The organism is Gardnerella sp. DNF01180P (assembly GCF_049244205.1).
GTDB classification, from domain to species: Bacteria; Actinomycetota; Actinomycetes; order Actinomycetales; family Bifidobacteriaceae; genus Bifidobacterium; species Bifidobacterium swidsinskii.
Window position 1 is genome coordinate 807,399 of record NZ_CP058386.1, and the last position, 230,686, is coordinate 1,038,084.

Sequence of the window (230,686 nt, forward strand, 5' to 3'; positions counted from 1 at the left end):
ATGAGAATCAAGATAATATGCGTAGTATGCTTGCTTCTGGTTTAGCAGTATTTGCTATTGCTGTTGGCCGCATTGTTTCTAGAGTTGAAGAGGACTTATCTTCTGAAAATTCTGTTGATGCTACGCAAGTTGAAGAAAAAAGTAGTAAGTCTACTCGCAAATCTTATTCAAAACCTACTTCTCATACATCTTCAAACTCATGGAGTCTTGTTCAGGAAACGTGGGGATAATGGCATGTTTGTAGTTGTTATTATCGCTGTTATTTGCTGGTTTGCTTCAGTATCATTGTTTTTCTATAGTTTATTTGCTTGCGTGCGTTTTTTAGTAAAATTTCGAAAAAATGCTTATTTGAAGGCAAATAGTATTAGCAATAGTAATAAGAGAAATTCTATTGGTTTAATGCCTTGGAGTATTGTTATTACGCATTGTTGTGGGCTTCCTTGCGCAATGCTTGCGTACATGCTTTTACATATTGTTCGCGATTTTGGATTTGTTCGCGATGATTATTGGTTATTAATGAGATCAACGCTGATTACGTCATATGTGATTATTATCGCGCTTATTTTTGTCAATATTTTTGCAATGCTATTTTGTGCGTACCGAAGTTGCAAGTCTTAGATTATTTAGTAAGAAGTATCGTAGGGATATTATTTGATAGTAGTTGAGATTTTGTTGGTTGTGTTTGATTATTTATCTCTAATTTGACATAACGTACATTATCGGATAAATATCAAGTAAATCTAGTCAAATAATAAGCTCAACCGGCAGAAACTGTGCAGCGTTGTAAAGAAACTGTCGTTTTCTCACTAAAATCCGACCGAAACTTTACGCACGTGTAAAGAAAAAGCCGTTACGACAAAAATTCTGATTAGATTAAGCGAAATATTCGCAAATTGCAGTGCTTAATTCGCTTACGCTATCAATAATTCTGTAAGATCCGTGTGCTTCAAGCTCTCCAGGCTCAGCATAACCCCATGCGCATCCCAAGCAATCCAAGCCGCAATCTTTTGCTCCATCAGCATCAGTCCAACGGTCGCCAACCATCAAAGCTCTGTCGCCTTTTTCTGGATTGTAATCAATCACATCAAAAACATAACGAATAACTTGAGTTTTGCTAATACGCGACATATCTTTACTCGCGCCATAAATTCCGTCAAGATACTTCGTTAAACCAAAATAATCGCAAATAGGCTTTACTTGATATTCTGGCTTGCAAGATGCGGTTGCTAAATAATATCCAGCTTCACGAAGTTTTGTGAGTTGCTCAAGTATTCCATCGTATACTTTGTTAAGTAGGCATCCTGAAATTTTTGTACCAGGATTATTAGGATCATCAAAAGTTGCTACTTCAGAATAATACTTGCGATACGTAGCAAGTCCCTTTGCTAGCAGCGATTCAGGCACATTATTGCGTTGAAGAGATTCTAAAATTGAAGGACCTATAAAACGGTGCATTTCAGCATCGTCCGGAATAGGCTGTTTCAACTCTTTCAATGCAAGCTTTGCGCAAGTAATAATACCAGCATCTGACTTTGTTAATGTGCCATCAAGATCAAGCAGAATAATGTGACGACTAGTACATCCTGAAGACACTGAGAATTCACTCATAGTCAGGAATCCAGCCCTCATGATGCATTTTTAGACGCTTGTCTAGTAAAGTTTTTAATTCTTCTTCACTACGACGTTCAAGCAGCATATCCCAATGCGTCCTAGACGGCTTGTTGAAATCATCATCTGGGCGATCATCGTCGCCTTCGCGATGTGCAATCGTGCCGCAGCGGCATTCCCACTCTTCAGGAATTTCTGCGCCTTGAGCAAAAGGAAGAATCGTGCGATGCCCCTTTGGGCACACATACACAACATCATTTCGTGCAGCGAAATCTACATTATCGTCAGATTCCAATGATTTCGCACCAATGCTCATACCGCGTAAACTGCGTTCTGCCATAGTATCTCCTTGTGTAGTACTTTATAAAATTACCGAATTGCACGGACTATATATATAAAAACGATTTATATATACAAAATACATGCATTTTATTTGTATATGCTCATACTTATACATCTGAGTATGCTACAACTCCACGGTTTAATAGTTTTGCAGCTTCATAAGCGCATGAAGCAAGATTTTTATCTACGCCATCTATAGCTTGTAAATATTCTCCTGTTGCAAAAAGTTGAGTAAGTAAATCAATAAGACGTTTAGTTTGACGCACGAAATCTCCTCCAGTGCTGTCGGTATTGCGCAAAATTTCAGCTAGATCAGCACCATTAGCCCAATCGTACATAATATCTACAGCACCAAATTCAAGCGGTCTTAACGCTGGCAAATGAGCGTCTGCGCATAATGCGCTAGTACGCATAAATAATTCTTTCATTCGCAATACTGTATTAAATATCGCGCCATCCTTGCCGCCTGGATATCGTCTAGGTTCTCCCCCTGCAGGTCCTCTAGATTCATAAACTAATGCAGACAAGCACGATAATAATTCAAGCGGCGAAAGATCATTAAAAATTCCTTCGCAAATAGCTTCAGCAAATACAATGTCTAGTTCGTTATACAACCTTCTTAACAATTGACCGCGCTCAGTAAGGTGCAAAATTTGGTTTTGTGAAGAATCTTCAGATTGTAAATAATCCAAACTGTACAATACGTCACAAATATGGTCAAAAGTTCTAGCAACAGAACCAGTACGAGATTCGTAGCGTTCACGTACTTGATCAAGTTCCTTATGTTCTCTAATCCAATGGTAGCCCCAACGCAAATGTTGTTGAATATCTGCACAACCTGCACACGGATGCGTTCGCTCAGCTTCTCTAAGATTTGCAATAACATCATCCAACGCTTTAAACGCTGCTGTGCGTTCTGCATCTGTGCGGAATAAAGTATGTTTAAGTTTACGGCGTTGATCGTGTTGAGCTTCTTTAAGCTTCATGCGTAATTGTAAGAATTCAGCAAAATCTCCATGTTCGCAGTGGAATGCTTCTTCATAGCCTTTAAGAGCTGTTTCAAGTTCGTTCATGCGATTATGTAAACGTTCAGCAGAAGCATTAGCTTCCCATTGAGCAAAAGAACGATCTAGTGTTGTTCTAGCAGTGTCTGCATCGCTTGAGTTCAGCAAATTAACTGCCATATTAAACGTAGGAACGAAGCTGGAATGTAGCGGGTATACGCGTTTACTAGAAAGTGCTGCAGCTTGTTGAGGGACGAAATCAGCATGATCTACAAGAATTGCGTAACCAATATCGTCAATTCCACGTCTTCCAGCACGACCTGTAAGTTGCGTAAATTCTCCAGGCGTAAGAGGTACATGCCCAGTGCCGTCAAATTTTACTAGCTTTTCTACAACAACGCTTCGAGCTGGCATATTTAAGCCTAAAGCAAGTGTTTCTGTTGCAAAAACAACTTTAATAAGTCCGCGTTCAAATAGTGTTTCAACAATGTGACGGAATAATGCAATCATACCGGCATGATGTGCTGCAAATCCTTGTTCGAGAGCAAAACGAAAACGTTCAAAGCTTAAAGCGTGTAAATCTTCTTTAGAAAGTTGATTTGCAACCATACTGTCGACAATTTTACGTATTTCGTACATTTCTTCATCAGAGGTAAGTATTAATCCTGCGTTTAAACATTGTTGAACAGCTTGATCGCATCCGGAACGAGAGAAGATAAAATAAATTCCTGGCAGCATTCCTAGGTAATCTAATTCGTCAATAACAGCCCAGCGGCGAGGAGTATGTCGTTTCGCGCATTTATCTAACTGTGCAACTCCCCCGTTAACTCTGTGTTTCTTACCTTTTCTGTAACGGTATTTGCTATCGCTGTAAGATTCTTTACGGCGACGAGCTCGGTACTCGAATTCATTAAGTTTCCTAGTCAATGCAGGGTTAACGCGCTTAGTTACGTTTCCATTATTGTCATGGTCGTATAAATCGAGTAACTCAGGCTCAGTTGCAGAATCCTCTTGAATAACAACATGTCTTTCTAAAGGCACAGGTCTGTGTTCGTCGACAACCAAATGAGTTTCTCCACGCACTGATTCTAGCCATGCAGAAAAATCTTCAACATTTGAAACAGTTGCAGACAACCCAATAATTTTCACCGATTTCGGAAGGTGAATAATAACTTCCTCCCACACAGCTCCGCGGAATTTATCTGCAAGATAATGAATTTCATCAAGAACGACAAAACCTAAGGATTGCAACGTAATCGAATGCTCGTAAAGCATATTTCTTAAAACTTCAGTAGTCATTACAACAATGTCTGCTTCAGGATTTACAGAAGTATCTCCAGTTAATAACCCTACTCTGTCTGAGCCGTATAGTTCGCAGAAATCGTGATATTTTTGATTACTTAAAGCTTTAATAGGCGTTGTGTAAAAAGCTTTTACATTGCGATTTTGCGCAAGAAATACAGCAAAATCCGCAACAACAGTTTTACCAGCTCCAGTAGGAGCAGCAACTAAAACATTATTGTCATTTTCTAGTGCATCAATAGCTTCAAGTTGAAAATCATCAAGTTCAAAAGACAAAGAACGCTCAAATTTAGATGCCATCGAGTGCTCGTGCTTCATTGTATTTTTAAAAGCTGCGAAACGTTGTGAAGGAGATAATACTACATCATTCTCATTGCAGTCAGTTGGATTGCCTGATTTATTTTTGCAGTCTTTTTTCTGTGATAAATGAGACATAAAAAGTATTAGTCGCTTTCTTATATGCTATAGCTGAATGTCTTCTTCGCGAAGAGATTTTTTATCCCAATGCTGCCATATTTTACGGTGATTTTCGCGAATTTTTTGATGACGCTCAATAACTTTTGTGTGCGTTCGCTCATATCGATTCGTTGCATCTTTAATAGGAAGTGTAAATAATGGATCTCGAGGATTTTCATTATCTTCTTTATTTGGTTCATGCAAACGTTCAAATCTAGAAGAAACGTTTTCGGAAATACCAAAACAGACCTTAGCTATTTTTATTGCGCTTAAAACGACAATAACAACTCCTAGCGCTACCATTATCAGCATAAAAACTGTTATGAGTAGCCAAATCCACCAAGGCATTGTTATTCCTCTGTATTCGCATTATCAGCGTGATTAACGCTTAATTCACGTTGAGCGCGAGCAATAATCATACTGCGCAATGTTTCAGGAGCAACAGCTGTAATATGACGTGCGTGAGCAATGCAAAAAGCAACGAACCATGAATCAGAAGAAACAGTAAGATGGACTTTTACTCCGCTGCCACAAGTTTCCATAGTGGCTCCAGAAAGATTCTTCAAAAAGTTCAATTCTGTTTCATCGGTAATGAAGCAAGTTTCAGTTCCGTTATCAAAGCTCCACTTGCGAAGTTCACTAACTGGCACATCTGGAATTTTAACTTGAGATACAGGCTCTACAACTTCTGCACGTTCAATACGTGCTACGCGAAGAACTTGCCAAATGCGAGGCAATCCATTCGCTTTATTAATTGTCGTATCTTTAGCAACAAATTCACGTTTATCTTCTGGTGTTTGCTGCTCTACATCAGTCCATACTGCAACATAGTAAACGCCTTCATCAACGTAAATCTTCGACGGTGCAACAATCTTGCGACGAATACGTCCTGCCCCGTCAGTGTATTCCATATCTAGTAAAGATCCAGAGTTAATAGCACTACGAACAATAGAACAATTTCGAGGCTCAATTTCGTAACCTGTTAAACTCAGCCATGGAGTTTGACCAGGAAGAACATGACGGCGAAGACGCTTATACAAGGATTCAGCTTGTGTGCGCTGTTCAATAGGCAAAAGCAAGGAATGCGCCAAATAATTAGCAGACGCAGTAAGCATGCTCAAATATTGCTGTGAAATTCCAGCAAGTCTTTCCAATCCTAAAGAGTTAGTAGCAGAAACAATTCCCTCGTTCTCAAGAAGAGTCCAATCTATATCAAAGAATTGACTTCCGGCCATTTCCCCATCGTCAGAAACAGTAGTAAGAGTATTTATATCCTTGTGAAGAATTGTAACAAATCGACGAAGTTCATCATCGCTTTTTGGTCTACCAATAAAACGCTCAGCAAGCTCGTCTAATGGGAATTCCTCTCCAAGATGAGCAGACAAGAAAAGCATCAATCGAAGCCTACGATCTACTTCACTTCCAGTTTGGAATGAAGAGCCTTTTTTGGTATGCGATTTATCAGTGTTGCTATTTTGTTCTTCAATATTTTGCGCTTCTTGTATAGCACCTTCTTCATCTTTTTGCTCATTTTCGTCATATTGAGCAAAATTAACTGCTGCGTGCAAACGGCGATGGAAAGCATCAACTGCTTCTTGAGGGCTTACTACGCTAGATCCAGGATGTTCTAGCACAAACATCGCTAAATCGTCAGCATCAGTATAAGCAACGTTTAAATGTTCACCATCGACATCCACAGTTGCGGCAAATCTGCGAGAATCAATAACTTTTACCAATGAATCAGGTAGCATCTGTGTTCCAAGACCAGGTGCGATTGAATCTAATCCTAAGCCAGGAATAGGAGTTTGTGGAACTCTAGGAGCAGTGCGAGAGGTGCGCTGTTGCCCGTGTTGACCTGAATCAAGAGAAGAAATAGACATTGAACGAGCAAGATAATTTGCTGCAGCTAAAACTGGTAATTCAGATTGGTCGAAACGTAAACGTACGCGAGGCTCATCGCCTAATTGCAAACGATAAGACGCAAAGTCTTGACCTTCGGACTTCGAAGAATATTCTGGCTGCCTAGACTCTATTGCAATACCCATAGCAGCAAGCTTTGCGCGATCTCGCTGGAACTGTTTTGCGAATGCTGCTTTAGCTGCTTGATCTGCAAGCTCACCGTATGAATCTGCATATGCCTTTACGCGCTGTGCAATTTGACGCGAAGTCAGCCATTGCGGGAATGCGGAAGACAATACAGCGAGTACATCTAACTCGTGTTTGCCCCATTTGTCGGAAAAACGTCGCCTTCCGTTGCTTCCTTCTACCATTAGTCCTCACGTATCATGTTTGTATCAATTTACTTATGCGCCTTGCATACAAGCGACTACGAAATGCAGCAAAACTTGTGTTGCAATATTGCGCACACCTTTTCTATTTTAATGGTGTTTTGCGGTACGTGTGGACATTTTTTTAAAAAACTTCTAATAATTATATATTTTTTATTCACACGAACATCAACAACGTTGAAAATACGCCATTTTTTCGCGACACGCCATATAACTTTTTTATAGATAATTTTATTTACTATCAATAAAAATCGCATATTTGCAAGAAATCTGCTTTAAACCCAAGAGTCTGGTTCAATTCCTTGCGGTCCCACGAATTCTCCATTTGGCACATAACTTGGTTCTCCTGTATCTTCTAAAACAGCGTCAGCAAACATTGAAACTTGGTTTCCAAATGTCCAATCTCCCCTAATAGTTACTGATTTTGCAGCAGCTAAAGCTGGAACAGAATATGGGAATCTTTCGTTGAAATCATTGATGTTTTTGTAATAACGTGGATCCAAATCAATATCAGGAAATATATAGTTACCATCTTCCATTTCATATGAATCAGTAAGATGGAATCTATCTGATCGCATAATAAATAAGTCATTCGTTGTTTTAACAGGCAAGAAACGCATGCGATCAACTTCTACGCAAATTGCGTCATCGAAAAGTGAAGCTATTGCTCCCATTGCTGTTTCCAATTGCACTACCGGAGTGCTGCTTTCGTCAGTTGGGTCAACAGTTTTGTGATTAAAAATAACAGGCAAAGGCAAAATCCCTTTGTGCTCTTTTAACTTTTTTTCTAGAGCATCTACACGAACCCAAATATTATTTGTGTTGAAGTATGGATGTTTTTTAATGCTTTGTGCGCTTCTACGATCCTCAGGATGAACCTGTGTCATTTCTCGTAGCATTAGTCTTCCTGTTTTCGCGTCCCTAACAATGTGACCGCCCTTACGATCTGCTTGAGTTCGCTTCGCAACCTCAATCATGATAGGTGCGCCAGTATTTTCAAAATGTTGAGCAAGAGTGCGCGACGGTCTAGCACCTAAATTGTCAGAATTTGAAATAAACAAATACTCAATTCCATTTTCTTTAAGAGTATGCAATAAATCAGATTCACACAGAGTTGAAAAAATATCGCCGTGACCTGGAGGGCACCATTCAAGAGATTGATCTTCCTTGTGAGAAACCGGTTCTCCAGTTTCCTCTACTAATTTTGGTTCTTGATGTTGAATAATTTCTACAGGAATATTGTCTTGCACAAACTTGCGATTGCGTTTTAGTACTTGCAAAGTATCATGAGACGTGCGGAAAGAATTCATGAAAATAAGCGGAAGATTAACTCCTAATCGTTGACGAGCTGTAAGAACTTGTCCAATAATAATATCAATAAAGCGCATTTGGCGAGCTTTATGCCTACGAACTGGTAGTAAAGATTTTGCGCAAGACAAGCCCATAGATGTTCCCAAACCGCCATTTAATTTAATAAAAGCAGTTTTTGCGAATGCGTTAACAGCTTTGTCGTGATCAATAGTTTCGTAAATTTCGTGGAAAGTTGGAACGCTTTTAATAGGCTCAACCGTGCTCTCGCGAATAAACTCCGCAGACTTATCCCCTGATTTATCTAAATTCCAAGCATTATATAAGTGTTTAAATTGTTCAATAGCAATTTCGCTCATGCCTTGTTCGCGCATCTTTGCAGCGGACAACTCAAACGCGTCATCCATGTAAAAGCCTCCTCGTATGCATGTGACCTTAATAGTTTAGCGATTTGTGCGTTGCTGCGCAAATATTGCTTTTAACGGTTATTTTGAAATACTATTATGATTCTACCAAAGTTAGAAATTGCAAGATAGAAAATAATAAGCGCAGCCAATAATAAATACCGACTGCGCTTATGAGAAAATTTGCTACTAAACACCACTAAATATGAAATTTAGTTATTTTCTGCATTGTTGTCATCATTTTCTTCCGGTTCATCGCCAGTTTTTAGATGATGCTCGTCGTAGCCTTGCAAGTAACGAGTGTGGCGCCAATGGTGAATAGAAGCGTTCGTACCGCGATGATGTACGTGATACTTACGTGGAGTACCGCCATAAGGAAGCTCTTTAACTTCGCTAGCAACTGCCATTTGGTTCACATTAGAAGGATCCATAATAGCAATTGGAGCAACAGGCTCTGGTTCTGTTGGAGCGGCAGTTCGATTCTTCAAGTGCGATGGCAACCATTGTGCAAACCAAGACAATGCCAAGCAAATAAGGAAATATATTACTGCTGCAACGCTTAATGTTTGCAAAATATTAAAGTACATTGATCCGAGTCTGCGCGATTCCTGAAGCAAATCAGTGTACATAATAATTGAACCAAGTGCAGTATCCTTCAAAACAACTACAAGCTGAGTTACTGCTGCAGGCATCATAGCAATAATTGCCTGAGGCATTTCAATTTGTGTCAATGATTGGTACTCGCTCAATCCTAATGCAAGTGAAGCTTCTCTTTGACCGTTTGGCAAGTTGCCAACACCTGATCTAACAAGTTCTGCAACAACAGAACCGTTATACATAATCAGTGCCAAAACAACAGCCCAGTATGATGATTCTTTCATACCAGAAAGTGCGAATGCTCTCCACAAGAAAATCATAAGCATCAATACTGGTACTGCGCGGCAAAATTCTACTACTATTGCGGAAATACTACGAATAATAAAATTAGGTAGTAAACGGCAAAGTCCGAAGAATAAGCCAAATACAATAGAACCAACTACTGCAAGTAACGATGCTTTTAGTGTCATCCATAATCCAGGAAGATAAAAATCAACCCAGGCCTCAGATTCGAGTGCAGGATTCCAAAGCGTCCAAGAAAGTTGGTTTTCTCCCTCTGGAGGATTGCTCAAACGAACGAGAATAGCAATAATGCAAATAACAAAAATGCAACCGGCAATAATATTAGCTATGCGAATTTTCTTAAGAGCTTTTGGACCTGGAGCATCGAATAATAATGATTGTTCACGTTGTTTAGCCATTGTTATCACCTTCTCACAGCAAGTTTATTTGACAAATAAGTAGTCAAAATGCCGATAGGAATGATGAGCATAATGTATCCGCAAGCGAAAATTAAGAAGATTGGAACAATCAAATCTGCATGTTTCTCAATCATTTCGCTCATCATTGTTGAAGTCTCAGTGGCAACTGATGCTGCAGCAGCAACTGTAGAATTCTTAAGCAAAGCAATAAATGTATTACCTAATGGTGCTACTGAACCGCAGAAAGTTTGTGGAAGAATTACTTGTGTTGCAGATTGGAAGAAATTTAATCCAAGGGCGCGGCAAGCTTCTGCTTGACCAACAGGCACGGTATTAAGACCAGATCTCAATGATTCGCAAACAAATGCTGCAGTATAAAGCGACAATCCGGCAACTGCCAGCCAGAAGAAATTCACTTCAAAAATTGAGGAGAATCCTATCTTAAGCTGAGCGTAAACGCCTAAAACCATGAAAACCATAATGATGGTAAGTGGCATGTTTTTAAACAATTCAACATAAACTGTAGCAATCATGCGTAATGATGAAACAGGGCAAATGCGCATAGTAACAAGAATTACGCCAATAATTGATGAAAAAAGTACACTCCATAAAGTTATTTCAATATTAACCAAGAATGCTCCTGGAATATTGTAGGAGGTAAATAGCTGCATAAAATCTTGCATATTACTTCTCTCCTTCTTGAGGAATTGGCGGATTATACTTTGCGTTCGGCTTAAAGCCAGTGCCTCGTAAATTGTCGTCTAGAGCTCTTTTCCATGATCCGTTACGAATCATGTCTTTTAAGGCTGCATTAATTTTCTTAGCTAAGCCTGTATTTCCTTTTTTAATACCAATTCCGTAATATTCTGCGGTAAATGGCTTGCCTACAAGCTTTAAACGACCTCGAGAAGCGGTTGCTAAACCAGCAAGAATAATGTCGTCGGTAGTTACAGCATCTACAATTCCTGAGAATAATGCAGTTGCACATTCTGCATAACCAGGCTGTTGCATAAGCTGTACCTTTGAAGAGTAACGCTCCTTAATAGCAATTGCAGATGTTGAGCCTGAAACTGAGCATAAACGCTTTCCGTCCAAATCATTTGGACCGCTTACTTTATGCTCATCTTTTCGAATTAGCAAATCCTGACCGGCAATAAAGTAAGGTCCTGCAAACGAAACCATTTTCTTGCGAGCGTCAGTAATGGAATATGTTGCAACAATCATATCTACATCACCGTTTTGAAGCATTGTTTCACGCTGTTTAGATGGTGATTCTTTCCATACGATTTGATCTTCTGAATAGCCGAGCTTTTTGGCAACGTACTTAGCAACATCAACGTCAAATCCAACGTAAGTTCCTGATTTTTTGAAACCCATACCAGGCTGATCGAATTTAATACCAATGCGTATGACTTTTTTACCATCGCTACGATCGCAAGCTGTAAGCGGCATAACGCAGCATACGGTACAAAGCATCGCTAGTATCGCACGAAAAATGCGATTTTGTAATATTTTCATATCTTTTCCCTTCGTAAGAACTGTTTTAAAGTTTCAGAATTTTTACTGAAAGATAAAACAAAAAAGCAGATTAATGCGTAAGAATCTTGGAAAGGAAATCTTTTGCACGATCAGTTTTTGGATGTTCAAAGAATTCTTCAGGAGTGCCTTGTTCAAGAATTTGACCATCTGCCATAAATACAATTCTGTCAGCTGCCTTGCGTGCAAATCCCATTTCGTGGGTAACACAAATCATAGTCATGCCTTCTTTTGCAAGCTCAACCATGACATCAAGAACTTCATTGACCATTTCCGGATCTAGTGCAGATGTAGGCTCGTCAAAAAGCATAACTTTTGGCTGCATAGCAAGAGCTCGAGCAATTGCAACACGCTGCTGCTGGCCGCCGGAAAGTTGTGAAGGCATTTTGTTTGCTTGATTATCAACTCCGACTCGAGTGAGCAATTCCATAGCAAGAGATTCAGCACTTTGCTGATCCATATGGCGCACTTTCATTGGGGCAAGATTAACATTTTCCAAAATAGTCTTGTTAGCGAAAAGATTAAAGGACTGGAATACCATACCAACTTCTGCTCGCAAAGCTGCAAGTTCTTTTCCTTCTTGAGGAAGTGGCTCACCGTCAATACGTATGTCACCTGAATCAATAGTTTCGAGACGGTTAATTGTGCGACACATTGTCGATTTACCAGAACCAGATGGACCGATAATAACTAGTACTTCGCCTTTGTTAACGGTCAGATTGATGTCTTTAAGCACATGAAGTTTTCCATAATGCTTTTCGACATGACTTAGTTCTACGAGGGGATTTGCCGCTTTTTGCACTGAAATAGTGCGATTAGTCATATCCTCGGCGTTTGGATTTGACTTTGATACTTGCTTATCCATAACAAGAAGTTTAGCTAATCTGTGTTACGGCTATTTATCACTATCGTTACGTTTTGTAACTCTTACGTTACAAAAAAGCCGTTGATTGTGATCATAAAATCAACAATCAACGGCTTGTCAATAACATTTTTTACAAGTATTTTTATTTACTCGTCTTCTTCTGGATCGTAATCAACACCAGTTTCAGCACGCTGCTCGTCAGAAATTGGAGCAGGAGCGCCGGTTAGAGGATCTCGACCGCCGCCAGCCTTAGGGAATGCAATTACGTCGCGGATTGAGCTTGCGCCTGCCAAAATTGCAGCAGTACGATCCCAACCCAAAGCAATACCGGCGTGAGGTGGAGCACCATACTTGAAAGCTTCAAGCAAGAAGCCGAACTTTTCGTCAGCTTCAGCCTTATCGATTCCAAGAACATTAAGCACACGATCTTGAATATCGTCGCGGTGGATACGAACGGATCCGCCGCCCATTTCATTACCGTTGCACACGATATCGTAAGAATCGCTCATAGCGTGCTCTGGATCTTTATCAAACTTATCAATCCAATCAGCAGATGGCATTGTAAACGGATGGTGCATAGAAGTCCACTTTGAGTGACCAACGGCAACGTCGTCATCATCTGGATCATCAGTGCGCTTAAATAGTGGGAAGTCAACAACCCAAGTGAAAGCAAACTCATCTGGGTGAAGCAATCCTGCGCGGCTAGCAAGTTCAACGCGCACTGCGCCGAGCAAAAGCTGCGAAGACTCGCGAGAACCTGCTGCGAAGAACACTGCATCGCCATCTTCTGCTCCAACAGCTTCCTTAAGACCTGCGCGCTCTTCTTCACTAAGATTCTTAGCAACAGGACCCTTTAACTCGCCATCTTCACCAAACACAACGTAAGCCAATCCCTTAGCTCCACGCTGCTTAGCCCAATCCTGCCAAGCGTCAAATTGGCGACGAGGAGTTGCAGCACCGCCCTTAAAGAGCACAGCGCCAACGTATGAAGCTTGGAACACGCGGAATGGAGTGTTCTTAAAGTAGTCAGTCAACTCAATAAGTGGGTTTCCAAAACGCAAATCAGGCTTATCGGAACCATACTTATCCATTGCTTCCTGCCAAGTAATACGAGGCAAAGGAAGAGTAATCTCGTGACCAGCTTCCTTCCAAATAGCAGCAATAACGCGCTCTGCCATAGCCATAACATCTTCCTGGCTTGCAAAGCTCATTTCCATATCAAGCTGAGTGAACTCAGGCTGACGATCTGCACGGAAGTCTTCGTCGCGATAGCAACGAGCAAGCTGATAGTAGCGCTCGACGCCAGAAACCATGAGCAACTGCTTTAGAAGCTGAGGAGACTGTGGAAGTGCGTACCAAGAGCCTGGAACCAATCGTGCTGGAACAACGAAGTCGCGAGCACCTTCAGGAGTTGACTTAATGAAAGTTGGTGTTTCAACTTCAGTAAAGTTCATGTCTTCCAAAGCATGGCGGGCAGCCTTAGCCATATCAGAGCGAAGCTTCAAATTGCGCTGCATAGATGGGCGACGCAAATCAAGGTAACGATACTTCAAACGAACATCTTCGCTTGGAAGCTTGTTCTCGGACTCGTTTTCCAAAGCTGTTGAAACCTGGAATGGCAAAGCGTCTGACTTTGCGAGAATAGTAACAGTTTCTGCAACAATCTCAATTTTACCGGTTGCTAAATGATCGTTTTCGTTGCCATCTGGACGCAAGCGAACTTCGCCGGTCACTTGCACAACGAATTCACTACGCAATGGTCGTGCAGTTTCTTCATCGTAAATAACAACTTGCACTAAGCCTGTGTTATCACGGACATCAACAAAGGCAACTCCACCATGATCGCGGCGACGATCAACCCAACCAGCGATGGTTACTTTTTGCCCGACTAATTCTTCAGTCACTTCAACGGCATGATGTGTGCGATACGCCGTCTGGCTCATAAGTCCACTTCCTCTACAATCTAATTGATATATTCATTTGTTTCTATTGACATGATTTTGCGCACAATATTCAAGCAAATTTGCAAGAACATTATTTAGCGCAAGAAACTGTCTGCCGGGCATAAACAGTATCCGGTTGCCAAGACGTGGCATCCGCGGTTTCCTGTTCGCCAGTAATAATATTTTTTACTTCATCGTGAGATGACTCTGATTCAGTGCTATCAGCAGGGAACCACACATAAGGAATGCCGAGCTTGTCAGCATATTTTATTTGCTTACCAAGCTTTGCTGCGCTAGGAGCAACATCTGCTGCAATGCCTCGATCTCGTAAAGTTTTAGCAATAGCATTGCATGCAGGACGATCTTCTTCATTCCACACTGCAACAAGTACTGCAGCAGGAGAAACTCGGGAAACAGTAGCTCCTGCAGTGTGAAGCATATAAGAAAGCAGTCGAGACATGCCAATTGAAAGTCCTACGCCTGGATACTTCTTCTTGCCCTGTGAAACTAAATTATCGTAACGTCCACCAGAGCAAATTGAACCAAGAGATGCTGCATTATCAAGGAAAGTTTCGTAAACAGAACCAGTATAGTAGTCAAGTCCACGAGCAATCTTCAAATCAGCAACAACAGCGCCTGGGCGAATACGTGCTGCTTCGTCTACAATCATCGCAAGAGTTTCAACACCTTGAGAAGCTAAAACGTAAGACTCGTTATCATCACTTCGAGAAATATTATGCTTATCGCATAATTCGTTGAAACGAGACTTCAACTCATCTCCTGTTTCGGCAGTAAGTTCAGCTAATTCTAAGCATGCATCAGCTTGAGAAGCCGTAGCGCCGCATTCTTTTACCAAAAGCTTGGATACTTCTTCAGCGCCAATTTTGTCTAGCTTATCGATTTCTCGAAGAACTCCCTCGATATCGCTTAATCCAATACCGCGATAAAAACCTTCAGAAAGCTTTCGATTATTAGCATGAACAGTTGCCTTAGGAAGACCAAACTTACGTAAACGCTCAAGAGCTTCAACCATAACAAGTGGAAGTTCAACTTCGTAGTGTGAAGGTAATTCGCCATTTCCTACGACATCGATATCTGCTTGAACAAACTCACGGAAACGACCTTCTTGTGGACGCTCCCCTCGCCAAACTTTTTGCATTTGCCAGCGCTTAAATGGGAACGTCAAATCGCCAGTATGCTCAACGACGTAACGGCTGAGTGGAACTGTTAAATCGAAATGTAAGCCAATGCGTTCTTCTACAGGAGTGTCGGATTCGTGACCAACTTCTTGTAAACGCGATAATAAATAAATTTCTTTACTGGTTTCGCCTTTTTTTAATAAGCTTGAACCCTGTTCTACTGCACGCGTTTCAATTCCAATAAAACCGTTGAGTTCAAACACTTCTCTTAGTGTGTCAATTACTTGCTGTTCAACAGCGCGTTCACTAGGAAGCCATTCAGGGAAACCCGATATTGATGAGCCTTGTACCATGTCCACTATAATAGGTGGTGTTGCGGAAAAATCATGGCTTACCGTCATACTTATTCGTAACAATGTTACCGTGCATCTGCTGTAAGGAGTCGTCCCGTGACCGAACAGTCTAAACCTGAAGAAACTACTAAAACTACTACCGCGCCAAAGCCAGTTGCTCCATCTCCAGCAAGCTTCGCGCATAAGACTCGTGTTGTTGCTCAAGCACCAACCATTTCTTATAGTGAAGAGGATATTAAAGCCGCAAAAACCTTTGGCCGTGTTGATGAAAATGGCACTGTTTACGTTACTGAAAACGGTGTTGAGCGTGAGGTTGGTCAATACTCCACTGGCACTCCTGAAGAAGCGTTGACTTTCTATATTCATCGTTATCTTGATTTGAAGATTAAGCTTGATCTTTTCGCTAAGCGCTTGGAAGCTTCCAATGTAAAAGCAAAAGAAATTGACGAAACGCTTAATACTTTGAAAGCTGAATTGGAAAATCCTGCTGCCGTAGGCGATATTGCTGCTTTACGTGCGCGACACGCCGAATTGGCTGCAAAAGGTAATGAAAAGAAGGAAGCAATCTCTAAAGCTCGAAAAGAAGCTCTAGAAAAAGCTTTGAAAGAACGTACAAATATTGTAGAACGTGCAGAATCGTTAGTAGCACAAATGAATGAATCTACAAACTGGCGTGAATTAAACGATAAGTTACGTGCTTTATTTGACGAATGGCAGGAGCATCAGCGTACTACTATTCACTTAAATAAGTCTGATGCCGATGCTTTGTGGCAGCGTTTTTCAAAGGCTCGTTCTGCATTCTCTCAGGCTCGTAACTCTTGGGTTAAAGAACGTGAGCACGTGCGTAATACTGCTAAGCAGCTTAAGGAAGCTATTATTGCAGAAGCTGAAAGCTTAAAAGATTCAAAAGATTGGCGTGAAACTTCTATGAAGTTCAATGCTTTGATGGATCGTTGGAAGAAAGCTGGCAATGCTGGTCGTCAGCACGATGATGCTTTGTGGGCTAAGTTCCGCGAAGCTGCTGATGCTTTCTATCATGCTCGTCAAAATGACCGTGAAAAGGTTAATGCTGGAGAACACGAAAATCTTGCTAAGAAGGAAGCTTTGCTCGTAAAAGCAGAGGCTTTGTTGCCAGTAGAAAATGAAGAAGCTGCTAAGAAGGCTCGTAAGGCTTTGTCTCAGATTCAGGAAGAATGGGATGCTATTGGTTTCGTTCCTCGTGAAGATATGCGTCGTATTGAGTCTCGCTTGAACGACGTTGATAAAAAGATTAAGGCTGTTGAAGACGCTGCTTGGCGTGAGGCTGATCCTGAAGCTAATGCTCGTAAGTCCAGTTTTGCTTTACAGTTGGAAGCGCAACTCGAAGAGCTTAACGCTGCTATTGCTAAGGAAACCGATAATAAGCGTAAAGCTAAGTTGGAAGCTGAAAAGGCTACTAAAGAGCAGTGGCTTAGCGCTGTTAAGTAAATTAGTTTTATAACTAATTAAAAGTATGGGGTTGCTTAAAAATCAAGCGACCCCATACTTATTTTTCGGCTGTATTTTAAGATTTATTTGCTTTTAAGAGTTTTTTATTAAAGATTTAGCTAAATGAATAAAAGTATTAGCTAAATTAGAATCTGCCAATTTTCCATTTTCGGTTAGAACAGCAGGTCGCCCTGCTTCACCAGTTTCTCTAAGCGCAGGATCTAAAGGAAGTTGAGCTAAAAGAGGCACATTAGTGCCAAGAGCGTTACAAAGTTGTTCGCTTACTCTCTTTCCTCCCCCTGAACCAAACAATTCTAAGCGCTCGCCGTTATTTTCAAACCAGCTCATGTTCTCAACAACTCCGCGAACTTTTACAGGAATTTGCAAAGCCATAAGACCTGATCTAACTGCCACATCTGATGCACTAGGCTGTGGAGTTGTTACTACAACAAGCTCTACGTTTGGTAAGGATTGCGCTACAGCTAATGCCATATCTCCTGTGCCTGGAGCTAAATCAAGAAGTAAAACATCGGGGTTGCCCCACCAAACATCGGAAAGAAACTGTTCTAAAGAACGTTGTAATCGTGGCCCTCTCCACAAAATAGCACGATCGGTTCCAGCAAACATTCCAATAGAAATAAGTTTTACTCCCCAAGCAACTACAGGCATAAGCATTCCGTTTAAATTTGTTGGTTGAGAATTAACTCCAAACATTCGCGGTAAAGAAAAGCCGTAAATATCGGCGTCGATAGCTGCAGTATCGTAACCTAATGCTGCAAAAGTTGCAGCTAAATTAGCAGTTATAGAAGATTTTCCCACTCCGCCTTTTCCAGAAGCTATAGCAAAAATTCTCGTGCGAGTGCCAGCTTTATTAAATGGATTTTCTTTGCGTTCAGCTTTTAAATCTGCAACTAACTTTTCTAATTTAGTTTTACTCATTGCAGTAGCGTTAACGTGCGGTATGAGTATTGCTTGAGGATATTTAGATATAACTTCTTGAACTCGTCCTGTAATCACTTCTGCAAGAGGGCAATTTGGCACAGTAAGTTCAAGATTTATTTCTACATCATAAGCAAACTTTGTTGCATCAATAGTTTCAGCTTTTTTTATCACATGCACTCCAGTTACCATATTTAATTCGGTAACAGAGCGACCTAATTCTGGATCAATAACGCTACCCAGCAAATCGTAAACTTGTTTTTCGAGTTCACTTGTATTCATGCGTTATGATTCCTCAGCAATGAGATTTGACACAGTATTATTTGCAATTTGTAGTATTTCTTCTAAGTTCCCAGTTTTTAAAAGAGCATTAAACTGTTGTTCGTTAAGCATAGGAATGCCGAGTTCTTGCGCTTTAGTTGCCTTGGATCCTGCATTTTCGCCTAGAATAACGCAATATGTGTTCTTGCTTACTGATCCTGATGCTTTGCCGCCTCTTGAGACTATAGCCTCTTTTGCGCTGTCTCGTGTAAATCCTTGCAAAGATCCTGTAACAACTATTGTTTTACCTACTAATGTTTGAGCGAAAGATGATGTTTCAACTTTCCCTACTACACCTGCTTCTTGCCACGATTTTAATACTTCAAATTGCCAATTAGCAGGGTCTTTAGCTTGCTGGAACCAGTTGTATACTGCTTGCGCAATTTCAGGACCAACTCCATCAATTTGTGTAAGTTCTTCAATAGATGCTTTGGAAATATTGTCTAAAGATCCAAAATTTGCCGCTATAAGACGTGCAGTTGGTGGACCTAGTCTACGAATAGATAAAGCAACCAAAACTCGCCACAGTGCTGCATTTTTGCCTTTTTGAGCTATTTCTTCAAGCATACTACGAGTAGTTTCAGAAGGTCTTGTATACCATGGCACATTTATTGTTTCTTTAGCGTTGTCGCTAGTTTTAGCATTTCTAGTAATGCGCTTATTTTTCCAAAGTACCACTTTAGCGTCAATTGGAACTTGGAATTTAGGATATTGAGGATCCCATTGTTCGTTTGGTGAAGTAGTTTTTTCGGGAGTTCCTTCTGCTTCGTAATTTGTAGATAACTTTGCTTCGATTGTGCGAGTCCAAAATGCTCTAACTTGATGCCAAAGACCAGATCCGCCTATTTTGCGTGTACGCTTTTTAAAGCTACCGTCTTTACTAACTTCTTTCCACTCTTCAACAAGAGGAATTTCTTTCCAAACCATTACATTTTGCAAATCGTCGGCAGTAATACTAAATAATCCAGCTTCATTTCTAAGTACTGGAGTTTGTGGTTCAGGTAGCGTTAAATCTGGTGCCGGTATATATGATTGTTGAGTTGCTCCTCGCTGAATTATAATTTTATCCATATCTGGGCAGTAAACTTCTGCAGTTGTAGGTCTGCAATCCTCAGGATTTGTAAGAGCTAGCGCAGCGTTATCGCCCAAATTTTCAATATCAAAAGCTTGTCTGGAAGCCAAGTGAATTATTCGTTCTGTAAGTTGAGCTGGGCAGTTTTCTACATTTGGGCAACGAATGTCTTTATCTCCCTCTTTTGCAGGAGCTAGCTTAGTTCCACAAGATGGGCAGTATTCTGGCATAACAAACTTTCTAAGTTCACTTTCTCGCCCTTCCCTAGCTTTAAGTACCGGTCCGACTAATTCTGGAATAACATCCCCAGCTTTACGAACTACGACAGTATCGCCAATTAGCACACCTTTATGTTCAACTTCGTAAGCGTTATGAAGAGTTGTACGCGAAATTGTCGATCCTGCTACAGTAACAGGTTCAAGAACAGCTACAGGAGTTACTCTTCCAGTTCTTCCAACCTGGACAATAATATCCTTCAAATAAGTATTAACTTCTTCAGGAGGATACTTGTATGCAATAGCCCATCGTGGAGCTCTAGAAGTAGCTCCTAGTTGATGCTGTAATGCTCTGTCATCAACTTTTACAACTATGCCGTCTAAAGCGTGCAAAATATTTGCTCTATGCTCTCCGTAATAGTCAATCATTTCTTCTATTTCAGAAAAATTTGTGACTTTTCTCGTGTATGGAGAAACAGGTATTCCCCACTGTTGGTAGAACTTATATGCGTCAGACTGATTAAATTTTGTTTCACTATTGTTATGGCTTGTATTTTCTTTCCAACGAAGCTCACCTAGCCCGTGTGCAAAAAAGCTTAATCGACGCGTGGCTGTAATTCGTGGATCTTTTTGGCGCAAAGAGCCAGCTGCAGCGTTACGAGGGTTTGCAAAAGCAACTCGTCCAGCATTTTCTTGTTCATCATTTAATTTTCTAAAGTCTTCCCATTTCATAAAAACTTCGCCACGAATTTCCACGAACTCAGGAATATCGTCAGTATTGTCAGAATGAAGCTGTGTTGGTATTGCTTCAATCGTTCTTACGTTTAATGTAATATCCTCGCCAGTTACGCCATCGCCTCTAGTAAGACCTTGTTCAAGAGTACCGTTGCGATAAATAAGATTTAAAGCAAGACCATCAATTTTTACTTCGCAAGTCATAGGAAGAGGTTGAGATTCATCCCATTGTAAATCGCGAATTACGCTGTTATACCAATCATGTAATTCTTCAATTGAAAATACGTCATCCAAACTCATCATTCGAGACGGATGTTTTACAGAAGTAAAATCGTTAGAAAAAGTTCCACCTACGCGATGTGTTGGAGATTGAGGAGTATCTAAAGTTGGGAAGGCAGCTTCTAAAGAGCTTAGCGCTCGCATTCTTGCATCGTATGCTGCGTCTGAACTAGTTGGAGAATCTTCTACATAATAAGCAATTTGATCAGATTGTGCCCAAGCTGCCAATTTCGCCCAAAGTTTCGCAGCTTGCTCTATAGTAAGCGTCGCTGGCTGCAAATTTCCGAGAGTCAACGCATCAGTGTCTGTTGGTTTCAAGTTTACAATCCACTTTTCGGTGTCTATTGTAGAGTTCCACTCATTCGCTTCATGCATGTCAGTTTTGTTATCAGTTTTGCTATCAGCCTGAGTAACAGTCTCTGTTTTAACTGTACTTATGCTATTAGTTTCGTTTTTTGGCGCTTCATGAGATATAGTTTGCTCGTCAAAATCGTAAAAAAGCGATAACTGTTCGCTCTCTGTTGACTCTTCGCGAATACTATTTTCACTCATGAATATTCCCTTCAGCTACGTTTTACTAATGCCTATAAACAGTATCTAATAAGACTGTATAAGCACAGTAAAAACTATTCAATGATGTATTGAGTATTAAGCTAATAAATTTTAAAACTGCTTGCTCTATTTCTTAAGCGTTTAAAGATCTTAAGAACTGTGTTTGTACTGTGCTACTTAGATCTTCGTTAGAAGTCATTCGAATATTTGCAACACATAAAGTTCTTGCAATTACAAACATTCCATCGTTCACAGTTAATTTTGCTGCTTTATCAATAATCTCTTCTGCTTCAATATCAGGCCAAGCTGGTACGTCTTCAGAAAGAAGAGCCATCTGTGCTTCATGTATATTGCTCGGTATTAGCTTGCACTGCGATCTCATTCTAGAAAGAAGCTCATCAAGTTCCATTTCTAGCGGCTCAATCTTTCCTGGAGCTAAGTATTGTGCCATTCTATATGAAGATGCAGCAATGAGGAAATTATTCTGCATCCATTCCGCATAAGCGAGCTTATAGTAAGCAAAAGCAGCATCATCCCTATCGAGAGACACATTCAAAGCGTTAATGCAAGCTGCAATAACAGATGACCAATCCTCTTTTTGCGCAAGTATATCAGCTAATCTTAAATGAGAAAGAGCGTAAGTAGGAGCGTACGAAACCATAATATTTAAATGGCGTAAAGCTTCGTCATGTTGGTTTAATTGCGAAAGTAAATCAGCAAGTTCCATATGTGCGTAGAAAAGACCGTCAGGAATAAGTCTTGTTCGTTCTTCTTTAATTGTAAATAGATGATTATAAATTACTCTCTCAGCGTAGGAATTAAAGTATCTTGGTACAGCTTCGCTGCTAGTAAACATAGTATCGAATTGTGCTACAGAATTTTCGTACTCTTTTAAAGCCTCGCTAAGGTCCCCATTCATAAACTGTTCGTGAGCTTTTGTACGAATATCTCTTATACGTTTTGCTGTAGTAAATGAAAGATTAGGTAAATCTGTTTCGTCAATTAGCGCTCGCGTTATTGAATCTGCTTGAGCGTTAAGTTCAGGATCGTCAATGCTTTCAATAATACTCATAGCTTCGTGAGCTTTTTGTGCAGTTGTTGGCATAAGTTCTGAAGCAATATGATGGAAGTCGGCAACAGCTTGTTGCAGAAGATCTTCACGTTGTATAGAAAGCCCTTGTGCGTATTGTGTTCCCAGTATGCTTTCCTGATCTGCTGTAAAAATTTTGTCAGAAAATTCAGGTTCTTCTTGTGATCCATGAGGAGAAAAGCGGCTACTGTGAACATCAAAATCTGGTTCGATGGTATTTAATTTTCCATGAGAATCAATGTTTAATTTGGCATTAAATTTTTCGTATGTTTTTATAGGATTATTTAATCCGTTTTGGTGAATAAGTTTTATAAATCTGTTTCTGCTAAACGTAACTGTAGTTAGAGCTCGTATGGATGGTGCTGTAGTAAAAGCTGCAAATGAATTTTCTTCTTTAGACTTATCCATGCTGTTTTCGGACAGTTGATTTTCGTTAGAATCTGCGTTTGTGTCTGTTTCTGAGTTTAATTCTTGGCTGCTTGCGCTCGCATGCATTGATATGACATTATTGTTTGTCTTGTTTGCGTTACTAATATTAGTCTGCTGCATTTCTTGCAATTTAGACGGGTCTCCATGAATGTCACCGTCTTTTGGATCTCCTTTTGGCTTGGATGAATCATTATTTGCAGCGTCACTATTCATAACGTTAAGCGCATTAAGAGTACGATTTACAAGATTGTTCATAGCATTGTTTTGTGCTGTAACCATCTCTTCTAAGCCTATTGAATCTAAGCGTATAGAAACATTTTTTACTTTACCGCTTGCTCCAAAAGCTAGAGTAGACATTATCATTCCAACTTGAAGATTGTAGTTTGTAGCTAGTTTTTCTTTATCGTCGTCGTTCAGATTTTTCCAAGATTTATCCTCATTAGCGTAAGCTACAGATGGCATAAGTGCAGCTCCAGCTGTAGTAAGGTTTATTGCCACGTTACCATCTTCTAAATTAGATCGGAATTCCGCGTCAAAACGGAACGGCAAGTATACACTTCTAATAAGATTAGAAAGACGCTGCCTATAGGACCATTCACTGTCGTTATCTATCTTATTGAAATACTTATCGTTATTTTTTACCTGCTTTGCTCTTCTCCACATGTGCAAAATAGGTCTTATTTTGTCGTCCATCAGAGGATTGCCAAAAAATTGCATACCTATTGAACCGCTTGCTGCAAAAGCAACATCTTTAATCATTGCCATGTCGATTTGTGATGCCTGCTCTTCTTTTATAGTATTTTCGCAAGTTTTTCCTCCCATAATGGAGTTAATTTGCAGACAATCATAAATTGAATATAAACGGTTAATAGCGCCTTCTATTTTAAGTACTTTGAGTGCAGCATTTGGTTCCAAAGCATCATCCCAAAGTAAGTAGTTTGCTTCTGTTTGCTGAGATTTTTGCATGTGTAGGCGTTCTGCACCATGCACTGCTTCCAGGCTGCGTTCTGTTTCTAAAGCTCCAGTTGAGCGCATTAATTTTTCGAAATATTCTTCTAAACCTGAAACTCTTAAATTCTCTTTTTTCGCTATTTTTATGTCTTCTACACTTCTTCGTATTGCTCCTAAAGGTGCTTCGTGTTCTAGTCTGCGAAGTACATTGCTGTAACCAAATCCAGTTAAAGACTTGTGCATGTCTGGAATGAATAATGCTGCAAAGAATGCTATTGTTATTGCATTTCTGTATGTAAGATTGCATCGTAAGTTTTCTGGAAGTTTAGTTCGTAACTCTTCGAGAGTATAAGTTTTTTTAGTTCCGAACCCGTGTGAGATCCATGATCCGATTTTAATTAAACCGTTATCTTCTGAAAGTTGTAAAACTAAATCTCCGTTTGATACGCAAAATACGTTTTCTTTTCTAATTTTTGAAAAAGTTTTAGAAAAGTGGTTTATTTTTCCGGCAAAAGTTTTAGAGCGTTGTTCTGGTTTTAATGCGCTTTTAGACTTACTGCTTTCTAAAGAAGCGAGAAAATCTTCTACGGTTGCGTCGCCATTTAAATAGGATTCTACGATATTATCCATATCATAGTCTGTATGTTTGGTGTACGTTTCGTCAAACGCTTCCAAAAATGCACATTTTAGAGTAATTTTTGTTTTTTTATATTGTTTTCCATAAAAACGGTGTAAATCTTTCAGTGAAGAATTATTTTTTTCTACAAATGAAAGTTGCGGTCTCATGTCTTGAATATCTTCGTAGCTAAGTTTGCTGCCGAGAAATATTCGCCCTTCTGAATCTGCTACTGCTAGTTGAAGGAATTTTCTTCCGTCTTCTTTAAATAATCCAATTGACGTGTATTCTTTTTTCTTGTTAAGTTGAACCCAGCCTAATTGATTGTTGGTATTTGTTTGTGGAAAATCTTTAATAACGTACTTTTTAGCGCGCGACGAAATATCTATTGGATTGCCTTCTGACCACAACGAGTTAAGAGATTCTTGTAGTTGCAACATACTATCTTCCTGAGATTCTGAATTTTCAGTAGTTTGCATGTTGTTAGTCATAATCCCCATTCTTTCACTTTGCTTTGTGGCATGTGAGTTTTTGTTTTATATTTTTAGCGCACATAATGTGGCGTTTAATCACATTATTTTAGTATATAAGAAATTATGCATGTTATAAAATGCGCGACATTATTTATCGAAATTATTTCATCAATAGATTGCTAATAAGAGAATACTACGGCTTCGGATATTGAGAAAAAATGGAGCGGACAACGGGACTCGAACCCGCGGTCTCAACCTTGGCAAGGTTGCGCTTTACCAACTAAGCTATGTCCGCAAACAAGTGAATACCTTATATCATTTTCATAAAAAGTGCAAATTAGGTATGTCGCAAGCCTTACAAGTACTGGCTGCACTTGTAAGGCTTACTTGTTTCAGATTTTCAGTGTTTTAAGTTGAAGACTTATTTTATTTGTTTGCTTACTTGCTTTCGTCATCGCGCTTTGGAGAAGATGGTGTTGCACCTTTTTCAAGCACTCGACCAGGGCCTGCAAGATAAGCTGCGCGGCCTGCTTCAATACCAAGCTTGAATGCTTTAGCCATAAGCACAATATCGTTTGCAGTAGCAACTCCAGTATTTGCCATTACAGCTGCAGCACCCATTTCCATTGCTTCAGCAGCCTGGCTTGGAACGCCAATGCCGGCATCGACAATAACAGGAAGATCGATTTCGTCGATAATAAGCTGAATAAACTTCTTAGTTTCAAGACCCTTGTTAGAGCCAATCAAAGAGCCGAGAGGCATAATTGCAGCAGCTCCAGCGTCGCGCATTGCCTTAGCAAAGTACAAATCTGGATACATGTAAGGAAGAACAGTAAAGCCTTCGTCAGCCAAAATCTTTGTTGCTTGCAAAGTAGCTTCATTGTTTGGCAACAAATACTTGCGATCAGGAATAATCTCAAGCTTGATGAAGTTTCCGCAACCCATTTCGCGAGCAATATGTGCAGTGTTAACTGCTTCCTCTACAGTTACGCATCCGCTAGTATTAGGCAAAATGGTAACGCCTTCTGGAATATGCTTTAAAATTCCTGCAGCTTTCTCGCTATAGCGAATTGCTACAGTAATCATTTCAGCTTTAGCACTATTTACTGCGGCATCAATAAGCTCCTCAGAATACTTTCCAGAACCCAAAATGTATCGAGAAGTAAACTTCTTACCGCCCAATTCTAAATAATCTTCATTCTCCATAATTTCCTCCATTTTTTATCCATTTCAACGCTTCTAAGGCTTCTAAACTTGCGATAATCGAAACATAAGGCAAATACAAGCCTTCTTCGGGAGAAGACTTAAAATCACCCACTAAGCACACGTTTGAAAGATGCTTAATTTTTACGTTCCTAATATCTCCTAGTCCAGATAAGCCAGAAGCAGTAATAACATATTTGTTAGGATGATTCATGAAATAGTCAAGAACCATTGCTTTCGATTCGCGATTGTCGAATGCTTCAATAAACAAGTCGGAGCGTTCAGCAATCTCATCCAACGATTCCGGCGTAACTTTTTGCACAAAAGCTTCTACTTCAACGTACGGCAAAGTTTCATTAAGTCGCGCTTTAGTAGCATATACTTTGTGTTGTCCAATTTCGTTAATCGTATAATTTTGACGGTTTAAATTCGAATACTCGATACTGTCAAAATCGTAAATGTACAACTTTTTTACGCCGGCTCGCGCAAGCATCAACGCAATATTTGATCCTAAACCGCCGCAGCCAAGTATTGAAACTGATTGTTGAGCAAACAAATCATTATCTTCCTTTAGCTGACGTTTAAGAACTTTTGCGCGAATATCGTCACTTTCCATTCATCCTCCTCCCATAATGCTAAATACTTCAATTTTTGCGTTATCTTTAACTATGAAAGTTTCAAAATCTTTGCGTTTTACTAATTCACCATCAACTTCTATTGCAACAAAAGTACTGTCGTAGCCTTCGCGCTTAAGTAGTTCAAGTAAATTCTCGTTCTCAACATAATCCACAGTATCGTGATTAAGTTTCAGCACACTTACCTCCTTTCTATAGAATATGCTTTAAGTTTTGAATATTACGTTTGAATATTACGTTTAAAGATTTTACCTAATCCTTAGCTGGATGAAGAATAAACTTGCCTTTAAAGTCTTCGCAAACGCCGTTTTCTTTGCTGTAAATTTCTTCACCGCGAAGTAAAGTTCTTACCACCTGGCAGCCAATAGTGCGGCCAACGTACGGGCTGAACTTATTGCGATACTCAAGGTCTTTAGCTTTAAGAACATAAGGAGCATTTGGTTTAATGAATGCCAAGTCTGCATCATAGCCCAAACGTATGCTGCCTTTTCCTTTCAAATCGAAGCGTTTTGCAGAATTGCTAGAATTCAATGCCACAAATTGAGTTAATGACATTCCGCGCTTTTGCACAGCTTCATCAAAGAACACGTCAACATCGTTTTGAACGCTACCAATACCACCCCAAGCTGTGAAAGCATCATCAGTTTGCTTCAAACTCAAAGGAGCTGGCGAATGGTCGGAAACAATGAAGTTAATAGAACCGTCAAAAACCTTTTCCCACAAGCCATTCTGGTTTTCCTTGTCACGAATTGGTGGAGTGCACTTAGCGATATTTCCAATCTCGTCAAGCTCAGAAGTGTCGAAATACAGGTAATGGTTGCAAGTTTCGCAGCTTACGTCAACGCCATTCTTACGAGCGTCAGCAACAGCTTGAGCACCTTCTGGTGAAGAAACATGAACAATATGAATTCTGCATCCAGTTTCTTTAGCAAAAAGACAAGCGCGCTCAATAGCTTCAACTTCAGTGAAAACAGGTCTGGTTGCTACGAACTCAGAAAGTTTTCTAGCTCCCATTTGATGAGCTTTCTTTCCAAGCTGATCTGTAATAGGAGCGTTTTCGCAATGCATAATCAAAATTTTGCCTGTTTTAGCAATCTGCTGCATACCTGTGTACAAGGAGTAATCGTCGCAATTGTATAAATCAACTTGCAAATCCTTGTCGCCTGTAGTTCCAAGGAATGCCTTGTAATTAACAACACCTTGCTTATCTTGCTCGCATATCCCACCGTTTAGATTTTGTGGCTCCAAACCACCAGTTTGACCAACGTCAACTTTTAGTTTTCCTTCAGCCTCTTTTAAAACTGCCTCAAATGATTTTTCATCAGTAGTAGCAGGAATTTGATTGCAAGGCATTTGCAGCATTGTAGTAATACCGCCTTTTGCACCGGCAGAAGTTGCGGTTACAAAACCTTCCCAATCGTCGCGAACGCCGCCGCCTGGAGCGTTAATATGAACATGAGAATCAACTTTTCCAGGAACAACTATTAAATCAGTTGCGTCAATAGTTTTTTCTGCTGCAAAGTTGCTTCCAAAAGCGGCAAACTTGCCGTCTTTAATTGCTATATCGGCTTTGGTTGCTTCATTATCGAATACAACCAAACCATTTGTGATTACTACATCGTAGTTCATATTATTTCCTTTCTTTAGCCATTGTTGGCTGAAAAACTTTTGATAGTAATATTTGACACACGAAACCTACAGCGCATCCCACAATCCATGAGATTTGAGTAAGCGGTGAAAGTAGAGGAATTATCTGCCCGGAAAGAGCAAATAAAAGCCCAAGTATCGTAGAAGTATAAGATATCCAGTTAGTTCCAGAATAAGCAGATTTTGACGAGCTATTTGTATCGTAATAAATTTGATCAAGATCAATATGCGTGCGCTTTACTACGTAATAGTCAGCAAGTAGAACACCTGCAATAGGGCCTAAAAGCATACCAATAAGATTCAAGAAGCCTGTAATATTAGCCATAAACTTCCACGGCATTAACACAGTGCTTACAAGAGCTGCAATAACTACGCCACGCTTATAATTTACAAATCGCGGAGCTAAAGCAGTTAGCTGGTATGCTGCAGGAACAATATTGCCAGTAGCATTTGTACAAACTGTAGTAAGTAGAAGCAACCCAGTAGCTATTGCAATTCCAGGAAGACTATCCCACTTGTTTATGATAACAAGAACATCTGTAATGGTTTCATGGTAAAAAAGCGATCCGCCCACTAAAATAACTACGCTTGTAAAAGCAAAAAGTGCGTAACTCAGCAAGAAGCTAGCAATTTGACCTTTTAGTTGAGCCATAGTTGACTTTGCGTTTTGCGTAAAATCAGCAATAGAAACGGCAGGAGCAGCCCAAACACCCAGCACAGAATTTACAACCATCATCATGAAAAGCCCAAGACCGCAATTAGTTGGAGCTTGAACGGTAGCATGATATTGCATGATTGCAGATAAACCACCAGCACAGCTAATAGCCCATACGCTCATGCAACCAAAAACAACGTAAATAAGCGGGCTTAATACTACAGTTAGCTTATTAAGAGTCTTTCCTCCACCTAAGCCAATCGCCAAATTAAGCAACCAAAATATTGCGAAGGAGATAATAATAGGTATGTGCGAACCTACAAATGGTATTTTGCTTCCAAGCGTAAGAAACTCAGGGCAAATTTTGCCAACTAGAATCTCTAAAGCTTTCGCGCCTATATATGTTTGAATGCCATACCAGCATATTGCAGCAACTACTCCCCTAAGGAATCCTGGTAGTTGAGCGCCTGCTTTTCCGTATGTTGCGCGCAAATGCATAGAAAACGGTATGCCGTATTTGGATCCTACAACACCGTTAGCAACCATGACAATTGCTGTAAGAATTGCGCCAAGCATGATACCAATCATTACGTAAATTGGAGAGTATCCCATCAAAAGGAACGCGCCAACTGCAGCATAATTAGGAATATTGTGTACAGACTGCATCCACAAAGTGCAAAAATTAAGAGCACTCATTGTGCGTTTTTCTTGCGGCTTTGGCAGTAAATCTTCATTAGTGTAGCCGCGCTCGCGGTAACATTCCAAGTTTTTACTATCTACTGGCTCATCTTTTAGCAGTTTACTAATTTGCATGCGCACCTCCTTACTTTTCTTGTTTGTAAATTTGATTCTTTTTTGTGTTTTGTGTTTTGAGTTTTTTATTTTGAGTTTTTTGAAAGTAATAATCGCAACTTTGCTCAAAAATAAAAAAAGATACGAAAGGATATCGTACCCGTGGTGGTGCGCCCCTTCGTATCAGCCTCTTATTTGTGAATAAGCGTTGTACTCTCATTCGATATTCACTTTTCTTCGCTGCGATTAATTAAGCAGTGAAGTTTGCATCGTATATGCCTTTTACGTCCTTCCTAGATTTCTATTTCTTTGGTTTTCGTTATCTTTTTAGTTGGTTTTTTAGTTAGTCCTCATAAGCCAAACTATGCAGAGCATCTCGTAAAAGCTTTACTCCGTGAACAGCGTCTTGTGGATCTGTGTACTCTTCTGGAGCGTGACTAATACCATCTTTTGAAGGAACGAAAATCATTCCGGATTTTACAAACGGAGCAAAAATTTGCGTATCTTGACCAGCACCTGAATGCATGACTCTGTATGCATAACCTTGCTTATTAGCTTGATCTTTCAAGAGATTAATAATATCGTCGCTAAGTGGTGTAGGATCGTCAGACATCCACTTATCGATCTGCGCTGTAATGCCATAAGACTTGGCAGTTTCGTGAATATCCTCGTCGAGTTCCTGCAAGAATTTATCAAGAAAAGCTTTATCTGTATGACGGCAGTTCATTGAAAAAGTAACTTCTCCAGGAACAATATTTACTTGATTTGGAACTACGCTGATTCTACCGAAAGTAAGTACCAGTGGGTCGCCTGCTTGCTTGGCTTTGTCAAGATTCTTGGCGATTATATGAGACATGCAATCTACTGCATCGTGCCTGTAGGACATCATTGTTGTGCCAGCGTGATTTTGTACGCCTTTAAGATGAATATCCCAACGGTGCTGACCGGCAATGCTAGTGATAATACCTAAATCTTCGTGATTGCTGTAAAGCGTTGGCCCCTGCTCAATGTGTAGCTCAATCCAGGCTTCAAGATTTGCGAACTTAGGTTGAGTTGTTTGATAATTGAACCCAGCTTCACGCATTGCTGTTTCGAAAGGAACACCTTCACTGTCGCAAATATTTTCTACGTCCTCTTTTTTGGCTAGTCCGAAGAAATTCTTTGAACCCCAAAATACGTATGGGAAACGTGAGCCTTCCTCTTCTGCTAAGCAGATAATGCGAAGACTTTTCTTTGGCTTTCCATATCTAGTAAGTAAATTCTTAATTGCTAAATAGGCTGCAACTATTCCAAGTTGGCCATCGAAACGGCCTCCTCTTGAAACTGTGTCAATATGCGATCCACAAGCTATTATGCTTTCTGGCTTTTCGCATCCTTCAACAGTTGCAATTAGGTTTCCAACTTGGTCGAATTCTACAGTCATACCGAGTTTTTCAAATCGTTGACGAAGAGCAAAAAGAGCCTGTTTCCAAGATTTTGTGTAAAGAGGTCGAGTAACTCCTTGTTCTCCTGGTTTTTCTGTGAATCCTGCAAGCCAGCTTATGGCTGATTCTATAGTTTCAGCACTTATGCTGCTATCAATCATGTGCAAGTATTCCTCCTCACTTGTGCAAGTTTTCCCAAAAGTGACATTCAGGCGGATATTTTTTGGTTTTGGTCTTTGGTTTTTAGTTTTTAATTGTTTTTTTAAATCTTTTTTAATTGTTTAGTTGATACTCGTGTAATTGCTACTACTTTGTGGCAACGCAAGATATCACGAAAATCGTGACAGAAAGAAATCACTTATTGTAATTGCTCCCTACGCATGTCTTAACAAAACAGGTTCAAAGGGTGTTTCTCAACTGTTTCCAGTACCCCTGCAATTTTCACTTGTACTCGGATGAGTATAGCACGATATTAAATGAACTCAAAATGAACATTTGCATGTGTGTTTCTGTGAAGAAATGATTGGTTGCTTGTATGAGATATTGCTTCTATTTGTGATTGCATGTATGTTCGGCTGCGAAAAATTTTCATATGAAAGTTAGGAAATAAAAAACAGCCAGATAACAAAAAACGCAGTGCTTCTACACTGCGAACATATTGTGGGTGATATAGGAATCGAACCTATGACCCCTTCCGTGTGAAGGAAGTGCGCTAGCCGCTGCGCCAATCACCCAAAATTTTTTAATTATGCGTGAAAGGCAATCCTTTCGAGTGGGCGATACAAGGTTCGAACTTGTGACCCCTTCCGTGTCAGGGAAGTGCGCTACCACTGCGCCAACCGCCCAGGTTGTTTATTAAGCTTGAAGCTTAATCGAGGTGGGTACGAGAGTCGAACTCATCTATACGGCTTTGCAGGCCGCTGCCTAACCGCTTGGCTAACCCACCGTAAGGTCGAATAACTCATCGGACCTAGAGCGGACAACGGGACTCGAACCCGCGGTCTCAACCTTGGCAAGGTTGCGCTTTACCAACTAAGCTATGTCCGCAATGCAATTTTACTGAACAATGTCAGTGCCGAAGCACGAGTAACTACTATACCCGAAATATTCTCAAATGCAAGCCCTCGCCTATTTTGGCGTGTCGTTTGGTGTGCTATTTGGCGTGTTTTTCAGCGTGTCTGTTGGTGTGTCATATATTCTATTCGGCGAAGGTGTATCAAAATTGTTGCGTTAAGGAAACAGTTTTGATACATGCGATTATTGCTTATGATAAATCTAGCCAAACAATAACAACAATATGAGTAACCTTTGCACATAAGGAAGGTGCTCATATGATAGAATCGAATTGAGAGCTGGGGCTCCCCCTTACCCTTGACCCTTCACGGGGTAGGTTTGGGGGAATCACCAGCTCTTTTGTAATAGTTAATTTTCCCGTTTTCTATTATGCAAACGCAATTTAGCTTTGTATCTTCCCTAGATAAACGTTTTTGAACAATAGTATTTATTGAATCCTTTGGTACATTGGATATTATAAAAAATAAAGCTATAATGAACATAACGCGAGGGCCTCGCAGCTGCCGTTTACGTCAGATTGTTAGTCGAGGGGTTCCCTCGCAATTTTCATTTTAAGTGTTTTTTAATATAAGATTTATTCATCTTCGTCGTAATCTGCAGAATGTTGGCGACGTGGAATCCCTAGTTTATCTGCCATTTCGTTATATGAATCAAGATAGTCATCGTCGATAAGATTGTATGCTTCAATAATAAGTTTGCGAGGAGTATCTTGCTGCTCCCATGCAAAACTTACAAAACTTACAAAACTTAAGTAATCTGCTAACGCTTCATAAGGCTCTCTTGCGCATGTAGCATTACTAGCTGCTTCTTTGCAATCTTCATTCATGTATGGCTCAGCATAGGGACGAAGTTTTTCAGCCATGTCATAATAAATTTTCTGCATGTTCATCAGCTTCTCACTCCCCCTTCTTATTTTCCACAACTGGGAATGCTGTATTAACGCTCCACACTTTTTTTATTTTCTCTCTCAATCGTTGCAAAAACTGAAAAACGTGGGGTGCTCCTCAGACTAATGTTCCAGTCTTGAAAGCTGGTTGCCGAGGTCCCCACGTTGGTTATATCGTATCACAATATTTATAGGATCACCTCAGCGTATGCGGTAATAGCGCATATTGCCGAAATAATACCTAATACTCTTGCTCTACTCATAATCGTGTGGAAAGATTGAGGCTAGGGGTTCTAGCCAGTATGAGTGGTTGGAACCCCCGTTTTTTACTTGCGCTTATTGTCGTGGCGGAAATCTAACCAAATCATAATGATAATAGTTAAAATGGGGTCACTCCCGCGTATGCGGGAAAGAGTATGAGCCAAGGCGAAAAATGACACCATATTCCAGCGATAATAACGAGTGAGAGTATGGCTGATAATATCGCATCTAATTTCATAATGAGCCTGCAGTATAGTGGATAGTGAGTCCTGGACACTTCGGCTGTTCGGGACTTTTTATTTACTTAGTGCGCTTCAAGGATTACCACTGTGTAGAATCACCCCCGCGTATGCGGGAAAGACATACCCTGCGTTTCGCCATTATTAGTGAGCTTGGGATCACCCCCGCGTATGCGGGAAAGACGTTTTCGCGTGTTGCTATTGTTTCGTAGCGTAGGGATCACCCCCGCGTATGCGGGAAAGACCAACCATAGTCACATCTGCATTGTAAGCGAGCGGGATCACCCCCGCGTATGCGGGAAAGACGTGTAGGGCTTTGAGTTGGTGGTGTGTCTTAGCGGATCACCCCCGCGTATGCGGGAAAGACACGTTTATTATTTTGTTGTAAATCGTATTGTGGGGATCACCCCCGCGTATGCGGGAAAGACGTCTGTTTAGCTTGAGCTACCTCACCGGACACGGGATCACCCCCGCGTATGCGGGAAAGACCATAGTAGGGTGCGTTATCGTTGGCTGCTTCGGGGATCACCCCCGCGTATGCGGGAAAGACAAATGGTCAAAACGCATTGAAACCGCGCTAAAAGGATCACCCCCGCGTATGCGGGAAAGACTATACTGTGTATCCTTCACATGGTCGATGGAAAGGATCACCCCCGCGTATGCGGGAAAGACCCTAATTGGGGTGGACGTTTGGACTTGGATATAGGATCACCCCCGCGTATGCGGGAAAGACTTGTAAATGCAACGCGCTATCAAATGTATACGGGGATCACCCCCGCGTATGCGGGAAAGACCCTTCAACTGTAAAGGCAGGTGGTAAGACTCAGGGATCACCCCCGCGTATGCGGGAAAGACAAAGACGCCGCAATTCAAGGCGCAACAATATCAGGATCACCCCCGCGTATGCGGGAAAGACAGGTTAGTAAAGCCGGGCTTGCTAGTGACTGTGGGATCACCCCCGCGTATGCGGGAAAGACTACTAGCCGCATCACTTGCCGCATCCTGCACAGGGATCACCCCCGCGTATGCGGGAAAGACCAGAGCCGGCTCCGGTGTTAGCGACACGAACTAGGATCACCCCCGCGTATGCGGGAAAGACTCGTATGAACGTTGATTATTAGCAACACTTGTAGGATCACCCCCGCGTATGCGGGAAAGACCTTGTCGGCGCGACTCAAGTGGATTCAATGCCAGGATCACCCCCGCGTATGCGGGAAAGACTGGCTTGACGAACACGCTAGCAAGTCTTACACCGGATCACCCCCGCGTATGCGGGAAAGACCCGCTGTGTGTGTTTGCGTTAAATCTCCACCCGGGATCACCCCCGCGTATGCGGGAAAGACGACAAGTTAAGCTAACGGACTATGATGGGTTTGGGATCACCCCCGCGTATGCGGGAAAGACATAGGCGCATTAACCTGCACGTAGTTTACAATAGGATCACCCCCGCGTATGCGGGAAAGACTCAACGCTTTAACCGACAACGTTTCACACTTAAGGATCACCCCCGCGTATGCGGGAAAGACGTGCATCTTCTTCCTTTCTTTCAACGCGTTTTAGGATCACCCCCGCGTATGCGGGAAAGACGGTGGGGTTACCAAAAACATGTGATGCAAGATAGGATCACCCCCGCGTATGCGGGAAAGACTTTTGCTAGTAAAGTTGCTAATTACCAAGACCAGGATCACCCCCGCGTATGCGGGAAAGACCAGAGCCGGCTCCAGTGTTAGCGACACGAACCAGGATCACCCCCGCGTATGCGGGAAAGACCCCTATTGTTTTTGAGTGCTTTTTTAGCTTTTGGGATCACCCCCGCGTATGCGGGAAAGACCAGTTAAAAAATACGGTTTGCAAGGGCGCACTAGGATCACCCCCGCGTATGCGGGAAAGACTTTTTAATAGCTTGCCGACGCGACTCAAGCGGAGGATCACCCCCGCGTATGCGGGAAAGACACGCGCTCAATCGTCTTATCTTTCTGACTGATGGGATCACCCCCGCGTATGCGGGAAAGACTGGATACGGTCGACAAGATTCAACGCGCGCGTGGGATCACCCCCGCGTATGCGGGAAAGACCACTCATCGGCTCCTGATACTCTAACGCTTCTGGGATCACCCCCGCGTATGCGGGAAAGACACTTAAAGATCCCAATAAAATTACCATTTCTATAACAGAAACAGTCAAATTTCATTTACTTTTCAGATTCAGCCTATCACAGAGCATGGCACAACAGTATTTTATTTTTATGAAATAAATTTTAGCAATCCTTTCAAATTAAAAACAAGATGCGCTGTTAGTCTAGCATCCAGAAGAGCTCTATGTGGAACAGATTCAGCAATGTTGTATTCGTGCAGCACTGTTTTTAATTGGTAGTTTTTTAAAAATTTCTTTTCTTTCTTTACAAAACGAGAAATATCAAAAATTTTGTTAATTGAAAGAGAATGATCAAATCTTTCATCTAATGAAGATAAAGCAGAATTTAAAAATGACATATCAAATTGTACGTTATATCCAAGTACAGGTAATCTTTCGACAAAATCAATAAATTCTTTTAATGCTAAATCTAATCTGACACCATAAGATTCAAGCATGTTGGATGTAATACCAGTTAGCTCAATAATTTCATTAGGAATAAAATTATTTTTGTTAAAATTACTAACGCTATCGCAATTAATATTTATTAATTTCTGGAATTCTTCAATTTTTCCATCAATGAACTTAACGGCTCCAATTTCAATGATTTTATCAACTTTGCTATTTAAACCTGTAGTTTCGCAATCTATTACAACAAAATTTTTATCTATTTTATCTATAAAATCCTTCCAGTAATCGGTACAAGTTATCTCTTCATTATCCGTAGCAAATTTTGCAGTTTGAGAAGCATTATCATAACTTAGATAACTAATATTTTCATTAGCAAGATTATTTTCAATTGTGCTAGAAGGAGTATTAATATTTTTACGCCTTATATTTGAAAATTTCTTTGCATTATGAAAATGTGCTGCATCGCTAAATCCATGTTTAATATCGTTTTCTAGTGTATCAACTGTTGGAATACGTACTAGAGGCAATCCATCTGAATAAACCACTTCACGATGCGAATGGATAGTTTTAAAATCATAGCCAATCTCATTTCTAGAAGAAAAGCTCATTGTTACAGCACCATTGCCAACACTATCTTCTATACGCTTCCATAATTCTTCTCGGACTCGACTATTAAAATTGCCGACGTAAACGCCTGATGCTATTTCTTGCATCCACTTAGTTAAATCACCTCTTAAAGATAGTGGACAGTTCGTCATCGTAATCACAGTTAACGGCATATCAATTCACCTCACTGTAATTTACGCCAGAAGCTACTAGAAGTTCCTTATCGTCCCAAAGATGTATTATATCAACAGTAATTTGGTCGTCAATCGGGATTTCAAGAAGATTTTGTATATCATTAACAATACGAGACATTATATTGCAATTTGCGAAGCAATCGCGCATCTTCAAACGCATTAACTGTTCAATGTCATCGTCGGATTCACACCGAGCAGCAATTTCAAAAGATGCAGGAATAGTTAATTCAGCTTTATATAAGTCTGCAATATCGTATACAAGAGAAAGATCATGTCCAGTATGCACGAAACCTAATCCAGGTGCTAAACCTAAAGCAGATATTATGCTATGCACTAAACCGTAAAGGCATACATTACCTACAGACAATGCTTTATTAACAACAGTGCCACTTTCAAAATCATTGACTTTATAATCGCGACCATTCCATTGGACATTGTATTTGTTAGACATTTCCCTGTATAAATGTCTAACACGAGCGCCCTCTCTCCCTCGCAATTGTTGCATAGTATATGACGATACGTTTTCATTAGGGAAACGCATTTGATACATTTTTCTCGCAACGTTCAATCTTGATCTACTATTAGTAACAAGTTTTGCTTGTTTTTCCAATAATCTTGAGCTTCTTGACAATGCTCTACCATGAGCGTAATTGCGAACACCATGCTCGCCAACCCAAACTATGCTTGCGCCAACATCTCCAAGTAATTCCATAGCTCTGTGAGTAATCTCAGTGCCAGGACCTAAAAGTAAAACGCCAATCATTGCAGCAGGAACTCTTATAGTTCCATTTGCATCAAAGACTGTAACAGCACTATCAAGACGATTAATTTTCGCATGCTCTACGTATATAAAACTCACTCTGTCGCTTATACGTGGAAGCTCTGGTATTTCAGCTTTTTTGGCACCGAATTTCTTTTTCATACTGTTACAGCCTTTAATAAAATAGCGTCATTTATTTAATTGTCTAAAGGAATTACTGTCATCATTCCAAAGCCATATGCTTTCTTTTTACCAATTCCTTCTAGCAGTGTTTTACGCATGATGTCTGCATCACTAATTGTTAAAATACCTTGATAAACAGCTTTACTTAATCGAATAGGTTTTTCTGACTTGGTGAATAAGCTATATCCGCGTTCAACAATAGCGAATTCATTTTCGTTCAACGAAAAACCTAATTTTTGTGCGCGATTAAGCAAAAAATTCATCTGCTGATCATAAGTAACATGTGGTACTACCCTACCTCTAGTAGTGCGAGTTTCAGCAGTATCAGAAATAGAAACAACAGGATTAAGAGTTACTCTAAATTGCATTTTCATACCATTTTTTAAAGACGACAAGAACTTATCATAATTCTTGCTTGAAGCTGTTCCAGCAACTCCATACATCTCTAAACGTTGTAAATTAGGTTCTGAATCACTCACTATAAGTAAGTAATGTTTCCCATTCAAAGAATCTATTCTCCACAATTTTCTGCTTCGCTCATGATTTATCCATTCATCTGGAAAACTTTGTTCAACCCAGTTATGAAAAGCTCCTACAGATTTAAGATCTAGCTGCGATTTAGGTTTTTTATAATCAATTTCAACTCTACTCAAATAAGACATTTAAGCCTCCAATCCAGAAAAAGCATCATGCTCAAAACTAAAAGTTTCAGAATCTTTTAGATGTTCACTATCTGATTTGCTGCTTTCTGAATTCGAATTATTGTGCGAAATCTTCTCAATAGGAATTTCCATTTTTGACTCGTATCGAAATCCAAATTTTCTTTCCTTATTTGAGAAAGAATTAACGTAATCCTTTCGTAGCTTACGAACATACGACTGAATTTTATAAGTACAAGTATTATCTTTAGCTAATTCGCATTCTGCTTTATCTACTAAATCTGAATCAGCATATAAAGATATAAATCCTGCATTACATGATTCATTAGAAGATTGCGAGAGCATAGATAATTTAGAAACTTGTACTTGGTTTTTACCTGCTTTTCTTGCAAGCCACTCATACTTTAATAATGCTTGAATTACTCCGCAATCTTCTACGCCTAAAATAAAATCAGCTGTAGGAGGCAGCGATCTTCTACCCAAACTAGATTGGAAATATGGCGAGCGCAAAGCATCGTTAATGCTATCTATGAGTTTCTCATTGTCAGATCCTATTGCAACAAGAAATATAGCATCTTCTATATAGTAGCGGTTTGTAACATAATTTTTTTCAAAATCACCGTTAGCTTTATATTTTGCAGCAATATGATAATCTCTAAGCAAATTCCCTTGCTGATCAATTCGCACTGCAAAATCTAAATCATTAAGCTTTGCAATATTTTCATCGCAATCTGTACTTCTTCTATATCCAAAAGCTGCAGCAATCATGCCTACTACCGCACTTTTAGATGGATAGTAGTCTGTGTGACGAGTCTCAAAATGAGAATCTGTACCCCATGATTGCAAAGGCCCAGCGAACTTCAGTAATAAACTTTTCATAAGCTTCCTAACTGTTAAACACTAAACATCAACCAATAAGTGTTATTTATTAAGAAATTTACTGAAGCAATTCGGAGACTTTGGAAGAAAAATCATCCAATAATTGCTGCATACTTTGCTCTTCCACTCCTAATTTAATCTCCTCACTTGAAGAATCCATTGTCACATAGAATGATGCAAGTGGTTTATGGACGAATTTTTGAACTTTTTCGTATTCTTGAGATAGCTTTTCTATAGATTTTGAAACATATCCGTCCTTAGACTTTACTGGATCTTCAAATGCACTAACTAAGTTCACTGGCCTATCATCTCTTAAAGTTACTACAAGCATTTGCGGCAAAGTTTGATTCGCAAAAGTATTTGCTTTTCCAGTAGGCATAGCGTTAACGAAAGCTTCAATAAAAAGTCTAAGAGCATTAATTGTAGATTCTTTGTTATCGCTCAACTGATGGCTAAACTCATGTACTGCCACATTTGCATAACGATAAAGCGTTGAAGAATTAAATTCTATTGTTCCAAGCATTCCAGCTCCAGCATTATCCTCAGTAGATAAGTCATCAACAGCAGTATAGTAATCAAATTCAGCACGAACAGCGTGAGTGGAAATTGCGTGAGCAACTTGAGAAGAAGCATCCTCATTAAGCGATGGATCGTCTGCAAGCATGCGACCAAATAAAGCAATATCAATAGGTGGATTATCTTTCAAGATTTCTTGCAGTTGCTTCTTGTCAGTAACTTTATTGATTGCTGCTTGCGCTAGAGAATTTGCTTGAGTCTCTCCTAAGAAGAATAAAGCTTTTGCTGTAGGAACTGTTTCACCCTTATCTGTTTTAGTTTTAACTCCAGCAGTATTTAACGTTTTATCTGCTAAATCTAATGCTTCTTGTTCAGATAATTCTGGTTTTAACGTAATGATTTTATCGGCAACGTATTTAACAATGTTTTTGCTTCGTATTCCAACATTAGAATTACCGCCGTGCTCTTTGAAGTATTCACGCATTGAGTGTTTCCAGCATTGAGAACTTATTCTGTTTCTAGTTACACCGCCATATTGAGCAGTTTTTGGACTGCCTGCATCATCACGATTAATATTGCATGGTGGAACAGTTTGGATTGCTTGAATATCTAAGAATAAATGAGCGTTCATGATTTTGCCTTTCTAATTTTAGTTAATTGTTTAATAATGCTGTTTTTAAAATATGTAATTTTTGAAAGCTAAAAAGTACTGCTACTAGCTAAAGCGATAGTATTCTTGTGCCCAGGAAAGTCTTATTTTTTCTGAATCTTCAAACTGAAGCAAATACAAATCGCGTGCTAATTTAGAATAATCAATCGCTTGTTGATTTTCTTTTGTTCTGCTTTTTAGTAGTCGAACTAGTTGACGAAGGTAATAGTAAAAACTTTCGTAATCGCTTGCAGTAATCATAACACTAAAGCGTCTATCCATCGCTCCACGCACACCTTCGTCACTTCTTAGTGCTCTTAAAGCTGTTCCCATATTGTTATAAGATTTTTCATTTTCTGAATCTTCAGATTTGTTCAAATCCTTATAACTTGATTTTTCTACACTACCTTGTTCATACAATGCGTATATTTGCAAAGTATTTATAACAGATCGCATTTGATAGCTAACTTCACTATATTTATTGATAAAGCTTTCTGGAACATTGCTTAGTATCCATGGCCATATTTCTACAGACTGACTTAATGGCTTACCAATTGTGTGACGCAGTTGAGCAAGCATAGCTCGCCTTGATGCAATATCTGAGCCATTCAAAAATTGATTGATAATTTTTCTAACAGCATTAGATACTTCAACAGATTTGCTTTGATTTTCAGCCATAATAGCCTCCTTTCTATGTCTTTATTTTTTTGATAATTTTTTTAAGCGACTACTAAAAATGCTGTAAGCCGTAACTATATTTTTTGTAGTTTCTTTCTCACTTTGCACAGCAGGCCTACCTGTAAAATCACGCAATGTAGCATTTTCCAACATGCCTTTTGCTTCATTTATAAGTATGCTATGCAAAGTATTTCTCCATTGAGTACATCGTTCGTTCATTAAATCTTTTGGTTTAATATTTGCTAACCATTGTCTAAACGGCTTATCGACTAAGAAATAAATATGACTAATACACTTATCAGCATATTTAGTTGCATCATCTTTATTTCTATTACGTATTTCACATATGTCTAGAAGAAATTGCCTGTAAATAAATCCTATGGCAGATCTTGTATACTCGACTTCATTGTTAATTCTGCCCACCCATCCGTTGTCAGAATTATCAGTTACTACAACTTCATCAATATGCAGAGTATCGCATATTTCATCTGTAGGAACCCAAGATGTAGCATTACCATCATCTTTCATACTCGCAGCCTGTAATGAAATAGAAGAACCTTCAATATCTTTACTAATTTTGTTTAACCATTCCATAATGCCTGGTTTGTGATTTTTTAGGATCCCATCATCTGATTCTTGCAATGTAAGTAACCCAAATGATCTCCACATAGATTCTTCTACTTTATGCTTCCTTGGAGTGTATTTGTCCTTGTTTTCACGTTCCTTGTTGTACTGCCATACTGTCATCGGCTCAATAAAAGCATTTTGATGATTAATATCAGGAAGTTTCACTATAGAAACCGATATTGGCTTATCAATGCTAATATCAGGATTTATATATATTGCTCTACTCCAGCGAGTGTAAAGTTGAGAAATATTGTCAATAAATGTTTCATAAAACGAATTTTCAATATTTTCCGCTCCTGAATATTCCCAACATGGCTTTTGTTTTTTCTCAGGAGATTGCATTTCGCCAACAAGTACACAGTTGAGCATAAGAGTTTCAAATAGGTTTTCGCCTTCTATGTAAATGCCACCAAGGTCAAAAAGCCATCCTTTAGAAGCTTTATATTTTTCCGTACCAAAAATGGTCTTATCTGCCAATCCAACGTATGACTGTAACACAATAATCCATCTTGCTAATTGTGCTTCAGTAAGTGACGATTTGTTGTTATCAACATTATCTTTTGGAGAAAATACAGCTATTTTATTGTTACTTTCAGAAATCAATCGATTTATATTTTTACCAGATATCTCACTAGGAGATTTGCCACCAAGCTTTTTACTATCGATATCTTGTTTAAGTACTTGCAAAAATGGATACTTGTCATCAAAAAGGTAGAAACGATCATGCCATTGTTCTAAATATTTGAAAACTGCGTCTGGAAACTTTTTTGAATTCCAAACTTCGCGCCAAATATTCATTGTTTCTTTATTGAAATAATATTCATCATCTTCACCTGAATCAAATTCACGAGAATTTCCATGAATGTCGTACCTAGAAAAAACAGTATGAAGCACAGCAAGTAAAACGCGAAGCAATGCAAAGTCCTGTGTTTTCATATCTCCCGCAAGAGCTTTATATTCAGATGCATGATTAAACACATCTGTAATTGATACGAGCTTATTGTGGCCTTTTTTGTCTACAATGACGGAAATCCAAGGCTCATCTAATAAATTAAATCTGCTCACCCTTTATTCCTTTCTGTCTTCTTTTGAACTCTTAATACACACAATACCACTTTTCTCAGAATATGCAACTCTGTATTTCGATAATTCGCAAATATTATTTTCATCGAATAGAAGCACCAAAGAACCTCGCAACCAAGGCTGATTATCCCAGTCTTTGAATTGATTTTGTTTGCGTATTCTTTCCAGTTCGTTAATCGTTTCATCAACACGATTGCTGTTTAGTGTAAACATCCACGGCAATCCTACTGTTTCTTGAGCAAGTTTCATTGCAACTTCCGCATCATCAATATTTTGTGAAATATCTTCACAATCATGGAAAGTTCCATAACCAAACCCAACTTTTTTCACAGCAATAACTTCTATAGATTCACCACTATTGCGAACTTGAGCACATGCAAATTCATCAGATTCATTTGTAATTGGATTCTTCAACAAGCCGACAATAGATCTTTCACCAATTTCTGATTCTGGATTTTCAATTCTATATGTTTTTGCAGCACTTTCATTACTATTTCTTACTGAATCGTGTTCTCTTTTTGCAACAGCATACACATCTTTCAAATCTTCTTGTAACTCTAAAGGATTATCGCCATAAACTATTTGCACTAATCGAGAAATATCTTTAGGCATGTTTATAACATCTGGCAAATAGTATTGGGTTCTCATAAGTAAATATTTGCTGTAAATAGACTCTGAACCTTTATCAAATTCATAACGATCACTGGTTCCCAACACATATAAAATTGGCTCTGTGAAATTTTCTGGGCGTTCTATCGTATGCCTGTGTAATCTACCAGCACGCTGAAGTAATAAATCTATAGGAGCAAGATCAGTAAACAAAACATCAAAATCAATATCAAGCGACTGCTCTAATACTTGCGTACCGATAATTATTGCACGAGCAGGTCTATGAGCATTCTTGCCAATCATATTGCAAATCTGTTGTTCTTTTCTAACTCTATCTGTAGCAATAAATTGCGAATGAATAACTATAACTTCGTAATCACTAAACTCATCAACGCAGGCATTATAAATTTCCTGAGCTCTTTTAACGGTGTTTACTATAATCCCAGCAATACCGCCATTGTTTAGCAAAGATTTAAGCTCATTAACAAGTGATTCATGTAAGTTATCGTCTGTTATTTTTCTTACAGAAATAGATTTATTATCACTAACATCATTTTCAATAAATTTTTGTTTTACACAGTTTTTATCACTGTAAGTGATTAAAGGATAATTATTTGTTTCAAAATCAACATTAGATTTATCACATTCTCTCCAATTAAACCCAAACAACCCACACATATAAGCTTTTATAAGTTCTTTTCTACGCTTAGCAGGTAAAGTAGCAGAAAGTAACACTACAGGAACACCGTATGCTGACATCCAAATAAGAGATTCTTCAAGATACTTATTCATATAAGCGTCATAAGCGTGCACTTCGTCAATAATTACAACTTTTTTACTTAAACCCAAATGACGAAGCATAAGATGTTTTTGCTTTAATGAAGCTAACAAAAATTGGTCTACTGTACCAACCACAAAGTCATCCAACATTGCGGTTTTTCGCCCAGTAAACCAATCATTAAGTATTACTCCATTATTATTTACATCATTATTACTAAATCTACTCTCACAACCATCATTCATATTTTGCATTCCATACGGCAAATGCGCATAATCTGCATTCAGTTCAGCTTTACCATGAACTAAACGTAAACCAATCTCACCCTGAAAATCACTATTCACACTTTTAAGCCAATCCTCAACTCGCCTAAACATTCCATTAGAAGTTGCTTGAGTAGGAAGACCGAAGAATACTCCGCTTCTTCCGGTTAGATTTGCTAATTGCTCAGCAGCAATTAAAGAGGCTTCTGTTTTCCCCGATCCCATTGCAGATTCAAGAATAAAAATTCCAGGCTCTTTAGACTGAGAAATAGCATCATACAACGCTGACTGAATATTATTTGGCAAGAAACCAAAACGATGTTTGTATGTTTGCGAAACATCACTATAGCAATTTAATGATTCCCATACGTCTTTAGAACCATGTTGCAACCACTTTTCCCAACCTTTTCTATATCTTTCTTCCTGATTTTCAATCAAATCTTTTTCTATTGAAATAAGCGGAAAATAGTGTTCATTACTAGTAATCCAATCAGCCATAATTACTAATCCACACAACAAAACTTGTGCTGGCTCACTTATTTCAGGAAGATCATCTACATTAGAAAAATCATTTCTTTCTAAAGCCCAAACCAAAATATCATTCTGCAACTTTTTCCATAATTTACTATTTTCACTCTCAGTTTCACTTTGATAGTAATTGTCAGGATATTTAGACTTATTACTTTTACAAACAGAATCATTATCTAAAGGTTTACCATGATGAGCTCCAACAATTGCACAAATTCCTTCAGGAACTCCAGCATTAGAAAGAATAAATTGACCAGTTATAGTGTGATGACTATTATACCAACCTTCTGGCTTATCAATAAAATAATCAATATTTGTAAAACCAACAGTAGCTAACTTATTTTTTAACGCAATATCTAAATCTTCTGAATTTGAAGACGACTTTCGAAACTGAAAAACGGGAGTAGCTTTACCAATATCATGAACACACCCTAAAAATTGAGATAATTTTTTCGCATCAACTCGTTTACTTAATGATGATTCAATCAATCTTCGCTGACCATCACTAAGCCAGTGATTCCATAATTGACCAATAACATTTCTAGTATCCTCAAGATGTTGAGCAAGAGGAAGCCATTGCATTACTCCATTAGCTTCTCTCTTTTTACCCCATAATGCAGGATTAACAATATGATTACAACTCATACCTACTATCCCCTTAATCCACAATGATTACTAAATAATGGTAAATATACTCTCAATAAGAGCTTTAAGAAAGATTGTGTTGCATATTCGTTACTAAACTAATTAGGGCTTCAAACGTATTGCATGCATTTGAAGCCCCAATAATTGCCTCGCCAATGCGAGAAAGACGATAGAACACGAAACACAGAAGGATCACCCCCGCGCATGCAGGAAAGCCTATCAAAAGCGATTATACATCAACGGCATTGTTATTGTGATTCCTTTAATCTAGATCTTGTACGCATTCGGTTAATCCGTTTGTAGTATAAATTTAAAATTGTTCAAAGTGGTATAACTCTTACAAAAGTAAAGCAGATGTAGATGTTTAATGCGTAAGAAGAGTATCATTCACAAAAATAGATATAACGCAAGTGTATCAAAATTGTTGCGTTAAGGAAACAGTTTTGATACGCGGGTGCGAGCGGTTTTAAATACTTTGCGGTTAGATTATAGCGACAAAAAAATATTGGGCACTAACTGCAGTGCGATTAACGTCCAATATGATTTATTATTTTGTTAAGTTACTTTCAGATTTCCACTTTTCTATGAGTTGCAGAGCTTCTCCCTCAGAAACATGGTTAAAGTCGTTATTATTATTTTCATAATTCAGTACAAACGACGCTAATTTTATTTGCTCTTCTTTAGTAAATTCATCTAAATGATTTTTAACGGAATCTTTAATTCCATTGTAAAGATTTTCTCTAGAAATATAATTTGAGTAACTTTTTAAATTAAAATCCCATCCATAACCATTCGAACCACTGAAGAAATATGCTTTAGTGCATATAAATTTAAGTTTACTCACTTTATCGTTAAATAGTTTTTTAACATAATTTTCAGCTCCTTCTTTATCAAGATCTTCCCACAAATAAAATACTATGTTAAATACTCGCATATTTATCATATTTTCAGATTTTGCAATGAGTTTAATTTTATCAATATAAATTTTTTCGAGAGATTCTAAATGCTTTAAGCTAACTAAATGCAAATCCTTACGCTCGGTTTTATTAAATCTCCCAAATGCCATTTCTTCTCGACTAAGAATATCTGCAATAAGTCCAAGATTAGATTTATTGGAATTTTTAAGAATAGAATAAATTATTTCATAACGTTCATATTCAGAGTCTAATGTTTGAATAAAATAGAGTACAAATTCAGATACTGAATCAGAAATATTATTTATATTATTTATTTCTGTTGCTTTATTTACAAATTCTCCATACAAATTTATAAGCGTAAATACAACGAACTTAAAACGCTCATAATGTTCTTTATCAAACAATGACTCCATGCTTCTTAACAAATAGTCAAGGTTGCCTTGTGAATTAATATTTTTAACAGTACTAATTAAAAGATCTTTGTCATATTTATACAAGCAATCATAAATTTTCTCTCTTGAAACCTTAATTCTACCTATATCGAACATAAAATATAAACTAAATTTTTCAACAGACGCGATGCGATTATATCTTAAAAGTTGCAGATTGCTTGAATGAGAATATTCACCATTGTAATGAATCAATCTAGCAAATGTAGGAAACATTAATATAATAATCTGCATAGATGATTCTGGATTTAAACCCAGCTGTTTAAATTCATTTTTATAGTATTCATAAGTTCTTTCTTCATATTTATTTAAATCGTTATATGATTGTGGCCCATATACATAGATTGCATTATTAATAATCCATTCATATAACTTCGGCTCGAAGATTTCTATTGCAGTAATAGCTAATAAATCAACAAATGATGTTTCTTTCCATAAAGCGGTATATTTGAATTGGAAAGAATTTAGCAACCTATTAGTATCTCTTATATTTTTGATATATGGATTCACGCAATTTTCAAGCACTTTTTCAAAATAATCATTGTTTTCAAATTCTTCTTCGCAATCATTTTTGTATACAATTTTATTGAGTCTACTTTTTAATATTTCAGGCAATAGTGATTTATCAATTTCAGGAACTTCAAAAGAAACTTGAACAATTTTCTTTAAATATTCATCTCCATCAATATTGTGATATTCAGACAAAGCATTGCAAACAATTTCCCTATCCATTGTAAGAACATAAATTATGTTTGGAAAATCGCCTACTTGTTTAACCAATTGGAAAATATCTTTAATTTGAGGAGTAGTCAATCTATCTATATCATCAATAAAAACAATTATTTTGTGGTTAAAATCTTCTAGCGTTTTACACAGTTTTTCTTTAGCTTCATCCAAACTAGGCGTTTTCATTAATTTAGATCCTGCTGCTTTGAATATAGTTTTCAGTATATGAGCGATTGCAGTCCCAGCTACTGGAATAGATGGCAAAGCGTCAATAATATAGGAATATTGACTTATAGCCTTTCCGATTTTTTCTTTATTCTCTTCGCCTTTAGCTACACCTAGTTTATTCTTCAATTCATAGAAAAATAAACTAATCAAATTGTTTTTATCTGAATAATTCCATGGCGAAAATCTTATAATTATTGGATAGTGACATTGATCTTCTTCTGCAGATTTTTGTGAAGTAAAATTTTTTTTGATTCTTTTGTATACTTTTGAATACCATTTTTTCTTCTCTGATTTAGCTACTGGAATCTCAGATATTGCCATATTTATAATAGATGTCTTGCCACTACCCCACTTTCCATACAAACCGATTACAAGACCATCTTTGCTATCATATTCACAAATCGATTTTCCAAATTGTTTAGCAAAATCAGATCTTCCCAACAAATCTTCATCAGCTTTTTCAATAGGTTTATCCGCAACGTAGCTCATATGCTTTCTCCCTACTTTTTCAATTGCAATATTTTTTAGAATCATTTACATTCTAATCATTTATGCAAATTATTCTTTATCTAATCCTTACAATGTTAGGTATTCTAAAAAATTGAGTTATAAGATTATAAACACAAAATTTGAAAATACTATTACATAAAATACAAACTGGCATACAGAGTATTGATGGTTGAAAATCAAAAAAATAAAGGAGCCCACACAACGCCTAAGGTGAGTAAATCAACCGACGGCATGGAGCCGACTTTCAACGCAGGAAGACTCCTATAAAGGATATTAGTAAATATTGCATTATTGCACAACATTGACCTTGTTTGTATATCAAATCTAATTTATAGAGTTGGCACGCAAGTGTATCAAAATTGTTGCGTAATGAAACAGTTTTGATACGCAAATATTGAGTTGTTGTACGTAGATGTTGGCTTATTATACACAGATGTTGAGTTGTTATTATGTACAAATTGAGCAATAAAAACATGTATAATCCCTAGCAGGTTGGATAATAGACGCATGAATATTGCGGATCAACACAAGAAGGCAGCCGAGTTTATTGAGCACTGGCAAGGTCGTGGCGACGAAAAGCAGGAAACACAGAAGTTTTGGCTTGACCTTATGCAAAATGTTTTGGGTGTTCCAGACGCAATAAGCAATACCGAGTTTGAGTATCGTACTGCTAACCGTGGGTACATTGACATGTTGTGCCCTGATTCTCGTTTTCTTGTTGAGCAAAAAAGTAAGAATGTTGATCTTGATAAGCCTGAAGAACGTCAAGGTGATTCTGTTACTCCAGCTGAGCAAGCTGTGAGATATTCCGACAATCTTCCGCCTAGTAAAAAACCTACTTTTATTTGTACCTGTAATTTCAACACTTTTCGTTTTTATGATCTTGAGAAAGATCCTAGAGCACAAAAGTCACCAGTTGAAGAGTTTACGTTAAATAAGCTTGCTGAACATTTAACAGTATTCCGTAATATTTTTAGCGAGAATCGTTCGCGTAACTATATTGAAAAACAGCTTTCTGAAAAAGCCGGATTGTTAGTAGCTAATTTACACAATGAGCTAGCGAAACAGTATGCAGATCCGGATAGCGAAGAAGAACATCATTCTTTAGCATTGCTAACTGTTCGTATAGTGTTTTGCTTATATGCTGAAGATGCAAACTTGTTCACGAATCATATTTTCAGTAATTATATTCATAATGTGCAAGCTAGCGATCTTCGTAGGAAACTTATTGATTTATTTAATACTCTTGATACTAAAGAAAAAGATAGAGATAAGTATCTTGAAAATGAGTTACAACAGTTCCCATACGTAAATGGTGGATTGTTCCGTGAAAATATTGAAATTCCTCAACTCACTGAGCCAATTAAAGACGCTATTCTTCATGCTGGAGATGATTTTGATTGGCATACAATCAGCCCTGTTATTTTTGGCTCTTTGATGGAAGAAACGCTAAGTCACGATCAGCGGCGAAAAGGCGGAATGCATTACACTACTGTGAAGAATATTCACAGGCTTATTGATCCACTATTTTTAGACGACTTAACAAATGAGCTTACTCAAATTGAAATTGATCAAAAAATTTCTGAAAAAGTTCGTAAAAATAAACTCGAGAAGTATCAGAATAAGCTTGCAAGCCTTCAGTTTTTAGACCCCGCTTGCGGTTCAGGCAATTTTTTGACTGAAACATTTCTTTGCTTAAGAAAGCTTGAAAATAGAGCGATTGAGCTTATGCTTGGCGGTCAAGGTTACGTTGATTTAGGAGATAACAATAGCCTTATAAAGGTAAGTATTGATCAGTTCCACGGCATTGAGATTAACGATTTTGCTGTGTGTGTTGCTAAAACTGCATTGTGGATTGCTGAGCAGCAAGCTTTAGACGATACTGAAAGTATTGCAGGATGCGCTTTACCTCATCTTCCTTTGCATGATTCGGGGAATATTGTTAGAGCAAATGCTTTGCAATACGACTGGAATGATTTGCTTTCTGCAGATAGATGTTCGTATGTGATTGGAAATCCGCCGTTTGTGGGGCAATATTTGAAGTCTGTAAACCAGACTGAAGACATGAAAGCTGTGTGGGGAAAAGATTACAACGGTTATCTCGATTACGCTACTGGTTGGTATAGGAAAACAAGCTTATATCTTGCTCATAATCGTTATGCTGCTTTTGCTTTTGTGTCAACTAATAGTATCACTCAAGGTCAGCCTGTGCCAGCATTATTCAAACCGCTGTTTTCTGAAGGTTGGCGTATTCGTTTTGCACATAAGACGTTTGCTTGGAATGCTCAATCTACTGATAATGCAAATGTGCATGTTGTGATTGTTGGTATGGATAAGCAAAGTGACAAGATTTTGCAACCAGTTTTATATAGTTACGAAAAAATTAATGGTGAGCCTACTAAAACCTTAGTTTCTCACATAAATCCATATCTCGTGGGGGGGGGTATGACATTTTTGTTGAAAAACGTAGCCAGGCTGCAGGCCCTCTTTCCTTTATGCTTAAAAAAGTAGATAGAGGTTCTGAGCCAACGGATGGCGGTAATCTTATTCTTAATACTCGTGAAGAATATGATGAAGCAATGAAAGACCCTATTGCTGCTAAATATGTGCATCCTTTCCGCATGGGTAAAGAACTTATTAATAATATTGAACGCTGGTGTTTGTGGCTTTTAGACGCTGAGCCAAATGAAATGCGTGAATCAAAATTTATTGCTCAACGTATCGAAAAAGTTTGTAGAATGCGTGAAGAAAGCACTGCTGAAGAAACGCGAACTAAAGCTAAGACTGGATGGATATTTGGAAGAATTAATCAACCAGATAAAAATTATCTAGCTATTCCACGCGTATTTACCAATCGTCGCGAATATGCTACTTGCGATTTATATGAGCCAAATATTATTGCTGGAGACAAAGTTTATACATGTATAGACCCAGATGGATTTAATTTTGCAATTATTGAATCATCTATGTTTATGACTTGGCAAAAGGCTGTTGGTGGAAGATTAAAAAGTGACCCTAGCTTCTCCAACACAGTCGTTTGGAATAATCTTCCACTTCCAGAGCTTACAAGTGATATGCGAGCAAAAGTTATTGAAGCAGGTAAAGCAGTACTACAAGCGCGCGCGAATCACCCAGGCCAATCTCTAGCAGATTTGTATGACCCAACATACATGCCAACAGATTTGCGCAAAGCTCACGATGAGCTAGACAAAATAGTAGACGTTGCTTTTGGTTCTGCAAAGCCTTGCACTAATAATGACGAGCGTTTGGAAATTCTCTTCAAATCCTATATTCGCATGACTAAGGAATGAATTTAATATAAGCAAACCTATAAAACAAAAGCTAATCTGGTGAATATTATTGGGGGCATAATCCAAGATCTAAACACCGTTACTAACTCAGTCAACGAACTGAGAAAGTAACGGTAAAACGCAAAACGCCGTTAATATCTCAGCTAACGAACTGAGAAAATAACGGTGTTTAACGATTGCTACATACTACTTTCTGAATCAACCAGCTTAAAGCCGCAGCGCACTAAACTTTTTAGCGATAGTCTTCACTAAGTACGAACAACAGCCTAAAGCACGCAAAATCGTCTGATCCTAATACCCAATTACATCTTTCTCAACTTCGCGTATAACGTCCTCGGATATGTTTTCAACAGCAATACGATAGACCTTATTCATGCGAGGATTATAAATACCCAAGTACTTAATATTCTGAAACTCTGGATGAATAGAATGCAAACCCATACGCCAATACATAAGCAGTTGAAGAGTCTGATCCTTATCCAACTTTTCTTTAGAAACTTTGAGATCCCACAAAGTATCAGCTGTTATAAAATCACCATCGCCAGCACTTACCGTATCGGTGTAACCGCCCTCTAGCGTAAAACCGTCAAGCACCTTCGGGTCATAACACTCAAGAAAATGAAGCGAGCGTTGAACCATAACTCTAATGTTTTGGATTGTGTGCTCATCGGGATTGATTTCATCAAAAGGCCTGTATCCAATAGGATCATATCTAAAGCATACGTCGAATCCAACAAGTTTGACGGCGTTAACTATATCTTCATCGCTAAGTCCTTTAATGTCGGACAGAAGTTTCGATGCATTATCGTGTTCGTTTATAATCATTGCGCCCAGTAAAGAAATTTTAAACGCGTCTATTGCACTCGATCCAGACATTAAACGAGTCATGTAGTCAACTACTATACCAACTAAACTTGGGTGAATGTTCTCTTTATCATATAAGTCTTCTATTCCTTCGCCTAATGATTCTTCAACAAAATCTTTTCGTGGCAAATATCCACCATAAGGTTGTTTAATGCTCTTAATGCGTTGTGTAACTGAAGATCCCATAACTAAACACTCTCCTCTTTAAAAGTGCGTACAGATTATGAAAATAATTTAATAGAAACAACGTACGTATTTAATAGAATCAACGTACGTACGAATTTGTTGAGACAAAAAACTGATATGTAATTCTTTTGTACTACCCCACTGCAATTTTTAACGTGTTAACAAAAGTCTCAAGTAGCGTGATACTTGCGAAACATATAACACAGAAAGCAAACAGTTTCTGTAATCACATGACCACCAAAAGCGCGTTATTTGTTCGTCAATGCGCCTAATTCACATCCAACAAAAAACACCTAAACCAACAACGGAAAGCTATAATCTGAATAGTAGTTAAACTTTTGCTTTCATCTGCTTGCGTATGCTTGCAACTATTTTGTAAAATAAGGTCAGAAAGGATGCGAACACAATGACAAACACAAACGCTGTATATGCAAGAATAGATACAAATCTTAAAGAAAACGCTGAAAGCATATTGAACCAGCTTGGAATAACTCCATCTTCAGCAATCCAAATGCTTTATAGTCAAATCGTTTTACAAAAAGGCATGCCATTTGAACTTCGTCTGCCGACTAATACACAAGAAAAACCGCTTGCTTTAGGTAATTTAACTCGAGCCGAACTGGATGCAGAATTACAAAAAGGCATCGATTCACTTTCGACTGGCAAACAATATAGTGCAGATGAAGTAGAACAATTCTTCGCTAAGGAATACGGCGTATGAGCACAACCTATAGCGTCATTTATTCTCCGCAAGCGTTCCTTGATCTTACAGAACTATACGAATACATTCGCTTTACATTACAAGTTCCAAAAACAGCTGAAAAACAAGTCAACCGCATTAAGAATGCTATCCGTTCTCTTAACACTATGCCTATGCGCTATCAGCTTGTAGAGTGGGAGCCGTGGCATTCTATGGGAATACGCAGAGTTTCAGTCGATAACTACACAGTTTTTTACCAAGTAGACGAAAACCAAATGACTGTAACAGTTATTCGTATCTTCTACTCAGGCAGAAATATTGAAAACATTGTTAACGACTCAAACAATTAATGCGCGATTTGGGATAGAAAAGTACTGGCAACGTATTCACACTTTTTAGTGCACACTATGGATATTGGGTGCACCTTTTAACGATAGGAAAATATCGCAAAAAGGTTTAAGATTGGCTTAATAGCTTGATTTTTGGGAATGAAACCAGCCTAGAAGCCCCCCCCAGGCTGGTCGTAACGTTTCGTAGGATTTGACACTCTTTTTAACTTTTGCACTAGTTTATTTCTATGTCTTCTAATCGTTCCTTTTCTTAATTATCTTTCTTTCTTAATTATTCTCTTTCAGCGCAAGTTCTATAAGCTTATCCGTGTAATCAGCCATAAATAACGGAATATTCAACATATCATCGTCTAGTTTGAGATTATTCAGCGAGAATCGTATGCGTAATTTCGTTTGATTAGGGAATAATTCTTTAAACTTTTTCAAGCTAGGTCTGTCTAGATTACCTTTACTAGTTAACAACGACATCCACGTGTTAACATCAAGTAATCTTCCGTATGCGTCAAAATATCTCTAAACTTTATGTCATGCTCGTAAAAGCAAACAAAGTCTTGCTTATCACAGCTACACTGCCTTTGAGAAAACGGCACAAGACCACTAGACACAACAATATAATTTGGAGCATCAATATGTGGTATGTCAACCATTCCTGAGATCTGAAAATTTCTTTATCCTGAAGCTTTATACAGTCTTTTTGCGTAGCGTATAATAGGTCTTTGGAGATTTTTACCTACCACTTTTTAATTTTGTTGCCTTTGTTTCTACATTGAAGTATGTTATCAGCAATAGGAGGTACAAATTTATGGATAAGAATGAAAACATTAATTTACCTAAAACGGTCACCATTACTTTAGATCTTGACAAATTATACAATGAACTAAAAGAAAATGGTTGGAAACCTAATAGTACGGCTAAATACTACAAGCATTACATCCTTAAACATATTGGTAAAGAAGATACTATTCTTGGGCCTGACGAAAGCGTGAGATATCTAATTGATCTGCTTACAACAATTTCATCCCGTCATTTCTTATCAATGATTGAACCAGGCCCCGGTAAAGAAGCTCTTATAAAACGTGTTATACACGAATATGAAAAATAGGGATATACAAATATTATTTTTTCTTATAGCCTATAGCTGCTTTACTTATTTTCTTACGTAAAATTATCAAATACCCCCCTATTTTTTCAAGCACAAAAGTCTAACTTTTTGGGGTCACATCACATTTACATCTGATAACTATTTCTTAGTTCTAAGTAATATTATTTATTCAACTCCTATGGAATTTAAAAAATCAATAAGTGCTTTTCCAAGTTCTTCGTTTTCTTTTACTAGTTTTATGCATTTTTTAGGAATGTAGTAGAATTCATTGGCTTCATCTCTTAAAACTATGAAATTTTTTTCTTCGCCTTTAGGGCAATTGTTTTTTTCGCATAAAACTCCGTAGTGAGATTGATTTTTATATGTATTTCTTAAGGTATTTCTTACTAGCATGATTTGTTTAATTTTTTCCCCTTTTATTACTCCCTTCAAAGCATCATGTGGGTGAAAATTACCTGTAGTTATATCTACGTTATAATTGTTAGAATGTATTTTAGCTTTTTTATAATTTTTTTGTTTACTTATGCGATAAAATAAATTATTACCTTCTTCATCAGATAACTCATCATTTTCTTCATAATTTCTCAAATCTATTATATCCGTACTTGTATTTGTATTTAAATCATCTTCTGTAAGTCCAAAAGTATATGGCATTAAAAAAATTTTGTTATATTTAATCCTGTAAATATCCACTTCATTTTCTAGATCTATTACCCACCAATATAAATTTTTGAATTTACCTCTACCTCTATGCATGTTAATTTGATTTTGATTTGTTTTAAATTTACTTAAATCCTTATTCAATGTTTCTATCTCAGAATATGCTTTTCCAGCATTTTTTATTTCAGTATTTAACTCTTCTTTCGAACTATTGTTACCCATAATAAACTCTCTCTCCTTCTGCGTAAAATACACATACAAAGCCAGGTGCAAAAGGAGTGTTCAGTAAGGGATTAAAAGAAAACCAACTGAAAGCCTTTAAGCGGGAACATAAGAAATAAAACGACCATACAAGAGTAGAGATACTCTGTGTGGCCGTTTTCTTATACTCAGATACCGAAATAGTATTTGAGATTTTTAGAACAAACCTTGTATTTGAGCTTGTATTAACACTGCAGTAACGCTGGCACCTGTATTAATTAAAAAGTCTTTTAGTCCAACCAATGCTGATTTTAAAATATGCGGTTTCTTCTCTTCTTCAATTTTTAATTTGATGTCAGCTAATAATTCTGTTGCGGTTTCTATATCCTCTTTTGATAAATCAGATTCACTAATACTTTTTTCAACGGCATCAACTACATCCTTAACTTTATCATAGGAAAATGTAACTGTATTCTCACTTCCAGACACTATCTGTACATTATCGGATGGCGAATTGATCACACTTGTATTCCCGTAATAATTATTCACGGTTTGCGGCATGTTCACTGCGGATTCTTTTTCAGTCTCAGAGAAAACCATATTTTCCCCTACAATACCTTCCGATTCTAATTTCAATGTCCATTCTAAAATAGTATTTTTGACTTTTTCTTCAATGTCTTTAACTGCAGTTGTAGGTACATGTAATGCATAATCCATTGGAAGTAGCGAATCAGCCATTTTATCAAACAATGCAAGTTGTTCGCCTGAAAAATCTAAAGTTAATACATTTCCTGAGGACTGACATAAAGAAATGATTTCAGAAATTGAATTTACTAACTTTCTTTCACAAATCTTTTTTTCGTATTCATTATCCTGTATTGAGGTTGGAATCCAACCGCGATAAGGATTGAAAGTTTTTAAACTTCCACGAACCTTTCTATACTCAGGGCAAGATTCTGGGTCAGGATAACCATTTAATTCGTGTTGAATCCATTGATCAAAATCAGCAAGCTTTAATTTTGATGCAATCAAATGTGCTTTGCGTAATATATTAACAACATCGCAATTTGATGACACAATTTCATTCTGTAATTCTAAAACAATACTTCCCATGTTATTCACCATCCTTCTTTCTACCATATAGGGCACTATTCTCAGCAAACATCATAGTTCTTCACATAGAAGCAATAAGGAAAAGGAATAATCTAACTTTCTGAAGTTGTTTCAGAATGCTCCTCAAAATTTTCTACCTGCTCCATCACCTTTGTGAACACTTCAGGACTATACTGTGGCGGATAGCCGTTCTTAACCAAACAAATCTTTATCTTCAATTTTAACTGATTACGCACATTCTGATTGTTGAGCCAGTCCACAAATGAAGACTCGGTATCTATTATTTCCTTAACTTTTTTAGCAAGTGTCTTGCATTTATCGTTTATCACAACACCGTTAACTTCTTTGTCAATGCCATATTCAAACTTATACTGGTCACGAAGAGCAATCAAAATATCATAGAATGCCTTTTCTTCAAAGGTTAATCCTATTTTACGGAAACTCTCACGATTTTCGTTCATCTGACGAAGTATCACTAAAGCTTGTTCAGTTGCAGCCTTAATAATATCTTCTGAGGCAGCTTCCTGTGTTGCCCCGGCTTCTTCAGCAGTAAGGTGCTTACGTCTTTCATGGTACTCATCAATAGTCTTTTCAATCATTTCTTGGAAAGATTTCGCTGCTAATTGGTTAACCCTGCCATATTCCTTTATTTGCTTACGGAGCATTTTGATAAGTAATTCTAACTTTGTAGCAGGCATTTCTACATCTGATAATTTTTCAAAGTATTCAGGAGAGAAGATATCTTCTTCCTCGCCACTTTCAAGAACACTTTCTACCTTATTGTATTTTAATGCCTCTTCAACCATCTTTGATACCACAAGATTCATAGTTTCAGCATCAACATCGCTGGTTCCACTCATTTTACGAACGAAGCCTGCTATAGCCATAAAGCACTGTGCAAGCGCAGATTCTTCTTCGCCCAGATTTCCAGAAGGTTGGCAAATATCAAAAGCACTTCTCATTCTCTTAACAGACTTTAAGAAATATGTCTTAAATGAGACCTGATTAGTTTTTCCGTTTCCTTCTGTCTGCAAGACCTGTGCTGATGTAAAGACATACTCAGCCGCTTTGGAAAGTAATTTATATCTTTCAACAGGGTCACATTTCGTATTAAGGAATGGAGCTAAGTCATAATCTGTAAACAGTGCTTTAAGTATTTCAATCTCCTCCCTGAATGCAGAGGTAGCCTGCTCAACGTCATCCGATGTGGGAGCAACTGATGTATCACCACCGTAAACCTTCATGGCCTCACGCATATTATCGCGAATGCCAATATAGTCGATAACCATACCATATTCTTTGCCGGGATATTTTCTGTTTACACGACTGATAGTTTGAATCAGCAAGTGCTTCTTCAAAGGCTTATCGTTATATAAATATGTAAGTGACGGAACATCAAATCCCGTAATCCACATATCAACTACGATAACAATATGGAAATTAGACTTTTCCTGTTTAAAGGCTGCATCCAGTTCTTCGCAACGTTTATCATTTTTAACTCCACCAAGATAGTTATACATCTCAGCTTCATCATTACTTCCAACACTCGATACCATAGCCATAAATGGCATAGGCTTTAATTCTTTAAGTTCTTCATCTGTTGCAGTAACTCCGTCAGGAGTTTTCTTTTCTTCAAACCATTCCGGATATTTATCCTTGAATTTCAAAAGAAGTGAATATGCAATTTTTCTGCTAGAGCAGACAATCATTGCTTTCTGAATTCTATCTGGGTCACTATCACAAGATGAAATATAATGGTCATGAATATCTATAGCAAGCCTCTCCAAGCGAGAAGGCTCGCCAAGGATAACTTCCATAGAACTCATTGCACGTTTACTGGCTTCAATATCATCATACGTTGCACCATCATCGGCACACTTTTTATAGTAATTTTCAATTTCTTTAGCTTTGGTCTTATCAAGTAACACCTTGGCAATACGAGGATGATACTTAATAGAAACAGTTAGTCCATCTGCGACCGCCTGATCCATAGTGTATCTATCAATTTCCTGACCAAAGGTCTGATATGTTTCGGCAATAGGAGTTCCTGTGAAACCTACAAACGTAGCATGTTGAGGCGGTAAGTTTGCTAGTCAAGGAGTAAAACGACGAAGATTAGCATTTACTTCCGCCCATGCGATAGCTGTCCGTGATTGACAAGTGCTAGCACGCAGACAGAACGGAGATAGCGAACCGCTGAGTGTGTCGCTCTGCTCGTAAAAGCTTAGAAACCTTTGAACGAAAGGGATAATGAAAGCCTTGATTGCAAGGCTTTTTGCTTTATGGTGGGTAAGTATCAGAGTGAGAAAATTTTTGGAATGAGTAGAAGTGATAGCTAGAAATTATCAGTTTCTATTTCCATTTACCCTGTGGGTACGTGTTTGTTTCCATTGACAAGGAGTTTGTGGGAATAGAAATGTACCCACCTTGTTTGAATCAAGTGAAGTGTAGTTGAAGGAAATCTGTTGAAAGCAATACTTCATTTTACCGAATAAGTAATAATTTAGGCAACTTCAAATCGATTAAAAAAAACTATTTTAAAGGTTAAGAGTAGACAAAAATTGTCCACTCTTTTTTGCAAACTCAATTTATCAATAAATGAAATGAGGGAATGTAAAATGAAATATTTTGAGGTTGAGTTAGAAAATCCTGATGAATTTTTAAAACTACAAACAGAAGATTTTGTGAAAGCTAATCGCTTGCTACTAAGGAAGATAATCCAGAGCGTTACAGTCTATGAAGAAAACTTCGTCATATCCTTTAAATCTGGCATCGAATTGGAAGTATGAGTCTCATTCCATAACTTTTATATTGAACATATCATCTTGTTGTGTTATACTATAAATTGATATAAACAAAGATGTAGGAGGAACCGAAACTATGACAGCCTCAATGCGTTTAAGATAAGCTGGCAATAAAAAAAGCAGAATCTATACCCGATGATAGGCTTTTTTGTTGTGCTTATTTATACGATATTGAGCATTCATTAGTTACGGTGAGGATATTGGTTATTTAACTATACCTTTATTTAACTATGTCTTTAATATGAATGTTTCCAAATTGTATGTATGCAGACCAAAAGCCACATTGTGGGGTTTGGCCTGCATTTTTTATTGCCTAGAATGCTATTCAAAATAGAAATTCAAGCAAAATAATATGCAGGAGATAATATAAATGGAAAAATACAACAATTGGAAACGAAAATTTTATGCAATATGGGCAGGGCAAGCAGTATCATTAATCACTAGTGCCATCCTGCAAATGGCGATTATTTTTTACCTTACAGAAAAAACAGGATCTGCGATGGTCTTGTCTATGGCTTCATTAGTAGGTTTTTTACCCTATGCGATTTTGGGACCTGCCATTGGTGTGCTAGTGGATCGTCATGATAGGAAGAAGATAATGATTGGTGCCGATTTAATTATCGCAGCAGCTGGTGCAGTGCTTGCTATTGTTGCATTCTGTATGGAGCTACCTGTCTGGATGATTATGATAGTATTGTTTATCCGTAGCATTGGAACAGCTTTTCATACCCCAGCACTCAATGCGGTTACACCACTTTTAGTACCAGAAGAACAGCTAACGAAATGCGCAGGCTATAGTCAGTCTTTGCAGTCTATAAGCTATATTGTTAGTCCGGCAGTTGCAGCACTCTTATACTCCGTTTGGGATTTAAATGCTATTATTGCCATCGACGTATTGGGTGCTGTGATTGCATCTATTACGGTAGCAATTGTACGTATACCTAAGCTGGGTAATCAAGTGCAAAGTTTAGAACCAAATTTCATAAGGGAGATGAAAGAAGGAGTTGTGGTTCTGAGACAAAACAAAGGATTGTTTGCCTTATTACTCTTAGGAACACTATATACTTTTGTTTATATGCCAATCAATGCACTATTTCCTTTAATAAGCATGGAACACTTTAATGGAACGCCTGTGCATATTTCTATTACGGAAATTTCCTTTGCATTTGGGATGCTAGCAGGAGGCTTATTATTAGGAAGATTAGGGGGCTTCGAAAAGCATGTATTACTAATAACAAGTTCATTTTTTATAATGGGGACCAGTTTAGCCGTTTCGGGAATACTTCCTCCAAATGGATTTGTAATATTCGTAGTTTGCTGTGCAATAATGGGGCTTTCGGTGCCATTTTATAGCGGTGTGCAAACAGCTCTTTTTCAGGAGAAAATTAAGCCTGAATATTTAGGACGTGTATTTTCTTTGATCGGAAGTATCATGTCACTTGCTATGCCAATTGGGTTAATTCTTTCTGGATTCTTTGCTGATAAAATCGGTGTAAATCATTGGTTTTTACTATCAGGTATTTTAATTATTGGCATTGCTATAGTTTGCCAAATGATAACTGAGGTTAGAAAATTAGATTTAAAATAAACAATATTGGAGGAATATTTATGTATCTTATTTTCATGTAACTCTTCCTGCTAAAATCGCAGGGTTTTCCCTGCATACAAGCAAATGAAAGCATGCGATTATAGACAGGAGGAAATGTTATGGAATTAATATTAAAAGCAAAAGACATTCGTGTGGAATTCAAAGGACGCGATGTTTTAGATATAAATGAATTAGAAGTATATGATTATGACCGTATTGGTTTAGTAGGAGCAAATGGTGCTGGAAAAAGCACTTTACTCAGGGTACTTTTAGGAGAATTAACTCCCCCAGGATGTAAAATGAATCGTCTGGGTGAACTTGCCTATATTCCCCAGTTGGACGAAGTAACTCTGCAGGAGGAAAAAGATTTTGCACTTGTAGGCAAGCTAGGTGTTGAGCAATTAAATATACAGACTATGAGCGGTGGTGAAGAAACAAGGCTTAAAATAGCACAGGCCTTATCGGCACAGGTTCATGGTATTTTAGCGGATGAACCTACGAGCCATTTAGACCGTGAAGGAATTGATTTTCTAATAGGACAGCTAAAATATTTTACAGGTGCACTGTTAGTTATTAGCCATGACCGCTATTTTCTTGATGAAATAGTAGATAAAATATGGGAACTGAAAGATGGCAAAATCACTGAGTATTGGGGAAACTATTCTGATTATCTTCGTCAGAAAGAGGAAGAACGTAAGAGCCAAGCTGCAGAATACGAACAATTTATTGCGGAACGTGCCCGATTGGAAAGGGCTGCGGAGGAAAAGCGAAAACAGGCTCGTAAAATAGAACAGAAGGCAAAAGGTTCTTCAAAGAAAAAAAGTACTGAAGACGGAGGGCGTTTAGCTCATCAAAAATCAATAGGAAGTAAGGAAAAAAAGATGTATAATGCTGCTAAAACCCTAGAGCACAGGATTGCGGCCTTAGGAAAAGTAGAAGCTCCGGAAGGCATTCGCAGAATTCGTTTCAGGCAAAGTAAAGCATTGGAGCTCCATAATCCATACCCTATAGTCGGTGCAGAAATTAATAAAGTATTTGGGGATAAGGCTCTGTTTGAAAATGCATCTTTTCAAATTCCGTTAGGAGCAAAAGTGGCGTTAACTGGTGGTAATGGAATCGGAAAAACAACTTTAATCCAAATGATCTTAAACCATGAAGAAGGAATTTCTATTTCGCCTAAGGCAAAAATAGGTTACTTTGCACAGAATGGTTACAAGTACAACAGTAATCAGAATGTTATGGAGTTTATGCAGAAGGATTGTGACTACAATATATCAGAAATTCGTTCAGTGCTAGCATCTATGGGGTTCAAACAGAACGATATTGGAAAAAGTTTATCTGTTTTAAGCGGTGGAGAAATTATAAAATTGTTGCTTGCTAAAATGCTCATGGGTAGATATAACATCCTAATAATGGATGAACCCAGTAACTTCCTTGACATACCAAGTTTAGAGGCTTTGGAAATACTAATGAAGGAGTACACCGGAACTATCGTGTTTATCACCCACGATAAACGATTACTCGAAAATGTAGCAGATGTAGTTTATGAAATTAGAGATAAGAAAATAAATCTGAAACATTAAATTTAAGGTAGTCGCTGGTCAGTATAGTCTGTTCTGGTTGGCGACTCCATTGTTAAAGAGTATAAAGACTTTAGATTTTATGAATATTAAAAATAGGAACAGTCAATTGAACTGCTCCTATTTTTCTGCTAAATATATTGTAGTTTTCTTATATGTATAATGATAGATTAGCGGATTCTCATCTACGGTACTTACTTCAAATATGAAGAAGTGATCGCGGTTACCTGCATATTTGTTTTCTAACGCTTTTAGTGCGAGTAGGTTATCTCCATGTATGAGCATGTTTTCTGTATTAGGATCATTTTTGCAGTTTGATTTTTCTTTATCCTCAACTAGAATCCTAGGCTCTATTTTGATTTCTTTATCCTTACCAAGCCACGTAAGTTCCAGTTTTTGATTATTAGCCATTACTTTTCATCCTCCGCTATAAATTCCAAAATATCGTTGGGCGTGCAGTGTAAAGCTGTGCAGATACCTTCCACTTTTTCCAGTGATATATATTGCCCAGTGCGTAGTTTCGTAATAATGTTGGCGGAAATATTGCTCATTCTCATTAAGTCCTGATTGGAAATATCTTCTTCAATCATGCGATGTAATAGTTTTTTATAACTAACAGCCATAATTCCCTCCTTATTTTAATAGTTAAATATTATCACGATTCTGTGAGTATATCAACGATATAAAGAGCTAGCCACTCCGGAATATAGCAGATTAAAAAAGTCTCCTTTGCTATTCATTCAAGGCAAATGCCTAATGAATGCTTAGGAGATTTTTATTGTCAAAAATTTTTTCTAAAACCGTCAGATTACACCCTCTTTCATGGCTACCAAGTAGAAGACCAAAAAAACTTTTTAAGACAGGTTAAAAAGTCGGCTTTTTCTTTTGCCTGTGATGTAGAAGGGATAAGCCTTCTAGAAAAGGAGGATCAAATATGGATCTAGAGAAACTGCCAAAAGCACTAAAGAACAAGAATATCTTTTGTTCATGGAAGTACGAGCAGCAAGAAAACGGTAGGCTCACTAAGCCGCCTTATAACCCCATAACGGGAAAGAAAGCAGCTACAGACAACTTAAGCGATTTCACCTCGCTTGATGATGCCATGAAAGTAAAAGACCAATACGACGGAATTGGTATAAAGCTTGTTGATAACCTCTTAGGCATCGATTTAGACCACTGCATCGATAATGGCATCATTAAAGACTGGGCAAAAGAGATTATTGCCCATTTCAAGCACGCTTATATCGAATACAGCCCAAGTAAGCATGGCTTTCATATCTTGCTTCTGTTTAACGGCGCATACGATAAAAAGTCTTATTACATCAAGCATGGGGATATTGAGGTTTACAGCGCTCTAGCTACGAATCGCTATCTAACAGTTACGGGCGACGTGTATCAGGAAGGCGAGCTTTTAGAAGACGATGAAGCCATCATGTGGCTTTTAGACACGTACATGAAGCGAAACATAAACACTCATGAAAAAGAAAATAACGCGTGTACAAGGTCATATTTAAGCGATACATCTGTTATTGAAAAAGCTGGCAACGCCATAAATGGAGCTAAATTTACAGCACTTTGGCATGGTGACATTTCGGCTTACCCTTCTCATAGCGAAGCAGATGCCGCGCTTGTGTCTATTCTTGCCTTTTACTGTGGCGGTAACAAGGAGCAAATAGACCGACTTTTTCGTAAGTCTGCTTTATTCCGTCCTAAGTGGGATGAACACCGTGGCGCGGATACTTATGGCAACACAACCATTCAGAAAGCTGTTTCTAAATGTCATACCTTCTATGAGCCTTTCCATAATGCAAGTGCTGAGGAAGACTTTGATGATCTCTTATCTAAATTACAGGAACTAAAGCCTGATGAAAATATACGATATCGCAACGGTGATTTAGGTAATGGCAGATTGTTTGCTGATATTTTCCAAAACATTCTGCACTATGTACCGGAGCGCAAAATGTGGTTCATCTTCGATGGTGTACGTTGGACTTGCGATATTGGAACGCTTAAAACGATGGAACTATGCAAGGATTTAGCTCTTTCTCTTATACGTTATGCTGGTGTCATTAAAGACGAGAGAACCCGTTCCATGCTTGTTGAGTATTGGAACAAATGGAGCAGCCGTCGTAACCGTGAGATTTATATCAAGGAAGCTCAAAGCGTTTACCCCATTTCGATGGAAGCGTTCGATAAGAACATTTATCTATTTAACTGCCAAAACGGAACTTTAGACCTTCAGCACGGTGTATTTCGCAAGCACTTAGCAACAGATCTTATTACCAAAGTATCACCTGTGTTTTATGACCCGAAGGCAAGAAGTGAACGTTTTCGCCAGTTTGTCGATGAAATTATGAGCGGAGATTGTGAGAAAGCCTTGTATCTTCAAAAGTCATTAGGCTATGCGTTAAGCGGTGATACACGCTATGAGTGCATGTTCTTTCTTTTTGGAGAAAGCACAAGAAACGGTAAAGGCACACTCATGGAAAGCGTTCTGTCTGTGATGGGCGATTACGGAAAAGCGGTACGCGCGGAAACCATTGCTCTAAAGAAGAACCCTAATAGCTCACAGCCGACCGAGGATGTAGCACGCCTTGCCGGTGTTCGCTTTGCCAATATATCTGAGCCGAGCCGAGGACTATTCCTTAATTCAGCCCAAGTTAAATACATGACGGGAAGTGATACCTTAAACGCTCGATTCCTGCATGAGAACAGTTTTGACTTTAAACCACAGTTCAAACTGTACGTGAACACCAATTATCTGCCCGTCATCAGCGATATGACAGTGTTTAGTAGCGACCGCATGCAGATTATTCCCTTTAACAGGCATTTTGAAGCGTGGGAACAGGATAAAACCTTAAAGGCGGAGTTTTCTAAAAAAGAGGTGCAAAGTGCCATTTTAAACTGGCTTCTTGAAGGCTTTACCCACCTCCGAGATGAAGGCTTTAAGCCGCCTAATAGCGTTCTTGATGCCATTTTTAGTTATGCCCACGACAGTGACAAGATGGCACAGTTTGCTGAAGATGTACTCGTTAAAGACCAGAGCTCTGAGATTCGAACGGCAGTTGTATACGACCACTACAAGAAGTGGTGCATTGATAACGGCTGTTTTTCTGAGAACAGCAGAAACTTCAATCAGGAATTAAGAAAATTTGCCGAGGTTGTAAGAAAGCGTCCCAAGACAGGCGGAGAAAAAACCACGCTTCTTAAAGGCTACAGGCTTAAAAGTGAGTTTAGCGATTTTTTAAGTGGCAACTAGTGGCAGTTAATAACCTATATCCCCATATAACCCTATAAGGCAATAACGAAATTTAACTGCCACATCATGCCACGTTTAAGGAGGTGGTGCCTATGATTGCGTAATTCGTATCGCAAACCTGTGTTGAACATGAAGAAGAAATACTATCATGCACAAATCAAAATACTGAAATGATTTCAGCTTTTTGACAACATTGAAGAAAGAAAACCTGCCTAGGTACTGTGCTGTTAGAAATTTATTCGCATACTACTTTCTGAACCTAACCCCCTAGGGGGGGTCAAATCTCTAAAGAGTACCCCTTCGGGAACGGGCGCAGGGTCTTGCGTGCAAAAACAGCGAATTCAAAAGGGTAAATGGGCAAAATCAAGCAAATTACTGCAGTAATTGCAGAAAACAGTAATGAAAGGAACTAACAATTATGATTAACAGAGATATTGAAAAAGAAATGAAACTAGCAAGTCAGGACTACCACAACACGTTTTGGAACGTACTGCGCGACGCAAATGGTAATGCGAACAATATTGCAGGAAAACTGCGCCACATTCATACAGGTGCCTATGATTTGCCGACTTCTTCTCTAGCAAAACTCGAAGCAAAACTTGCAAACAAAAGTAATCTTAGAAAACTGTGTACAGTGGTAAAAGCACACTCGCAATCAAGCAAATTGTTCATCTATGAAGGTACACCGTTCACTAAATGGATGAAAGATTATGATGCGAATATCATTACGCATATGCCTATTAAAGATGGCTTTAAGCGTATTGATGTAACGGATTATACCCTAGTTAACCTTATTCGTTTGGGTACGGATTTTACAGCTGATCTTGACTTTGATATCGAAGAGTTCATCACAAGCGAACTGACAAAGCAATTTACATTGAGTGAGTCGGAAGCTTTTATAAATGGCGATGGGATAACTAAGCCGACAGGAATTTTATCAGATACATCAGGTGCTGAGGTTGCTGTGCAAGCAAAAGAGATTTCCGCAGATACCATCAAACATTTATTCTTCTCGCTAGATAGTAAGTATCGAGAAAATGCCACGTGGCTTATGAATGATGAAACTGCTCTTTATCTTCAAACCTTAAAGGACACTACCGGAGCATACATCCTACCTGATTTTGATGGCAACTTAATGGGCAGACCTGTGGTCATTGACAATGCCATGCCTTCTTCGCAAAAGGGAGCAAAAGTTATCGCCTTTGGTGATTTTTCCAACTATTGGATTATCGAACGCCATAACCCAACCATCAAGGTTCTAAACGAAATATTTTCTCTTATAGACCAGATAGGTTACCTCTCTTTTGAGTATTTGGATGGGAAACTGGTACATCCTGAAGCAATTAAAGTATTGCAACTTTCTTAAACAAGGAGGTCAAAATGCATGGATGAACAAATTAAGGATACACCGGTAAAAACCGAAGTGTTAAGAATCGGAAATACTGAATTTACGGTTAACTCTCTTGAAAGCAAGAGTGCTCAGAAAGGTGTCAAAGACCTAATCAAACACCTTATTTTAAGCAATTTAAACCATGTAATAGAAGCTAAATAACTTGATAAATTCTGAGTTATACGGGAATATATACTGACCGCTTGAAGGCTGTCGGAAAGGAGGAAAAACAGATGAATAAACTAAATAGACAGCCTTCTTATACTCTAGATAATGTAGGCAAGATAACGGCACTTTACTGCCGTTTATCCAAAGACGATGAATTACAAGGTGACAGCAATTCCATTATCAATCAAAAGAGCATGCTGAAAAAGTATGCCGAGGATAATCATTTCAACAATCTTATGTTCTTTGTAGACGATGGCTACTCGGGTACTAATTTCCAGCGACCTGATTGGCTTAAATTAACTGCTCTCATTGACGAAGGAAAGATTGGAACCATTATCGTCAAGGACATGTCACGCTTGGGTAGAGATTATCTGCAAGTTGGTATGTATACAGAGATGGTATTCCCTAACGCTGATATTCGCTTTATTGCAATAAATAACGGCGTAGATAGCAATAATCAGTCAGACAACGACATGACACCTTTCATCAACATCTTCAATGAGTTTTATGCTAAAGACACAAGCAGAAAAATAAAAGCTGTGTTTAAAGCAAAAGGACAAAGTGGGAAGCCGCTCTGCATCAATCCTCCTTACGGATATCTTAAGGATCCTGAAGATAAAAATCATTGGATTGTAGATGAAGAAGCTGCCAGTGTAGTGCGTGAAATCTTTAGACTCTGCGTTAATGGGTATGGGCCTAGCCAGATTGCCAATGAGCTAATCAAAAGGAATATTCCAACACCTTCTGAGCATTTTTTCTCTCTTGGTATTAAAATTCCTTCCGCGAAATCGGAGATTAAGGGAGTCTGGAATCAAAAAACTATCTCTAATATGCTTGAAAAGCAAGAATATCTTGGGCATACGGTCAATTTCAAAACAAGAAAGAAATCGTACAAGTGCAAGAAAACATTATTGAATCCCAAAGAAGACTGGCTAATTTTCAAAAACACACACGAAGCAATTATTGACCAGGAAACTTTTGATATTGTTCAACGTATAAGAGATGGTAGACGAGTGCGTACCAATCTTGGAGAGATGCCGGTGTTATCGGGAATGCTATTTTGTGCGGATTGTGGTAACAAGCTTTATCAGGTTCGAGGAAAAGGTTGGAGCCATGATAAAGAATACTTTGTCTGTGCTACATATCGTAAGCAAAAAGGCAAATGCTCATCACATCAAATTAGAAATATTCAGATCGAAGCAATACTGCTTCACGAGCTACGAATGATTACTTCATTTGCCAAACAGCACGAAGAAGAGTTCGTGGGACTTGTGATGAAGAAAAGCGAGAAAGAACTAACCCAAAAGTTAAAGTCCTCTAATAGGGAACTCGAGCAAGCAAAAGCAAGAATTAGCAAACTTGACACAATTGTTCAGCATCTCTATGAAGACAACTTAGACGGTAAAATTTCTGATGAACGATTTAAGAGCATGTCTGAGTCCTACGACAAGGAACAAGCTGAACTGAAAAGCAAGATTGAATCCCTTGAAGCCTTTATTTCTAAAGCGCAAGAGGAATGTCTCAACGTGGATTCTTTCTTGAAATTAGTACGACAATACACAGATATACAAGAACTTAATGCAGAGATCATTCGAACCTTTGTAGATAAGATTTATGTTGAAAAATCTGAAAAGGTAGCAGGTACAAGAACCAAGAAACAAACCATATGGATACAGTGGAATTACATAGGTGCAGTTGATATTCCACTCCATAAGTAAAATCGGCGTAGCCGGTAGTAATACCGATTACGCCGATAATTTTTTAGGAATTAAATCCCTAAGTGAATGCCCCTAATGGTGTGCATTTTTCTTACATCAATCTTGTACACTCCACGCGTCTCGACATTACGCCTTGGACATTAGGCAAACACACTCCACGTGTGATAGTTAGGTTATATTCTATCTCATTTTTATTTCATAAAACCGCTAATTATTCTTGTTTTACATCATTATCGTCTGCACCAACTATTTTTTTGATTAGGCTAATATATGACTCAACTATAGAAAGTGCTAAAAAATAATTATTATTTCGTTATAACCTCTCTCATAAGATTTTATCTATATAGTAATGAGTTGTATTTTACCAGCTTTATTTCTGGTGTATTCCCATAAGAAAAGTCGAGATACCCTAAAATTGCTATATCATATTCTTTAGTTTCATCTATTTTATCTTCAACTCTTCCACGAAATACTTTTGTTTTATATCCCCATGTCTCATCTCTTCTTTTGGTATAAATCAATAGTTTGAAAAATTCTTCAGATGGCTCAACTCGTCCCTCTTGCTCTGCTTGTTTCACTGGCTCAACCTTTAATTTAACTTTACCATAGAATATAAAAACTTTACCTTCATATTCTTTATCTAACCGCATACTAAAACTCTTTCTTGGGATTGTTCGTTGTATTGAATTGCCCCCGTTAGAACTTTTTATAATAAGTGGATTATCTCTTTGTGTGTGACTATTTATCTTAATGTCTGTTGATGTGTCTCTATTCATCAGCATATTTAATGCTGATTCGAGCTTATCTTGAATTTGGTCTTCATTAATTGTTTTTACATACTCAATTATTTGTTTTTTAGTAGCATAATCATAATTATAGGAACAGTTGCCTAAATGATTCGAAGTAGGCTCTTTTGATAAGTATTCACGGTTCTTTGATGTTTTGTGTGTAAAAGCTAGTCTGGCTTCTTTACATTCTGGACATCTCATATTTCCTTTATAATAAGATATGTCACCGTTATTTTTTTCATAATGCTCTTGAACTTCATCTAATTCATGAAATTGAACGTCTTTAACAAAATAAAAATCATCAAATTGTTTTCTTTTCACCATCTTACCTCATTTATATTTACAATTTTGTGTTATCCTCTGATGTACTATAACATAACTTTATTTTTTTGAACTATATTTTCTGCTCTTTCTAACATTGTCCTCATTAAGATTACTTCTACTTGATTTTTCTTTTTGAACCTTATTAAATACTTCCTCTGTAATAATTGCTTCATGATTGTCTTTTAGAAGATAATAATTTTCTTTATTTACTGAATCTAATAGTTTTACAGAACCTGTATATTTTTCATTTTCTAACATGGTTTCAATACTTCTTTTTGGCCATTTGTTTTTCTCTGTTGGAGATTTAATATTTTCTTTTTCAAGTTCTTTGACAATGCCTATGACACTTTTCCTATCTAAGTACCAATTAAATATTTTCTTGACTATTTTTGCTTGTTGGAAATTTATAATCAACTCTCCATTTTCATCATGATTATAGCCATAGCTCTTTCGATTATAAAGTTTTGATGTGCCTTGTGCTGCTCTTTGCTTCAGACCCCATTGTATATTTTCACTTCTCTGTCCGTTTTCTGATTGTGCTAATGATTCCATAATGGATATGATCATATCTGTATCATCTTCTTGGCTATCTAGGTTTTCTTATTCAAAGATAATTCTTGCACAGGCTTGTTTTATTACTTTTAATACTTCTAAAGCATCTACTGTATCACGACCAAAACGACTCACACTTTTAGTAAGAATAATATCAAGATTACCTTTCTCACACTCATCAATCATTCGATTAAACTCGTTTCTTGAAGATCCAACCTTAGCTGAAGCAACATCAAGAAAAATATCAGCAACAAACCAAGTCATGTGAGAAGCAGCAAGACGAGTAAGACCAGACACTTGAGTCGAAAGACTATCCAGCTGCTCTTTACGATTCGTACTCACACGAGCATAAATACCTACAGCATAATCCTTAACAACCCGCTTAGGTTTGATGACTATCACATCACTATTTAGCTCATCTATCTTATCCATAGCCATCTCTCCTTATTTTTAGACTAACGAAACTTAGATTTCTTCTCCATGATAATTAGCCTAAACCTTATTTTCCCACTTCACCAGCTGGGTGCAAAGTGGCGAATCGACTTGCATGAGCGATTAAATATAATTCGCGAATGCACTTCGATTCGCTGAGCTTGCTCAAAGTTGAAAGCACAGTGTGCTTTCAACGCGAGCGAAGTACGTTAACATCCTGTGCACGCGACCCTAGAACGTTGATATCTTCCCTCAAACAGCCAAAATACGTTCAAAAACCGAGCAAAGCCAGCTTAAATCCACCACAGGCTAAACCCTTTAACGATAACTCTCACTAAACCCTGCTACACAAGGGCAAACTTGCACTCACCTAATCAGCCCTAGACATCAATACGACACTCTCAACATGCGTCGGGTTATAACTATGGATTGAATTTGATATGTTGTGTAGGTGGTTTAGATGCCACAAATTACTGATACTATTTTTCTACATTTAAACTCATCATTTACACAACTTAAACATGTTGCTATTTTATTAACGCATTCACATTATTTATAAATTGATTCATGTTTTCCACAGCAATTTTTATTAATTCAGTTCTTTTATAATAACAATCTTCAAATACATAATATACTTTATTATTAATAACTTCTAATTTTATTCTACCATGTGCTATTGCATTTCTTATCTTATGTAGAATATATATAGTGTTTCCAAACTTTTCATCCCTACTTCTAATAGTACCATCTGATATTTTCTTTTTAACAAACAATGCCATTTGTGAACTATCATATTCAAAGTCATCTACGTTTAAAACAGAATATTTTATCGATTCTAGGTCAGTATCTTCCAACCTCAATGAAAAATTAATAATATATATAATTTTAAAGAACCATCGGAATTCTATCCATGAATCACTGTCTTCTTTTAATTCATCAATACTTTTCAATATTCGATCGATCATCTTAGCTTTTTTTGAATCTATAGCAATTTTATAATCTATGATTCTATCATTCAACTGAATTAGGTGAGTTAAAAAATTTGAAAATTCGGTTTCTATATCATAGATGCTTTTGACAAAATATCCTAGCTCATTCTTTGTAATATCTTTACCTAGATATTTATGTAACATTTCACAATACTTCGTTAATTCTTTTTTTGTAATTTCCGTTTTAGTAATTTCAAAGCAATCCTCATTATTAACTAAAAATTCTTTTAAAGCTTGAAATTCTCCACTCGAAAAGACCTTATTATTCATAGGATGTAGCTGATTATCAAGAGTATATTTTCGCTTTCCTTTATATTTAACTTCCATAAAATATGAAAGTTCTTCACTTAATTTAATATAGGTATGTTTGTAGGCAATAGATTTTGTCATTTGATTTAAGTATAGTTTTCCTATTAATTCATGACAAAGTGGTTCTATAACCAATCCCTTGCTTTTTAAAATCCCCTTATCTTTATTGAATGCAAAATAATATGGAATTGGGCCGTTCTCTCCATAACTCATAAAACATCCGTACTGCATATGTGCAAATGAATTTCTTAAAATTTTTCTACTATCCCATAATGACTTAGGTTTATATTTTAATTCTGATTCATTAAACTCATAATAAAACGTGTCATCAACAGTTATTTCAAATCTGTCTTCAATTTCTTTAATCGTTTCTCCATATTTATTCTTAATACTAGCAATATAATTTTTAGGATCAAAAGTATCTTTTAAATAATCTTTTTCTAATTTTTCTTTGTTAAATAACATCACACAAGAATCTAAAAAAATTCGAAATCTGAATAAATCTACTAAATTCATATCTATTTTGTTTGTGCAAATATCCTGCTTAATTTTATCGATATCAAAATTATGTTTATAATAATCCTCATATTTTTTTATTTGTATCACATTATTCAAAAAATAATTAGTCAATATTTGTACCCCCCGACCAACTTTTAATTTGTTATATATTATACATGCTCATCACTTATACTATACAAAAAAGAGATACACAGAACTATGTAAAGAAGGCAATCCTACATAGGTCTATGACTCTCTTACTTTTTAATATTGATAACTTGCCCTGTTTTCAGCTTTAACTCTAAACTAGCATCTTTTGCTCGTACTTCATCAACTAGCATCCATCGTATTGATGTTTTCCTTTTCAAAGTAAATAGCAACTTGTTTAGCCTTTAGCTCACGAGCGTATTGTAAGCAATCTAAAGTATTTCTGGCAAAGCGTGAAATAGATTTAGTAATCACTAGATTTATATACCTTGCTTTACACTCTTCAATCATTCGATTAAACTCTCGCCGATTCTTCATGTTAGTCCCAGAAATACCTTCATCTGCATAAATATCTACTAAGTATATAGAATTAATTAGTAACGTTCATATGCTGTCCCTTTCACGGGAATTCTTACAGCAAAAACTAGGACTTTTTTGGACTTCTATTGTAATTACTTTTATAGTTACTTCTGCATAAACCACCCTGGGTGCACTTTTTAACGTTAACATCCTGTGCACTCAACCCTAGAACGTTGATATCTTCCCTCAAACAGCCAAAATACGTTCAAAAACCGAGCAAAGCCAGCTTAAATCCACCACAGGCTAAACCCTTTAACGATAACTCTCGCTAAGCCCTGCTACACAAAGGCAAATTTGCACCCACCTAATCAGACCTTGACATCAATACAACGCTTTTGACGTGCGTAGAGTTTTTTGCTTAAAAGAGAAGAAAACAGTCTTATAAAATCTTATGCGTCTACTGCAGTTCTTCTCCATGGGTGCTACTTGATAACGAGAACAATATCGGTAAGCACAATACCAACAACTACGCTTACCCACACTAAGCTCGGTGTAAGCAGCCAAGCGAGAACACCAAAGATTAGCAGTCGAAGCAGCACAACAATAACTAAGAAAGGCCAACTTTTTGTTAGGCATTTCTGTTGATCAGCCTTCAATGCGCCCATCATAACCATAACCGCAGCTGCCGCGCAAGAAAATAGCATATTGCCCAAGAATATGACGAGTAGCGTTCGCCAGCCGAAGATAGTGTTCAGCATCCACCATTGCAGCATCAATGCAAGTAAAAATGTGACAACATCGTATACTGCTTCAATCAGCATATTCGCAACGATTAACGAGGAAAATGTTAAAGACACACCTTTAGGAGTGCCTGTTTTACCCGCGCTCGCATGCTGTAATGCAATCATGTTGCTCACCTCGCGCGCTTTACGCGCTCTTCTTCAAGCATTTGAACGCCAAGCTCAACAGCTTTCTGTGAAGCTTCCTGTAATTGCGCATCCGTCATACCTGACTTCCAAGGCTTTTCAAAAACAAACAGCAACACACTAGTAACCGCTGCGCCAATAATAATGCTAAGCAACGCGATATCGGAAACAAGCAATAAAGCAATACCAGAAGTCACCAGCAGCCTGAGCACAAAATCGATGATTCCGATGAGCAAATCACCAGACCTGTCATCTGGTCTACGATGCCTGTCCCACTGCAGATACGCTGTGCTTAGCAGCGAAAACACCACAACACTCAGCGCGAGTATGACCACAGTTTCCCAACCTAGTACGCGGTGCCCTACGAACTGTTGTACGAGCAGCGCAATAATAAGCGTGCAAATACCAGCAACAGTTTCTGTAATCACATGACCCCAAAAAGCATGCTTGAAAAGCACTGGCCTTACATTCATCTCACTCATCATCTAACCCTAGGAAAGGCAATTACGAGTAATTGGCTCGATACCGAGAATACTTTCCAAAAACTTAGCTCCATCAGAACCAAGATGAGCTAGAAGCTCTCCTCGCTTAAATGCTTTCCAGATAGCCGACACAGTTCCATATATTTGCTTCGCTCGCTTCAGCCAACCAAGTGCCTTAGCAATAGGCACACCATATTGAAATACAAATGAAGCTATCGCTAATGCACATCCGACCCAATTAACCATCGGTGCATAATGTCCAAACATAGAAACCCTATTCCTACGCATCAGTGACTTAAACGTTAAGCCATGCAATGCTGCATTTAAGCGTGCTTCATAATTTGAAGTTGTACGTGGATTAGCATACTGCAAATCAGCAGGCACTGATTCAAATGCACGGATCAACGCATCCAAGTCTGCATCTGTCATAGTTGTAGTAGAAGATAGGCTACCAGCAGCATATGTGAAGTTACCGCGCTCTGTCAATGTGTTAGCGGAAGACACTTCAGCTGAACACAATACTAGTGAGACACTAACAATCGGTACAGATAACATTTTCATTGCTTTACGCATCATTCTCTCTCCTCAAAAATCAGAAAACCCGAATTGATCCGCATTGTTAAGATGCGCGTCGGGTACTGTTATTTGCGTATGCTACACCAATGAGAGTATTTTATTAAATATTGCAAACTAAAACAAATTTTTCTTTCTAACAAGATTATTTAGTCTTACACTCACTTTCACAAACACAAATAAATGTCAGAACGAAAACGCTACAACAGGCTGCAGGCACAGTAGAAATCATCAAAACGCTATTGCGATTCAGTGAGATTTGCAAAGAAGCGCTACTGATTCTGTATGGATTGAGAGAACTCCTAGTATATCTACACTTTTTTGAGTGCACACTATGAATAGTGGGTGCACTTTTTAACGATAGGGAGGGCTATCGTTAAAAAGTTTAAGATTAGCTTGATAACTTGATTTTTAGGCATCACGAAACAGTCCATAATAAACAGGATGTATATTGAAATCGACTCTAAGAAAATAAGCATAAATTTATAAAAATCAGATTAAGCTCAAGACGCAGTTCCGAACAAAAGATGTTTAATGTTAGACTTTATATTGTATTCGAACTTAATGTTCATTATCTTATTTGTGAAGATAGAAACAACCATTGTTACTACTCTCGCGTAGAAAGATGCAGAATTAGGTAGGGTAAATTATGACTTGGAATTATGCAGAGTTTTCAAAGGAAGCCAAAAATGCAGGCGGACCCGAAAAATTCGTAGATAAGACTTTTAACCTCGGAAAAGATGAGGGGCATAAGAAAATGCTTCCTTATATTGGCGGAGCACTAGCAATTGGTGCTATTGGCAGTGCCTGCATCATGAAACTAATTCAGTATTTCAAAGAAAAATCAGACTCACCTGCCGAATTAGAAGCTGCTAAGCAGGAAATAATCCAAGGAATCAATGAATACAATGACTCCCATCCACAAGAGACCGTTATCAAAGACGCAACAGAAGAAAATTCATAGATTCTAAAATAGCAATTCTCTGATACGACTGAAATGATTATATTCGTATTCACTATAAGTTTTTATCACGGAGGAATGAAAATGAAACATGTGTTTAAAGCCACAAAAATTGGCTGGGATAAAGAACAAGATGGCGTATGGTTTGACGCTGATTATTACACCAAGGAAGAAGCCGAAGCAGAATTCAAGCCATATCAGGGAACAACACAAAGAGGATATCCTTATACCGGATACGAATATGATGGCGTAAAATATCATGATTTCACATACCTTGGCGAATATGAAAATGACAACATACCCAAAAATGATGATGATTATTTTGAACATATAAAGAAAAAATCCAAATAAAGAGATTCTGTATTTGAGAGGCTCTTTATGCAAATCAACAAAATTAATTAAGGGAAAAATATGACCAGGGAAGAACTAAAAAAACAGATTGATGAGTTAATGCGTCAATATGACAATGAAGAAATCGATGGAAATACTTACGCGCGAAAGATGATGGAATTAACCACATCTTTGAGTGGTAAAATTAGCGAATATTAAAAACGAACCTACTGCTTAATTGAATATAGCGGTATTAGATGTTCCATCACTCATAAAACAAGCAAGGCTTATGATTATCAGCATTTAACGATATTCATAGACCTTGCTTACATAAAACCAAATTTCATGATTTCTACTCCAATCTTAGCTATTCAAGAACAGGCATATTTGTTGCAGAAATTACGAAATTGAATACACAGATCCAAAGATGAGCATTACTCTCGAAAATTGTATTCTATTCTTTCCGAACGCAGAAGCATAATACGATATTTAATAAACATTATTGTAGAAACCACAATATTTCATACCATATTCCCGAACATCATAAGTGACTGATATCACTCATTTAGAGCACATAAGAAATAGCTAAAAATGAGCTCTAAGAAGTTACACACTTTCAATATTCACACTAATCTCTGATTTAAAAGTTATACTGAACTTGTCCTCGTAAACTTTTATTTTCTTGATGTACTTTCTTACCAGCTTCTCGTCATATTCAGTAAGCTCGTGACGCTCATTTTTCAGAAAATCTTCCATTTCTCTGATTCGTCTTTTAGCATCTTCTTGACCTGCTTTTTCTATAAGAATCTGCTGTTTCTTAACTTTCAGTTCATCAATCTCATCAGCAGTTTTCGTATACAGTCTCATCACGTGTTGAATACAATGAAACCTTAGCTTTGAACTCTGAAACTATTTATAGGAATCCTAAATAGCTTGGAATTCTGAAACCTTTTTAGGCATCAAAAAAGACGGTATTACTACCGCCTTAATTATTTACACATAACGCTTTTAGATTCCCATTTCTTCTAAATCTTTAAGCGATTTGCCATCTTCCGTTTTCCAGTCGGTCTTACCGTTTGTTGTCATTCCTAAAACAAATGAAGCGGCATAAGATGGACTCTTAAATAAATAATTCTTGGTGAGCTCACCGTCTTTAATTTCGTTATTTTGTTTGCACCGCTGTCTTAGCTCTTTTATGGTATCTGGGATAGCATCAGAATCTGTTTCTTCAATCTGGCTTCTTGCTAATACCACAAATCCCTCGTTCGTTCGTTCGTTTGCAATGTGCTTCTATGGTTTTATGCGATCGCTTAATCTTTCGAGAAAGACTTAATAACAGTTCATTATCATCTTGCTCTTCAACTACAGATACTTGCGTTTTTACTAAAGGTACAAAAATCTTATAGCCTAAAACACCAAGCATCATCTTAAACTGCTCAACATAAACCTCCAACTCCGCCTCTTTTTCTTCCGTCACATTACCAGGGTTAGGATCATTACCATTCCTTACTTTGTAACGATCAGTATCAATAGCAAGGTTAGTAAATTTGTTTTCAAGATAACTTATTTCCGTTGGGCCCCAAGAATTATCACTAGTCGTAAACATAACCGCTTCACTAAAGTAAAAATCGTCTTTTAGGTGTTCATTAACTCTAAAAAAGAACACCTTCACCGTTTTTTCTGATGCCAGCTTGTCCGATGTATACTTCATCCTCGTCATTGTCATTCTTGCCAAACAAAAAATAAACGCCACACTGCTTGAGTTGCTTTCTATCCTTACATTTATCTAGATAAGTTCTAGGAACTTTATAAGCTAAACCACTCCAACTAGGAAGCGTGCATTTAATACGCCCTGTAACCTCGCCGTCCATTAAAAATAGGTTAAAAGTTTTACTATTACTCATAGGAAATTCTCTCCATCGATACTCAACTAATCCTATTATACTCAACATGTAACTCTTTTAACAGAAAAAGTACGTCAGAGACTTGCTGATGTGCTTTTATTTTGCCTTGTAACATTTACTATAAGCTTAACACTTTAGTTCTGTTTTGTTCCCATAAAGGAAAGTAAACTCAACCTTTCCATCGTGACGCACGGTTAGATAGTCAACCATGCTCAGCCAGACGTTTTCATCGAACACAGTTAACAAATCCTGCTTTTTCAAATCCTCGATAAAATATTCAACCTCATCACGTCTTGCTTGCTTATCAACAATGATAGCTTTTACTTCTTTAAGCCTTGATTCTACAGTATTAAACCTGTTCACTAGACTCGTATATTTTTTCTCCCACATATGATAGAGTACATTTCCTTCTGCATAAATTTTTCCCACTTCACCAGCTGGGTGCAAAGTGGCGAATCGACTTGCATGGGCGCTTTGACAGAGCTTGAAATTGCATAACGCATTTCAAGCTCCTTCAAAGCGTGATTTGGCATGTAAAGTCCAGTGGACTTTACATGCCAAATCAGCCGAACGGCTACTAATAGCCGTGAGGAATAACATAATTCGCGAATGCACTTCGATTCGCTGAGCTTGCTCAAAGTTGAAAGCACAGTGTGCTTTCAACGCAAGCGAAGTACGTTAACATCCTGTGCACTCGACCCCAGAGCGTTGATATCTTCCCTCATACAGCCAAACTGCGCTCAAAAATCACGAGAACACAGCTTAAAGCCATCGTATACCAAACCTTTTAACGATAGCCCTCGCTAAACCCTGCTACACAAAGGCAAAAATGCACCCACCTATTAAGCCCTTGACATCAATACGACAGTCTCACATGTTTCAAGACTACCCTGATGATAACCATGCATCAAAAAAGAGCCTTAACGTTCGTTGCAGGAAAGAAGCTGACAAGGGGAATGTCGTATGATGATAAAAGTCTAAGGCACTACAAACTGGGATTTGGATTTTACTTAAAATTGTATTATTTTATTAGCGATATCTTCTACAAATCGCTTATCGTGTTCCACAAATATGAGTGTAGGCTTTGCTTCTTTTATAATTTCCTCAATCTGTATTCTTGATATTACATCTATATAATTCAGTGGTTCGTCCCAAACAAATATATGAGCTGGCTTTGAGAAACTTACAGCAATTAAAACTTTCTTTTTTTGTCCATCACTATAATTCTTCATATCCATTTCAAATAATTCTCTTGAAAAATCTAATTTTCTTAGAATTGTTTTACACAATGTTTCATCAACATCTTGCTTGTGAATATATTCATTTAGGCTACCTGTTAAATTAGATGTGTCTTGAGGAATATACGAGATTTTTAAATTACCTGCTAATTTTATCTCACCTGTATACTCGTGATTTATACCTAATAAAATTTTAATCAAGGTTGATTTTCCGCTACCATTACCCCCATATATAGCCACTATGTCGCCTTGCTTTATCTCGAAACTTACATTATTTAGGATCTGTCTCTCTCCATAGCATGATGATAAATTGCTAACCGATATTAGAGGATTTTTATGATGATGTAATGGATGCAATAATAGACTTTCCTTTGTTTCGATATCTTTTAGTAAACTCTGTTTTTCTTCTATTGCCTTGTTTTGTCTATTCTCCAAATTCTTAGATTTTTTCATCATCTTGGCTGATTGATGACCTATATGTCCTTTGTCTGGTTTTACACCTGATACTTTTACACCATTTTTAGTATTTTCAATTTTATCAGACCAAATTTGACTTTGTCTTGCAGACTCTTTTAATCGTTTAATATCTTTTCTTAATCTCTCATTTTGACTAATTTCAAATTGGTCTTTCATCACTTTGTTTTCATACCATGATGTAAAATTTCCCGATTGGACATCAATAGAATTCCTGTTAATAGAAATAACATGATTGATACAACCATCTAAAAAATCTCTATCATGAGATATAAGCAAAAATCCTTTTTTACTTTTCAGATATTCACTTACAATTTTTCTTCCGTCCATATCTAAATGGTTTGTTGGTTCATCAATAAGTAAAAAGCCATCTTCTCTTGTAAACAAAATAGCTAAAAGGATTTTTGTTTGTTCCCCTTTAGAAAGCGTTTCAAACTCTCTGTAAACAAGGTTCTCATCTACATTTAGCAAACTGAGTTCTCTAAATAACTTCCATTCTTCATCATCTGATATTAGTTCTTTATATAACTCAATTCCTAATTTTGAAGTATCGCTTATATTTGGTGGAAATTTAATAAATTCAACATCCTTGCTTATTTTACCTTGATAAGTTTCTTGATTTAAAAGTAACTTAAATAGAGTTGATTTACCGATTCCATTTCTTCCTATCAATCCCGTTTTCCAGTTTGTATCAAAGGAAAACGATACATTTTTAAATATGGGTTTTACATATCCATAATATGAGAAAGTGAGGTTTTCAATTTTAATTACTGACATAAAACGCCTCCCTAAATTATCATTTACCGCCCGGGTGCAAAGTGTGTGCACCTTTTAACGTTTAGTTTTTCATGTATTACTACGGTTATCACTGCTTTGCTTTTCAGTCATTTCAATTCTCGATTAGGTAATTTTCCAGTTCTCAAAGCGACAGTAACAAACTCAACCTCTTGCAAGCACTTCTCGCAAAGTTCATAACCTTCATTGAAGTTCACTCTTGACCTAAATGTGCTAGCAATGAATTCGCATGGTGAGGTGATCCTTTCAACTACACCGCACCGTTCGCACTCAGCATACACATTCCCATCCTTAATCGGAATAAACATACCATGATCTTTCTCATTTCCCATGACGCTAACATCTTCGAAATCATCAAATTTTACATAGAGCATATACGGCTTCCTCCTTTATCGGTATGTCTATATACGCTCTAATTCCAACTTATATCAAGTTTTATTGCTTCTTTTTTGATCTATATGTCTGCTACTTCGCAATAGCTTTCCCATTAAGACAGTGCACCATGTAATGCGCAAATCCATCGTTTTTACAATTTACCTTCTTCTTATCTGAAACCTCGGTGACACCATTCTCACAATCTACTTCAAGGCTTGCATCCTTGGTGATTGTTCCTTCTAAAATACTCATGCCATTTAACGTATCAAGCGTACAAACATGAGTTACTTCTACGTTTGTTGCTGAAGCCAACCCATTATAACATTTAAGAAAGACATCATCCGCCTTCAAATTAACAACTTCTACCTTGCCATTGTTCACTTCTACATAAAGCTTACCAATCTCAATATCCGTGATGAGCACTTGATTAGAATCAGATTCAACCTCACAAACTTCCACATCATGTGGCAAACTCACAACAATTTCAGGCATACCCTGAGTAAACCACCTCAACCAATTCGAAGCTGAGACTTTTTTAGTTTGAATAAGCCTTATAACATTTTGCGCTTCCTCAACCCTCAATATATCTTGTTCACAGTTAACAAAGCTCACGCCAAAGGTATCAGCACGTTTCACCGTTAAACGAACATCTTTCGTCTCTGCAATAAACTTCTTATTATCCATTCCTTAAGCACCTCCTCGTGCACATACTAATAATCAGGTTTCATTTTACCTTTTGAGCTATATTTTCCCACTTCACAGCCTGGGTGCAAAGTGTGTGCACTTTTTAACGTTAACATCCTGTGCACTCGACCCTAGAGCGTTGATATCTTCCCTCATACAGCCAAATCGCACTCAAACATCACGAGAACACAGCCTAAAGCTGCTTCGCATTAAACCTTTTAACGATAGCCCTCGCTAAGCCTTGCTACATAAGGGCAAAAATGCACCCACCTAATCAGCCCTAGACATCAATACGACACTCTCGACGTGATGAGTGTTGGGATATATAACACAGAAAGCAATAGTTTCAGAGTATAAAAGCAAACAGTTTCAGAGTACGAAAGCAAACAGTTTCAGAGTATCCAAGAGTTAAGAAACTAGACCGACCTACATGCCTCCAGATTTGCGCAAAGCTCACAACGAGCTAGATAAAATAGTAGATGTTGCTTTTGGTGCTACAAAGCCTTGCACTAATAACGACGAGCGCCTAGAAATTCTCTTCAAATCCTATATTCACATGACTAAGGAATGAATTTAATATAAACAAACCCACAAAACTAAAAACAAATCTGTAGTTTCTACAAGTCAGGATTTATATTAAGAAGTGTTGATTGCTGTTAGCAGAGGGTCACAAGTTTTGTGTGACCTTCTAGCATATTCATTCTTCTGAAACAATACGCAGTTGAATTGTGAAACTCGTAACTGAACCTTTTATCCTCATAGTTCGAAAAAAATATTGCTTTTTTTTTTAAGTGAATAAACTTTATTGTGATGTATGCAAATTTTGGGGCTGACTCTAATTTTGCATAATTTTCAAATCGAATTAAGAAAGGAAGAAAGATGAATGGGGAGAATATGGAAATGCCTCCAGTGAATAATGATAACAATAACAAGCATTTGAGTGGGCTTGGAGTATCTGCGCTTGTATTGGGTATTATTAGCATTGTATTTTCTGTAGTTCCAATTATTAACAATTTGTGCATAGTGTTGGGAGTTCTAGCAATAGTTTTTGCTGGATGCTCTTGGAAATCAACTGGTAAAAAAGGACACAAGCGTGGTCATGGAATGGTAATCGCTGGTCTTGTTCTAGGTATCCTTTCAATAGTAATTACTTTATCTATGCAAGCAAGTTTTAGTGCTTCTATAGATAAAGCTAAGTCTGGCTTAGATAAAGCAAGTAAAAAGCTAGACAATATGGCAAAAGGTATTGCCAATGAGAATGCTAAAGAGATGAAGATTCAAGTTAAGGGCACTGCTCCAACTGATATTAACTTATTAGTTTCTGGTTCTAACAGCAATGAAAGCACAAATAATGGTGTTTGGGAGAAAGTCTTTACTGGCAAGGATGCTCAAAAGGATTGGACAATCATGGCATCGCCAAAAATAGACGTTGATAATCCAACGCCAGACAATTACAAAGTTGAATGTTCAATTACTGTTGATGGCAAAGAAGTGTCTCATAAGAGCGCAACTGGAACTTCTGCTAATGTAATGTGCACTGCGTCTGACATAACTGCTAAGTAATTTATACGTTTTTATAAAATTTATTCAAACAAAAGCCCGACGAGTTTACGCGCCGGGCTTTTAGTGTATTCAGTTAGTTATTGTGTAACTTTACTTATTCTTATTGCTATCTTCTTTAGCTGCGCTATCTTCTTTTTCGCTATCTTCAGACTTATTATCCTCAGATTTATTTTCTTCAGTAGCAACAGCAGCAGTTGTGTCTATTGTCTCAAACTTTTCGCCTTTAATTGTGAACTCCCCCAGCAATCCTTCGCCTTCAGCATCCACCTTAATGTGTTCGCCGTCAGAAAGTTCACCAAGCAAAATCTTTTCAGAAATAGTATCCTCAATATCTCGCTGAATTACGCGACGCAACGGACGCGCACCAAGCAAAGGATCGAAGCCTTTCTGTGCAAGCAAATTCTTAGCGGCATCCGTAATTTCTAGAGACATGTGACGGTCAAACAGCCTGTCGTTAAGCAACTTCACGTCCATGTCAACAATTTTACGAACTTCTGGCTCTGTAAGCTGACGGAACACAATAGTGTCGTCCAAACGGTTTAAGAACTCTGGACGGAAATGACGCTTAAGCTCAGAATTAACCTGATCTTTCATGCGCTGATACGTGGAATCAGCGTTATTTCCAAGTGTAAAGCCAGTGTTTGCAGCCTTCGCAATATCGCGAGTACCAAGATTTGTGGTAAGAATAATAATCGTATTCTTAAAGTCCACTTTTCTACCCTGACCGTCTGTTAAGTGACCGTCATCGAGTACTTGCAAAAGCGTGTTGAAAATATCTGGATGAGCTTTTTCAATCTCGTCGAAAAGCACCACAGAGAATGGCTTTCTGCGAACTTTTTCAGTAAGCTCGCCGCCTTCTTCATATCCAACATATCCAGGAGGAGCACCGAAAAGCCTAGACGCAGCGTACTTTTCTGCAAACTCTGACATGTCAACTCTAATTAAGGCATTATCGTCATCAAACAAGAAGTTTGCGAGTGCCTTGGCAAGCTCAGTTTTACCAACTCCAGTAGGACCAGCAAAAATAAACGAGCCAGAAGGACGTTTAGGATCCTTCAAACCAACTCGAGCACGACGAATCGAGCGAGCTAAAGCAGACACAGCTTCATCTTGACCAACAATACGCTTGTGAAGTTCAGATTCCATTTGAAGAAGCTTCTGTGATTCCGCTTGAGTAAGCTTTACTACAGGAATGCCTGTGGTGCTCGAAACAACGGAAGCAATCATGTCTTCATCAACAACCATCTTGACGTTAGACTCGCCTTCGCGCCAAGCCTTTTCCTTCTCTGCAGCTTCATTCTCAAGCTTTTCTTGATCGTCGCGAAGATTGGCAGCTTCTTCAAAATCTTGCTGCTTGATTGCTTCATCTTTCTTTTCGGAAATCTTAGCAATCTTATGGTTTAATTCTTTGAGCTCAGGCGGCTGAGTCAAGCGCTTAATACGCAAGCGCGCACCAGCTTCATCAATAAGATCAATAGCCTTATCTGGAAGGTGACGATCTTGAATGTAACGATCAGAAAGCTCAGCAGAAGACTGTAAAGCTCCATCGGTAATAGTTACATGATGGTGATTTTCGTAGCGAGAACGCAATCCTTTAAGAATCTCGATAGTTTCAGCAATTGTAGGTTCTGGAACTTGAATCGGCTGGAAACGACGCTCCAAAGCAGCATCTTTTTCAATATACTTGCGATACTCGTCAGTAGTAGTAGCACCAATTGTCTGTAGCTCTCCACGCGCAAGCATTGGTTTAAGTATATCGGATGCACCAAGAGCTCCATCAGCAGAACCTGCTCCAACAATAGTGTGAATCTCATCAATAAAAAGCACAATATCGCCGCGTGTTTTAATTTCTTTAAGCACTTTTTTCAAGCGCTCTTCGAAATCGCCACGGTAGCGAGATCCTGCAATCATTGAACCTAAGTCTAGAGAATAAACTTGCTTATTTTTTAACGTTTCCGGCACATCGCCTTCAACGATTTTCTGTGCGAGACCTTCTACAACTGCAGTCTTACCAACTCCAGGCTCTCCAATAAGCACAGGATTATTCTTCGTGCGTCGGCTAAGTACAACCATAACGCGTTCAATTTCTTCAGAACGACCTATAACAGGATCAAGCTTTCCTTCTTGCGCTTCAAATGTTAAATTGCGTCCAAATTGATCAAGAAGAGCAGAGCCGGATTGATTTCGCTTATCTTGCACACTTCCAGCATTAGCTAACTCGCCCTTCTCGCTACCATTAGGAGCATTATCTCCACGAATTAAATCAACAGTAGTGCTTCGCAAGTCTCCAAGATCAACTTCCATCTTTATAAGTACTTGCGTGCCCACACCTTCGCCTTCGCGTATAAGCCCTAGCAAAATATGCTCAGTACCAATATAACTGTGACCAAGCTGAAGAGCTTCGCGCAAACTCAGTTCAAGCACTTGCTTAGCGTGAGGCGTAAAAGGAATATGACCAGCAGGCGAAACAGTGCCTTTGCCAATCATCTCTTCAACCTGTTTGCGAGTGCCTTCTAGGCCTACGCCTTTTGAGCTTAACGCTTTCGCGGCAATGCCCTCACCTTCGCGAATAAGCCCGAGCAAAATATGCTCAGTACCAATATAATTGTGCTGAAGTGAGCGAGCCTCTTCCTGAGCTAGCACAATCACGCGTCGTGCGCGATCAGTGAACCGTTCAAACATAACTGCCTTCCGTTCTTTTCTTTCATTCCATGGTAACGAGTCGCCATGACGCGAAGCGTCGTATATATTTATTCATTCGTACAGCATTCCATAGCATCACAATAATCATGAATGATGAACCTAAATATTCATATTCTCGTTTCTTGCATAATTACTTATGTTGTCTGCGAGATTTTCTTTTATATAATCGCATTGATGTGAATGCTGTAGTTTTTGAAGTGTCTTCAGATTCTTGTGACTCTTCCACTTTTCCTGTTAACGGTATTTCTTCTGTAACAGAATTTTCGTCTACTAAGTTTACTTCTGAAGAATCAGGATAATCTGTATCTTTTTGGGATTTTTCAAATTTTTCAGATTCATTAGCTACAGTCTCTTCAATTTTTTCAGTTTGATTTTCAACTTCAATTTCGCGATTTTTGTCATCATTATTTTCATATGATTTTTCGCCAATAGTTGAATTGTCTATTAAATCAGATTCAGATAAATTATTTTGTTCATCGTTGTCTGTTGAGACTTCTCTTTTGTTGCGCAATTTTGAATCTAATTTTCTGCGCTTACGACGATGCATCTTACTGTCTTCGATTGCTTCCTCAATAAGCTCAACGTCTGCTCGCTCATCTCGTGGAGCTTGTTGCAAAATGTCAATATGATAATCGTCGTATGCAGGCTCAGATTGAATCCAAAGCTGCGATGGCTCAGGTGGTTCAATGTCAGAATGCTCACCACAAGCATGATCAAGCGATACAACTCGCCCATCGTCTGGGCTCCACATGTTTGCGCATACGCCAAACATAGAGCCTAAACTTCCAGCTAGAGGAATGAGGAATCCGCATGATGAACATGCTTTGCCATCGGCAATTTTTGTAGATAACGACTTTGGGCCATGTTGACCTGCGTACCAGCGTTTAGCTGTTTGCGAAATTGCTTCCGCAGTCATTACTCGTCTGCGAGACAGTCTTAGCGTTGAAACAGCTTCTTCAAGATCTTCGTCAAAATCATTATTTGCATCGCAAGATTCTTGATTTTGATTAATATCTTTTTCTGCGTTTGCGTTTGTGTCTGCATCTTCTTCGCTAGTATTAGCTTTAGCGTCATCTTCAGTTTTAGACTCAGAATGATCATCTGAATTTGTTGATTCTATATTCTTTTCAGAATTATTATCATCAATATTATTTACTTGGCGGAAGCCATCTTCTAGTCGAGAATCGTCTTCAGATGTGCCAATAGAGTCCATTACAGAAAGATCACTTGGTTTCAAGCGGTCTTTCCACGGAATCCATGGTGGTGAAAGCAAAGAATTTTCAGTAGGAACAAGCGTTGATTCGTTCACGGTCCAACGTTGCGTTTCTTCATCATGATACAACGTAACTGACCACTGCCAGCCTTCATACCCAACTAAATTGCTTACGAAACGAAAGTCTGTAACTCCGTTGCCAAGCTCTATAGAAGATACAAAATCTCCTACTGCATCAGTACGTTCTGAAGTTTCCACAGCTATACTTCTAGCTAGTTCTTGTGGATCCATCACTTCATCAGTCATAAATAATATTCCAGACACTATTCCTGAACGTCAAAATTATCTGCCACTGCACGCAACAATGTAGCAAGTTTTTTGCTTTCAGCAGTTGATGGGTAATGACGTCGACGCAAACCATTACCAGCAGAATCAAGAAGCTTAATAAGATCTTCTACAATAGCTGCCATATCTTCGGCTTTAGGACGAGTAGCCTTTACAAGCGATGGTGCTGTTGCAATAACATTCAAGCCCATAGCCTGTGGTCCTTTGCGACCTTCAATTACAGAAAACTCAACTCGTGTACCCTTGTGTAAACTTTTTACAGTAACTGGCAATGCTGCTGCTGGCAAGAAAACATCCTTACCATCATCTCCAACAATAAAGCCGTACCCCTTCTGCGTATCGTACCAACGCACGCGCCCATTGGGCATAACACACCTCACTCCAAATAATTCTCATTTCGCACGCTGAAGTGCACAAGGCATAAAGTATCAGCATATGCGATAGGTTTATAGATAGTGTACCAAATATTGTTATTACTTGTTTCCTTATTACATTGTAGCGCATACACGCGGGCAATAAAATTTTTTTAACCTACGCAAGTGTTGCTAATGCCAATATTTTAATCGCTAACAATTTTAGAAGGCTCATCGATTTCATTAACTGGCAGAACTACAGTAAGAGTTAGGCCATGAGCTTTAACATCTATTTGCTCAGACCCATCCATAGTGTCATCAAGATTAGTTTTAGAATTGGTCGATGCTTCTAATGGAGAAGATATAGTTGCGCAAATAAAACCATGATGTGCTTTTACTACAGATTGCGCAATTGCCATGCCCAAGCCAGTTCCACCTTTTTCTCTAGCTCTTGATGGGTCAGCAATATAGAAACGCTCGAAAATTCTAGACAATGATTCTTCTGGAACTCCAGGGCCATGGTCAACAACTCGAATTACAGCATACTTATGACCCGTATCAGTAGATTGGCTGACTTCCGCTGCTTCCAAAAACTCCTTCAGTGATTCTTTTACAGAAGGTAATTTAGATAATTCATTTGGAGTTATAGACGCCTTCATAACTCCTACTGCAATTTCTACAGGAGAATCAACAGGGGTGTATCTATGAATATTTCCTACGATATTTGTCATTACTTGGCGTAATCTAGCACCATCACCGAGTAGCGTAACAGTTGGAAGTGTACCAACATGGAATTGGAGCTTACGCTCAAAATCGCAATTTGTGCAACTCATAAGCTTCCACTCATCCGAAATAGTTAAATAGCCTTGTTGAACGGATCTAGCAGGATCAAGAGCATGTAGATCATTAGCCGCGTCAGAAAGTATTGGAGATAAGCTAACTTGCTGTGAAATATTAATTCCACGACCCTCATCAAAACGCGCCAAAGAAAGCAAATCTTCTACTAGTTCAGTCATTCTCTCGCTAGAAGCCTTAATGTGGGCAATAGAGTCATCTGCTCTCTCCTGCTCTCCTGGCATGTTGCGCCACATTGTATATAACTCAGCATATCCATGAATTGCAGCTAATGGAGTACGTAATTCATGACTTGCATCTGAAACGAATCGCTTCATTTTTTCTGTCATATCTTCTTGCTCATTAAATCCTCTTTCAATACGAGCAAGCATAGAGTTAAGAGAAGCTGCTAAAGATCCAACCTCAGTATTTTCAGGAGCAGATGGAACTCGTTTGCTTAAATCTCCAGAAGCAATTTTTGAAGCTGTTTTTTCAATTCGTTTTAACGGTCTTAAAGCTGATTGAATAATAATTGCTGAAAATACTGCTCCAAACAAAATAACTGCAATACTCACCATTATACAGTAACGAGTAAGTGTGCTAACGGTATCAATTTGATCGCTAAGAGATAAAGCAATATAGACATAACCGCTAACACTTAACTCTGAATTATAGCTATTTTTTTGACCCCACGTTAATACTAAAACTCTCCATGGAGCTGTTGCAGCCTTTTTAGTGATTGCATCGACTTTATTAGTATTCCCCTTGACGATTGCAGGTGCTGTGTAAGGCTTGTGGGTAACAATTTTTTTACTATCAAAACCGTCTGCAGGAAGTTTAGGAACCGAAACAACCGATCCTTTAATTGGTATTAATGGAGTAGAAATAATTTTATTATGCGTATCTCTAACTTGCATAAAGTAATTATTTGGACCTACTGAAGATTGATTTGAGTTTTTCATGCGCAATGAATCAACATTGTCATAAACAAATTGCGCTTGACTTGCTAATTGTACATCAGTTTTTTCTAGCAAATAATTTCCTACGAGCTGCTGAATTGATAGTGATATGCAAAAAGCGGCTACAGTTAAAATAGCGAGAGTACATGCAACTAAACGCGTACTCAGTGGTATTGCATTTATGCGACGACGTAGCCAGCAGGTTTTACGAGGCTTTTTGTTTTTTTTGTTATTTTCACTTAGCTCTATCGCAACACTTTTTCCAGCAGTTCTAACATCTGAATCATCTTTAGAGTTATTATTTGTGCTGTTGCTAATAGTTGATTCAGCGTTATTGTAGTTATTATTACTAGATTGCATGATCAGGCTTGACCTGCCTTAGGCTCTCGAATCATATAACCGATGCCACGTTTAGTTTCAATAAGAGGAACTACTTTTTGCTGTTTTCCTGAATCATCAGTAATTTCAATGCCATCAATCTTCTTTCTTAAATAAGAAATATAAGATTCAACGATTGCTGCGTCTCCGCCCCAATCGTACTGCCATACGTGATTCAAAATCTGGCTTTTTGACAGAACTCGACCTTCATTGTCCATAAGATAATGAAGTAGTTTGTATTCAGTTGGGCTAAGTTCGATTGGCACGCCACATCGAGTTACGTCATGAGAATCCTCGTTAATCTCAAGATCCGCAACTTTTATAATATGAGTTTCTTCATCAGGTTCTTGTGTTCTGCGAAGAATTGCTCGTATTCTTGCCACTACTTCTTCCAAGCTGAATGGCTTTGTAACGTAGTCATCTCCACCAACGGTTAGACCCATAATTTTATCTTGTGTATCGTCTCTTGCAGTTAGGAACAATACAGGAACTTTAATTCCATTTTGACGAATACGCCTCGTAACAGTAAAACCATCAATATCTGGGAGCATAACATCCATAACGATAAGATTTGGATTTACTCGTTCAATTACTTCAACAGCTTCTGAGCCGGATGCAGCAGTTTCTACTTCAAACCCAGCAAAATGCAAAGATGCTACCAAAAGTTCACGGATTGATGGCTCGTCATCGACCACGACAATAGATGCTTCAACGTTCTTACTCATATTGATTAGCATCACTTATCAAGCTGAATGTTTCCTGAATAATTGCTGAAAATAAAACAAGTTATCGAATATTTTTGTCTACCTGTGACGAGCGTGCCTTCTACGAGCTTTTCTAACACCAGCAAGTATTTGACGTTGTATGCGATTCTTTCTAAACAGAATAATCGCGACTATTGAGAATAATGCCAACAATATTAATAGCATAATAATTGTAGAAATAAGACTTGCAGAAGAAGTTGTTGACGTACGTTTTGCACGCATTATTTGTTTCATCATCATTATTGCAGATTGATCCCAATGCGTTCCAGTTGTGCTTACTAATGGCTTATAAGCTGCATCGGATAACGAGTCTACAGTATTTTTATTTTTGAGCCATTCATCGGAATTAGGCGAAACAGCTACAACTAATCTTCCATCATGAGTTGCTACTGCAAGCAGCACAGTATTTTTAGCTGGAAGCGTACTAATCAACAAATCACTAGCCCATTTTGATGGATTTTTTGTATTTCCAAAAGTAGACAAATATAAGAGCCTAACATTTACTCCTGTACGCTTTTTTGTTGTCTCAATCATGTCAGCAACTTTACTGACAGAATCCCCAAGCAAATTTTCTGTGTCTGTTATTGAGTCTGTTGCAACTATTCCAGAATTTTGCTCATTACTTTCAGCATATGCATTAATTGTATTTACTCTATTTAAAGGTAAAAATATGAGCGAATTTATTGGAAGAGTTGGAAGAATAAAAGAAAAACTAAATAAAAATGCCATTAATAAAAGCAATACGCGTTTAGCTAAAAATAGTTTTGAATGAGAATGCTGGTAGTTAAAATTTGCAATACGCGTGCAAGTTAAGCTTTTAACCACATTGGTGCATGAATCTTTTTCGTAGTTTTTTGATGGCATATATTCATAATAGCGTGACATCACACAAGTAAAAGTAGCATTATAAAAATCCTTGCTTAATTTATTTGGAATGTTTCGCAAAATAATTTATAAAAAGCGTTTATTTAGACGCAAAACAAATGGAGGGGAAATATGGCACAATTTCGAGTTGATTCAGAGCAAATTCAGCAGGCTGCGGCAGCCGTTGGAACCTCGGTTAGTGCAATTAGAGATGCAGTCAACGGGATGTATACCAATTTACAGCAATTGCAGAGCGTGTGGACTGGATCGGCGGCTACACAATTTGCGTCGACCGCTCAGCAGTGGCGAGCGGCGCAACAACAAATGGAACAATCATTAGAAGCAATTCAGCAAGCTATGCAACATGCGTCAGGAGTGTATCTTGATGCGGAAGCTCAAGCTACTTCCCTATTTGGAATGGGCTGAATAGTCTGAATAATCTAATGAAATATAAATGGCGGTATACTTTACTTGTGAGCATACCGCCATTTACTATGAGCTATTCAGCTATAAAATTTTTACAACTTTTAATTTAGTAGCCCATGTCGGCACCAGCTTGTGGTGCTGCAGCTGGTTTTTCTGGCTTGTTAGCAACCACAGCTTCAGTGGTTAAGAACAAACCTGCAATAGAAGCAGCGTTCTGTAGAGCAGAACGAGTTACCTTAACTGGGTCAGTAACGCCAGCAGCCATCAAATCTTCGTAAGTGTTGGTTGCAGCGTTGAAGCCTTCGCCTTCTGGAAGCTCACGCACCTTGTTGAGCACAACATCTCCAGAAACGCCAGAGTTCTGAGCAATCTGCTTGATTGGAGCTTCTACAGCGCGGAACACGATTGCAGCACCCGTCGCTTCTTCGCCCTTAAGCTCTGTGATTGCTTGAGACTTTTCAATCTTTGCAGCAGCCTGAACCAAAGCTACGCCACCGCCTGGAAGCAAACCTTCCTCAATAGCAGCCTTAGCGTTACGAACTGCATCTTCAATACGATGCTTACGCTCCTTAGCTTCAACTTCAGTAGCAGCGCCAACCTTAATAACAGCAACGCCGCCAGCAAGCTTAGCAAGACGCTCCTGAAGCTTTTCGCGATCGTAATCGGAATCAGTGTTCTCGATTTCTGCGCGAATCTGAGCCACGCGAGCATCAACATCTTCCTTAGATCCAGCACCAGAAACGATAGTTGTTTCATCCTTAGAAACAATAACCTTAGCTGCGTGACCAAACACAGAAGCGTCGATAGAATCGAGCTTTAAGCCAAGGTCGTCAGAAACAACCTGTGCACCGGTCAAAATAGCCATATCTTGAAGCATAGCCTTACGACGATCGCCGAATCCTGGAGCCTTAACAGCAACAGTGTTGAAAGTGCCACGAATCTTGTTCAAAACAAGTGTTGGCAATGCTTCACCATCAACATCTTCAGCAATAATAAGCAATGGCTTGCCAGACTTCATAACAAGCTCAGCGATGTGGACGATATCCTGCTGGCTTGAAACCTTGCCAGAAGTGAGCAAAATGTATGGATCTTCAAGAACAGCAGTTTGATCGTCAGCGTTAGTGACGAAGTAAGGGGAAATATAGCCCTTATCAAAGCGCATACCTTCAGTGAAGTCCAAGTCAAGACCAAACTTGTTGTTGTCTTCAACTGTGACAACACCATCCTGACCGACCTTATCCAAAGCTTCAGCAATCTTTTCGCCAACTTCAGGATCAGCTGCAGAAATCGTAGCAGTAGCAGCAATCTGTTCCTTGGTCTCAACATCCTTTGCAGAAGCAAGCAATTCCTTGACGATTGCTTCAGCAGCCTTTTCGATGCCGCGGCGAAGAGCGATTGGGTTGCTTCCTGCAACAACATTCTTCAAACCTTCATGCACCAAAGACTGTGCCAAAACAGTAGCAGTTGTAGTACCGTCGCCTGCAACATCATCAGTCTTCTTAGCTACTTCCTTAACAAGTTCGGCGCCAATACGCTCGTATGGATCTTCAAGATCGATTTCCTTAGCGATAGAAACGCCATCATTTGTGATAGTTGGTGCACCGTAAGTCTTATCTAATACAACGTTGCGACCCTTTGGACCAAGTGTAACTTTAACAGTGTCTGCAAGCTTATCCAAACCGGCGAGCATACCCTGGCGGGCGTCTTCCTGGTAGGCAATAATCTTTGCCATAGTTCCTCCACATACGTTATTTATGAACTTTTCACTGCAATCTTGAGTAATAAGCCGTCAGCTGCTTATTATCACTCTCAAGGCTTGAGTGCTAATTTGAAGATTAGCACTCTATGTACCCGAGTGCCAACTTTTTTGGCGTTTATACATAAAAACCGGTTAGAAAATAATTCTAACCGGTTATTTTTATGCGAAAAATATTACTTGCAAAGCACAACTACAATCGGAGAAACGATTTGTTTTTCATTTTCGACAGCACTAATACCTAAAGTCTTTGCAATATCTTCAGCTGCAGCTTTTTGTGAATCGTCTTTATACCAAACAACAGACTCGCCTGGGACTTTACCAGTTGGATTTCCAGCTGTCACATTTGCGTATCCCGCTTGCTTTAACTTATCTGCGCCAGCAGCAGCATGACCGCTTATCTTGGTTGCGTTAAGAACTTTCACAGCAACTGATTTATCTAGTGAAGTTTGCGTCTTAGAATCATTTGCTGAATTATCCTTAGAGTCACCAGCATCTTTCCTATCTGATTTATTTTCTTCAGATTTATTATCGTCGTCATCTTCGCCTTCAGAAGATTTATCTTCGTCGCTTTTAACCGACTTTTTGTTTTCAGAAGTCTTAGAAGGCGATGCTGATTGAGATGATTGTTGCTGATGATTCCAAGGCAACGGAAGATGTGAGATTTCGCCAGAAGCGATAGCCCAAACCAAAACACCAACAACCGCTGCAACAATTAATGCAACAAAATAAGGAAGTATTACGGCATACCACGCAGGATTTCCACGATGAACTCCAATCGGTCCCTCTGGTGGCTCATCAAAAGCATCAGGCGTATACGACACGTTCTGATTATTTCGCGCCATAATTGCACTCCTTATAAAATCATTTAAACAATAATGAATCTATACTATCTAATGCTTAGCACAAAGCACAAATTTAGAAAATTTGATTGGTTTCCTTTTATGGTATGCCTTGACATACAGTAGCAATATGAATCCTCAAAATATTAAACCTTTAAACGAGCTAATGGATCCTGATTGGGCTGAAGCATTAAAGCCAGTTGAGCCACAAATACGCGCAATGGGAGTATTTTTGCGAGAGCAGATAGAAAGCGGACATCATATTCTTCCTGCTAGCCACAACATTTTGCGTGCTTTTTCTATTCCACTAAAAAGCATTAAAGTTTTAATTGTTGGCCAGGATCCATATCCAACGCCGGGCCATCCAGTAGGCTTAAGTTTTTGCACAGCTGCAAAAGTGCGCCCACTGCCAAAAAGTCTCATAAACATTTATAAAGAATTAGTAAACGATTTAGGTGTAGAAACTCCAAAAAGTGGAGATCTAACACCGTGGACCAGGCAGGGTGTGATGCTTCTTAACAGATGTTTAACTGTTGAGGCCGGTAAGGCAAATAGCCACCAAGGAAAAGGTTGGGAGCCTGTAACCGATGCAGCTATTCGAGCATTAAACAATAGAACTGATTGCAATGGTAATCCATTGCCGCTTGTAGCTATTTTATGGGGTCGTAATGCGCAAAGTTTGGCTCCTTTGCTGACGAATGCAACTCTTATTACTTCAGCGCACCCAAGTCCTCTTTCTGCAATGCGAGGATTCTTTGGATCGCATCCATTTTCAAGAGCTAATCAGGCCTTAATTAATATGGGAGTTTCGCCAATTAATTGGTCCCTAGATTCTCAAGAAATCTAATTGTCTTAAATATTGCAAATTATCTTATAAAGACAATAAAAATGCCATTTTTGAACATGTCAGTACTGCATATCGGTTAAAATGTCTCTTATGGCATTATTTCCACCGCAACCACAGAAGAAACCGTTAACCGATAAAACTTCAATTGCTTCTAAGCTTGGCATTGGATCAGCTGTACCTCAACCGTCTGCTGTTTCTAATGCAAGTGCGCAAGTCACTGCAACTATTTCGAGTGATGACATACGTCGTTGTCAGCAAATTGCAAATATTTTGCGCGCACGTTTTGCACAAACTTTAGTCGGTCAAGACGCTTTACGAGAGTCTCTTATTCTTACTCTTATTGCAGGCGGACACATTCTTATTGAATCAGTACCAGGTCTCGCAAAAACTACTGCTGCTCAAACTCTTGCAACAGCTATGTCAGGTAGTTTCCGTCGTGTGCAGTGTACTCCGGATTTAATGCCAGCAGATTTAGTTGGTACTCAAGTTTTTGATTTTGCTTCTCAACATTTTACTACGCAAATTGGTCCTATCCATGCAAATGTTATTTTGTTGGATGAGATTAATCGCTCAAATGCAAAAACTCAATCTGCAATGCTTGAAGCTATGGCAGAAGGAGCAACAACTATTGGAGGCGAAAGAATTCCTCTGCCTCAACCATTTATGGTTATTGCTACGCAAAATCCAATTGAGGAAGAAGGAACATTTAATCTTCCAGAAGCCCAAATGGATCGTTTTATGGTAAAGGCAGTTATGACTTACCCTAATCCTGAAGAGGAAGTTCGTATGCTGCAATTACTTACTCAACGCGGATTGGATGTCGTTGATCCTTCAAAGCTAAATACTCAACGCATAAGTTTGCAAGATGTTGTTTTTATGCGTACTGCAGCGCGTCGCATACACGTTTCTGAAGCAGTTATGAAATATGTAGTTGATTTTGTTGCAACTTCTCGCGGTGAAGGTACGCATCCACTTCCTACAATTAATTCATTGGTTCGTATGGGAGCTAGCCCGCGTGCATCAATTGCACTTATTCGTATTGCTCAAGCTCACGCTTTACTTTCTGGACGCGATTATGTGATACCTGAAGATATTAAATTGTTTGCGCATGAAGTGTTAAGGCATCGCATACTTTTAACTTTTGAAGCTTTAGCTGATTCTATTACTACAGATCAAGTAATTGATGCATTAGTTAAGACGGTTCCTGTGCCATGATGCGTACGAAGCGGTTAGTATTATCTGAACCTGCTAAAGCCGTGCGTCGCAAAATTGAGCTTTTGGATCAGCGAATTGATTTGCCTATTGCGCGTAAAGCTTTAGGCTTATTAGAGGGAGACCATCCTTCGCACAGACGTTTTGGCACAGGTGATATTATTGACATACACGCGTGGCAGCCAGGAGATGAAGCTCGCATGATGAATTGGTCTGCGAGTGCTCGAACTGGACAACCTATGGTGTCTTCTAGAGAGCGTACTTCGTCTTCTCATACTTGGATTGCTTTAGATACAAGCATCAATATGAATGGAGCTTGTGTTTCTGGAGAATCTCTGTATGAAGTTGCGTCTAACTCTGCATGCTTTTTTGCATCTTTGAGTTTAAAACGTCATGATGCTGTTTCTTTGTTGTGTGCAGATGGAAAAAACGTTATCAATGTTCATTCTGCTAGTAATCTTTCTGATTTTGAGCGAAATCTAGATTATACGTTGCTTAATACTCGTAGGAATACCAGAGACATTGATGCGTTGCTTACTTCGTTACTAAAAAATATTGACAATAATGGTCTGGTAGTTTTAATAACTGATGAGTATGCATTACAAGCTCATAACTCTGAATCTTTGCGTAAAATTACGCAAAATCATAAGCTTGTAGTTATTGTTGTCTCTCCTATTAATCCTTTTGATTCTGCAATTGATTTGCAAATATTTGATGGAATTACTTTACGTAAAGTACCGGCGTTTTTGAAAAAAGAATCAAATAAAAATGAAGTCGAAGCTCGTAGAAATATTAGAATAAACGCTTTATACGATATGCTGCTTGGTGTTCAATCTTCAATAATTCATGGTTCTTCAAGTGAAGAAGTGTTCCATATTTCTGCACAAAAAGTGAGCCGTACAAATTATCTTGCTGACTCATTTAACAAGGAGGTTGAATAGAATGAGCCTGGAAGATATTCAAAAGCCCTTACATGATGAAACGCTTTTTTTAATACTACTTTCTGCATCGTTTGTTGTTATCTTTATTGCTTTTGCGGTTTTATATTTTTCTTTTAAAAAGCCAAAAAAATTAACTGAAAGTAGCAATTCTACAGAAGCAGTTCACGTTCATAATGTAGACAAACAAGCTTGGCGTAAAGATATTGATGCGATTGTTGAGAAGTATCATAACAATGAACTTACTAAAGATCAGGCTTGTGCAGAATTGGCTTCTATTGCTAGATTATATGTTTCGAAGATGAGCGGTGAAGATATTCAAACTCACACTTTGGGAGAATTGGCTTCTTTGCGTTTGAAATGGCGCAATAAAAAAGGTGCTGATATGTTACGCCAAACAATATCTGCTTTGTATCCTCCAGAATTTGCTGATCGCAAAGCAAACGAGCAAGCGCGAAATACTACTGTTGAGCAGGCTGCTGAATGGGTTTTAGTATTGCTTGAAGGCTGGCAAACGAAGGACAAACGTTGATGAGTAATAATGTTTGGGAATACATATGGCCATGGAGATGGCAATGGCCTTTGCTTTTTGTTGCAGGCGTTGTTATTTCTGTAGCAATTTTTGCTATCTTACTAATTTTAGATTCCATTCGTAGCAATATTTTAAAAAAGAAGTATAAGAGTCAAACTAGTAATATTACGCGAAAATTCTATACTTTTACTTTTGACAATGATCTACAAGGAACTACTACTAGTCATTCATGGTATATGTGGCGAATGTTTAGAAGGTTTGCTGCAGCTGCATTGGTAGTATCTTTATGCAGTTCGCTTGCTGTTGCTTCTAGACCAGCCCGAGTGTTTAATGCGAACGAGCAAGTTAGTTCTAGAGACATTGTTTTATGCTTAGACGTTTCAGGTTCTGCTTTACCATATGATCGCGAAGTAATTCAAGCGTATCTTAATTTTATTGAGCATTTTCAGGGTGAACGCATTGGATTAAGCATTTTTAACTCCACATCTAGAACAGTTTTTCCACTGACTGACGATTATCGACTAGCTAAAAAACAATTGCAATATGCTGCAAATTTGCTTGGCGGAGTTCAATCGCAAAGTCGTATTAATCGTTTACAACAACGCCAATATCAGGAAATTTCTGACTGGCTTGAAGGAACTCAAAATCGCAAAAACGCAACATCTCTTATTGGAGACGGTTTAGTTAGTTGCGCAGCAATGCTTCCAGGTTTTATTTATGGTTCTGCTCATAATAACCATAAAATACAAAGCCGTTTTAATAGAAGTGCTTCCATTGTTCTTGCTACAGATAATGTTGTTTCTGGAAAACAAACTTACTCATTAAAGCAAGCTTTAGATTTAACAAAGCAAGCTAAAATTACTGTCGACGGGTTATATTCCGGCGCAAAACAGAATGAGAATGATGATGCTACGTTAGAAATGAAACAGCTTATTGAATCTCATGGTGGAATTTTCCTTTCTCAACGCAATTCTGATTCTGTTATTAATTTAGTAAAAGAAATTGAAAAAAGACATACTGCAATTCCTCAAGGCACTGCTCAGTCTGCATTTAGCGACGATCCTGGTCTTTGGGTTTTGCTTACTGTGTTTAGCGTTGTGATTTGGTTAGCTATTGCAAAGAGGATGAAGCGATGACAACAACACTATTTTCTGCTACTACCCTACTGTTTGCACACGCTAAAATTGAAGCTTCTGACACTTCTCAAGCAGGTCAGTTGGTTTTTTCTCCATCATATGGCTGGATTATTGCGATTATTGCAATATTAGTTTTGTTGGCAGCAATGTTTTTTGAAATTGTGCCTATACGTAGGAAACCTGGATCAAGTGATGAAACTTTTTGCATGAGATTAAGACGTATTGGCATATGCATAATGCTAATAATTTGCGTGCTATCTCCAAGTATTATGCGTTCAACTTTACAAAGAGCAGTAAATGCAACAAACGTGATTATTGCTCTAGATATAACAGGTTCAATGAGAGCAAAAGACGCTGATTATGCAAAAAATAGTAAGATTGAGCGTATTGATGCAGCAAGGAATATTATTCGTCAAATAACAAAATCCTATGCTAACTCAAGTTTTGCTGCTATTTCTTTTGGTGCTTCTACGTCTGTCGATGTTCCATTAACGCCTGATGCTAGAGCAGTTGACAATTGGATAAATACTTTACGAACTGAACCAACTAGCGTAGCTACTGGAACTAGTCTTGACGCTCCTATAGATCAAACTTTGCTTACTGCAAAAGCTATACATGATGCTCATCCAGATGATACAACAGTTTTGTATGTTTTAAGCGATGGTGAGGAAACAACACAACGAAAGCGCCGCACATTTTCATCGCTCAGAGCTTATATTACTAACGCATTTGTTATTGGAATAGGCTCATCTAAAGGAGCTAAAATACCTTTGGAAAAAACACAGCTGCAACTTGACGACTACAGCGAAGACAATACCTCTAATCAATGGGTTATTGATCCTGCTACAGGAAATCCTGGAATTTCAAAGCTTGATGAAAAGAACTTGCGAAATATTGCCGATGAGCTTAGCGGCAAGTATATGCACTCATCTTTAAACGTAACATTTGGAGACGAAGCAAAACCAATTCTTTCACACCAATGGAGAATGAACGAGACAGCAAAACCTCGTTTGAGACCTGAACCAATTATTTGGCCGTTTGCAATATTTGCGTCGATACTTTTAATTTGGGAATTAATGTCGTGGTTTATAACTTCAAGGAAATTAGTATGAAGCACATGTCTAGTCGCACAATTATTCGCATTGTTACATTTTTGTTCTTGATTATTGCGATATTCGTAGCGTATTTTGCTATCGTAAATTGGAGAGCACAATACGCGTATAATACTGCTACGGATAGCCTTATTTCTAACATAAAATCTGCTAAGAGTATCGATAGCGACAAGAATGTGCTTTTAACTCAGCAACAGCAAACTGATGCGCAATTTGATGATGCTAAATCTCAAGAAATGATACTGCTTCCTCAACTTCGAAATAGTATTGACAAAAATGCTGAATTATCACGAAAGTTAACAGAAAAATTAAAGCAGAATCAAAACAATACTAATAAGCAACAGAAACCGAAAAAGCATAACAATCATTTTAAAAACGATAATTCTAACAATTCTTCTAAAGATAAAAAGCAGTCAGATTCGTCTAAGCCTCAATTGAGCAATGCTCAGCGCAATAAAGTTGAAAACTTGCTAAAACAGAACGATCATGTGGATTCTCAATCTTCACAGAATCAAGAAGACCAGCAAGGTTTAGAAAAGACAGAAAAACGTACTAAAACTGATGAAAGCAGCAATAAGCCTTGGTAATTAAATCTTCAAGATTGGTTATAAGCGAAGCAATAAGCATTGAATAACCTTTTAACCACATTGAATATTTTTTAGTGACTTTTTATTAATGAACGTGTGTAATAACGATTATGCACACATATTACGAATGGCAATGGCTTATACAACGCACTCAAGAGTGCGCTCGCTGCGTTATAGCAGAATCCGCAGCGACTGAATTAGAAGATTGGCAAGGGCTTGCAGCCGAACATTTTCGTCATAGTATGAAAAATATTTCCGCACAAGCGTATGCGTTATATAACATTCGCGGAGGAATATAGTATGTCTTGGAAAGTTAAGTCCTCTGTTGTAGGTGGAATGACGCTTAGCGTTGCTGATAGAGAAGCGTATATTAGTTTCTCCAGAAAACTCAACAATATTGCTAAAGAATTGCTTACGCTAAAAAATTTATGGCTTAATGCAGCGATGGTTATTGCCGGTCAAAATTATGGTATACAAAAAGAATCAGGAGCATATATTCATGATTCTTCACAATCATTTTTAACTGAAAGCATATGTCATGAGTATGCTCATAAATGTTATTTAATGTCTCAAAATTTAGAAAATCTTGCTTTTCTTATTGTAAGAGCAAATAATTTATATGAAGATGCAGAATTTCGTGCAAAAGACGAGTTAGACAATAAAATTTCTTTCTTGGCTCTTGCAAACCCTATTTTTGCTTTACACGTTTTATTGTCCGCAAGTCTTGCTGTCAAACAAGATGATAAAAATCATTCAGGTTTCCAATATCTTGCTAAATGGTCCTACGCAACTAAGAGTATGCAACAAGGAATTATTCGAGGTTTATCGCAGCACCTTATTTTAAATCCTATTACAAGTTTGCCAATATTTATTGCCGGAAATGCGAAAGGCCCCATAAATAAAAAAGAGCGTGAAACCTCACTAAACTTTTTATCCAATGCTCAAAAATATTTATCACAAGCTATTCCATTTATTTCTAGTGCTCTTAGCTTCGTAAGCGCGCCTATTAATGATCGAAAGCAAGGTAATAATTTACTTCTCACTAAAGTAAATGAGACGTGGAGAAAACCTGGATCTGTTCTTGCTAGACATGGACGTAATCTGCTTGAAACTTTAGAAAATTTAACGGAACTTGGAAGCGGAAATTTGGGCGTTAGGCCACCACTTGTTAATCCAGATGCTGCTACTATTGCAATTCAACGTTTTAAGCGCAGCGATGGCAGTTCGTCATGGTTAGTAATAATTCCAGGAACTGACGGTAAAGCACACTCTCCTTTTGGTTGGGCACAAAACGCAGAAGTAATGAGTCATAGTTCTTTAATGAGAAAACAAGCTGATAGCACTCGAATGGTTGTAGAAGCTATGAAACGTTCTGGAATTAAACCTAACGAGCCTGTTGCTTTAGTAGGCCATTCTCAGGGAGGCATTGTTGCAGCAAGCATTGCAAGCGATTACTTTAAACAGTACAACATACAGCATGTTGTTACTGCTGGATCTCCTATTGCAAATCATCCAATTCCCAAGAAGACTTGGGTTACTAGTATTGAGATGGACGATGAGATTGTACCATCTTTAGATGGCAAGGAGAATCCTCGTAGAAATAATTGGGTGACTATTCATGGGCATGCAATTCATGTTAAAGAATCTAAGCGTTCTTTACCTCCTGGAGTCACGCGTTTTTCTGGCAAACAATATTCGATTAAAAAATTCGATAATGACGGAATATTCGTTAATGATGTTCCAGAAGAAGGAACTTTAACTCATGATTTGCATTACCATACTGCAGCTTATGAAGATGCTCTTCAACTCGGATCTAAAAGTGTGCGCGAGCAAGATCGACATTTTCAGAATACTATTAATGGCAAATTGCAAAGTACTACATTGTGGCAAGGAATAATGAAAAAATAAAATAATTAAATTCTTATTGAGTAAAATTAAGCTAATTCGCAGCATGATGTAACCTTAAACTATGAAGCTTACCGATATTTCTCCTGCAATAGCTCTGACTCCTCTCGATGGACGTTATCATAATCAAACATCCGCACTCGTTGAATATTTAAGCGAACCTGCGTTAAATCGCGAGCGCATGCGTGTAGAAGTTGAGTGGATGATTCTTCTCGCAAATGGTTATGAAGCTAATCAATTCCAGCCAATTGTTAAGGGTGTTAATCCTTTAACTGATGAAGAATGCTCATATTTGCGTTCTATTCCTGAAAATTTTGATGCTGAAGGAATTGCTCGTCATGCTGCGCATGAGGCTATTACTCATCACGATGTTAAAGCTGTTGAATACTACATTGACGATGCGTTAGACGAAGCAGAGAATAAGCTTGGTCATGCTACTGAGCTTTCAAATTTAAAAACTTTAGTACATTTTTCATGCACAAGTGAAGATATTAATAATCTTTCTATTGCGCGTTGCGTAAAGCAAGCTGTTTTAAACGTTTATCGTCCGAATTTAGAAGCGATAGTTGATTATTTAGTTAAGAATGCTAACGAATATAGAGATTTATCTATGCTTTCGTTAACTCATGGCCAGCCTGCTACTCCAACTACTTTAGGCAAGGAATTGGCAGTGTTTGCATATCGTTTGCGTCGTCAACTTCGTCATCTTGATAATCAAGAGTATTTAGGAAAGTTGAATGGTGCTACAGGAACTTTTGGAGCTCATTTAGCTGCTTTCCCAGAAGTTGATTGGATTAGCGTATCTCAAGAGTTTGTTGAAAATAGAATGGGTATTCAATGGAATCCATTAACAACTCAAATTGAAAGCCACGATTGGCAGGCTGAACTTTATAGCACTGTAAGTCACATAAACCATATTCTGCATAATCTTGCAGTTGACGTATGGATGTATATTTCTAGAGGTATTTTTGTGCAAGTTCCTGTGAAGGGAGCTACAGGATCTTCTACTATGCCTCATAAGGTTAATCCTATTCGTTTTGAGAACGCTGAAGCTAATCTTGAGATTTCTTGCTCACTGTTTGACACATTATGTGCAACTCTTACTGAAAGCCGCTGGCAGCGTGATCTTACAGATTCTACTACTCAAAGGAATGTTGGCTCAGCTTTCGGTTATGCTCTTCTTGCTTTGAATAATCTTTTAGGCGGTTTGAAGTCTATTCATCCTAATAAAGAATTTATGGCAAAAGAATTAGACGAAAATTGGGAAGTTCTTGGAGAGCCAATTCAAACAGCAATGCGTGCTGAAGAAATTGCTGGCGTACCTGGTATGGAACGACCATATGAGCAAGTAAAAGAATTAATGCGTGGTCACCATATTTCACAAAGTGACGTAGAAGAATTCATTAAATCTCGTAACTTTGATGCCAATACTGCAGCTCGTTTGCAAGCAATGACACCAGAATCTTACACTGGATTTGCTTCACAATTGGTGGACTTTATTGATTAAGTAGACGGTAAAGCCATGCAATCTAGCATAAATCCAAATCTTGTTATTGAAGATACTCAGCCTAGCTTAGTACGTAGTTGGGCTGATTTGTTGTATGCAATATCATCAGTTGTAATTGGCGTTTTTACTTTGTTGTCGTCAATGTGTTTATCAGCAACGGCTGATGCTATGAAGATTGATGCACGAAGTGCTACTCAAATTATAGGATTATCTTTTAATAATCTTTCATTTGTTCTGATACAGCAAGGTCTTACTCTTATTGTTGTTGCAGAAGTTATTGCACACATGGTTTCTGACAGGCGTTGGATTGATACCGCTATTTCTGTTATTACGCTGTTTATAAGTTATGGTTCAGTATGGCTGTTATCTATTGCGATATTTTCTACACACAATATAGCTTTGATTGAATCTTTACAAATGCGGTCTAATAACACTTGGGCTGATTTGCTTCCAGACATGTATGCTGTTCTGGTTGCTTTTCTTACAGTTAGTGGTCCTAGACGCGAATATAAGCATGTAATGTGGGGCTGGAATGCTTTATTCATTGTTACAGCAATACTTCTATTTTCATCTTGGGATTCCTACTCTGCTATTCTTGTATCATGTTGCTTAGGAAGAGCAATTGGTACGCTTATTCGTTTCGCAAAAGGCACACGCAGTAAGGGTGCTTGGGGTGACGATATTGTTCTTGCTTTAAAAAATATTGGCATAGATAATCTTACTCAATTAACTCGTAGAACTCAGCAAGCTGATCATACTGGAGTTCTTCGTTCAAGTCTTGATGACGATTTAATTGAAAATTCAAGATTGTATGATGCAACAGACATCCACGGCATACGTTATGTAATTTCAGTATTAGATAATCAAGTTCATTTACCAGGTTATTTAAATCAATTATGGCAGTGGGTGCGTTTAGTAGATATACCAACTCGTAGAGATCGTTCTGCTAGACATTCTGTTCATCACCACCTTTCTATGCTTCTTGTTTTACGAAATATGCATTTGCCAACAGCGAATGTTTATGGAGTAAGCGACAGTGATAAATCTTCAATAATGGTTTTTCACGCTTCTAACGCTCTACTGCCTTGCAATTTGAACACTTTAACTATTGATGATGCAGCAAAATTAATGCGTTATGTAGATGCTGCCAACACTCGCGGTATTACGCATAGACGCATCACTCCTGAAACTATTGCTAGGCTTGAAGACGGAACACCAGTTATTGCAGGTTGGCAAAACGGCGACGTTGCCAGCGATGATACAAATATTGCACTTGATAAAGTTCAGCTTTTAACGCTTATTGCATCTTGCACAGATATTGACACTGCTCTTAAAGCTGCTATTAACACATGGGGTGCAGAAAAGTTATCTGCACTATTGCCTTTTATGCAGAAAGCTGCTATTCCTGCTTCCACGAGATCTTTGCCATCTTGGAATAAAAAAGTTTTCCAAAATCTTTGCAATAAGTTAAGTCAAATAGTTGCTTTACACACAGATGAAGAAGATTATGATACTGTGCGTTTAGCGCGCTTCAATATACGTTTCTTTGTTAGCTTGGTTCTTTCGATTGTTGCTGTCGCTGTTATTGCTACACAGTGGCATCCTCAGGAAGTATTTGCTGCCTTGCGTCACGCAGATAATGTAATGGTATTTATGTGCTTTGCTTGCAGCATGTTTGCTTGGATTGGATCTGCAATTACTCTCGGCTCATTCATGGATGATCAAAAACCTTCTGCACATGTTTTGTTTGCATCTCAAGCAGCTACTGGTTTCACAGCAGTTTCTATGCCTGCTGGTGTTGGTCCTGCATTTGTAAATATGCAATTATTAAAGAAAAGCGGGTACACTTCAGCTCAAGCTACAGCAATTACTAGTGCAGTATGGCTTATTCAAGCATTAATGACAACTTTAGTATTACTTTCTATAGGCGTTTTCACTGGTAAAAATGTGCTTTCTGGAATGATTCCTACTCATATGCTCATTACTTTCATTGGAATAATCACACTTATAGTTTGTGTTTTAATGGTTATTCCGTCCGCTCGTAAAGCAATTCGAAAGCATTATTTGCCAATATTATCTGATTACGGCCATCAAATTAAGGAACTTATTTCACATCCTATGCAACTTATTGCAGGCTCTTTTGGTGCTATTGTGCTTGTTTCATGCATTGGATTGGGTTATTGGATTTCTTTGCTTGCATTTGGATATTACGCAAATCCTTGGGAAACAATCTTACTATTCTTACTTGCTAACGCTGCTGGATCGGCAGTGCCTACGCCAGGCGGCTTGGGTGCTGTTGAAGCTTCTCTTACTTTCGCATTTACATCTGTAGGTGTTCCTCCAACAGTTGCTTTGTCTGCCACTCTTCTGTATAGGCTTATGTTCTACTGGTTGAGAATTCCGTTAGGCGCGTTTGCAATGAAGTGGCTCAGCAATAATGAGCTTATATAAGTGAGATTTACAAACATTTGTGTATTTTTATTAGCAAATATCGTATCTGTTTCAATGCAAGTACGTTTTAAATAAAAAATAGCAAAAAATAAATAAAAAATATTAAGAAAATTGCAAAAATGGCTACATTTGTAGGGAAAATGTACTAATATCTAGTATGAACGTGACCTTTGAAGAGAAGGTCCCCTGACACAAAGGATGCTGCATGGCATACAACAAGTCTGATCTCGTTTCTAAGATCGCACAGAAGTCCAACCTGACCAAGGCACAGGCCGAAGCCGCCGTCAACGCATTCCAGGATGTGTTCGTTGAGGCTTTACAGTCCGGTGAAGGTTTGAAGCTTACTGGTCTGTTCTCCGCAGAACGCGTAAAGCGTGCTGAGCGCACTGGCCGCAACCCGCGTACCGGTGAAACCATCAAGATTCCAGCTTCTTACGGTGTACGTATTTCCGCTGGCTCCTTGTTGAAGAAGGCTGTTACTGCCTGAAATTAAGCGTTTTTCGTATTTATTACATTAAACAAATACTATTTGCGCAAAAACAAAGATGGGCACTCCAAAGCTGGGGTGCCCATCTTTTATAGATTTCCTCGTTCCATTTTTCGCAAACGCGGCTCTGCGCTATCTTTTGCTCCCGTAATGCGGTAAACGTCAAAAACGCCTTCAATTTTACGGATAGCAGCAAGTAGAGTTGCTAAGTGCTGAGGATCTGCCATTTCAAAGGTAAATTGACTTGTTGCAACACGGTCATCGCCTGTAGCAATAGTTCCGGAAAGAATATTTACTCCATGATCTGAAAGAACGCGAGTAACATCCGAAAGAAGATGTTGTCGATCCAATGCTTCAACTTGGACCTTAACCAAGAACAAGCCTTTATCGCTAGTCCATTGAACAGGAATAACGCGCTCTGATTGAGTTTTTTGCAAATCGAGCATGTTCTGGCAGTCAGTCCTATGCACAGACACACCTTGGTTTCGTGTTATAAAACCAATAATCATATCTCCTGGAACTGGCATGCAACATTTTGCAAGCTTGACCCAAACGTCTCCAACACCCTTAACTGATACTCCCAAAGCACCGTTAGACTTATGGCTGCGCTCAACATGGCGTAAAGGCAATGCTTCTTGTTCTACTTCTTCTGCAACTTCATCAGCGCCCGCATCTTTTACTAAACGCGAAATAACATTCTGTGTAGAAACTTGACCTTCGCCAATAGCCGCATATAAAGACTCAACATTAGTAGGCAAATTCAATTCATCAGCAACGCCAATTAATGCCTGCTGCGTCATCAAAGTAGTTAAAGGCAAGTTACGTTTACGCATAGCGCGAGTTAGCTCATCCTTACCCTCTTCAATCGCCTCAGAGCGGCGTTCCTTGCTAAACCATTGGCGTATTTTATTTCGAGCACGAGGAGATTTTACAAAACTCAGCCAATCGCGAGATGGTCCAGCTGTATCCGACTTTGAAGTAAGCACCTCTACAGTGTCACCGTTTGAAAGTTTCGTATCAAGAGGAACCAAGCGTCCATTTACACGCGCACCCATCATGCGATGACCAACTTCAGTATGCACAGAATATGCAAAATCAACAGGAGTTGCATCCTGCGGAAGCGCAACAATACTCCCCTTTGGAGTAAAAACATAAACTTCAGAAGCACCAAGATCTTGTTTTAATGAACCTAAGAATTCATCTGAATCTGGAGTCTCACTAGTCCAATCAGCAAGCTGTTGAATCCACTTAAGATTATCTGCTTCGCTAAGCTCTTTTTTGTCATCAATATTATTTTCGCGTTTTAAATCATCATTATCAGGCTTACTTAAAGCGCGACCAGCCTGACCATTAGCTTTGTACTTCCAATGAGCTGCGATGCCGAATTCAGCACGCCTATGCATATCCCATGTGCGTATTTGAATCTCTACTGGCTTTCCACCAGGGCCTACAACTGTAGTATGCAAGCTTTGATACATATTCAACTTTGGAGTTGCAATGTAATCCTTAAAACGTCCTGGAACAGGGCTCCATCGAGCATGCACTGCACCTAATGCTGCATAACAGTCACGAATAGAATCGACTATTATTCTCACACCAACTAAATCGTAAATATTAGCAAAATCATGACCTCGAACGATCATCTTTTGGTAAATAGAGAAATAATCTTTTGGTCGACCTTTTACCGATGCTTTAACATGTTGTTCTGCAAGATCTGCATTAATTTCTTCAAGAATTTGTCGTAAATAAACTTCACGCTGACCTGCTCTACGAGCAACTAAAACAACAATTTCATTATAAATTTTTGGATACAGTACTTTAAAACTCAGCTCTTCAAGTTCAGTTTTAATTGCATTCATGCCTAAACGGTTAGCAAGAGGCGCATATACGTCAAGAGTTTCTCTTGCTTTTTTATGTGAACTTGATGGCTTAACATACCTCCAAGTACGAGCATTATGCAAACGATCCGCAAGCTTTACTACAAGCACTCGCACATCGCGGCTCATTGCAACAACCATCTTACGAATAGTTTCTGCTTGAGCACTTTCGCCATATTCCATGTTGGATATTTTTGTAACACCATCTACAAGACCTGCTACAGTATCGCCAAATTCAGCTCGACATTCTTCTAGCGTGTAATCTGTATCTTCTACAGTGTCGTGTAATAATCCTGAAGCAACAACAATTGGTCCCATTCCAAGATCTGCAAGAATTTGAGCTACAGCAAGAGGATGAATAATGTATGGCTCACCAGATTTGCGTCTTTGACCTGTATGCTGCTTTACAGCACGATCATAAGCTCTATGAAGAATGCTCATATCCTCATTAGGATGATGCCATTTGCACATGCTCAATATTGGCAATAATGGATTTTGAGAATCTTCGCTGATTTCACATCCGAGCCTATTGGATCCTTTTACATCCTCTTGAAGTTCACCCATTTGGCACCTCCTGGTACTTTTTACTATCCTACCTGCAATTCGCTCAATACACTACCAAAACAAAAAATACATACAATAAATCCGACTCAGTTTTAAAAACCGGTCGGATATTTATAAAAAGATTATTGTACGCCAGTGGAGCCAAAACCTTTATCAGAGCGATCAGATTCAGGTAATTTAGATGCGGGAATAAATTGTGCTTCTACATAACGTTGTATAACCATTTGAGCGATACGATCACCTTTATGGAATTGCACTGTGTTCTCAGGATCTAAATTAATAAGAGGAACCTTAATTTCACCACGATACCCGGCATCAACTGTTCCAGGTGCATTTAGCACAGTCACACCCTGTTTTGCTGCTAAACCAGAACGAGGATGCACTAAAGCAACGTAACCTGCAGGTAAAGCTATAGCAACTCCAGTAGGAACAAGCGCTCTCTGGAAAGGACGCAAAGTAAAATCTTGGGTAGTTCTTAAATCGGCACCTGCATCACCTGCATGCGCGTAGCAAAGCGGCTGTAATGTAGATGTTTCATCATCGAGATACTTAATTAATACCTCAACCTGTTCGGGGCCAGTATAGGTCTCGTCATATGCCATTTAAGCTGCGCACTCCTTGCAAACAGGCTGACCATCAGCATTAGTTTCAGCTAACTGGCTGCGATGCTTAACTAAGAAGCATTCAGAACAAATAAATTCATCGCCTTGCATAGGGATAACAGTTACGGATGCATCTTCGTTACTTAAATCAGCACCTGGCAACTCGTAGTCTTCAGCAATAGCATTTTCATCATCGTCAATATCGCTGTTTGAATTTTGAGAACCTTTACTCAAAGCTTCCAACGACTCTTCGTCCTCATCTTTGCTACGAGGAGAATCATAATCCTGTGCCATTATGGTCCTTTCGTTTTTAAAGCTACTTACGCGCATAGCATACACGAATGCTACCCCGTATATTACACATTTTTTATTTTAAATAAAATGGTAAAGAATGCAGTGTATGGACTAAAGTATATAAATAGTATTGTTAAAAGCGAAGAAAGTGGTGCATAATGCTTGAAAATCCGCCAAAAGAGGCGAGTTTCGACCATATTGACGCAGACGGTAATTTGATTTTCATTTGTGAAAACACGCCGTTACGTATTCAAGTGGACGACACGCTGGAACGCGCCATCGCTGGTTCACATAAAATTACGAGTAAAAACAGCGATGAACATAACTCAGCAGATGCTGGCACAAATTCTATACAATCTAATGCAACATTGCCTATTTCGCAAATTCAGGCATTGATTCGCGCAGGAGTTGCACCTTCACATGTGGCGCAAAGATACAACGTTAGTGAAGCACAAGTTAGGCGTTTTTCTGCAGGCGTTGAAACCGAAAAGCAGTATGCAATTGAGCAGTTCCTTCTAGTACCTGCTCCTAAACAAAGCAATATGCGCACTATTGCAGATTTAATTGAAAGAACATTAGCTAAAGCACATATTGGCATGGAAACAGTGCAATGGAAAGCAACGCGCAGAGGATTAGAGCCATGGCGAATTACTGCTACTTTCAAAACTGCTACTCGCACTATTAAAGCTGAGTGGACATGGAACATGCATGACAACTCTGTTACATGCGCGAACCCTTCGTCTAGATTATTGCTTGGTGAAGATGTTAATGCAGCGGATACTTCTAAACAATCTCCATATGGTGGAGCTTATAGAGACACTGTAAGCATTAATTTCCCATTCAACACTGAAGAGCTTCCAGGAAATTCTATTCGTTCTGCCAGAATCGAACGAGCTGTTTCTCAATGGGAACTTAGAAACAGTGACAAACTTGCAGATGCACAAGCCCAATCTTCCTTCGAAAATCAGGACAATAATTCTGACATACAGCAAGTATTAGAAAAAGGCTATTCTAAGCGTTCTACTGAAACAAATACGCAATTTATTAAAGAAGATAATCCTCAGCAGACTTCGCTAATACAACCAGATGCTGAATTTATTAATAGAAACGAAACGAATAGCAAAATCGTCAATGCGTCTAATGAAGCACAAAAATCATTGGCTGCGAAAGTTCAAAATGCTGAAAAAGCAGATATTGCTAGTACGAATTTGCAAAAAAATGCTGCTGAAAGTAATCAAAATTCTGCTAAAAATAATCAAGAAATTAATACTAATGGCCAAGAAAAATCATCTTCTGAGCACAATAAACGTAAAGCTGGAAGAGCAGCAGTACCAAGCTGGGATGAAATATTATTTGGCGAAAGCTAAATAAGAAGTTTAAAAATAAATTTTTCGCTTATTAACAATATGTGTGACACTCTTAGTAAAATTTGAGTGTCACACATTTTATTTGCTAAGTTACGATTTATAAAATATTTTCAATAATAGAAGCAAAAATCGCTTACACTAAATCTATGAGGCACGGAATATCCATTTCCATATGAGTCATCGATCCATGAACGCTAGGTAAACTCATAGCTTTATCAGATTGAATGCGAGAATCAACAATTGTGTAAGCTCCACAAGCTTGCACAATAACATCGCCAATAACATCCTCTGCCCTGTTGTTTACTAAACCAAAAATACCATCGTCAATAGCTTGTTTTTTACTGCGTACAATTGCATTAGTTCCAAAATATTCACGCCAACGGTAAATAATATCTTCAGGATTTGCGTCACTGTTAGCATACAACATTACAGAACGAGGTTCACCGCCAACCATCGATACGCCTTTTATCAGCTCATCATGTTTAGCAATATCAATTCGCTTATTGGGATCGGATTTAATCATCCCATGATCTGCAGTAATAACAATTAATGTTCCAGGAGCACAATTTGCTCGCAAAAGACGCAACTGCTCGTCAATTTGCTCAAAAACAGAAACCCACTGCTGAGAATCCCAACCATAATTATGACCGGTTTTATCAGCGTCACGTAAATACATATAAGTTAAACCTGGAGTTTTACTGCTATTAGCAGCCTTAAGAATGCGAGCTCTAGGAGTTCCAGCAGTAATATAATTTGCTCCACGAAAAGCAGCTTTGGTAAGAGGAGTATTTTCAAACTTTGGTAATCCCACGCTATCTGCACGGACTCCATTAGAAACTAAACTTTCAAATATAGTCGGCTCTTGCTGCAAAACTAGCGGATCAGGCGCATCATTAAATTGAATAAGCTGCGCAAGTTTACCAGTTTGAGAATTCTTTTGCGTGTAACCAGTCATGCAAGTAAGACCAGGACATGTGCCTGTTCCAAAAGTAGCCATTGCAGCAACAGTTGTGCTTGGAACGCACGTGCTAATTGGTCGTTGATTTATTGATTCGTTAAGCAAGGATCGTAAATAAGGAGCGTGACCTTTACGCATAAGAATATTCCAGTATCCTAAACCATCTATTAACACTACAATTGCAGAATTAGATTTAGGGAAACCAAGACTTTCTCGCAAAGCGTGTGGATCGTTATGAATAGCTGTTTTAACAGGAGCATCTATTGCATCACTTAAAGCTGGAAGAACCGAAGATATATGTAACGCTCCACCAAGATTTTTTTCATTAAAATCGTAAGAAAAATTTTCATTAACTGCGGAATTAGAAAAATCACCGTACTTAACATTACCAACAAATTGCAAAAGATCATTTTCAGACGGTATTTCAGCACTCATACTTACTATTGAACCACTTATATTGCATTGAACAAAACGCGAATAACAAATATTTATATAAATAACTAGTCAAATTGCTGAAAAATTCAGCAAAAACATGCTGTTTGTGCATATAAATTGGTAAGATTGATAGCCGTAATGTCATTCAAGGAGTTCTAAATATGCCCTCACGCCATCACTCAACACAGCAAGCTTTCGACCCAAGAAAAGTTAAAGAGCATATTGTTGAAACACCATTAAACGAAGAAATGAGCAAATCCTTCTTGGAATATGCTTATTCAGTTATTTATGCTCGAGCTTTACCGGACGCACGAGACGGAATGAAACCAGTGCAGCGACGCATTGTGTATCAAATGGGCAATATGAATTTGAGTCCTGATCATGCTTATATGAAATCAGCGCGTGTTGTTGGTGAAGTAATGGGTAAACTTCATCCTCACGGTGATTCTGCAATCTATGAGGCAATGGTTCGTCTAGCTCAACCATTTTCCCTACGCTTGCCGCTTGTTGACGGACACGGTAATTTTGGCTCTCTTGACGACGGTCCAGCAGCTTCTCGATACACCGAAGCGCGTTTAGCTCCTGCATCACTAGGTATGAACGCGGATATCAACGAAGACACAGTTGATTTTGTACCAAATTACGACAATAAACTAAAAGAACCTACTGTGCTTCCTGCAGCTATTCCAAATCTTTTAGTAAATGGCGCTTCTGGAATTGCTGTAGGCATGGCAACAAATATGGCAACGCATAATCTAGGCGAAGTAGTTGCTGCAGCAAAATATGTTATGAAACATCCTGATGCAACCCTAGATGATCTTATGAAACTAGTTCCAGGACCTGACTGGCCTAGCGGAGGAATTATCATTGGTCGAAGTGGCATTCGCGAAGCTTACGCAACAGGTCGCGGAGCATTCACTACAAGATCTACAACACATATCGAAAATATTACTGCTCGCAAAAAAGCTATTATTGTTACAGAACTTCCGTTTATGGTTGGCCCAGAGCGCGTTTTGGAAAGAATTTCTCAAGGAGTTAAATCAAGAAAATTAGACGGTATTTCAGGTGCTATTGATTTAACAGATCGACATAACGGAACTCGTATTGTTATTGAGATTAAGACAGGTTTTGATCCTAACGCTGTGCTTGCTCAACTTTTTAAGCACACTCCTTTGCAAGAGAGCTTTACTATTAACAATGTTGCACTTGTTGACGGTAGACCTCACACAATGGGCTTGCGAGAGCTATTAGACGTTTGGATTTCTCACCGCAGAACCGTGGTACGCAGACGCAGCGAATTTAGGCGCAAAAAAGCTCAAGAACGCTTACATTTGGTTGATGGCTTGCTTCTTGCACTTCTTGATATTGATGAAGTAATTCAGGTCATTCGTTCATCTGAAGATGCAGATAGTGCAAAAACTAAGTTAATTAAAGTATTCGATCTTGATGAAATTCAAGCACAGTATATTCTTGACTTACGTCTTCGCAGACTTACTAAAATGAGCCGAATAGAGCTCGAAGCTGAACGCGACGATTTGCTCAAAAAAATTGAAGAGCTAAATCAAATATTAAGTTCTGAAGCTAAACTCGACAACGTCGTAATAGCAGATATGGATTCTGCAGTTAAACAATGGGATACTCCACGCAGAACAATTTTGCTTGACGAAAATGAAGATGGTAGTTTTACTCCAGTAGCCTCCAGCATAAATAAAAACAGTGAGGATATTGCGATTAAAGCCGTTCAATCAGCAAATAAAATTACTTCAACTCAAGCAGATTTGGCTGCAGCAGCTAATGCAGCTCGTAAAACTGGAGAAGCTGACGCATCTTCTGTTGCAATGCAATTAAGTGACGAACCTTGCGCAGTAGCATTAAGCACTTCAGGGTTAATTGCCAGAACAAGCATTGCAGTGTTAGAACATTGGAATTCGCACAACAACAACGTATTTAACACTCCTTGTAAAACAATGTTTGCAACAACAACGCGTTCAACTTGTGCTCTTGTTACTTCATCTGGTCGACTAGTTCTAGCTCATGTTGCAGATTTGCCACAACTTAACTATGAAGAAGGAAAACCTGCGCTGCTCAACCACGGAGTAAAAGCACAAGAACTGCTAACTTCCACGCAAAGCACGGATCCAGTAAGAGGAGAACGCGTAGTTTCAGCAATAGCATTTGATGCCTCACAAAACGCTACTCCACTTGCAATTGGAACACGAAACGGTGTAGTTAAAAGATGGAATTTTGAAGCTCCAACTACCATGGATTCATGGAGCATAATTGACTTAAAAGACGACGACACCGTTATTGCCGCAGCTCCAGCAAAAGACAACGACAGACTCGTGTTCATTAGTAGTGATTCTTCATTACTTACCTTTGACGCTAAACAAGTTAGACCACAAGGACGCACAGCAGGCGGAATGGCAGGCATTCGTTTAGCAGAAGGTGCTAAAGTTGCAACCTTCGCAGTAGTGCCAGAAAAATCAATAGAGTGGCATTACGAAGAAGGTGAAAATGGTTTATTCTCCGCTTCTGGAACAGTTGTATTCACCGTTGCTGGAGACAGTGAAGCTCTTCCTGGAACCGAAAACGGTTCTGCAAAGATTACTCCATTTGACATGTACCCAACAAAAGGTCGCGCAACTGGTGGCGTGCGCTCGCAAAGATTCCTTAAAGGTCAAGATACGTTGATACACGCGTACGTTGGATACTATCCATTGCAAGCCGTTACAGAAGGCGGAAGCAATGTTGAGTTACCTAAGCCAGATATGCGTAGGGATGCTTCTGGAACTGAACTCGTTTCCCCAATTGCGCACATTGGGTAGTAATGTTTTTGCTTGCTAGTTTTACACTTTTTAAAGCTAGTTTTTGCGAGCATGCTTGGAATATCTGCGAAGTGATTTTCTAGCTTCTACAAGTGCAAAAATTCCTGCAGTCACAGATGCAAACAAATAATTTATTACCATAGCTACTGAAGATCCAGTTTTAGGAAGATGCTTAACAACGCGCTTAGCTTCCGGTTGCTCGGGTTGCGAAAGAGCTGGAGCGGACTCAGGTTCTGTCTCAGACTCAGAAGGTGTCAGAATCGGACCTGGAGCGACAGGGGTCGGCGACTCAGGAACTGGAACAGGAGTTGGAGTTGGCTCCGGTTCCGGCGCAGGAGCTGGTGGAGTTGGAGGCGTTGGCTTCTTATTAACAGTTACTGTTGCAACTGCTGTTGCAGTAGCACCGCCATTGTCCGTTACGCTAAACGTGATAGTGTAAATACCTGGAACATTGTTATTAAAACCACCGTCACTAATACGCTTAACCTTAGTTGCTATAGAATTATCCTCAATATCACCAACAGATACAACAAGACTATTCAAATCGAGTGGATCACCCTCAGTAATAGTCTTATTCTGAACTGTAATAACTGGTGAGTAATTCTTAAAAATAGAGTAAACTTTCAAATTTTTGTTTACACTAGTGCTGGCAAGGAACACTGCACCAGTACCGTCTTGATCTTCATTCCACCCTTCAAAAGTGTACCCAATCTTCGTAGGATCTTTAGGCATTGACTGACTATCAACACTCTTATCGTTTATGCTCTTGCCTTCCTTAACTTGCACAGAAGCATAATGAGAATTAGTGCCATTTACAAAAGTAACTGTGTAAATCGTAGCTTTAGGAACAATGTTGTACGTAAAACGCGATCTACCAATCATCCTAGGCACACGCTGAACAAAGTCATAAAAAATGCACTGACCTTCAAGTGTGCCAGTTTTTACAGCTACATATTTGCCATCAGCATTTTTCTTAAAATATGGTGAGAGGTCAATCGTTACAGGATTTCCATTCTCCTCAAAACCCTCCATAACACTGATTGTATGACCAGCGCTTTCTTGCGTAATTTTGATAGGACTTTTGTATTCCTCTCCCACTTCAATAGTGAAAGGTCCAGGATTTTGATTGTCAAACGGTGAATCATTTTCCCCTGAGCGAAACTTATATTGTCCTAAATTACCTTTTACGACAATTTCAGAAATTTTATTACCTTGGAAAGCAACACTACCAACTCCAGCAAGATAATACGGACTAGTATCTGTATCGTGCTCTTTGCCCTTATCATCAAGCACGCCTTCAAACACAACTTTTTCAATTTCATTAGCAACAAAGGCTGCATCGCTTACTGAAACCACATTTTTTGGAATAACAACGGTTCCTTTAATTTTATTCCAACCAAAAGCTCCATATTCTATTATTCTAAGAGATTGCGGAAGAGTGACACCCTCAATATAAGTCTCGCCGTCAACGTGTTTATGCTTATTCCCGACTTTGTCAGCCTGACCGGTAAAAGCACATTCATGAATTACCTCAATACCCTCAGGAATCACAACATGATGATTTTTCTTAAGTTTCTCCTTGCCTTTGGCACTAAGTCCGTCCACATACTCATTTACCGTTTGACCGGTCTCCGGATAATAAACATTTTTCCTACCTCCAATAGTTTTACCATCGTCAGAAATGTTAAAGTCGTCCTTCGTCCAAGTTAAAGATGCATCATCTGTAGTACCCGAATCAGTTGATGCTGCTTTAGATTCTGCAGATGCGTGTACGCTTCTATCTTCACGATTATTTGTTTGAAGATTAGTATTGCTTACATCTATAAGAGTTTGTGTAAGTCTAGCATTTTCAGAATTTTCAGCATCAGTTACAGATTCAGAAGCTTTAGAAGATTTAGTAGATTTTGTGGTTTCGGCAGTTTTTGCAGTTTCGCTAGACTTGGAAGGTACAGTATTTCCAGAAGGTTTTGCGGAAGTGCTATCTAAAGCAGCCCCCCCATTGGGCGTATTAGAAGCTGCGTTATAAGAAGTTACGGAAGAAGAACCTTCTGTAGAGGAAGTTTCTGTATTAGAAGCTGTGGTAAAAGAATTATTTGTAGAAGAATTTACAGTCGTATTAACACCAGAAGAAGCTGAAGTTTCGGCAGCATTCGCACTTTGCCCCACGCAGAAAGCACAAGCAGCAGTAGCAATACCCATCATAGTGGCAGTCAACATAAGACCAGTTCTCTTATTCATTTACCCTCTTAAAAATAGATAACGAGATAATGTAAAAACGTATACACATTGTACGCTTTATAGTCGAAATACAAATGCAAGCATGGTATATCACACAATCGTTTAATTTATTACAAAAGTCATGCATTAACACACATTTTAGAATTATGCATCTCATCAAGCAAATCTTGAACCAAATATCCGTCGCTCATACAATGCATATCCGAAATACCATTACGCATCAAATCGTAAGTAACAGAATGGTAAAACACGTCAAGCGCCTGCTCATAACTCAACCCAGCACGCTCAGCCAGAAGACTTACAACCCTAGCATACTTCTTTTGCAACAAAATAGGATTCGCCTTCAAAATCCATCACTCCCCTAAAAACTTACTATTTACACACTCGCTTTTTATGTATGTAAGACACAAATCAATAGCTTTTTGACTTCTAAAACATATTTGATTATTAGGTTTTTCATATTTTAGTCTGCCTAAAGCTTCAGACTTAGTAATTAAATCATCAAAAAACAATTCAAGTGTGTTATAAACCTTATCGTTTGCTACACCGCCAATTACTACATCAAAACTGCTTGCATCATTTCCAGAACGAGCATTAAGTATGAAATTAAGCCATTCTTCAGAATATGAATCAAACTTAAGAACAGATAATTCATTAAGAACATTATTGTCAAAATTATAAGAAGAAACAAAAGCATCTTTGTCCTTGCGAATAAATTTCTTCGCCCAATTATCAGCCTGACTACGTATTGATGTAACGTAGAATCCTGCGCCAAAATCAACATCTTTACGCGAATGCAATACATCTGGAAATTCAACAGGCATAAAAGAACCGTGATAAACAATCATACTTTTACACCTTTTTCGCGCATGAAGGAAATAATATCGTTTGTAATATACTCTTTGCCTTGAGTGTGCAAAACGTCATAAGATGGAACAATATAAGACATAAGAATATTACTCTTCTTAGTCAAAGCATCATACGTATCGCGAGGGTTTTGATTAAGCTTCTTAGCAACATTTTCAATACAAAATATTGCAAAATCAAGCTTATCTTTGTCAAAGACTTCTTGCTTAATATCATTCATAACCCCTCCTTTTGTAAAAACATTATTAGAAATACATCTACTAGATAATGCGTATACAACAAGTTCTAACACACCTAGCACACATAACACATCTAACACAAGTCTACATCAAAAAATATAAGCAATCGCGCACACAAATGCTTTCAGACTCGAGTTACGCAAGTTCGAAGCAAGCGCACGTGCATAAAAGTCATTACAGCGAGAAGAATAAGCAAATAAGCCGGAAGAAGCACCAAAGAAACATTCTGCGCAATTAGTCCAAAAATCGCAGGCATTACCATAGACCCAATATATGCGCTTGCCATTTGCATGCCAACAATAGCTTGAGACTTATCTGCACCAAAATAATGCGGCGTGGAATGAATAATGCATGGGTAAACTGGAGCGCAGCCTAGTCCAATAATTACAAATCCTGCAATAAGCTCAATATGATTCAGCAAAGGCAGCAACAATACCAGAATGCCCATAAGCATTACGCACTGCCCAATACGAATCATCGTTGCATCGTTAAAACGCATAGTAAGAAATCCGCTTACAAAACGACCAACTGTAATGCCAACATAAAACAAGCTTGCCCAACCTGCCGCAACAATGCGGCTAACTCCTCCATGCAAAACCATGTAACTACTAGCCCACAATCCTGCAGTTTGCTCCAACGCACAATAGCAAAAGAACATAATAAGAATATTCTTAGCTCCTGGAATGCGCAAAACTTCCTTATAAGATAGCATCCCAGAAGATTGTTTCTTTACCTCAGTAAGATTATGCGTCTCTGCCTTTTTATTATTATTTTTCCACAGCGGCAAACTTATGAATAACACAAGAGTGAGAGCAATTTGTATAACAGCAATATACTGGTAGCCTGCAGGCCAGCGCTGACCGTGAGAAAGTGCGAAACCCATAACATAAGGACCTGCGGAAGCACCAATTCCCCACATGCAGTGAAGCCAGCTCATGTGCCAGCTTTCATAGTGAATTGCAACGTAATTATTAAGAGCCGCATCCACTCCTCCAGCACCTAAACCGTATGGTATAGCTAGAAAAATAAGCACAAGATAATTCGGAGCAAAAGAAAAACCTAGTAACGCTAAAGCTGTTAAAGCAACTGAAATAAGCGTAACCTTCCCAGGGCCAAACTTATGCGTAAACCTATTAGATAGCAGCGCAGAAACAATTGTTCCTGCAGAAATAACCATTGATATTCCACCAGCCCAAGAAATTTGCGCACCAACATCATGACTCATCGTAGGCCACGCAGCTCCAAGAAGAGCATCCGGCAAACCCAAGCTTATAAAAGCAAGATAAATAACAGCAAGAAGAAGGTTAACCATAAAAATTCCCCAACCTTAGTACTTCATATTTGTAATACCAACGCGACTTTATAAAGCAATATAAAGGAATACAAATATACAAGGCGACATAAAGCGATGCGAGCGACATACCGATATCAGGTATCGATTTTGGAACGATCAAAGTCGTCTGCGTTATCAACAATAAACTGCTTGCGCGGAGGAACATCATCACCCATTAGCAAATCAAATACTTCACTTGCTTGCTGAGCATCTTCCATACGAATCCTTCGAAGCATGCGAGTTCTAGGATCCATAGTGGTGTCTGCAAGCTGATCTGCATCCATCTCACCCAAGCCCTTGTAACGCTGAATATCGCTGTTAAAATCAATGCCCTTAGCTTGCAAATCATCAAGCTTTCCAGCCAGTTCATCGTCGGAATACGTGTAAATATACTCGCCCTTGCGCTTTCCAGCGAGCGCAATTCTGTGAAGAGGCGGCACTGCAGCATAAACATGACCGTGCTCAATAAGCGGACGCATATAACGATAGAACAGCGTCAGCAGCAAAATACGAATGTGCGCGCCGTCAACATCAGCATCTGTCATCATAACAATCTTGTTATAACGTGCTTGTGAAATATCAAAACTTGCGCCCGATCCTGCTCCAACAACCTGAATAATTGCAGCACACTCTTTGTTGGAAAGCATTTGTGCAAGACTTGCTTTTTGCACGTTCAAAATCTTACCGCGAATTGGAAGAAGAGCTTGGAAAGCAGAATTTCGAGCAGCTTTTGCAGTGCCAAGTGCAGAATCGCCCTCGACGATGAAAAGTTCTGCAACATCGTCGTTTCCAGGCTGGCAGTCAGAAAGTTTCGGCGGCATTGAAGCAGACTCAAGAGCGTTCTTTCTGCGGGTAACTTCCTTAGTTTTACGCGCTTGAATACGCGCATGCATTTCGGAAACAATTTTTTCCAAAACTCTAGAAGACTGCTCTTTGAATCCTCTCTTAGAACCGGTAATCATCTCACCGAATTGAGCGTCAGTCATTTTGGTAACGATTGGCTTAACTTGAGCAGTTCCAAGAACATCCTTAGTTTGACCTTGGAATTGAGGCTCAGCAATGCGAACAGTTACGACTGCTACCAATCCTGCTGTAATATCATCGCGCTCAATTTTCGTATTCGAATCTTTAAGATTTACTTTTAGTTTGCGCGCGTTGTCTTCAACAGCTTTACGAATTTGCTTAGTCAATCCTTGCAAGAATCCGTCTACGTGCATACCTCCGCCAGGAGTTTCAACAACGTTTACGAAACTAATAATCGTTGAATCGTAGCCGTTTATCCAACGCATTGCAATGTCAACGCCGCATTTTCGAGTTACTTGCTGCGCGTGTAAATCTCCTGCAGAATCAACAGCTTGCGTTTCTTCTACATATGTATCTTCGCCAGAAATACGCCAAATATCCGATACTGCTTCACCTTTTGAAAGAAAATCAACGAAATCTTTAACGCCACCATTATGCAAAAATTCAACTACTCGAGGATGATGCTTATTTTGCATTGAGTTAGCAGACTGAGCATTTGCAACAGATTGTGCAACTGATTCTTCAGATTCAGCATCTTCAACCTCATCTTCAGTCGCGATATTTTCAGTCTTATCTTCAGAATCATCTTCATCTTCTAATGTTGTTTCAGATTCTAATTCTTCAAATTCAGACACAGAGTTATCGCTATTATCAGACTGGTTTTCAAGAAGATTATCTTCTGCAACATCATCTTTAGTAGAATCAATTTCTTCAATATTTGCAGATTCACCTTCAGGAACATGCTCGTCAATAACAGTAATTTTTAAGCCTGGAACCAGGAAACTTGTTTGACGCACGCGAGCAATAAGCTGCTCATAGCTGAAATGCGCAGTCGAATTAAAAATTTCTGGATCCGCCCAGTAGCGTACACGAGTTCCGGTAGTTTTTGGCGAAACAGTGCCGATAATTTCAAGCTCAGTAGGCTTGTTCTTACGCGTACGCTTAAATGGAGAGGCTGGAGATGGATGCTCTGGATCAGCATCGCTATACACACCAGGATGCCCTTGATGGAACGCCATATGATGCGTTTTACCGTCTCTATCAACTTCAACATCTAAACGCAAGCTTAAAGCGTTTACAACAGAAGATCCAACACCATGCAAACCGCCTGCAGCATTATAAGAAGCGTTACCAAACTTTGCTCCAGCGTGAAGCTTAGTTAGAACAACTTCAACGCCAGTGAGCTTTGTTTTTGGCTCAACATCTACTGGAATACCACGACCGTTATCTGCAACTTCAATAGATCCATCATCGTGAAGAGTAACAATAATATGGTCACAAGCACCAGCCAAAGCCTCGTCAACCGCATTATCAATAATCTCCCAAAGGCAATGCATTAAGCCTTGACTGTCTGTAGTGCCAATATACATGCCTGGACGCTTTCTTACAGCATCCAAGCCTTCAAGCACAGTCAAGCTATCAGCATCATATTGCTCTTTATGAGAGACCACTTCTACCCCTTGCACTTATTAAACTTACAACCGATTATTTTAAGCAATAAGTGTCGTACTATCGCAAAAGCAACAATACGACACTTTGTAATATAACTTCACACAATCACTGATCTAAGAAGTCACGCAAAGTTTGCGATCTAGAAGGATGACGCAGCTTAGACATTGTTTTAGACTCAATTTGACGGATACGTTCACGAGTAACACCATAAACGCGACCAATATCGTCTAAAGTTTTTGGCTGACCATCTTCCAAGCCGTAGCGCATCTTAATAACTCCAGCCTCCCTAGGAGCCAAAGTTTCCAAAACTTGCCTGAACTGTTCTTGAAGGAGCGAGAACGCAACAGCATCAGACGGTGCGATTGCGTCAGTATCTTCAATCAAATCACCGAACTCGGAATCGCCATCCTCGCCCAGAGGAGTGTGCAAAGAAATTGGCTCACGACCGTATTTTTGTACTTCCTGAACCTTTTCTACTGGCATATCTAGTTCGCGAGCAAGCTCATCCGGCGTAGGTTCACGACCTAAATCTTGAAGCATTTGACGCTGAACCCTAGAAAGCTTATTAATAACCTCAACCATATGCACTGGAACTCGAATAGTACGAGCCTGATCTGCCATAGCACGCGTAATAGCCTGGCGAATCCACCAAGTTGCGTAGGTTGAGAACTTAAAGCCCTTCTTCCAGTCGAACTTTTCAACTGCACGAATCAAACCAAGGTTACCTTCCTGAATTAAATCAAGGAAAAGCATGCCTCGACCGGTATAACGCTTAGCAAGAGAAACAACAAGACGCAAGTTTGCTTCAAGAAGATGATCTTTAGCTTTCTTGCCATCTGCTGCAGCCCACTTAAGCTCACGTTTACGCTTAAACTCCATTTGATCAATTTGAGTATCAAGCAAATGCTGAGCATACAATCCAGCTTCAATACGCTCTGACAAATCAACTTCTTGCTCAGCATTAAGCAAGCTAACTCTACCTATCTGCTTTAGATAATCCTTAACAGGATCCGCAGTAGCACCTGTAGCAATTACACGACGCTTAGGATTACCAGATGGAGTTAGATTATCGTCATCGTCATCATCACGTACAACAAATGCGCCTTTTGCTTGTGGCACTTGCGGAGCATCATGCTTAATTTCGTCGTGATCATCAATTTCATCAAGATCTTCAGACTCTTCATCATCAAGATCATCTGCAACGTCAATATCGCTTAAATCGTCAACATCAGATATATCTTCTGGCTGAATATCGTCTAAATCATCAAGATTCAAATGTTCATCATCAACATCAAGATGTGAATCGTCATCTAAAGAATCGTCAATAGATAATTGATCTTGAGATTCAATGTCTACGCTATCTTCAGTTTCGTCATGTTCAGCATCAGCCGATACTGATTCAGTATCAATCTTGTTGTCTTCAGTTTTCTTTGAGCGAGAACTGCGCGTCTTGCTATCAGCTGACGAAGTTCGAGTACTGGTTTTACGCGCAGCGCTAGCCTTGCGAGTTTTTACAGGCTTAGTATCATCTTGCATTTCGTCGCTGTCGACCGTTAATCCAACTTCACTCGTCAAACTGTTCCTCCTGTATTATCCCCTTGTAACGCATATAGGCATAGTCCATGCAAGGGCAAGTTTTACCTTAAGTAGTAAACCATTTAAGCAAGACGATTATTCCACAACTAATTTTTGCGGCGTGGCGAATTATTCAATCCATGCTGGCTCAAGACCATTTTCGAATGCTCCACACACTATTTTTGCCATAGAACAATCAGGATCAATGCGCAATGCACAATCACAATAATATTTTACTTCTCCGAGCCTAAACCACCAGCTGATATAAGCTAACAAAGCGTAAACTTGCACAGATAATTTTGGAATGCTTCTAGTAATAATAGCCATAGATTTTAAAATTTTGCACGCGAAAATAGCTCTCTTTATATCAGGCTTATTATTTGTTTGAGTGAATTTTGCTTCTAAACAATGCCGCAAATTACGAGATACTTCAGGTGTATGAGGGCACCAAGCAAATTCCGACAAAGTTTTTTCGTCATACCATTCTTGATTTTCATCCAGAATAGAAATAAGCATTGCATCACGAACATTAATATTATGCAACATTGCTATTGGCAGATTTACTAAATCATATCCAAACATTTTTTCATCGTAAGCAAACATGTTGTACCATCGCATAAGTGCTCTGCTTGCAATATCTCTAATAGCATATTGCTTGCCATTTTGATTAACATTTTCTATAAAAGCTTCCGAAACTGCCGGAACCCAATATTCTAATCCTTTAATCCATTGCGCACTATCACTACAGTTGTTGTAAATATATTCCTTAGAAAAAGTCATAAAAAAGCTGCACTCTTTAGAAGGATATATAGTCCCATTAATATCTGAAATTTCTCTTCCAGCAAAACTTTCAAAATCTTCTGAACCTGCAAAATCTAAACAACCATTAAAAGAATTAGCACTTTCACCATAAATTTGCATAAGACTTTGCATATCAAAGTCATCAATACAATTATGCGATATCTTCGTTTTCAAATCATCCTCTACAATTTCCATGCATACTCCCCCTCATTTTTTACATGATTTTTTATTTTGATAATCAAACTATGCAATAGCATTTTTGATATATTGAAGTTTCTCAAGATATGAGTCAGCATTCAATAAAAAACTATTTCCGCGGTGAAAAGCTTATTAAAGCATAATAATAACTGCGTTTTGTAATGTTCAGCCCTGTGGATAACTTTCATAATATGAGCACATTTATAGGCAACAATTACAGTCTTAACGATATTGAATCTAGAATTACTTTTTTAATTTCTCAGCAATTTAATACGGGATTAGAAAATAATCTTTCATCCACATGTGCGCAAATACTACAGCAAGTAATAAAGCAAGCTATTGTTTCAAGCGAAGGCGGAAAACGTCTTAGAGCTCTTCTTACGATTTCAGCATTTTACGCTGCATCAAAAGAAACCAATATTCAAAAAATCCATGAACAGTCTGTATTTGACATAGCTTGTGCTCTAGAAGTATTTCAAACAGCTGCATTAATTCATGATGATATTATTGACGAATCTTATTTAAGACGTGGAAAACCTAGTGCGTATTGTGCATTAAGTAAAGCTTGCAATAATAAGCATATTGGCACAGGCTTAGGTTTAATGCTGGGAGATCTACTTGCCACAGAAAGTTTCGATATTGCAAGAAATTGTGCGAAGAATTTTACTTATGGCGAGGAATTGTTAGCAGCATTTGCGTCTATGCAAAGAAATGTTGGTATTGGTCAAGTATTGGATTTGTCAATAGAAATGATGCAACTAGATAATCCAATACAACTTGCGGAATCATCTTTGAATGTTTTTAGATGGAAAACAGCCAGTTACACTACTGTTGCTCCATTAACTCTCGGCTTTCTTGCAGCAAATATGCAACCAACTGAAGCATACAATCTTGCTAATTCTATTGGCAATTCGTTAGGTGTTGCTTTCCAAATTGCTGATGATTTGCTTGATATTGTTTCAGATAGCAAGATTACAGGTAAGCCTATTGGCGGTGATATTAGAGAAGGTAAGCGTGCAGTTCTTCTTGCAGATGCTTTGCAATACGGAAACGATAACGAAAGAGAAATACTATTAAAAGCCTACACGCGTAGTACTAGAAGTGAAGATGATGTAAATAAAATAATACAGATTTACCATACTTCTGGTGCTATTGAAAAATCAAAAAAGCGAATTGAGAATCTGTGGAATGATTCACAACAAGCAATCGAATCAAGTACATTGAGCGACAGTGGAAAAGCTATTTTGCATGAAATTAGCAAACGATTTATACCTGAAGCATGGCGTAATGTACAATAATATTTAGCAAATAACGCTCGAAATTAGCTTTCTTTACTATCTTGCTTGTACACTCGTAAGTAGTAAAAATGGTTTTACGCGTATAAGGATTGTGACAATGGATGAAGCTACGCAGGCGCAGCCAGGTATGCGCATTGAAAATCGCTATCGCATTGTGCGCAAAATAGCTCAGGGTGGCATGGCTACTGTGTATCAAGCAGAAGATGAACGCCTTGATAGACCTGTAGCAATTAAAATCATGCACACTCAACTTGCTCAAGGAGTGCATCGCCAGCAATTTATTGCTAGATTCCGCAGAGAAGCAACTTCTGCTGCAGCAATTGCAAATCCACATATTGTACAAGTTTATGATACAGGCGAATATGACGGGCTCGATTATCTCGTAATGGAATATGTTCATGGCGTTAATTTGCGTTATGAAATGAATATGCAAGGCACATTCAGTGTGCGAGATACGCTGCGTCTACTTGCAGAAACTTTGGATGGTCTCGCTTCTGCACATAATGCTGGAGTTGTACATAGAGATATTAAGCCGGAAAATATTTTAATTAACGATCGAGGTCATGTTCAAATTACTGATTTCGGTTTAGCTAGAGCAATTTCGCAAGCAACACTATCTTCTACAGGATTACTTCTTGGCACAGCAGCTTATCTTGCTCCTGAACTTATTGAGCATAATCTTGCAACTCCTCAAGGTGATTTGTATTCAGCAGGCATGATGGCTTGGGAAATGCTTGCAGGAAGAGTGCCTTTTACTGCAGATAATCCTGTTACGCTTGTTTTCAAGCATGTGCATGAAAACACTCCTTCCATTGCTACAGCTTGCCCTGGAATTAGCGAAAAAGTTGCACAATTCATAGCAAACCTCACTGCTCGCGACATGAACGAACGACCTAAAGATGCAAGTGAAGCATTAGCAAAATTACGTGCACTTTCTACACAATTAAACTCTGAAGATTGGCAATACAAAGCAGAAGAACCACAAGAGTTTTCAGAAGAAACAGACTTTTCTCCTATTAATAATTTGCGTGTTTCCCCTGAAGCAAATTATTCGGACAAATTGAATCCTAATAATGACTCAGATGCTACACGAGCAATAAATACTTCAGGCTCTAATTTTTCTGCTAATTCCAACTCTTTATTGCAAAATGCTACAGACGAAACTGTTGCAATACCTAGAAATAATTCTGTAAGTGAACTCGATTCACACACAAATAATGATCTACATAATCCTGAAGTCAATAATGTAGCAATAGACAATTCACTAGCGAAGTCCGACAGTGCTTTCGATACGAATAATCTTCAAAAAACACAAGCTATGCAATGGCGTGCTGCTAATGCAGAAGATGTGTCATACAATTCGCAAGATAATCCTTTAGAAGAATTTGACGATAGCAATATGCCAACAATTGCTATTAGCTCTCGCAATTTTAACAACAACTTAAATGCAGCAAAACCGTTTGGCATGTCAAATAAGGAAAAAAACTTAGGAAACAAGCCTAATCGTTCTTCTAAAAAGCGTGTTTTCCTTATTGCAGGTTTAAGCACAGCTGGAGTATTAGCAATTGCTGCTATTGGTGGTTTTTGGTATTTCTTAGGTCCTGGCAGTTATTGGACGTTGCCTAAGCCCGACGACCTTCAATGCAAAAATTATGCATCTTGCAAAATAACTGATGTCAATTGGCAACAATATGAGCACACGCTTAAAATTGCTGGAATTCCTTACAAAGTTTCAAAAGATTATAGTGACGATGTGCCAGAAGGAAAAGTAGTTTCAACAAATCCTGATGTTGTAGGCAGCCATATTCAAAAGCACAATAATAGCACTCTTAATGTTGTGATTTCGCGTGGAATTCGCAAGTCTACAATCCCGGACGATATTACAGATCCAAAGACTTACAATGGCAAAAATCCTTTGAAAGCATTGCGTAAAGCAGGATTTACTAACATTGTTCACGATAAGTCAGGAGACACGTATTCTATAGATATACCAGCTGGCAGCTTAATTGATATTAGCCCTAAACCTGGCACACGCATGAACCATAACGAAGAAGTAAGTGTTTTACTTTCTAAGGGACCTAAGCCTGTGCAAATGCCAGATATAGTTGGGAAAACAAAGAATGAAGCTGACTTAGCTTTGACTGACGCTAAGCTGGATGTAAAGTACGAAGAAGAAAATAGCGATACTGTAGCAAAGGGTAAGATTATCCGCGCTTCCGTTGAAGCTGGTTCTGACTTACATTGGGGCGATAGTGTTAAAGTTGTTGTTTCTAAAGGTCCAAAAACTGTTACATTGCCAAACGTTTGCGGAAAAAACAGTGATGAGGCTAAAAGGATTATTGAAAATCTAGGACTGAAAGTTCGTATTTCTGCTCCACTTGGTGATTTAATGCACGTAGTGCGCTTCCAATCCCCTGGAGCTGGAAGTGAAGTACCATTGAAGGATTCTAATGGAAATCCTTCTATTATCACTCTTACAGTAATATGAGCGTGTCTTAAGTATTATGTAAGCGGCGGAAGCTAAATAACTTTCGCCGCTTACATATTTGAATATAAATAAAATTTAAATATGTAATAATGTTAATCTAATAGCATAAGAATCAGCATTATATTTTACTTATTTTCGTTACTTTCTTCACGTTTTTTACGCATACGTTCTTTTACAGTTTGAGCATATTCATCAACGTATTCTTGACCACTCATTTGCTGAATAGACTTAGTTACTTTATCTGTAATTTCACGTAAACGCTCGTGGGTAATCTCGCTTTCGTCACAAACACGCTCTACTTGAATAGGCTCGCCATAAATTGCCTTAGTTTTACCTTTTGCAGGAATAACTTGACCATGCACTTGCAATTCTCTAGTTCCAATAATTGCAACTGGTATAATCGGGCAACCTGTTTCAAGAGCAAGACGTGCAGCACCAGTATGACCGCGATATAAACGACCGTCTGGACTTCTTGTACCTTCAATATGAATACCAAAAAGCTGACCTTTTTCTAATATTTCACGAGCATGATTCAAGGCGCCAAGCGATTTTGCGCCTCCAGAACGATCTACAGGAAAAACGCCAACAGAAGTAAACCACCACTTCTTGAAACGACCCTTTAAACCTTTGCCTTCAAAATATTCTGCTTTACCCATAAAGTGAATCATGCGAGGACAAGTCAATGGCAGAAGCGCGTCATCAATAACAGCAAGATGATTTGCAGCAATAATAGCTCCACCCTTTTTAGGTACATTTTTAACACCTTGCGCTGATGGATGAATCCTCATGCAGGCAATACCCCCAAGTCCCTTCACGAAGAACCAGTACAACATACCATATCCTTTCTTGCAAGTCCAATTTCGAACATTTTAAGCATAGAATCAGGAAGACTTGCTACAGTATAGTTCATGACTTCTTCTAAGAATACCAACGACCCTCGCCGTGATGACGAGTTAATGTCAGAATCGTTAAAGAATAATCAAAAACAAAACAATAGAAATTTTGATGACGATTGGTCATCTTTTATTGCAGAGCATTTTAACGATATGAATGATATTGCTAATTCACGTAGCGCAAAAAGCTTTGAAAAGCACGCTCAGAAAGAAGAAAAAAAGAAAGAGCGCAACAGTATAGCAAGCGATAATAATTCTAAAAATCAAAAAAATGCTATAAAAAATAAATTTAGCTTAAACAATCTAAGCAGCCATAAATCCTATATTATTCCTACTAGAATGCAAGACCCTCACACGATCATAACTGCTAAAGGTCCTCGTGATAATACACGCACAAGTTGGCTTGATTTAGATAAGACTATGGAAGACTATGGAGATGATTTTGTGCCCCCAAATCCACAATTTTATAACGTATCTTTAGTTAATGTAGTTTTGTGGATTCTATTTGTTATAGGTATCTTCGGTGTTATTGTAAGTGCTTTTATTCCTGCTATAGCAAACATTGTTGGTATTATATGCGGCCTATTAACGCTACTTAGTGGAGCAGGATTACTTATGAATCGCAAAAAACCTGATCCGTATAAAGAAGATTACAGCGATTATGGAGATGGTGCTCGAGTATAGCTAATAATCAATCGAATATAATAAAAGGCGGCATGATTATAATCACACCGCCTTTTATTTATTTTACTTAGCAGCTTTCAAGTTACTCAGCTTCATTTTCAGATTCGTTTTGACCATGGCAAAGCTTGTACTTACGACCAGAACCACATGGGCACTCTTCATTCTTATTTGTTCCTGGGAATGTACGACCATCAGACCATGGAGTCTTCCATTCTTCATTCTTTGGTCGCATGCTCAACGGAACATCTCCCTCAGCATGACTCAAAGGTGCAGGACCAACAATACCAGCAGCCTGATCTTCAGCATCTACCTCAGACGAAGCTTGTGCAACATCTTCATCAAGCTCATCGTCAGAAGAAATATCTTCAGTAGAAGCAATCTGATTGATATCAATGTGGAATAGAAGCTGAATGCTTTCTTCCTTAATTGCCTCAATCATCGAATTGTACATCTGGTAGCCTTCACGCTGATATTCAACGAGCGGATCACGCTGACCCATACCACGCAGACCAATACCATCCTTCAAATAATCCATCTCATAAAGATGTTCACGCCACTTGCGATCGAGAACAGAAAGAACAACGCGACATTCAATTTGACGAAGTGGATCAGCGCCGAGACGATCTTCGATGAGAGAGTAAACCTTTACTACACTGTCGACAATCAAATCACGCAAAGCAGAAACAGCTTTTTCGCCCTTAAGATTGATAATCGTTTCACGCACCTGATCCCAATCAAGAAGTACAGGCATTACAGAGTTAAGAGCATCTTTTAAGCCGTCCAAATCCCAATTCTTTGGCTTATCAGAACCGTTCATTGCGCCACGCACATAACTTTCTACGGTGTCACTGATGAACTTCAAGATGTCCTCGTGAATATCTTCACCCTTAAGAACCATCTGACGCTCTGCATAAATCACAGTACGCTGCTTATTCATAACATCGTCATACTTCAAAACGTTCTTACGCATTTCAAAGTTACGAGCTTCAACAGTCTTCTGTGCCGTGCGCACACCGTTAGAAACGTACTTAGACTCAATTGGTTCGCCTTCTGGCAATCCCTTAGCCATAACACGAGCAACAAGCTGAGTGTTGAACAGGCGCATCAAATCATCTTCCAAGCTTAAGTAGAAGCGGGACTCGCCAGGATCACCCTGACGACCAGAACGACCTCGAAGCTGGTTATCAATACGACGAGATTCGTGACGCTCAGTACCAAGCACATACAAGCCACCAAGATTCTTAACTTCTTCGTGCTCGTCCTTAACTTGCTCTTTAACTTCAGCTAAAACGCCTGGCCAACGCTTTTCATACTCTTCAGGAGTATCGTCTGGAGAATATCCTTCAGCCTTCAACTTAGCATCTGCAAGGAACTCAACATTGCCGCCAAGCATAATATCGGTACCACGACCTGCCATGTTAGTAGCAACAGTTACAGCACCCTTACGACCTGCAACAGCAACAACAGCAGCTTCCTTAGCATTCTGCTTAGCATTCAAAACCTGGTGAGGAATGCGAGCAACGTCAAGAAGCGAAGAAAGAATCTCAGAAGATTCAACAGAAGCTGTACCAAGCAACACAGGCTGACCCTTTGCATGACGCTCAGCAACATCTCGCACAATAGCAGTAAGCTTTTCTTTCTTTGTGCGGAAGATCAAATCGTCCTTATCTTTACGAATTACTGGACGGTTGGAAGGAATTGGAAGAACACCAAGCTTGTAAGTTCCCATGAACTCTGCAGCTTCAGTCTCAGCAGTACCAGTCATACCAGCAAGCTTGTCGTACATGCGGAAGTAGTTTTGCAAAGTAATAGTAGCAAAAGTCTGATTTTCTGCCTTGACTTCCACGTTTTCCTTAGCTTCAATTGCTTGATGCAAGCCCTCGCTATAACGACGACCTGGAAGAACACGACCAGTATGCTCATCGACAATCAAAACTTCGCCGTTTGTAACAACATAGTCACGATCTAGAAGGAAAAGCTCCTTAGCTTTCAAAGCGTTATTCAAATAACCAATAAGAGCTGTATTGCTTGGCTCATAAAGGTTATCGATGCCCAAGTAATCCTCAATTTTTGCGATGCCAGGATCAAGAATACCTGCGGTTTTCTTCTTTTCATCAATCTCGTAATCAACATCGCGAGTAAGCTTCAAAACAAGCTTTGCAAATTCACGATACCAATGAGTTACATCACCTTCAGCAGGACCTGAAATAATAAGTGGCGTACGAGCCTCATCGATAAGAATGGAATCGACCTCATCGACAATTGCATAGTGATGACCGCGCTGCACAAGCTCGCTCTTTTCCCACGCCATGTTATCACGCAAGTAATCGAAGCCAAACTCATTATTTGTACCGTAAGTAATATCAGCATTGTATTGCTTACGACGCTCTGGCGGCTGCTGGTCTGTAATAATGCATCCAACACTCATGCCAAGGAATCTATAAATACGACCCATAAGCTCGCTCTGGTAGCTAGCAAGGTAATCGTTGACTGTGACAACGTGCACACCTTTGCCTTCCAAAGCATTCAGATAGCTTGGCAAAGTAGCAACCAATGTTTTACCTTCACCAGTTTTCATTTCTGCAATATTGCCCCAATGCAATGCAGCGCCACCCATAAGCTGCACATCAAAATGACGCTGGCCAAGCGTACGCTTTGAAACCTCTCGCACAGTAGCGAAGGCTTCAGGCATCAAATCATCAAGCTTTGCACCATTGTCTAAACGCTGCTTGAATTTAGCAGTTTGACCCTTCAATTCTTCATCGGAAAGCGCGGAAATTTCATCTTCCAACGCATTCACAGCCTTTGCTACGTTCTCAAGGCGCTTCAATTGATGGCCTTCACCCATACGCAAGGCTTTATCGACGATATCTACCACGTTTTGCTCCCTTAGGTCATGTCTATGACGACGGCCTAGCCAACATAGACGTAAACTGTGCCTATATTACGCGACGGCTACGATTTTTATAAGTTAGCGAGTCTGATTACTACATAAAAATGCCCGCCCAACATTGTGCTAGACGGGCATGCGCACTTATTCGCGCATTTTAGATGTGTTTTAATTATTACTTTTGCTTAGCAACATTTTCAGGTGTATCAATTTCAAATACGCCATAGCTCCAACCATGTCTGCGATATACTACAGATGGTCTCATAGTTTCTTTGTTTACGAACAAGAAGAAATCATGCCCGATAAGCTCCATCTCATACAAAGCCTCATCTATGCTCATAGGCTCTGCAATATGTAACTTACGACGAATCACAATAGGAGTGTCGCCAACACTTACTTCCACAGATTCACCAGGACCTAAATCGGAAGCAACAGCAGCATCTGCGCTATTAACCTCATTTTCTTCTGGCTCTTCAACAGTAGTCTCAATCTCAGGCTCTACAGCACCCATGTCTACAGGAGTCATTTCCGTATATCCACGGCGATGATCCTTACGACGATCGCGAGTGCGACGCAAACGAAGCGTCAACTTATCAAGCGCCATATCTAATGCACTAAATTGATCAGTGCTAGAAGCTTCTGCGCGAATCACTGTGCTTCCTGCAACAACAGTAATTTCAACTCGCTTTGCTGTGTCAGCCTGCCTTGGATTGCCTTCATGAGTCAACACGATTTGCACGCGCTGCGCATCAGGCGCAATGGCGGTCACACGATTCATCTTACTTTCTACAACGTCACGGAACCTTTGATTAATCTGCGTATGACGACCAGTAATGACGATTTCCATGCGAAACCTCCCCATATAGACTCGAACCTTAAGCTCGATTTGTACAACCCGACTGCCACGATGCCGTCGGTTCTTCTATTATATCTGCTAAATCCATACAAACCTAGCGATTTATTAAATTAAAATAAAAAAATTAACGTTTATTACGGAATTTCTTATAAAATAACGAATTTTTTACGATATTAATATCATCTGCTATAATTGGGAAGGTTGAGGTTTCACGATGGCCGCGGTCACAATGTTCATTCGGAGTGGCTGAGGAACTTCCGGGCTCCACAGAGCACAATGGCGGATAACGTCCGCCCAGGGCGACCTGAGAGATAGCGCAACAGAGAATAGACCGCCTGAACGTTTCGTTCGGGTAAGGGTGAAACGGCGGTGTAAGAGACCACCGGACTTCTGGTAACAGTAAGCCGCATGGCAAGCCTCATTGGGAGCAAGGTCAAGCAGAAGACGCTTTAGAGCTGCTCGCTCAAGTCTTCGGGTAGACTGCTAGAGTTTGGCGGTAACGTCAAATCGAGATGGATGGCCATCCGCATGCACTTGTGTATGCGACAAAACCCGGGGTATGTGAAACCTCATCAACTCAACCAATAGCATATTTTCAACTTATATCGCTGATTCTTGGAGCGAAAGAAAAATCAGAAAATACTGCTAAGCATTTATTAAACGACGAATCTAAATCAATTTTTACGTTTGAATTATCAACTACCCCACATGTTTGCATACCAGCTTGCTGAGCTGAACATAAAGCTGTAGCAGAATCTTCAAAAACTACACATTTAGCTGGATCTACTTTAAGTTGATTAGCAATATCGATATAAGTTTTAGGACTATGCTTACCTTTTTCAGATAAATCTTCTCCAAAATGAATAAAATCAAAACAATCAAAAATGCCAACTCTTTTTAAAGCTGGAATACACAAGCGTTTAGAAAGAGTTGTAACAAGAAAAAGCTTTATACCATTAGAACGCAAATAATGCACATATTCATACGCGCCTTTTCTTAGCGGAAGATGATTAGCATAAGCGTCAAAAGCCATATCTGACCACTCCGTCATCAAATCTTCAGGAGCATCAGTAAATCCGTAATTTTTAATAACATATTCTGCAATTTGTCTAGGATTCATTGTTGCAGTCGTATTCGCAAAGATTGAAGGAACGTTCATACCACGTTTCGCAAAACTTACTCGATCAATATCATCCCAAACGCTTAAAGAATCAAGTAACGTGCCGTCAAAATCAAAAATCGCTGCAACAATAGACGAATTATTTTGTAAATCCATCAATGATCTTCCTACTTGCACTCAATAGCTCACGAGCATGTTCTAATGAAGTTTTTGATTCACTTCCATCAAGCATCCTAGCAATCTCTTGCTCACGCATCAAATCATTAAGCTCAATAACAGAAGTATCCGCAACTATAGCAGAAGAACTATTCTCACTATTCTCAACAAGATTTTTTTGTACTGCAAATTGTGCATCTGCAAAAGAAGCAACCTGAGCTAAATGAGTAACAACAATAACTTGAGCATGTTGAGAAAGTTGAGCCAAACGTTTACCGAGTTCTACTGCCGCAACACCACCAACACCAGAATCTACTTCGTCGAAAACAAATGTAATATTTTCTTCGTCGCAATCTGTCAACTTCGCAACAACAAGCTCAATTGCAAGCATAAGCCTACTTAATTCACCACCAGAAGCACTTTTGCTCATCGGCAAATCTGAAGAAGCAGGAAATGGTCGGAACAAAAACTCTACATCATCACATCCGTTAGAATCAAGCGGAATAGAACCAGATAAATCTTCGCAACGCCTATTTACACTGATAATTAATTGAGCACCTGGCATAGCCAAAGAGTTTAATTCTTCACTAACTAAAGTGCCAAAATCATGAGCTGCATTTAAACGAGTTTTATATAATTCTTCAGCAAGTTTAAGAGCATCATCATATCGTTGAGCACACTTAGCACGCGCTTTGGCAATAGCTTCAGGAGAATCATCTAAATCTTCAAGTTCAAACTGAGCTTTTTCGGACCAATCAAGTACGTCATCTAATGTTGGCCCCCACCTACGAGTTAAATCAGTAAGATCATGAATACGGGAATTTAAATCATCTAAATCTTTTTCACTTACATCGATATCCAACTGTTGAGCAAGCTGCATTACGATATCGTCAAGTTGAGCATGAATATCGTCAAGTTGATTTGCAATAGAATTGAAAGAATCATCTACACGAATATTTCGTAATGCTTGAGAAGCTTTATCTACAAGAAAACAAGCATCTTCAGATGATTCTGAAGCACCATAATCTATTTGACTGGAATCAAGGGATGCGAGCGCAATGCTCACTGCTTTAACAATTTGAGCAGAATTCTCAATTCTTTCTCTTTTTGCACGCAATTCCTTATCTTCATTAGGAAGCGGATTCACATCTCGTATTCGCGCTAACGATTCTCTAAGGTAATCTGCACGTTGCCGCGAAGAAGACGCTTGATTTTCTAGTCGATTACATGTTTCTTTAGCATCTTTCCACGCTTGATACGCACATGCGTATTGCTTAAGTAATTCACTATTTTTAGATACAGTATCAAGCAATTCGCGTTGTTTTGAATTTGTTGCTATACGTAATTGGTCACTTTGTCCATGAATAACTATCAATCGAGAGCATACTTGTTCAAGAACTGTTTTTGGTACTGCGAAACCAGAAATTGTTGCTCTTGAACGACCTTCTTGCGGTACTGTTCTAGAAACATACATATCTGATTTATTTTCGTTATTTTCTGAAGGCTCTAATTCAATACCGGATTTTCCAACAGCATCTACTAATTCACTTGTTTTAGGAATACTAAATATGCCTTGAACCCATGCTTCTTTAGCATTTGGAGAAATCCTTGCAACTTCTGCTTTGGATCCAGAAATAAGCTTGATAGCACTTAAAAGCATTGACTTTCCAGCGCCTGTTTCACCCGTAATAGCTGTCATGTGAGACGAAGGAGTAATAAGCGCATGTGAAATTGGCCCAAGATTACGTATTTCTAACTCTTCAAGCACGCTGTACCTCGTTTTATAAATGCTATATTTAATATTATTTTCTACTTAAATAATTCATTTTAAAGAATTATTATTGTGCTCACGCCATCCAACTATTGGCAAATCAAATTTTGTAACTAAACGCTTCGTAAAAGGAGCACCAGAAAGTCTAGCTAATAATAGGTCATCTTTTGATTGACGAACTTGAATCCTTGATCCTTGAGGAAGAGCGCGCTGTCTTCTACCGTCGCAACAAATCCAACCTCCAGAAGACGATTCATTAAGAATATCAATAGTAAAAGTAGAACCGGCACCAATAATTAGAGGACGCGCAAAAAGAGCATGAGCAGCTAATGGCACTAGTTGTAACGCTTCTACATTTGGCCACATGATTGATCCACCTGCTGAAAATGCGTAAGCTGTGGAACCAGTAGGAGTTGAAACTATTATACCATCGCAACCAAAAGATGACATTTCAACATCGTCTACTCGTATTGAAAGTTCTACCATTCGACCTCTGTCTTCGCGATCAAGAGTTATATCGTTCAACGCCCAATCACTTAAAGGCTTACTTTCGCCAGGAAGCCACACATCTACATGAGCTTCCATTCTCCTGTCAATAGTGTAATCCTTGTTTGCAATCCTACGAATTGCATCGTTAATTTGAAAACTTTCAAATTCTGCCAAAAAACCAACATGACCAAGATTTATGCCGATAATTGGAACAGTAGTACAATGCACTAACTCAGCAGCCTGAAGCATGGTGCCATCTCCCCCAAGCACCACAACTATTTCCGTATTTTCGTCAACTATACGAGTAGTTTTTTTAGCAAAATCAGACACAGACGCACTGTTGAATACATCAACAACGAATCCAGCTTTAATAAGTTGAGTCTTGACTTGATTTACCACATCACTATGAACATCGATTCTAGCGTGAGTAACTACAAGAGCACGACGAGCCGACGAAGCGGAATTAGTATCGAAATGTTCCTGCATATACAGCCCCTTCGTACTGTTTAAACACAACTACTACTATTGTAATTGTTAGGATACATATTGAAAAATGCTAAACATTCAATAATTAACTTACTTCTCGTAACGCGCATAAAGAAGATACTCCGTATTGCCATGCGTTCCTTCAATAGGAGATTCGCAAGAGGAGATAACCTTTAGACCGTTTTGATTTGCACAACTTTTTATTGTTTCTAAAGCTTTAATTCTTAAAGTCTCGTCAGTTACTATTCCACCTTTTCCAAGGTTTCCTTTTCCTACTTCAAATTGCGGCTTAACTAAAAGCACAATATCTGCATGCAATTGAGCTATTCTAGAAATTACTGGAATAACAAACGTTAGAGAAATAAAAGAAACATCCGAAACTATAAGATTTGGCTTATATGGCAAGTTCTCTTCGTACACATCTCGAATATTTACGCCACTCATTTCAATTACATGTGAATTGTTAGCTATTTTTGGATGCAATTGACCATGACCAACATCTAAAGCTATTACAGAATGAACACCTCTTTGCAAAAGAACGTCGCAAAAACCACCCGTTGATGCACCTATATCTAGAGCTTTAGTTGATTTGGAAGTAGTTAAACCATTTTTAGAAAACGCTTCGAAAGCACCTTCTAACTTAAGTGCTCCACGAGAAACGTATCTAATACAAGATTGCGTATTTTTTGATTCGTCGATTGTTATTGTATGTGAATTGTTTACTAAAAATGAGGATTTCGTAATATTTCGATTGTCAACACTCACTACGCCAGCACGAATTAAACGTTGAGCAGTTGTCCTACTTTCTGCTAAACCACGATTAACCAAAGCGCAATCTAAGCGTTGTGAAATATTGCTATTTGAAAGTTTACTTAAATCCTCATTCAAAGTCATAAGGAAAACTCCGGAAGAGTATAATTTTCCATATTTTCACCGCAATCTTGCAAGCTCCATGCCAGCGCGCAAGCAGCTCTTAAAGCATTGCAATCGTTAGTGTTATTAACTTCAATAATATTATTATTCACAACTCTTGCTATAGCATCTTCACAAGTAAAAGTACTACCGTTAACGCGTTCAGGAGCGTTATGAGATTCGTTTAATCCTCGCAAGTCTTTAGAAACAAAACTTGGACGCAAATGTTTTGGCGCAAGCATAAGCATGCGAGGATCTGTAACTCCAGTAAGAACAAGTAATGAAGCATAGCCTCCTCTTGTTCCAGCCTCAATATCAGTATCTAAACGATCTCCAACTGCTAATGAATGTTCAATACTAATTACAGGATTCCCATACTCGTCTTTTTCAGTGTATTCTTCACATTCAGAATCATCATGCTTAGCATTAGCAGCAACCAAAAACCTTGCTTCATCATACATTGCAGATTCTGGTTTTCCAGCAGACGAAATAGGCTCTACACCCGTAGCATTAATAACAGCTTGAATCATGGAACCGCATCCAGGAGCAATACCATGCTCTCTTGGAATAGTTAAGTCGCGGTTAGTAACGAAATATTTTGCACCATGCTCAACAGCGAAAGAAACTTCCGCCATTTCTTGCCAAGTCATTTGAGGATACCAGCCTTGAATAACAGCTTTAGGATTATCTTCGCACGAATCTACGAGTTGTAATCCTACGCGTTGCACTTCTTGACGCAAATGTTCAGCGCCGAGAACAAGAACTTTGGATCCTTTCTCAACATTGCGAGCTACCATCCTTGCTGCAACAACAGAAGACGTTATAATCTGCCATGGTTCTACTTTTAAGCCAAAACTTTCCAGTTGTTTTGCAACAACAGATTGGAAACGCGAAGAATTATTAGTTGTGTATTCAATTGCCATTCCATTTTTTTGCGCAAACAAAATGGAATCAGACGCATATTCAACAGCATTTCCACCACGATATACAACACCATCTAAATCAAGCAGTGCTAGACGAAATGCATCGCTTAACGGACGATTACATGAAGAAAAATTCTTTTTCGTTTCAACTTGCATACTATACCTCATTTAAGTTTGCTAAACACTGCACTTAATTTAGATTCAAATTTTTCAAATATATTTTATAAATATCAACTCTCAAAGCAGCAAGTGCCCGGCTTACTTAAAAGCAGCCGAACGCAAATATTCAAATGTTACGAACTACTCTTCGTCAGCGTGAACAGCACTCATCTCGATTGTATCCGTATTATCCGCATTCTCAGAGTTACTTGTCTCTTCTGAGTCTTCTGAGTTTTCTAAATCTTCAGAATCTTCAGTTACTTCAGATTCTTCATCAGATTCTTCATCAGATTCTTCATCAGGAGCAAATTGAGCATCATCTTCACTCATGCCAATTTCATCCATCATGTCATCATTCAAATGCTCTAAATCATAGTCGATAACAATATCATCAGGATTTATATCTTCGTCATCAACATCAGCATACTGTTGCTCAAGCTTATCAAGCAAAGACTCTAATTCAATTGCTTCGTCACTACGCCCGGCTTCTTCCAAGAAGTATTGTTCTGCTTGAACTGCACGCATACGATACTCCCCAGGAAGACCCTTTGAACGACCCATTGCATGAACCAATTCAATAGCCTTATCAGCATGACCAGTATCAGCCAAAACACCTGCATAAACGAGGAACATTTCGGCTTTTACTTCTCCCCTTAAGGTTTTTGCTTCATCTGACATGCAAATTTCTAAAGCCTTATCTAGATTTCCCATACCGCGCTCGCAATCGGCAATAAATGGCAAATAATCAAGGTAGCCATTCATTCGCATTGCAGTGCGGAATTCCTTAGAAGCAAGCTTGTAATCGCCCTGACGATAGGCCACAAAAGCTAAAGTTTCGCGAGCAAAATCAATACGAGAAGCTTGCTTAGCAGCCCACTTTGCATGTTCTAATGCAAGTTCAGGATTTTCTTCTTGCAAAGTATAAGCTGCAAGAATATGAAGACCAATATTTTCAGCGTGTTCCTTTGAAAGACCGCGCAAACGCTCGCGATCTTCTTTAGAAAGCATTGCCCATTCCAAACCTTTTGGCATCTTAGGTTCACCAGGGCGACGTGCTGTATAAGGATTTTGAGATGGATAAGAAACAGTTCCGTCAGAATTGCGGCGTGGACCATCTTCAAAGCGGAAGTTACTACGCGAATTTGCGTGACGATCATCTCTGCGATCGTCACGACGATCAAAACGACGCTCATTATCTCTGCGCTCATCGCGACGATCGTCTCTGCGGTCATCACGGAAGCCGCCCTTAGAGCCTTTATGGAAATCTTTATGGAAATCGCCATTGCGATGGTTCTCACGACGACTATCCCTGCGATCGTCACGACGACTATCCCTGCGATCGTCACGACGATCAAAACGATGTTCACCATCAAACTTCTTGTAGCGTGGGTTGCCACCTTCTTCACAAGAATGTTCAAAATCTCTAGAGCGGCGGTCATCGCGACGGTCATCTATACGATTAAAGCGACGATCATTATCGCGATTCTCTGAGCGGAATCCGTCCTTCTTAAAACCATTCTTCTTAAAACCACCGCGACGGTCATCTTTACGATCGTCATGACGGTTAAAACGACGATCACCATCACGCTTTACGCCAGAGTGGAAGCTCTCTTCACGGTCATCATCATTACGGCGGAAACCACCCTTCTTAAAACCGCCTTTATGGAAACCATCCTTATGGAAACCACCGCGACGCTCGCTACTTTTACCACCATTGCGATGACCAAATCCACCACGTTCACCAAAAGATTTCTTACCACTCCGCGAGTGTTCGCGTTCTTCGCCCATTCTGGCATACCTCTCATCTATGTGCAATTTTATTACAAAATCACATTTTAATTATATTCATAAAATAACTAAACATCTGCTGTAAGCAAGCTATAGCATACATCAAGCAGCAAGCTTACAACAGATGTATTTTTTAATACATCACAAACATTTATTAAGCGCGCTCTACGGCACCGATAGCTTTCTTGCCACGGCGAAGCAAAGCGAAACGACCGTGCAAGAAAGAGCCCTCACTTAACACATCGTCGACACCACTTACACGTTCATTATTCAGATACAAACCGCCTGCTTCAATAGCACGACGAGCTTCAGAAACAGTGCGGAATAGACCAGCGGCAACTGCAGCCTCAACAACACGATCTGCAACTTTAGCCTTAGCGAAATCTAAACTACCGTCTTCAGCCTTAACCTTAACACCATCTAAAGCAGCTTCAAGAGTCTGCTCATCAATATTGCAAAGATCACCACGTCCAAACAAAGCGGAAGAAGCTTCAATAGCCTGGTTTGTTAAATCTTCACCGTGAACGAAACTTGTAACTTCCCACGCAAGCACGCGCTGAGCTTCACGACTTCCAGGATCATCCTGAATTTGCTGAGCTAAACGCTCAATTTCATCTTTTGGCAAGAAAGTGAACACCTTAAGCAACTTAACAACTTCATCATCAGGCTGATTGAACCAGAACTGGTAGAAGCGATAAGGGCTAAGCATAGAAGGATCAAGCCACATGGCATTACCTTCTGACTTACCAAACTTACGACCTTGATTATCTGTAATAATCGGGCTAGTAAACACGTTTACGGATGTGCCACGAACCTTACGAATCAAATCCATGCCGGAAGTGAGATTACCCCACTGATCCGAACCGCCAAGTTGCAAAGTTACGTTGTAATTATCAAACAAGTACAAGAAGTCATTGCCTTGCAAAACTTGATAACTAAACTCAGCAAAAGAAATACCTTCATCGGAATTTAAGCGACGAGCCACAATATCCTTAGAAAGCATTGTTCCAACTCGGAAGTTCTTACCAACATCGCGCAAAAAGTCGATAGCAGACATCTTAGAAACCCAGTCGTAATTGCTGACAAAACGAACAGGATTTTCACCATCAAGAGGCAAGATTCGACCAATCTGCTTACGCAAGCGTTCAGCCCAGCCAGCCACAATATCCTTAGAATTAAGAGTGCGTTCTCCGCTTTGACGAGGGTCACCAATCAAACCAGTAGCACCACCAACTAAAGCAATAGGATGATGACCTGCAGCCTGCAAGTGACGCATATTAATAAGCTGCACAAGATTACCAATATGCAATGAAGCAGCAGTAGGATCGTAACCGCAATAATACGTTAATGGTTCTCCGTCAAGCGCTTGAGCAAGCTGCTGCTCATCAGTAGATTGTGAAATTAATCCACGCCACTTAAGCTCTTCAAACAAAGAAGCAAAACCTGCTTCCTTGTAGTTCCTGACCTGAGCCATTCGTATCTCCTTAATACAGAATACCGATAAATATCGGGCGCTTTGCGCGTCCACAAGCCTTTCAATTTTTGCAGCACATGGCGACACGCATAATAAAAAAGTGCCAAATATTATAAAGTACAATATTTGGCACTATAACGTGACAGCTAATAATCTAATTTTAAAATTATTTTATAGGCGAGATATAAGCAGAACCATCGCTTTTTGAATTTGCAAATTTATAATAATTATCCATTGCATTTTCAGCCTCTACAATTTGCTCTTTAACTCGCGCGAAGGCTGTACCGCCACGACCGCATCTGGCAGACACAGATCCAGCACTAGTCAATATTGTTCTAATATTCGCAATTTCTGCGCTATCAACAAAACCGCTTAGAATATTTGAAAAATCATCATCGCTTAAATCAGCAAGATCTCCCCCAATTCCCTCAGCTCGCTTTACACACAAACCAGACAAAGTATGAGCATTACGGAATGGAACACCCTTTTTTACAAGCCATTCTGCAATATCTGTAGCAAGAGCGAAACCAGTAGAAGACTGTTCATAAAGTCTATTTAGATCAAATTTCATAGTTTCTACCATTCCAGCAAAAGCTGGAAGAAGCACTTCTAAAGTGTCAATTTGATCAAAAACAGCTTCTTTATCTTCTTGCAAATCGCGAGCATAAGCAGTAGGAAGACCTTTAAGAGTTGTCATTAAACCAGTTAAATCGCCTATTAATCTACCAGCTTTACCACGAGCAAGTTCCGCAATATCTGGATTCTTTTTTTGAGGCATAATCGATGAGCCAGTTGAATAAGCATCATCTAAACGAACAAATGCAAATTCTTGAGTATTCCAAATAATAATTTCTTCACTTAATCGTGATATATCAACGCCAATCATTGCTGCGATGAATGAAAATTCTGCAACTAAGTCTCTACTTGCAGTTGCGTCTATAGAATTAACGCAAACTTTAGAAAAACCAAGCTCTTTAGCTACTTCTTCTGGATTAAGACCAAGAGTATTGCCTGCCAAAGCGCCTGCTCCATAAGGGCTTTCATCTGCACGCAAATCCCAATCTATGAAGCGATTTACATCTCGTAAAAGCGGCCAAACATGTGCCATTAACTGATGCGCAAGCAAAATTGGTTGAGCATGTTGCATGTGAGTGCGACCCGGCATCACCGCGTCTTTTGCATTTTTTGATTGATTCAGCAACGCTTGGCAAACTGACAACAATAATGATGCAATAATGCGCGCATGCCTACGCAAAAACATACGTATTAAAGCTGCAATTTGATCATTTCTAGAGCGACCTGCACGAAGCTTTCCGCCAAGCTCATTTCCAGCAATTTCAAGTAAACCGCGCTCTAATGCTGTAGCTTCATCTTCATCTTCCTCAATGGGTGCGAAAGTTCCGTCATCTACATGCTTTTGCAATTCATCTAATGCACAAGATAAATCAGCATACTCTTTTTCGTTAAGAAGACCTGCACGATGCAACGCATGCGCATGAGCTCTAGAACCAGCAATATCATCATCCGCTAATCGCCAATCAAATTGTGTGGACTTGCTTAGTTTCGCCAGCTCTGCTGAAGGACCTGAACTAAATCGTCCACCCCACAATGCAATAGGGTGATTAGTATTATTACTTTCATTATTTTCTAGTTCTGCGGCTGCTGCTTTTGTTGCATCGTGCATAGTTTATTACCTTTATATCTTTTTTATATATCGTATTAGTTGTTGTCTGCAACGCGCATATCTCTTGCTGCTGCAACCTTGCTAGACAATCCGTAGATTTCAATGAATCCATTGGAAGCACGCTGATCAAATGTATCTGAAGAATCATACGTTGCTAAATTAAAGTCATACAATGATTCCTCAGAACGACGTCCAGTAACTACAGCTTTGCCAGCATACATAGTCATTCGAATCTCTCCAGAAACATGCTCTTGAGTTTCATTAATAAATGCGTTAAGAGAACGCACAACTGGAGAGAACCACTGACCATCATAGACAAATTCAGCCCACTTTTTATCAAGAGCACGCTTTAACCTATGCTGCTCACGCTCCAGGCAGCAATTTTCAAGCTCTTGGTGTGCAACAATTAAAGCTTGAGCACCTGGAACTTCGTACAATTCACGAGATTTAATTCCTACAAGACGATCTTCAATAATATCGATTCGTCCAATTCCTTGCGCTCCAGCTCTTGCATTCATTTCTTCAATTGCTTGCAAAGGCGTTACGCTATGACCGTCAATTGCGACTGGAATACCTTTTTCAAAAGTAATTGTAACTTCATCCGGTTCTTGAGATTCAAGAGGATTTTGCGTATAAGAATAGCACTCTTCAGTCGGAGCATTCCATGGATCTTCTAGGAAACCGGTTTCAATTGCACGACCCCACACGTTTTGGTCAATCGAATATGGGCTTTTCTTGCTTTGTTCAATTGGAAGCTTGTGCTCGTTAGCGAATTCTATTTCAACATCACGAGTAAGTGACAAGTCTCGAATTGGGCTAATAGCTTTTAATTCTGGATCCAAAGATTGGATTGCAACTTCAAAACGAACCTGATCGTTTCCTTTGCCGGTGCAACCATGCGCAATTGTGTCTGCATCAAATTGATGAGCTGCATTCACTAAGTGGCGAGTAATCAAAGGCCTAGAAAGAGCAGAAACCAATGGATACACGTCTTCATACATTGCGTTAGCTTTTAATGCAAGCATGCAATAATTATCTGCGAATTCTTCGCGAGCATCGACAACATATGCCTCAACTGCACCACAAGCCAAAGCACGATTCTTAATTACTTCAAGCGCTTCACCGCCTTGACCAACATTTAGCGACACAGCTACAACGTCTTGACCTGTTTGCTCTTTAAGGTATGGAATTGCTACCGAAGTATCGAGGCCACCTGAATACGCCAAGACAATACGTTTTTTATTAGTCATTGTGACCTCCCAGGTCATGTATTGAATAAATAAACAATAAAGAGCATATTATACATCTAAAATAAAATCAACAGATGCGCCAAAAAATTATTATATTTTTATCATCTTCGAAGAGTTATTATAAAATATAAAAAATATATCAATTATAGTTATACATATAAAAACGCGCGCAGCTCAACAATGCACTGCACGCGTATAAATCTTTTCGTTACTGCAAAATTATTTTTTTTTAATGCAATATTTAATTAAATAGCCACAATATTTTTTAATAAATTGTTTAACGAGAAGCTACTGAAAGCATCCAATTTGCTCGATTTTCAGCTTCTTCATTTGAAACGCAAACCATAATAACTGTATCATCTCCAGCAACTGATCCTAAAATACCTTTCAAAGGCTGACGATCTATAACACTTGCAACATATTGTGCAGCGCCTGATGGAGTGTGAATAACAACAATATTATTTGCATGTCCAACTTCAGTGACAAGACCTGCTAAAGTGCGAGCAACTTGCTGATCAATTCGCACAGTATCCATAGCATGACGATTGCCAGTACCATCGCCAAGCACATACGCAATCCTGCCATCCGTCAATCGAATTTTAACGGCATTTAACTCATCTAAATCTCGGCTCAAAGTAGCTTGAGTAACATTAAAACCATGACGCGCCAACACTTTAGCGAGTTGAGATTGAGAAGTAATCACTTCTGCCAGTAACGCTTGTTCAATAGCGTTTAAACGCGCTGCTTTTGTTGCAGGACGTTGCTGTTTTATTGACACTTCGTTATTTGATTCTGCATCCGTTTCTGGATTCATCATAATTTTATCAAAACCTTTCATAAACATATTTTCAATTAAATATATACGAATATATGTATACATATCTACATGCATAAAAAAATTATTTATGTGTTCTTCGTCACACATATCTATTATGCATGAAAATGCTATATTTTATTTAAAAAATAGATGTTACTTTACATAAAAAGAAAAAGAGTTAATAATACAATAAATGCGATTATGCATACTACTATTAGAACGTATGCACAATCGCATTAACTAAAATATATTATATTTTACACTCGCAAAGTTGCGTGCAAGACTTCAGCAGCATCCGTAATCTTCTTACGAACTTCTTCCATCTCTTCGCCAGAAAGTGTTCTATCATTTGCTCGGAACGTTACGGAATAAGCAAGAGAACGCAAACCTTCTCCAAGCTGCTCACCCTCATACACATCGAACAACTCAACAGATTCAAGCAAATCTCCAGCAGACTTTTCAATAGCAGACTGCAATTCATTCGCTTTCAACTCAATTGGTGCAGTGAAAGCGAAATCTTGCTTTACAGGAGGGAAAGTCGAAATTGGTTTAGCTTGAACAGGCTTCATAATCATATTCTTAAACAATTCAGTTAAATCAAGCTCGAATGCTGCAGAATGCTTAGGTAAATCTAGCGCTTCACAAACATGTGGATGCAATTCGCCAACAACACCGAGATTGACGCTTGAACCATCTTCAGCAAGAACACAAACTTGAGCACTACGACCAGGATGCCAAGAAGATGGAGCATCTTGAGCTTTAAACTGTTCGAGAATGAACTTAACACCAATTCTCTTACCAACTCGCTGGAGTGCTTCAACAGCATCGCTCCAATCAACATCTCTATGAGTACCAAGCCAACCAGTTTCTTCAGCATGACCAGTTAGCAAAGCAGCAACATGCAAAGGTTGTTCCGGTAATCCAGCATCCAACGCAGCAAGCTCAGCATTAGAAGGTCTAACAGAACCAGGTAATGCAGGAATTGCAGGAGCATTTGGATCACTAAAGTACACATGACCAAGCTCATACATGGAAATATCTGTTAAACCACGATGAAGATTGCGTCGAACAGTACCAGCCAAAGTCATCAAAACAGAACGACGAAGCCAAGGCCTGTCTCCAGCTAAAGGATTAGCAATACGAACACTTACTTCAGCAACTTCATCCACATTTTGACGGAAAGCTTTAATATCTTCCTCACCAACAAATGGATAGCTTAAAGATTCAACAAAACCAGTTTCCGCTAACTCATAAGCAATAGCTCGTCTAGTTTGCTGTTGCGCAGTTAAGCCAGTTCGACCAGTAACAGGAACAGCAGGAACCTTAACAGGAATCTCATCATATCCAACAAGTCGAGCAATTTCCTCTACTAGATCGCAAGGCTCATTCAAATCAGGACGCCAAGTTGGAGGAAGAACGGAGAAGGATCCATTGCCACCACCAGCAACAGAGCAACCAATATCGGTAAGAATATCGCTAATGCGATTCAAATCAACATCCAAACCAGCAACTCGCTGCACTTCATTAGCTTTAAACACAATCACATTTCGCGACTGAGTATTATTGACATCACACGGCGATGTAGATGGCTTAGCTCCACCAAACTGTTCCAAAAGATTTGCAGCCATTTGTGCAGCTGCTGGCTGCAATTGGGTATCAACGCCACGCTCAAAACGACGAGAAGCCTCAGAAGGAATCTTATGTCGACGAGCAGTACGAGCAATTGAAACGGGATCAAAGTGCGCTGCCTCAATCAAAATATTTTTCGTTTCACTCGTAACTTCGCCATACATGCCGCCCATAACACCTGCTAAGCCAAGCACGCGTGAACCATGGTTTCCACGAGGAGAATCGCAAATAACTAAATCCTCAACATGCAATTCATGATCTTTGCCATCCAAAGTCGTAAGATGTTCGCCCTCATGTGCACGACGAACTACAATTGGACCTTCAATTTTGTCTAAATCATAAGCATGAAGAGGTTGACCCAAATCAAGCATGACATAATTAGTGATATCAACAGCAAGAGAGATACTGCGCATACCTGCACGCGTTAAACGACGCTGCATCCAACGTGGGCTTGCACAAGTGGAGTCAAAACCGTGTACAGCACGCGCATAATATCGATCACAACCAGGTACACCATGAATTGGATTAGTATCTTCAATACTCACGTCAATATCTGAAGTCTTGTGACCTTCATCGTTAATTTGCGATACCTGCTCATTCAACTTTGAAACAGGATCCGTATAAACAGCACCAGTTGAATGATGATATTCGCGAGCAACACCACGATAAGAGAAAGCATATCCACGATCAGGCGTTATGTTAATCTCCAAAATCGGCTTATTAAGATGCAACAACTCCATTACGTCGTCGCCAGGCTTCAACTCATCATATTCAGCCTTAGAGAAGCCATATTCACGCAACAAAATAATGCCATTGTGGCTATCTCCCAAACCAAGCTCACGCTCTGAAGCACACATACCGTCAGAAATATGACCGTAAGTCTTACGCGGCTCAATCTTAAAATCTCCAGGCAGAACAGCACCAGGAAGAGTTACAACAACCTTTTCACCGGCAGCCATATTAGGAGCACCGCAAACAATGCCACGAGGAACTTTCTTGCCGTTCTCGTCAACATCGTTGTATTTATCTCCAACATCAACATGGCACCAATTAATAGTTTTGCCATTTTTCTGCGGTTCAGGAGTAGCGTCAACTACGCAACCGACAACAATTGGACCGGTAACTTGAGAAGTATGAATTTCTTCTTCCTCTAGACCAACACGAACTAAATCTTTAGCAAGCTGTTCGTAAGTTAAACCTTCTGGCACTTCAACATGATCTTTGAGCCAGTCAATATCTACCATTGGCATGAGTTTTACTCCCCCATTACAAACTGTTCACTGAAGCGCTTATCGCCTTCAACCAAATCATGCATATCGTTAATATCGTGGCGAAGAAGCAGAGTCCTCTCCAAGCCGACACCAAAAGCAAAACCGGTATACACTTGTGGATCTAAACCTGCAGACTTCAACACATTAGGGTTAACCATTCCGCAACCGCCCCATTCAATCCAGCCTGGACCGCCCTTTTTATCTGGGAACCAAAGATCCAGCTCAGCACTAGGCTCAGTAAATGGGAAGTAGCTTGGTCGCAAGCGGCTCTTTGCATCTGGACCAAACATCGCAACAGCTAAACGATCGAGAACACCCTTTAAATCAGCCATTGTTAAATGCTTATCTACAGCCAAAGCTTCACATTGATGGAAAACTGGAGTATGTGTTGCATCCAGTTCATCAGTGCGGAACACTCTACCAGGAGAAGCAATATACAGAGGAACTCCACGCTCAATTAACGCACGTACTTGATCAGAAGAAGTTTGCGTGCGCAAAACCATATTTGAACCGACAAAGCCTGCAGCATCCTTAGCTTGATTACCCTGAACGTAGAAAGTATCTTGCATTTGACGCGCAGGATGATCCGGACCAAAGTTCAATGCATCAAAATCAAACCATTCAGTTTCAACTTCTGGACCTGCAGAAATCTGCCAACCCATAGACACAAAGAAGTCTTCAAAATCCTCAATAATACGAGCAATAGGATGACGAGCACCTAAAGGCTTACGATTAATTGGAAGAGTCATATCTACAGTTTCTGCAGAAAGCATGTTAGCCTCTTCAACAGCTTTAATTCGCTCTGTAGCTTCTGCAAAAGCTCGACCAAAATCAGCTCGCAAAGTTGACATCACCTTGCCAACTTCCTTCTTTTGATCCGCAGGCAAAGAACCAATTGCTTTACTTGCAACAGTCATCACTGACTGCGCGCCAGCATACTTAGTTTTAACAGCCTTCAGCTCTTCCATAGTTTGAGCAGCTGTAACGCTAGCAATACCTTCTTTTACTGCTTTACTTACAGCTTTAATATCGAATGGCTTATTATCGGTCACAGCACCTTTCCTATCTGTGTTATACGTATATTCATTGTTTATATACGCTATTGCAAAATATTGCCCAAAGCTATATTTTTCGCTCATGACTCGACATAGCCAAGCCCATAAGCATTACTGCTGCACTTGTTGCAAGGTTCATTGATTCCGCTTTTCCATATATTGGAATTATTGAAATATCGTCAACCTGCTGTAATACTTCTTTAGGTAAGCCTCTAGCTTCATTACCAAATAAAATAGCCAAAGAACTGCTAATAACCTCGGAATTGACTAAAATTTTTGGAAATGGCACAGGTTTAATCTTGTCAGTTCCGTAAATATCAGCTGCAATAATTCGAATATTTGATTTTGCAGCGCATTCGAACCAGTCTTGAACGCTTAATTGCACTACAGGAAGATGAAATAGTGAACCTGCAGTCGAACGCACAAGCTTAGAATTCCAACGACTTACGCAATCATCAACAAAAACAACAGCATCGCATCCAGCAACATCTGCAACGCGAATAATAGCACCAGCATTGCCAGGATCTCTTACCTGCCAGCAAGCTGCAATACGAAGAGGCTTAAAATCGTTTTTTGATTTTACTTGTGCTGATTGTTGCAAATTTTTAAACTCACTAAAATAGATATCATCTAAAGATTTCGAATTAGCAACCGCAACAATTCCCTGTGAATCAGCACTAATTTTTTGCATAATACTCGGTTCAACAGGATGAACATAACAAGATCGAGATAAAGCTTCTTTAACTATTTCCCGCAAAGAAGAAAATTGGGAACTTTTCTTTTCATTACCTTCACAAGCATCTTTAGTAACATAAATATCACATAACGAATCTGTGGCATAACGTACAGCTTCGCGCACACTTTGCGGACCTTCAACTAAAAAACGCTGCAAATCATGCGACTTTGCGCGACCTAAAGAAACGAGTCTGCGCACGCGCTCACTGTGAGTATTATCAATTAGTTCTTTTAACGGCATAAATATAACTTTACTTCAAAAACGATTACGACACAGGAAATACACATTCACAGATTTATGCAAACCTGCCACATTCATTGCAACAAAACTTATAAGCAAAACCTTATAAACTCTATTCATGATGCTCTGAAGCACTGGAAGTTGTATAGCCTTTAGGCTCAAGTTGAAAAGTAGTGTGAGACACAGAAACAGGAAAATGTTCGCGTAAGCAGTCCTGAAGCTGAGAAAGCACATGAGAGCATTGAGACATTGTCATATTAGGATCCACAACAACATGTGCCATAAAAATCGGCATACCAGTAGAGACAGTACTAGCGTGCAAATCATGAACTGCAAGAACATGAGGAACATGCTCTAGATGTTCACGAACTTTGTTTAAATCAAGACCTTCAGGAGTCTGCTCAAGAAGAACCTTAACAGCATTCTTAAGAAGCTTTAACGCACGAGGAATCATAAGAAGCGCAATAATACCGCCAGCTAAAGCATCAAAACCTGCCCAACCTGTACTCATCATTACAATAGCTGAGACTACAACTGCAACAGATCCAAGAGCATCGTTCATAACCTCAAGAAATGCAGCACGCATATTCATGTTGTCTTGAGATTGAGACATAAGAATTACAAGAGAGCCTAAATTCGCAGCTAAACCAAGGATACCAAAGAATAGCAGCTGATTTACATCGTGAATGCCTTGATGACCACTACCAAAAAGACGCATTCCAGATTCAACAAGAGCATACACTCCTACAAGCAGTAAAATAAGAGCTCCCGCAGCAGCTGTAATAACCTCAAGACGCGCCCACCCCCACGTGCGCTTACTATTTGGACGACGACGCATAAGAATTGCAGTAACTGTTGAAGCTGCAAGAACCGAAATGTCTGTAAGCATATGACCTGCGTCTATAAGAAGCGACAAGGAATTGGTTATGAAAGAACCAATTACCTCAGCAAAGAACACAGTTGCAGTAAGAGAAAGCGTAAGAAGCAAACGATGCTGATGTGCATGACTTGCGTGAATTGCTTCTGCTTGGGAAGCTGCGTTGGCATTATTGTAATTAGTATCGGAAGAGTTGACATTTGCATTCACACTGCTTGAGCGTGAACCAGTGCCGTTAGTTTGAATTACATCGTTATGATTATGCACTTTCCAACCTCCTAAAATATTAAAATATTTGGGCGATATCGTTTCTCAATATCATTCGCATTTTGCCTTATACGCAATGAACCCCAGCCTAAGCCGGGGTTCACTATTATCAATTACTTTGTCTATAACTATGTAATCACAAGCTGTCAACATGCACGCATTATGGGTTATAGGTAAAACCAACAGAAAAGCAAAAGGCGCCACACAGCTAAAAACTGTGCAGCGCTTTGTTTGTGCCTCCGGTGGGACTCGGACCCACAAGCCCGTAAGGGCGTCAGATTTTAAGTCTGATGCGTATGCCAATTCCGCCACAGAGGCAGCAATCACTTATTATGCCATATATCTAAGCAAAGAACAAGCTCAGCGTGTGGCGAGTAACTTTCTTCCCAAATCAATCGTAATTCCGTCAAGCAAACCATGCTCACTTGCAACAAACGTATCCAAAACCCCACCGTGATCCTCATACGCAGCTTTTGCTAATCTCTCCAACACGCGACTCCAAATAACTGCTCCACCGCCAACAACATCCACACGCCCTGGGTGAATCGTCGCATACGTGCGCCTGCAGTCCTTAGGCATACGCAAAAATCGATTATTAACAGCGTAGGCCTGCTCTAACCCAATACGCACACCATCGACAGCAGTATGATCATAATGCTGCAATCCCATAGTCAAAGCAGCCATAGTTGTCACAGTTCCAGAAACGCCAATAATAGTACGAGCTCGCCCTGCAGGGACAACTTTGAAAGCGTCATCAATATGCTTGTCAATATCTTCAATCGCAGCTTGAATTTCCTCTTCAGTAGGAGGATCAGTATGCAAATGCCTTTCCGTCATTCTAACGGAACCAACATTCATGGAGTACGCCGCAGAAACCTTGTGCGTTGGCAAGCAGTCCCCATCCCCTCCAAGCACTAACTCAGTAGAACCTCCACCTAAATCAACTACGAGATACGGTGGCTGCAACTCATCGCGAGACACAACGCTTGTTGCACCAAGGAAGCTAAGAGCTGCCTCTTCAGTACCACTAATAACTTCAGGACGAACACCAAGCTCATCAATCATCATTTGTTCAAAAATCTCACGATTTTCAGCATCTCGTGTAGCTGAAGTTGCCACAAAACGAATCGCATCAACTGGATGTTCTTTCAAAACTTGCGCAAATTCGTGCGCAGCCTCCCTCACTCGTTCCAAAGCGTCATCTGCGAAACGATGAGTTTCGTCAATTCCCTGACCTAGTCTAACGACGCGAAGCATACGAGGCACAATATCTTTCATTCCATGCTCAGAAACTTGCGCAATTTTTAGTCGAATAGAATTCGTACCACAGTCAATTGCGGCAACCTGTACTGTTTTTTCTGCACAAGTAGTCGTGTCACTTTTCACAGCTTCGCCCTCTGCAGTTTTATCTTTTGCAATCGTTTCGTCTTCCACAACAACTTCCGTTTCAGTAGCATATGCATCATCGCTCCACGGAGTAGTACAGCGGCACACGCTAGGATCAAACTCATCTTTAATGCGCTCTAACACCATATCACCAATAGGATTTACACCTTTGCCCATTACCAATGTTTGCGCAAGCAAAGCATGCAAGCATTTAACACGAACTGGCATTCCACCAGCGCTCATCTGACTAATATGCTCTTCACTATCCCCCAAAGACACAGCTAATTCATGACGGAATTCCAAATAATACTTATGCGCACGCTCATATTGTTTCTTCAGATCTTCGTCCGATTGCAATAGCTCGTTATATTCTCGCATAATACCGTCTGCTTCTACGCGAGACACCGCTTTTACAGCTTCAGGACAGGTAAGGTAGCATGTAGTTGGGAATGGTGTGCCATCTTCTAAACATGGTCTAGTAATAACAGCAAGAGGTCTACCACAAACGCAACGCGCACCAACAGCTACCATTCCTCTAGGGAATCTTCCAAGTTGCTTTTCAACAATTGTACGCTCAGCATCACTTGCAGGTGTAGTAAATAAACGTTTCACAGCTTCTTCTGGAATATATTTCTTATTACTGTTCTGCATTTTATCTGAACTTTCTTGGCTGCTAGCCATGCGTTTCTACTCCTGTTAAAGCTGTTTTACAAATAAATAATCTTTTACTTTATCAGTTTATATGTTATAAGGATGGCACAGTATCTGGTTTGTCTGCTTTATGTATTGCATACATTAAGTCACTATACCAAGGCAAGACTGAATGAGTCTTAGTTTCGCTATTTTCTTGAGCAAATTCATTCGGAACTTTTCCAGTTACTGCTTCAGGATGCTCTACGCGAACAGCCTGCTCACCGGGAAAAATAAAGCCGAGACGATCTCTAGCTTGAGCGGTAACGTATGCTTTGTCTTTCCATCGGTCAATATTATTATCCAACGTACGTTTTTGTTCACGTAAATCACTTTCTTCACGCTGAAGTGCATGAAGCTCAGACAAGCTTAACGCATAATTTCTAACTGTTGAAATGCATTCAATTGAACTAACGGTAACTACAAAAACCATAAATAAAAACACGAGCGGTCCTGAAAGTAGTCGACGCTGTTGCAATGGTGCTACATCTTCACCTAATGCTGTTTTACGACGCTTTTTCATAACCATACTCTCTAAATTACTTGATGTATTCGACGTGAAAACATCATGCATTCCGCTAATATCTTACGTGCTTTAGATGCAAAATGCTGTTGTGCCACATTACAGTCACGCTACATTTACAGTAACTCACATTTATTCGTTATTAAAATTAAAAAAACTGACGAACAAAACTGCAAAAAAATATTCAAATTTTTCTACTTAAACCAGTAATTTCTATTAATAACATCGATCATTTCAACTAATTGCTTTGTTTCTGCAATATCATGAGCACGTATTACACGTCCACCAGCCATAAACATCGCTGTTTCTGCAACTAAAGTGACAGGCAAACGATCTTCTTTATCTAAATTAAAAAGCTTCTTACCAAAGCCTTTTCTAGAAATCGCAACCAGTATTGGTCGACCAAAACGATGCAATTGATTAATATTGCGCATCATTGCATAATCTTGTTCACCATCAGCAACCTTTGCATAGCCAATTCCTTGATCAAGAATAATCCTATTTAAGTCAACTCCTCCATCAACAAGCATTTTTAAATTATCACTAAAGAATTGACACATAACCTTTGTTAAATTGTCATATTCTGTATCTCTATTGCTATGCATTGTTACTAATCCAACGTTAGAATCTGCCATAAGCTTTACTTTTTCTGGAGAATCAAACGCACGAACATCATTTATAATATCTACGCCAGCTTCAATTGCAGCTTCCATTACAGGTAACTTGTAAGTGTCTACTGCTACAGCAATTTGAGGATAATTTTTGTGAATATACTTAATAGCAGGTATAACGCGCTTTATTTCCTCTTCTGGAGTAATTTCTAAATAACCGCCAGGTTTTGTAGTTTGACCGCCTACTTCTATAACATCAGCACCAGCTTCAACTATTTCTTTAATATGGCTATTTACCTCGTCTTCACTTTGGTACTTGCCGCCGTCATAGAATGAGTCAGGAGTAATATTCAAAATCGCGTAAACTATCGGCTTGTCAAGTGTATCAAAGCAGAATCGCCCTGCATTCCACACAATTGCTTTTTGCTTTAATATCGAGCGTAAACTTGCAAGTAATTCTTGATCTTCGTACCATGCTTTTTCGCATTCTTGCATAAAAGGTTTAAGAGCAATAAGCGGCAAAATGAAGTCAATAGAAGACTCGGAAACTTTGATAGCTGTATCAAAATGATCGAGAAAATCAGCTACTTTGCTTAAATCGTTTTCGCTAATATTTTCCCACGTGCATAAAATTTTTTGATTTACACAAAGATCCTGCAGCAACGCTATATCTGCAATACTTTTAGAAGACGCATTCTCCAAATTGCTTTCAATAATTCGCATTTGTATTCTTTCTTTCTAAAACCTCATATTTAAAAAACTAAATTTATATTCCAAACTAATTAAAAACTTCTCTACTTTCAATAATATTAATCCAATTAGTGTCGCTAGTTTTATTAAGCTTATCTTGGATAAGCTCATGATAATTTGCATCGTCTGCGCTTATTTCAAGCAAAGGAACTAATACGAATCTGCGATTATCTCTTTCTTTGTGCGGAATCGTAAGATTTTCACTTTTTATAGTTTGACCACCAAAATCAATAATATCTAAATCGATTGTTCGAGGACCCCAACGAACTATGCGCTTTCTGTGAAGACGCTGTTCAATATCATGAATAAAATCAAGCAATTCAAAAGCTGTTAAATCAGTGTCCAAGCGTAAAGCAATGTTATAAAAACTGTCTTGCACTACGTCACCAACTGGCTCAGTTTCATACACTGAAGAAACGATAATATTGCTTATATGCGAATTTTGCTTCAATAGCGAAACAGCTTGACGCAAATTAAGTAATCTATCACCTATATTACTTCCAACACTTATGTATGCACTAGAAATCATATTTCCCCCAAAAAAAAATAATTCAATTTATAGTTAAAAGTATATATCATGAACAGTTAGGACTAGCCAACTTTATGAATTCAAACAATAAATAATCTAATATCAAAAATTTTTATAACAAAAATGTCGCTGTAAATTCAATACTCTTGAAGAGCAATCAAACCTACAACGACATTTTTCAATACGCTTTTATCTAAAATCTGTAAAAATATTTTAGATTCAAAAGTAGTATTTTTTAGTTATTTTATTTTTGACTTATCTATTTTGCTTGAGCTTTACTTAAAATTGTATCTGCAGAATGTTGCAATTTTTGCAACTCTTCTTGAGTCAAATCAAGCTGGCATTGTTTAACAATTCCTTCTCTACCAACAATTGCTGGGTATGAAAGATAAGAATGGTATTCTTCGCGATAGTTTGAAACAGGCATTTGCTCTTTAGAATCCGAAAGAACTGCATCCACTAAACGAACTGCAGCAGCAGCAATACCGTAGTTTGTGTACTTCTTTCCGTAGAACACTGTAAATCCGCCTTCGCGAGTTTCCTCATCAATAGCGTCTAAATCCATGTTCTTTTCTTTAATAAGCTCTGTTATAGGCTGCTCAAAGACTTTAACTGTGGACCACGCAACAAATTGCGAATCACCATGCTCTCCTAAGCTATATCCCTTAACAGCCTTTGGATGCACGCCAAAGAACTTGCCTACTGCACGATGCAAGCGCGCAGAATCAAGCAAAGTGCCAGTTCCAATAATCTTTTCGTAAGGAAGACCAGTAGCTTCCTTGTAAAGCTGGCAAATAGCGTCGCAAGGATTTGTTATGTCAATCAAAACACCGTGGAATCCAGAAGCCTTAATCTTTGCACCAACTTCTGCAACTTCCTTACGATTATACTTAAGCTCTGCAAAACGATCTGGATGAGGAACGTCCAAAAGCTTTATGTGACCCAAGGCGCTTACGATTACCTCTACGTCTTTTAATGCTTCATAATCATTAACCGTAATATTAACGTTAAAAGGCACATTATCCATTGAATCTTCAAAATCCAATGCGTCGGCATTCACCTTTGCCTCGTTTGTATCATAAAGGTACAAATCATCAGCGTGACCGCCAACAACAAGTTGATGCGCTACTGCTGCACCAACGTTTCCCATGCCTATAACTGCGACTTTTCTCATATGAAACATCTCCTTCCGTTTTTAGTTTTCCATAAAAAATAGCACTATTTTGATGAGAATAAAAGTAATGTTAGAAAAATTTATATATTTTTTCAAAAAATCGCTAAAATATACGAAAAACGGTCAGCCGTAAACACGACTGACCGTTAAAACTCAAAGACTCAAGAAGCCACTAAGTTACTTAAAACTAAAAGTTACTTCATATACTTCTTGCAAGCCTTGAATGCGCTGTAACCAGCATACTGAGCGGTAGAACCAAGCTCTTCCTCAATCTCAAGCAAGCGGTTGTACTTAGCAATACGCTCGCCACGAGCAGGAGCACCAGTCTTGATTTGGCCAGTGTTCTTAGCAACAGCAAGATCAGAAATGGTGGTATCTGGAGTCTCGCCAGAACGATGGGAAACCATAGAAGTGAAGCCGTTCTTAGTTGCAAGCTCAATAGCGTCGAGGGTTTCGGTAACGGAACCAATCTGGTTCAACTTCACGAGCAAGGAGTTAGCTGCACCAAGCTCAATACCCTTAGCCAAACGCTTTGGATTGGTGACAAGCAAGTCATCGCCAACGAACTGCAAACGATCACCAAGACGCTTGGTGATTTCTGCCCAATCATCCCATCCTTCTTCCTGGAATGGATCTTCAATGGAAACGATTGGATACTCGTTGATGAGCTTCTCGTAGTAATCAAGCATGTAAGCAGATTCGCGCTCTTCGCCATCAAAACGATACTTACCAGTTTCCTTGTTGTAGAACTCAGAAGAAGCAACGTCAAGAGAAATACCAATCTGCTTGCCTGGCTCGTAACCAGCGGCTTCGATTGCATCCATGATGTACTTCAAGGAATCCTCATTGGACTTCATCTTTGGAGCGAAGCCACCTTCGTCACCAAGACCAGTAGCCAAGCCTTCCTTCTTCAAAACATTCTTCAAGGTGTGATAAACCTCAACACCAGCGCGCAAAGCATCACTGTAGGTTGCGAAACCGTAAGGAGAAATCATGTACTCCTGAATATCGGTTGCGAAATCAGCGTGAGCACCACCGTTCATGATGTTCATGTTTGGAACTGGAAGAATGTGACCATTGGTGCCGCCAATGTAGCGGTACAACGGAAGCTGAGCGGATTCAGCAGCAGCGTAGAGAGCAGCGAGGGAAACGCCGAGAATTGCGTTAGCACCAAGCTTGCCCTTGTTTGGCGTGCCATCAAGCTCAATCATCGTCTCATCAAGAGCGCGCTGATCGGTGGCATCCATGCCAATAACCTTAGGTGCGATTACCTCGTTGACAGCCTTAACAGCTTCCAACGTGCCCTTGCCTTGATAACGGGACTTGTCGCCATCGCGACGTTCCCAAGCTTCTGCTTCACCAGTAGAAGCACCAGAAGGCACTAAACCAATACCCTGAGCGCCATCTTCGGTCTCCAAATAAACCTGAACAGTAGGATTTCCACGAGAATCCAAAATTTCGCGTGCATATACGCTTTCAATAGCTGCCACAACTACTCCTTTATACCTATGGGTTGTGATGACTCTTTTAAGATTAGTGCGTTTTATGGACGTTATATTGAGTACCAGCGTATTTATGCCGTGAACGTTCACAATATTTTGATTTAATTCGAGTCATATTAGCCAATTGTATATTTTTAAGCAATATCGTTTATAAATATCGATTTAAAATATACTTGTCCATACCCTTAAGTGATAATGACCTCAGACACGGGGTGCGCAACTACATCGTGCCAAACAACAATACATATAGTGTTGCGCTGAGAATACACTCGTTGAACCTGATATAGCTAAAACTATCGAAGGGATTGTCGCATGACTTACAGTTCGCCTAATAAAGCGAAGAACATATTGAAGATTGCATTTAAAGCGGTATCTTCATGTAAAGTGTGGATTTCAACTATCCTCATTTTGGTTTTATGGTTTTTCACAACTCTTTCTCCAACCGAAGACCGTTCTTTGCCATCCCCATATGAAGTAATACAAGCTTTTATTGATTTAAACAACGAAGGCATATTATTAAAATCCTTAGGAATAAGTATTTTACGAGTTCTTTTAGGACTTTTGTTAGGAATTATTTTTTCTGTTCCAGCAGGAATACTTGCAGGAGGCAGTAAGCTTGGCAATATTGTAGTTGATAAACCAAGCCACATGTTGAGGTCAATTCCATTCCCGGCTTTAGCTCCAATATTAATAATTTTCCTCGGAATAGATGAAACGATGAAAATAGCACTTATAGCTGTTGGCGTTTTTGGACCTATGTACGTTAATATTCGCGACGGAGTGCGTAATATTGATCCAAAACTTCTTGAATTAGCGCAGGTTTATCACGTTAAAAAATCTACTATTTTTATATCTATTTTGCTTCGCGGCACACTTCCAAGTTTTATGACAGGTTTGCGATTTGCAATATCTGTAGCATGGGTTGCATTAGTGACTTGCGAAACAGTCAATTCTTCTATTGGAATTGGATACATTCTTTCAAGAGCACAAGAATTCTTTAGACCAGATCAAATGATGGCATGCGTTATTATGTACGCAATTGCAGGTCTTGGATCCGAGCTTACTGCAAACATATTAGAGTATCTTCTTATACCCGAACGCAGATTAGATAAAAAATCACGCCAATAATCTAGTAATATCAACATTTTTCTAAAGTTAACTACTTTTTAAAATGCATTAAATTGCTTTTTAAGAATCAGTCAATATTTAGAATCAACAACCAAATAATAACAACCAAACAAACAACAGATAAACAAAACAACAAACAAAACAACAAACAAAAGGAGCTGTATATCATGGCCAATTTAAAAATGCGATTTTCTAAAAAGAGCATTATTGCATTAATCTGCGCTGCTTGTGCAACTGTATCTCTTGCAGCTTGCGGAAGCTCACAAAAATCATCAAACGCTTCTTCAAAAGAAGATGCTGGAACTATGAGAGTTGCTTATCTTTCTACAGCAAATTATCTAACTACTTTGAAAAATGAGAAATTCCTTCAAGAAGAATTTGGAAAATCTAAAGTAACTTACACTGGTCCTTACACTCCAGTTGACGGTCTTACTGCTGTGATGAGCGGAAATGCAGATGCTACAACTACTGGAACTGGACGCTTCATTGATTTGATTGCTGAAGGACAGCCATGGGTAGCTTTTGCGCTCGAATATTACAATGGTGATTCTCAAGGAATCGTTGCATCCGCAAAAAGCGGAGTGAAAACACTAAAAGACTTATATGGTAAGAAAGTTGCTATTATTCACAACGGTGACACTGGCGATTACATGCTTCACCGCGCATTTGATAAAAGCGGTTTAGACGTTTCTAAAGTTAACAAAGTTGAGATGAGCCCTAAGAACTTCCAAGCAGCATTTACTTCTGGACAGATTGACGCAATTTCCTCATTCGATCAGAATCTTGCTGCAGCAATGACAACTCCAGGCGCAAAATTGCTTGTAAATGCTAAAAAGTACGGCAATATGAACGTTACTATTCACGTTGTTTCTAAGAACTTTGCCAAAAAGCATCCAGATCTTGTTAAGAAGATGTACAAGGCTCTTGTTCGCGAAGCAGAAAAGTCTCATAAAGAAAACAATGTTATTGGAAACGCATACAAGCAGCTCGGAGCAAGCGAAACTATTATTAAGCAAATTGAAAAGTTTGACAATCCAACTATTCGTCCAATCGATGAAAAAGGTTTGAAAATGATGGAAACTCAGGCTAAAGAATACGTGAAATATGGTTTAATTAAGCAAGCTCCAAAGAATTTGAAAGATTCTGTAATGGATTGCACAAAGTAAATTAATTCATTTATCCATAAAACACATATTCATAAAAAACAAAATTAAATATCAAAATAAAATAATATATAACTGATTAATCAAAATTAAAACAAAGTTATATAACAAGATTATATAAACATGATTTAGAGCAACGCAGTAGGAGTAAATATGAACACTCAAATAGAAGAAAACTATGAGACTAAAGATAACTCTTACTGCGTTACTCTAGAACATATTGGCGCGACTTTTAAAAATAACGCTAAAATATTACGAGATATAAATCTAAATATTAAAAAAGGCGAATTCGTATCTCTAATAGGACGCTCAGGATGCGGAAAAACCACTCTTCTTAAAGTTATTTCAGGATTAATCAAACCTGATTCTGGAACAATAAACGTCACACAACATCAAGCAATAGGTTTCCAAGATGCAAGATTAATACCATGGCTAACAGTAAGTAAGAACGTAGTTTTCGGCATGCAAGGAAACAAATCAGAACTAAAATCTATTGCAGAAAAAGCTCTTAACGATATGCAACTTAATAATTATGGTTCGAAATGGCCATCAGAACTTTCAGGTGGTCAAGCCCAACGAGTCTCATTAGCTAGAGCTTTAGTTCATAATCCTGAATTACTACTTTTAGACGAGCCTTTCGGAGCATTAGACGCTTTAACTCGTTTAGACATGCAAGATTTGCTTGATAATCTAAGACAGAAACATGGTTGGACCACAATAATGGTCACGCACGATATTTCCGAAGCAGTAAGACTTTCTGACAGAATTCTTATGATCAAAGACGGAATCATCGAGAAAAACTGGAATATTAATCGAAGCCAACTTGATGCACAAAAGCGTCCAAATAATCACGTTGAAATAGAAGACGAACTACGCATGGCATTGCAATAAATATTTTTAACACTTATATTGCAACAGATATTACAAATCACCACGCTAAGTCTTCAAGTAATTGCTTAGACCACTTAAGAATATCTGATTCACTCATTGAACCAGCACCGAGTGAAGATTCAAAAGGAGCTGGAACAATAAGCATATGAGTAAGAGGACGATACTGCAATCCTCTATAAATACGCTTCAAACGCATCATCACAGACTCTTTTGGATCGATGCCAACAACTCGTACTGATTTTCCTTGAGAGCTGATTTGCGTAATACCAATCTCGCGTGCTTTAAAACGCAAACGAGCAACATCACACAAAGACTCAAACTCTTCAGGCGGATTACCAAAGCGATCAAGAAGCTCATCGTGAAGTTCTTGCAAATCACTATTATCCTTAGCAGCAGCAAGCTTCCTGTACGCTTCCAAACGAAGCTTGTCAGAAGCAATATAATCAACTGGAAGAGAAGCTTCAACGGGAAGATCAATAGTTACGCAAACAGGCTCAACTCTTTCAGGTTCCTTATATTTTTCAACAGCTTCAGAAACCATACGAACATACAAATCAAAACCGACTCCCTCAATATGCCCACTTTGTTCGTCACCAAGAAGATTTCCAGTTCCTCGAAGTTCCAAATCTTTCATAGCAACATCAAAACCAGAACCTAAAGCCGTGTGCTGAGCAATAGTTGCAAGACGATCGTGAGACTGCTGAGTCATTGGCTTAGTTGGATCATACAAGAAGTAAGCGTAAGCACGCTCATGACCTCTACCTACTCGACCACGAAGCTGATGCAACTGGCTTAAACCGAATCTATCTGCGTGATCGACAATAAGCGTATTCGCATTAGAAATATCAAGACCGGTTTCAATAATCGTAGTGCACACGAGCACGTCAATATCTCTATGCCAAAAATCGCGAATTACAGCATCAAGCTGCTTTTCACCCATTTTTCCGTGCGCAATAGCAACGCGCGCATCTGGCACAAGCTCGTTAATTTTGTTTGCAACAGAACTAATATCTTCTACGCGGTTATGAACATAAAAAACCTGTCCTCCGCGCAACAATTCTCGCTTAATACAAGCTGATACTTGCGAATCTTCATAAGCGCCAACATAAGTCAAAACTGGAAGCCTATCTTCTGGAGGAGTTGCAAGAGTAGACATTTCACGAATACCAGTTACAGCCATTTCAAGAGTTCTAGGAATTGGCGTTGCCGAAAGACTTAATACGTCAACGTTTGTGCGCAAAGCTTTAAGCGTTTCCTTATGTTCCACACCAAAACGCTGCTCTTCGTCAATAATAACCAAACCTAAATCTTTGAACTTTATACTAGGATTCAAAAGCTTATGCGTTCCAATAACAACGTCAATGCTTCCATCTTGCAATCCAGCTAAAGTTTCTTCAATCTCTTTAGAAGTTTGGAATCTACTCATTGCAGCAACTTTTACAGGGAAGCCTTCAAAGCGATTTGTAAAAGTCTCGTAATGCTGCTGAACAAGCAAGGTCGTTGGAACTAAAACAACAACTTGCTTGGAATCCTGCACAGCTTTAAAAGCTGCACGTAACGCAATTTCAGTTTTACCAAAACCAACATCTCCACAAATTAAGCGATCCATTGGGATTGGGTTTTCCATATCTGCTTTTACTTCGTCAATAGTTGTAAGCTGATCAGCAGTTTCTTGATAAGGAAATGCGTCTTCCAACTCTTTTTGCCAAGGAGTATCTTTACTAAATGCAAATCCGCGAGATTGCTGCCTTGCTGAATAAAGTTTAATAAGATTTTCAGCAATTTCATGAACATGCTTTTTAGCCTTTGCTTTAGTTTGAGCCCAGTCGGAACCTCCGAGCTTGTTAAGCTTTGGTATTTCTGCACCTATATATTTACTCACTAAATCAAGCTGATCAGTTGGAATAAAAAGCTTATCGTTAGGAGCGTTACGTTTGCTAGGAGCATATTCAATGACTAAATATTCGCGAGTTGCACTACCACCCGAAACAGCAATATTACGTTGTTTCATGCCAACAAAACATCCAATACCATGCTGCTCGTGCACAACGAAATCACCAGGCTTTAGTTCCATTAGGTCGATTGCTTTGCGCCTGCGTTTTGGAGTTTTTAGTTGAGCTGATGCAGAAGATTTACCTGTCAGATCACGCTCTGTAAGAATCGCGATACGCGCAACATTATCAATGAAGCCATCCGAAATACTTGAGCGCACTGTAGTAAATTCATGTACACCAGTCGCATATATAGCGCGTCTCAAGCGTGCAAGAGTACCAGAAGCCGCTGCAGTAATAGTTACAGCAAAACCATTGTTGACAAGAGATGTGATGCCACCAGAAACTTTTGATTCATCTCCTCGAAACTCTTGTGGCGCCGATGCTGGCAACGCAATATTTCCATAAATTTGATTGTCAACACCAAAAGATGTTAATTTCCATACGTCATGATTAGACAATTCTAACGATGAAATCGTTTCATCAAAATCCAAGAAATTAGCTTGATCGAATGTTATTGGAGCTCCAGAACCGTGACCAGAAGCAGCAACATGCCAACTAGCTGCTAAGAATTCGTTAGCTGTAGCAGTTACGTCATCTGCAGCTCTACGGCATTTTTCGGGATCAGATAGAATAATAACAGATTCCTTTGGAAGCATATTTTGCACTGATTCCATGCGATCCACTAGTGCAGGCAACAAAGACTCCATACCTTCTACAGGTATAGAATTTGCGATTGATTCAAGCATATCGTCAGCATTTGGAATTGCTCCAATAAGAGAACGCGCGCGCTTGCAAATTTTTTCTGTAATCTGAAGCTCACGACAAGGCGTAGCCCAAATACTTGCAATATTATTGCCATAAGTGCGCTGATCAGAAGCATGAAATTGCTTTATAGTATCAATTTCATCACCAAAAAATTCAATTCTCACAGGATGTGTCATCGTTGGCGCAAAAACGTCAATAATTCCACCGCGAACAGCAAACTCTCCGCGTTCCATCACCAAATCAACACGAGTATATGCGTTTTCTACCAAACGTTTCACAGCATATTCAAGAGTTAATTCTTTTCCGCACTCAAATAACAGAGGATCTATATCACCAATGCCTTCAACTACAGGCTGAATAAGCGATCGCACAGGCATAACCAACACGCGAATCGGACCAAAAAGTGATGTGTTATTTTCAGGATGACAAAGCCTACGAAACACTGCAATCCTGCTAGCAACAGTATCTGCCCTAGGCGAGAGCCTTTCATGAGGTAACGTTTCCCAAGCTTCTAATTTAGCAACGTCTTGAGAATCACCATCGTACCAATCACGCACAGACGCAATAAAATCTTCAGCATCTCTACTCGATGGAACAATAACAACAACCGGCTTTTTCTTAGCTAATGCAGCAACAATAGCAGAACGAATGCCAATAGGAGAAGAAATTGTTAAATCTCCACTTATTGAATCTAAATCTTTACGATTTTTATTTGCACTTTCGCAACAATAATCAGATATCGCATCAAGATTATATTCAGATAAAGCTTTAAAAAGTGAATCCTTAGTTGATAAATCATTAAGAATATCTCTCAAGCTTATTACTGAAATATCATCAGTCTTATCATTCTTGTTGTTTTTGATATTAGACCTGCTATCAGCGGCCATTAAACTTCTCCTGCGTTGCTGCTAATCCATGGAAAATAATACTTTCTGCAGCATCAGCACCATCTGCTAAAAAGTTTGGAAGATCAGATTTTTGAGCTGCAGCAAAACCTCCAAGAACCCAATTGACAGTATTATCGTGCGCATGAGCACCACGCTGCGCATGACCAACACCCATTCTCACTCGAGAATATTGAGGAGTACCAAGAGAGCGATCGATAGAACGAATACCGTTATGTCCTCCAGCAGAACCTCCTGCTTTTACTTTAATGCGCCCAAAATCTAAATCCATATCATCGTGAATTATCACAATATGATCCGGTTCTATTTGATAATAGGAGCTTATAGAAGATACTGCAGCACCAGAATCATTCATAAAAGTCAACGGTTTAGCAAGGAAAAACTTTGCTACGCGACCATCAAGATTCATAACACCTTTGCCAAGTTTAGCTAAACCTTTGTGATCAGAAAGAGATACTGACCAACGTTGTGCCAAAACGTCTGCAACCATAAAACCCATGTTGTGTCTAGTACCCTCATATTTTGTACCAGGATTTCCCAAGCCAGCAATAAGCCAAAAATCCGATGCCATGGCAGACCACTCCCCATTCAAATATTTAGCAAAACAACAAAACGGGCGCATCGATTGTAGCTGAACGTAAAATTACAACTACTCGATACGCCCTTATATACTTCAGCCTATTCTATCAAGACTCAAGTCATTATGTTATTTATTTCAAAAATTCGTCAGTAGACAATTCTTTTGCTTGCGGAGTTTTATGAGTTACTTTGCCTTTAGAATCAGTGTAAGCACCTTCCTTACTTAAGAAGTTAAAGTAAGCTTGAGCGCCTTTAACATCAGTGGTTCCGAACACAAATTTTCCGCTCTTAATATCCGCGCGATTGCCCCAATATTGACCGTCAACAATCATCTTCATGCTACGCTGAACAAACTTTATGTCGAGATTAGCATCTTTTGCTTCTTTCACAAGAATTTCAGAAGCCTCATCAGGATGTTCATAAGCATACTCATATCCGCGCTTTGCAGCTTTAACAAATGCTCGAACAAGCTTAGGGTCTTTAGCTACAGTACGCTTATTTGCGATTATTCCAATAGTATCTGGCTGACCTGGTACACCGTAGTCGCCCTCCATGAAGCAGCGAAGCTTTGGCCCAAACATTTCAGACTGTACACCTTCCCAAGTGCCGTAGAAACCACCAAAATCAGCTTTGCCAGATTCAAGAGTTCTAAAAGTTGAAGTTCCAACAGTCACTTTGTCGAACTTACCTTGACCACCATCGTGTTGAATCATCCTACGAATTACAGCATCACCTTCAGCTGAACCAAAAGTTGCAAAAGTACGACCATCAAAATCTTTTGGAGAATGAATTTTATTGTTCGAAGCAAGTGAACACCAAATAGCACTTGGCTTTTGCTGAACTTGCATAACTTGCTCAAGATTTGCTCCCTTTGTTGAAAAATCAGCAGCATTTGTCAAAGTACTAAGAGCAAAATCAGCAACACCACTATCAACTGCGTGTTCCGAACCAGTCTGAGCAACAGCAAGTATATTGACATCTAATCCAGCATCTTTAAACCATCCTTTATGCTTAGCAACATAAATACCAATATGATTAGTATCCGGTGCCCAAAATAGCATAAACGACACTTTACGAAGATTTGCATTCTTACTACTACTTGCAGATCCACATGCCGAGAAAGAAAATACGCAGCACGCAGAAAGAACAAACGCAAGAGTACGCTTTACAATACGCATATTCATGAGTTCCCTACTTTGTTTCTTGTACCGTTCTTCTGGGAAAGTGACACGAACTCGGCAGAAAACGGTAACAAAGGGCCTAGCTCGCGCCGTTCAATGCCCCTGCGCAGATTCAACCTGCTACAGTTTGCCACACATTGACTCACGAAACATTTAGATTATGCACGGTTAAAGAGACAAATAAAAATCATGTACACTATTAAATTCACAGAAGTTGTGCGCTTCTAATAGAATGTACATGCTATTTGTAGTCTTAAATAATTCGGTTGGGGCAGCAATCGAAGTCATTTACAGAAAGGAATCGAGTTTTCATGACGCAATCGCGTTTTAAACGTATGCTAATTAAATATCTGCCAACTGTATTTTCTGTAATAGTTTTACTTGTTTTTTGGCAGTACGCATGCGAATATTATAAAATTTCGGAAAATTTGATTCCAACACCATCTTCAATTGCTCAATCAACAGCTGACTCTTTGCCAACTCTATTACCTGCAGCATTAATTACAACACAAGAAACAGTTATCGGTTTTTCTATTGCAATAGTAGTTGGAATTCTTTTAGGTGTTATTTTCCATGTTTGTAAGCTTGTTAAATCTGCTTTATTCCCGCTTTTATGCGCAGCGCAAACTATGCCATTAATTTCTATTGCGCCAATTTTTTTGATTTGGTTTGGTTTTGAAATATCTGGAAAAATTGTAATCGTAATGGTTTTCAGCATGTTCCCTATTGCTGTGCAAACTATACGAGGTCTTGACGCTGTTCCAAGTTTTTATACAGATGTTGCTTTAACTTGTGGAGCAAGTAGAACTTGGACTTTGTGGCATGTTAAATTAAGGGTTGCAGCTCGCCAGATTTTTGGTGGCATACGCATTAGTGCAGCTTATGTTTTTGGAACTGCTTCAACTGCAGAATATTTGGGAGCTAAAGATGGGCTAGGAATTTGGCTTCAATTCGCTTATAACTCATTTAGAACACCACTTATTTTTTCTGCAACAATAGTAATAATAATTCTTACTGCGCTTCTTATGTGCATCGTTAACGTTTGTGAAAGAATTCTGCTTGGCTCAGCAGACGAAGATGAGGATCCAGATAACCAATTGTGAAATGAATTAAAACAGCCCATGTGAGCTACAAAAGTAACGAAAATAACGTAACATTCGCTACTTTTGTAACTCACAAACTGATATATTAACGAAAACCTACTTACTTACCTGATTCTTCTTTCATTGCTTCATTAATAGCATCGCTCAACTCTTTTTGTGCCTTTCCGTAAGCTTCCCAGTTTCCGGATCGCATAGCAGAATCAGAATCTTTTAATGCTTGAGCCGCACGTTTAAGCGCTTCTTTAGCTTTTTGGCTCATAGAATGAGATTTTTCTGAATTCGTAGACTCATTTTCCTTAGAAGTACCTTCTTTAGAATCAGCATCCTTAGATTCATTATTTTCAGCAGCATTGTTTGAAGAAGAATTATTAGAAGCATCTCCAGCCAAAGCGCCTGAGTTTCCGCCAAATACTTGATTAAGTGCTTCATCTAACGTATCTGCAAATCCAACTTGATCTCCAAACGCAACTAACACCTTCTTAAGCAAAGGATAGCTAGTAGAACCGCTAGATTGCACATAAACAGGCTCTACATAAACCAGCCCACCGCCAAGAGGCAATGTAATCAAATTGCCGCGCTTAACTTTAGTAGAACCGGATTCAAGCAAATTCAATTCTTTAGAAACATTTGCATTAGCGTTGAAATTATTCTGAGCTTGACCAGGTCCTGGAACATTAGATATCTTAGGTAATTCTTGCAAACGAATCTTACCGTAATTTGGACCAATCTTTCCAGGAGTATCCCCCGCATCTGAATCAACAGACAAGAAACCAGTTAATATTTCACGAGTACTTTTACCTGCCGGAATATAAGTAGAAACAAGCGAAAATACTGGTTTCTTTGCGTCTCCAGTTTGCAAAGTCAAATAGTATGGAGGTTGCAAAATATCTTCTTTTTGTGCTTTTTGAGATTCAGTTGGATCAACAGGAATCTGCCAGAAGTCTTCTCCAGAGAAGAATTGGCTTGCTGTATCGACGTGATACTTTGCTAATAAGTGACGTTGAACTTTAAACAAGCTTTCTGGGTAACGCAAATGCTTCATCAAATCGCCAGAAATCTTAGAAATGTCATGATAATGACCTGGGAAAATTGAACGCCATGCTTTAATCACAGGGTCTTTCGTATCCCACACATACAAATCAACAGATCCATCATAAGCATCAACTGTAGCTTTCACAGAATTACGAATGTAGTTTGCGCGCTGATTTGTCAACCCTTTAATAGAATGAGAAGTTGTTGTTGTGGAATCTTGAGTTACCTTACCAAAATCAGTCATTTGAGAATAAGGGTAAGAATCAGAAGTAGTATAGCCATCAACAATCCACTTAACGCGACCATCTACTACTGCAGGATAAACTCGACCATCCAAAGTTAAGTAAGGAGCAACCTTAGACACGCGTGTCTTAGGATCACGATCATACAAAATTTGAGATTTAGAAGTCACACGGTCAGAAAAAAGAATCTGATCAGACTCAAATCTAATTGCATGCAAAAGTTTAGAGAAGAAGTTTCCTAAACTTGGACCACCATTGCCTTTGAAAGTAGTTAAAGCACCTTGAGAGCCAGTCGGATAATCAAATTCCCATGGAGATGTCCCTTTTGGAGAACCAACGATAGAATACTTAGGAGCATTTGGTGAGAAGTAAATACGCGGTTCATACTTTTGTGACTTAGTAAGTTTGCCTTGAGCAGGAATACCATACTCCATAAATTGTGGCTGTCCATCTGTTGTTACTTTATTTCCGTAAGCTGCAACAATTCCATAGCCATGCGTATAAACTGTATGATCATTAACCCAGTTTCGATTATCGTTGCCAGCTAAATCAAGCTCGCGCGCAGCAATAACCGTATCTTGACTTACACCGTCAATATCGTATTTATCAACTGAAAGCGTATCTGCGAAAGTGTAATATTGCTTCGATTGCTGCAATTGACGGAACGTTGGAGACGTAACTTGTGGATCTAACAAACGAATTTGCGCAGTTGACTCTGCTTCTTTTGATAATGCACCTGATTTACCTTTAGAAGTAGCGTTATACGATTCTTTCTTTACGTTATTTAGCCCGTAAGCAAACTTTGTTGCATCGATATTACGCTGAATATAAGTAGCTTCCAATTCCTGAGCATTAGGAGCAACTTTAAATCGCTGCACAAGTGCCGGCCAAGCGAAAGATATAACAATTGAGCAAACAATCATAAAAGCTAAAGCAATAATTGGTGTTTTCCATGCCTTAATTGCTGTTTTAAAACGCACTGAAATTGGTGCTTCTACAGATAAAGCATGAGATTTCATAAACCAAAATGCAATAACAGAACCAACTAACACTGTTATCACTGCCATTGCTATGCTTCCAGGAACACCAGCATTCATGTCAGTGTATGAGCCGCCTGTAATTCGAGATCCATCAAGAGTTACTAAAGCGAACATGTCTAAAATCTGTTGAAGTGCCCATGTCAAAATCACAAGCATAAACCATACAGAAATTTGTCTACGTGCTCGTTTTGTAATACTTAATATGCCTTTACCATCGATAGGCATACTAAAACGAATTGCTCCCATAAGAATGTGCGTAATAATAGAGAAAACAAGAGATATTACCAATAAAAGCACAAATGCGCTTATAAATAACCTTAATCCTGGAAGCACAAATACATAGAAGCCATTGTCAATTCCAAATTGCGGATCTTTAATGCCAAAAGGTTGGGCGTTAAACATTAACAAAATTTGCGCCCAATGATTGTAGAATTTAAATCCAAATACTGCGCCTACAATCAATGAAAAAATTCCTGCAACATGCAAAGCAAGCTTTGAACTAATTCCCTGCTTTAAATCAATAACATTGCCTTTAATTCGAATATAAGTTCCATCTGCATTGCTTGGACGCGCTTTTATTGCCAAAGCTGCAGACAAGTATCCAAAAGCAGACATTAATATTGCATAAAGCACCCAAACGCCCACTTTTGCTGCAAGCTGAATCCAAATAACACTTTCAAATCCAAGCTGCGAATACCACATGCAATCAGTTATGAACCTTGCGAGAGCAAATATTGCAGCTACAGCAAACGCGACAATTAACACTACTATCGCAAGAATCCACCTCCACTTTTTTGCAGTATAAGTAAATTTTGCAAAATTCAGATTAACTTTCATAGAACAATTTCTTTCATTCTTAAGCTTATTGTTGTTATCTTTCTCATCATCATTGAGAATATAGTCTGTACATTTTTGTTACTTTTATTGCTCGCACTGCTCTTACTATTTTTATTATTTTTAGCCATATATGCACCAGCAACAACCCACATAATGCCAATAATTACTTCTATGATGAGCTTCAACATAAGGTTAATGATACTATACTAATTATTCCCAATCTATATATTATGTAATCAAAATTAATTACAAAAAGCGCACCCGCAAGTTAATGCGAACGCGCTTAAAGCGATTAAATTAAATCAAATTGGAGTATTTAAGCTAGGCAACATCAGGATCATCTTTAGCAATCGTACCAGTAAGCTTTCCAATAGCCTTCAGTAAGTGGTATACAACCAACACCACAACGGTTCCGATTGCAATACCGTTGAACTGAATTCCAGAAATAGCGAACTGGAAGTTAGCAATACCAATAATCATAACGATTGCAGCAATCATAATATTTACTGGCTTATCGAAGTTAACTTTGTTTTCTACCCAGATTCTTACGCCAATCATGCCAATCATGCCGTAAAGCAAAGTGGTCACGCCACCAAGAACACCAGCTGGGATTGAATTTACAACAGCGCCAAACTTTGGGCAAAGGCTCAATATAAAAGCAAAAGCTGCAGCACACCAATAAGCTGCAGTAGAATAAACCTTTGTTGCAGCCATAACACCGATATTTTCACCGTACGTGGTGGTACCACAGCCGCCAAATAAACCAGCAATAGCTGTACCAAAACCATCTGCGAATAATGCAGTTCCAATCTTAGAGTCATAGTCGCGACCAGTCATTTGAGCTACAGACTTTACGTGACCAACATTTTCTGCAATGAGAACAAGTACTACCGGCAAGAACATAAGTAGAACAGAGAAATCAACTTGTGGCGTGTGGAATTTAGGAAAACCAATCCAAGAAGCTTCTTCAATCTTTTTAAAATCGACTTGACCTTGGAAGCATGCATAAGCGTAACCAACGAGAACACCTAAAAGAATATTTAAACGACCAAGAAGACCGCGAAATACTACAGCAATAAGCATTACAGCAACTAATGTCACAAGAGCTGTATCTGGAGCTTTCTGGAAGTTAGTCCAAACTGCAGGTCCTAAATTAAAACCAATAATTGCAACGATTGCACCGTTTACAACAGGTGGCATAATAATGTCAATCCACTTAGCTCCTGCAAAATGTACAAGCACACCTATAAGAGCAAGAAGCAAACCTGTGCACATAATGCCAAAGCTTGCAACTGCAATACCTTTATGAGCTGTTGTTACAGCCATAACAGGTGCTATAAGACCAAAAGAGCTTCCCAGATAACTAGGAAGCTTATTTGCGTTAATAAGTAAGAACAGTGCTGTAGAGATAGCAGTGAACATCAATGTTGTTGATGGATCAAAGCCCGTAAGAATAGGCACCAAGAACGTAGCACCAAACATTGCAATAACATGCTGAGCACCAATTCCAGCAGTACGAGTCCAAGTCAAACGCTCGTCTGGCTCTACAACTTCACCAGGCTTTAACGTTTTGCCATTACCGTGAAGCTGCCACGTGAATAATGAATTCATTTCTTCTCCTTGCAAAAACAAGCTATGCAAAATGTTGTGTAAAACAAGTGTCGCTAAAAAAACAAGCACTCATTGAGCGCTGGGATGGCAGCTTCTGGGAGGTCCATTGCACCACCGACCCATATGCCAAAGGGACATTCTAATGTCGCAAAACGAAAGTGTCGAGCATAAGAAAAAAATTACAGTTTTGTTTTTTATTTTTGTTGGAATATCAAGCAAGGTCGGCGTGTTGAAAAGAATGCAATGAACACCAACGAAAGTTGATACTTACTAACTTATGTTTATAAAATAATTAAAGTTAGGCAAAGTTAAACAATCGCAAAATTAGTAAACACATACTCAAGCAAGTAATTTTTGTAAATATTCTTGCAAAACTAATGCGTGATTTACTTTTGGATTTTTTGCAGCATACAACAAAGTTATAGTTTGATACTTATTAAACAAATCCATAATCACACCAACAGCTTCATGATTTGAATCAAGTTCTTCAACATAACGATGTGAAAATTCTTCAAAATGCTCCGGGTCATGATTAAACCACTTGCGTAACTGCGAAGTAGGAGCAATATCTTTAAGCCATTTGTCAATATGAGCATATTCTTTGCTTATACCACGCGGCCAAAGTCTATCAACCAAGACTCTCACACCATCATCTTCACTAACCGTTTCATACACACGCTTAATCTTCACAGTGCACTTGTTCATAAAATCTCCTTTATACGTTTACCATAATCGCAGCTTTATTTATTTTTTCAAGGAATTATTTACTAGCAAAAGATATCTGCGATATAAATTGAGTTATTATGTTCGATTATGTGATTTTATGTCGGCGTGTCGCGTTTATTTGCAGCAAAATTATATAAAATTTGCTTAATTTTTTTAATTTATGTTCGTTTTTGTCCGATTATGGGAGAATACTTGGCTAAATGGTTAATTTCTTTGATACATGGAAAAAGAAAATCTGCACCATCGATATGGCTCTTATTGCTGTATTGACACTTCTAGCTTCCTTTATTGGCAGCTGGCTTAAGCAGTACCCAGGTTTCCAATTACTTGGTGCTCTTATTATTGCGTTGCTTGTTGGCATGGCTCTGCAGCTGCCATTGCACGTGTACAGAATGAATAATGATTCAAGGCGAGCAGGCGTTAAAAGCGCTGCTGGTTTGATTGCAAACAAACTTCTTCGCCTAGGTATTATTCTCCTCGGATTTAAGCTGAATTTGCATGATTTGTTTACCAAGGGCATTAAATGCTTGCCTATTGCAGCTGTGTTAGTTGCAATAATGGTTTGCGTAACTTATAACATTGCTAAACTCTTGAAAGTAAATCCTCAGCTTGCAATGCTTACAGCAGGAGGCACAAGTATTTGTGGAGCTGCTGCAGTTATGGGTCTTTCTGGCTCAATGCCAGTTCTTCCAGAAGAGGAAGATGAGAAAGAACAGAACGAAGTTATGGCTGTTGCAACAGTTGCAATTATGGGCACTATTTACGCTCTTGCTGAAATCTTCATCCTGCCTAACTTTGGCATGACTAAGCAGCAGCTTGGCATTACAGCAGGTGCATCACTTCACGAAATTGCACATGCTGTTGCAGCTGGCGGAGCGTTCAATAGTATCGATGTTGCAACAATCATGAAGCTCTCGCGAGTTCTTATGCTCGTTCCAGCCTCCATCTTTATTGCAATTTGGTGGAATGCTCGTCATAGCAAAGTTGAAAATGGCGGAAAGCATAAGATTAGCTTCCCATGGTTTATGCTTGGCTTTATTGCAGCATCTGTTATTGGAACTTACGTTCCTTTCGTAGCAGCACACGCATCAACTCTTGTAGAAGCAGGATACGTTTTCCTTGGCATGGCTATGGCTGCACTTGGAATTAACGTAAACTTCCGAGCCATTTTCAAGCAAGGTCGCGCAGCATTTGCAGCAAGCTTCCTAGCTTCTATTGTTTTAGTTGCTTTGGCTTATGCAGCTGCAGTACTGTTCTTCTAAATAAAACATTACAAAATAGTTTTGCTTAACAAATGAGGGTCTTCGTTTGAAGACCCTCATTTTATATTCTCGATAATTTATTTTCGTGTATTCTTGAAAAATCTATCTAATATGCACAGCCGTTCCATCAGGAATATTTTTATAAAACCATTTGGCATCCGCAACACTTAAACGCACACAGCCATGCGATGCAGGCTTTCCAAGCTTCATGCCTTCCGACGGAATATATTCACCAAAGTTGTAGCGCGTTGGAACCGAATGGAATAAGTATTCTCCACCAATAAAACCAACCCAATAATCAGCACCAACTTTTTCCTCATGATTAAAGAAATGTTTTCCGCGCATATTAATGTGATAATCACCATGAGGAGTGGAATCATCCATTCCAGAACTCATAATCATTGTATATACAGTTTTACCATTGGCAAGAATATGCACTCGTTGCTTTTTTAAGTCCACATTAACTTTTAAGTCAGAAACTTTAACCCCTGAAAGATTTGGATATTCACCACCAGTAGGATGTTTCCAAAAAACATGATTAACCGTTGATTTATCTAACTTTTGTTTGCAATATTTATCGAAATATTTTTCAAACGACTTATTATCAGCAACCTCATTGTCTTTATTACCAAGATTGTCACTATAAGCATTTTTTTCGCGCTGAATTAATACAGAATTCTGCAATTTTGCGCTGTATCTAGACGAGTAAGAAACCATATTAACAGTTTCGAAAATAATAAAGCACAACCATGCAATCAGCAAAGAAGCTAATAAAACAGAAGACGTAATACGAGCAGCTTTAGAGCTTCTCCTCCACCAGTTGCGCATTTTCGCAGCAATGCGAATGCACTTTTTAATGTCATTCATTATGTTACGAATAAACTGCATTATGTCTCCTATATAAATGCAAAAGCGTTGCATCCAATAGTTTAGCAGGAAATTATTAGATGCAACGCGCAAAAAGCAATATTTTTCACTTATTAATTCAGCAATATTAAATATGAATCATACTGCTTTTATTTTCGCAAACAATCTCATACGTTGAACTTAAATTCAACAATATCGCCGTCTTGCATCACATAGTCGCGACCTTCAAGACGAAGCTTTCCTTCTTCCTTAATTTTTGCCATAGAACCGTCAGCAGCAACAAAATCATCATATGACACAATTTCTGCCTTAATAAATCCACGCTCAAAATCAGTGTGAATCACACCAGCAGCTTGTGGAGCAGTCCAGCCTTTATGAATCTGCCAGGCGTGAACTTCCTTAACACCGGCAGTTAAATAGGTTTGAAGACCTAAAATATCGAATCCTACGCGAGCAAGCTGATCCAAACCAGATTCCTTCAAACCAGCATCTTCAAGCATTTCACGAGCATCTGCTTCGTCGAGCTCAGTAAGTTCGGACTCAAATTGAGCATTAAGGAATATTGCTTTTGCAGGAGCGACAGATGCAGAAAGTTTAGACTTTAAATCTTCATCAGCCAACTCCGAATCATCCACGTTAAACACGTAAATAAATGGCTTAGCAGTGAGCAAGTGCAAATCATACACGTCGTTTTTATCAATAAGCTTTTCGTTATGAGCCTGGTCAATAGTTTTGCCAGATTCAAGAATTTCCTTAGCTTTATTTACAGCGTCTACGTATTCTTGCGTAACTTTCTTACCGCGCAAATCTTTTTCAAGCTTTGGCAAAGCATTATCAATAGTTTGCATATCGGCAAGAATTAGCTCAGTATTAATCGTGTCAATATCGTCAGCAGGATCTACTTTTCCGTTAACATGCACAATATCGTCGTCATTAAACGCGCGAACAACTTCGCAAATAGCGTCTGCTTCGCGAATATTAGCAAGGAACTTATTGCCCAAGCCTTCACCCTCGGAGACACCCTTAACAATTCCTGCAATATCAACGAAAGTAACTGTTGCTGGAACAATCTTTTCAGTATTAACTAATTTAGCTAAAACTGGAAGACGATGATCCGGAAGCGGAACAATACCAGTATTAGGCTCAATAGTTGCAAACGGATAATTCTCCGCCAAAACGTTGTTGCGAGTTAAAGCATTAAACATAGTGGACTTACCAACGTTTGGCAATCCAACAATTCCAATAGTTAAAGACATATTTACCTAGTTTAGACCAGCGCCGGGAAAGCCGACACAACTTGATTTTATTTACTATTTATTTTCAATAGCATCAACTGCAGCAATCACATCTCCCCTAAATCCGCGAGATTCTAGCTCAGCAACGCCACGAATAGTTGTTCCTCCAGGAGAGCACACTGCATCTTTCATAATCCCTGGATGAGTGCGCGAATCTATATATAACGCACCTACTCCTTCAATCATTTTTGCAGCCAAACGGTAAGCACAATCACGTTGCAAACCATATTTCACACCAGCATCGCCCAACGCTTCCATATACATTGCTGTAAAAGCTGGAGCACAGCTAGAAATACACATTGCAATATTCATATGATCACTATTCACTCGCTCTACCAAAGAAATTGGCTCAAATAAAGCACTAAACATTGAAAGTTGACTATCACTAAGCGTATGAGTAGTTTCAGCTAAAGTCACGCCTTGGCAGACCGCAATAGGAGTATTCGGAATAATGCACTGAACATGAGCATTCTTGCCAAGCAGTTCCATGTAACGCTCAAGCGTCCAACCGGCTGCAACGGAAATAACAGCAATACCTCGTTCATTAATAACTTCACAAATTGGCTTAAGCACTTCAGCAACCTGATACGGCTTTACAGCAATAATAATCACATCACTTGCTTCACACACTTCTTGAGCAGTACGCATAGCGCGAGCGCCAATTAGTGAAGTATTACGCTCGAGTTTTTCAAAATTATGCGCGCACGCAACAATATTTTCACCTTGCAATACTCCTGCATTCAGCGCACCTTTAGCGATTGCTTGTGCCATATTGCCATAGCCTATAAAACCAACAGTTCCAGATACACAAGTACCCATACATGACTCCCTTTAGCGCATTGATAAAACAGTAGTGCACTCATTACTAAGCAAACAGATGTATAGCATAGCAAAGAGTGCACTATAATCATTGCGCATATTAAAATTATTACCTTTGTATACGGCTTATCTCTTGTAAATTCCCTCTAAATCGCCGCGATTCAACGCCTCATCAAACAAATGACGGAAAACAATATCTCCATGTAAACCATCATGCTCAAACTCGTTCGTCGTCCAATAGTGAGAGTTGGCAATATGAGAAAGAGTGTCAAGCTGAAGACCAGAATCAACATACATGTCATCAAAGTAAACTGCAGATTGCAATGGAACTTCGTTATTAGCAAGTTGATCTTGATCGTAAATTTTGCCAAACTGCTTATCTTTCATCAAGCAGTCAACAGCTGGAAGGAATGGTTGCAAAGCAAGCTCTTGATCATACATCCAAGGAAACATTGCTTCGCCAGTGAAAAGAAGAGGACGAGCAGAACCAGAAAACTCTGGCATAGTTTCTCGAACCTGTTGAGCAGCCCACAAAATTGGGTGTTCCAATTCACCGTCAGCATAAATAAATTCTTGCAGCGGCCAATAAAGTGGACTAGAAGCTGTAGAATCCATGACACCGTACACAAATTCGTCACTTAAGCTACCTGCAGAAGCTCCTCCGCCGTGCTTAAATGCTTTCAAGGAACCATCACCATCTGCAAACGCAGAATCAAGAAGCCAGTGCACTCGCTCAAAACTTGGTTTCATACCAAAGGAAGAGCCCAACATTTGGAATCGTTCAACCGTAAGCTTCTCGCCATTTGGAAGCGCAACATCACCTTGCGCAATACGATCTGCAATAGCAGCAGCACGAGCAACATCCTGCGGATAACGCTCATAGAATTGCTCCGTTTTTCGAGCCATGCGTGGGAAAGTATGCTCGTATACTTCACGCGCATTTGCTGGAACATGAGGAATACCACCAGTTGTAAAGCTTGCAATCAAGCCTTGTGGGAAAAGCGACAAATAAGTAAGCGTTAAGAATCCGCCATAACTTTGCCCTAAAGAAACCCACGGCTTAGCATCAAACTCAGTAAGACGCAAATGCTCAAAATCACGAATAATAGAGTCAGCCAAGAAACGCTTTAAATACCATGCTTGTCGCTCAACGCTTACACCGTCATCTGCCATGCGCTTCATAGTTGAAGCGTCCACTCTTGAAGAACGCCCAACACCACGCTGATCCGGCAAGACTACGCGAAAATGTTTAATAGCTTCTTGAATCCAACCATCACTAGAAGGCGAAAGTGGTCGCGGACACTGCCCACCAGGACCTCCTTGCAAAAATACTAACAAAGGCAAATTATCATGTACATGCTCAGGAGCACAAACTACTCTACAAAACAATCGAATTGTTTCACCTTTAATAGCACCACCAGGAGTGTTTCCTTCCCAATCAAGCGGCACGTCAATTGCGCGTTCTTCGATATGCAATCCCGGAACATAATAGCTTGTAAGTAATGCCATATTAATACTGCCTTTCTGTACTCGCGTGCTACATTGCAACTACAAATTACACACTCTTATATAAATCATACTCAAGTTCGATTGTTCTATAAAGTGCTATGCACTAGCCTAGTAATTATGAAAGTACCTAATATGTTTCAAAGTGTTATACAGTGCTTACGAAAAGAGCTCTCATTAAACGACATATTATGGGGTATCATTCCATTTATTCTTTTTATACTTTCAAGCGATAGATATAGTATAAGCTATGTTGACGGTTTTTTGACACAAAGTTCTCTGATTACAGTAACGCTTATAAATATTGTTGTTGCACTACTACTTTCAGTACGAAAACTATGGCCTGAACAAACGGCTACTATTTTTATTGTTATTTGCATTGTGCAAGTAATCTTTGGTCCTACTCAACTTTTTGCTGATTTCTTTGGTTTCGTACTGCTTGTTAACGCTATTGCGCGAGGAAATCCAGAACATTCAAAAGCTTTTGTTATTGCATCTTACGTAACAACCGTATTATCTTGCGCATTAATATCGTGGAATGTTGTAATGGGACCAATATATGGCAATAATCATTCGAAATCTAGTTATACTTGCAGTGTACGAAATATAGATAGCAGCAATATAAAAAATTGCGTTTCAAATATACTTAATTTTGCAATTCCTTCAATAATTTTTGCGATTATTACTACCACTATTACGGTTATTATTGGCTACTGGCAGCGCACTCACGTGCATACTATTCAACTTTTACAAGATCACAATAATTCTATTCGCGCATACCGCAAAAAAGCTCAGCATATTGCTGTTACTGCAGAACGCGCAAGAATTGCCAGAGATATGCACGATATTGTTGCTCACACGCTTTCTATTATTATTGTGCAAGCAGATGGTGGTCGTTATGCAGCAACCAAAGATATTTCGCTTGCTAAAAAAACAATGCATATTATTAAAAACGAAGCCGAGCGAGCCGTTCACGATATGCGCCGACTTCTAGAAGCTTTAACAGACGCTCCATCGGGTCAATTGGACTTCAATCACGTGCCTTCTCTTATTGAGCAAGCAAAAATTGCATCTCCTAAAAATATTTTTTGGCACACTGTTGATGGCATAAATTCTCAAAATAGGCTTAACGCGGACGCACAAACCGTTGCATACCGCGTTGTTCAGGAGTCTCTTACTAATATTCGAAAGCATGCAGGAGATGGCATTAAAATAAACATTCACGAACAGTGGAAGAACCAAGGCTTAACACTAAAAATTACAAATGAAATAAACAAGCTAGAAGCTAATCAAGAGCAAAATAGCGGTGCGTCACATAAAAACGGTTATGGTTTGATTGGCATGAAAGAGCGAATTGAAAATCTTCACGGAACGCTTGATTATGGAAAAATGAATGATGGAACGTTTAGTATTGTTGCTTTTATTCCATATTCCTACAGCGCAGACCAGTCAAACAGTACTGCTTCTGTATTAAATAGTATTCATAACGTTACTCATAAGAATGCAAAAGTTAATAATCAAGCAGAAGCACAAACAAAACCGGAAAATGCAAACGTTTCAACATCATCGGAAGTTTCGACAAACGTTTTGCCATACGTTTTACCAGAAGCAAATACTTCAAAAAATAGGATTGAGAAAGTATCACAATGGTTTGAACAACATTGGCTTATTGGAGACATTATTTATGCATCACCTTGGGTTGTTATGATGCTCTTTCTGCCAACCTACGATTTTATTGTTGGAGTTGGAATGTCTTCACAATATTCCAACTCGCTTTCATTACAAATACTTTATAAAGTATTTACTCTTACAACCATGGTGCCATTCATGTTTCGCAGAAAAGCTCCAACCGCATGCGCAATTGTTGCAGCAGTATTTTCTGCAATACAGCTTATACTCTTGCCGAATATTTTATTCGCTAATTTTTTCATACCAAATATTATTTACGCTGCTGTGCTCTACGGTAAAAAACGCGCATGGCAATGGGTTAGCGCAGTAGTGCTTGCCGAATCTGCTATTTTCGCCGTAAAAATTGGTATTTCATCAAAAAATATTCCACAAACTGAAACTCCAATACGATTCTTTACATCAAATATTGCCACAACCAATTTTTATGACTTTATGCAATTTGCGTCCGTTGGATTAGTTTTTGGTTTTATAGTTGCGTTAATTTGTTTTGCGGCCATTGCATTTGCTTATTCCCGCAGAAACGATGACAATAATTTGCTGATTCTAAAAGCGCGCAGAACAGAATTAGAGCAAGAGCAAAAACAGCTAGAAGTACTTGCAGCTAACGCAGAAAGGCAACGACTTAGCTCAAATATTCAGCAAAAAGTTGCTATTACATTGCATAAAGTAATCGATGCCGCAAATAGCGGAATTGATATGCTAAATAAATACGAAAAAACAAATAGCAATGCAGAAAATCGAAAGTTATCAGAACCAAAGCAATCACAGGAACAAAGTGAAGAAATTAGTAAAGCCTTTAAAAATATTGGAGATGAAGGTCGTTCGGCACTGAAATATATGCGAAAATTGCTTGGAGTTTTGCGAGAAACAGGTTCAAGCGTTCATTCAGCAAATAATGCTGCGAATGTAACTGAGATTGCTATTCGCCCTGCTGCCCCACTTGATGAGCAAATTCAACACAACGCATTAAATAAGCAATAGTAAGTTGATACTATGGAAAATATGGAAAACAATGAAGTAATTCGCGTTGCAATAGCAGACGATCAGGAGCTTGTGCGAGCAGGATTTGCGATGGTAATAAATTCGCAGCAAGATATGCACGTTGTATCTCAGGCTTCTAATGGATCACAAATTGTGGAGCTTTCTAAAAGCCAAAATCCAGACATTATTCTTATGGACGTTCGCATGCCTGTAATGGACGGATTGGAAGCAACTCGCAAAATTCTGCAGCAAAAAACTAACGAAAATACTAAAATTATTATTCTAACAACTTTTGATTTAGATGAATATGTTATGGCTGCAATTCATGCTGGTGCTTCCGGGTTCCTTTTGAAAGATACTGAACCTGAAACTTTGCTTAATTCAATACGAACAGTGTATCAAGGAAACGCAATTATTGCTCCGACTGCTACGAAGCGTTTGATTGAAAATATGATTCAGCAAGGCAAAGTAGCAACAAATACTACAGAAAACAGTGCTGCGAATTACACTGCACAAGTAAGTTACGACGTACAAGCAAATCCGGCTGCGCAAGAAACACAAAGTTGCGCGTACACAAATTCAGCTATTACAGAACTTACTGATAGAGAACGCGAAGTTCTTGTTGAAATTGCTCACGGACTTTCAAATCAGGAAATTGCTGACAAACTATTTATTAGCTTACCAACAGTTAAAACTCATGTTGCGCATATTTTAGGAAAAATCGGTGCTCGAGACCGCGTGCAGGCTGTAGTTTTCGCTTACGAAAATGGCTTAGTTAAGTCGTAAGCATATAAAAATGCGGCTATTTATGCATAGACACAAATAGCCGCAAATTCAGATTATCAACGTACCGAGTAGTTTTTTATAATTTATGCTCTCGGAAGGCGACGGTGACGCATAACAGTAACGCCGGCAGCAGCAGCTCCAGAAATGGTTAGCACACCCAAAACACCCAGCATTATAGTGCCAAGCATATTGCCAGAAGACTTGTTCTCGGCTGTAGCACTAGCTTGAGCTTGTGGCTTATTGCTTTCAACAGGAGTCTTTTCTTCAACTTCCTCAGTTTCACCATTATTATCTTCAGGCTTCTTCGAGTTTTCTTCTGAAACTTGAGATTCAGTTGACTTGTTTGTTTTTGAAGTATTGTCTGGCGGAGTCACAGACGAAGAAGAAGTATTAGCAGCAGCTGGAGCATGAGATGCAGCTGCGGAAGAAACACTTTTAACCAATTCAGCAGCTGGAGTTACTGCCTTCTGAGTATTTGCAACAGTAGGATTTTCTGCAGGTGCTACAGGAACTACAGGTGCAGAAGGCGTTGCAGGAGCTGAATTATCTTCAACCTGAACTGCTGGCACTACTGGGGTAGCAGGAACAACAGAAGCAGGTGGCATAGCTGGAGCTTTAATAGACGGAGCTGGAATCTTAGATTCAGGCACTGTAGGAACTGGAGCAGTTACTTTCGGAGCAGATGCTTCAGGAGGTACAGGTACTGGAGCAACATGCTCTTTAGATTCAGAATCAGAAGGTACTGGAGCAACAGGATTAGTCTGTTTTTCAGATTCTTTGGCATTATTATTACCATCAGAGCTGCTACCACTTTGCTGATTCTTTTGAACTTTTTCCTGTTCCAATTGAGCTTTGAGGGCAGCAACTTTAACTCTAGCTTCCTCAAGATTCTTTTCTGCGTCCTTTAAAGAATCCTCAGCTTTCTTCTTTAAATCACTTTTCTCAGTTTTCTGCTGAATCTGATTGTTTTTAAATGTTTTAGCGCCTTCAAAGCCATTTCTTAATGATTTAATTTTTTCATCTAGTTTCTTTTTGTCGTCAACTAACTTATAGTTCTCAATAATATTATTAAGAAGCTTTGTTTCAGACTCTGCTTTCTTTACTTCAGAATCTTTACTGTTAGAAGCTTCAAGCTTACTGGCTACATTTTTCTTAGACTCATCAATTTGATCTTTAATCTTTTTAAGTTCTTCATCTGCTTTTTCAAATTCTTGCTTTGCTGTTGTGAAAAGAGTCTCTAATTCGTTCAAAGCTCTTTCTTTATCAGCAACAAGTTTCTTATTTTCTTCAACTTTTTTGCTAAGCGAAACTTGATCATTAGAGACTTTTCTAAACTGGTCCGCTAGAGAATAAATATTACCGGCATCGTTTTGATCAACTTTTTCTAACGCAGTTTCTAATTCACTGATTTTTGTATCATACTCTTTAATTTGAGCAGAATCGCTTGCAATAGATTCCTTAAGATTATCTACTTCTTTGTGAAGATTTGAAATCTGTGATTCATATTGTTTTATGTTAGCTGCAGCTCTTTCTTTTGTTTGACTTTTTTCTTCTTCGTCACTTTGCAAAGCATCAAGAGCTAATTTTGCATTATCATATTGCTCTTTTAAAAGTTCATATGCGGCTTTTAATCCAATAAGTTCGTTATCCTTTTCTTCTTTGGATTTTTCAAATTCTGCAATTTTTACTTTTGCAGCTTCGGAATCCATTTTCAATGCATTTTCAGCTTCTAACAGTTCCTTTCCCTTATCTTTCTCAACGTTTTCAAATCTTTTTTCAGTTTCAGAGATTTTATTTAAAAGATCGTCAAATTCTGCAACTTTTTTCTTATACTCTTCAATTTGAGCTTCTAATTGCTGAACCTGCTCTTCAGCTTTTTCAATTGCTTCTTCAGTAGATGCTTTTGCAGTCACCTCTGTTTGAGCTTGCGTATTTTGTACAACCTCAGCAGCTTCTTGCGCCCATGCTGGCATTGGACCTTGCAGGAACAAAACAAATCCTGCGATTGCTGCGGCAGATTTTTTCTTGACCGTTACCATATTTGTTACTCCTTGCTCGTAGCGGCCTTCATGTCTAACTTATGTCAGCAGTCATTTTGAGCATAACAAAGAAATAAATACATTTTCAATGCCATTTATTCGGAATATTTCCGATAAAACTTGTCATGATGAATAATAATCGTATTATTTTTGAATATTACTAATAAAAAATGCTCTTTTTTTACATAATATTATGCTAGTCGCATAATTATACGCACGTTTTAATAAAAAAATAATAACAATATTACAAATTTTTTCAGAGTGTCGAAAAAGCCTAAGAAAAAGATAATGCCGATAAGTAAAATTTACATACCGGCACTATCTCTATTTTTTCTGCAACTTAACTTCTACAGACTATCTTTTCACATATGTTCTTACGAAATTTAGTCCTCCGCGAGCGCAACTACTGGCGAAGACTTCACTGCTCTACGAGCTGGAAGCACGCTGGAAAGAAGCGCTGCAAGCAAAGCGATGAGAGCAAGAACCGCGTAAATAGTCCAATCAACTACAAACGGAACTTTGCCAATTGTGCTAAACACCATGTAGGATCCAATCCACCCAAACGCTGTTCCAACAATCAAGCCTGAAACAGTGCTTGTTAAGGAAATCAACGTTGCTTCCAATGCAAGAGACCTTCTAACCTGTCCCCTTGTCATGCCGATTGCGCGCAAAGTTGCAGATTCTTTGGTTCGCTCAATAACAGACAAGCTTAATGTGTTTGCAACACCTATTAAAGCAATCACAACAGCTACTGCTATTAAGCCAACAAGCGCCATCATCATTGCGTCGATAGTACTCTCCCACTTTGCTCGCTCAAACACGCTTCCAGTAGACATAACCTCCGCATAACTAGATGTAACATTTCGAATGTTTTTAGCAATATCTACAAGATTAGCTTTGCTAGAGTCTACCGAAATGAGCAAAATATGCGTTGTAGGCTTAAGGTAGTTATTGAAGTAGGATTTGCTCACAAAAGCAGTATTATTTGAATACACACCAACATTTCGATACGTCTTAAACTGAACTTGCTTTACAGTAATGCTCTTATCGTTATTACTAGAGTCTGTATTCATGCCAGTAAATGGCGTAATATTATCACTGTCTGTTTCACCAGAACTGTACTTTTCTACATAAGCCTGCAGATTAAGACTTCCTTTTTTAAGATCAAAAGGCTCTCCACCTTCATCATTAAACTTAGGCAAAAGCACAGAATCTTTGTTTATATTAACGCCATCAAGGTCAGTGTGCATTACATTTCTAAGTTGATTTACATTATCAACTCCAGCTGCCATAGCGTACTCAGTTTTGCCCTTAGCGTTCTTAAAAGTCATAGGAACTGCAGGAAGCAACTCAGTATGCTTTATTCCACTAATCTTTGAAATATCTGCAGCTAAAGACTCATCAACATTCTTGCCTTGAATAATAATGTCAACACTGTAACGGTCATCAACAACACCTTTAAGAGTTGCTTTACCGCACATTGCGCCAGTTACTACTGTTGAAACAAGCGTTACTCCAATAAGCAAAGCTGTTCCAGTTGCTGCAACTCTTCTAGGGTTTCGTTGCACGTTTGCGTTAGCAACTTTAGAAGCAGGCCCACAAAGTGCCATAACTGCGCCAGTTGCCTTCATAGCAAACGGCATCCAGAATGTTGCTGTAATAATAATTCCAATAAACACAAGCGCGCATCCAAAAACTGCTCCAATCAAAGTCCTCCAAGAGTCAGCACCAGCATTAGGTGACTGCTGAGCAATCATGCTTGCCAAAGAAGTAGAACTTAAAGCCGTAAATAAAATACCTACAACAATAAATAGAACGCCAAAAACAGCGCGAATAATGCTTGCACGCTTATCTTTCATCAAATCCATTGGTCGCAACGCTTCCATAGGCGTTACTTTTGTAGCAGATCGCGCAGCACCCATAGATGCAAGAACTGTTACAATCGCGCCAATTACTATTGGCCACACAATCGCCGGAAGTGAAACAATCAAAGGAATTTTAGATAATGGTCCAGAATTAATATTCACGTTACTAATTGCGCCCATAAATCCGATTGCGCAAAGCACGCCAATAGCCGCAGAAATAACTCCAAGTATTGCAGCTTCAAGCAAAACTGCTGTATAAAGCTGATGCGATTGTGCACCGATTACGCGCAAAAGCGCAAGAGTGCGTCTGCGTTGAGCAACCAAAACTTGGAATGTGTTTGCTATAACAAGCGAAGAAATAAGCAACGCTAGAACACCAAACGATAGCAAGAACATAGTCACAAAATTTGTGCCGTTTGACACACTTCGAACAGCTCTTACACCAACTTCATGCCTAGACATAAGAGAAAATTGCTCTGGAAGCAAAGCGTTAATCTTAGGAGATAAATCGTTTATTTTAGATTCATCAATACTCATGTATACTTTGCTTTGCACAACTTGATTGTCAAAATTTTTAAGATTGTTGAGTTTTGCACAAAAATCATTCGTTATGCCACCAAGATACGTGCCGCGATTTGAAATTGGTATTTGAGAATGTTCTCCATCGTCAACAAGACCAACCACACGAACATCGTATGATTTTTCTTTATTTCCGCCAGCTTCATCTACTTTAACCAAGGTTATAGTATCGCCAATATTTGCATGTATGGATTTAGCAATACTTTTAATAAGCGTAATTTCGCCTATTTTTTGCGGATCTCTACCTTCTGTTGATTTATACACAGGAAGATTTCCATACAAACCACTAGACCAAGCAATACTTGTAACTGATTTATCACCTTTTTCTACTCCTACAAGCGCAGTCGCATCGTCACTACGAATACCGTTGACACCAGGCATCTTCGATATTTCGTCTAAATGAAGGTCTTTATAATGAATTCCACTATTCGGAGAACTGTTAGAGCTTTTAGCTGAGATTGCATAATTTGCGCTATGGAATTCTTCCGTTGCATTGCGAACCATCAAGTCGTCAACACTGTTTACAAAAAGCAAAGTAGCGCTCATAAACATGCTGCCTATAAGAATTGCAATTCCAGAGGCGATTAGCATGCGCACGCTTTTACGCATAAGTTTTAGCGCGATTTTCCACATTCTAACTTCACCACCTTTTATTGCAATTGAGCAGACTGATTACTAATACCAGCCTCGCTGCGTTCCATAAGCATCTTGCTCATACCTTCCGCAGTAGGATTTTGCACATCTTCAACGATTTGGCCATCTGCAAACACGATTGCTCGATCCGCGTAAGAGGCTGCAACAGCGTCGTGAGTAACCATAATCACAGTTTGACCAAGCTCAGTTACGGACTTCTTCAAGAAATGCAAAACTTCTGAGCTGGAAGCAGAGTCAAGATTTCCGGTAGGCTCGTCTGCAAAAACTACGGAAGGCTTAGAGATTAAAGCTCGAGCAATCGCAACGCGTTGGCGCTGACCTCCAGAAAGCTCAGCAGGCCTATGCTTTAAGCGATTTTGCAAGCCAAGAGTATTAACCAAAGTATTAAACCATTGCTTATCTGGCTTTTTGCCTGCCAAAGTAAGAGGCATAAGAATATTTTGCTCAGCACTAAACATTGGAAGAAGATTAAAACTTTGGAAAATAAATCCAACCATTTCGCGTCGCATAAGCGTAAGCTGCTTATCGCTCATGCCTGTAATATCTAGGCCATCTACCAAAACTTTTCCAGAATTAACGCTGTCAAGACCAGCCAAAGAGTGCATTAAAGTTGACTTTCCGGAACCAGAAGGACCCATAATCGCCGTAAACTTGCCGCGTTCAAAACTTACGCTTACATCTCGCAAAGCGTGAACAATGCCTGCACCCTTGCCAAAATCTTTAACAACATGCAAAGCTGCAACCGCAGTCTCACCAATCAAATTTTGATTAAAATCTGCTCTAAAATCTAAAGCATTTTCTTGCTCATATGAGCTTGTTTCGTACGGACTGTTCATAACTGCTCCTTTTCTTAAAAAGTAGTAATCGCATAGTTATCTATTGCTAATACTTAAATTTACGGAAAAATACAGCTGATTACCATCGTACGTAAGGCGGAAATTATTGAGAAAAAATCAGCATCTCATCCTAAAGTATGATGCACAAATTTACAAAATGTATAAAAATCGGAGCACATACAAATACAATATGCGCTCCGAATAAAACGATAATGGATCTTCAGGAATATTTTTAATTAATAATTTTTGCTTTGCTTTCTCTTTTCTATTTAAGCAAGTCCTGCTTTACGAACTGCATCAAACCCGCGCTGTAAATCAGCAAGAATATCGTCAATATGTTCAGTTCCAATAGACAAACGAATAGTGCCTTCATGAATGCCTTGATCTTCCAATTCTTCAGGAGTTTCCTGAGAGTGCGTAGTAGATGCAGGATGAATAACCAATGACTTCACGTCAGCAACATTTGCAAGCAATGAGAAAAGCTGTAAATTGTCAATAAATACGCGAGCTGCATCCCTTCCACCTTTAATATCAAACGTAAAAATAGAGCCTCCACCATTCGGGAAGTAACGCTTATAAAGCTCGTGATCAGAACGACCTTCAATAGAAGGATGACTTACAGATTCAACCTCTGGCACAGTTTGCAAATATTGAACAACCTTCAACGCATTATCAACGTGACGCTCAACACGCAAGCTCAAGGTTTCCGTGCCTTGCAAAAGCAAGAATGCTGCAAATGGGCTAATGCAAGCACCAGTATCGCGCAAAATAATCGCACGAATACGCGTCACAAAAGCCACAGGTCCTAAAGCTTCATAGAAGTTCAAACCGTGGTAACTTGGGTCAGCTTCTGTAAGAGTTGGGAATTTTCCAGGGACTTTAGCCCAATCAAAATTGCCGCCTTCAACAATAATGCCACCAAGAGTTGTACCATGACCACCAATAAATTTCGTAGCAGACTCAACTACAATATCTGCACCATGCTCAAGCGGACGGAAAAGATATGGAGTTGCAAAAGTGTTGTCAACAAAAACAGGAATGTTGTGTCGATGCGCAATCTCTGAAATAGCCTCAAAATCAGGCAAATCAGCATTAGGATTACCAAAAGTTTCAAAGTACACAAGCTTTGTATTTGGTTGAATAGCATCCTCGAAGTTTTGAGGATTCTTAGGATCGACAAAAGTAGTTGTTACACCATCTCGAGGAAGAGTGTGACGAAGAAGGTTATAAGTTCCACCATACACATTCTTTGAAGACACGATGTGATCGCCCTGCTGCGTAATGTTACGAATAGCATAGTCGACAGCGGCCGCGCCAGAAGCAACAGCCAAAGCTGCAGTACCACCTTCAAGAGCTGCAATTCTGCGCTCAAAAACATCTTGAGTAGAATTCGTTAAACGACCATAAATGTTTCCAGCGTCACGCAAATCAAAACGAGCTGCAGCATGGTCAAAATCATGGAATACGTAGCTTGTTGTTTGATAAATAGGAACTGCACGAGAATCAGTTGCCGGATCCGCCTGCTCTTGACCTACATGCAATTGCAAGGTCTCAAAATGATACTTTCCTTGCGTTTCTTCAATATCGCTCATAATACCCCTCCAGTTTTGCGACTTTTTAAACAGTAGATTAGTTTGCTTCAGTTTACTTTGCGCATCCGCTTACTTTTCCGTTTTCTGTTTACATATTTATTTAAGTGATAACGACAATATGCCACTATGGTTCATTCGTACATACCTGCGGTTATCAAAATTAGCTATAACGAATTAACAGTTTGCAAAAAATAGCGAAATTTGTTTTAGAAAAATACAGAAAATATACTGAATTTCTAATACAACACGCCGTATACAGCTTTTATCCACAATGCTTAAAAAATCTGGATTACTGCTCAATAAGCACAGAAAATAGCAGCATGATTACACAAAAACACATTATTGACGATGAAATTATCTCGCTTGACGAGATTGACAACGCTGAAACTGCTCAAGTATTTTTGCAAGAAAAACTTGAACAAGTGTCCAACGAGCTTCAAGATGATTCTCTTGAAAGTAAAGAGTTGGGAAAACTGGGAGAAACATACGCCGCTTTGCGACTTATGCAAAAAGGGTGGCACGTTATTGACAGAAACTGGCATTGCCGCAATGGAGAGCTAGATTTGGTAATGATTACTCCAGAACAAAAATTGGTATTCGTAGAAGTAAAAACTCGAAGAAGCGTACGTTGTGGCACTCCACTTGAAGCAATTACTCAAGAAAAATGTAGCAAATTACGTACAACTGGTATGAAATGGCTGGAAGAATGCGGAAGCGACATACCTCATTACCGTATTCGATTTGATGCTGTATCAATTCTCGTTATTAACAAATACACTTATCCAGATTCTGCATATGAATTGCAATCCTTGGAAGAAATTGAAGATAATTCATCAATCCAATTCAAGCATGTTCAAGGAGCATTCTAATGCATATTGGAAACGCAACATCAATAGGACTTATTGGTCTTAAAGCTTTTACTATTCAGCTGCAAGCTTTTATATCTGGAAATATGCCAAACTTTTCTATTATCGGCTTACCTGACACTTCATTAAGCGAAGCAAGAGAGCGCGTTAAATCAGCTCATTTTGCGTTGCATTGCAAATGGCCTGAAGGAAGGGTAACAGTAAACTTATCACCTGCTTCAATGCCAAAAAGCGGAGCATCATACGATTTAGCTATCGCAGCAAGCATACTAAGCGCAGAAAAGTATATTCCACTTACAGAATTAGAAAATACAATTATTTTAGGAGAACTAAATCTTGACGGGACAGTATTACCTATTCAAGGCATTCTTCCTATTGCACTTTACGCAAAAAAGATGCATTTTAAACGAATGATTATTCCACAAGAAAATCTTGCCGAAGCACAACTTGTAGATGGAATTGAATCTATTGGAATACACCATATTTTAGATTTAGTGACGCAATTGCATGGCAGTTTGAGCGAGGAATCATTAAAGCTTATTGAAGAAGACCCTGCGTATAAACATATGCAAGTTCTTGAACGAAATGGAAATTATAACAATGGAGAAGAAGATTATAATCCGTCAATTCACGAAGAAAGCACTTCCCCACTACAAATTGAACCAAAACATGAAATTGGAGATATGTCTGAAGTAATAGGGCAAGAACATACAAAATGGGCTCTACAAGTTGCTGCAGCTGGAGGACATCACGTGATGATGATTGGACCTCCAGGATCTGGAAAAACCATGCTAGCTTCACGAATACCAAGCATTATGTGTCCACTTAACGAACAAGAACAGCTTGAGGTTGCTTCAATTCGTTCACTTTGTGGCACACTTCCCTACTACGGAATTAGCAATATTCCACCATTTGAAGCACCTCACCATACTGCTTCAGCAGCTTCTCTTATTGGAGGAGGAACAGGAGTTGCAAAACCTGGGATTATTACTAGAGCACATTGCGGAGTGCTGTTTATGGATGAGGCTCCAGAGTTTTCTCCTAGAGTATTGCAAACCCTAAGAGAACCATTGGAATCAGGGCATATTGCTATTTCTCGTTCAAAAGGGACAACTCTTTATCCAGCTAAATTCCAGCTTGTTGTTGCTGCAAATCCTTGTCCTTGCGGATACGCATACGGAAATGGAGAACGATGCACTTGCAAAGAGCGCGAAAGAGCACGATATTTTTCACGCCTTTCAGGTCCAATTCTTGACCGTATCGATATTCAAATGGATGTGCCTCCAGTAGAACGAATTATTATTTCAAACCATCATCACGACAATGCACAAAACTCAGTTAAAAACACGTATCTGAATAGCAAAACAATGCGAGATAACGTAATAGAAGCTCGTAAAATTGCTCGCGACCGTTTTATAAAACAAGGCTGGGATTGCAACGCACAAGCATCTGGAACATGGCTTAGAAAATACACTTCACAGCAAGCTGTAGGACTTATCAACCGTGCATTAGAAAAGCATCAACTGAGTTTGCGCGGAGCAGATAGAGCATTGCGACTCGCGTGGACGCTTGCTGATCTTTCTGGACACACTTCACCAGACATGACAGACATTGCACAAGCTATCAGTTTAAGGACACGAATATGAATACTAAGAGCATAAACAACACGGATAACACTAAAGAAACCATTAGTACATCTAGCGATTTTTCTTCACCAGACGAAGAAACAATATCTCGTGCAATACTTACATTCTGCCTTGAAGGAGCGGATGCAATTATGTACACACTACTATTGGGATCTAAAAGCGCTAAAAAAATTGTTTCTCTATTAAAAACAATTGTGAAAAATTATACGAAACAACAATCAGCATGCTCAGCTCAACAAATGCAACTTCCAATTATTAGTGAAGTAGCAGATCAAGAAAACGATGCCAATTCTAAAACTTTTACCTCAAGAAAACGTAACAAAAATCAAGAATTAGTATCTACAATGTTAAGTTTCATAAAAAAACATAAAGAGCTTGCTCTCTTAGAAAATTATTTCAAGAAGGGCTTAACAGCGTGGGGTTATCACAACAATAATGCGCCTAAATCTTTAGAAGTGCTACACAATTCTATTTCAACATGGTGCGTTCGATTATTGCATTTGCCGACATGGAATAGTGAATCACTATGTCAATGGTTCACTTGTGGCGGAAAGCAATGGATTATTGCACCACACAGCAAATATTGGCCGAAACAATTACAAGATTTGGCTTTTCAGAGTCATTTCTCACCACCTTTATGCTTGTGGGGCGTAGGGAATCCACAAACATTAACACAATGTCATAATCCACTTGCTATTGTTGGTTCACGCTCTTGCACAGACTACGGAAGAGAACTCGCATATCAATTTGCTTATGATTGCGCTTCGAAAGGTCATACTGTTATTTCTGGTGGAGCGTACGGAATTGATGCAGCAGCACATTGGGGCGCATTAGATGCACAAGATATAGATGAAAATAAGCCTACAGGAAAAACCATTGCTGTATTTGCAGGAGGATTAAATCATATGGGCCCCAGATGCAATTATCAGCTTTTTGAACAAATTATTGCAAAAGGCGGAGTGTGTATTAGCGAACTATGCCCAGATACAACACCAGTAGGCCACAGATTTTTATTGCGAAATAGAATTATTGCAGCTCTAGCATCAAAAATTATAGTTGCTCAAGCAAGATTACAATCCGGAGCGCTAAATACTGCAACATGGGCAACGGATTTAAATCGCGAACTATACGCTATACCAGGAGATATCAATCAGCCTAATAATGCGGGATGCAACAAGCTAATACACGATTCACAAGCTATAATATTGTGTTCAACTCAAGATATAGATATTCTGTTTCCTCAATCTCATCACTACTTTGCTTATTCTCAACCTAAACCAGAAAAATTAAGTATAGACTATAAAAATTATGACAATACACAAAAACTAATTATCGACGCAATTACAACGTGCAAACGCAAACACGAACTTGCAAATGTTGACAGAATATACGAAATAATAAAAACTTCTTACAAAGAAAAACAATTAGATTACATACCATCTATTGCTGAAATTTCTGGAAAAATTGCATTGCTAGAATTGGAAGGAATTATTGTACAAAATAAAGAAAATTTAACATTATCACAGCAAAAAGTAGCGTAAAATAACGCGCTCAATACAAGATATGTGAGAAAATAAAAGTATGCAATCAAGCGAATACTACGATGTTATTATTGTTGGCGCTGGAGCTGCAGGATTATCTGCAGCACTAGGATTAATTAAATCCGAAGAATACGCATGCATGAAAAAAGAAGGAAAAACACCATCAATTTTAGTGATTTCTAAAGTGCCAGCATTGCGTTCACACACGGGTTCTGCTGAAGGAGGTATAGCAGCAAGCCTTGGGAATGTAGAGCACGACAAATGGCAATGGCATTATTATGACACAGTTCATGGCGGAGATTGGCTAAGCGATCAAGATGCAGCAAAGCTACTTGCAAAAGAAGCACCAAAAACAGTTATTCAGCTTGAACATGATGGCGTAGCATTTTCTCGAACACAAAATGGATATATTAACCAACGCCGTTTTGGTGGACATACTGCTGATTTTGGAAAGAATCCAATTGAACGTGCAGCTTTTGCTGCAGATCGTATTGGTCACCAAATTTTACATAGCTTATGGCAACAATGTGTTTCCGAGAATATTGTATTTGCTGAAGATTGTTACGTAACAGATGTTGCTATAAACGATCAAACTATGAGCGTTGAAGGAATTGTTGCATTTGATTTATCTGCAGGAGACTTGCGAGCAATAAAGTCTAGATTCCTACTTTTAGCTACAGGCGGATCGGGAAGATTATTTGCAACAACATCTAATTCGTGGGATTTAACAGGCGATGGCATGGCTTTAGCTTTAAAAGCAGGATTACAACTTGAAGACTGCGAGTTCATTCAATTCCACCCTACTGGACTAGCTCATACTGGTATTCTGCTTTCAGAAGCAGCAAGAGCTGAAGGCGGCGTGCTTAGGAACTCAAATGGCGAAGCTTTTATGAAAAAATACGATGAAGCACATGCAGATTTAGCTCCAAGAGATGTTGTTTCTCGTGCAATTGCCCAAGAAATTCGCGAAGGCAGAGGTGTAAACGATTCAACAACTACGCAACAAAGCAATTCACATAACGATTGCGTTTGGCTAGATATGACACATATCAGCCGAGAAAATATGTTAGAATACTTGCCACAAGTCACAGAAACTATTGAAAAATATGCTCATCTTGACCCAACTTGCGATTTAGTCCCAATTCGTCCTACAGCTCACTACACAATGGGCGGAATACCGATAACTTTGGATGGAAAAGTATATAGATGGCAAAATAACAACCAAACTATTGTTTATGGTTTATACGCTGCCGGAGAATGCTCATGCGTAGGAGTGCACGGAGCTAATCGATTAGGAGGAAACTCCTTGCTTGACGCATGCCTTTTTGGAAATCGCGCGGGAGCAACAATAGCAAAAGAATTGAAAAACTTAAACAAGGATGACGAAACTAACAGTAACAAAACCAACGAAACCAACGAAACCAATAAAACTTTCTCAAATAATACTGCACTACAAGTCTTATATAAACAAAGAAATAATGAACTTAATCAGCTTATGGAAACAAGTGCGAAGCAAGCTACAGATTTTACAAACAACAGCTATAACGACGAGTCTTCACAAATAGAAGAAGATAATCCTTATAAATTATTTGCAGATTTAGGAAAAATCATGGAAAACGCTGTTGCAATATCATGTGACGAACAATCAATTAAAAAAGCACTCAATGACATACAAGAATTTATAGATCCTAAAATTCAATCATTACACATCCATAGCAATAATTTAGTTTTTAACCAAGAAATTACTGCAATATGGGAAATAAAGAACATGTCACTACTTGCAAAAGCAGCATTGCAATCTTCACTTGCTAGACATGAATCTAGAGGTGCTTTCTTTAGAAGAGACTATCCAAAACATGATATTTCTTCATTGCCACAACACTCGTTCATTGACTTTGATGGAAACTTGGCAAAAAAGTCAGTGAATATTATTGATTTTAAACAAGATAGTAAAGGAGATTTTTATACTGAAAATAGCATAATTTAAAACTATTATTACTATTTTCATATATAAATATTTTGAAAATTCGTAATTTTTTCAACACGCCGAAGCGAAGAAGAAAAAAAGATGTTATAGTCTTATCTGTTGTCTAAAACACCTGTCCGGGTGGCGGAATGGTAGACGCGCTAGCTTGAGGTGCTAGTGCCTATTTGTTACAGGCGTGCGGGTTCAACTCCCGCTCCGGACACGAAAAAACCTTGCTGGAAAACCAGCAAGGTTTTATTGTTTTTTAACACAAAAATGGGCTAGCTAAGACATTCTTAGTTAGCCCTAAAGTTTAATTAAGCAGCATTTGAATGCAGGTGGAAACGAATCTCACCAGAATTTGGCGCATAAACAGATGCACCAAAAGCAATAATCGTACCAAACTTATCTTTTACAGTAGAATAAGCTGTAATTGCAGGAGTTCCAACTTCAAGGTTAAGTACTGCTGCAAGCCTGTCACATAGATTTTCTATATGCACAGACACTTCATTTTCTACAAGTTGAACAGCGTACGCTTTAAGCAAAAAATCAGATAACGACTCATCTGAAAAATCATGCGTCAAAATTTTAGGAAAACGAGAAGCAGGCAAATAGAGCACACTATAACGCGATAAAACATCGTCAACTTAACGCAAGCGTTTCAAACATATCAATTCATCTACTGGATCAAGGCCTAAACGAGCAGCAGCATCTTCATCATGAATAACATCGTTTTCAATAACTTTTATTCTAATTTTTGCATCATTAGAATAAGTCTGCTCGTAAAATCCTTGCGCACGATCAGAAATTACTTCTTGACTATAACTAGGAATAATTGAAGAAGCTCGAAATGTTCCTCTACCCTGCTCACGAACAAGTAATCCTTCAGTAATAAGGTTATCGACTGCATGCCTCAAAGTAATACGGCTCACATTGTATTGTTTGCACAATTCAATTTCAGGAGGTAATTGTTCGTTCGCTTCCATAGAATCACAATGCGAGCGCGTAGATTATCTCGCACAGCAATGTATTTAGGCACACCTTCGACCATTATCACTCTCCCCTAGCTAAACGCTAATATGAAAAAGCCGTTGATACTAGTTTGTGTAAAACACAGCATAGTAACAACGGCTCATGCAAAACTAATAACTCTGTTATCCTACCAGTCATACAATAAAATGTACAAATAAATAAGAAAATGAGTAAAAAAATTTTTAATTTTTATATGTATATACAATTATTTAATTGTATTTTTATTTTCTTTACTTATTTTATTTCTTCAACCTTTTCAAAATTATTAGAATCGCGTTTATTCATCAATATCGAAACAGAATAGAACAATATTAGTGCAATAAGTATTACAGAAATTAAAACAGTACGACCACCGACAATATTTGCGTGACCAAGTATTACACCAAATACACCATAATCCGCATCAGAATATGTAGAATTTGCGCTTCCCAAATCGCCAAGCACTGGCAAAAGGAACAACGGAAGGAAAGTAATAAAAAGACCATTAATAAATGATGCAGTCAAGCAACCACGTATTCCACCTTGACCATTACCGAATACTCCTGCAGCACCACCAGCCATGAAATGCGCAACAATTCCAGGAATAATAATTGTCGTTCCCAAAATCGCCATAAGCGTCATTCCAAGCAAACCGCCAAAGAAACTAGCTAAGAAACCAATAAGAACAGCATTAGGAGCAAAGCCAAAAGTCATTGGTGCATCTAAAGCAGGACGCGCATTTTTAACAAGCTTTTCCGATATTCCCTTAAAAGCTGGAACAATTTCGTCAAGAACAATCTGCACGCCTGCAAGAATAATATAAACACCTGCAGCAAAAGTTGCAGCCTTCAACATAACGAAAACAATGAAGTTTTGACCATTAGATAAATGTGTTTCGACATACGAAGATCCAGCAAAAAGTGCCACTACTATATAAATAACAGCCATAGAAAGCGTGATAAGAACTGTTGTATCACGCAAGAATCCCAATGCTGCTGGGAATTTAATATCCTCAGTTGACTTAGAAGGACGCTTTTTTGAAGCAGTAAGCTTTGCAATTAACGCACCTAAAGCAACACCAGTACCAGCAGGATGTCCTAAAGCAACATCATCTTTGCCTGAAGCTTTCTTCATAAACGGCTGCACCAGTGCTGGAGAAATTGTCGTAAACAATCCTTGAGCAATTGAACCCCATAAAAGAACTTCCCACATGCTAAATCCTGCAACATTAAATATAACTGCAAGCATACTTGCCATATAGAAAGCTACGTGACCCGTTAAATAGATAAATTTAAAACGAGAAGTAATAGAAAGAATAATATTAACAATCATTCCAAAGAAGAAAATAAGCGCAGATTCAGAGCCATACTTCAATAAAACAGTTCCAATAATTGCTTCATTATTCGGCACTACGCCTTGCACATGAAATGCGTATTGAAACATTTTGCCAAAGGGGTTCAACGCTTCAGTAATAACTCCAGAACCAGCTGCTAAAACAAGAAAACCAACAAGAGTACGGATTGATCCTTGCAAAATATCCGAGAATTTCTTTCTTTGCACTGCAAGCCCAATAAAAGAAATAAGCGCAACTATAACAGATGGCTGTCTGAAAATATCGAGCAGTACTGACAGAATTCCGTCCACGTAACTCTCCTTACCATATTAATCGATATAGTTTGAGCGGCTTACGCAATTATTGGCGGCAAAAATATCTTACAAACTTCGCAAACGATACCGTAGGCGAAACTATTCGAAATACACGATTAGTTTCGTAGCACAGTAAAACTACACATACAAAATTCACGGTTCCGCAATGAAGCAAAGTAGTAAGAGCTACTACGAGCAGTAGTTTTTATACCCAGCCAACAACTACTGTTACAGCTCATACTGTTGTTTCATGTCAAATTCATTATATCGTTTAAACATTATAAACAATTAAAATAACACTATTTATAACTAAAATATTTATTAAATATCAATAAAATTCGAAATTTTTACCTGTTTTTAGAAAATTCGACACACCAATATACAGAAAAAAGCACTCCATTTTCACGAAGTGCTTTATAAAATCAGTAATTATTACAGTTTTTAATGAAAATAAACATATGTTTTACTGTATAAACATATGTTTATATTTCGGTCAATAATTCTCATCAAAAACTGTCACTCCCACTTTTTCAAATATACAATACATATAAAACTGCTGAGTAAAATATTTTTAATTTTTAGCACAGTTCATACCACATAATTGTTTTTATCGTTTTTGAGTGCAAAACTATTAAATTTTTCGATTTATTTCGTAAATGTGAATTGTCTTACATATGTCTAATTAGAGTATGACTTTTATTTTTACTCAATTAGAAGTTTTTATCCATTCTATAGCTAGTTGCACGCGATCACGCATCCCCAGTTTTGCAAGAATACGAGAGACAGCTTTTTTGGCTGAATCAGGTTCAATAAAAAGCTTCTCAGCAATTTCTGCATTATTGAGACCACATGACACAAGGCTTACTATTTCAATTTCATGTTCTGTTAGAGCATCAAATTTAGCTCTAGCTATTTGCACATCTTGACTTGCACTGATTTGAGAAACATGACGAGCTAATATCTTTCCTGTTATTCTTGGAGTTAGCACAGCATCTCCTGCATTAATAGCTTCAATAGCAGATATAAGTTGCGGTCCGCGCACATCCTTTAGTAGGAAACCGGAAGCTCCAGAACTTAGCATTTTAAATGCATAGTCGTCATAATCATAAGTAGTAAGTGCAAGAATCTTAATATTTCTGTATTTAGTTTTAATATGTTTTGTCGCAATGATCCCATTCATAACAGGCATCCTAATATCCATAATTATTATTTCCGGCAACTGCTCACCCGATGCAGATAACCTTTCAAGCATATCTAATGCAACTAGCCCGTTTTCACAAGATCCTATGACAGTACATGTAGCAGATTTGTTAATTATCATTGAAAATCCATAACGGATAGCTTTCTGATCATCGACAATAATAACTCGGATTTTTTTGCGATCAATCATAGATATTTTCCTTTGGTATAATTGCATGCACTCTCCAGCCACCTCTAGCATAGACCCCTGCAGTAATAGAGCCTCCAATACTGACTAAATCAGCAGCGATATGAGCAAGACCATAACCAGTAGACGGAGTCTGTTCATGAATACCCATCTGTTTGCCATTATCAATTACAACAACTTCGAGTTCTCCTTTCAACGTTATGGTGATTTGAACACTAATTTCTGTAGCATGTGTAGCATGTTTCAAAGTATTCGTTATAGATTCGCGAATAATCCTGTATGCCCATTGAATTTGAACCCCCACTTCTGGAACTACTGGTGTTATTTCTAGCTGTGCACGTATTCCAAGTTTATTGATTCCTGCAACCAGTTCTTCAATATCGGTAATAGAATGTTCCTTATTACTATCTTGTTCTCCACCAGATATCGAGTTAACTAGAGTTCTCGTTTGCCGTAAGCCACTTCTAGCATATTCGTTGATAAGTTTCACTATTTCATGCTGTTTCACATCTAAATCATCATCTACTTGCAGACCCTCAGTTAGGCTAATAATTGCGGTAAGACAATGTCCAACAGAATCGTGTAGCACAGTTGCCATTCTCGTAGCTTTCTCATTAACTCGTGCTTGGGATTCACTCTCATGTAGTTCAGATAATATGGCTTGTTCTTGTTGTTTCTCTCTGACCTGATTTGCTCTCATTCGTATTAGAGCAGCAGTTAGAGATGTAAATACAAAAACAGAAATGGCAGGAATAATTAATTTCCTGCCGAAGACTACATATCCATAAAGAGTTGATAAGACAACTCCAGCACCTAAGGCTAATATACCTATTAACATTTTTCGCATATCAAGCAAACATATACCTGAAGAAGCCAGAATATACATGGTAAGCAATCCAATATTTACATCTCCACAATAGGCAGATATACTAGCGGCCATAAGAGATAAAGCAACAGAAATATGCCAATATCGGCGCCTACCAAATACTGCAATAGAAGTTAGCACAACCGTCATCCACACTATAATCGGATCAGCATCACTACGTAATCCAATTATTATTTGATAGATAGTCGAAAGTATTCCAATAATCCATACCGGCTCAGAGTTATTTATCCAAGCTGCATATATTTGGTCAAAGAACCCAAGCCGGTAACTACTTGAGGATATTCGTCTAGCGTTATAATCGTGATGAAATAAAGCTTTCTCACGCATATAAGTGCTCATAGCCTTGCTCGTTTGAATTGAACCTTTATGAATATCATTCCCAAAATTATCCACATTAGATTCATCATAACAGAGATAACAATCGAACCTACCGCATAAAAATCACCTATACAACGTACAGCACTTGCATACGCAAGAAGAGCCGGTGGATAAACAACAGATAATGCGGGTGCAACAATAGCCATTCCAAATCCTATGAGTGATGAAACCAACACAACTGTAACAATTGAAGAAAATCCTGAAAGGCGAACCCCAATACCCACTACAATCAGTTGCCAAGCTGTCATCGCTAATGCAATCGCAAATAAACGAGGAACTAGAGAAAATACATCAGAAATATGAAAATGAAGAAATATGCCAGCAACAAGTTGTAAAGTGCCAAACAGCAATACAGAAAACATAGAAATAACAAAGGAATGAAGCGTCAATGTTGTAATATACTTATTAACAACTCCAATAGCCTTTAAACGAGCAATATTACGGCCATTATGCTCATTAGACATTTTCTGCGCTTGCAGTGCACCAAGCAATATAGGAAAGAATAATGTCGTTGGCAACAACGCAGACTGACCCCATACTGCTAAATAGGTAACTCCTTGAGCCTTGAACTCTGCTTCATATGACTCATATTGACTAATTCCCATAAGCAATCCAAGAAAAGACGTACACAATAAAGCAATCCAATACCAAGTAATGTTATTTTTCCTACATTCCCAAGCAAATGTTTTTTTTATCATTGTTCCACCTTTCTAATTTTAATCAAAAACATGCACACACTAGACCAGAAAATCCCAACAATCACTGCTACTACGCCAAACAGTAGTGCTTCGGAGCTAATAGTAACCACGCCACCAGTTGAACCAAGTACCGGATTCGCAGCACTAACAATACCCCAAGGCAAAATCCAAGATAAATAATTTAAACCAGCAAATGGAAGTGCAGATGTACCTATAGCAGCAACCACAGCCATTCCAAGAGTCACACCTTGTTGTGAAAATTGTGTAGCAGCCCATGTATGTATAGCACTTACAGCAATCGCATCTCCTACCAGTGCAAGTAAAGCAGATAATGATATTATTGTAATGTTGTTTGGTCTATTAAATCCATATATTAACGATGATACGAGCGCTAATGCCAAAATGAAAACAGCAACTAGCGTAGTAATCATTATAGTTACAACAAGATTTGCACCAAACTGGCGACTAGCAGAAATTCCCATAGAACGCAGTTTAGTATCCATACCACCATCACGCGATGTGGTTACCACCCTAGAGGCGACAATTGCAGCAATAATCGGTAACACGTAGATAGCTAACATCATCACCTCATTCAATGCTAGCAAATAAAGGTGAATCTCTTTGGGGCCACGAGCACGTTTAGCAAGCGCTGCACCCAACCATAAGCCAACAACAGCAATGAATAATAATGTAATCAGCAAAATCTGTCGATGACGCAAACTTTTTAGCGTTAAAATAAACTGCTTCATTTTGCGACCACCTTTGATGTGTAAATTGGATCTGTTAGTTCTAAGAATGCTTCTTCCAAAGATTGACGAACCATTTGTACCCTATATACTTTCACATTTTGATTCACAAGATGTGCAACCAAATTTGCTACTACTTCATTAGATATAATTGGCAATATTAGGGATCTACTAGCCTCTTCCACTTTATAATCAATACCACAATTAGATAATAGAACTACTGCAGATTGCATATCAGAAACTTGTAGTTGCAAGTACCCTGCAGAACAAATATCCTGCATACGCCCCTCAAAGCGTAAAGTTCCTGCTGAGATAATCCCCACATAATCAGCCATCTGTTCAATTTCAGAAAGTATATGAGATGAAATCATCACCGTCGTACCACGGTTATGCGCCCAATTAACAATTAGCTGACGCATTTCTACTACACCAGCAGGATCTAAACCATTTGTTGGCTCATCTAAAATCAACACAGGTGGATTCGCTGCCAAAGCTAGCGCTATACCTAGACGCTGCTTCATTCCTAAAGAAAACGCTTTCACTGGTTTTTTACCAGTTATACCTGAAAGCCCAACCATGTCGAGTGCTTCTCGACCTTGAGCACGAACAATGCCAAGATAATCGCAAACCAAATCAACGTTCTCTAAGGCACTTAAATTAGGATAAAATGCCGGACCTTCTATCAACGATCCTACCAATAACCCCGGCAACACTTTCTTAGAGCTACCATTACTTGCAGAATTCCGAAACTCTACAATCTGACCACTTGAAGGTTTAACAAGACCAAGCAACATCTTCATAGTTGTTGATTTGCCAGCACCATTTGGTCCAAGAAAACCATAGATGCTTCCACGTGGAACATGAATAGACAAATCCCGCACTACAGCCTGATCACCATAGACTTTTGATAGTCTACAAGTTTCAATTGCGTACTTAGACATTAATATCTCCATTCATTTGTGATTTGTAATAATTTCGATACATTTCGCTACTATTCAATAGCTGCGAATGTGTACCAATTTCTGGTGATGCAATATCACTGAAAAATATAACTTTGTCTTGCGGTTTCAACATTCGCAAGTTGTGCGTAACTAACATAATTGATAATTGTTTGTTGTTTTTAAGATTCGAATGAATAGTTTTTATAAGTTCTTGATTTAACCCAATATAAGGCTCATCCAAAAAAACCCATCCGTTTTGAGCCGAAACAAGAGCGCGAGCAATAGCTAATCTCTTTTTTTCTCCACTTGACAAATTAGAAGCATTTTCCAACAATAAGGAATCCAATTTTAAAGGAAATTCTTTTATACGTTGATCTAAAGAAACTATTTCCAGTGCCGACCAAAGTAAGTTAGCATCTTTTTTATCATATTCACCCACAAGAAATTCTCGGATGGTGGATCCGCCTAAAGGTGTATCAGCTAACGAAACTCCAACTTTATCGTTAAAACTACTCGGCTGATACAACAGACCTTGATGAGGTATTAAACCAAGCAGAGTCTTAATAAAGGTTGTTTTTCCAATACCAGATCTGCCTATTAGAAATACCTTCTCTCCAGGAGTGAAATGAATAGTCCCATAATCTAAATGTTTATTTCCTGGTAAAGTTACACTCAAATTTGTAGCAACTAATTCAGAGCTAGAAGAATCTTCGACAAATAATTGTTTAGGTTGCGTAGCAGTAAGGTCATTATTCCTATCTAGATTTTGTCGTACAGTTACATATCCAGTAAACGAGTTAAGCACATCTTTTAATCCTGATACAGATAGTGCTGCACATGATTGTATCATTAGCATTTCACCCAGGTTAACACTGCCCATTTTGAAACAAAATGCTAGATAAACGGCCAGAAAAATATTTGAAGCATATGTGAAAAAAGAAGAGAACGACTGAGCTAACGTAACTAGTTTTGTTAGCGATAGATAACTAGACGTTAGTGAATCATTTAATTGAATCCATTTATCTGCAATATAATTGGTTTTACGAGTAGAAATAAGAACAGCAATATCTTCAATATCATGTTGAATTCTAGTTGATAAGTTTTGCTGAGATTGAATAAAATCAAACGTCAATTCTTTTTGTCTATTAACAATGAAATAGTTAATGGTTGCAAAAAAAGCTAACCCTAAAAGTAGAACGACTGAAATAATAGGGGTAAAATAGGCTATGAATCCAAGAAGGACAGTAGAAGATATAGCTGAAAACAGTTGAGGAATGATTGCCTTTTGTAGCGTATCACGCACCGTAGTGCGTAAAGCTAACTTCTCGATTAAAGCACCTATGCTGGAACGTTCGAAATAAGATAATGGCTGTTGTGTCATTGATTTGATTAGACGATTTGAATAAGCCCTATCAAAATCTCTAGCCCCTTTTTCTAATGCTTTTACCTGCACAAAATAATTCAATACAGTAATTAGCCCTATACACCCTACTGCTATAAACAAATAGTTAAAACTATTGTTTTTCTCAACTATACAACGCAATAACGCAGCGTATAATAATGAAACACCTTGAATACAAATAAAAGAAAGCAGCATCCACAAAAAACCAGTTTTTGAAAATAAAGAAAAAACATTAGTTTTTTTCACAGGATCTTTTTTATCGATTTTCACTTTTGATGAAGAATCTTTAGAAATCGACAACACTGTTCCTGAAAAAATTCTACTAAGTTCATCAATACGAATACGTCTTATACCGTATGCTGGATCGTTTATAACTAAAAACTCTTTTTTTACTTTTGATAGCACAACATAATGATTGTTGATCAAATGTAAAATCAAGATTGAATCACTTTGCTTGGCATATTCCAACAACTCTAAAGAATTAATACGATATGCTTTTAACAGTAGGCCATATTTTTCACATAAAGATCGCAAACTAGATGCTCGTAATCCATCAGACTCAAATAGGTAGTGTTCAGGATTAATCGAATATGGATCTCTGCTAATCCCATAAACAGACAAAACCATGGCAAAACATGCGAGTAAACAATCTTTTTCTGACTGTTGTTTAATCATTTTCATTTGCATCACTCCTTACTGGAATAAGAGGAAACAAAGTTGCTTTGTCATTAGAGAGTTCATCGAGGAACAATTTAATCCCTGCTAGTCCTGTCATAAGTCCTAAAGATTGAAAACGATTATTACCGAACCCACATCCAAAATCAACAATATAACGTAGGAATAGTTTAATCTGACGACTCAATTCAACACTTTGATTTACAGATAAAAGACCTTGCTTATCAAGAAATATTAGCAACTTAAGGTTACCTGAAATGCCATGGCACATAGAAAAACTTGTTAATGAATAAAAGCTAGAAAGAATATGTTGAATCCCTAAATGAATTTCTTCACGAGCTTTTTGACGTTCAAAATAATCTAGAAATCCTACTGTTTTATCCAATTCCAATAATAAATATCGGCTAAGAACCATACCAGTTGTTCCATTACACCAGTTAGCAGTTGGAATTGATGGAATATGACGCGTATCCACCCATAAACCACTTGCATTTATAAATGAATCATCTGTCTTTATAGCTTTTAATCCAAGATCGACGTATTCTTCGTTATGGAGAACTATTCCAGCCTTAAGAAGCGACAATCCTATGCCAGCATTACCATGCGCAAAGCTGGCATTAGCTTTTCTTACTTCATTTCCGATAGGCCATCGCAAAATCCCTTCTTCACAGATCATTTTTTTCTTTAAACTGTATGCAGCTTCTTGAATAAGAACATGCGTATAATCAGTGTTCATATCAGCCAAAGAAAAAATAAAACCCGCGTTCCCTCCAAGAACATCATGAACACTATCTTTTCGAACACAATTCAAGATTTCATTAATATTGCACGATAAAAATCGATTACGATCTTCACCAACAATCAAACGAGACATATAACTCAAATAAACTGAACTAGATGTAAATTGACCATTCTTATCATCGGGAAGACTATTTTTAAGAACAGTCTCAATACCGTCTCTTCCAGAATATAAATTACTGGAAACAACATCAATAACTAGATTGTCCCGATCATCAACATTGGCTCCAAACCAATATCTATTCTTCGAATTATGTTTATCAATTACAGCATACTTTGTAAAGAATTCTTCAATACTAAAAGATAAATCGGAAGCTATCTGTGTTTGTGACTTTAGCGCAATTAAACTATTTTTTTTGCAAGTCTCACAATAGGTTAACCATTGCGTGTTTTGCACTGTAGCTACACCTTTAAGAGAAAACTCAATCACATCAACTTGAAATTTAAGATCTTTTGTATTCAGCCTTTCAAGTTGTTGTTTCATTAAAGTAATGGGAGTCAAAGAAAGCTCACATAGTAGCTGTTTATTCCCACCATAAAGATCTTTTGAATTTGCTCTACAGTAAAAGGACGGAATAAGTCCAACTTCTAGAACCGAACGCTCGTAGTCAACTAAATTTGAAGATAAAATACCATACTTCTTTTCGCAAAAAATCTTCCAAATATATTCCTTACGTTCTTGAAAACGATATGATTTCAACGCCTCTATAACAGCAGCATATTCTCGGGTATTACGTAATAAAATTCTACTTTCGATAGATGTAGCAACACTTTCTAACTTAGCAATCAACTCCTTACGCACTTTAAGAATAGCTGTATACGTATAATGAAAACCATCTAATATATCATCGTAATAATCTTCCCATGCCAAATTTTCTTCACCATCATATTTACTTAAGAAGGGAGAGGCAGTGTTAGTAGAGACTATTCTATCTTTTCTCTCAAACCTCATATCTAAAGTTCCTATATCAACCAGTTCCTTAACAGATCTAAGTATTCTCTTTGAAGATATAGCACCAACATCATCACGCTCAGATTGATTTGCAGCTAGTGGAAGCATTCCTGTCATAAGAACACTGTTATTTATCCGCTTCAATAGTTTATAATTAAAACTAACATCATTCTTGCGATAACTTTCATTTATATTTAACGCACCTAGTGTCTCATAATCAATAATTACAGGATATTCTCCATGAGCAATAATATTTTCATAATGCAAATCGCTCATACGCAACGCATAAGCCAAACACATAATTTGTCCAAATCTCCGGTAGTATCTTGAAGCCTGTTCTTTTGATGATAATGGTTTGCGATCAATAGATTCATACCAAGAATGATCCCCCAAATTTAAACTTTTTGGCCAAACCAAATCCAATATTTTCTCATCTTCAGATATTAAGCTCCATAGAACTTCCAATACTTGTAAATTACCATTTGAGCCACGCTTCAAATACAACTTAAAGTCTTTTGATTCTACTAGGAAAGAAGGAGGTGTTTCATGTAAATCACCGCAAACTTTAGTTAATATTTTATTATTCTTATTGAAAGAATAATTGAAAACCTTGTTTATCTGATGAACATCACTATGCAAACAACCTGTAACCCATTTTTTATATTCTTTCTTTTTTAATTCTAGTTTTGCTACATTTTCTAGCCTATGCCTTGCTAAATGCATGAATTCTGAAAAGAAAGTATCATCATGCTCTAAACGACTGATGAAATCAGCAAAAGACGGTTTCCCATTCTTGGCTTTATAGTTCGCTAGGAACAGTACTATCGTTGGCCCAAGCACATGCTCCAGCTCCAGATTAGAAGTATCTATAAGACGAATATCAGCACTTCTAACTTTTTCGAATACACCATTAAACTGATATAGCTCATTGGTTTCATCAGTAACCATTTTAGGTGAAATCCTTCCTAACTTCTTTATGGTCTTAACAGCAGGTTAACAAGAATTGCCAAGTGTTCATATGGCATTCATGAGTCAATGTATGCATGACTCCATCTCCAGCACCGAGAATTTCATCTAATTCAGCATCTGTAATCTCAACAAGTACATCTTTCATGTTCGTCTCCTTTGAGGTATCCAAATAAAATAATGTAGTTAATAGAGATTAGGAAGAACTTCACCTATTCCTAGTTACTTAGGACAATTTAATAATCACAAATATAAAAGTGCCTATCCATCAACATGCATATTTTGTCCACTATAGGGTACATGTAGTTCTATGCATAAGATATATATCTTCATGTTAGTTTTTGATACATGCAACTCACCTAAGCTATTGAATACACAGCATCATAAACATTCCTCATACTAAAATGATAGCTTTTAAAACATATCTACAAATAACTTCACCACTCAACAACGTTAGGGATCCTCTTCAAACAATACAGGAATAGCTAAGTTTGTCATAGCCTATGTCTTTGCAAAATAAAAACCTCTAGAGTAAAACACCAACTATTAATGAGCCGTGCACACAACTCGGATTATAGGCGAAAAAAAAATTCGATGAGGACCAGACAAAAGACAACTTTTATTGAAAACTCCCATTTATAAGAGTATAAAAAAAACTTTTCATATTACTTTTGCAAAACAGCAAACAAAGAATCATAATATTTAAACAACAAATATAAACAATAATTCAATTTATAGATTATAGATAAATATCTATTAATTGATACGTATTATCCAAGATCTTTACCAATACAAAACTAATTATAATCATGATACATCAAATAAGAAATGAAAAAGTTACGATACAAAATCATTAACAGATATACTTTCTGCAACTCACTCTGATACTACATGTGCCCCTTTTCTAAACATTTATAGGAAAGGGGCACACATATCCACGTCATTTTAAAAACACTCTGGTAATAGTAAACGCGACTCATAAAATAAAACTTCTAAAATTAAGCATGCTACTTTTGAAAGTCATTGACGATCTATTTCAGTTATAAACAAATTAATTTATATAATCTTAATTTAAGAAGACTTAAATAATCGTTACAGATTACATATTTACTTTGACGGTCACTCCCACTCAATCGTGGCAGGCGGCTTAGAAGTTACATCAAGCACTACACGATTAATTTGACGACATTCATTCGTAATTCGAGTAGAAATATTTGCCAATACATCGTAAGGCACACGAGACCAATCAGCTGTCATGGCATCCTCAGAGCTCACAGGACGCAAAACAATTGGAGAACCATATGTGCGCTCATCACCCTGAACACCAACAGAATGAACATCAGCAAGCAAAACAACTGGGCATTGCCAAATATCGCGATCCAATCCAGCTTTAGAGAGCTCTTCGCGCGCAATAGCATCTGCTTCACGAAGAACAGCTAAGCGTTCGCGTGTAATCTCACCCACAATACGAATACCTAAACCAGGACCCGGGAATGGCTGACGCCAAACAATTTCATCTGGAAGTCCAAGCTCAGTTCCAATAGCACGAACTTCATCCTTAAACAAAGTACGCAAAGGTTCAATAAGCTTAAACTTCAAATCTTTTGGCAAACCTCCAACATTGTGATGAGATTTGATATTTGCAGCACCATCACCACCACCGGACTCAACTACATCCGGGTAAAGTGTGCCTTGCACAAGGAACTTAACTTCAGCTCCAGTTTTACCAGCTTCTTCAATAACTTGACGCTGAGCTTTTTCAAAAGTGCGTATAAACTTTTCGCCAATAATCTTGCGCTTGCGCTCCGGCTCACTCACGCCTTTAAGTGCGTTCAAAAAGTCATCTTCTGCATCAACTGCAATAAGTTTAATGCCTGTTGCTTCAACAAAATCATGCTTAACCTGCTCAACTTCGCCTTTACGAAGCAAACCGTGGTCAACAAAAACGCAAGTAAGCTGATTGCCAATTGCTTTATGCACCAATGCTGCAGCAACAGCAGAATCTACGCCACCAGAAAGACCACAAATAACTTGTGCATTCCCAACTTCTGCGCGAATCTTAGCAACTTGATCCTCAATAATGTTAGAAGGATTCCAATTATTATTCAGTCCTGCACACTTATGTAAGAATGTAGATATAAGTTCCTGACCCAATGGAGTGTGTTTAACTTCTGGATGCCATTGCACACCGTAAAGTTTGCGACTTTCGTCTTGCATTGCTGCAACTGGAGCACCTTCTGTGTGAGCCAAGACCGTAAAACCTTCTGGAGCACGCTTAACAGCAACACCGTGACTCATCCAAGTATTCTGCGCAGATGGAGATCCGGAAAGTAAACCTTCAGAATCATCAATAGTTGCAGCAGTCTTGCCATACTCACCAAGTGCAGCTTTATCGACATCGCCACCAAGCTCATGAGCCATTACCTGGAAGCCATAGCAAATACCAAGAACCGGTACACCTGCTTCAAAAATCTTTGGATCAATGTCAGGAGCACCTGGTTCATAAACAGAAGCAGGACCGCCTGAAAGAATAATAGCTTGAGGATCCTTAGCAAGCATTTCGTCAACTGGCATAGAGTGAGGAACAAGTTCTGAATACACATTTGCTTCGCGCACTCGACGAGCAATAAGCTGAGCATATTGAGCGCCAAAATCAACGACAAGCACTGGTCCTTTTGCCATGATTCTCCTTATATATAAGTTCTAATACGATTCAACTTATAATAGTGAAACTTTGCGACGTTACGTAATTACAAAACGCCGAAAATTAAACACAAAAGTTACACGTACAGTCTAACACTGCAAAATAACGTTGACAGATTTTTGTGCGAAACGCTTAACTATAAAGTATAAAATGAACATTAAATATAACATAATCTATACAAATGGCTCATTTTTTACGCACATAATCACACATTTTTTCAACACAAATGCACGAAGAAGTAACCAAACGAACAAAAGTCAGACGCTGGCACTATACTGAAACGGATGGAAAAAGAGCTGTAATACATTTGTTTTCCAGTCTCTATAACCAAATGGTAATGATCAAATTGCACTGAAAAGTGCTTGAGTACAGGAGTACACATGACGAGTCCTGTTATTGGCACACCTTGGAAGAAGCTCAACGCTCCAGTTTCCGAGGCAGCTATCGAAGGCGTAGACAAGTACTGGCGCGTTGCCAACTATCTTGCAATTGGCCAAATTTATCTTCGCAGCAACCCTCTAATGAAGGAGCCGTTCACTCGCGAAGACGTTAAGCATCGCCTGGTGGGCCACTGGGGCACCACTCCAGGTCTTAACTTCCTTATTGGCCACATCAACCGTTTCATTGCTGACCACCAGCAGAATACCGTGATTATCATGGGTCCAGGCCACGGCGGTCCAGCTGGTACTGCTCAGTCCTACCTCGACGGTACTTACACTGAGTACTATCCAAAGATTACAAAGGACGAAGCTGGTTTGCAGAAGTTCTTCCGCCAGTTCTCTTACCCAGGCGGTATTCCTTCTCACTTCGCTCCTGAAACCCCAGGCTCCATCCACGAAGGTGGCGAGCTTGGTTATGCACTCTCCCACGCTTACGGCGCTGTTATGAACAACCCAAGCTTGTTCGTTCCAGCAATCGTTGGCGATGGTGAAGCTGAGACCGGTCCTTTGGCTACCGGTTGGCAGTCCAACAAGCTTGTGAACCCACGTACCGATGGTATCGTGCTTCCAATCTTGCACTTGAATGGCTATAAGATCGCTAACCCAACAATTCTTTCCCGTATTTCCGATGAAGAGCTTCATGAGTTCTTCCATGGCATGGGTTACGAACCATACGAGTTCGTTGCTGGCTTCGACGATGAGGATCATATGTCCATCCACCGTCGCTTCGCTGACATGTTCGAAACTATCTTCGATGAAATTTGCGATATTAAGGCTGAGGCTCAAACTAACGATGTAACTCGTCCTTACTACCCAATGATTATCTTCCGCACTCCAAAGGGTTGGACCTGCCCGAAGTTCATCGATGGCAAGAAGACCGAAGGTTCTTGGCGTGCACACCAGGTGCCACTGGCATCTGCTCGCGATACCGAAGCTCACTTCGAGGTTTTGAAGAACTGGATGAAGTCCTACAAGCCTGAAGAGCTCTTCGATGAAAAGGGTGCTGTTAAGGAAGACGTTCTTTCCTTCATGCCAAAGGGCGAACTCCGTATTGGCGAAAATCCAAACGCCAATGGTGGTCGTATTCGTGAAGACTTGAAGCTTCCAAAGCTTGAAGATTACGAAGTCAAGGAAGTTAAGGAATTCGGTCACGGCTGGGGTCAGCTCGAAGCTACCCGTCGTCTTGGTGTTTACACTCGTGACATCATCAAGAACAACCCAGATTCCTTCCGTATCTTCGGACCAGATGAGACTGCTTCCAACCGTTTGCAGGCTGCTTACGAAGTAACCAATAAGCAGTGGGATGCTGGCTATCTCTCCGGCTTAGTTGATGAGCACATGGCTGTTACCGGCCAGGTTACCGAGCAGCTTTCCGAGCATCAGATGGAAGGCTTCCTCGAGGGTTACTTGCTCACCGGTCGTCACGGCATCTGGAGCTCTTACGAGTCCTTCGTACACGTTATCGACTCCATGTTGAACCAGCACGCAAAGTGGCTTGAGGCTACCGTTCGCGAGATTCCATGGCGTAAGCCAATCTCCTCTGTGAACTTGTTGGTATCCTCTCACGTATGGCGTCAGGATCACAACGGCTTCTCGCACCAGGATCCAGGCGTAACCTCCGTGCTCTTGAACAAGACCTTCAACAACGATCACGTAATTGGCATTTACTTCCCAGTAGATTCCAACATGTTGCTTGCTGTTGCTGAAAAGGCTTACAAGTCCACCAACATGATTAATGCTATCTTCGCTGGTAAGCAGCCAGCTGCTACTTGGTTGACTCTCGACGAAGCTCGCGAAGAGCTCGAGAAGGGTGCTGCTGAGTGGAAGTGGGCTTCCAACGCTAAGAACAATGACGAAGTTCAGGTTGTTCTCGCTGGTGTTGGCGATGTTCCACAGCAGGAATTGATGGCAGCTGCCGACAAGTTGAACAAGCTTGGCGTTAAGTTCAAGGTTGTTAACGTTGTTGACTTGCTCAAGTTGCAGTCCGCTAAGGAAAACAACGAAGCTTTGACTGACGAAGAGTTCACTGAACTCTTCACTGCTGACAAGCCAGTCCTCTTCGCTTATCACTCCTATGCACATGACGTTCGCGGCTTGATTTACGATCGTCCAAACCACGACAACTTCAACGTCCATGGCTACAAGGAGCAGGGCTCCACCACCACGCCATACGACATGGTTCGCGTGAACGACATGGATCGTTACGAGCTTACCGCTGAAGCTTTGCGCATGGTTGACGCAGCTAAGTATGCCGACGAAATCAAGAAGCTCGAGGACTTCCGCCTCGAAGCCTTCCAGTATGCAGTCGACAAGGGTCTTGATCACCCAGACTACACCGATTGGGTATGGCCAGGCGTTAAGACCGACAAGCCAGGCGCTGTCACCGCTACCGCTGCAACCGCAGGCGATAACGAGTAGTTTTAAGCTGATAAAGTTAAAACTGGTTAGCTAAAACATTTCGGGAGTCAATCAAAAGGTTGGCTCCCGTTTTGTGTATTAAAACAAAAAAGCTTCATCTATTAAAAACAAACAATGCAATAAAACTGGTTATATGCAAAATAAATTACATTTATAATTACTATTTTGTGCGTGTACAACGTAGATAAGCCGTACAATAGAAAAAGTTTGTTTATATTGCAAAATGCAAAACTTACATTAACAATATAAACCTAGCAGTAACACGAAGTATCAAAGGAGAACGCATCGTGTCGCATATTAATGTAACAATTATCGGCAACGAAGATATGTACGGCAGAAATGCTGTTGCATTCGGAATAACACATATTCTGTCTAATAACTACAGCACTACTGTTTTTCGTCCATGCGCTCAACCAAATGACACTTTTACTAAACAACTTTTGGGTATCGCAAATACTTCAACGAAATTAGAGCAAGTTATTGCAACAACTCCAGAAATAGTTAGAACAAATAAAGATACAGTGCGCGGAGATATCGTTGCACGCTATAACGAATTATTGCAATCCACTTCTGCTCAAGCTTCTATTATTGTTTCTAGTGACGCAAACCCAGCATATGATCCAGAACTGTTTTCTTTCGACGCAACTGTTGCAGCTGACTTGGCATCACCTGTTTTTCTCACAGTTTCAGCTCAAGGCAGAAACTCACAACAAATTTTACAAACTATAGATTCTGCTAATGCTTGCGTTCTTAAATCATGCACACAGGTTTTAGGAGTATTTGTTACAAACTGCGATCCAGAACTTGGAGCTGAGTTGATGCGTGACTATAGCTCTAGGAATTATGCAAACTCAGACGACGAAGCATCCCGAGTAAGCCAAACTCCATTATGGGTTTTGCCACCAATAGATGAAGAAACTAAAAATTCTTCATTAGAAACATTCGTAAATTGCGTTCGAGAAAATGATGTTCTTAATGCTCTCCACCAACCATTTAAAGCTCCAACTACACCTTATGCTTTCCAATACAGTTTATTAGGAAAAGCAAAAGAAAATAAGAAAACTATAGTTCTTCCAGAAGGAGAAGAAGATCGCATTCTTAAAGCAGCAAACTATTTGCTAGAACGTGATATTGTAAATCTAATTATCATTGGAGAACGCGAATCTATTCTTGCTCGAGCAGAAGAACTAAACCTCAATTCTCTTTGCAAAGCTAGTTTCCAATCTATGCACGATGAAGCAATGCTAAGCCATATGATTACAAAACTTTGCGAATTAAGAGCAAAGAAAGAAATGACAGAAAAACAAGCACGTGAACAACTAACAGATGCAAGCTACTTCGGCACTATGCTAGTAGTACTAGGACAGGCAGACGGTCTTGTTTCTGGTTCAGTAAATTCAACAGCTAACACTGTACGTCCTGCTCTTCAAGTTATCAAAACTAAGCCTGGTTCTAAGCTGGTTTCTGGAGCATTCCTTATGTGCTTCAAAGATCACGTATCTGTATTTGCAGATTGTGCAATCAACCCAAATCCTAGTGCAGAACAGCTTGCTGATATTGCTATTCAGTCTGCACACACTGCTGAGACTTTCGGGCTCAACCCTAAAGTTGGAATGCTATCCTACTCAACGCTTGGTTCCGGCAAAGGACCAGATGTTGATACTGTAGAAGAAGCAACACGCATTGCGAAAGAAAAGGCACCTGATTTAGCAATTGTTGGATCTATACAGTTTGATGCAGCATGGTCTCCTACAGTTGCTGCAGCAAAAGCAAAAAATAATAGTATTGCTGGTCATGTGAATGTATTCGTATTCCCTGATTTGTGCGCAGGAAATATCGCTTATAAAGCCGTGCAACGCTCTAGCGGAGCGCTGGCTGTTGGTCCAATTTTGCAAGGATTAAATAAGCCTGTAAATGATTTATCTAGAGGAGCTTTAGTACAAGATATTATTAATACTGTTGCTTTAACCGCTTTAGAAGCACAATCAGAATAAACATAATAAAGCTCCTAAAACAGCACCACAGTGCATACACGATTTTTAGGTATTGCATTGCACTCAATATCTTTAAGTTTGTAGGAACTTAACGCTAAACTAGAGCGTGGCAATTTACAAGCCTTATCAATACTTATGGAGGATGCCCACATGGCAAAAACCGTTCTTGTTATCAATTCTGGTTCCAGTTCGATTAAGTATCAGCTCGTTGACTTAGAAAGCGGTGAAGGTATCGCTTCCGGCATCGTTGAGAAGATTGGCGAGCCAGTTGACGGACACTACAAGCACGTATTCAATGGCGAAAAGCATGAGTTCGATGAGCCAGTTCACGACCACGAGCAGGGCTTAAAACGCGTACTTGGATTCTTCGAAGAATATGGTCCAAAGCTTTCAGAGTCTGGCATTGTTGCTGTCGGTCACCGCGTTGTTCAGGGTGGCTTAACATTCCCTAAGCCTGCATTAGTCAATGAAAAGACAATCAATAAGGTTAAGGATTTGGCAGTTTTGGCTCCACTTCACAACGGCCCAGAAGCTGTTGGCGCTGAAGTCATGACTGAACTTTTGCCAGACGTTCCGCAGATTATGGTATTCGATTCTTCCTTCTTCCATGCTTTGCCACAGGTTGCAGCAACTTATGCTTTGAATAAGGAAATTGCAGACCGCTATCATATTCGTCGTTACGGTGCTCACGGCACTTCTCACGAATACATTGGCTCTGTTGTTCCAAGCGTTGTAGGTAAGCCTGCAGAAGGTTTGAAGCAGATTGTTTTGCACATTGGTAACGGTGCTTCTGCTTCTGCTCAGATTTCTGGCAAGCCAGTTGAAACCTCTATGGGCTTAACCCCACTCGAAGGCTTAATGATGGGTGGCCGTACCGGCGATATTGATCCAGCTGTAGTCTTCCACCTTATTCGCAACGCTCACATGAACGTGGACGAACTTGATACTCTCTTCAACAAGCGTTCAGGCATGATGGGTATGACTGGTCATGGCGATTTGCGTGATATTCACAAGCTCATCGCAGAAGGCGATGAAAACGCTAAGCTCGCTCTCGGCGTATACGTGCACCGCATTGTTGGTTATATTGGCAACTATACTGCTCAAATGGGCGGCGTTGATGTCATTACCTTCACAGCTGGTGTCGGCGAAAACGACGAAATTGTACGCGCTCGCGTATGCGAAAAGCTTGAGCCATTCGGCGTTAAGCTCGATAAGGAAAAGAATTTGGTTCGTTCTAAGGAGCCACGCGTTATTTCCACTCCAGACAGCTCTGTGATTATTGCTGTAATTCCAACGAACGAAGAGTTGGCTATCGCACGCAAGGCTGCAGCTATTGCTGAAGCTGGCGAAGATAGCTACGGCAACAAGTTCAAGCACTAAATTGTTTGCGCTTAACTGCGTAGAACAAACAAATAAATAGATATAAATAATCCCGGGTCAAAAAGGCTCGGGATTATTTGTTATTCAAGCATTTTATGCCACATGCCTGGAAAATCAGGAATCGTTTTGCGAGTAGTAGAAATATTTTTGATTCTTATATTTTCTATGCGCAATCCAAGCATTGCAGCAAAAGTTGCCATTCTGTGATCCGCATAAGTTTCCATTACTTCCCCATGCATATGGTTACTTGGCTCAATACGAATTCCATCTTCGAGCTCTTTAGCGCCAATCCCAACTCGATTCAATTCATTAACTAACGCTTGCAAACGATTCGTTTCATGCCCTCTCAAATGCGCGATACCATGAAGTTCACTTGGACCGTCCGCAAAAGCAAGAATAGCTGCAATACTAGGAGCAATCTCCCCTGCTGCACTCAAATCAAGATATGGAATTGCTTTAATCGCACTATCGCTTTCCACATGCATTATTCCAGCATCATCACCTGTTTTTTCAAAATTAACTTTTGCACACATTTTTTCTAATATTCCAGGAAGCAATCCTCCAGGTTGAGTTGAAGAAAACGGCCAATTAGGTATACTGACACTTCCTCCAGCAATCAATGATGCTCCTAAAAATGGCGCAGCATTAGAAAGATCAGGCTCTATAGTAACAACGTTAGCTAGATTTATTTTACTCTCTTTAACATGCCACATTGCGTTGCTAGTCATATTTACAGACCCACCCGCTTTGCAAATATCGTCCATAGTCATGCGAATATGTGGCATACTTGGCAATGTGTCACCAATATGTTTAAGCTCTAATCCACCAGGAATACGTGAACCAATCAGAAGCAGCGCAGAAATAAATTGTGATGATGAAGAAGAATCAATTTGCACGATTTTTTCAGAAAAATTATTTATTTTAAATTCGACTGAAGGTGGCGTAATAGTAAAAGGTAAAAAACCCTCTTCTTCGTGATATTTTACGCGAGCACCAAGCTGCTCTAAACCGTCAAGAACTGGCTTCATAGGACGAGCATAAGCTTGCTTATCGCCATCAAATCGCACAGCTTTATTTGCAAATAAAGCTAAAGCTGCAACGAAACGCATTACAGTTCCAGCTAAACCGCAATACACTTCAGCATTATCTGGAACTCTAAAAACTCCGTCTTCTGGAGGAATTACACGAAGCTTAGTTCCATCTTCATTTAATGACTCACATCTAACGCCAAATGTAGATAAAGCGTTAATCATAAGATCCGTGTCGCGCGAGCGCAATAATCCTTGTAAAACTACTGATTTTGTGCCCAAAGCTGCCAAAATTAAATAACGATTCGACAAAGATTTACTGCCAGGAACCTCAATATAAGCTTTTAATTGATGATTAGCATACGGTGCTTTCCAAGGAGTAGTGCAATCTGCAATATCGTTAATATCACTCATACTATGAATACTATCGATTAACATGTACTGCTAAATAAGAATAAAAAGCAAAAATACGCATATTTCATTAGATATAAAAAGTCGGGGTGACAGGATTCGAACCTGCGACATCCTGCTCCCAAAGCAGGCGCGCTACCAAACTGCGCTACACCCCGAGACTTTTGAACTGATTACCAGTTCCAAGCACAATCAATTACAATAGCGCACTTTGCAGACAAATGCAAATTACGACACACGTATTATGAAAATTTTTTCTTCATTACAAAATTCAACTAGCAAAACTCATTACTAGCTACCAAACGATACAATAGAATTAGTTTGAAGAAAAAGGGGCTAAGTATGGGACGCTTCCAGCGAACAGAGGCAATGGGCTTAATATCATTCATAGTTTGCGCAGCTTGTGGAATGATTATTATGAGAATGTATATGGTAACAATGCCAGCGTTTTGGCAAATTAGTCAGCGACTATTCCTTACAGCTTCAACTATTGTGTCTTTGTGCAGCGTAGGCGCTTTTATTGTTGGATACTTGCGTACAAATAAAAAAGTTATCAGCCATCACTTAATTCGAGTAGCTAAGCATGCGTTTGAAATAACAGCACTTTCTACGATTTACGGCGCGACAATGTTTCTTATGTCTTTTGCTTTGCTATCTATTATTAATAGTATTATTGGCAGAGCAGCAATGAACAGTTATTTACCAGTATTATGCTCAGCATTATCTGGAATTGTTGGATACGCAACTCTTATTCAGGCTGAACTTCTCGAAGCTAAAACAGTGGCTTCTCTCCTGCCATTATTCGTTATTTCTGGAGCTGCAACTGCAGGTCTTACGACAGATGATCCGTACTGGTATAACAATAATTTCTCTCAACTTGGAGACCGCACAACATTTGCAGCTAGTATGTTTAATGCAACACTTGTTTTGTCAGGAATTTGCATTATCATAACGAGCTACTTTGCTATTACTGAATTCGTTGCAACGCAGCATGAAATGCTGCAACACAATAGCCAAAAACTAATTAAACACTTCAAGATGCGCACAACTGTTATGGCAGCTTTGCTGATTCTTGGAGGAATATCGTTTATTGGAATAGGAACTTTTAGATACACACCACATCCTTTCTTACATGATTTGTGTGCTCGAGGAGTAACAGGATTAATTTGCACAATGCTTGTATGTCTTCCATGGCTTGCGCCTAAGCTTTCTCGCACATTCTATATTGCTTCCGATTTAGCGGTTATTCTTACTGCGTGGGCAGGAAATCAGTGGATACATGGAAATAATACTCTTACAAATGTTGAAGCATTATCGTGTCTGCTATTTCTTGGATGGATTATTGTATTTTCACGACAAGTTGCGGCTATGCAAAGCGATCGTCTTCAATCAAAAATAAATCAAGCTTTAGTATTAAATAGAAGCTCAAAAGCACAAATAGAATAAGAACAAAAAGATAAATTAAACTAACAAAAGCAGCGTAGAAACTTAAATTTCTGCGCTGCTTTTAGTTTTTACAAGTCACGAAATTCTTTACAAATAAAGCATAATATTTAATGTTCTGGTTTATGCTCACTCATAAGAAGCAAGAAACTACGAGATTGTGCAACAATATTAAATCCTGCCTCATATAACAATTCTGGACCCTTTGGATTATATGTGTCCACGATCAACTTCCACTTCTCACCATAACGTTTATCTGGCAAAGTAAAAGTAATAGGTTCATAATGCGCATTAAAAATAAGAATAAAGTCATTATCAACCATTCTCGTTCCATACCAGTCAGTTTCTGGAATATCCGAACCATTCAAATAAATCATCACAGATAAAGCATGAGTATTTGACCAGTCCTCCATATCCATAACAGTACCGTTATGATCAAGCCATTCAACTTGTGGAATATCGCTTACATCATCTCCAGCAGAACGACCCGTAAAGAAACGACGACGATGCAACACAGGGTGCTTTAATCGCAAGTGAATAAGCTTGGAAACGAAATCGAACATATCTCGTTGAGTTTCGTTATAATCCCAACTTATCCACGAAATAGCGTTATCTTGACAATAAGCATTGTTATTGCCCTTCTGCGTACGCATGACTTCATCACCAGCGCATATCATAGGAATACCCTGGCTCATCAAAAGAGTTGAGAACAAATTACGTATTTGACGTTCACGCAATTCATTAACATCGTGAATATTAGTAGGTCCTTCAACACCGCAATTCCACGAACGATTGTCGTTCGCACCATCGCAATTGCCTTCCTTATTAGCTTCATTATGTTTTTCGTTATAGCTAACTAAATCGTTCATAGTGAAGCCATCGTGAGCTGTAATAAAGTTCACGGAAGCTACAGGCTTTCGTCCATTTTGCTCATATAAATCTGAGCTACCCATAAGTCTACTGGCAAATTCAGGTAATGTAGATGGTTGTGAACGCCAAAAGTCGCGGACACAATCGCGATATCTTCCATTCCATTCGGACCAACTTGGAGGGAATCCACCAACTTGATATCCACCAACACCAATATCCCAAGGCTCAGCGATAAGTTTTACACTTGAAATAATAGGATCCTGCTCAATAATGTCAAAGAATGCAGAAAGTTTATCTACTTCTTGGAACTGACGCGCAAGAGTTGCTGCTAAATCGAAACGGAAGCCATCAACATGCATTTCAGTTACCCAATAACGCAAACTATCTGTGATTAACCGCAATGCTTTTGGAGAACGCATAAGTAAGGAATTACCAGTACCGGTAGTATCAAAATAATGACGCTGGTCATTATCTACAAGGCGATAATATGCGCGATTATCAATACCACGGAAACTCAAAGTAGGACCACGGTCATTGCCTTCAGCAGTGTGATTGTAAACCACGTCTAGAATAACTTCCATACCTGCAGCATGATATGCCTTAACCATTGATTTAAATTCGTTAACTTGCTCTCCGCGCTGACCAGAACTGGAGTAAGAATTTTGAGGAGCGAAGAAACCAATAGTGTTGTATCCCCAGTAGTTACTTAATCCTTTATTTTGCAAGAAAGAATCATTTACAAACTGATGAATAGGCATCAATTCTATTGCAGTAACACCAAGCTTCCTTAAATAAGAAATAACGCTTGGATGTGCAAGTCCAGCATAAGTGCCTCTAATATCTGGAGGAACACGTTTATCAAGATTAGTCATTCCACGAACATGAGCTTCGTAAATAACAGAATCATGATACGGAATCATAGGATGCTGATCATTACCCCAATCAAAATACGGGTTAATAACTGCAGCCTTCATCGTATGGTCTGCAGAATCCAAAGTATTCATTGCTGAAATATCATCTGGATTATCAAACCAATACGAGAAAAGACTCTCATCACCGTCTATATTTCCTTCAATCGCCTTGGCATATGGGTCAAGCAACAACTTATGAGGATTACACCATAAACCATGAGAAGGATCATAAGGTCCGTGAACACGATAACCATAACGCTGACCAGGCTGTATGCCTGAAACATAGTTATGCCACACGTATGAGTTCTGCTCAGTCATATCAATACGTGTTTCGTTATCATGCTCATCAAATAAACATAATTCAACGCGCTTTGCAACTTCGGAAAACAGCGCAAAATTCACGCCAGCGCCATCATAGTTTGCGCCAAGCGGATACATGGAACCTGGTCGTATATGCATAATATAAGTATCTCATATATTCGAGTAGTTTTCACGTCATGTTGACGTTATTTAAAAAAAGATTGAATTTAAATGAAAGCCTCAATTAATAACGTAATTCCATGGATCGCAAGCTTCACCTAACCAAGCAACTTCTGGACGCTCTCCATACATTTCTTCTATGCAATCAGCAATATCATTAATCGCATAAGTAAACCACAATGATTCAATAGCACTATGAGAAGTGTTAATAATCATAGGATATGTGTGTTGAATGTAATCTTCACCAGAAGAAAGACGCAGTTTCGATTCATATTTAGCTCGCTCAATTGCATCAAGTGCAGGATGATGACGCAAATCGCTTGTAACATATACGTCAACTTTTTCCCTGCGAACTTCATCTAACAAGCTTTCCCCAGAACCAGGCAAAACAGCTACTGTACTAACTTTCGCATCAAGATTTCCAGCAACTTGAACACCAACTTTTGTATGAGGAAGAACGTTAAAAACATTTTGCGCAAAATCACGCAATGATATTGGCACATCCAAAACACCAATTCTGCCTAAGCCAATGTTACGTCCAGCAGAATCAATCTGTTTAGAAACAACAATTGGACGCAAATTATGAAGACCAAAATACTCTGCCGCAGCATGAGCAACTCCGCGCCACGCGACATCCGCATTAGTGTGACCAACCCATAGCGCACAATTATTACTAATTAAGCGCTGCACAATTTCGCCACGAACAGTTTCGTTTGAAACTCCATGCACAGCTTTGAAAAATAGCGGATGATGAGTCACTAATAGGTTTGCACCCATTGATAACGCTCGATCAACTGCGCTAATCGTAGGATCACTAACACATACGATTCGCTGAATTTGGGAATTCAAGTCTCCAACAATAAGACCAGGCTCATCCCACTCTTCAGCAAAGCTTAATGGGTACAATGTTTCTATAGCTTCAATTACTTTGCTTAATCTAATCATTTCTTCTACCTTTAAGCAGTGCTAATGCGCTGCTAGTTGCCAATCTACACCAACTCCAGTAGAAACATTAAGAGGAACGTCTAAATGCACAGCATTTTCCATAGCTTTACGCACAATATTTTCTACCTGCGCTTGCTCACCATGTGAAATTTCCAGAATCAATTCATCATGTATTTGCAATATTACGCGGCTGCGCACTTTTGCTTCACGCAATCCCAAATCAACACGAAGCATAGCAAGTTTCATAATATCTGCGGCAGTACCTTGTATTGGAGCATTAAGAGCTCCGCGCTCAGCAGCTTCACGAGATGCACGATTATTGGAAGAAAGTTGCGGGAAATACCTACGTCGACCAAACATAGTTTCTGTGTACCCAAGTTCTTTTGCCTTCGACACAAGAGATTCCAAATAGTCATGAACATTGCCAAAAGTATCAAAATACTTATTTTTTAACATTTCAGCTTCAGCCGGACTAATAGAAAGCTGTTTTGCCAGCCCATAAGTACTCAATCCATATGCCAATCCATAGCTCATAGCTTTTACGTGAGAACGTTGATCCGGACTTACTTGTTCAACAGGAATCTTATAAACTAAGCTAGCAACATATTTATGAAAATCTACGCCGGAACGGAATGCTTCGATAAGAGTTTTATCATGAGATGCATGGGCCATAATACGAAGCTCAACTTGTGAATAATCACAACTCATTAAATATTCAAATTCTTCTCCTGGAATAAAAGCAGCACGAATTTCACGACCAGCAGCATTCCTATTAGGAATATTTTGAAGATTAGGATCAGCAGAACTTAAACGACCAGTTGCTGCAATAGTCTGCTCAAAAGTTGTATGGATGCGCCTATCGTCATAATGAGCTGCATCAATTAAACTTTGCACAATCTGTTTCAATTTATTAGTTTCGCGATGTTTAAGTAAAGCACCCAAGAATTGACTTGCAGGTTCTTCGGGATCGAGTTTAACGTACATAGCTTGCAAAGCTTCGGCATTAGTCGTGTACGAGCCATTCTTTGTGCGACGAGTAGGTTTAAGACCAAAATGCTCAAAAAGTATTTGTTGCAACTGCTTAGGGCTTTGTAAATTAACAGAACTACCTGCAACTTTCCAAGCCATATTTTGCGCAAACTCAGCATCTGCAGAAAATTGCTTAAGCATACCACTTAAACGTTGCATATCGACTGCAGCACCGACGTCTTCCATGCCACGCAAAACTCGCGAAATAGGCATTTCCAAATCAGTCATCAAACCAGTTTGTTTCCTATCGTCAAGTGTTGAAGCAAAATGAAGAGCCAAAAGACGAATAAGAAGCGCAGTTTTCAAGAATTTTGCTTCACGTGCTTGAGTTTGCTTTTCATTAGTTTCTTCTTCACTAGATGACACTTCATTGTCAATAAGAAGATCAAGCTCACCTTGCTTAGCTTCATTTTCACCCAAATTATCTTCAACTGACTGAATATCTAAATAATGCTCAGCCATATTTTCTAAAGTCTCAGCTCGAAAATCTGGCTCCAATAAATATGATGCCAATCGAGTATCAAGAAGTGGAGTGCCAAATGAATTATTCGAATCGAATAATTTTAGCGATTTTAGCAATCCCAAATGCTTTTTATAGTCATGCAATACTGTTATTGAGGAATTTTTTTGCAAGAACTTTCGCAACATCTCAAGCAAAGCTTGATCTGACGATTGCAAATCAGTCGTATATAATATTGCAGCTTTATTAGCAATAAGAATTATTAAACAATCTGCAATCAACTCAAAATGATGTTTTGAATTCTTATTGCACTCATGAGCGTATATCACTACTTCTTGATTTTTCAGTATAGGTTCAGCACATTTACGAGAATTATTTATAATTTTTTCGGAATTTAATTCTTCAAAATTCTCTTCCTCAGAACTTACTTGATCGAAAGTATCTTCAGTATTTTTTGAATCTTTCTTTATTTTTGTATAAAGCAAAGAAGAAACTGAATTCTCCCAATCAATAAAGTCCTCTACAGTTTTAACATGATGTAAGTCAATGCCTGCTAGCATTTCTTGAAAATTTTCTGCGTCAATATTTGATTGAGCACTTTGAGCTAGCTTATCGTCATTAACGTCACCTTCATACGTAGACGAAAACATTATACGCATATTATTTTCGATAGATTGTTGCATACCGTTGCTAAAAGTTTTGAGAATCTTTCTCTTTTTTAATTCGCCAAATTCAAGTTGAGACAGCAAGATTCCTAATTTTGCAGCATCAACATCACCAAAGCACAAATCATCTACAGTTACGCCTAAATCCAAATCGCAAACTAAAGCATTAACTTTACGGTTTAAACGAACTTGATCAATATTTTCTCTTAAAGCTTCTCCCTTTTTACCGCTAATCTCATTCGAATGTTCAATAATATTTTCTAGGCTGCCGAATTGATTAATCCATTTAGCAGCGTACCCATCTCCAACACCTGGAACTCCTGGAATA

Annotated in this window: 172 protein-coding genes, 8 tRNA genes, 1 other RNA gene, 6 pseudogenes, 1 CRISPR repeat array and 2 riboswitches (2 of these 190 only partly in view); of the genes and pseudogenes, 54 read left to right on the forward strand and 133 right to left on the reverse strand. The window is 38.8% G+C overall.

Annotation, left to right across the window (positions count from 1 at the left end):
• Nucleotides 1-110: pseudogene (locus HXT40_RS03090) on the forward strand (MerR family transcriptional regulator) (its annotated part extends 339 nt beyond the left edge of the window); the annotation flags it as partial.
• Nucleotides 111-348: 238 nt separating this feature from the next.
• A complete protein-coding gene (locus tag HXT40_RS03095) occupies nt 349-618 on the forward strand; it encodes a hypothetical protein (RefSeq protein ID WP_421777327.1) in 270 nt (89 codons plus the stop codon).
• 255 nt (nt 619-873) lie between these two features.
• On the opposite strand, the gene HXT40_RS03100 is transcribed toward HXT40_RS03095, so the two are convergent.
• From HXT40_RS03100 to hisS, 12 genes are all read right to left on the reverse strand, one after another.
• Nucleotides 874-1,608, reverse strand: a complete 735-nt coding sequence (locus HXT40_RS03100; RefSeq protein WP_410310384.1) for an HAD hydrolase-like protein — start codon at nt 1,606-1,608, stop codon at nt 874-876.
• Nucleotides 1,601-1,948 (reverse strand): RNA polymerase-binding protein RbpA, encoded by a 348-nt coding sequence (locus tag HXT40_RS03105; RefSeq protein WP_004106625.1) that lies wholly within the window; start codon nt 1,946-1,948, stop codon nt 1,601-1,603. The genes HXT40_RS03100 and HXT40_RS03105 overlap by 8 nt, the downstream gene beginning before the upstream one ends.
• Nucleotides 1,949-2,057: 109 nt before the next feature.
• Nucleotides 2,058-4,691, reverse strand: coding sequence for a DEAD/DEAH box helicase (locus HXT40_RS03110; RefSeq protein WP_410310385.1), 2,634 nt, complete (start codon nt 4,689-4,691; stop codon nt 2,058-2,060).
• A 27-nt stretch (nt 4,692-4,718) separates the two neighbouring features.
• Nucleotides 4,719-5,060 carry a hypothetical protein gene (locus tag HXT40_RS03115; protein ID WP_012914192.1) on the reverse strand — a complete coding sequence of 114 codons (342 nt, stop codon included), beginning with the start codon at nt 5,058-5,060 and terminating at the stop codon, nt 4,719-4,721.
• A 2-nt stretch (nt 5,061-5,062) separates the two neighbouring features.
• Nucleotides 5,063-6,982 carry a helix-turn-helix transcriptional regulator gene (locus HXT40_RS03120; protein ID WP_410310386.1) on the reverse strand — a complete coding sequence of 640 codons (1,920 nt, stop codon included), beginning with the start codon at nt 6,980-6,982 and terminating at the stop codon, nt 5,063-5,065.
• A 293-nt stretch (nt 6,983-7,275) separates the two neighbouring features.
• Nucleotides 7,276-8,715 (reverse strand): UTP--glucose-1-phosphate uridylyltransferase, encoded by a 1,440-nt coding sequence (locus tag HXT40_RS03125; RefSeq protein ID WP_410310387.1) that lies wholly within the window; start codon nt 8,713-8,715, stop codon nt 7,276-7,278.
• A 209-nt stretch (nt 8,716-8,924) separates the two neighbouring features.
• Nucleotides 8,925-10,010 carry an amino acid ABC transporter permease gene (locus HXT40_RS03130; RefSeq protein ID WP_004108936.1) on the reverse strand — a complete coding sequence of 362 codons (1,086 nt, stop codon included), beginning with the start codon at nt 10,008-10,010 and terminating at the stop codon, nt 8,925-8,927.
• A gap of 5 nt (nt 10,011-10,015) precedes the next feature.
• The gene (locus HXT40_RS03135; protein ID WP_004108938.1) at nt 10,016-10,693 is read right to left on the reverse strand and encodes an ABC transporter permease subunit; all 678 of its coding nucleotides are present in this window, start codon (nt 10,691-10,693) and stop codon (nt 10,016-10,018) included.
• A 1-nt stretch (nt 10,694) separates the two neighbouring features.
• Entirely contained in the window at nt 10,695-11,528 is an 834-nt protein-coding gene (locus HXT40_RS03140) for a glutamate ABC transporter substrate-binding protein (RefSeq protein ID WP_033888434.1), read from the reverse strand.
• Between the two features lie 70 nt (nt 11,529-11,598).
• Nucleotides 11,599-12,411, reverse strand: coding sequence for an amino acid ABC transporter ATP-binding protein (locus HXT40_RS03145; RefSeq protein ID WP_410310388.1), 813 nt, complete (start codon nt 12,409-12,411; stop codon nt 11,599-11,601).
• Nucleotides 12,412-12,557: 146 nt separating this feature from the next.
• Nucleotides 12,558-14,354, reverse strand: coding sequence for an aspartate--tRNA ligase (gene aspS / locus HXT40_RS03150; RefSeq protein WP_012914188.1), 1,797 nt, complete (start codon nt 14,352-14,354; stop codon nt 12,558-12,560).
• Nucleotides 14,355-14,445: 91 nt separating this feature from the next.
• Nucleotides 14,446-15,846, reverse strand: coding sequence for a histidine--tRNA ligase (gene hisS / locus HXT40_RS03155; RefSeq protein ID WP_041160579.1), 1,401 nt, complete (start codon nt 15,844-15,846; stop codon nt 14,446-14,448).
• Nucleotides 15,847-15,942: 96 nt separating this feature from the next.
• Between hisS and HXT40_RS03160 the strand changes: the two genes are divergently transcribed.
• The gene (locus tag HXT40_RS03160) at nt 15,943-17,313 is read left to right on the forward strand and encodes a DUF349 domain-containing protein (RefSeq protein WP_012914186.1); all 1,371 of its coding nucleotides are present in this window, start codon (nt 15,943-15,945) and stop codon (nt 17,311-17,313) included.
• A 93-nt stretch (nt 17,314-17,406) separates the two neighbouring features.
• Here HXT40_RS03160 and HXT40_RS03165 read toward each other — a convergent pair whose 3' ends face one another.
• The 24 genes from HXT40_RS03165 to HXT40_RS03280 all read right to left on the reverse strand — a co-directional run bounded on the left by HXT40_RS03165 (nt 17,407) and on the right by HXT40_RS03280 (nt 48,811).
• Nucleotides 17,407-18,534, reverse strand: coding sequence for an Mrp/NBP35 family ATP-binding protein (locus HXT40_RS03165; RefSeq protein ID WP_410310389.1), 1,128 nt, complete (start codon nt 18,532-18,534; stop codon nt 17,407-17,409).
• Nucleotides 18,535-18,537: 3 nt separating this feature from the next.
• On the reverse strand, nt 18,538-21,249 hold the full coding sequence (ligA, locus tag HXT40_RS03170) for an NAD-dependent DNA ligase LigA (RefSeq protein WP_416091202.1): 2,712 nt from the start codon (nt 21,247-21,249) through the stop codon (nt 18,538-18,540).
• A 310-nt stretch (nt 21,250-21,559) separates the two neighbouring features.
• Entirely contained in the window at nt 21,560-25,003 is a 3,444-nt protein-coding gene (locus tag HXT40_RS03175; RefSeq protein WP_416091200.1) for a tetratricopeptide repeat protein, read from the reverse strand.
• 201 nt (nt 25,004-25,204) lie between these two features.
• Nucleotides 25,205-25,280: transfer RNA gene (locus tag HXT40_RS03180), tRNA-Gly, on the reverse strand.
• Between the two features lie 143 nt (nt 25,281-25,423).
• Complete coding sequence (locus HXT40_RS03185; protein WP_004108959.1) at nt 25,424-26,191, reverse strand: thiazole synthase; 768 nt, start codon at nt 26,189-26,191, stop codon at nt 25,424-25,426.
• Nucleotides 26,181-26,804 (reverse strand): sulfur carrier protein ThiS adenylyltransferase ThiF, encoded by a 624-nt coding sequence (gene thiF, locus HXT40_RS03190; RefSeq protein WP_004108962.1) that lies wholly within the window; start codon nt 26,802-26,804, stop codon nt 26,181-26,183. The genes HXT40_RS03185 and thiF overlap by 11 nt, the downstream gene beginning before the upstream one ends.
• Nucleotides 26,805-27,002 (reverse strand): sulfur carrier protein ThiS, encoded by a 198-nt coding sequence (thiS, locus tag HXT40_RS03195; RefSeq protein WP_004106666.1) that lies wholly within the window; start codon nt 27,000-27,002, stop codon nt 26,805-26,807. It abuts the gene before it with no gap.
• Between the two features lie 73 nt (nt 27,003-27,075).
• Complete coding sequence (gene allB / locus HXT40_RS03200; protein WP_410310393.1) at nt 27,076-28,452, reverse strand: allantoinase AllB; 1,377 nt, start codon at nt 28,450-28,452, stop codon at nt 27,076-27,078.
• A gap of 1 nt (nt 28,453) precedes the next feature.
• The gene (gene allW / locus HXT40_RS03205; protein WP_004108968.1) at nt 28,454-29,938 is read right to left on the reverse strand and encodes an allantoin permease; all 1,485 of its coding nucleotides are present in this window, start codon (nt 29,936-29,938) and stop codon (nt 28,454-28,456) included.
• Between the two features lie 322 nt (nt 29,939-30,260).
• Nucleotides 30,261-31,502 carry a hydantoinase/carbamoylase family amidase gene (locus HXT40_RS03210; RefSeq protein ID WP_119522786.1) on the reverse strand — a complete coding sequence of 414 codons (1,242 nt, stop codon included), beginning with the start codon at nt 31,500-31,502 and terminating at the stop codon, nt 30,261-30,263.
• Nucleotides 31,503-31,695: 193 nt separating this feature from the next.
• Nucleotides 31,696-31,785, reverse strand: a riboswitch (TPP riboswitch).
• A gap of 217 nt (nt 31,786-32,002) precedes the next feature.
• A tRNA-Val gene (locus tag HXT40_RS03215) sits at nt 32,003-32,075 on the reverse strand.
• A 39-nt stretch (nt 32,076-32,114) separates the two neighbouring features.
• Nucleotides 32,115-32,186 (reverse strand) — tRNA-Val (locus HXT40_RS03220).
• Nucleotides 32,187-32,216: 30 nt separating this feature from the next.
• Nucleotides 32,217-32,287, reverse strand: a tRNA-Cys gene (locus tag HXT40_RS03225).
• Nucleotides 32,288-32,315: 28 nt separating this feature from the next.
• Nucleotides 32,316-32,388: transfer RNA gene (locus tag HXT40_RS03230), tRNA-Gly, on the reverse strand.
• A gap of 601 nt (nt 32,389-32,989) precedes the next feature.
• Nucleotides 32,990-33,304, reverse strand: coding sequence for a hypothetical protein (locus HXT40_RS03235; RefSeq protein WP_116994711.1), 315 nt, complete (start codon nt 33,302-33,304; stop codon nt 32,990-32,992).
• A gap of 592 nt (nt 33,305-33,896) precedes the next feature.
• A CRISPR array of direct repeats spans nt 33,897-35,937; the repeat unit is 28 nt; unit sequence GGATCACCCCCGCGTATGCGGGAAAGAC.
• 107 nt (nt 35,938-36,044) lie between these two features.
• Nucleotides 36,045-37,124 carry a type I-E CRISPR-associated endoribonuclease Cas2e gene (gene cas2e, locus HXT40_RS03240; RefSeq protein WP_116440419.1) on the reverse strand — a complete coding sequence of 360 codons (1,080 nt, stop codon included), beginning with the start codon at nt 37,122-37,124 and terminating at the stop codon, nt 36,045-36,047.
• Nucleotide 37,125: 1 nt separating this feature from the next.
• Entirely contained in the window at nt 37,126-38,067 is a 942-nt protein-coding gene (cas1e, locus tag HXT40_RS03245; protein ID WP_116440418.1) for a type I-E CRISPR-associated endonuclease Cas1e, read from the reverse strand.
• A 35-nt stretch (nt 38,068-38,102) separates the two neighbouring features.
• The gene (gene cas6e / locus HXT40_RS03250) at nt 38,103-38,750 is read right to left on the reverse strand and encodes a type I-E CRISPR-associated protein Cas6/Cse3/CasE (protein WP_116440417.1); all 648 of its coding nucleotides are present in this window, start codon (nt 38,748-38,750) and stop codon (nt 38,103-38,105) included.
• Entirely contained in the window at nt 38,751-39,626 is an 876-nt protein-coding gene (gene cas5e / locus HXT40_RS03255; protein WP_116440416.1) for a type I-E CRISPR-associated protein Cas5/CasD, read from the reverse strand. It abuts the gene before it with no gap.
• 58 nt (nt 39,627-39,684) lie between these two features.
• Entirely contained in the window at nt 39,685-40,773 is a 1,089-nt protein-coding gene (gene cas7e, locus HXT40_RS03260) for a type I-E CRISPR-associated protein Cas7/Cse4/CasC (RefSeq protein WP_116440415.1), read from the reverse strand.
• Nucleotides 40,774-40,857: 84 nt separating this feature from the next.
• On the reverse strand, nt 40,858-41,469 hold the full coding sequence (gene casB / locus HXT40_RS03265; protein WP_116440414.1) for a type I-E CRISPR-associated protein Cse2/CasB: 612 nt from the start codon (nt 41,467-41,469) through the stop codon (nt 40,858-40,860).
• A 21-nt stretch (nt 41,470-41,490) separates the two neighbouring features.
• Nucleotides 41,491-43,161, reverse strand: a complete 1,671-nt coding sequence (gene casA / locus HXT40_RS03270) for a type I-E CRISPR-associated protein Cse1/CasA (protein ID WP_421777152.1) — start codon at nt 43,159-43,161, stop codon at nt 41,491-41,493.
• Between the two features lie 3 nt (nt 43,162-43,164).
• The gene (gene cas3 / locus HXT40_RS03275) at nt 43,165-46,002 is read right to left on the reverse strand and encodes a CRISPR-associated helicase Cas3' (protein WP_116440412.1); all 2,838 of its coding nucleotides are present in this window, start codon (nt 46,000-46,002) and stop codon (nt 43,165-43,167) included.
• 547 nt (nt 46,003-46,549) lie between these two features.
• Nucleotides 46,550-48,811, reverse strand: a complete 2,262-nt coding sequence (locus HXT40_RS03280) for a KAP family P-loop NTPase fold protein (RefSeq protein WP_116440411.1) — start codon at nt 48,809-48,811, stop codon at nt 46,550-46,552.
• Nucleotides 48,812-49,345: 534 nt separating this feature from the next.
• Here HXT40_RS03280 and HXT40_RS03285 point away from each other — a divergent pair.
• A pseudogene (locus tag HXT40_RS03285) lies at nt 49,346-52,143 on the forward strand (DNA methyltransferase).
• A gap of 291 nt (nt 52,144-52,434) precedes the next feature.
• On the opposite strand, the gene HXT40_RS03290 reads toward HXT40_RS03285, so the two are convergent.
• Nucleotides 52,435-53,193 (reverse strand): hypothetical protein, encoded by a 759-nt coding sequence (locus HXT40_RS03290; RefSeq protein WP_116440409.1) that lies wholly within the window; start codon nt 53,191-53,193, stop codon nt 52,435-52,437.
• A 406-nt stretch (nt 53,194-53,599) separates the two neighbouring features.
• Here HXT40_RS03290 and HXT40_RS03295 point away from each other — a divergent pair, with 406 nt between their 5' ends.
• Both HXT40_RS03295 and HXT40_RS03300 read left to right on the forward strand, forming a co-directional pair.
• A complete protein-coding gene (locus tag HXT40_RS03295) occupies nt 53,600-53,914 on the forward strand; it encodes a type II toxin-antitoxin system RelB/DinJ family antitoxin (RefSeq protein ID WP_012914161.1) in 315 nt (104 codons plus the stop codon).
• Complete coding sequence (locus tag HXT40_RS03300; protein ID WP_012914160.1) at nt 53,911-54,243, forward strand: type II toxin-antitoxin system RelE/ParE family toxin; 333 nt, start codon at nt 53,911-53,913, stop codon at nt 54,241-54,243. The genes HXT40_RS03295 and HXT40_RS03300 overlap by 4 nt, the downstream gene beginning before the upstream one ends.
• Nucleotides 54,244-54,510: 267 nt before the next feature.
• Here HXT40_RS03300 and HXT40_RS03305 read toward each other — a convergent pair.
• Nucleotides 54,511-54,678 (reverse strand): annotated as a pseudogene (locus HXT40_RS03305) (ATPase); the annotation flags it as partial.
• 367 nt (nt 54,679-55,045) lie between these two features.
• Here HXT40_RS03305 and HXT40_RS03310 point away from each other — a divergent pair.
• Nucleotides 55,046-55,345, forward strand: coding sequence for a hypothetical protein (locus tag HXT40_RS03310; RefSeq protein WP_410310400.1), 300 nt, complete (start codon nt 55,046-55,048; stop codon nt 55,343-55,345).
• Between the two features lie 165 nt (nt 55,346-55,510).
• Here the strand turns inward: HXT40_RS03310 and HXT40_RS03315 are convergent, their stop codons facing one another.
• The 3 genes from HXT40_RS03315 to HXT40_RS03325 all read right to left on the reverse strand — a co-directional run bounded on the left by HXT40_RS03315 (nt 55,511) and on the right by HXT40_RS03325 (nt 59,358).
• Entirely contained in the window at nt 55,511-56,227 is a 717-nt protein-coding gene (locus HXT40_RS03315; RefSeq protein ID WP_421777153.1) for a hypothetical protein, read from the reverse strand.
• A 195-nt stretch (nt 56,228-56,422) separates the two neighbouring features.
• On the reverse strand, nt 56,423-57,346 hold the full coding sequence (locus HXT40_RS03320) for a hypothetical protein (protein WP_020757464.1): 924 nt from the start codon (nt 57,344-57,346) through the stop codon (nt 56,423-56,425).
• A gap of 65 nt (nt 57,347-57,411) precedes the next feature.
• A complete protein-coding gene (locus HXT40_RS03325; protein ID WP_225791482.1) occupies nt 57,412-59,358 on the reverse strand; it encodes a type I restriction enzyme endonuclease domain-containing protein in 1,947 nt (648 codons plus the stop codon).
• 579 nt (nt 59,359-59,937) lie between these two features.
• Between HXT40_RS03325 and HXT40_RS03330 the strand changes: the two genes are divergently transcribed.
• From HXT40_RS03330 to msr(D), 3 genes are all read left to right on the forward strand, one after another.
• Nucleotides 59,938-60,108: a hypothetical protein gene (locus tag HXT40_RS03330; RefSeq protein ID WP_000873143.1), complete on the forward strand. Its 171-nt coding sequence runs from the start codon at nt 59,938-59,940 to the stop codon at nt 60,106-60,108.
• 385 nt (nt 60,109-60,493) lie between these two features.
• Entirely contained in the window at nt 60,494-61,711 is a 1,218-nt protein-coding gene (gene mef(A), locus HXT40_RS03335) for a macrolide efflux MFS transporter Mef(A) (RefSeq protein ID WP_000417519.1), read from the forward strand.
• 119 nt (nt 61,712-61,830) lie between these two features.
• Entirely contained in the window at nt 61,831-63,294 is a 1,464-nt protein-coding gene (gene msr(D), locus HXT40_RS03340) for an ABC-F type ribosomal protection protein Msr(D) (RefSeq protein ID WP_000420313.1), read from the forward strand.
• Nucleotides 63,295-63,411: 117 nt separating this feature from the next.
• On the opposite strand, the gene HXT40_RS03345 is transcribed toward msr(D), so the two are convergent.
• Nucleotides 63,412-63,702, reverse strand: coding sequence for a DUF5960 family protein (locus HXT40_RS03345; protein WP_004121959.1), 291 nt, complete (start codon nt 63,700-63,702; stop codon nt 63,412-63,414).
• The gene (locus tag HXT40_RS03350) at nt 63,702-63,914 is read right to left on the reverse strand and encodes a helix-turn-helix domain-containing protein (RefSeq protein ID WP_004121956.1); all 213 of its coding nucleotides are present in this window, start codon (nt 63,912-63,914) and stop codon (nt 63,702-63,704) included. Before HXT40_RS03350 ends, HXT40_RS03345 begins: the two co-directional genes overlap by 1 nt.
• Before the next feature lie 311 nt (nt 63,915-64,225).
• On the opposite strand from HXT40_RS03350, the gene HXT40_RS03355 reads away from it, so the two are divergent.
• The 4 genes from HXT40_RS03355 (at nt 64,226) to HXT40_RS03370 (ending at nt 69,826) form a co-directional block, all read left to right on the forward strand.
• Nucleotides 64,226-66,550, forward strand: a complete 2,325-nt coding sequence (locus tag HXT40_RS03355; protein ID WP_004121944.1) for a phage/plasmid primase, P4 family — start codon at nt 64,226-64,228, stop codon at nt 66,548-66,550.
• A 418-nt stretch (nt 66,551-66,968) separates the two neighbouring features.
• Nucleotides 66,969-67,916, forward strand: coding sequence for a phage major capsid protein (locus HXT40_RS03360; RefSeq protein ID WP_004121942.1), 948 nt, complete (start codon nt 66,969-66,971; stop codon nt 67,914-67,916).
• A gap of 18 nt (nt 67,917-67,934) precedes the next feature.
• A complete protein-coding gene (locus HXT40_RS03365) occupies nt 67,935-68,102 on the forward strand; it encodes a hypothetical protein (RefSeq protein ID WP_004121940.1) in 168 nt (55 codons plus the stop codon).
• 71 nt (nt 68,103-68,173) lie between these two features.
• Nucleotides 68,174-69,826 carry a recombinase family protein gene (locus HXT40_RS03370; protein WP_050567752.1) on the forward strand — a complete coding sequence of 551 codons (1,653 nt, stop codon included), beginning with the start codon at nt 68,174-68,176 and terminating at the stop codon, nt 69,824-69,826.
• Nucleotides 69,827-70,161: 335 nt separating this feature from the next.
• Here HXT40_RS03370 and HXT40_RS03375 read toward each other — a convergent pair whose 3' ends face one another.
• The 7 genes and pseudogenes from HXT40_RS03375 to HXT40_RS03405 form a co-directional block, all read right to left on the reverse strand.
• Nucleotides 70,162-70,938, reverse strand: coding sequence for a hypothetical protein (locus tag HXT40_RS03375; RefSeq protein WP_410310402.1), 777 nt, complete (start codon nt 70,936-70,938; stop codon nt 70,162-70,164).
• A gap of 57 nt (nt 70,939-70,995) precedes the next feature.
• Nucleotides 70,996-71,490, reverse strand: coding sequence for a recombinase family protein (locus tag HXT40_RS03380; RefSeq protein ID WP_410310403.1), 495 nt, complete (start codon nt 71,488-71,490; stop codon nt 70,996-70,998).
• A gap of 48 nt (nt 71,491-71,538) precedes the next feature.
• Complete coding sequence (locus HXT40_RS03385; protein ID WP_410310404.1) at nt 71,539-71,922, reverse strand: recombinase family protein; 384 nt, start codon at nt 71,920-71,922, stop codon at nt 71,539-71,541.
• Between the two features lie 527 nt (nt 71,923-72,449).
• Nucleotides 72,450-73,736, reverse strand: coding sequence for a hypothetical protein (locus HXT40_RS03390; RefSeq protein ID WP_410310405.1), 1,287 nt, complete (start codon nt 73,734-73,736; stop codon nt 72,450-72,452).
• Nucleotides 73,737-74,054: 318 nt separating this feature from the next.
• Nucleotides 74,055-74,276, reverse strand: a pseudogene (locus HXT40_RS03395) (recombinase family protein); the annotation flags it as partial.
• A gap of 431 nt (nt 74,277-74,707) precedes the next feature.
• A pseudogene (locus HXT40_RS03400) lies at nt 74,708-75,633 on the reverse strand (hypothetical protein).
• Nucleotides 75,634-75,642: 9 nt separating this feature from the next.
• Complete coding sequence (locus HXT40_RS03405; RefSeq protein WP_102703096.1) at nt 75,643-76,209, reverse strand: hypothetical protein; 567 nt, start codon at nt 76,207-76,209, stop codon at nt 75,643-75,645.
• A gap of 646 nt (nt 76,210-76,855) precedes the next feature.
• Between HXT40_RS03405 and HXT40_RS03410 the strand changes: the two genes are divergently transcribed.
• The 3 genes from HXT40_RS03410 to HXT40_RS03420 all read left to right on the forward strand — a co-directional run bounded on the left by HXT40_RS03410 (nt 76,856) and on the right by HXT40_RS03420 (nt 77,716).
• Complete coding sequence (locus tag HXT40_RS03410; RefSeq protein WP_102702983.1) at nt 76,856-77,170, forward strand: hypothetical protein; 315 nt, start codon at nt 76,856-76,858, stop codon at nt 77,168-77,170.
• Between the two features lie 75 nt (nt 77,171-77,245).
• Nucleotides 77,246-77,518 carry a hypothetical protein gene (locus tag HXT40_RS03415; protein WP_410310406.1) on the forward strand — a complete coding sequence of 91 codons (273 nt, stop codon included), beginning with the start codon at nt 77,246-77,248 and terminating at the stop codon, nt 77,516-77,518.
• Nucleotides 77,519-77,578: 60 nt separating this feature from the next.
• Nucleotides 77,579-77,716 (forward strand): hypothetical protein, encoded by a 138-nt coding sequence (locus tag HXT40_RS03420; protein ID WP_174182811.1) that lies wholly within the window; start codon nt 77,579-77,581, stop codon nt 77,714-77,716.
• A 387-nt stretch (nt 77,717-78,103) separates the two neighbouring features.
• On the opposite strand, the gene HXT40_RS03425 is transcribed toward HXT40_RS03420, so the two are convergent.
• The 8 genes from HXT40_RS03425 to HXT40_RS03460 form a co-directional block, all read right to left on the reverse strand.
• On the reverse strand, nt 78,104-78,364 hold the full coding sequence (locus HXT40_RS03425; protein WP_410310407.1) for an integrase: 261 nt from the start codon (nt 78,362-78,364) through the stop codon (nt 78,104-78,106).
• A 141-nt stretch (nt 78,365-78,505) separates the two neighbouring features.
• A complete protein-coding gene (locus tag HXT40_RS03430; protein WP_410310408.1) occupies nt 78,506-78,751 on the reverse strand; it encodes a DUF4357 domain-containing protein in 246 nt (81 codons plus the stop codon).
• The gene (locus HXT40_RS03435; RefSeq protein WP_410310409.1) at nt 78,726-79,208 is read right to left on the reverse strand and encodes a GIY-YIG nuclease family protein; all 483 of its coding nucleotides are present in this window, start codon (nt 79,206-79,208) and stop codon (nt 78,726-78,728) included. Before HXT40_RS03435 ends, HXT40_RS03430 begins: the two co-directional genes overlap by 26 nt.
• Nucleotides 79,150-79,401 carry a hypothetical protein gene (locus tag HXT40_RS03440; RefSeq protein WP_410310410.1) on the reverse strand — a complete coding sequence of 84 codons (252 nt, stop codon included), beginning with the start codon at nt 79,399-79,401 and terminating at the stop codon, nt 79,150-79,152. Before HXT40_RS03440 ends, HXT40_RS03435 begins: the two co-directional genes overlap by 59 nt.
• Before the next feature lie 126 nt (nt 79,402-79,527).
• On the reverse strand, nt 79,528-79,791 hold the full coding sequence (locus HXT40_RS03445; protein ID WP_064623305.1) for a hypothetical protein: 264 nt from the start codon (nt 79,789-79,791) through the stop codon (nt 79,528-79,530).
• A gap of 620 nt (nt 79,792-80,411) precedes the next feature.
• Nucleotides 80,412-81,890 carry an Lsa family ABC-F type ribosomal protection protein gene (locus HXT40_RS03450; RefSeq protein ID WP_004113321.1) on the reverse strand — a complete coding sequence of 493 codons (1,479 nt, stop codon included), beginning with the start codon at nt 81,888-81,890 and terminating at the stop codon, nt 80,412-80,414.
• A 107-nt stretch (nt 81,891-81,997) separates the two neighbouring features.
• On the reverse strand, nt 81,998-82,282 hold the full coding sequence (locus tag HXT40_RS03455) for a hypothetical protein (protein WP_004114737.1): 285 nt from the start codon (nt 82,280-82,282) through the stop codon (nt 81,998-82,000).
• 91 nt (nt 82,283-82,373) lie between these two features.
• Nucleotides 82,374-82,967, reverse strand: a complete 594-nt coding sequence (locus HXT40_RS03460; RefSeq protein WP_004114736.1) for a DUF4097 family beta strand repeat-containing protein — start codon at nt 82,965-82,967, stop codon at nt 82,374-82,376.
• Between the two features lie 430 nt (nt 82,968-83,397).
• Here HXT40_RS03460 and HXT40_RS03465 point away from each other — a divergent pair, with 430 nt between their 5' ends.
• Nucleotides 83,398-83,538: a type IIL restriction-modification enzyme MmeI gene (locus HXT40_RS03465; protein WP_004111528.1), complete on the forward strand. Its 141-nt coding sequence runs from the start codon at nt 83,398-83,400 to the stop codon at nt 83,536-83,538.
• Nucleotides 83,539-83,846: 308 nt separating this feature from the next.
• Nucleotides 83,847-84,530 (forward strand): DUF4190 domain-containing protein, encoded by a 684-nt coding sequence (locus HXT40_RS03470; RefSeq protein ID WP_004111526.1) that lies wholly within the window; start codon nt 83,847-83,849, stop codon nt 84,528-84,530.
• A gap of 90 nt (nt 84,531-84,620) precedes the next feature.
• Here HXT40_RS03470 and HXT40_RS03475 read toward each other — a convergent pair whose 3' ends face one another.
• The 6 genes from HXT40_RS03475 to HXT40_RS03500 form a co-directional block, all read right to left on the reverse strand.
• Entirely contained in the window at nt 84,621-87,212 is a 2,592-nt protein-coding gene (locus HXT40_RS03475) for an ATP-dependent Clp protease ATP-binding subunit (protein ID WP_421777154.1), read from the reverse strand.
• Nucleotides 87,213-87,363: 151 nt separating this feature from the next.
• Nucleotides 87,364-88,752, reverse strand: coding sequence for a DUF3027 domain-containing protein (locus tag HXT40_RS03480; protein WP_421777155.1), 1,389 nt, complete (start codon nt 88,750-88,752; stop codon nt 87,364-87,366).
• Nucleotides 88,753-88,769: 17 nt separating this feature from the next.
• A complete protein-coding gene (locus tag HXT40_RS03485) occupies nt 88,770-89,159 on the reverse strand; it encodes a cold-shock protein (protein WP_012914139.1) in 390 nt (129 codons plus the stop codon).
• 191 nt (nt 89,160-89,350) lie between these two features.
• Complete coding sequence (locus HXT40_RS03490; protein ID WP_012914138.1) at nt 89,351-91,297, reverse strand: sensor histidine kinase; 1,947 nt, start codon at nt 91,295-91,297, stop codon at nt 89,351-89,353.
• A gap of 2 nt (nt 91,298-91,299) precedes the next feature.
• On the reverse strand, nt 91,300-92,040 hold the full coding sequence (locus tag HXT40_RS03495) for a response regulator transcription factor (protein WP_004111521.1): 741 nt from the start codon (nt 92,038-92,040) through the stop codon (nt 91,300-91,302).
• Nucleotides 92,041-92,118: 78 nt separating this feature from the next.
• Nucleotides 92,119-93,024 carry a hypothetical protein gene (locus tag HXT40_RS03500; RefSeq protein WP_102703073.1) on the reverse strand — a complete coding sequence of 302 codons (906 nt, stop codon included), beginning with the start codon at nt 93,022-93,024 and terminating at the stop codon, nt 92,119-92,121.
• A 51-nt stretch (nt 93,025-93,075) separates the two neighbouring features.
• On the opposite strand from HXT40_RS03500, the gene HXT40_RS03505 reads away from it, so the two are divergent.
• A complete protein-coding gene (locus HXT40_RS03505; protein WP_004111519.1) occupies nt 93,076-93,369 on the forward strand; it encodes a WXG100 family type VII secretion target in 294 nt (97 codons plus the stop codon).
• A 106-nt stretch (nt 93,370-93,475) separates the two neighbouring features.
• On the opposite strand, the gene groL is transcribed toward HXT40_RS03505, so the two are convergent.
• Nucleotides 93,476-95,101 carry a chaperonin GroEL gene (groL, locus tag HXT40_RS03510; protein ID WP_012914136.1) on the reverse strand — a complete coding sequence of 542 codons (1,626 nt, stop codon included), beginning with the start codon at nt 95,099-95,101 and terminating at the stop codon, nt 93,476-93,478.
• Nucleotides 95,102-95,301: 200 nt separating this feature from the next.
• On the reverse strand, nt 95,302-95,970 hold the full coding sequence (locus tag HXT40_RS03515; protein ID WP_102703072.1) for a LytR C-terminal domain-containing protein: 669 nt from the start codon (nt 95,968-95,970) through the stop codon (nt 95,302-95,304).
• 127 nt (nt 95,971-96,097) lie between these two features.
• Here HXT40_RS03515 and HXT40_RS03520 point away from each other — a divergent pair, with 127 nt between their 5' ends.
• From HXT40_RS03520 to HXT40_RS03575, 12 genes are all read left to right on the forward strand, one after another.
• A complete protein-coding gene (locus HXT40_RS03520) occupies nt 96,098-96,814 on the forward strand; it encodes a uracil-DNA glycosylase (RefSeq protein ID WP_004106746.1) in 717 nt (238 codons plus the stop codon).
• 90 nt (nt 96,815-96,904) lie between these two features.
• Nucleotides 96,905-98,029: an AAA family ATPase gene (locus tag HXT40_RS03525; RefSeq protein ID WP_033888761.1), complete on the forward strand. Its 1,125-nt coding sequence runs from the start codon at nt 96,905-96,907 to the stop codon at nt 98,027-98,029.
• Entirely contained in the window at nt 98,026-98,967 is a 942-nt protein-coding gene (locus HXT40_RS03530) for a DUF58 domain-containing protein (RefSeq protein WP_415691625.1), read from the forward strand. Before HXT40_RS03525 ends, HXT40_RS03530 begins: the two co-directional genes overlap by 4 nt.
• 1 nt (nt 98,968) lies before the next feature.
• Complete coding sequence (locus tag HXT40_RS03535) at nt 98,969-99,496, forward strand: hypothetical protein (RefSeq protein WP_116994771.1); 528 nt, start codon at nt 98,969-98,971, stop codon at nt 99,494-99,496.
• Nucleotides 99,496-100,632 carry a vWA domain-containing protein gene (locus HXT40_RS03540; protein ID WP_116440619.1) on the forward strand — a complete coding sequence of 379 codons (1,137 nt, stop codon included), beginning with the start codon at nt 99,496-99,498 and terminating at the stop codon, nt 100,630-100,632. The genes HXT40_RS03535 and HXT40_RS03540 overlap by 1 nt, the downstream gene beginning before the upstream one ends.
• Nucleotides 100,629-101,744 (forward strand): vWA domain-containing protein, encoded by a 1,116-nt coding sequence (locus HXT40_RS03545; protein ID WP_004111501.1) that lies wholly within the window; start codon nt 100,629-100,631, stop codon nt 101,742-101,744. Before HXT40_RS03540 ends, HXT40_RS03545 begins: the two co-directional genes overlap by 4 nt.
• Entirely contained in the window at nt 101,741-102,331 is a 591-nt protein-coding gene (locus HXT40_RS03550; protein WP_102155209.1) for a DUF6466 family protein, read from the forward strand. The genes HXT40_RS03545 and HXT40_RS03550 overlap by 4 nt, the downstream gene beginning before the upstream one ends.
• Before the next feature lie 110 nt (nt 102,332-102,441).
• Nucleotides 102,442-102,630 (forward strand): hypothetical protein, encoded by a 189-nt coding sequence (locus HXT40_RS03555; RefSeq protein ID WP_004119491.1) that lies wholly within the window; start codon nt 102,442-102,444, stop codon nt 102,628-102,630.
• A 1-nt stretch (nt 102,631) separates the two neighbouring features.
• Nucleotides 102,632-104,239, forward strand: coding sequence for an esterase/lipase family protein (locus HXT40_RS03560; protein WP_421777156.1), 1,608 nt, complete (start codon nt 102,632-102,634; stop codon nt 104,237-104,239).
• A 61-nt stretch (nt 104,240-104,300) separates the two neighbouring features.
• The gene (purB, locus tag HXT40_RS03565; RefSeq protein WP_416091081.1) at nt 104,301-105,743 is read left to right on the forward strand and encodes an adenylosuccinate lyase; all 1,443 of its coding nucleotides are present in this window, start codon (nt 104,301-104,303) and stop codon (nt 105,741-105,743) included.
• Nucleotides 105,744-105,758: 15 nt separating this feature from the next.
• Nucleotides 105,759-108,194 carry a lysylphosphatidylglycerol synthase transmembrane domain-containing protein gene (locus HXT40_RS03570; protein ID WP_004111489.1) on the forward strand — a complete coding sequence of 812 codons (2,436 nt, stop codon included), beginning with the start codon at nt 105,759-105,761 and terminating at the stop codon, nt 108,192-108,194.
• 205 nt (nt 108,195-108,399) lie between these two features.
• A complete protein-coding gene (locus tag HXT40_RS03575) occupies nt 108,400-108,681 on the forward strand; it encodes an HU family DNA-binding protein (protein ID WP_004119480.1) in 282 nt (93 codons plus the stop codon).
• A gap of 89 nt (nt 108,682-108,770) precedes the next feature.
• Here HXT40_RS03575 and HXT40_RS03580 read toward each other — a convergent pair whose 3' ends face one another.
• The 3 genes from HXT40_RS03580 to HXT40_RS03590 form a co-directional block, all read right to left on the reverse strand.
• Nucleotides 108,771-111,122, reverse strand: coding sequence for a RelA/SpoT family protein (locus tag HXT40_RS03580; protein WP_012914125.1), 2,352 nt, complete (start codon nt 111,120-111,122; stop codon nt 108,771-108,773).
• A 122-nt stretch (nt 111,123-111,244) separates the two neighbouring features.
• A complete protein-coding gene (dut, locus tag HXT40_RS03585) occupies nt 111,245-111,724 on the reverse strand; it encodes a dUTP diphosphatase (protein ID WP_004106773.1) in 480 nt (159 codons plus the stop codon).
• Entirely contained in the window at nt 111,725-112,018 is a 294-nt protein-coding gene (locus HXT40_RS03590) for a DUF4193 domain-containing protein (protein ID WP_004111484.1), read from the reverse strand.
• A 158-nt stretch (nt 112,019-112,176) separates the two neighbouring features.
• Between HXT40_RS03590 and sepH the strand changes: the two genes are divergently transcribed.
• The gene (sepH, locus tag HXT40_RS03595; protein ID WP_248893315.1) at nt 112,177-113,385 is read left to right on the forward strand and encodes a septation protein SepH; all 1,209 of its coding nucleotides are present in this window, start codon (nt 112,177-112,179) and stop codon (nt 113,383-113,385) included.
• 133 nt (nt 113,386-113,518) lie between these two features.
• Here sepH and HXT40_RS03600 read toward each other — a convergent pair whose 3' ends face one another.
• Nucleotides 113,519-114,778, reverse strand: coding sequence for an alkaline phosphatase family protein (locus HXT40_RS03600; protein WP_288231262.1), 1,260 nt, complete (start codon nt 114,776-114,778; stop codon nt 113,519-113,521).
• 161 nt (nt 114,779-114,939) lie between these two features.
• Between HXT40_RS03600 and HXT40_RS03605 the strand changes: the two genes are divergently transcribed.
• Nucleotides 114,940-117,603, forward strand: a complete 2,664-nt coding sequence (locus HXT40_RS03605; protein ID WP_004111478.1) for a DNA gyrase/topoisomerase IV subunit A — start codon at nt 114,940-114,942, stop codon at nt 117,601-117,603.
• Between the two features lie 36 nt (nt 117,604-117,639).
• Here HXT40_RS03605 and HXT40_RS03610 read toward each other — a convergent pair whose 3' ends face one another.
• From HXT40_RS03610 to HXT40_RS03645, 8 genes are all read right to left on the reverse strand, one after another.
• Entirely contained in the window at nt 117,640-119,841 is a 2,202-nt protein-coding gene (locus HXT40_RS03610; protein ID WP_410310448.1) for an InlB B-repeat-containing protein, read from the reverse strand.
• A gap of 119 nt (nt 119,842-119,960) precedes the next feature.
• Nucleotides 119,961-120,188, reverse strand: coding sequence for a DUF3791 domain-containing protein (locus tag HXT40_RS03615; protein WP_004111475.1), 228 nt, complete (start codon nt 120,186-120,188; stop codon nt 119,961-119,963).
• Between the two features lie 6 nt (nt 120,189-120,194).
• Nucleotides 120,195-120,689 (reverse strand): DUF3990 domain-containing protein, encoded by a 495-nt coding sequence (locus tag HXT40_RS03620; protein ID WP_004111474.1) that lies wholly within the window; start codon nt 120,687-120,689, stop codon nt 120,195-120,197.
• Nucleotides 120,686-120,928, reverse strand: a complete 243-nt coding sequence (locus HXT40_RS03625; protein ID WP_012914119.1) for a DUF3791 domain-containing protein — start codon at nt 120,926-120,928, stop codon at nt 120,686-120,688. Before HXT40_RS03625 ends, HXT40_RS03620 begins: the two co-directional genes overlap by 4 nt.
• Nucleotides 120,929-121,071: 143 nt before the next feature.
• A complete protein-coding gene (locus HXT40_RS03630; protein WP_421777157.1) occupies nt 121,072-122,259 on the reverse strand; it encodes an MFS transporter in 1,188 nt (395 codons plus the stop codon).
• A 116-nt stretch (nt 122,260-122,375) separates the two neighbouring features.
• A complete protein-coding gene (locus HXT40_RS03635) occupies nt 122,376-124,754 on the reverse strand; it encodes a DNA gyrase/topoisomerase IV subunit B (protein WP_410310450.1) in 2,379 nt (792 codons plus the stop codon).
• A gap of 106 nt (nt 124,755-124,860) precedes the next feature.
• Entirely contained in the window at nt 124,861-126,330 is a 1,470-nt protein-coding gene (locus HXT40_RS03640; RefSeq protein ID WP_410310451.1) for an RNA polymerase sigma factor, read from the reverse strand.
• 129 nt (nt 126,331-126,459) lie between these two features.
• Entirely contained in the window at nt 126,460-127,326 is an 867-nt protein-coding gene (locus HXT40_RS03645) for a hypothetical protein (protein WP_119504403.1), read from the reverse strand.
• 194 nt (nt 127,327-127,520) lie between these two features.
• Here HXT40_RS03645 and HXT40_RS03650 point away from each other — a divergent pair, with 194 nt between their 5' ends.
• Together HXT40_RS03650 and HXT40_RS03655 are read left to right on the forward strand one after the other, a co-directional pair.
• Nucleotides 127,521-128,627: a polyprenyl synthetase family protein gene (locus tag HXT40_RS03650; protein WP_116994778.1), complete on the forward strand. Its 1,107-nt coding sequence runs from the start codon at nt 127,521-127,523 to the stop codon at nt 128,625-128,627.
• A 97-nt stretch (nt 128,628-128,724) separates the two neighbouring features.
• On the forward strand, nt 128,725-131,115 hold the full coding sequence (locus HXT40_RS03655; protein WP_102155219.1) for a Stk1 family PASTA domain-containing Ser/Thr kinase: 2,391 nt from the start codon (nt 128,725-128,727) through the stop codon (nt 131,113-131,115).
• A 125-nt stretch (nt 131,116-131,240) separates the two neighbouring features.
• On the opposite strand, the gene HXT40_RS03660 is transcribed toward HXT40_RS03655, so the two are convergent.
• Nucleotides 131,241-131,948 carry a lysophospholipid acyltransferase family protein gene (locus HXT40_RS03660; protein WP_012914113.1) on the reverse strand — a complete coding sequence of 236 codons (708 nt, stop codon included), beginning with the start codon at nt 131,946-131,948 and terminating at the stop codon, nt 131,241-131,243.
• Nucleotides 131,949-132,023: 75 nt separating this feature from the next.
• Here HXT40_RS03660 and HXT40_RS03665 point away from each other — a divergent pair, with 75 nt between their 5' ends.
• Nucleotides 132,024-132,692: a hypothetical protein gene (locus tag HXT40_RS03665; RefSeq protein WP_410309481.1), complete on the forward strand. Its 669-nt coding sequence runs from the start codon at nt 132,024-132,026 to the stop codon at nt 132,690-132,692.
• Nucleotides 132,693-132,774: 82 nt separating this feature from the next.
• Here the strand turns inward: HXT40_RS03665 and secA are convergent, their stop codons facing one another.
• Entirely contained in the window at nt 132,775-135,570 is a 2,796-nt protein-coding gene (gene secA, locus HXT40_RS03670; protein ID WP_421777158.1) for a preprotein translocase subunit SecA, read from the reverse strand.
• 187 nt (nt 135,571-135,757) lie between these two features.
• Nucleotides 135,758-136,429: a ribosome hibernation-promoting factor, HPF/YfiA family gene (hpf, locus tag HXT40_RS03675; RefSeq protein WP_004106803.1), complete on the reverse strand. Its 672-nt coding sequence runs from the start codon at nt 136,427-136,429 to the stop codon at nt 135,758-135,760.
• 211 nt (nt 136,430-136,640) lie between these two features.
• On the opposite strand from hpf, the gene rnpB reads away from it, so the two are divergent.
• An RNA gene (rnpB, locus tag HXT40_RS03680) (RNase P RNA component class A) lies at nt 136,641-137,014 on the forward strand.
• Nucleotides 137,015-137,033: 19 nt separating this feature from the next.
• On the opposite strand, the gene HXT40_RS03685 is transcribed toward rnpB, so the two are convergent.
• The 21 genes from HXT40_RS03685 to eno all read right to left on the reverse strand — a co-directional run bounded on the left by HXT40_RS03685 (nt 137,034) and on the right by eno (nt 162,695).
• On the reverse strand, nt 137,034-137,714 hold the full coding sequence (locus HXT40_RS03685) for an HAD family hydrolase (protein WP_102703058.1): 681 nt from the start codon (nt 137,712-137,714) through the stop codon (nt 137,034-137,036).
• A complete protein-coding gene (gene recN / locus HXT40_RS03690; RefSeq protein ID WP_410310453.1) occupies nt 137,698-139,482 on the reverse strand; it encodes a DNA repair protein RecN in 1,785 nt (594 codons plus the stop codon). Before recN ends, HXT40_RS03685 begins: the two co-directional genes overlap by 17 nt.
• A 54-nt stretch (nt 139,483-139,536) precedes the next feature.
• Nucleotides 139,537-140,460, reverse strand: coding sequence for an NAD kinase (locus HXT40_RS03695; protein WP_410310454.1), 924 nt, complete (start codon nt 140,458-140,460; stop codon nt 139,537-139,539).
• Nucleotides 140,461-140,550: 90 nt separating this feature from the next.
• Complete coding sequence (locus tag HXT40_RS03700; RefSeq protein ID WP_012914106.1) at nt 140,551-141,354, reverse strand: TlyA family RNA methyltransferase; 804 nt, start codon at nt 141,352-141,354, stop codon at nt 140,551-140,553.
• Nucleotides 141,351-142,451, reverse strand: a complete 1,101-nt coding sequence (locus tag HXT40_RS03705; protein ID WP_012914105.1) for an HAD-IIA family hydrolase — start codon at nt 142,449-142,451, stop codon at nt 141,351-141,353. The genes HXT40_RS03700 and HXT40_RS03705 overlap by 4 nt, the downstream gene beginning before the upstream one ends.
• A 144-nt stretch (nt 142,452-142,595) precedes the next feature.
• On the reverse strand, nt 142,596-144,242 hold the full coding sequence (locus HXT40_RS03710) for a hypothetical protein (RefSeq protein ID WP_421777159.1): 1,647 nt from the start codon (nt 144,240-144,242) through the stop codon (nt 142,596-142,598).
• Nucleotides 144,243-144,396: 154 nt separating this feature from the next.
• Nucleotides 144,397-145,716 carry a tyrosine--tRNA ligase gene (gene tyrS, locus HXT40_RS03715; RefSeq protein ID WP_076002805.1) on the reverse strand — a complete coding sequence of 440 codons (1,320 nt, stop codon included), beginning with the start codon at nt 145,714-145,716 and terminating at the stop codon, nt 144,397-144,399.
• Between the two features lie 166 nt (nt 145,717-145,882).
• On the reverse strand, nt 145,883-147,400 hold the full coding sequence (argH, locus tag HXT40_RS03720; RefSeq protein WP_415705291.1) for an argininosuccinate lyase: 1,518 nt from the start codon (nt 147,398-147,400) through the stop codon (nt 145,883-145,885).
• A 35-nt stretch (nt 147,401-147,435) separates the two neighbouring features.
• On the reverse strand, nt 147,436-148,650 hold the full coding sequence (locus HXT40_RS03725) for an argininosuccinate synthase (protein ID WP_103014002.1): 1,215 nt from the start codon (nt 148,648-148,650) through the stop codon (nt 147,436-147,438).
• Between the two features lie 277 nt (nt 148,651-148,927).
• Complete coding sequence (locus tag HXT40_RS03730; protein ID WP_032842537.1) at nt 148,928-149,467, reverse strand: arginine repressor; 540 nt, start codon at nt 149,465-149,467, stop codon at nt 148,928-148,930.
• A 257-nt stretch (nt 149,468-149,724) separates the two neighbouring features.
• Complete coding sequence (gene pheT / locus HXT40_RS03735; protein WP_421777160.1) at nt 149,725-152,346, reverse strand: phenylalanine--tRNA ligase subunit beta; 2,622 nt, start codon at nt 152,344-152,346, stop codon at nt 149,725-149,727.
• Between the two features lie 5 nt (nt 152,347-152,351).
• Nucleotides 152,352-153,419 carry a phenylalanine--tRNA ligase subunit alpha gene (gene pheS, locus HXT40_RS03740; protein WP_033888768.1) on the reverse strand — a complete coding sequence of 356 codons (1,068 nt, stop codon included), beginning with the start codon at nt 153,417-153,419 and terminating at the stop codon, nt 152,352-152,354.
• 70 nt (nt 153,420-153,489) lie between these two features.
• Nucleotides 153,490-154,398: a TrmH family RNA methyltransferase gene (locus tag HXT40_RS03745; RefSeq protein ID WP_012914098.1), complete on the reverse strand. Its 909-nt coding sequence runs from the start codon at nt 154,396-154,398 to the stop codon at nt 153,490-153,492.
• A gap of 112 nt (nt 154,399-154,510) precedes the next feature.
• The gene (locus HXT40_RS03750; RefSeq protein ID WP_421777334.1) at nt 154,511-155,485 is read right to left on the reverse strand and encodes a cation diffusion facilitator family transporter; all 975 of its coding nucleotides are present in this window, start codon (nt 155,483-155,485) and stop codon (nt 154,511-154,513) included.
• 291 nt (nt 155,486-155,776) lie between these two features.
• Nucleotides 155,777-155,860, reverse strand: a tRNA-Leu gene (locus HXT40_RS03755).
• A 42-nt stretch (nt 155,861-155,902) separates the two neighbouring features.
• Nucleotides 155,903-157,579 carry a DUF501 domain-containing protein gene (locus HXT40_RS03760; protein WP_421777335.1) on the reverse strand — a complete coding sequence of 559 codons (1,677 nt, stop codon included), beginning with the start codon at nt 157,577-157,579 and terminating at the stop codon, nt 155,903-155,905.
• Between the two features lie 94 nt (nt 157,580-157,673).
• Nucleotides 157,674-158,147 (reverse strand): FtsB family cell division protein, encoded by a 474-nt coding sequence (locus HXT40_RS03765; RefSeq protein ID WP_076002800.1) that lies wholly within the window; start codon nt 158,145-158,147, stop codon nt 157,674-157,676.
• 188 nt (nt 158,148-158,335) lie between these two features.
• Nucleotides 158,336-159,475 carry a dihydropteroate synthase gene (folP, locus tag HXT40_RS03770; RefSeq protein WP_421777161.1) on the reverse strand — a complete coding sequence of 380 codons (1,140 nt, stop codon included), beginning with the start codon at nt 159,473-159,475 and terminating at the stop codon, nt 158,336-158,338.
• 55 nt (nt 159,476-159,530) lie between these two features.
• Nucleotides 159,531-160,031, reverse strand: coding sequence for a 2-amino-4-hydroxy-6-hydroxymethyldihydropteridine diphosphokinase (gene folK / locus HXT40_RS03775; RefSeq protein ID WP_421777162.1), 501 nt, complete (start codon nt 160,029-160,031; stop codon nt 159,531-159,533).
• Between the two features lie 259 nt (nt 160,032-160,290).
• Nucleotides 160,291-161,205 (reverse strand): L-lactate dehydrogenase, encoded by a 915-nt coding sequence (locus HXT40_RS03780; protein ID WP_421777163.1) that lies wholly within the window; start codon nt 161,203-161,205, stop codon nt 160,291-160,293.
• A gap of 194 nt (nt 161,206-161,399) precedes the next feature.
• Nucleotides 161,400-162,695, reverse strand: a complete 1,296-nt coding sequence (gene eno, locus HXT40_RS03785) for a phosphopyruvate hydratase (protein ID WP_004106847.1) — start codon at nt 162,693-162,695, stop codon at nt 161,400-161,402.
• 210 nt (nt 162,696-162,905) lie between these two features.
• Nucleotides 162,906-163,030: riboswitch (TPP riboswitch) on the forward strand.
• Between eno and HXT40_RS03790 the strand changes: the two genes are divergently transcribed.
• The 3 genes from HXT40_RS03790 (at nt 163,020) to HXT40_RS03800 (ending at nt 165,889) form a co-directional block, all read left to right on the forward strand.
• A complete protein-coding gene (locus HXT40_RS03790; protein WP_421777164.1) occupies nt 163,020-163,835 on the forward strand; it encodes an ABC transporter permease in 816 nt (271 codons plus the stop codon). (Overlaps the previous riboswitch by 11 nt.)
• 167 nt (nt 163,836-164,002) lie before the next feature.
• On the forward strand, nt 164,003-165,001 hold the full coding sequence (locus HXT40_RS03795; RefSeq protein WP_415685234.1) for an ABC transporter substrate-binding protein: 999 nt from the start codon (nt 164,003-164,005) through the stop codon (nt 164,999-165,001).
• A 150-nt stretch (nt 165,002-165,151) separates the two neighbouring features.
• On the forward strand, nt 165,152-165,889 hold the full coding sequence (locus HXT40_RS03800) for an ABC transporter ATP-binding protein (protein WP_415690050.1): 738 nt from the start codon (nt 165,152-165,154) through the stop codon (nt 165,887-165,889).
• Between the two features lie 37 nt (nt 165,890-165,926).
• On the opposite strand, the gene mfd is transcribed toward HXT40_RS03800, so the two are convergent.
• The 3 genes from mfd to HXT40_RS03815 form a co-directional block, all read right to left on the reverse strand.
• Nucleotides 165,927-169,535: a transcription-repair coupling factor gene (mfd, locus tag HXT40_RS03805; protein ID WP_421777165.1), complete on the reverse strand. Its 3,609-nt coding sequence runs from the start codon at nt 169,533-169,535 to the stop codon at nt 165,927-165,929.
• Nucleotides 169,525-170,124 (reverse strand): aminoacyl-tRNA hydrolase, encoded by a 600-nt coding sequence (gene pth / locus HXT40_RS03810; RefSeq protein WP_004111397.1) that lies wholly within the window; start codon nt 170,122-170,124, stop codon nt 169,525-169,527. The genes mfd and pth overlap by 11 nt, the downstream gene beginning before the upstream one ends.
• Before the next feature lie 139 nt (nt 170,125-170,263).
• Nucleotides 170,264-171,316 carry an ABC transporter substrate-binding protein gene (locus tag HXT40_RS03815; protein ID WP_004111395.1) on the reverse strand — a complete coding sequence of 351 codons (1,053 nt, stop codon included), beginning with the start codon at nt 171,314-171,316 and terminating at the stop codon, nt 170,264-170,266.
• A 308-nt stretch (nt 171,317-171,624) separates the two neighbouring features.
• Between HXT40_RS03815 and HXT40_RS03820 the strand changes: the two genes are divergently transcribed.
• The gene (locus HXT40_RS03820; RefSeq protein ID WP_064621639.1) at nt 171,625-172,416 is read left to right on the forward strand and encodes an ABC transporter permease; all 792 of its coding nucleotides are present in this window, start codon (nt 171,625-171,627) and stop codon (nt 172,414-172,416) included.
• A gap of 100 nt (nt 172,417-172,516) precedes the next feature.
• Here the strand turns inward: HXT40_RS03820 and HXT40_RS03825 are convergent, their stop codons facing one another.
• The 4 genes from HXT40_RS03825 to HXT40_RS03840 form a co-directional block, all read right to left on the reverse strand.
• Complete coding sequence (locus tag HXT40_RS03825) at nt 172,517-175,567, reverse strand: UPF0182 family protein (RefSeq protein ID WP_421777166.1); 3,051 nt, start codon at nt 175,565-175,567, stop codon at nt 172,517-172,519.
• Nucleotides 175,564-175,755, reverse strand: coding sequence for a hypothetical protein (locus HXT40_RS03830; protein WP_004111390.1), 192 nt, complete (start codon nt 175,753-175,755; stop codon nt 175,564-175,566). Before HXT40_RS03830 ends, HXT40_RS03825 begins: the two co-directional genes overlap by 4 nt.
• 133 nt (nt 175,756-175,888) lie before the next feature.
• Nucleotides 175,889-177,178: a uracil-xanthine permease family protein gene (locus HXT40_RS03835; protein ID WP_004119362.1), complete on the reverse strand. Its 1,290-nt coding sequence runs from the start codon at nt 177,176-177,178 to the stop codon at nt 175,889-175,891.
• A 339-nt stretch (nt 177,179-177,517) separates the two neighbouring features.
• Nucleotides 177,518-177,883, reverse strand: coding sequence for a DUF488 domain-containing protein (locus tag HXT40_RS03840; RefSeq protein ID WP_101892149.1), 366 nt, complete (start codon nt 177,881-177,883; stop codon nt 177,518-177,520).
• Nucleotides 177,884-178,104: 221 nt separating this feature from the next.
• Between HXT40_RS03840 and HXT40_RS03845 the strand changes: the two genes are divergently transcribed.
• Nucleotides 178,105-179,166: a YeiH family protein gene (locus tag HXT40_RS03845; RefSeq protein WP_421777167.1), complete on the forward strand. Its 1,062-nt coding sequence runs from the start codon at nt 178,105-178,107 to the stop codon at nt 179,164-179,166.
• A gap of 102 nt (nt 179,167-179,268) precedes the next feature.
• Here the strand turns inward: HXT40_RS03845 and HXT40_RS03850 are convergent, their stop codons facing one another.
• The 4 genes from HXT40_RS03850 to HXT40_RS03865 form a co-directional block, all read right to left on the reverse strand.
• Nucleotides 179,269-180,054 (reverse strand): L,D-transpeptidase, encoded by a 786-nt coding sequence (locus HXT40_RS03850; protein WP_033888752.1) that lies wholly within the window; start codon nt 180,052-180,054, stop codon nt 179,269-179,271.
• A gap of 146 nt (nt 180,055-180,200) precedes the next feature.
• Nucleotides 180,201-181,289, reverse strand: coding sequence for a redox-regulated ATPase YchF (gene ychF / locus HXT40_RS03855; RefSeq protein ID WP_421777168.1), 1,089 nt, complete (start codon nt 181,287-181,289; stop codon nt 180,201-180,203).
• A 54-nt stretch (nt 181,290-181,343) separates the two neighbouring features.
• Nucleotides 181,344-182,147 carry a pyrroline-5-carboxylate reductase gene (proC, locus tag HXT40_RS03860; RefSeq protein ID WP_410310458.1) on the reverse strand — a complete coding sequence of 268 codons (804 nt, stop codon included), beginning with the start codon at nt 182,145-182,147 and terminating at the stop codon, nt 181,344-181,346.
• A 126-nt stretch (nt 182,148-182,273) separates the two neighbouring features.
• Nucleotides 182,274-183,656 (reverse strand): alpha/beta fold hydrolase, encoded by a 1,383-nt coding sequence (locus HXT40_RS03865; protein WP_116440600.1) that lies wholly within the window; start codon nt 183,654-183,656, stop codon nt 182,274-182,276.
• A 117-nt stretch (nt 183,657-183,773) separates the two neighbouring features.
• Here HXT40_RS03865 and HXT40_RS03870 point away from each other — a divergent pair, with 117 nt between their 5' ends.
• Together HXT40_RS03870 and HXT40_RS03875 are read left to right on the forward strand one after the other, a co-directional pair.
• A complete protein-coding gene (locus HXT40_RS03870) occupies nt 183,774-186,323 on the forward strand; it encodes a sensor histidine kinase (protein ID WP_102703037.1) in 2,550 nt (849 codons plus the stop codon).
• Between the two features lie 12 nt (nt 186,324-186,335).
• On the forward strand, nt 186,336-187,109 hold the full coding sequence (locus tag HXT40_RS03875; RefSeq protein ID WP_410310459.1) for a response regulator: 774 nt from the start codon (nt 186,336-186,338) through the stop codon (nt 187,107-187,109).
• Between the two features lie 83 nt (nt 187,110-187,192).
• Here HXT40_RS03875 and HXT40_RS03880 read toward each other — a convergent pair whose 3' ends face one another.
• The 4 genes from HXT40_RS03880 to HXT40_RS03895 form a co-directional block, all read right to left on the reverse strand.
• Nucleotides 187,193-189,148: a chromosome partitioning protein ParA gene (locus HXT40_RS03880; RefSeq protein ID WP_410310460.1), complete on the reverse strand. Its 1,956-nt coding sequence runs from the start codon at nt 189,146-189,148 to the stop codon at nt 187,193-187,195.
• A gap of 383 nt (nt 189,149-189,531) precedes the next feature.
• Nucleotides 189,532-192,225, reverse strand: coding sequence for an ABC transporter permease (locus HXT40_RS03885; RefSeq protein WP_102703034.1), 2,694 nt, complete (start codon nt 192,223-192,225; stop codon nt 189,532-189,534).
• A gap of 17 nt (nt 192,226-192,242) precedes the next feature.
• Nucleotides 192,243-193,082, reverse strand: a complete 840-nt coding sequence (locus tag HXT40_RS03890; protein WP_082915503.1) for an ABC transporter ATP-binding protein — start codon at nt 193,080-193,082, stop codon at nt 192,243-192,245.
• 269 nt (nt 193,083-193,351) lie between these two features.
• Complete coding sequence (locus HXT40_RS03895) at nt 193,352-194,674, reverse strand: O-acetylhomoserine aminocarboxypropyltransferase/cysteine synthase family protein (RefSeq protein WP_102703033.1); 1,323 nt, start codon at nt 194,672-194,674, stop codon at nt 193,352-193,354.
• A gap of 320 nt (nt 194,675-194,994) precedes the next feature.
• Between HXT40_RS03895 and HXT40_RS03900 the strand changes: the two genes are divergently transcribed.
• The 5 genes from HXT40_RS03900 to HXT40_RS03920 all read left to right on the forward strand — a co-directional run bounded on the left by HXT40_RS03900 (nt 194,995) and on the right by HXT40_RS03920 (nt 200,916).
• Nucleotides 194,995-195,543: a YraN family protein gene (locus HXT40_RS03900; protein ID WP_033888751.1), complete on the forward strand. Its 549-nt coding sequence runs from the start codon at nt 194,995-194,997 to the stop codon at nt 195,541-195,543.
• Nucleotides 195,543-197,186, forward strand: coding sequence for a YifB family Mg chelatase-like AAA ATPase (locus HXT40_RS03905; RefSeq protein ID WP_004111366.1), 1,644 nt, complete (start codon nt 195,543-195,545; stop codon nt 197,184-197,186). The genes HXT40_RS03900 and HXT40_RS03905 overlap by 1 nt, the downstream gene beginning before the upstream one ends.
• The gene (gene dprA, locus HXT40_RS03910; protein ID WP_410310461.1) at nt 197,183-198,727 is read left to right on the forward strand and encodes a DNA-processing protein DprA; all 1,545 of its coding nucleotides are present in this window, start codon (nt 197,183-197,185) and stop codon (nt 198,725-198,727) included. The genes HXT40_RS03905 and dprA overlap by 4 nt, the downstream gene beginning before the upstream one ends.
• A 40-nt stretch (nt 198,728-198,767) precedes the next feature.
• On the forward strand, nt 198,768-200,714 hold the full coding sequence (locus tag HXT40_RS03915) for an FAD-binding protein (protein ID WP_116440597.1): 1,947 nt from the start codon (nt 198,768-198,770) through the stop codon (nt 200,712-200,714).
• A 114-nt stretch (nt 200,715-200,828) separates the two neighbouring features.
• Nucleotides 200,829-200,916 (forward strand) — tRNA-Leu (locus HXT40_RS03920).
• A gap of 94 nt (nt 200,917-201,010) precedes the next feature.
• Here the strand turns inward: HXT40_RS03920 and HXT40_RS03925 are convergent.
• The 11 genes and pseudogenes from HXT40_RS03925 to guaA all read right to left on the reverse strand — a co-directional run bounded on the left by HXT40_RS03925 (nt 201,011) and on the right by guaA (nt 215,862).
• A pseudogene (locus tag HXT40_RS03925) lies at nt 201,011-201,744 on the reverse strand (GntR family transcriptional regulator).
• A gap of 215 nt (nt 201,745-201,959) precedes the next feature.
• A complete protein-coding gene (locus HXT40_RS03930) occupies nt 201,960-203,348 on the reverse strand; it encodes a PTS ascorbate transporter subunit IIC (protein WP_116440596.1) in 1,389 nt (462 codons plus the stop codon).
• Nucleotides 203,349-204,057: 709 nt separating this feature from the next.
• Entirely contained in the window at nt 204,058-204,741 is a 684-nt protein-coding gene (locus HXT40_RS03935) for a response regulator (RefSeq protein ID WP_004111361.1), read from the reverse strand.
• Entirely contained in the window at nt 204,734-206,017 is a 1,284-nt protein-coding gene (locus HXT40_RS03940) for a sensor histidine kinase (RefSeq protein WP_146012655.1), read from the reverse strand. The genes HXT40_RS03935 and HXT40_RS03940 overlap by 8 nt, the downstream gene beginning before the upstream one ends.
• A complete protein-coding gene (locus tag HXT40_RS03945; protein ID WP_004111359.1) occupies nt 205,960-206,700 on the reverse strand; it encodes a hypothetical protein in 741 nt (246 codons plus the stop codon). Before HXT40_RS03945 ends, HXT40_RS03940 begins: the two co-directional genes overlap by 58 nt.
• Nucleotides 206,697-207,449: an ABC transporter permease gene (locus HXT40_RS03950; RefSeq protein ID WP_004111358.1), complete on the reverse strand. Its 753-nt coding sequence runs from the start codon at nt 207,447-207,449 to the stop codon at nt 206,697-206,699. The genes HXT40_RS03945 and HXT40_RS03950 overlap by 4 nt, the downstream gene beginning before the upstream one ends.
• Nucleotides 207,446-208,387, reverse strand: a complete 942-nt coding sequence (locus tag HXT40_RS03955) for an ABC transporter ATP-binding protein (RefSeq protein ID WP_004111357.1) — start codon at nt 208,385-208,387, stop codon at nt 207,446-207,448. Before HXT40_RS03955 ends, HXT40_RS03950 begins: the two co-directional genes overlap by 4 nt.
• The gene (locus HXT40_RS03960) at nt 208,380-210,470 is read right to left on the reverse strand and encodes a cysteine peptidase family C39 domain-containing protein (protein ID WP_004111355.1); all 2,091 of its coding nucleotides are present in this window, start codon (nt 210,468-210,470) and stop codon (nt 208,380-208,382) included. The genes HXT40_RS03955 and HXT40_RS03960 overlap by 8 nt, the downstream gene beginning before the upstream one ends.
• Nucleotides 210,457-213,162 (reverse strand): DUF4135 domain-containing protein, encoded by a 2,706-nt coding sequence (locus HXT40_RS03965; protein WP_103013981.1) that lies wholly within the window; start codon nt 213,160-213,162, stop codon nt 210,457-210,459. The genes HXT40_RS03960 and HXT40_RS03965 overlap by 14 nt, the downstream gene beginning before the upstream one ends.
• A gap of 34 nt (nt 213,163-213,196) precedes the next feature.
• On the reverse strand, nt 213,197-213,328 hold the full coding sequence (locus HXT40_RS03970; protein WP_004111352.1) for a lacticin 481 family lantibiotic: 132 nt from the start codon (nt 213,326-213,328) through the stop codon (nt 213,197-213,199).
• A 971-nt stretch (nt 213,329-214,299) separates the two neighbouring features.
• Entirely contained in the window at nt 214,300-215,862 is a 1,563-nt protein-coding gene (gene guaA / locus HXT40_RS03975) for a glutamine-hydrolyzing GMP synthase (protein WP_004111344.1), read from the reverse strand.
• A 402-nt stretch (nt 215,863-216,264) separates the two neighbouring features.
• On the opposite strand from guaA, the gene HXT40_RS03980 reads away from it, so the two are divergent.
• From HXT40_RS03980 to HXT40_RS03990, 3 genes are all read left to right on the forward strand, one after another.
• Nucleotides 216,265-218,742 carry a phosphoketolase gene (locus tag HXT40_RS03980; RefSeq protein WP_004111342.1) on the forward strand — a complete coding sequence of 826 codons (2,478 nt, stop codon included), beginning with the start codon at nt 216,265-216,267 and terminating at the stop codon, nt 218,740-218,742.
• Nucleotides 218,743-219,029: 287 nt separating this feature from the next.
• A complete protein-coding gene (gene pta / locus HXT40_RS03985; RefSeq protein ID WP_410310462.1) occupies nt 219,030-220,736 on the forward strand; it encodes a phosphate acetyltransferase in 1,707 nt (568 codons plus the stop codon).
• 150 nt (nt 220,737-220,886) lie between these two features.
• Nucleotides 220,887-222,116 (forward strand): acetate/propionate family kinase, encoded by a 1,230-nt coding sequence (locus HXT40_RS03990; RefSeq protein WP_064621523.1) that lies wholly within the window; start codon nt 220,887-220,889, stop codon nt 222,114-222,116.
• Nucleotides 222,117-222,196: 80 nt separating this feature from the next.
• Here HXT40_RS03990 and aroA read toward each other — a convergent pair whose 3' ends face one another.
• Together aroA and HXT40_RS04000 are read right to left on the reverse strand one after the other, a co-directional pair.
• Nucleotides 222,197-223,558 (reverse strand): 3-phosphoshikimate 1-carboxyvinyltransferase, encoded by a 1,362-nt coding sequence (aroA, locus tag HXT40_RS03995; protein WP_033888764.1) that lies wholly within the window; start codon nt 223,556-223,558, stop codon nt 222,197-222,199.
• A gap of 81 nt (nt 223,559-223,639) precedes the next feature.
• Nucleotides 223,640-223,713 (reverse strand) — tRNA-Pro (locus HXT40_RS04000).
• Between the two features lie 184 nt (nt 223,714-223,897).
• On the opposite strand from HXT40_RS04000, the gene HXT40_RS04005 reads away from it, so the two are divergent.
• Entirely contained in the window at nt 223,898-225,001 is a 1,104-nt protein-coding gene (locus HXT40_RS04005; RefSeq protein ID WP_004111335.1) for a hypothetical protein, read from the forward strand.
• Nucleotides 225,002-225,108: 107 nt separating this feature from the next.
• On the opposite strand, the gene glgX is transcribed toward HXT40_RS04005, so the two are convergent.
• The 3 genes from glgX to polA form a co-directional block, all read right to left on the reverse strand.
• Complete coding sequence (glgX, locus tag HXT40_RS04010) at nt 225,109-227,238, reverse strand: glycogen debranching protein GlgX (protein WP_012914065.1); 2,130 nt, start codon at nt 227,236-227,238, stop codon at nt 225,109-225,111.
• Nucleotides 227,239-227,319: 81 nt separating this feature from the next.
• A complete protein-coding gene (locus tag HXT40_RS04015) occupies nt 227,320-228,204 on the reverse strand; it encodes a Nif3-like dinuclear metal center hexameric protein (protein ID WP_103013979.1) in 885 nt (294 codons plus the stop codon).
• A 21-nt stretch (nt 228,205-228,225) separates the two neighbouring features.
• Nucleotides 228,226-230,686: the 3' portion of a DNA polymerase I gene (gene polA / locus HXT40_RS04020; RefSeq protein WP_103013978.1), read on the reverse strand. Its footprint extends 617 nt past the window's final position; the window shows 2,461 of its 3,078 coding nt (coding positions 618-3,078); its start codon lies beyond the right edge, outside the window; the stop codon is at nt 228,226-228,228.

What these genes read in the sequence shown, in the direction of transcription:
- HXT40_RS03100 (WP_410310384.1), bottom strand. Translation starts at nt 1,608, where the DNA reads ATGAGTGAATTCTCAGTGTCTTCAGGATGTACTAGTCGTCACATTATT.
- HXT40_RS03105 (WP_004106625.1), bottom strand. Translation starts at nt 1,948, where the DNA reads ATGGCAGAACGCAGTTTACGCGGTATGAGCATTGGTGCGAAATCATTG.
- HXT40_RS03110 (WP_410310385.1), bottom strand. Translation starts at nt 4,691, where the DNA reads ATGTCTCATTTATCACAGAAAAAAGACTGCAAAAATAAATCAGGCAAT.
- HXT40_RS03115 (WP_012914192.1), bottom strand. Translation starts at nt 5,060, where the DNA reads ATGCCTTGGTGGATTTGGCTACTCATAACAGTTTTTATGCTGATAATG.
- HXT40_RS03120 (WP_410310386.1), bottom strand. Translation starts at nt 6,982, where the DNA reads ATGGTAGAAGGAAGCAACGGAAGGCGACGTTTTTCCGACAAATGGGGC.
- HXT40_RS03125 (WP_410310387.1), bottom strand. Translation starts at nt 8,715, where the DNA reads ATGGATGACGCGTTTGAGTTGTCCGCTGCAAAGATGCGCGAACAAGGC.
- HXT40_RS03130 (WP_004108936.1), bottom strand. Translation starts at nt 10,010, where the DNA reads ATGGCTAAACAACGTGAACAATCATTATTATTCGATGCTCCAGGTCCA.
- HXT40_RS03135 (WP_004108938.1), bottom strand. Translation starts at nt 10,693, where the DNA reads ATGCAAGATTTTATGCAGCTATTTACCTCCTACAATATTCCAGGAGCA.
- HXT40_RS03140 (WP_033888434.1), bottom strand. Translation starts at nt 11,528, where the DNA reads ATGAAAATATTACAAAATCGCATTTTTCGTGCGATACTAGCGATGCTT.
- HXT40_RS03145 (WP_410310388.1), bottom strand. Translation starts at nt 12,411, where the DNA reads ATGGATAAGCAAGTATCAAAGTCAAATCCAAACGCCGAGGATATGACT.
- aspS (WP_012914188.1), bottom strand. Translation starts at nt 14,354, where the DNA reads ATGAGCCAGACGGCGTATCGCACACATCATGCCGTTGAAGTGACTGAA.
- hisS (WP_041160579.1), bottom strand. Translation starts at nt 15,846, where the DNA reads ATGGTACAAGGCTCATCAATATCGGGTTTCCCTGAATGGCTTCCTAGT.
- HXT40_RS03165 (WP_410310389.1), bottom strand. Translation starts at nt 18,534, where the DNA reads ATGAATACAAGTGAACTCGAAAAACAAGTTTACGATTTGCTGGGTAGC.
- ligA (WP_416091202.1), bottom strand. Translation starts at nt 21,249, where the DNA reads ATGCATGAAGCGAATGAGTGGAACTCTACAATAGACACCGAAAAGTGG.
- HXT40_RS03175 (WP_416091200.1), bottom strand. Translation starts at nt 25,003, where the DNA reads ATGACTAACAACATGCAAACTACTGAAAATTCAGAATCTCAGGAAGAT.
- HXT40_RS03185 (WP_004108959.1), bottom strand. Translation starts at nt 26,191, where the DNA reads ATGGAGAATGAAGATTATTTAGAATTGGGCGGTAAGAAGTTTACTTCT.
- thiF (WP_004108962.1), bottom strand. Translation starts at nt 26,804, where the DNA reads ATGGAAAGTGACGATATTCGCGCAAAAGTTCTTAAACGTCAGCTAAAG.
- allB (WP_410310393.1), bottom strand. Translation starts at nt 28,452, where the DNA reads ATGAACTACGATGTAGTAATCACAAATGGTTTGGTTGTATTCGATAAT.
- allW (WP_004108968.1), bottom strand. Translation starts at nt 29,938, where the DNA reads ATGCAAATTAGTAAACTGCTAAAAGATGAGCCAGTAGATAGTAAAAAC.
- HXT40_RS03210 (WP_119522786.1), bottom strand. Translation starts at nt 31,502, where the DNA reads ATGATTGATAGCAGCATAAGTGCTGAAACTATAGAATCAGCCATAAGC.
- HXT40_RS03235 (WP_116994711.1), bottom strand. Translation starts at nt 33,304, where the DNA reads ATGAACATGCAGAAAATTTATTATGACATGGCTGAAAAACTTCGTCCC.
- cas2e (WP_116440419.1), bottom strand. Translation starts at nt 37,124, where the DNA reads ATGCCGTTAACTGTGATTACGATGACGAACTGTCCACTATCTTTAAGA.
- cas1e (WP_116440418.1), bottom strand. Translation starts at nt 38,067, where the DNA reads ATGAAAAAGAAATTCGGTGCCAAAAAAGCTGAAATACCAGAGCTTCCA.
- cas6e (WP_116440417.1), bottom strand. Translation starts at nt 38,750, where the DNA reads ATGTCTTATTTGAGTAGAGTTGAAATTGATTATAAAAAACCTAAATCG.
- cas5e (WP_116440416.1), bottom strand. Translation starts at nt 39,626, where the DNA reads ATGAAAAGTTTATTACTGAAGTTCGCTGGGCCTTTGCAATCATGGGGT.
- cas7e (WP_116440415.1), bottom strand. Translation starts at nt 40,773, where the DNA reads ATGAACGCTCATTTATTCTTAGATATTCAAGCAATCCAAACTGTTCCA.
- casB (WP_116440414.1), bottom strand. Translation starts at nt 41,469, where the DNA reads ATGGCTGAAAATCAAAGCAAATCTGTTGAAGTATCTAATGCTGTTAGA.
- cas3 (WP_116440412.1), bottom strand. Translation starts at nt 46,002, where the DNA reads ATGAGTTGTAATCATATTGTTAATCCTGCATTATGGGGTAAAAAGAGA.
- HXT40_RS03280 (WP_116440411.1), bottom strand. Translation starts at nt 48,811, where the DNA reads ATGAGCTACGTTGCGGATAAACCTATTGAAAAAGCTGATGAAGATTTG.
- HXT40_RS03290 (WP_116440409.1), bottom strand. Translation starts at nt 53,193, where the DNA reads ATGGGATCTTCAGTTACACAACGCATTAAGAGCATTAAACAACCTTAT.
- HXT40_RS03295 (WP_012914161.1), top strand. Translation starts at nt 53,600, where the DNA reads ATGACAAACACAAACGCTGTATATGCAAGAATAGATACAAATCTTAAA.
- HXT40_RS03300 (WP_012914160.1), top strand. Translation starts at nt 53,911, where the DNA reads ATGAGCACAACCTATAGCGTCATTTATTCTCCGCAAGCGTTCCTTGAT.
- HXT40_RS03310 (WP_410310400.1), top strand. Translation starts at nt 55,046, where the DNA reads ATGGATAAGAATGAAAACATTAATTTACCTAAAACGGTCACCATTACT.
- HXT40_RS03315 (WP_421777153.1), bottom strand. Translation starts at nt 56,227, where the DNA reads ATGGGTAACAATAGTTCGAAAGAAGAGTTAAATACTGAAATAAAAAAT.
- HXT40_RS03320 (WP_020757464.1), bottom strand. Translation starts at nt 57,346, where the DNA reads ATGGTAGAAAGAAGGATGGTGAATAACATGGGAAGTATTGTTTTAGAA.
- HXT40_RS03330 (WP_000873143.1), top strand. Translation starts at nt 59,938, where the DNA reads ATGAAATATTTTGAGGTTGAGTTAGAAAATCCTGATGAATTTTTAAAA.
- HXT40_RS03345 (WP_004121959.1), bottom strand. Translation starts at nt 63,702, where the DNA reads ATGGCTAATAATCAAAAACTGGAACTTACGTGGCTTGGTAAGGATAAA.
- HXT40_RS03350 (WP_004121956.1), bottom strand. Translation starts at nt 63,914, where the DNA reads ATGGCTGTTAGTTATAAAAAACTATTACATCGCATGATTGAAGAAGAT.
- HXT40_RS03355 (WP_004121944.1), top strand. Translation starts at nt 64,226, where the DNA reads ATGGATCTAGAGAAACTGCCAAAAGCACTAAAGAACAAGAATATCTTT.
- HXT40_RS03360 (WP_004121942.1), top strand. Translation starts at nt 66,969, where the DNA reads ATGATTAACAGAGATATTGAAAAAGAAATGAAACTAGCAAGTCAGGAC.
- HXT40_RS03365 (WP_004121940.1), top strand. Translation starts at nt 67,935, where the DNA reads ATGGATGAACAAATTAAGGATACACCGGTAAAAACCGAAGTGTTAAGA.
- HXT40_RS03370 (WP_050567752.1), top strand. Translation starts at nt 68,174, where the DNA reads ATGAATAAACTAAATAGACAGCCTTCTTATACTCTAGATAATGTAGGC.
- HXT40_RS03375 (WP_410310402.1), bottom strand. Translation starts at nt 70,938, where the DNA reads ATGGTGAAAAGAAAACAATTTGATGATTTTTATTTTGTTAAAGACGTT.
- HXT40_RS03380 (WP_410310403.1), bottom strand. Translation starts at nt 71,490, where the DNA reads ATGGAATCATTAGCACAATCAGAAAACGGACAGAGAAGTGAAAATATA.
- HXT40_RS03385 (WP_410310404.1), bottom strand. Translation starts at nt 71,922, where the DNA reads ATGGATAAGATAGATGAGCTAAATAGTGATGTGATAGTCATCAAACCT.
- HXT40_RS03390 (WP_410310405.1), bottom strand. Translation starts at nt 73,736, where the DNA reads ATGAATTTAGTAGATTTATTCAGATTTCGAATTTTTTTAGATTCTTGT.
- HXT40_RS03405 (WP_102703096.1), bottom strand. Translation starts at nt 76,209, where the DNA reads ATGATGCGTAAAGCAATGAAAATGTTATCTGTACCGATTGTTAGTGTC.
- HXT40_RS03410 (WP_102702983.1), top strand. Translation starts at nt 76,856, where the DNA reads ATGACTTGGAATTATGCAGAGTTTTCAAAGGAAGCCAAAAATGCAGGC.
- HXT40_RS03415 (WP_410310406.1), top strand. Translation starts at nt 77,246, where the DNA reads ATGAAAATGAAACATGTGTTTAAAGCCACAAAAATTGGCTGGGATAAA.
- HXT40_RS03420 (WP_174182811.1), top strand. Translation starts at nt 77,579, where the DNA reads ATGACCAGGGAAGAACTAAAAAAACAGATTGATGAGTTAATGCGTCAA.
- HXT40_RS03425 (WP_410310407.1), bottom strand. Translation starts at nt 78,364, where the DNA reads ATGAGACTGTATACGAAAACTGCTGATGAGATTGATGAACTGAAAGTT.
- HXT40_RS03435 (WP_410310409.1), bottom strand. Translation starts at nt 79,208, where the DNA reads ATGAAGTATACATCGGACAAGCTGGCATCAGAAAAAACGGTGAAGGTG.
- HXT40_RS03440 (WP_410310410.1), bottom strand. Translation starts at nt 79,401, where the DNA reads ATGAGTAATAGTAAAACTTTTAACCTATTTTTAATGGACGGCGAGGTT.
- HXT40_RS03445 (WP_064623305.1), bottom strand. Translation starts at nt 79,791, where the DNA reads ATGTGGGAGAAAAAATATACGAGTCTAGTGAACAGGTTTAATACTGTA.
- HXT40_RS03450 (WP_004113321.1), bottom strand. Translation starts at nt 81,890, where the DNA reads ATGTCAGTAATTAAAATTGAAAACCTCACTTTCTCATATTATGGATAT.
- HXT40_RS03455 (WP_004114737.1), bottom strand. Translation starts at nt 82,282, where the DNA reads ATGCTCTATGTAAAATTTGATGATTTCGAAGATGTTAGCGTCATGGGA.
- HXT40_RS03460 (WP_004114736.1), bottom strand. Translation starts at nt 82,967, where the DNA reads ATGGATAATAAGAAGTTTATTGCAGAGACGAAAGATGTTCGTTTAACG.
- HXT40_RS03465 (WP_004111528.1), top strand. Translation starts at nt 83,398, where the DNA reads ATGCCTCCAGATTTGCGCAAAGCTCACAACGAGCTAGATAAAATAGTA.
- HXT40_RS03470 (WP_004111526.1), top strand. Translation starts at nt 83,847, where the DNA reads ATGAATGGGGAGAATATGGAAATGCCTCCAGTGAATAATGATAACAAT.
- HXT40_RS03475 (WP_421777154.1), bottom strand. Translation starts at nt 87,212, where the DNA reads ATGTTTGAACGGTTCACTGATCGCGCACGACGCGTGATTGTGCTAGCT.
- HXT40_RS03480 (WP_421777155.1), bottom strand. Translation starts at nt 88,752, where the DNA reads ATGACTGATGAAGTGATGGATCCACAAGAACTAGCTAGAAGTATAGCT.
- HXT40_RS03485 (WP_012914139.1), bottom strand. Translation starts at nt 89,159, where the DNA reads ATGCCCAATGGGCGCGTGCGTTGGTACGATACGCAGAAGGGGTACGGC.
- HXT40_RS03490 (WP_012914138.1), bottom strand. Translation starts at nt 91,297, where the DNA reads ATGCAATCTAGTAATAATAACTACAATAACGCTGAATCAACTATTAGC.
- HXT40_RS03495 (WP_004111521.1), bottom strand. Translation starts at nt 92,040, where the DNA reads ATGAGTAAGAACGTTGAAGCATCTATTGTCGTGGTCGATGACGAGCCA.
- HXT40_RS03505 (WP_004111519.1), top strand. Translation starts at nt 93,076, where the DNA reads ATGGCACAATTTCGAGTTGATTCAGAGCAAATTCAGCAGGCTGCGGCA.
- groL (WP_012914136.1), bottom strand. Translation starts at nt 95,101, where the DNA reads ATGGCAAAGATTATTGCCTACCAGGAAGACGCCCGCCAGGGTATGCTC.
- HXT40_RS03515 (WP_102703072.1), bottom strand. Translation starts at nt 95,970, where the DNA reads ATGGCGCGAAATAATCAGAACGTGTCGTATACGCCTGATGCTTTTGAT.
- HXT40_RS03520 (WP_004106746.1), top strand. Translation starts at nt 96,098, where the DNA reads ATGAATCCTCAAAATATTAAACCTTTAAACGAGCTAATGGATCCTGAT.
- HXT40_RS03525 (WP_033888761.1), top strand. Translation starts at nt 96,905, where the DNA reads ATGGCATTATTTCCACCGCAACCACAGAAGAAACCGTTAACCGATAAA.
- HXT40_RS03530 (WP_415691625.1), top strand. Translation starts at nt 98,026, where the DNA reads ATGATGCGTACGAAGCGGTTAGTATTATCTGAACCTGCTAAAGCCGTG.
- HXT40_RS03535 (WP_116994771.1), top strand. Translation starts at nt 98,969, where the DNA reads ATGAGCCTGGAAGATATTCAAAAGCCCTTACATGATGAAACGCTTTTT.
- HXT40_RS03540 (WP_116440619.1), top strand. Translation starts at nt 99,496, where the DNA reads ATGAGTAATAATGTTTGGGAATACATATGGCCATGGAGATGGCAATGG.
- HXT40_RS03545 (WP_004111501.1), top strand. Translation starts at nt 100,629, where the DNA reads ATGACAACAACACTATTTTCTGCTACTACCCTACTGTTTGCACACGCT.
- HXT40_RS03550 (WP_102155209.1), top strand. Translation starts at nt 101,741, where the DNA reads ATGAAGCACATGTCTAGTCGCACAATTATTCGCATTGTTACATTTTTG.
- HXT40_RS03555 (WP_004119491.1), top strand. Translation starts at nt 102,442, where the DNA reads ATGCACACATATTACGAATGGCAATGGCTTATACAACGCACTCAAGAG.
- HXT40_RS03560 (WP_421777156.1), top strand. Translation starts at nt 102,632, where the DNA reads ATGTCTTGGAAAGTTAAGTCCTCTGTTGTAGGTGGAATGACGCTTAGC.
- purB (WP_416091081.1), top strand. Translation starts at nt 104,301, where the DNA reads ATGAAGCTTACCGATATTTCTCCTGCAATAGCTCTGACTCCTCTCGAT.
- HXT40_RS03570 (WP_004111489.1), top strand. Translation starts at nt 105,759, where the DNA reads ATGCAATCTAGCATAAATCCAAATCTTGTTATTGAAGATACTCAGCCT.
- HXT40_RS03575 (WP_004119480.1), top strand. Translation starts at nt 108,400, where the DNA reads ATGGCATACAACAAGTCTGATCTCGTTTCTAAGATCGCACAGAAGTCC.
- HXT40_RS03580 (WP_012914125.1), bottom strand. Translation starts at nt 111,122, where the DNA reads ATGGGTGAACTTCAAGAGGATGTAAAAGGATCCAATAGGCTCGGATGT.
- dut (WP_004106773.1), bottom strand. Translation starts at nt 111,724, where the DNA reads ATGGCATATGACGAGACCTATACTGGCCCCGAACAGGTTGAGGTATTA.
- HXT40_RS03590 (WP_004111484.1), bottom strand. Translation starts at nt 112,018, where the DNA reads ATGGCACAGGATTATGATTCTCCTCGTAGCAAAGATGAGGACGAAGAG.
- sepH (WP_248893315.1), top strand. Translation starts at nt 112,177, where the DNA reads ATGCTTGAAAATCCGCCAAAAGAGGCGAGTTTCGACCATATTGACGCA.
- HXT40_RS03600 (WP_288231262.1), bottom strand. Translation starts at nt 114,778, where the DNA reads ATGAGTGCTGAAATACCGTCTGAAAATGATCTTTTGCAATTTGTTGGT.
- HXT40_RS03605 (WP_004111478.1), top strand. Translation starts at nt 114,940, where the DNA reads ATGCCCTCACGCCATCACTCAACACAGCAAGCTTTCGACCCAAGAAAA.
- HXT40_RS03610 (WP_410310448.1), bottom strand. Translation starts at nt 119,841, where the DNA reads ATGAATAAGAGAACTGGTCTTATGTTGACTGCCACTATGATGGGTATT.
- HXT40_RS03620 (WP_004111474.1), bottom strand. Translation starts at nt 120,689, where the DNA reads ATGATTGTTTATCACGGTTCTTTTATGCCTGTTGAATTTCCAGATGTA.
- HXT40_RS03625 (WP_012914119.1), bottom strand. Translation starts at nt 120,928, where the DNA reads ATGAATGATATTAAGCAAGAAGTCTTTGACAAAGATAAGCTTGATTTT.
- HXT40_RS03630 (WP_421777157.1), bottom strand. Translation starts at nt 122,259, where the DNA reads ATGGTTAACCTTCTTCTTGCTGTTATTTATCTTGCTTTTATAAGCTTG.
- HXT40_RS03645 (WP_119504403.1), bottom strand. Translation starts at nt 127,326, where the DNA reads ATGGAAATTGTAGAGGATGATTTGAAAACGAAGATATCGCATAATTGT.
- HXT40_RS03650 (WP_116994778.1), top strand. Translation starts at nt 127,521, where the DNA reads ATGAGCACATTTATAGGCAACAATTACAGTCTTAACGATATTGAATCT.
- HXT40_RS03655 (WP_102155219.1), top strand. Translation starts at nt 128,725, where the DNA reads ATGGATGAAGCTACGCAGGCGCAGCCAGGTATGCGCATTGAAAATCGC.
- HXT40_RS03660 (WP_012914113.1), bottom strand. Translation starts at nt 131,948, where the DNA reads ATGTTGTACTGGTTCTTCGTGAAGGGACTTGGGGGTATTGCCTGCATG.
- HXT40_RS03665 (WP_410309481.1), top strand. Translation starts at nt 132,024, where the DNA reads ATGACTTCTTCTAAGAATACCAACGACCCTCGCCGTGATGACGAGTTA.
- hpf (WP_004106803.1), bottom strand. Translation starts at nt 136,429, where the DNA reads ATGGAAATCGTCATTACTGGTCGTCATACGCAGATTAATCAAAGGTTC.
- HXT40_RS03685 (WP_102703058.1), bottom strand. Translation starts at nt 137,714, where the DNA reads ATGGATTTACAAAATAATTCGTCTATTGTTGCAGCGATTTTTGATTTT.
- HXT40_RS03695 (WP_410310454.1), bottom strand. Translation starts at nt 140,460, where the DNA reads ATGCAGGAACATTTCGATACTAATTCCGCTTCGTCGGCTCGTCGTGCT.
- HXT40_RS03700 (WP_012914106.1), bottom strand. Translation starts at nt 141,354, where the DNA reads ATGACTTTGAATGAGGATTTAAGTAAACTTTCAAATAGCAATATTTCA.
- HXT40_RS03705 (WP_012914105.1), bottom strand. Translation starts at nt 142,451, where the DNA reads ATGCAAGTTGAAACGAAAAAGAATTTTTCTTCATGTAATCGTCCGTTA.
- HXT40_RS03710 (WP_421777159.1), bottom strand. Translation starts at nt 144,242, where the DNA reads ATGGGCGAAGAACGCGAACACTCGCGGAGTGGTAAGAAATCTTTTGGT.
- tyrS (WP_076002805.1), bottom strand. Translation starts at nt 145,716, where the DNA reads ATGGCTCAGGTCAGGAACTACAAGGAAGCAGGTTTTGCTTCTTTGTTT.
- argH (WP_415705291.1), bottom strand. Translation starts at nt 147,400, where the DNA reads ATGCACGATGCAACAAAAGCAGCAGCCGCAGAACTAGAAAATAATGAA.
- HXT40_RS03725 (WP_103014002.1), bottom strand. Translation starts at nt 148,650, where the DNA reads ATGACTAATAAAAAACGTATTGTCTTGGCGTATTCAGGTGGCCTCGAT.
- HXT40_RS03730 (WP_032842537.1), bottom strand. Translation starts at nt 149,467, where the DNA reads ATGATGAATCCAGAAACGGATGCAGAATCAAATAACGAAGTGTCAATA.
- pheT (WP_421777160.1), bottom strand. Translation starts at nt 152,346, where the DNA reads ATGCCAATGGTAGATATTGACTGGCTCAAAGATCATGTTGAAGTGCCA.
- HXT40_RS03745 (WP_012914098.1), bottom strand. Translation starts at nt 154,398, where the DNA reads ATGCCGTTAAAAGAACTAATTGATAATACTCACAGTGAGCGCGTGCGC.
- HXT40_RS03760 (WP_421777335.1), bottom strand. Translation starts at nt 157,579, where the DNA reads ATGCAGAACAGTAATAAGAAATATATTCCAGAAGAAGCTGTGAAACGT.
- HXT40_RS03765 (WP_076002800.1), bottom strand. Translation starts at nt 158,147, where the DNA reads ATGGTTATGAAAAAGCGTCGTAAAACAGCATTAGGTGAAGATGTAGCA.
- folP (WP_421777161.1), bottom strand. Translation starts at nt 159,475, where the DNA reads ATGCGAATTATTGAAAGCAATTTGGAGAATGCGTCTTCTAAAAGTATT.
- folK (WP_421777162.1), bottom strand. Translation starts at nt 160,031, where the DNA reads ATGATTTCTAGTGCATACATAAGTGTTGGAAGTAATATAGGTGATAGA.
- HXT40_RS03780 (WP_421777163.1), bottom strand. Translation starts at nt 161,205, where the DNA reads ATGAGAAAAGTCGCAGTTATAGGCATGGGAAACGTTGGTGCAGCAGTA.
- HXT40_RS03790 (WP_421777164.1), top strand. Translation starts at nt 163,020, where the DNA reads ATGACTTACAGTTCGCCTAATAAAGCGAAGAACATATTGAAGATTGCA.
- HXT40_RS03795 (WP_415685234.1), top strand. Translation starts at nt 164,003, where the DNA reads ATGGCCAATTTAAAAATGCGATTTTCTAAAAAGAGCATTATTGCATTA.
- HXT40_RS03800 (WP_415690050.1), top strand. Translation starts at nt 165,152, where the DNA reads ATGAACACTCAAATAGAAGAAAACTATGAGACTAAAGATAACTCTTAC.
- mfd (WP_421777165.1), bottom strand. Translation starts at nt 169,535, where the DNA reads ATGGCCGCTGATAGCAGGTCTAATATCAAAAACAACAAGAATGATAAG.
- pth (WP_004111397.1), bottom strand. Translation starts at nt 170,124, where the DNA reads ATGGCATCGGATTTTTGGCTTATTGCTGGCTTGGGAAATCCTGGTACA.
- HXT40_RS03815 (WP_004111395.1), bottom strand. Translation starts at nt 171,316, where the DNA reads ATGAATATGCGTATTGTAAAGCGTACTCTTGCGTTTGTTCTTTCTGCG.
- HXT40_RS03820 (WP_064621639.1), top strand. Translation starts at nt 171,625, where the DNA reads ATGACGCAATCGCGTTTTAAACGTATGCTAATTAAATATCTGCCAACT.
- HXT40_RS03825 (WP_421777166.1), bottom strand. Translation starts at nt 175,567, where the DNA reads ATGAAAGTTAATCTGAATTTTGCAAAATTTACTTATACTGCAAAAAAG.
- HXT40_RS03830 (WP_004111390.1), bottom strand. Translation starts at nt 175,755, where the DNA reads ATGTTGAAGCTCATCATAGAAGTAATTATTGGCATTATGTGGGTTGTT.
- HXT40_RS03835 (WP_004119362.1), bottom strand. Translation starts at nt 177,178, where the DNA reads ATGAATTCATTATTCACGTGGCAGCTTCACGGTAATGGCAAAACGTTA.
- HXT40_RS03840 (WP_101892149.1), bottom strand. Translation starts at nt 177,883, where the DNA reads ATGAACAAGTGCACTGTGAAGATTAAGCGTGTGTATGAAACGGTTAGT.
- HXT40_RS03845 (WP_421777167.1), top strand. Translation starts at nt 178,105, where the DNA reads ATGGTTAATTTCTTTGATACATGGAAAAAGAAAATCTGCACCATCGAT.
- HXT40_RS03850 (WP_033888752.1), bottom strand. Translation starts at nt 180,054, where the DNA reads ATGCAGTTTATTCGTAACATAATGAATGACATTAAAAAGTGCATTCGC.
- ychF (WP_421777168.1), bottom strand. Translation starts at nt 181,289, where the DNA reads ATGTCTTTAACTATTGGAATTGTTGGATTGCCAAACGTTGGTAAGTCC.
- proC (WP_410310458.1), bottom strand. Translation starts at nt 182,147, where the DNA reads ATGGGTACTTGTGTATCTGGAACTGTTGGTTTTATAGGCTATGGCAAT.
- HXT40_RS03865 (WP_116440600.1), bottom strand. Translation starts at nt 183,656, where the DNA reads ATGGCATTACTTACAAGCTATTATGTTCCGGGATTGCATATCGAAGAA.
- HXT40_RS03870 (WP_102703037.1), top strand. Translation starts at nt 183,774, where the DNA reads ATGAAAGTACCTAATATGTTTCAAAGTGTTATACAGTGCTTACGAAAA.
- HXT40_RS03875 (WP_410310459.1), top strand. Translation starts at nt 186,336, where the DNA reads ATGGAAAATATGGAAAACAATGAAGTAATTCGCGTTGCAATAGCAGAC.
- HXT40_RS03880 (WP_410310460.1), bottom strand. Translation starts at nt 189,148, where the DNA reads ATGGTAACGGTCAAGAAAAAATCTGCCGCAGCAATCGCAGGATTTGTT.
- HXT40_RS03885 (WP_102703034.1), bottom strand. Translation starts at nt 192,225, where the DNA reads ATGTGGAAAATCGCGCTAAAACTTATGCGTAAAAGCGTGCGCATGCTA.
- HXT40_RS03890 (WP_082915503.1), bottom strand. Translation starts at nt 193,082, where the DNA reads ATGAACAGTCCGTACGAAACAAGCTCATATGAGCAAGAAAATGCTTTA.
- HXT40_RS03895 (WP_102703033.1), bottom strand. Translation starts at nt 194,674, where the DNA reads ATGAGCGATATTGAAGAAACGCAAGGAAAGTATCATTTTGAGACCTTG.
- HXT40_RS03900 (WP_033888751.1), top strand. Translation starts at nt 194,995, where the DNA reads ATGATTACACAAAAACACATTATTGACGATGAAATTATCTCGCTTGAC.
- HXT40_RS03905 (WP_004111366.1), top strand. Translation starts at nt 195,543, where the DNA reads ATGCATATTGGAAACGCAACATCAATAGGACTTATTGGTCTTAAAGCT.
- dprA (WP_410310461.1), top strand. Translation starts at nt 197,183, where the DNA reads ATGAATACTAAGAGCATAAACAACACGGATAACACTAAAGAAACCATT.
- HXT40_RS03915 (WP_116440597.1), top strand. Translation starts at nt 198,768, where the DNA reads ATGCAATCAAGCGAATACTACGATGTTATTATTGTTGGCGCTGGAGCT.
- HXT40_RS03935 (WP_004111361.1), bottom strand. Translation starts at nt 204,741, where the DNA reads ATGATTGATCGCAAAAAAATCCGAGTTATTATTGTCGATGATCAGAAA.
- HXT40_RS03945 (WP_004111359.1), bottom strand. Translation starts at nt 206,700, where the DNA reads ATGATAAAAAAAACATTTGCTTGGGAATGTAGGAAAAATAACATTACT.
- HXT40_RS03950 (WP_004111358.1), bottom strand. Translation starts at nt 207,449, where the DNA reads ATGAAGCAGTTTATTTTAACGCTAAAAAGTTTGCGTCATCGACAGATT.
- HXT40_RS03955 (WP_004111357.1), bottom strand. Translation starts at nt 208,387, where the DNA reads ATGTCTAAGTACGCAATTGAAACTTGTAGACTATCAAAAGTCTATGGT.
- HXT40_RS03960 (WP_004111355.1), bottom strand. Translation starts at nt 210,470, where the DNA reads ATGAAAATGATTAAACAACAGTCAGAAAAAGATTGTTTACTCGCATGT.
- HXT40_RS03965 (WP_103013981.1), bottom strand. Translation starts at nt 213,162, where the DNA reads ATGGTTACTGATGAAACCAATGAGCTATATCAGTTTAATGGTGTATTC.
- HXT40_RS03970 (WP_004111352.1), bottom strand. Translation starts at nt 213,328, where the DNA reads ATGAAAGATGTACTTGTTGAGATTACAGATGCTGAATTAGATGAAATT.
- guaA (WP_004111344.1), bottom strand. Translation starts at nt 215,862, where the DNA reads ATGGCAAAAGGACCAGTGCTTGTCGTTGATTTTGGCGCTCAATATGCT.
- HXT40_RS03980 (WP_004111342.1), top strand. Translation starts at nt 216,265, where the DNA reads ATGACGAGTCCTGTTATTGGCACACCTTGGAAGAAGCTCAACGCTCCA.
- HXT40_RS03990 (WP_064621523.1), top strand. Translation starts at nt 220,887, where the DNA reads ATGGCAAAAACCGTTCTTGTTATCAATTCTGGTTCCAGTTCGATTAAG.
- aroA (WP_033888764.1), bottom strand. Translation starts at nt 223,558, where the DNA reads ATGAGTGATATTAACGATATTGCAGATTGCACTACTCCTTGGAAAGCA.
- HXT40_RS04005 (WP_004111335.1), top strand. Translation starts at nt 223,898, where the DNA reads ATGGGACGCTTCCAGCGAACAGAGGCAATGGGCTTAATATCATTCATA.
- glgX (WP_012914065.1), bottom strand. Translation starts at nt 227,238, where the DNA reads ATGCATATACGACCAGGTTCCATGTATCCGCTTGGCGCAAACTATGAT.
- HXT40_RS04015 (WP_103013979.1), bottom strand. Translation starts at nt 228,204, where the DNA reads ATGATTAGATTAAGCAAAGTAATTGAAGCTATAGAAACATTGTACCCA.